Source organism: Halomonas sp. 113 (genome assembly GCF_904067645.1).
GTDB lineage: Bacteria > Pseudomonadota > Gammaproteobacteria > Pseudomonadales > Halomonadaceae > Vreelandella > Vreelandella titanicae.
In genome coordinates this window covers 5,252,184-5,439,367 of the sequence record NZ_LR881453.1, presented here as the reverse complement: position 1 = coordinate 5,439,367, position 187,184 = coordinate 5,252,184, and the positions used below count along the sequence as shown (strand labels likewise).

General features: G+C 54.4%; 174 protein-coding genes and 1 other RNA gene. 109 read left to right on the top strand and 66 right to left on the bottom strand.

What is annotated here, in order from left to right; all coding sequences use genetic code 11:
- Positions 1-45: 45 nt before the first annotated feature.
- Positions 46-240: a hypothetical protein gene (locus tag YERSI8AC_RS25290; RefSeq protein WP_041157474.1), complete on the bottom strand. Its 195-nt coding sequence runs from the start codon at positions 238-240 to the stop codon at positions 46-48.
- On the opposite strand from YERSI8AC_RS25290, the gene YERSI8AC_RS25285 reads away from it, so the two are divergent.
- Positions 239-1,264 carry an aspartate carbamoyltransferase gene (locus YERSI8AC_RS25285; RefSeq protein WP_159177875.1) on the top strand — a complete coding sequence of 342 codons (1,026 nt, stop codon included), beginning with the start codon at positions 239-241 and terminating at the stop codon, positions 1,262-1,264. The two genes, YERSI8AC_RS25290 and YERSI8AC_RS25285, sit on opposite strands and share 2 nt — an antisense overlap.
- Before the next feature lie 37 nt (positions 1,265-1,301).
- Here the strand turns inward: YERSI8AC_RS25285 and ruvX are convergent, their stop codons facing one another.
- From ruvX to YERSI8AC_RS25265, 4 genes are all read right to left on the bottom strand, one after another.
- Positions 1,302-1,757 (bottom strand): Holliday junction resolvase RuvX, encoded by a 456-nt coding sequence (ruvX, locus tag YERSI8AC_RS25280; protein ID WP_144810127.1) that lies wholly within the window; start codon positions 1,755-1,757, stop codon positions 1,302-1,304.
- Positions 1,757-2,314: a YqgE/AlgH family protein gene (locus tag YERSI8AC_RS25275; protein ID WP_159177874.1), complete on the bottom strand. Its 558-nt coding sequence runs from the start codon at positions 2,312-2,314 to the stop codon at positions 1,757-1,759. The genes ruvX and YERSI8AC_RS25275 overlap by 1 nt, the downstream gene beginning before the upstream one ends.
- A 72-nt stretch (positions 2,315-2,386) precedes the next feature.
- Positions 2,387-3,343 carry a glutathione synthase gene (gshB, locus tag YERSI8AC_RS25270; protein ID WP_027958467.1) on the bottom strand — a complete coding sequence of 319 codons (957 nt, stop codon included), beginning with the start codon at positions 3,341-3,343 and terminating at the stop codon, positions 2,387-2,389.
- A gap of 77 nt (positions 3,344-3,420) precedes the next feature.
- Positions 3,421-4,113, bottom strand: a complete 693-nt coding sequence (locus YERSI8AC_RS25265; RefSeq protein ID WP_159177873.1) for a CvfB family protein — start codon at positions 4,111-4,113, stop codon at positions 3,421-3,423.
- A gap of 171 nt (positions 4,114-4,284) precedes the next feature.
- On the opposite strand from YERSI8AC_RS25265, the gene YERSI8AC_RS25260 reads away from it, so the two are divergent.
- Together YERSI8AC_RS25260 and YERSI8AC_RS25255 are read left to right on the top strand one after the other, a co-directional pair.
- Entirely contained in the window at positions 4,285-5,913 is a 1,629-nt protein-coding gene (locus tag YERSI8AC_RS25260; RefSeq protein WP_159177872.1) for a sodium:solute symporter, read from the top strand.
- Positions 5,906-6,454, top strand: coding sequence for a hypothetical protein (locus YERSI8AC_RS25255; RefSeq protein ID WP_159177871.1), 549 nt, complete (start codon positions 5,906-5,908; stop codon positions 6,452-6,454). The genes YERSI8AC_RS25260 and YERSI8AC_RS25255 overlap by 8 nt, the downstream gene beginning before the upstream one ends.
- A 25-nt stretch (positions 6,455-6,479) precedes the next feature.
- Here YERSI8AC_RS25255 and YERSI8AC_RS25250 read toward each other — a convergent pair whose 3' ends face one another.
- From YERSI8AC_RS25250 to YERSI8AC_RS25240, 3 genes are read right to left on the bottom strand one after another with little or no spacing between them, the layout of a single operon-like run.
- Positions 6,480-7,244, bottom strand: coding sequence for a 16S rRNA (uracil(1498)-N(3))-methyltransferase (locus tag YERSI8AC_RS25250; protein WP_414120777.1), 765 nt, complete (start codon positions 7,242-7,244; stop codon positions 6,480-6,482).
- Positions 7,245-7,259: 15 nt separating this feature from the next.
- The gene (secB, locus tag YERSI8AC_RS25245; protein ID WP_027958471.1) at positions 7,260-7,760 is read right to left on the bottom strand and encodes a protein-export chaperone SecB; all 501 of its coding nucleotides are present in this window, start codon (positions 7,758-7,760) and stop codon (positions 7,260-7,262) included.
- Positions 7,761-7,801: 41 nt separating this feature from the next.
- On the bottom strand, positions 7,802-8,224 hold the full coding sequence (locus YERSI8AC_RS25240) for a rhodanese-like domain-containing protein (protein WP_027958472.1): 423 nt from the start codon (positions 8,222-8,224) through the stop codon (positions 7,802-7,804).
- Between the two features lie 367 nt (positions 8,225-8,591).
- On the opposite strand from YERSI8AC_RS25240, the gene gpmI reads away from it, so the two are divergent.
- The 3 genes from gpmI (at position 8,592) to YERSI8AC_RS25225 (ending at position 12,734) form a co-directional block, all read left to right on the top strand.
- The gene (gene gpmI, locus YERSI8AC_RS25235; RefSeq protein ID WP_159177869.1) at positions 8,592-10,169 is read left to right on the top strand and encodes a 2,3-bisphosphoglycerate-independent phosphoglycerate mutase; all 1,578 of its coding nucleotides are present in this window, start codon (positions 8,592-8,594) and stop codon (positions 10,167-10,169) included.
- A gap of 23 nt (positions 10,170-10,192) precedes the next feature.
- Complete coding sequence (locus YERSI8AC_RS25230) at positions 10,193-11,311, top strand: murein hydrolase activator EnvC family protein (protein ID WP_223828046.1); 1,119 nt, start codon at positions 10,193-10,195, stop codon at positions 11,309-11,311.
- Positions 11,312-11,417: 106 nt separating this feature from the next.
- A complete protein-coding gene (locus tag YERSI8AC_RS25225) occupies positions 11,418-12,734 on the top strand; it encodes a S41 family peptidase (RefSeq protein ID WP_159177867.1) in 1,317 nt (438 codons plus the stop codon).
- 28 nt (positions 12,735-12,762) lie between these two features.
- On the opposite strand, the gene YERSI8AC_RS25220 is transcribed toward YERSI8AC_RS25225, so the two are convergent.
- From YERSI8AC_RS25220 to YERSI8AC_RS25205, 4 genes are all read right to left on the bottom strand, one after another.
- Entirely contained in the window at positions 12,763-14,043 is a 1,281-nt protein-coding gene (locus YERSI8AC_RS25220; protein WP_159177866.1) for a UbiH/UbiF/VisC/COQ6 family ubiquinone biosynthesis hydroxylase, read from the bottom strand.
- Between the two features lie 35 nt (positions 14,044-14,078).
- Complete coding sequence (ubiH, locus tag YERSI8AC_RS25215) at positions 14,079-15,308, bottom strand: 2-octaprenyl-6-methoxyphenyl hydroxylase (RefSeq protein ID WP_138800899.1); 1,230 nt, start codon at positions 15,306-15,308, stop codon at positions 14,079-14,081.
- A 94-nt stretch (positions 15,309-15,402) separates the two neighbouring features.
- Positions 15,403-16,743 (bottom strand): Xaa-Pro aminopeptidase, encoded by a 1,341-nt coding sequence (gene pepP, locus YERSI8AC_RS25210; RefSeq protein ID WP_053857153.1) that lies wholly within the window; start codon positions 16,741-16,743, stop codon positions 15,403-15,405.
- A 40-nt stretch (positions 16,744-16,783) separates the two neighbouring features.
- Positions 16,784-17,362 (bottom strand): UPF0149 family protein, encoded by a 579-nt coding sequence (locus YERSI8AC_RS25205; protein ID WP_022521010.1) that lies wholly within the window; start codon positions 17,360-17,362, stop codon positions 16,784-16,786.
- A gap of 181 nt (positions 17,363-17,543) precedes the next feature.
- Between YERSI8AC_RS25205 and YERSI8AC_RS25200 the strand changes: the two genes are divergently transcribed.
- The 3 genes from YERSI8AC_RS25200 to YERSI8AC_RS25190 all read left to right on the top strand — a co-directional run bounded on the left by YERSI8AC_RS25200 (position 17,544) and on the right by YERSI8AC_RS25190 (position 18,822).
- Positions 17,544-17,843: a cell division protein ZapA gene (locus YERSI8AC_RS25200; protein ID WP_022521011.1), complete on the top strand. Its 300-nt coding sequence runs from the start codon at positions 17,544-17,546 to the stop codon at positions 17,841-17,843.
- A gap of 92 nt (positions 17,844-17,935) precedes the next feature.
- Positions 17,936-18,118, top strand: a non-coding RNA gene (gene ssrS / locus YERSI8AC_RS25195) — 6S RNA.
- Between the two features lie 47 nt (positions 18,119-18,165).
- Positions 18,166-18,822, top strand: coding sequence for a 5-formyltetrahydrofolate cyclo-ligase (locus YERSI8AC_RS25190; RefSeq protein WP_159177865.1), 657 nt, complete (start codon positions 18,166-18,168; stop codon positions 18,820-18,822).
- Positions 18,823-19,225: 403 nt separating this feature from the next.
- Here the strand turns inward: YERSI8AC_RS25190 and ilvA are convergent, their stop codons facing one another.
- Positions 19,226-20,740 (bottom strand): threonine ammonia-lyase, biosynthetic, encoded by a 1,515-nt coding sequence (gene ilvA / locus YERSI8AC_RS25185; RefSeq protein ID WP_009286372.1) that lies wholly within the window; start codon positions 20,738-20,740, stop codon positions 19,226-19,228.
- Positions 20,741-20,915: 175 nt separating this feature from the next.
- Here ilvA and rpiA point away from each other — a divergent pair, with 175 nt between their 5' ends.
- Entirely contained in the window at positions 20,916-21,590 is a 675-nt protein-coding gene (gene rpiA / locus YERSI8AC_RS25180; RefSeq protein WP_027958479.1) for a ribose-5-phosphate isomerase RpiA, read from the top strand.
- A gap of 23 nt (positions 21,591-21,613) precedes the next feature.
- Here rpiA and waaA read toward each other — a convergent pair whose 3' ends face one another.
- From waaA to YERSI8AC_RS25165, 3 genes are read right to left on the bottom strand one after another with little or no spacing between them, the layout of a single operon-like run.
- A complete protein-coding gene (gene waaA, locus YERSI8AC_RS25175) occupies positions 21,614-22,906 on the bottom strand; it encodes a lipid IV(A) 3-deoxy-D-manno-octulosonic acid transferase (protein ID WP_022521012.1) in 1,293 nt (430 codons plus the stop codon).
- A gap of 10 nt (positions 22,907-22,916) precedes the next feature.
- On the bottom strand, positions 22,917-24,347 hold the full coding sequence (hldE, locus tag YERSI8AC_RS25170) for a bifunctional D-glycero-beta-D-manno-heptose-7-phosphate kinase/D-glycero-beta-D-manno-heptose 1-phosphate adenylyltransferase HldE (RefSeq protein WP_159177864.1): 1,431 nt from the start codon (positions 24,345-24,347) through the stop codon (positions 22,917-22,919).
- Complete coding sequence (locus YERSI8AC_RS25165) at positions 24,337-25,434, bottom strand: glycosyltransferase family 9 protein (protein WP_053856930.1); 1,098 nt, start codon at positions 25,432-25,434, stop codon at positions 24,337-24,339. The genes hldE and YERSI8AC_RS25165 overlap by 11 nt, the downstream gene beginning before the upstream one ends.
- On the opposite strand from YERSI8AC_RS25165, the gene YERSI8AC_RS25160 reads away from it, so the two are divergent.
- From YERSI8AC_RS25160 to YERSI8AC_RS25125, 8 genes are all read left to right on the top strand, one after another.
- Positions 25,433-26,152, top strand: a complete 720-nt coding sequence (locus tag YERSI8AC_RS25160; RefSeq protein WP_159177863.1) for a 3-deoxy-D-manno-octulosonic acid kinase — start codon at positions 25,433-25,435, stop codon at positions 26,150-26,152. The genes YERSI8AC_RS25165 and YERSI8AC_RS25160 overlap by 2 nt on opposite strands.
- Positions 26,153-26,254: 102 nt before the next feature.
- On the top strand, positions 26,255-27,628 hold the full coding sequence (locus YERSI8AC_RS25155) for an O-antigen ligase family protein (RefSeq protein WP_159177862.1): 1,374 nt from the start codon (positions 26,255-26,257) through the stop codon (positions 27,626-27,628).
- Positions 27,625-28,569 (top strand): glycosyltransferase family 8 protein, encoded by a 945-nt coding sequence (locus YERSI8AC_RS25150; RefSeq protein WP_159177861.1) that lies wholly within the window; start codon positions 27,625-27,627, stop codon positions 28,567-28,569. The genes YERSI8AC_RS25155 and YERSI8AC_RS25150 overlap by 4 nt, the downstream gene beginning before the upstream one ends.
- Positions 28,566-29,720, top strand: coding sequence for a glycosyltransferase (locus YERSI8AC_RS25145; protein ID WP_159177860.1), 1,155 nt, complete (start codon positions 28,566-28,568; stop codon positions 29,718-29,720). The genes YERSI8AC_RS25150 and YERSI8AC_RS25145 overlap by 4 nt, the downstream gene beginning before the upstream one ends.
- The gene (locus YERSI8AC_RS25140; protein ID WP_159177859.1) at positions 29,717-30,499 is read left to right on the top strand and encodes a glycosyltransferase family 2 protein; all 783 of its coding nucleotides are present in this window, start codon (positions 29,717-29,719) and stop codon (positions 30,497-30,499) included. The genes YERSI8AC_RS25145 and YERSI8AC_RS25140 overlap by 4 nt, the downstream gene beginning before the upstream one ends.
- A gap of 3 nt (positions 30,500-30,502) precedes the next feature.
- Positions 30,503-31,540, top strand: coding sequence for a glycosyltransferase family 4 protein (locus YERSI8AC_RS25135; protein WP_171051177.1), 1,038 nt, complete (start codon positions 30,503-30,505; stop codon positions 31,538-31,540).
- Positions 31,540-32,517 (top strand): glycosyl transferase family 90, encoded by a 978-nt coding sequence (locus YERSI8AC_RS25130; RefSeq protein WP_022521021.1) that lies wholly within the window; start codon positions 31,540-31,542, stop codon positions 32,515-32,517. Before YERSI8AC_RS25135 ends, YERSI8AC_RS25130 begins: the two co-directional genes overlap by 1 nt.
- 170 nt (positions 32,518-32,687) lie before the next feature.
- The gene (locus tag YERSI8AC_RS25125) at positions 32,688-34,268 is read left to right on the top strand and encodes a sulfatase-like hydrolase/transferase (protein WP_101148389.1); all 1,581 of its coding nucleotides are present in this window, start codon (positions 32,688-32,690) and stop codon (positions 34,266-34,268) included.
- On the opposite strand, the gene waaF is transcribed toward YERSI8AC_RS25125, so the two are convergent.
- A complete protein-coding gene (waaF, locus tag YERSI8AC_RS25120) occupies positions 34,258-35,301 on the bottom strand; it encodes a lipopolysaccharide heptosyltransferase II (RefSeq protein WP_022521022.1) in 1,044 nt (347 codons plus the stop codon). The two genes, YERSI8AC_RS25125 and waaF, sit on opposite strands and share 11 nt — an antisense overlap.
- Positions 35,294-36,250: an ADP-glyceromanno-heptose 6-epimerase gene (gene rfaD / locus YERSI8AC_RS25115; protein WP_138800892.1), complete on the bottom strand. Its 957-nt coding sequence runs from the start codon at positions 36,248-36,250 to the stop codon at positions 35,294-35,296. The genes waaF and rfaD overlap by 8 nt, the downstream gene beginning before the upstream one ends.
- Before the next feature lie 109 nt (positions 36,251-36,359).
- Between rfaD and glyQ the strand changes: the two genes are divergently transcribed.
- From glyQ to gmhB, 3 genes are all read left to right on the top strand, one after another.
- Entirely contained in the window at positions 36,360-37,331 is a 972-nt protein-coding gene (glyQ, locus tag YERSI8AC_RS25110; RefSeq protein WP_159177858.1) for a glycine--tRNA ligase subunit alpha, read from the top strand.
- On the top strand, positions 37,331-39,397 hold the full coding sequence (gene glyS / locus YERSI8AC_RS25105) for a glycine--tRNA ligase subunit beta (protein ID WP_138800891.1): 2,067 nt from the start codon (positions 37,331-37,333) through the stop codon (positions 39,395-39,397). Before glyQ ends, glyS begins: the two co-directional genes overlap by 1 nt.
- 169 nt (positions 39,398-39,566) lie before the next feature.
- Entirely contained in the window at positions 39,567-40,115 is a 549-nt protein-coding gene (gene gmhB / locus YERSI8AC_RS25100) for a D-glycero-beta-D-manno-heptose 1,7-bisphosphate 7-phosphatase (RefSeq protein ID WP_138800890.1), read from the top strand.
- A 250-nt stretch (positions 40,116-40,365) separates the two neighbouring features.
- Here the strand turns inward: gmhB and gyrB are convergent, their stop codons facing one another.
- The 4 genes from gyrB to dnaA form a co-directional block, all read right to left on the bottom strand.
- A complete protein-coding gene (gene gyrB, locus YERSI8AC_RS25095; RefSeq protein WP_009286362.1) occupies positions 40,366-42,786 on the bottom strand; it encodes a DNA topoisomerase (ATP-hydrolyzing) subunit B in 2,421 nt (806 codons plus the stop codon).
- 57 nt (positions 42,787-42,843) lie between these two features.
- Positions 42,844-43,947, bottom strand: a complete 1,104-nt coding sequence (recF, locus tag YERSI8AC_RS25090) for a DNA replication/repair protein RecF (protein WP_022521027.1) — start codon at positions 43,945-43,947, stop codon at positions 42,844-42,846.
- A 125-nt stretch (positions 43,948-44,072) separates the two neighbouring features.
- Positions 44,073-45,176 carry a DNA polymerase III subunit beta gene (dnaN, locus tag YERSI8AC_RS25085; protein ID WP_022521028.1) on the bottom strand — a complete coding sequence of 368 codons (1,104 nt, stop codon included), beginning with the start codon at positions 45,174-45,176 and terminating at the stop codon, positions 44,073-44,075.
- A gap of 60 nt (positions 45,177-45,236) precedes the next feature.
- Entirely contained in the window at positions 45,237-46,703 is a 1,467-nt protein-coding gene (gene dnaA, locus YERSI8AC_RS25080; RefSeq protein WP_022521029.1) for a chromosomal replication initiator protein DnaA, read from the bottom strand.
- A 533-nt stretch (positions 46,704-47,236) separates the two neighbouring features.
- Here dnaA and rpmH point away from each other — a divergent pair.
- The 4 genes from rpmH to mnmE all read left to right on the top strand — a co-directional run bounded on the left by rpmH (position 47,237) and on the right by mnmE (position 51,078).
- Complete coding sequence (gene rpmH / locus YERSI8AC_RS25075) at positions 47,237-47,371, top strand: 50S ribosomal protein L34 (protein WP_008959105.1); 135 nt, start codon at positions 47,237-47,239, stop codon at positions 47,369-47,371.
- A gap of 7 nt (positions 47,372-47,378) precedes the next feature.
- Positions 47,379-47,777, top strand: a complete 399-nt coding sequence (gene rnpA, locus YERSI8AC_RS25070; protein WP_027958493.1) for a ribonuclease P protein component — start codon at positions 47,379-47,381, stop codon at positions 47,775-47,777.
- A gap of 121 nt (positions 47,778-47,898) precedes the next feature.
- Positions 47,899-49,587 (top strand): membrane protein insertase YidC, encoded by a 1,689-nt coding sequence (yidC, locus tag YERSI8AC_RS25065; RefSeq protein WP_009286358.1) that lies wholly within the window; start codon positions 47,899-47,901, stop codon positions 49,585-49,587.
- 120 nt (positions 49,588-49,707) lie between these two features.
- Positions 49,708-51,078 (top strand): tRNA uridine-5-carboxymethylaminomethyl(34) synthesis GTPase MnmE, encoded by a 1,371-nt coding sequence (mnmE, locus tag YERSI8AC_RS25060; protein ID WP_022521032.1) that lies wholly within the window; start codon positions 49,708-49,710, stop codon positions 51,076-51,078.
- An 18-nt stretch (positions 51,079-51,096) separates the two neighbouring features.
- Here mnmE and YERSI8AC_RS25055 read toward each other — a convergent pair whose 3' ends face one another.
- From YERSI8AC_RS25055 to rdgB, 4 genes are all read right to left on the bottom strand, one after another.
- The gene (locus tag YERSI8AC_RS25055; RefSeq protein ID WP_009286356.1) at positions 51,097-51,942 is read right to left on the bottom strand and encodes a 23S rRNA (adenine(2030)-N(6))-methyltransferase RlmJ; all 846 of its coding nucleotides are present in this window, start codon (positions 51,940-51,942) and stop codon (positions 51,097-51,099) included.
- An 87-nt stretch (positions 51,943-52,029) separates the two neighbouring features.
- Positions 52,030-52,704, bottom strand: coding sequence for an OmpA family protein (locus tag YERSI8AC_RS25050; protein ID WP_022521033.1), 675 nt, complete (start codon positions 52,702-52,704; stop codon positions 52,030-52,032).
- Positions 52,705-52,783: 79 nt separating this feature from the next.
- A complete protein-coding gene (gene hemW / locus YERSI8AC_RS25045; RefSeq protein WP_022521034.1) occupies positions 52,784-53,968 on the bottom strand; it encodes a radical SAM family heme chaperone HemW in 1,185 nt (394 codons plus the stop codon).
- Positions 53,961-54,569: an RdgB/HAM1 family non-canonical purine NTP pyrophosphatase gene (gene rdgB, locus YERSI8AC_RS25040; RefSeq protein WP_009286354.1), complete on the bottom strand. Its 609-nt coding sequence runs from the start codon at positions 54,567-54,569 to the stop codon at positions 53,961-53,963. Before rdgB ends, hemW begins: the two co-directional genes overlap by 8 nt.
- A gap of 281 nt (positions 54,570-54,850) precedes the next feature.
- Here rdgB and YERSI8AC_RS25035 point away from each other — a divergent pair, with 281 nt between their 5' ends.
- The 6 genes from YERSI8AC_RS25035 (at position 54,851) to YERSI8AC_RS25010 (ending at position 58,987) form a co-directional block, all read left to right on the top strand.
- Positions 54,851-55,543 (top strand): response regulator transcription factor, encoded by a 693-nt coding sequence (locus YERSI8AC_RS25035; RefSeq protein ID WP_022521035.1) that lies wholly within the window; start codon positions 54,851-54,853, stop codon positions 55,541-55,543.
- A 24-nt stretch (positions 55,544-55,567) separates the two neighbouring features.
- A complete protein-coding gene (locus tag YERSI8AC_RS25030) occupies positions 55,568-56,089 on the top strand; it encodes a CsgE family curli-type amyloid fiber assembly protein (protein ID WP_022521036.1) in 522 nt (173 codons plus the stop codon).
- Positions 56,089-56,505 (top strand): curli assembly protein CsgF, encoded by a 417-nt coding sequence (locus YERSI8AC_RS25025; protein WP_022521037.1) that lies wholly within the window; start codon positions 56,089-56,091, stop codon positions 56,503-56,505. Before YERSI8AC_RS25030 ends, YERSI8AC_RS25025 begins: the two co-directional genes overlap by 1 nt.
- Positions 56,506-56,554: 49 nt before the next feature.
- Positions 56,555-57,385, top strand: coding sequence for a CsgG/HfaB family protein (locus YERSI8AC_RS25020; protein WP_022521038.1), 831 nt, complete (start codon positions 56,555-56,557; stop codon positions 57,383-57,385).
- 240 nt (positions 57,386-57,625) lie between these two features.
- A complete protein-coding gene (locus YERSI8AC_RS25015) occupies positions 57,626-58,165 on the top strand; it encodes a hypothetical protein (protein WP_022521039.1) in 540 nt (179 codons plus the stop codon).
- Positions 58,166-58,225: 60 nt separating this feature from the next.
- A complete protein-coding gene (locus YERSI8AC_RS25010) occupies positions 58,226-58,987 on the top strand; it encodes a hypothetical protein (RefSeq protein ID WP_022521040.1) in 762 nt (253 codons plus the stop codon).
- Between the two features lie 61 nt (positions 58,988-59,048).
- Here the strand turns inward: YERSI8AC_RS25010 and YERSI8AC_RS25005 are convergent, their stop codons facing one another.
- From YERSI8AC_RS25005 to YERSI8AC_RS24985, 5 genes are all read right to left on the bottom strand, one after another.
- On the bottom strand, positions 59,049-59,411 hold the full coding sequence (locus YERSI8AC_RS25005) for a hypothetical protein (RefSeq protein ID WP_022521041.1): 363 nt from the start codon (positions 59,409-59,411) through the stop codon (positions 59,049-59,051).
- Between the two features lie 80 nt (positions 59,412-59,491).
- Entirely contained in the window at positions 59,492-60,772 is a 1,281-nt protein-coding gene (gene hemL / locus YERSI8AC_RS25000) for a glutamate-1-semialdehyde 2,1-aminomutase (RefSeq protein ID WP_009286351.1), read from the bottom strand.
- A 36-nt stretch (positions 60,773-60,808) separates the two neighbouring features.
- Positions 60,809-61,618, bottom strand: a complete 810-nt coding sequence (gene thiD / locus YERSI8AC_RS24995) for a bifunctional hydroxymethylpyrimidine kinase/phosphomethylpyrimidine kinase (RefSeq protein ID WP_022521042.1) — start codon at positions 61,616-61,618, stop codon at positions 60,809-60,811.
- Positions 61,618-62,049 carry a protoporphyrinogen oxidase HemJ gene (gene hemJ, locus YERSI8AC_RS24990; RefSeq protein WP_022521043.1) on the bottom strand — a complete coding sequence of 144 codons (432 nt, stop codon included), beginning with the start codon at positions 62,047-62,049 and terminating at the stop codon, positions 61,618-61,620. The genes thiD and hemJ overlap by 1 nt, the downstream gene beginning before the upstream one ends.
- A gap of 9 nt (positions 62,050-62,058) precedes the next feature.
- Positions 62,059-63,894 (bottom strand): chloride channel protein, encoded by a 1,836-nt coding sequence (locus tag YERSI8AC_RS24985; RefSeq protein WP_022521044.1) that lies wholly within the window; start codon positions 63,892-63,894, stop codon positions 62,059-62,061.
- 134 nt (positions 63,895-64,028) lie between these two features.
- Between YERSI8AC_RS24985 and argC the strand changes: the two genes are divergently transcribed.
- The 19 genes from argC (at position 64,029) to mgtE (ending at position 82,071) form a co-directional block, all read left to right on the top strand.
- Positions 64,029-65,078, top strand: a complete 1,050-nt coding sequence (argC, locus tag YERSI8AC_RS24980; RefSeq protein ID WP_022521045.1) for an N-acetyl-gamma-glutamyl-phosphate reductase — start codon at positions 64,029-64,031, stop codon at positions 65,076-65,078.
- Between the two features lie 341 nt (positions 65,079-65,419).
- Positions 65,420-65,773 carry an iron-sulfur cluster insertion protein ErpA gene (erpA, locus tag YERSI8AC_RS24975; RefSeq protein ID WP_007112206.1) on the top strand — a complete coding sequence of 118 codons (354 nt, stop codon included), beginning with the start codon at positions 65,420-65,422 and terminating at the stop codon, positions 65,771-65,773.
- A 161-nt stretch (positions 65,774-65,934) separates the two neighbouring features.
- Positions 65,935-66,711: a transporter substrate-binding domain-containing protein gene (locus YERSI8AC_RS24970; protein WP_138800888.1), complete on the top strand. Its 777-nt coding sequence runs from the start codon at positions 65,935-65,937 to the stop codon at positions 66,709-66,711.
- A gap of 118 nt (positions 66,712-66,829) precedes the next feature.
- Positions 66,830-67,501, top strand: coding sequence for an amino acid ABC transporter permease (locus tag YERSI8AC_RS24965; RefSeq protein WP_009286346.1), 672 nt, complete (start codon positions 66,830-66,832; stop codon positions 67,499-67,501).
- A gap of 11 nt (positions 67,502-67,512) precedes the next feature.
- Positions 67,513-68,283, top strand: a complete 771-nt coding sequence (locus YERSI8AC_RS24960) for an amino acid ABC transporter ATP-binding protein (RefSeq protein WP_022521047.1) — start codon at positions 67,513-67,515, stop codon at positions 68,281-68,283.
- A 617-nt stretch (positions 68,284-68,900) separates the two neighbouring features.
- On the top strand, positions 68,901-70,805 hold the full coding sequence (mnmG, locus tag YERSI8AC_RS24955; RefSeq protein WP_159177857.1) for a tRNA uridine-5-carboxymethylaminomethyl(34) synthesis enzyme MnmG: 1,905 nt from the start codon (positions 68,901-68,903) through the stop codon (positions 70,803-70,805).
- Positions 70,802-71,461, top strand: a complete 660-nt coding sequence (gene rsmG / locus YERSI8AC_RS24950; protein ID WP_022521049.1) for a 16S rRNA (guanine(527)-N(7))-methyltransferase RsmG — start codon at positions 70,802-70,804, stop codon at positions 71,459-71,461. Before mnmG ends, rsmG begins: the two co-directional genes overlap by 4 nt.
- Before the next feature lie 61 nt (positions 71,462-71,522).
- Positions 71,523-72,290, top strand: a complete 768-nt coding sequence (locus tag YERSI8AC_RS24945; RefSeq protein WP_009286343.1) for a ParA family protein — start codon at positions 71,523-71,525, stop codon at positions 72,288-72,290.
- Between the two features lie 15 nt (positions 72,291-72,305).
- The gene (locus tag YERSI8AC_RS24940) at positions 72,306-73,235 is read left to right on the top strand and encodes a ParB/RepB/Spo0J family partition protein (protein ID WP_009286342.1); all 930 of its coding nucleotides are present in this window, start codon (positions 72,306-72,308) and stop codon (positions 73,233-73,235) included.
- Between the two features lie 205 nt (positions 73,236-73,440).
- Positions 73,441-73,833: an ATP synthase subunit I gene (locus YERSI8AC_RS24935; RefSeq protein WP_022521050.1), complete on the top strand. Its 393-nt coding sequence runs from the start codon at positions 73,441-73,443 to the stop codon at positions 73,831-73,833.
- A gap of 32 nt (positions 73,834-73,865) precedes the next feature.
- Entirely contained in the window at positions 73,866-74,693 is an 828-nt protein-coding gene (gene atpB, locus YERSI8AC_RS24930) for a F0F1 ATP synthase subunit A (RefSeq protein ID WP_009286341.1), read from the top strand.
- 76 nt (positions 74,694-74,769) lie between these two features.
- Entirely contained in the window at positions 74,770-74,997 is a 228-nt protein-coding gene (atpE, locus tag YERSI8AC_RS24925) for a F0F1 ATP synthase subunit C (protein ID WP_022521051.1), read from the top strand.
- Between the two features lie 76 nt (positions 74,998-75,073).
- Positions 75,074-75,544 carry a F0F1 ATP synthase subunit B gene (locus YERSI8AC_RS24920; RefSeq protein ID WP_022521052.1) on the top strand — a complete coding sequence of 157 codons (471 nt, stop codon included), beginning with the start codon at positions 75,074-75,076 and terminating at the stop codon, positions 75,542-75,544.
- Positions 75,545-75,555: 11 nt separating this feature from the next.
- Positions 75,556-76,092: a F0F1 ATP synthase subunit delta gene (locus YERSI8AC_RS24915; RefSeq protein WP_022521053.1), complete on the top strand. Its 537-nt coding sequence runs from the start codon at positions 75,556-75,558 to the stop codon at positions 76,090-76,092.
- A 16-nt stretch (positions 76,093-76,108) separates the two neighbouring features.
- The gene (gene atpA / locus YERSI8AC_RS24910; protein WP_009286340.1) at positions 76,109-77,653 is read left to right on the top strand and encodes a F0F1 ATP synthase subunit alpha; all 1,545 of its coding nucleotides are present in this window, start codon (positions 76,109-76,111) and stop codon (positions 77,651-77,653) included.
- Positions 77,654-77,721: 68 nt separating this feature from the next.
- On the top strand, positions 77,722-78,609 hold the full coding sequence (gene atpG / locus YERSI8AC_RS24905; protein WP_009286339.1) for a F0F1 ATP synthase subunit gamma: 888 nt from the start codon (positions 77,722-77,724) through the stop codon (positions 78,607-78,609).
- Between the two features lie 73 nt (positions 78,610-78,682).
- Positions 78,683-80,062, top strand: coding sequence for a F0F1 ATP synthase subunit beta (gene atpD / locus YERSI8AC_RS24900; protein ID WP_022521054.1), 1,380 nt, complete (start codon positions 78,683-78,685; stop codon positions 80,060-80,062).
- A 24-nt stretch (positions 80,063-80,086) separates the two neighbouring features.
- The gene (locus tag YERSI8AC_RS24895) at positions 80,087-80,515 is read left to right on the top strand and encodes a F0F1 ATP synthase subunit epsilon (RefSeq protein WP_022521055.1); all 429 of its coding nucleotides are present in this window, start codon (positions 80,087-80,089) and stop codon (positions 80,513-80,515) included.
- Positions 80,516-80,688: 173 nt separating this feature from the next.
- A complete protein-coding gene (mgtE, locus tag YERSI8AC_RS24890) occupies positions 80,689-82,071 on the top strand; it encodes a magnesium transporter (RefSeq protein WP_009286337.1) in 1,383 nt (460 codons plus the stop codon).
- Positions 82,072-82,097: 26 nt separating this feature from the next.
- Here mgtE and YERSI8AC_RS24885 read toward each other — a convergent pair whose 3' ends face one another.
- Positions 82,098-83,291: a cation diffusion facilitator family transporter gene (locus YERSI8AC_RS24885; protein WP_022521056.1), complete on the bottom strand. Its 1,194-nt coding sequence runs from the start codon at positions 83,289-83,291 to the stop codon at positions 82,098-82,100.
- Positions 83,292-83,508: 217 nt separating this feature from the next.
- Here YERSI8AC_RS24885 and YERSI8AC_RS24880 point away from each other — a divergent pair, with 217 nt between their 5' ends.
- The 5 genes from YERSI8AC_RS24880 to nhaD all read left to right on the top strand — a co-directional run bounded on the left by YERSI8AC_RS24880 (position 83,509) and on the right by nhaD (position 90,502).
- The gene (locus tag YERSI8AC_RS24880) at positions 83,509-84,309 is read left to right on the top strand and encodes an undecaprenyl-diphosphate phosphatase (protein ID WP_022521057.1); all 801 of its coding nucleotides are present in this window, start codon (positions 83,509-83,511) and stop codon (positions 84,307-84,309) included.
- 12 nt (positions 84,310-84,321) lie between these two features.
- Positions 84,322-85,491, top strand: coding sequence for an FAD:protein FMN transferase (locus YERSI8AC_RS24875; RefSeq protein ID WP_022521058.1), 1,170 nt, complete (start codon positions 84,322-84,324; stop codon positions 85,489-85,491).
- A 1-nt stretch (position 85,492) separates the two neighbouring features.
- Entirely contained in the window at positions 85,493-86,863 is a 1,371-nt protein-coding gene (gene glmU, locus YERSI8AC_RS24870; RefSeq protein ID WP_022521059.1) for a bifunctional UDP-N-acetylglucosamine diphosphorylase/glucosamine-1-phosphate N-acetyltransferase GlmU, read from the top strand.
- Between the two features lie 188 nt (positions 86,864-87,051).
- Positions 87,052-88,878, top strand: a complete 1,827-nt coding sequence (gene glmS / locus YERSI8AC_RS24865; protein ID WP_159177856.1) for a glutamine--fructose-6-phosphate transaminase (isomerizing) — start codon at positions 87,052-87,054, stop codon at positions 88,876-88,878.
- Positions 88,879-89,035: 157 nt separating this feature from the next.
- The gene (gene nhaD / locus YERSI8AC_RS24860) at positions 89,036-90,502 is read left to right on the top strand and encodes a sodium:proton antiporter NhaD (protein ID WP_022521061.1); all 1,467 of its coding nucleotides are present in this window, start codon (positions 89,036-89,038) and stop codon (positions 90,500-90,502) included.
- An 89-nt stretch (positions 90,503-90,591) separates the two neighbouring features.
- On the opposite strand, the gene YERSI8AC_RS24855 is transcribed toward nhaD, so the two are convergent.
- The 3 genes from YERSI8AC_RS24855 to YERSI8AC_RS24845 form a co-directional block, all read right to left on the bottom strand.
- Positions 90,592-91,191, bottom strand: a complete 600-nt coding sequence (locus YERSI8AC_RS24855) for a CBS domain-containing protein (RefSeq protein WP_022521062.1) — start codon at positions 91,189-91,191, stop codon at positions 90,592-90,594.
- Positions 91,192-91,322: 131 nt separating this feature from the next.
- A complete protein-coding gene (locus YERSI8AC_RS24850) occupies positions 91,323-92,708 on the bottom strand; it encodes an ATP-binding protein (RefSeq protein WP_009286329.1) in 1,386 nt (461 codons plus the stop codon).
- Positions 92,705-93,385 carry a response regulator transcription factor gene (locus YERSI8AC_RS24845; RefSeq protein WP_159177855.1) on the bottom strand — a complete coding sequence of 227 codons (681 nt, stop codon included), beginning with the start codon at positions 93,383-93,385 and terminating at the stop codon, positions 92,705-92,707. The genes YERSI8AC_RS24850 and YERSI8AC_RS24845 overlap by 4 nt, the downstream gene beginning before the upstream one ends.
- Before the next feature lie 169 nt (positions 93,386-93,554).
- On the opposite strand from YERSI8AC_RS24845, the gene YERSI8AC_RS24840 reads away from it, so the two are divergent.
- A complete protein-coding gene (locus tag YERSI8AC_RS24840; RefSeq protein WP_159177854.1) occupies positions 93,555-94,505 on the top strand; it encodes a GNAT family N-acetyltransferase in 951 nt (316 codons plus the stop codon).
- Between the two features lie 184 nt (positions 94,506-94,689).
- Positions 94,690-95,544, top strand: coding sequence for a c-type cytochrome (locus YERSI8AC_RS24835; RefSeq protein WP_159177853.1), 855 nt, complete (start codon positions 94,690-94,692; stop codon positions 95,542-95,544).
- A gap of 106 nt (positions 95,545-95,650) precedes the next feature.
- Here the strand turns inward: YERSI8AC_RS24835 and rep are convergent, their stop codons facing one another.
- Positions 95,651-97,720, bottom strand: a complete 2,070-nt coding sequence (rep, locus tag YERSI8AC_RS24830; RefSeq protein WP_009286326.1) for a DNA helicase Rep — start codon at positions 97,718-97,720, stop codon at positions 95,651-95,653.
- A 110-nt stretch (positions 97,721-97,830) separates the two neighbouring features.
- On the opposite strand from rep, the gene YERSI8AC_RS24825 reads away from it, so the two are divergent.
- The gene (locus YERSI8AC_RS24825; protein ID WP_159177852.1) at positions 97,831-98,295 is read left to right on the top strand and encodes a tRNA (cytidine(34)-2'-O)-methyltransferase; all 465 of its coding nucleotides are present in this window, start codon (positions 97,831-97,833) and stop codon (positions 98,293-98,295) included.
- A gap of 6 nt (positions 98,296-98,301) precedes the next feature.
- Here YERSI8AC_RS24825 and pyrE read toward each other — a convergent pair whose 3' ends face one another.
- Complete coding sequence (pyrE, locus tag YERSI8AC_RS24820) at positions 98,302-98,967, bottom strand: orotate phosphoribosyltransferase (protein ID WP_159177851.1); 666 nt, start codon at positions 98,965-98,967, stop codon at positions 98,302-98,304.
- A gap of 141 nt (positions 98,968-99,108) precedes the next feature.
- On the opposite strand from pyrE, the gene YERSI8AC_RS24815 reads away from it, so the two are divergent.
- A complete protein-coding gene (locus YERSI8AC_RS24815; protein ID WP_009286323.1) occupies positions 99,109-99,876 on the top strand; it encodes an exodeoxyribonuclease III in 768 nt (255 codons plus the stop codon).
- A 98-nt stretch (positions 99,877-99,974) separates the two neighbouring features.
- Here YERSI8AC_RS24815 and YERSI8AC_RS24810 read toward each other — a convergent pair whose 3' ends face one another.
- Positions 99,975-100,724 carry a transporter substrate-binding domain-containing protein gene (locus tag YERSI8AC_RS24810; protein ID WP_159177850.1) on the bottom strand — a complete coding sequence of 250 codons (750 nt, stop codon included), beginning with the start codon at positions 100,722-100,724 and terminating at the stop codon, positions 99,975-99,977.
- A gap of 65 nt (positions 100,725-100,789) precedes the next feature.
- On the bottom strand, positions 100,790-101,902 hold the full coding sequence (locus YERSI8AC_RS24805) for an NAD(P)/FAD-dependent oxidoreductase (RefSeq protein ID WP_159177849.1): 1,113 nt from the start codon (positions 101,900-101,902) through the stop codon (positions 100,790-100,792).
- 103 nt (positions 101,903-102,005) lie between these two features.
- Between YERSI8AC_RS24805 and YERSI8AC_RS24800 the strand changes: the two genes are divergently transcribed.
- The 11 genes from YERSI8AC_RS24800 to YERSI8AC_RS24750 all read left to right on the top strand — a co-directional run bounded on the left by YERSI8AC_RS24800 (position 102,006) and on the right by YERSI8AC_RS24750 (position 112,226).
- Positions 102,006-102,935: a LysR family transcriptional regulator gene (locus tag YERSI8AC_RS24800; protein ID WP_159177848.1), complete on the top strand. Its 930-nt coding sequence runs from the start codon at positions 102,006-102,008 to the stop codon at positions 102,933-102,935.
- Positions 102,928-103,857 carry a LysR substrate-binding domain-containing protein gene (locus YERSI8AC_RS24795; RefSeq protein WP_159177847.1) on the top strand — a complete coding sequence of 310 codons (930 nt, stop codon included), beginning with the start codon at positions 102,928-102,930 and terminating at the stop codon, positions 103,855-103,857. The genes YERSI8AC_RS24800 and YERSI8AC_RS24795 overlap by 8 nt, the downstream gene beginning before the upstream one ends.
- A 178-nt stretch (positions 103,858-104,035) precedes the next feature.
- Entirely contained in the window at positions 104,036-105,070 is a 1,035-nt protein-coding gene (locus YERSI8AC_RS24790) for an ABC transporter substrate-binding protein (RefSeq protein ID WP_159177846.1), read from the top strand.
- Between the two features lie 91 nt (positions 105,071-105,161).
- Complete coding sequence (locus YERSI8AC_RS24785) at positions 105,162-106,226, top strand: ABC transporter ATP-binding protein (protein WP_159177845.1); 1,065 nt, start codon at positions 105,162-105,164, stop codon at positions 106,224-106,226.
- Complete coding sequence (locus YERSI8AC_RS24780) at positions 106,198-107,121, top strand: ABC transporter permease (RefSeq protein WP_236557214.1); 924 nt, start codon at positions 106,198-106,200, stop codon at positions 107,119-107,121. Before YERSI8AC_RS24785 ends, YERSI8AC_RS24780 begins: the two co-directional genes overlap by 29 nt.
- Before the next feature lie 11 nt (positions 107,122-107,132).
- On the top strand, positions 107,133-107,927 hold the full coding sequence (locus YERSI8AC_RS24775; RefSeq protein ID WP_159177844.1) for an ABC transporter permease: 795 nt from the start codon (positions 107,133-107,135) through the stop codon (positions 107,925-107,927).
- A gap of 10 nt (positions 107,928-107,937) precedes the next feature.
- Positions 107,938-109,056, top strand: a complete 1,119-nt coding sequence (locus tag YERSI8AC_RS24770; protein ID WP_159177843.1) for an NAD(P)/FAD-dependent oxidoreductase — start codon at positions 107,938-107,940, stop codon at positions 109,054-109,056.
- Positions 109,031-109,336, top strand: coding sequence for a (2Fe-2S)-binding protein (locus tag YERSI8AC_RS24765; RefSeq protein WP_159177842.1), 306 nt, complete (start codon positions 109,031-109,033; stop codon positions 109,334-109,336). Before YERSI8AC_RS24770 ends, YERSI8AC_RS24765 begins: the two co-directional genes overlap by 26 nt.
- Positions 109,333-110,721 carry an NAD(P)/FAD-dependent oxidoreductase gene (locus tag YERSI8AC_RS24760; RefSeq protein ID WP_159177841.1) on the top strand — a complete coding sequence of 463 codons (1,389 nt, stop codon included), beginning with the start codon at positions 109,333-109,335 and terminating at the stop codon, positions 110,719-110,721. Before YERSI8AC_RS24765 ends, YERSI8AC_RS24760 begins: the two co-directional genes overlap by 4 nt.
- Entirely contained in the window at positions 110,721-111,839 is a 1,119-nt protein-coding gene (locus tag YERSI8AC_RS24755; protein WP_159177840.1) for an NAD(P)/FAD-dependent oxidoreductase, read from the top strand. Before YERSI8AC_RS24760 ends, YERSI8AC_RS24755 begins: the two co-directional genes overlap by 1 nt.
- A gap of 42 nt (positions 111,840-111,881) precedes the next feature.
- On the top strand, positions 111,882-112,226 hold the full coding sequence (locus YERSI8AC_RS24750; RefSeq protein WP_159177839.1) for a RidA family protein: 345 nt from the start codon (positions 111,882-111,884) through the stop codon (positions 112,224-112,226).
- A 61-nt stretch (positions 112,227-112,287) separates the two neighbouring features.
- Here YERSI8AC_RS24750 and rph read toward each other — a convergent pair whose 3' ends face one another.
- The gene (gene rph / locus YERSI8AC_RS24745) at positions 112,288-113,010 is read right to left on the bottom strand and encodes a ribonuclease PH (protein WP_170834128.1); all 723 of its coding nucleotides are present in this window, start codon (positions 113,008-113,010) and stop codon (positions 112,288-112,290) included.
- Positions 113,011-113,715: 705 nt separating this feature from the next.
- Between rph and YERSI8AC_RS24740 the strand changes: the two genes are divergently transcribed.
- Positions 113,716-114,600, top strand: a complete 885-nt coding sequence (locus YERSI8AC_RS24740; protein ID WP_022521070.1) for a D-alanyl-D-alanine carboxypeptidase family protein — start codon at positions 113,716-113,718, stop codon at positions 114,598-114,600.
- Positions 114,601-114,722: 122 nt separating this feature from the next.
- Here the strand turns inward: YERSI8AC_RS24740 and YERSI8AC_RS24735 are convergent, their stop codons facing one another.
- From YERSI8AC_RS24735 to YERSI8AC_RS24715, 5 genes are all read right to left on the bottom strand, one after another.
- Positions 114,723-116,279: an FGGY family pentulose kinase gene (locus YERSI8AC_RS24735; RefSeq protein WP_159177838.1), complete on the bottom strand. Its 1,557-nt coding sequence runs from the start codon at positions 116,277-116,279 to the stop codon at positions 114,723-114,725.
- A 13-nt stretch (positions 116,280-116,292) separates the two neighbouring features.
- Entirely contained in the window at positions 116,293-117,285 is a 993-nt protein-coding gene (locus YERSI8AC_RS24730) for an ABC transporter permease (protein WP_041157439.1), read from the bottom strand.
- Complete coding sequence (locus tag YERSI8AC_RS24725) at positions 117,282-118,280, bottom strand: ABC transporter permease (RefSeq protein WP_022521073.1); 999 nt, start codon at positions 118,278-118,280, stop codon at positions 117,282-117,284. The genes YERSI8AC_RS24730 and YERSI8AC_RS24725 overlap by 4 nt, the downstream gene beginning before the upstream one ends.
- Positions 118,273-119,760 (bottom strand): sugar ABC transporter ATP-binding protein, encoded by a 1,488-nt coding sequence (locus YERSI8AC_RS24720; RefSeq protein ID WP_022521074.1) that lies wholly within the window; start codon positions 119,758-119,760, stop codon positions 118,273-118,275. Before YERSI8AC_RS24720 ends, YERSI8AC_RS24725 begins: the two co-directional genes overlap by 8 nt.
- Positions 119,761-119,836: 76 nt before the next feature.
- Positions 119,837-120,820 (bottom strand): substrate-binding domain-containing protein, encoded by a 984-nt coding sequence (locus YERSI8AC_RS24715; protein WP_022521075.1) that lies wholly within the window; start codon positions 120,818-120,820, stop codon positions 119,837-119,839.
- A 300-nt stretch (positions 120,821-121,120) separates the two neighbouring features.
- Here YERSI8AC_RS24715 and YERSI8AC_RS24710 point away from each other — a divergent pair, with 300 nt between their 5' ends.
- The 3 genes from YERSI8AC_RS24710 (at position 121,121) to YERSI8AC_RS24700 (ending at position 124,548) form a co-directional block, all read left to right on the top strand.
- Positions 121,121-122,137 carry a substrate-binding domain-containing protein gene (locus tag YERSI8AC_RS24710; RefSeq protein ID WP_009286319.1) on the top strand — a complete coding sequence of 339 codons (1,017 nt, stop codon included), beginning with the start codon at positions 121,121-121,123 and terminating at the stop codon, positions 122,135-122,137.
- Positions 122,138-122,243: 106 nt separating this feature from the next.
- Entirely contained in the window at positions 122,244-123,122 is an 879-nt protein-coding gene (locus tag YERSI8AC_RS24705) for a YicC/YloC family endoribonuclease (RefSeq protein ID WP_159177837.1), read from the top strand.
- Positions 123,123-123,306: 184 nt separating this feature from the next.
- Positions 123,307-124,548 carry a tyrosine-type recombinase/integrase gene (locus tag YERSI8AC_RS24700; RefSeq protein ID WP_011784095.1) on the top strand — a complete coding sequence of 414 codons (1,242 nt, stop codon included), beginning with the start codon at positions 123,307-123,309 and terminating at the stop codon, positions 124,546-124,548.
- Positions 124,549-124,559: 11 nt separating this feature from the next.
- On the opposite strand, the gene YERSI8AC_RS24695 is transcribed toward YERSI8AC_RS24700, so the two are convergent.
- Genes YERSI8AC_RS24695 through YERSI8AC_RS24685 form a run of 3 tightly spaced genes read right to left on the bottom strand, consistent with a single transcriptional unit; the run spans position 124,560 to position 126,731 of the window.
- A complete protein-coding gene (locus tag YERSI8AC_RS24695; RefSeq protein WP_008174217.1) occupies positions 124,560-124,802 on the bottom strand; it encodes a helix-turn-helix transcriptional regulator in 243 nt (80 codons plus the stop codon).
- Positions 124,795-126,507, bottom strand: a complete 1,713-nt coding sequence (locus YERSI8AC_RS24690; protein WP_236557213.1) for a DUF927 domain-containing protein — start codon at positions 126,505-126,507, stop codon at positions 124,795-124,797. Before YERSI8AC_RS24690 ends, YERSI8AC_RS24695 begins: the two co-directional genes overlap by 8 nt.
- Positions 126,508-126,530: 23 nt before the next feature.
- Positions 126,531-126,731: a helix-turn-helix transcriptional regulator gene (locus tag YERSI8AC_RS24685; RefSeq protein ID WP_008174219.1), complete on the bottom strand. Its 201-nt coding sequence runs from the start codon at positions 126,729-126,731 to the stop codon at positions 126,531-126,533.
- Between the two features lie 40 nt (positions 126,732-126,771).
- Here YERSI8AC_RS24685 and YERSI8AC_RS24680 point away from each other — a divergent pair, with 40 nt between their 5' ends.
- From YERSI8AC_RS24680 to YERSI8AC_RS24615, 14 genes are all read left to right on the top strand, one after another.
- The gene (locus YERSI8AC_RS24680) at positions 126,772-126,981 is read left to right on the top strand and encodes a hypothetical protein (RefSeq protein WP_159177835.1); all 210 of its coding nucleotides are present in this window, start codon (positions 126,772-126,774) and stop codon (positions 126,979-126,981) included.
- Between the two features lie 487 nt (positions 126,982-127,468).
- A complete protein-coding gene (gene mobI, locus YERSI8AC_RS24675) occupies positions 127,469-128,065 on the top strand; it encodes a conjugative transfer protein MobI(A/C) (protein ID WP_159177834.1) in 597 nt (198 codons plus the stop codon).
- 249 nt (positions 128,066-128,314) lie between these two features.
- The gene (locus tag YERSI8AC_RS24670; protein ID WP_008174223.1) at positions 128,315-128,524 is read left to right on the top strand and encodes a helix-turn-helix domain-containing protein; all 210 of its coding nucleotides are present in this window, start codon (positions 128,315-128,317) and stop codon (positions 128,522-128,524) included.
- The gene (locus tag YERSI8AC_RS24665) at positions 128,521-129,135 is read left to right on the top strand and encodes a DUF1819 family protein (protein WP_159177833.1); all 615 of its coding nucleotides are present in this window, start codon (positions 128,521-128,523) and stop codon (positions 129,133-129,135) included. Before YERSI8AC_RS24670 ends, YERSI8AC_RS24665 begins: the two co-directional genes overlap by 4 nt.
- Positions 129,132-129,743: a DUF1788 domain-containing protein gene (locus YERSI8AC_RS24660; protein ID WP_022988851.1), complete on the top strand. Its 612-nt coding sequence runs from the start codon at positions 129,132-129,134 to the stop codon at positions 129,741-129,743. The genes YERSI8AC_RS24665 and YERSI8AC_RS24660 overlap by 4 nt, the downstream gene beginning before the upstream one ends.
- Before the next feature lie 43 nt (positions 129,744-129,786).
- Complete coding sequence (gene brxC / locus YERSI8AC_RS24655) at positions 129,787-133,368, top strand: BREX system P-loop protein BrxC (RefSeq protein WP_159177832.1); 3,582 nt, start codon at positions 129,787-129,789, stop codon at positions 133,366-133,368.
- A 40-nt stretch (positions 133,369-133,408) separates the two neighbouring features.
- Positions 133,409-135,079 (top strand): ATP-binding protein, encoded by a 1,671-nt coding sequence (locus YERSI8AC_RS24650; RefSeq protein WP_159177831.1) that lies wholly within the window; start codon positions 133,409-133,411, stop codon positions 135,077-135,079.
- Between the two features lie 141 nt (positions 135,080-135,220).
- A complete protein-coding gene (locus YERSI8AC_RS24645) occupies positions 135,221-137,317 on the top strand; it encodes a RecQ family ATP-dependent DNA helicase (protein ID WP_159177830.1) in 2,097 nt (698 codons plus the stop codon).
- A 3-nt stretch (positions 137,318-137,320) separates the two neighbouring features.
- A complete protein-coding gene (locus YERSI8AC_RS24640) occupies positions 137,321-138,700 on the top strand; it encodes a DNA-processing protein DprA (RefSeq protein ID WP_159177829.1) in 1,380 nt (459 codons plus the stop codon).
- 5 nt (positions 138,701-138,705) lie between these two features.
- Positions 138,706-142,167, top strand: a complete 3,462-nt coding sequence (gene pglX, locus YERSI8AC_RS24635) for a BREX-1 system adenine-specific DNA-methyltransferase PglX (RefSeq protein ID WP_159177828.1) — start codon at positions 138,706-138,708, stop codon at positions 142,165-142,167.
- Positions 142,164-144,662: a BREX-1 system phosphatase PglZ type A gene (gene pglZ, locus YERSI8AC_RS24630; RefSeq protein ID WP_159177827.1), complete on the top strand. Its 2,499-nt coding sequence runs from the start codon at positions 142,164-142,166 to the stop codon at positions 144,660-144,662. The genes pglX and pglZ overlap by 4 nt, the downstream gene beginning before the upstream one ends.
- A gap of 12 nt (positions 144,663-144,674) precedes the next feature.
- Positions 144,675-146,747 carry a BREX system Lon protease-like protein BrxL gene (gene brxL / locus YERSI8AC_RS24625; protein WP_159177826.1) on the top strand — a complete coding sequence of 691 codons (2,073 nt, stop codon included), beginning with the start codon at positions 144,675-144,677 and terminating at the stop codon, positions 146,745-146,747.
- A gap of 145 nt (positions 146,748-146,892) precedes the next feature.
- Positions 146,893-148,953, top strand: coding sequence for an ATP-dependent nuclease (locus tag YERSI8AC_RS24620; protein ID WP_159177825.1), 2,061 nt, complete (start codon positions 146,893-146,895; stop codon positions 148,951-148,953).
- On the top strand, positions 148,946-150,703 hold the full coding sequence (locus YERSI8AC_RS24615) for a UvrD-helicase domain-containing protein (protein ID WP_159177824.1): 1,758 nt from the start codon (positions 148,946-148,948) through the stop codon (positions 150,701-150,703). The genes YERSI8AC_RS24620 and YERSI8AC_RS24615 overlap by 8 nt, the downstream gene beginning before the upstream one ends.
- A 268-nt stretch (positions 150,704-150,971) precedes the next feature.
- On the opposite strand, the gene YERSI8AC_RS24610 is transcribed toward YERSI8AC_RS24615, so the two are convergent.
- The 9 genes from YERSI8AC_RS24610 to YERSI8AC_RS24570 form a co-directional block, all read right to left on the bottom strand.
- Entirely contained in the window at positions 150,972-151,322 is a 351-nt protein-coding gene (locus tag YERSI8AC_RS24610; RefSeq protein ID WP_159177823.1) for a DUF7673 family protein, read from the bottom strand.
- A 105-nt stretch (positions 151,323-151,427) separates the two neighbouring features.
- On the bottom strand, positions 151,428-151,586 hold the full coding sequence (locus tag YERSI8AC_RS24605) for a hypothetical protein (RefSeq protein ID WP_201304266.1): 159 nt from the start codon (positions 151,584-151,586) through the stop codon (positions 151,428-151,430).
- A gap of 48 nt (positions 151,587-151,634) precedes the next feature.
- Positions 151,635-152,267, bottom strand: coding sequence for a recombinase family protein (locus YERSI8AC_RS24600; RefSeq protein ID WP_159177822.1), 633 nt, complete (start codon positions 152,265-152,267; stop codon positions 151,635-151,637).
- A gap of 120 nt (positions 152,268-152,387) precedes the next feature.
- Positions 152,388-152,777 carry a hypothetical protein gene (locus YERSI8AC_RS24595; RefSeq protein WP_159177821.1) on the bottom strand — a complete coding sequence of 130 codons (390 nt, stop codon included), beginning with the start codon at positions 152,775-152,777 and terminating at the stop codon, positions 152,388-152,390.
- A gap of 70 nt (positions 152,778-152,847) precedes the next feature.
- Entirely contained in the window at positions 152,848-153,261 is a 414-nt protein-coding gene (locus tag YERSI8AC_RS24590) for a hypothetical protein (RefSeq protein WP_159177820.1), read from the bottom strand.
- Positions 153,254-154,102 carry a hypothetical protein gene (locus YERSI8AC_RS24585; protein WP_159177819.1) on the bottom strand — a complete coding sequence of 283 codons (849 nt, stop codon included), beginning with the start codon at positions 154,100-154,102 and terminating at the stop codon, positions 153,254-153,256. The genes YERSI8AC_RS24590 and YERSI8AC_RS24585 overlap by 8 nt, the downstream gene beginning before the upstream one ends.
- Before the next feature lie 503 nt (positions 154,103-154,605).
- Positions 154,606-155,439 (bottom strand): GntR family transcriptional regulator, encoded by an 834-nt coding sequence (locus YERSI8AC_RS24580; RefSeq protein ID WP_159177818.1) that lies wholly within the window; start codon positions 155,437-155,439, stop codon positions 154,606-154,608.
- Complete coding sequence (locus tag YERSI8AC_RS24575; protein WP_236557212.1) at positions 155,379-156,737, bottom strand: short-chain fatty acid transporter; 1,359 nt, start codon at positions 156,735-156,737, stop codon at positions 155,379-155,381. Before YERSI8AC_RS24575 ends, YERSI8AC_RS24580 begins: the two co-directional genes overlap by 61 nt.
- 55 nt (positions 156,738-156,792) lie before the next feature.
- On the bottom strand, positions 156,793-158,616 hold the full coding sequence (locus tag YERSI8AC_RS24570) for a CocE/NonD family hydrolase (protein WP_141440231.1): 1,824 nt from the start codon (positions 158,614-158,616) through the stop codon (positions 156,793-156,795).
- A gap of 99 nt (positions 158,617-158,715) precedes the next feature.
- Here YERSI8AC_RS24570 and YERSI8AC_RS24565 point away from each other — a divergent pair, with 99 nt between their 5' ends.
- On the top strand, positions 158,716-159,501 hold the full coding sequence (locus YERSI8AC_RS24565; RefSeq protein ID WP_039857812.1) for a sulfite exporter TauE/SafE family protein: 786 nt from the start codon (positions 158,716-158,718) through the stop codon (positions 159,499-159,501).
- A gap of 201 nt (positions 159,502-159,702) precedes the next feature.
- Here YERSI8AC_RS24565 and YERSI8AC_RS24560 read toward each other — a convergent pair whose 3' ends face one another.
- Positions 159,703-159,912, bottom strand: a complete 210-nt coding sequence (locus YERSI8AC_RS24560) for a DUF1016 N-terminal domain-containing protein (RefSeq protein ID WP_141441486.1) — start codon at positions 159,910-159,912, stop codon at positions 159,703-159,705.
- A 137-nt stretch (positions 159,913-160,049) separates the two neighbouring features.
- Here YERSI8AC_RS24560 and YERSI8AC_RS24555 point away from each other — a divergent pair, with 137 nt between their 5' ends.
- From YERSI8AC_RS24555 to YERSI8AC_RS24545, 3 genes are all read left to right on the top strand, one after another.
- Complete coding sequence (locus tag YERSI8AC_RS24555; protein WP_268892539.1) at positions 160,050-160,184, top strand: hypothetical protein; 135 nt, start codon at positions 160,050-160,052, stop codon at positions 160,182-160,184.
- Between the two features lie 61 nt (positions 160,185-160,245).
- A complete protein-coding gene (locus tag YERSI8AC_RS24550; protein WP_159177817.1) occupies positions 160,246-161,286 on the top strand; it encodes a zinc-dependent alcohol dehydrogenase family protein in 1,041 nt (346 codons plus the stop codon).
- A gap of 112 nt (positions 161,287-161,398) precedes the next feature.
- Complete coding sequence (locus YERSI8AC_RS24545) at positions 161,399-162,274, top strand: pirin family protein (RefSeq protein WP_159177816.1); 876 nt, start codon at positions 161,399-161,401, stop codon at positions 162,272-162,274.
- A 3-nt stretch (positions 162,275-162,277) separates the two neighbouring features.
- Here YERSI8AC_RS24545 and YERSI8AC_RS24540 read toward each other — a convergent pair whose 3' ends face one another.
- Complete coding sequence (locus YERSI8AC_RS24540) at positions 162,278-162,904, bottom strand: DNA-3-methyladenine glycosylase family protein (protein ID WP_159177815.1); 627 nt, start codon at positions 162,902-162,904, stop codon at positions 162,278-162,280.
- A 150-nt stretch (positions 162,905-163,054) separates the two neighbouring features.
- Here YERSI8AC_RS24540 and YERSI8AC_RS24535 point away from each other — a divergent pair, with 150 nt between their 5' ends.
- From YERSI8AC_RS24535 to YERSI8AC_RS24520, 4 genes are all read left to right on the top strand, one after another.
- On the top strand, positions 163,055-164,398 hold the full coding sequence (locus YERSI8AC_RS24535) for a type II toxin-antitoxin system HipA family toxin (RefSeq protein ID WP_159177814.1): 1,344 nt from the start codon (positions 163,055-163,057) through the stop codon (positions 164,396-164,398).
- Positions 164,395-164,715 (top strand): helix-turn-helix transcriptional regulator, encoded by a 321-nt coding sequence (locus YERSI8AC_RS24530; protein WP_159177813.1) that lies wholly within the window; start codon positions 164,395-164,397, stop codon positions 164,713-164,715. Before YERSI8AC_RS24535 ends, YERSI8AC_RS24530 begins: the two co-directional genes overlap by 4 nt.
- A gap of 160 nt (positions 164,716-164,875) precedes the next feature.
- A complete protein-coding gene (locus YERSI8AC_RS24525; RefSeq protein ID WP_022521089.1) occupies positions 164,876-166,087 on the top strand; it encodes an MFS transporter in 1,212 nt (403 codons plus the stop codon).
- A 121-nt stretch (positions 166,088-166,208) separates the two neighbouring features.
- Complete coding sequence (locus YERSI8AC_RS24520) at positions 166,209-166,460, top strand: hypothetical protein (protein WP_027958727.1); 252 nt, start codon at positions 166,209-166,211, stop codon at positions 166,458-166,460.
- 15 nt (positions 166,461-166,475) lie between these two features.
- Here YERSI8AC_RS24520 and YERSI8AC_RS24515 read toward each other — a convergent pair whose 3' ends face one another.
- Positions 166,476-167,171: an extensin-like domain-containing protein gene (locus YERSI8AC_RS24515; protein ID WP_039857803.1), complete on the bottom strand. Its 696-nt coding sequence runs from the start codon at positions 167,169-167,171 to the stop codon at positions 166,476-166,478.
- A gap of 148 nt (positions 167,172-167,319) precedes the next feature.
- Between YERSI8AC_RS24515 and gmk the strand changes: the two genes are divergently transcribed.
- The 4 genes from gmk (at position 167,320) to YERSI8AC_RS24495 (ending at position 170,992) form a co-directional block, all read left to right on the top strand.
- Positions 167,320-167,952, top strand: coding sequence for a guanylate kinase (gmk, locus tag YERSI8AC_RS24510; RefSeq protein ID WP_022521092.1), 633 nt, complete (start codon positions 167,320-167,322; stop codon positions 167,950-167,952).
- 118 nt (positions 167,953-168,070) lie between these two features.
- Entirely contained in the window at positions 168,071-168,328 is a 258-nt protein-coding gene (gene rpoZ, locus YERSI8AC_RS24505) for a DNA-directed RNA polymerase subunit omega (RefSeq protein WP_007112267.1), read from the top strand.
- Between the two features lie 32 nt (positions 168,329-168,360).
- Entirely contained in the window at positions 168,361-170,505 is a 2,145-nt protein-coding gene (locus YERSI8AC_RS24500; protein ID WP_041157433.1) for a RelA/SpoT family protein, read from the top strand.
- Positions 170,506-170,602: 97 nt separating this feature from the next.
- Positions 170,603-170,992, top strand: coding sequence for a RidA family protein (locus YERSI8AC_RS24495; RefSeq protein WP_022521094.1), 390 nt, complete (start codon positions 170,603-170,605; stop codon positions 170,990-170,992).
- Here YERSI8AC_RS24495 and YERSI8AC_RS24490 read toward each other — a convergent pair.
- Positions 170,989-171,870, bottom strand: a complete 882-nt coding sequence (locus YERSI8AC_RS24490; RefSeq protein WP_159177812.1) for an SDR family oxidoreductase — start codon at positions 171,868-171,870, stop codon at positions 170,989-170,991. The two genes, YERSI8AC_RS24495 and YERSI8AC_RS24490, sit on opposite strands and share 4 nt — an antisense overlap.
- Positions 171,871-172,092: 222 nt before the next feature.
- Here YERSI8AC_RS24490 and YERSI8AC_RS24485 point away from each other — a divergent pair, with 222 nt between their 5' ends.
- Both YERSI8AC_RS24485 and recG read left to right on the top strand, forming a co-directional pair.
- Positions 172,093-173,022, top strand: coding sequence for a hydrogen peroxide-inducible genes activator (locus YERSI8AC_RS24485; RefSeq protein ID WP_022521096.1), 930 nt, complete (start codon positions 172,093-172,095; stop codon positions 173,020-173,022).
- Complete coding sequence (recG, locus tag YERSI8AC_RS24480) at positions 173,019-175,097, top strand: ATP-dependent DNA helicase RecG (RefSeq protein WP_027958725.1); 2,079 nt, start codon at positions 173,019-173,021, stop codon at positions 175,095-175,097. Before YERSI8AC_RS24485 ends, recG begins: the two co-directional genes overlap by 4 nt.
- A gap of 9 nt (positions 175,098-175,106) precedes the next feature.
- Here recG and yccS read toward each other — a convergent pair whose 3' ends face one another.
- A complete protein-coding gene (gene yccS / locus YERSI8AC_RS24475; protein ID WP_159177811.1) occupies positions 175,107-177,311 on the bottom strand; it encodes a YccS family putative transporter in 2,205 nt (734 codons plus the stop codon).
- 172 nt (positions 177,312-177,483) lie between these two features.
- On the opposite strand from yccS, the gene YERSI8AC_RS24470 reads away from it, so the two are divergent.
- From YERSI8AC_RS24470 to YERSI8AC_RS24450, 5 genes are all read left to right on the top strand, one after another.
- Complete coding sequence (locus YERSI8AC_RS24470; RefSeq protein ID WP_159177810.1) at positions 177,484-178,302, top strand: DUF3100 domain-containing protein; 819 nt, start codon at positions 177,484-177,486, stop codon at positions 178,300-178,302.
- On the top strand, positions 178,289-178,783 hold the full coding sequence (locus tag YERSI8AC_RS24465; RefSeq protein WP_022521100.1) for a hypothetical protein: 495 nt from the start codon (positions 178,289-178,291) through the stop codon (positions 178,781-178,783). Before YERSI8AC_RS24470 ends, YERSI8AC_RS24465 begins: the two co-directional genes overlap by 14 nt.
- Before the next feature lie 10 nt (positions 178,784-178,793).
- A complete protein-coding gene (locus YERSI8AC_RS24460) occupies positions 178,794-179,951 on the top strand; it encodes a M20 aminoacylase family protein (RefSeq protein ID WP_041157427.1) in 1,158 nt (385 codons plus the stop codon).
- Positions 179,952-180,052: 101 nt separating this feature from the next.
- A complete protein-coding gene (locus YERSI8AC_RS24455; protein WP_159177809.1) occupies positions 180,053-180,958 on the top strand; it encodes an NAD(P)-dependent oxidoreductase in 906 nt (301 codons plus the stop codon).
- Complete coding sequence (locus YERSI8AC_RS24450; protein WP_159177808.1) at positions 180,955-182,520, top strand: aldehyde dehydrogenase family protein; 1,566 nt, start codon at positions 180,955-180,957, stop codon at positions 182,518-182,520. The genes YERSI8AC_RS24455 and YERSI8AC_RS24450 overlap by 4 nt, the downstream gene beginning before the upstream one ends.
- Here YERSI8AC_RS24450 and YERSI8AC_RS24445 read toward each other — a convergent pair.
- The 4 genes from YERSI8AC_RS24445 to YERSI8AC_RS24430 form a co-directional block, all read right to left on the bottom strand.
- Positions 182,499-183,443 (bottom strand): LysR family transcriptional regulator, encoded by a 945-nt coding sequence (locus YERSI8AC_RS24445; RefSeq protein ID WP_159177807.1) that lies wholly within the window; start codon positions 183,441-183,443, stop codon positions 182,499-182,501. The genes YERSI8AC_RS24450 and YERSI8AC_RS24445 overlap by 22 nt on opposite strands.
- Before the next feature lie 78 nt (positions 183,444-183,521).
- On the bottom strand, positions 183,522-183,878 hold the full coding sequence (locus tag YERSI8AC_RS24440) for a hypothetical protein (RefSeq protein WP_022521104.1): 357 nt from the start codon (positions 183,876-183,878) through the stop codon (positions 183,522-183,524).
- Positions 183,878-184,150 carry an HU family DNA-binding protein gene (locus YERSI8AC_RS24435; protein WP_007112276.1) on the bottom strand — a complete coding sequence of 91 codons (273 nt, stop codon included), beginning with the start codon at positions 184,148-184,150 and terminating at the stop codon, positions 183,878-183,880. The genes YERSI8AC_RS24440 and YERSI8AC_RS24435 overlap by 1 nt, the downstream gene beginning before the upstream one ends.
- Before the next feature lie 108 nt (positions 184,151-184,258).
- Positions 184,259-185,449, bottom strand: coding sequence for an NAD(P)/FAD-dependent oxidoreductase (locus tag YERSI8AC_RS24430; RefSeq protein ID WP_159177806.1), 1,191 nt, complete (start codon positions 185,447-185,449; stop codon positions 184,259-184,261).
- Positions 185,450-185,586: 137 nt separating this feature from the next.
- Here YERSI8AC_RS24430 and YERSI8AC_RS24425 point away from each other — a divergent pair, with 137 nt between their 5' ends.
- Both YERSI8AC_RS24425 and ubiA read left to right on the top strand, forming a co-directional pair.
- Positions 185,587-186,162, top strand: a complete 576-nt coding sequence (locus tag YERSI8AC_RS24425; protein ID WP_022521107.1) for a chorismate--pyruvate lyase family protein — start codon at positions 185,587-185,589, stop codon at positions 186,160-186,162.
- A gap of 35 nt (positions 186,163-186,197) precedes the next feature.
- A complete protein-coding gene (gene ubiA / locus YERSI8AC_RS24420) occupies positions 186,198-187,088 on the top strand; it encodes a 4-hydroxybenzoate octaprenyltransferase (RefSeq protein ID WP_009286298.1) in 891 nt (296 codons plus the stop codon).
- Positions 187,089-187,184: the final 96 nt, after the last annotated feature.

The window sequence follows — 187,184 nt, the reverse complement described above, 5'->3', positions numbered from 1 at the left end:
CGCTGGCTTTCGTAAAAGCACTAACTACCTGACAAACCGAAGCTTTTACACTTCATTCACCGCTGGTAACGCTTGGCGTCCCCGGCAGCGGATGCGTACTTTACGGATTCGCTGACGGGTTGGCAAGCGGTTTTGTAGAAAAATTACAGATTGTCCGCCATGCGTGAATGAAAGCCCTTCGGCACTACCCTCATTGGCGGTTACACTAGCGCTATCTACCACCTTACTGAGGTCCGCCATGAGCCACCACCTGCTAACTGTCGACTCATTAAACCGCGAAAGCGTTGATCATTTACTGCGTGTGGCTGCACGCATGGAGCCGATTGCTCAGCGGCGCCAAGTAACGCGGGTGTTAGAAGGAGCAGTACTGGGTAATCTTTTTTTTGAAGCAAGCACCAGGACAAGGGTGAGTTTCAATGCCGCTTTCTGCCGCTTAGGCGGCAGCGTGTGCGATACCACCGGCTTTACCTTTTCCTCTATGGCCAAGGGAGAATCGCTATACGATACCAGCCGGGTAATGAGCGGTTATTGTGATGCGATTGTAATGCGTCACCCCGACCAGGGCTCGGTGGCTGAGTTTGCCGCGGCGACCAATGTGCCGGTAATTAATGGCGGCGATGGCCCAGGGGAGCATCCCAGCCAAGCGCTGCTTGACCTCTATACCATTGATAAGGAGTTTCAGCGACTGGGCAAATCACTCAGTGGCGCCCACATTCTTCTCACTGGCGATTTAAAATTCGGCCGTACTGTCCATTCACTGATTAAGCTCCTGTCACTCTATGACCCGCTGCGTATTACCCTGGTATCACCGCCGGGTCTTGAGATGCCTTCCAAGCTCATTGACTTAGTGGCGTCTCGCGGTCACCGCATTGAGCAGCGCGACTCACTGGCCACCGACTTTGCAGATTTAGATGTGGTGTACACCACGCGCATCCAAAAAGAGCGCTTCACCGACGAAATGAATGAGAGCTTTCAGGGGTTATCCGATGACTTTATGGTCAATCGCGACTTCTTGGATCACCGCTGCAGTCAAAGCACGATTGTGATGCACCCGCTGCCGAGAGATAGCCGACCCGGCGCGAATGATTTAAATGTGGATCTTAATGGCGACCCACGTCTGGCGATTTTCCGACAAACCGATAACGGCATTCCTATGCGGATGGCGATTTTCGCAACGTTGTTAGATGTCGACAAATTGATCGAGCAAGATTTGCGCCCTGTGCGCTGGTACGTTCCAAGCCAAACGGGCACGCTGGATCGTTAAAGCTCAAGAACTTAAGAAGAGAATTTAAAGATAGCGGTTATAGGGATAGACGCCCGCCAGGTAAACCTTCCTGGTGGGCAAACCAGCCTTCAAGAATAAGAATAGCCGCAATACCATCGACACTATCTTGACGATAGTTACCTTTATGGCCTGCCTCGCGAGCGATTATTTTCGCTTCCCGCGTGGTGCCTCGCTCATCAACCATTTCACATGGCTTGCCAAAACGGCCATGCAGACGATTACCAAACTTACGAGCGCGAGCGCTCATCTCTGACTCGCTACCATCCATATTCAGCGGTAACCCCACCACTAGCAGATCCGGCTGCCACTCGTTAAGTAGCCGTGAAACGACATTCCAGTCGGGAATCCCATCCCGTGCCGTCAAGGGAGTCAACTCCCGAGCGCTGTGCAGTAGCTCGTTGCCTACCGCCACACCGATACGCCGGGTGCCATAGTCAAAGGCCAGGATTAAGCGTTGCCCCGCCTCGGCCATCAGGCGTGCCCCGCGTCTCGGGTCATTAAATTAAGATCAATACCTAACAAACCAGCCGCCGCGGTTAAACGCTCGATAGGTGGGGTATTGAAGAGCACGTTGCTCTCGGCTTCTACCGTTAGCCAGCTGTTCTCCTTCAACTCCTCTTCCAATTGCCCGACTTCCCAGCCCGCGCAGCCTAAGCAGACTAAAAAGTGCTCTGGCCCCTCGCCAGCGGCAAAGGCCTGAAGAATATCCAGCGAGGTGGTCAGCGCAATACCGTCCTCCACCTGGATACTCGAGTCCCACTGCTGGCTATCGCCGACATGCAGAATGAAGCCACGGTCTTTATGCATAGGCCCGCCATAATAAACCGGCGCATTACGATGTGGGCTTGTTTCACCGCCTAATTCCAGCTGATCAAACAGCGCCTCAAGCGTGATCTCTAACGGTCGGTTAGTAATCACCCCCATGCAGCCGTTGTTATCGTGATCGCAAAGATAGATCAGACTACCGGCAAAATTAGGATCTTCTAAATGCGGCATAGCCATTAGAAAGTGATGTTTCAAACTTTGCATGCGTCTCCCACTGCCTGCTGGCATCTCAGCAGACATAGCGTAATAAGTGTCATTATAAGAGTGAAGCCGTGCCTAGGCTAAGCGGCGCTCGATGGCATCCAGCAGTAAACCGGCAATATTGGTGCCCCGCTGATCATCAATTTCACGCACACAGGTGGGGCTGGTGACGTTGATTTCAGTAATATAGTCACCGATGACATCGAGGCCGACAAACATTAAGCCTTTGTCCCGAATCATGGGCTGTACCTGCTGAATTAGCCAGCGATCACGATCAGTAAGCTCGCGACTCACGCCCCGCCCTCCGGCAGCTAGATTGCCACGAGTCTCGCCCGCAGAGGGTATACGCGCCAGTCCAAAAGGAACGGGCTCACCATCGACTAACAGAATACGCGTATCGCCATTCTTAATTTCCGGCAGGTAGCGCTGAGCCATAATTTGCCGCTGCCCGCGCAAGGTAAGCTGCTCAATGACCGCGCCGATATTACGGCCTTCCGGGCCAATATGAAAAATGCCGGTACCGCCCATGCCATCCAGTGGCTTGAAGATTACATCGCCGTGCTCCGCATGGAAGGCGCGCAGTACATCGTCGCGGCTGGCCACAAGCGTCGGCGCGCAGCACTGAGGAAACTGTTGCGCAAACAGCTTTTCATTACACTGCAACAGCGCTGCCGTGGGGTTAACCACCAGCACACCCTCACGCTCAGCAAAACCTAATAAATGCACGGCGTTAGTGAAATCGGCATCGACGGGCGGATCTTTACGCATCAACACCACATCCAGCTCAACCATTGGACGCGCAGAGGGCTCGCCCAGGTCGTACCAGTGGTTCGGATCACGATGCACCGTTAACGGCCGCATACGTGCGTAGGCTTGCCCTGCATTCAAGAAAAGGTCTTCCTGCTCCATATAGTGCAGGGTATAACCGCGCTCCTGGGCGGCCCATAGCATGGCCATGGTGGTGTCTTTCTTGTAAGCGATGTCGCTGATGGGATCCATCACAACGCCGAGATGCAGATTTGATTGGCTCATCGGGGGCACTATCCAAACATGAACAATAGAGGCCCAGTATGCCGTACTGCCCGCTAGGCTCCAACTGCCCCAGCTAACTACTCGCCGAGCGCGCTAGGCACTATGCGAATAGCATTAGGCTCCAGAGTGATTAACTGCTGCTTATAAAGCCGCCCAATGGCTTGTTTATAAGCACTTTTACTCACCCCTAAGCGTGCTTTAACTTCATGGGCAGGGCTTTTATCCCCGAGTGCCAAATAGCCGCCGCTTTCACGTAGCGCCTGCATAATTTTGTCACCGACTACATCTAAACGCGCAGCGCCTGGCGGTAGCAGCGAGATATTGAGGCGGCCATCTTCACGACGCTGCTTCACATAGCCTTTAACGGATTGGCCACGGCGCAATGGCTGAGTGACGTCGTCCTGGTAAATTAGCCCCCAGTAGCGGTGATTCACCGCCACCTTCATCCCCAGGTCAGTTCGCTCCGCCACCACTACGGCGACTTCGTCGCCCTTTTCCATGGCCCAGGCGTCATCGGTCAAAAAACGATCCAGCTTCATCGACGCCACTGGCCGCCCCTGGTCGTCGCTGTACAGCATAACCAGAACACGTTTACCGGGATCAGGGCGAAAATGCTGCTCGCTAAACGGTAGCAACACATCTTTTGGCTGCCCCCACTGCAAAAACGCGCCGATGTTATTGACGGCCGTAACCGTTAGGTACGCCACTTCTCCCAACTGGGCGGCTGCATCGCTGGCGGATCGGGGGGATGAGTATGACTCACGCACCATGGGTAACGTCCTTCAAGAAAATAGACCAACATTATGGTGCCTGACACCCACAGGGCAAAGCGAGATAGCATTTTTTAGTGGTTGAAAGCATGTCTGCCGCCTGAAAAAGCAAACACCACACAACCTGCTACTCTCAAAACACTAGACAAAATTAGGCGTAGAGGAGCGAACATGGAAGGGTTCACGCTTTTTGATACGGTAGTTTTGATTGGTTACATCAGCTTAATCGCCTGGATTGGTTCACGCTTCGGCAAAGATCAGCATAACCCCGAAGACTATTTTCTAGGCGGTCGCAAAATCCCCGGCTGGGCCATCGGTCTTTCGGTCATGGCAACCCAAGCCAGCGCGATCACCTTTATCGGGGCGCCGGGCTGGGGCTTCGAGGGAGGCCTTGAACGCCTGGTGACGTTTATCAATGTGCCCTTGGCCATGATCGTGTTGATTTTGGTGCTGGTACCTATTTTCCACCGCGCGGGCATCTATAGTATCTACGAACTGCTGGAGCGTCGTTTCGGCCCAGCGACGCGTACCCTTACCGCCCTGCTGTTTCTGATTGCCCGCGGCCTAGCCACTGGCGTGGTGCTCTATGCGCCAGCGCTCGTGCTTGCGGTGGTGACCGGTTGGAGCGTGAACCTCACCATTATCATTATGGCGGTACTGGCGATCAGCTATACCGTGCTGGGCGGTATCAGCGCGGTGATCTGGACTGACGTGGTGCAAATGTTCGTGCTCTGGCTTGGCGCGCTGTTAAGCATCTTCTTTTTAGTGACCAGCCTGCCTGGCGGTTGGGGCGATGTCTTCGAGTTTGGCGCGGCCAGCGGGATGTTCAACGCCATCGATTTGTCCTTCGACCCCAGCGTGACCTACTCGCTATGGGCCGGACTGTTCGGTGGCTTTTTCCTGCATGTGGCCTACTTCGGCACCGACCAGAGCCAAATCCAGCGAGTGCTCTCAAGCCCATCAGTGCTCGATGCTCAGCGCTCGCTGCTGATTGGCGGCTACCTGCTGATTCCGCAGATGCTGCTGTTTCTATTTATTGGCGTCATTTTGGCCACCTATTACCAGCAGCATGGGCTAACACCACCCGAGGATCTCAATGAGCTGCTGCCCCGCTATGTCGTCAGTGCCTTTCCCTCAGGCATGGCGGGACTAGTCATTGCCGGAGTGTTTGCCGCGGCGATGTCGAGCCTCGACTCGGCGCTCAACTCGCTTTCGGCGGTAACCGTGCGGGATTTTTATAGTCGCTATATCAACCCCAATGCCAGCGATGCTCATTATCTGAAAGCATCACGCATGGCCACCATTTTCTGGGGGCTTTATGCCACCCTGTTTGCTTTCTTCGCCGGTAATCTTGGCCCTGTGATCGAGGCGGTCAACCAAATCGGCTCGTGGTTTTATGGGGCGCTACTAGGTACCTTCCTATTGGCTATTTTTAGCCACCGCTCCAACGCACGAGGAGCGATGGCCGGACTGATTGCCGGTATGCTCTCCGTATGGGCTGTCTCTGCGCTCCTCGATATCTCGTGGCTGTATAACAACACGGTGGGGGTAGTGGTTTCGATGAGCGTTGGCTACCTCGTTAGCCTAACAGCGCCCGCCCCCAGCCAAGATCAGCTAAGCGATGTGATGATGGCCGAAGCCGCGCCGGATATGCAGGCCGTATTGGCCGCGAGAGCCGATAACGCCCAGGTGATTGGTCAAGAGGCACGGTTGACGCGCCGTCGCTGTATCGGCCTATTCGCTTGGTTTTGTCTCATACTGGGCATGCTAGCGCTGCTGCAGGGGTGGGCAAATGGCTGAACGCTTAACACTTGCGCGGCGGATTGAAGAAGATACTGCTAAACGGTGCTTACAGCGACTTGGCGCGACGGCTTGCGAACCTGCCTGGGTTGGCCTCTGGGCGACCGCACTTGGCCTGCCTAATGGCACGCCGGGGGCTTGGCTACTGTGTGCTAAGGAAATGCGCCGCGCACTGCTATTAGTGGGTGCCGAACTACCCACCCAGGTCGAAGAACCCAGCTCAGCACTTAACATTGATAGCGGTTTACCGCCAACGCCAGAAGCACTGAACCGGCTGTGGCTATGGGAGCGTATGGCGACACCACGTCACTGGCGAATCCAGGTGCTGGGTAGCACCCCGACGCCGATATGGCTGCCTTGCTGGCTGGGCTATGCGCGCGGCCGGCAACACCGCTTGCTGGTGATCAGTGGGCTATCAGGTGAACCGCTGCCGATGCTTAAACCCATCGTGCTTAAGGGCCTTCAGCAGGCATATCGAAATGGGCCGGAATCAGAGACAAAGCGTTCAGAGGCAAGCGAACGAAGGGAAAAAGCAGTTTGATAAGGCCTTGGCAGGTAGTAAGTACTTACAAATCGCCAAAGTAGTGCTGCAGCAACGAAAGCGCCACCACCGGTGCCGTCTCCGTACGCAAAACCCGTGGGCCGAGAGTCAGCGGCGTAAAGTCAGCGGTTTGGGCAGCGGCGATATCACTCTCGCTTAAACCGCCTTCAGGGCCGATAAGCAGCGCTACCGAAGCCGGTCGGTCTTGGCGATCAAACGCATTGCCGGTCGCTAGATGCAGCATCAAGCGCAGCGGCTCTTGGCGCTCTTCAAGCCATGCTGATAACGGCATCGGTGAATTCACTTGGGGCACCACCGCACGGCCACTCTGCTCGCAGGCGCTGGCAGCCACTGCCTGCCAGTGGGCTAGCTTTTTATCTTCACGGTCGCCCTTTAAGCGCACATCACCGCGCTCGGTATACAGCGGAGTAATCGCCGCAACGCCCAACTCGACGGCCTTCTGGATGGCATAATCCATTCGGTCGCCTTTAGAGATGGCCTGGCCTAAATGGACAGACAGCGGCGATTCACCACTGCCCGACCATACCGCTTCGACCCGCACGAGCGCCTGCTTGCGGCTAACGTCCGCCAAGCGCACCCCCGCCTCAAGACCTTGGCCGTCAAATAGCACCAACGGTGCACCTTCGCCCATGCGCAACACGCGGGTGATGTGGCGCGCCGGGCCATCAGGCAATGCAAGTTCTCTGCCTGCTACGAAAGCAGCAGGCACATAGAGACGTGGCATTTTGCCATGCAGGGCGTACCAATCAGCGGCGTGCGTTTCTGACATGGCTTTTGGCATCGCTTAGTGAGTGTTTTCGGCGGCTTGCTTAGCTTCGCGCTGCTTACGCTGAGCGTACATCGCTTCGAAGTTAACCGGTGCCAGCATCAGTGGCGGGAAACCACCACGGTTGACCAGGTTATCCACGCACTCGCGGGCGTAGGGGAACAGCAGGTTAGGGCAGAAGGCACCTAAGGTCTGATCCAACTGCGCACCTTCAATACCGGCAATACGGAAAAGGCCCGCCTGTTCTACTTCCGCCAGGAAAGAGGTGGTACCGGTTTCGTTGTCGTTCACCTGGGCAGTGACTTTGACCACCACTTCATACTGGTCATCAGCAATTTTAGTGCTGGTAGTATTAAGATCCAGGTTCACCTTAGGTTTGAACGCCTGCTTAAACACCGAGGGCGAATTGGGCGCTTCAAACGAAATATCTTTTACATAAATACGCTGCAGCGAGAATTTGAGCTGCGGTTTTTCGTCCGCCGCGGCACCAGCCTGCGGGGTGTTGTTATCTTCCGCCATGAGAAAACTCCTGATTGTTCATTAAATAAAGGTAGCGTTGCTTACTTTTTAACCACCGGAAGGCCGTCGCCTTGCCACTGCGCCATACCGCCTCTCAACTTGTAAGCACGCTCAAAGCCTGCTTTGGTGAGCTTGGCCTGTGCGGCGCCAGAACTCTGACCGTGCTTGCAAACCACGATGACCGGCTGGGCTTTTACTTTATCCAGTTCGCTCATGCGGCTATCGAGGTTGCTCTGCGGAATGTTGCGCGCCCCCGCGATATGCCCGGCTTTGAAGTCTTTGTTTTCACGGATATCCAGCACCACCGCGTCTTCGCGGTTGATAAGCTGAGTGGCCTGCGAGGCAGTCAGTGCATTCGTGGCGGCGCTGCGCGTTTCATAAATAATCCACGCTATCAGCACCAGCAAAAATGCCCCAACTAGCAGGGGGTGGTTCTGTACGAATTCGAACACCTGATCGATCATCGCGAACACAATCTCTTGGTCTATGCAGAAAAAAGCGGCCTAACCGCTGCCAAAACGCGACAAGTATACACGTCAGATAGCTTCCCGCGCAGGCCAGGAGGTTGTACGGCTTGGCCGATCGTCGCGAGAAGCACGGATTCTGATCCAAATTTATCGATCGATTGAGGCGAATAGCGCGCTATTTAACGAAATCGATCGACTAAAGTTGGCCAAAATACCGGGATTCGCAGTAGATCAGTGTTAAGCCGGACAGGCTCCTAAATCATGACGCCTGGCAGTTGCCTGCGTTATGATGCCCCAAGCGTGCGCCTGTCGCGACCCCGAATTTTCGAGTCGTTCGGCTTGCCAATCTTAACGAGGTTTTTTTATGGATACTTCTCGCACCCCGCGCCCCGTGGCGCTGATTATTCTCGACGGCTACGGCCACAACCCCGAGAGCGACCATAATGCGGTGGCCGCTGCCCATACGCCGACAATGGATAAACTGTGGGAAAGCCGCCCTCACGCCTTCGTTCACACCGATGGCCTTAACGTGGGGCTCCCCGAAGGTCAGATGGGCAACTCTGAAGTTGGCCATATGAATATTGGTGCCGGACGTATCGTTTATCAGGACTTTACCCGTATCAGCAAGGCGATTGAAGACGGTGACCTGGATGTTAATGACAACCTCACCCAGCCGATTGACGAAGCTGTCGCCAATGGCCGGCCGGTACACTTGATTGGCCTGCTCTCCCCCGGTGGTGTCCACAGCCATGAAGACCACTTCATTGCCATGGCCGAACTTGCGGCACGCCGTGGGGCGCAGCGTATTTTTATTCATGCCTTTCTCGATGGTCGTGACATGCCACCGCAAAGTGCGTTGGCCTCAATAGAGCGCGCCAATGCTCGCCTGGCCGAGCTGGTGGGCGCTGACAATGGCTTTGTCGCCTCGATTATTGGCCGTTTCTACGCCATGGATCGCGACAACCGCTGGGAGCGCGTCGAGCAGGCCTACCGTCTGCTTACCGATGGCCAAGCAGAGTACTACGCCACCAGCGCTGAAACCGCACTGCGTGACGCCTATCAGCGCGGTGAAACCGACGAATTCGTATCGGCTAGCAGCATACCGCTCAAAGATGGTTCCAAAGAAAATGCAATTACTTTGCAGGATGGCGATGCAGCAATTTTCCTTAACTTCCGCTCCGACCGCGCCCGTGAGTTAACTCGTGCCTTTGCCGAGCCGGATTTCAACGGTTTCGAGCGGCGGGCATGCCCTAAGCTTGCCGGTAAAGGGCTGGTAATGATGACCCAGTACGCCGCTGACATTCCTGCGCCATCCGCCTTCCCGCCATCTGATCTTAATGACACTCTGGGGGAGGTCGTCGCCAAGCGTGGCTTGAAGCAGCTGCGTATTGCCGAAACCGAAAAGTATCCCCACGTGACGTTCTTCTTTTCAGGCGGTAACGAAGCCGAGTACGAAGGCGAAGAGCGCATCCTGGTGCCCTCTCCCCGTGATGTGCGCACCTACGACGAAAAACCTGAAATGAGCGCCTTTGAGATTACCGATAAGCTTGTCGATGCCATTGACGGCGGCAGCTTCGACCTGATCGTTTGTAACTACGCCAACGGCGATATGGTCGGCCACACCGGCGACTTCAATGCGGCGGTAAAAGCCATTGAGACCGTCGATACCTGCGTGGGTCGTGTCGTTGAAGCCATCGAGCGTGCAGGCGGCGCCTGCTTAATTACCGCCGACCACGGTAATGCCGAACAGATGGTTCATCCTGAAACGGGTGCACCACAAACCGCCCACACCACCTTTGTGGTACCGCTTATTTACGTTGGCAAGCGCCCAGCCTCGCTTGAGGAGGGCAAGCTATGCGACCTAGCCCCCACGCTGTTGACCATGATGGATCAGAAACAGCCCGAGGCGATGACGGGTAAAGCACTGATTCATTTCAAGTAATGTCTATTTGGCGCTATTTGGCAATGACCCTCCTGCTGGCGCTAAGTTATGCGCCAGCAGGCTTCGCCCAGCAGGATGAAAGTGCTGCGCGTCGGCAGTTGGATGCAATTGGCCAAGAGATCGAGTCCGTTGCCCAACGCCTCAGCGCCACTGGCGAGGCTCGCGATAGCGCCGAACGTGAGCTCAAGGAAGTCGAAACCAAGCTTGCCGAGACTCATCAGCGCTTAGACACGCTACAAGCTGAGCGCCGCCAGTTGAATGATGAAACGACCCAGCTCCGTCAACATCGTGACCGACTGGAGAGCGAGCGTGCCGACCAATATGCAGCCTTGGGCCAGCAGCTCTCAGCACTTTACCGCCTTGGCCCAACGCCGCAGCTCAAACTGCTGCTTAACCAGGGCGACCCGTCCGAGCTTGATCGTATGCAGGCGTATATGAATCGGCTGACCGAAGCACGCAATCGCCGCTTAAATGCTATCGCCCGCCTCGATACGGCGCTCGCCGATACTCAGGAGGAACTAAGCGAGCGGCAGGCCCGCCTCGATACGCTGGCCGACGAGTTAGAAGAGCAAAGCGCGCTGTTAGCCCAACGCACCACCGAACGGCGAGGCGTTGTTTCCAATCTGGATGACCGCTACGGAAGCGAAGAGGAGCGGCTGGCCGACCTCAATCAGAGCCGCGAAGAGGCCGAAAGGGTACTGCGTAATATCCAGGCGGAGATGGCAAAACTTGCTGAACCCACGCCTACTACGCATATTGTAAGCACCCAAGGTGATTTGCCTTGGCCGGTACAGGGTTCAATCAGCAGCAGTTTTCACCATCGCGACGGCGTGCACTATAACGGTATTGTGATTCAGGCCAGCGCGGGCACCCCGGTCACTGCCGTACACACTGGCCGGGTGGTATTCGCTGACTGGATGCGGGGGTTTGGTAACTTGTTGATTATCGACCACGGTGACCAGATCATGACGCTGCATGCTCACCTGCAACAGTTTAGCGTCAGGCCTGGTCAGCAGGTCAGTCGCGGTGATGAAATTGGTCGCGTAGGTGATAGCGGTGGTCAAACCCGCGCGGCACTCTACTTCGAAGTTCGCCGCGGGGGTGAACCAATTAATCCACAGCGTTGGATTGCGCGTCGCTGACGGGATAAGCTGCATGACTATTGATGTCTCAATGTTCATTTTCAACTAAACACTTTCCACGACAGGGTGCGCGCTATGGCGCCACCTATCGCCCTGCGGAGTCTGCATGACGCTATCAGTTACCGGGGTATCAGCCCCCGCCAAGCGCTTCTTGGCTACCCTGCTCCCGATTGCTTTACTGGCGGCCCCGCTACCGTTGCTCGCCCAGCCAGCCGGTAGTGGTGCGGTGGATGAGCCATCCTACGACCAACTACCCCTGGAAGATATTCAGACCTTCGCCGAGGTGTTTGAACGCATTAAGCGTGCCTACGTTGAGGAGGTCGATGACAGTACGCTGCTGCGCAACGCTATGCGTGGCATGCTGAGCGAGCTAGACCCCCACTCCGCCTACTTGGATGAGGAGGAGTATCAGAGCCTGCGCGAGTCGACTCAGGGCGAATTTGGCGGCATCGGTATCGAAGTGGGCACCGAGAATGGTCAGCTCATGGTGATTACGCCTATCGACGACACCCCCGCTTCCCGCGCGGGGCTACTTTCTCGCGATATTATCGTCGCCATTGATGGCACCCCCACCGACAGCATGTCGCTGCAAGAGGCCGTCACCCTGATGCGCGGTGAGCCGGGCACCGATCTACGCATTAGCGTGCTGCGTTCAGGCGAAGATTCGCCGCGGGAATTTATTCTGACCCGCGAGGTTATTCGCAGCGAAAGCGTTAAACATGAGCTGCTCGAGCCCGGTTATGGCTACCTGCGCGTTAGTCAGTTTCAGGCGCGCACACCGGAACAGGCGCGCGATGCGCTTGAGCTTATGGCTCGCGAACAGCCTTTAGAAGGGTTGATACTCGATTTACGTAATAACCCCGGTGGGGTGCTACAGGCCGCCGTCGGCATTGCCGACCTGTTCCTGGATGAGGGCTTGATCGTGTATACCGAGGGGCGCCTCTCAGATACCGAAATGTCGTTCTCTGCCTCACCCACCACGCCCGCTGCCGATGTGCCGCTGGTCGTGTTGATCAATGGTGGCAGTGCGTCAGCGGCGGAAATCGTCGCCGGGGCGCTGCAGGATCAGCGGCGTGGTGTGATTATGGGCACCGATAGTTTTGGTAAAGGTTCAGTGCAGCAGATTATGCCACTCGGTAATGGCGAAGGACTCAAACTTACCACGGCGCTCTACTACACTCCCAACGGTCGCTCCATTCAGGCCCAAGGCATTGAGCCCGATGTAGACGTTGTGCGTGGTCGCTTGGAAGTCGCCGAGAGCCGCCGGGAGATTCGTGAAGCCGACCTCGAGGGCCACCTAAGCGCTCAGCAGGCGCCACGGGATCGCCAGGAGATGGCCGAGCGACTACTCAATGATTACCAACTCAGCGAGGCGCTTAATCTGCTTAAAGCACTCAACGTAGTCGACCGTCAACGGCGTTGACGGCAACCTGATTTAACGACAGCCCGGTTTAACGACAGCTAAGCGGCAGGCGGCCGCGCTCCCCGGTCGCCTGCCGCATCAATACCCGTTTTAGCGGCACCAACTGGTTCATGCCACTCATTCCCAGGTTACGCGCCAGCGTCAACGCCGGGTCGTGGCTGCCGAACAGTACTTTAAACCCCTTCATCAGCCCCAGCATGGCGCTGTTATCAAAGCGCCGCCGGCGTTCATAGCGCTTCAAGGTGCTTAACTCTCCCCAGGGCGCACCGCGCTGCCAGGCATACACCACCTCTTCTGCCAAGACCGCCGCATCCATAAGGCCTAAATTGACGCCCTGGCCCGCCAGCGGATGAATGCTGTGGGCAGCGTCCCCCACCAATGCGAAATGCGGTTGCACATAGTGACGGGCATGGCGCTGCACTAACGGAAAACGGTGGGCCTTATCGCAGACCGTTACCTCACCTAGGCGATGACCAAATGCTCTCCCCAGTGCCTCCCCAAGCGCTTCGCGGGGCAGTTCACTCAGTTCAGCGGCGTGCTCCGGCGTAGTCGACCATACAATTGAGCAGTAATGGTCATCCCCTTCCACGGTTAACGGCAGAAACGCCAGTGGGCGACCATCAATAAACGCTTGCCGAGCCGCCCCACCATGGGGCTTGGCGCACTTAACGGTGGTTACCACAGCCTCCTGCTGCATATCGTCACTGGCCACCTCAATACCGGCCATTTCGCGTAGCACCGAGTGGGCACCATCTGCGGCGATGATTAACGGCGCATGTAGCTGTCGCCCATCGTCAAGTATCAGCCAGTCGCCACTTGAGGCTTGCTTTGAAGGATATGAGCTTGGGCGCTGCAGCGCCTGTAGGCGAGCGCCAAAAAATGGGGTGACATTGGGATGGTCAACGACCTGGCTATTGAGCGCGGCCAGCGTGACCGCGTTCTCAACGATATGGCCCAGCACCGCGACACCCGCCTCGTCGGCAGAAAAGGCAATTTCACCACTGCCTTCGGCATCCCATACCTGCATGCCTTGGTAAGGAGTCACTCGGGTTTTCTGCATCGCAGGCCAAGCGCCCAATTGGGTTAGCAAACGCTGAGAGACCGGCGTTAACGCGCTAACCCGCGGGGCTGGCAGCACGCTAGTAGCATCTTCAAGGCTTAACGGCGCGGGCTTTGCCTCAACAAGCGCTACCTGCATGCCTGCCTGGGCTAACAGCGCGCAGAGCGCGGTACCGACCATACCACCGCCAACAATAATCGCTTCAAAGCTTTCCACCGACGGCTTCGCAATAGATGAGTCCGTATGCATAGCGTTCCCTTGTTCGTGGGCTAGGATGTATAAGCTTAACGTTCTAAGCCCATGGCGCGGCGAGCCAGCCCTCGCCGCAAGGGCCCAACCAGATTCAAACCTATTAACCCCGCGGCCCGAGCATGGGGCAGCAGCGGGAAGGAGAGCCCGAACAGCCGCACCAGCCCGTCGCTAAAGCGAATCACATTGGCGCGGTCTCGGGAGCGCTGCTTTTCAAAGGCTTGCAGCGTACTCATATCGCCCAACGGCCGCTTGGCCTGCTCACCCTGCTCCAGGGCCTCGACAAGATCCATTACCCCACGCAGGGCTAAGTTGAACCCCTGCCCCGCGACCGGGTGCAAGGCATGAGCAGCGTTACCCAATACCGCCAGCCCTGGACGCACCGGTTCTTCAGCGGTGACCAGTGAAAGCGGATAGGCGTGTCGGGTGCCTACCTGGGTAAAGCGACCCACTCGATCACCAAAGGCACGTTGAAGTTGCAACAGAAATTCACGCTCGGGAAGCGCCATACGCGCTGTTTCACTGCCAGTGGGGTGCGTCCAGATCAACTCCATGGCCTGGCCGGGGAGCGGCAACAGCGCCATTGGTCCTTGGGAGGTAAAGCGCTCATAAGCGACGCCCATGTGGGGCTGGCTTACCCCCACGTGGGCGATCAGCGCCGTCTGTTGGTAAGACTCATGGCGGCTGCCAATGCCTAACTGCTCTTTAAGACCAGAGCGTCCCCCATCTGCCAATACCGTTAGTCCTGCCGTCAACTGGCTACCGTCTGAGAGCTGCAGATCATGCCCATTAGCCACGGGAGTAAGTTGCTCAACCTTCGCCGGGCAGTGCCACTCCAGCGGTAGTTGGGCAAGCCGTTGGTGCAGCACACGTCCCATCCACGCATTGGGGATGACATGCCCCAGCGCGGCGACACCCAGCTCGTCAGCACTCAGCCGTGTCGCTCCTAAGCGGCCGCGCTCACTGATGTGAATGCGTTTGATAGGCGTGGCCTCACTCCGCATCGCTTCCCACACACCCAGCTGCTGGAAGCGTTGGGCTGAACCTTCTGCAATCGCACTGGCCCGGGCATCAAAACTGGGCTGCCAAGTCGTTTCCTGTGGCTGAACAGCCATCGGAGCCGACTCAATGATCGCCACGCGCCAGCCATAGCGCTCAATCAGCGGCGCCAGGGCGCAGCCTAAGCTGGCGCCTACCAGCCCCCCGCCCACAATTACAATGTCATGCGTCGGCATTCCCTTAACCGCCTGATTAGACTGCTGCATTGGCTTCTCCCGGCCACGACGCCACTTCATAAAGAGGTAATAATAATTTCGTAACGTAATTTACATAAAGGCCACTGAAGACATTGAGAGCTGGTTACTTTTTAGCCATCAATACCTCAATTTCGTCGACCTGTTTAGGCACGTCTGCGGTCAGCACTTCATGACCTTCGTTAGTGACGACCACATTGTCTTCAATACGAATACCAATACCCTGGTAGGCGTCAGGAATATCGTCATCGCTAGGGATATACAGGCCAGGCTCCACGGTGAGCACCATGCCTGCGACCAGTGGCCGAGGTGTTTGCTCATTCAGCCGGTAGGTACCGACATCGTGTACGTCCAGCCCCAACCAGTGTGACGTTGAGTGCAGGTAAAAGCGTCGATAACTCTCGTCATCGATACGCGCCTGTACATCACCTTCCAGCAGACCAAGCTCAATCAGCCCAGCAGTTAGGTCATGCACCACGCCCTGGTGTATATCAGCAAGGGTGGCCCCCGGCTGAACCGCACTCACAGCGCGCTGCTGGGCATCGAGTACGACCTGGTAGAGCGCCCGCTGGGCATCATTAAACCGCCCGGAGACCGGGAATGTGCGGGTGATATCACCAGCATATAACTCAAACTCGGCCCCCGCATCGATAAGCACCAAGCCGTCTTCACACAGCGGTGCGCTGTTTTCAATATAGTGCAGTACGCAGGCGTTGGCACCGCTACCTACAATCGTACTGTAGGCAGGGCCACTGGCCCCATGCCAGACAAACTCATGCTCTAACTCGGCCTGGAGCTGAAATTCGCTCAGCCCTGGGCGCGCCACCTGCATGGCGCGCCGGTGAGCATGGGCAGATATCAGCGCCGCATGTCTGAGCAGGGCAATTTCAGCATCGCTTTTGATTAGCCGCATGGCGTGAACCAACGGGTTGATATCCAGCCAACCTTTTAGCGGTGGCCGACCGCGTCTAAGCCCGACCAGGGCTTCATGTAAAGCATCTTCAGCCATGCTGACAGCTTCAGCATTGTCTAGCGGCAGATAAAGTAGCTCACGACCTGCCAACAGTTCAGGTAGCCGCTCATCACGTACTGCGTTTTCAAACGCCTGATCGATGCCGTAATCAGCGACCACGCCTTCGGCACCCAAACGGCGCCCTGTCCAGGCTTCCATGGTGGGGTCGCGATCCTGACAGAACACCACGCTTTCACCTTCAGCGCGTCCTGGTAGCAGCAACAGCAGTGCATCTGGTTCGTGTATGCCCGTCAGGTAGTAAAAATCGCTGTTCTGACGGAAGGCAAATTCACTATCCCGTGAACGGGTCATCAGTCCGGCACCGGGGAGCACCACCGCTGCGTTATCCGGCAGCTGGGCCATTAAGGCGTCACGGCGGTGGCGGTACTCGCCCATACTGATCGCAGGGGGGCGAGGTAACAACGTAGGCAACACAGGGTCGGACAGCATAGCGGCTCCTATCTAGGCAACGGGATTAGTGAACGGGTGCGTCAGTTTGCTCGACTTGCGGCATACCGGGGTGCTGCTCGGTATACAGCAGCATAGCGGCCATGCGGGCATGCTCGGTAAGCGCAAACAGATCGTTTTCGTTTTCGGGGCTGTCGTCGATATCGGTATCTATCCGACCCAGCGCCTGCAAGTCATCAATCGCCTCACGGAGCGCCTGAGACCAACGCTCGCGCAGCTCGTTGTCGGCCACTTCATCGACCACCTCAATAAAGCCCAGCGTCCACTCTTTAAGACCCTGCGCCTGCTCGCCCAGGGAGAACAGCTCGTCGGGTAGCAGTGGGGTATAGTCCAGGTCGCTGGCGCTAAGCGCCTCTACGGTTTGCCGCCGCCAGCCTAATAGCCGCTCGGCACTTGCCTGATCGCGGGGCTGCTCAACACCAAGGCTCTGGCAGACTTCGTCCAACCAAGCCTCTGCATTCACATCGCGTAACGCCAGCAGCGCACATAAGCGGCCATCCAAAAACGCCGGCGACTGCATGCTGCCATGGAGAAGAAAGACATCTGCGACATCGGAGAAGTCCTGACGCTCATCAATCAATGACATAGTATTTAATAACCTCGTATTTACTGGGCGTGTGGGGGATAGGGTGGCGGCAATGGTACGAGATGCACTCGCCCGCGCGTTGACCGCGCACAAGTGCCTCTCTTATAGTGAGTGACACCTATCTTCCTATGCTGTGATGTTAACGCATTGGGCCCCTTGCTGGCCCGTGCTGGAGTCTTTGATGAGCAACGCCAAGCGGCCAACCAAAGAAATAACCCTATTAGGGCGCGGCTATATCATTGCCTGCGACACGGGCGAAGAAGCCAAACTTGATCGCGCCGCGCGCTACTTAGACCGCGCCATGCAGGGTATCAATGCCCAAAGCAGCGTGCTGGGGAGTGAGCGTGTGGCGATCATGGCGGCCCTCAATATCACCCACGAACTTCTTGAAGCCATGGATGAGCACCGTGCCGGTGAAGAGAGCCTGAACCGTTTAAATGAGCGCCTTGAGCGGGCATTATCCAAAACGCGCCAGTCTTAGGCTTTACCTGAAAGCGCTGTCAACGATCTAAAGACTCGGCGAACGTTTAACCCAGACCTTTGGCATTAGCCGTCGCTCTGTTAGGATGGCGGGGTTCTCTGGGGTGTACGCCAGTCGTTATAGTCCCTCGAGCCTATGCGTAATACCCAGGGGGCCAAATGCTAGCCAGGCCCGTGTGCATGTCCGTGCGTCGGAAAGCCTGACGGTCTGGCTGCGGCCACCCACCTGAACCAGTAGGTTCAGGGCCAGAATGACAGCGGCACTCTGGAGAACACCCAAAGTCTAGGCTATGCGAAAATATAGAGGATAAAAGAATATCTGCATGGAAAGCCTCTATCTGGACGACGATAAGCGCGCGCTCCGCCGCTCTTTACGTCACCAACGCCGAGCCCTTTCTGAGCATGAGCAACGCCTTTCGGCACAGCGCTTGTGCCAACGATTGAAAACCCTGCCTGAAATACGCCGCGCACGGCGCTTAAGTCTTTATCTGCCTGTCAACGGCGAAATCGATCCTACCCCGCTTATTCCCTGGCTACGTCAGCGTAACGTCAATATTTATCTCCCGGTTTTACGTCCGTTTAGCGCTAACCGCCTGTGGTTTGTTGCCTACCGTCCTGACACCCCAATGATAAAAAACCGTTTTGGTATTTGGGAGCCTGACGTGAGATTCAGTGCCCAGCGGCGTAATCGGCTGCCCACTTGGGCGCTAGATACGCTGATTGTGCCGCTAGTCGGATTTGATGCTAATGCAAACCGCATGGGCATGGGGGGTGGATTTTACGACCGCAGCTTAGCGTTCATGCACCGCCCCGGCCCATCGCCTACTTTGATTGGCGTCGCCCATGCCTGCCAACAGGTGGCTTCTCTGCCTGTGGAGCCATGGGATGTGCCTTTACAGGTGGTGGTCAGTGACCAAGGCTACGTTCGCCGGCAATCGCTGTCCTTAAAAACTGGCCATAAAAAAGGGCTGACCCCATAAAGGATCAGCCCCTCTCGTCTGCTATCTGTCACCTTGCGGGGAATTAGCTTCCCGACAACGCCTGCGCATAGCCGGTAGCCAGCACTCCTAATGCAAATACCACCATCAACGCCATTACCATATCAGGCTTCTTCCGCCGCATGCCGCTTCTCCAACACCTTTACCGTTGCCGAATGTGCTAAATCCACCACACTTTACGGTTTCAAAAGGGTGGCAGATTTGCTTAATTTCATTCACGACTATAGGGCTATTAGGCCATCGTTGACAACTAGTTTAGCGACCTTTTTTAGCCTCATTTCTGAGGATTAAGTTACGTTATGTTACTAGCAGCTCTGACGTTAAAGGTAAGCAACCACTTACACACAACTATTTACGCACGTCTTATGCTTACCGCAGGGCAGCGCTAAGCCATAAATAATCGGTAGGCCGGATTATCGCTTTCACGCCAGTAACGGTAGCCGATGGCATCTAAGTACTCTGCCACATGAGTACGGTCACCGTTTGGGACTTGCATTCCCACCAACACTCGGCCGTAGGCAGCGCCATGGTTGCGATAATGAAATAGCGAGATGTTCCAGTCGTGTGGCAACTGCGTCAAAAAGTTCATCAGCGCACCGGGGCGCTCGGGGAACTCAAAACGGTATACCTCTTCTTCGAAACGTTCGCTGGGGCGGCCACCACTTAGGTGACGAATATGCAGTTTCGCCAGCTCATTGTCAGTCAAGTCTTCTACTTGATAGCCACTCTCACGCAGCTTGTCGATCACTGCCTGTCGATCTTCACCGCCGGGCTTAACCTGCACGCCTACATAGATATGCGCTTCACTGCTGTCAGCGTAGCGATAGCTAAACTCGGTCACCATACGCTTGCCTAGCGTGCGGCAAAACTTCTTAAAGCTACCGGGTTTCTCGGCAATGGTCACCGCCAGGATCGCTTCACGCTGCTCGCCTAGTTCCGTGCGCTCGGCAATGTGCTGTAGGCGATCAAAATTGGTATTGGCGCCTGAGTTAATGCACAGCAGCGTCTCGCCTTCGGCACCGGTCTGCTGCACGTATTTTTTTAGCCCTGCCAGCGAGAGCGCGCCAGAGGTTTCCGCCACGGCACGGGTATCTTCAAAAATATCTTTCACCGCTGCACACATTTCATCGGTATTGACGGTGATAACGCCGTCAATCAGATCTTTGATCAACGAAAACGGCACCTCGCCAATTTGTGCCACCGCGACGCCTTCGGCAAATACACCCACTTGCTCGAGCACCACACGCTCACCCGCCTCTAAGGCGGCTTTGAGGCAGGCGCTGTCTTCGGCTTCGACACCGATTACTTTGATATCCGGGCGGAGGTACTTCACATAGGCCGCGACACCGGCGATCAAACCACCGCCGCCAACCGGCACGAAGATGGCGTCTAAGCGCCCAGCGTGTTGGCGCAGAATTTCCACGCCGATGGTGCCTTGACCGGCCACCACATCAATATCGTCAAACGGCGGAATATAGGTGTAACCGTGCTCTTTGATCAGCTCTTGAGCATGCTCGGCTGCAGCAGCGAAGGCATCCCCTTTGAGGATGACCTTGGCGCCCCGGGCGCGCACCGCCTGCACTTTGATATCGGGGGTAATACGCGGCATCACAATGACGGCTTTGACACCCATCAGCTTCGCGGCCATGGCCAGCCCTTGAGCATGGTTACCGGCGGAAGCGGCAATCACGCCTTTATCTTTTTGATCCTGGGTGAGCTGCGCCATTTTGTTATAAGCGCCACGGATTTTGAACGAAAACACCGGCTGTAGATCTTCGCGCTTAATCAAAATCTGGTTGTTGAAACGACGCGACAAAAAGGGTGCAGGGGAAATCGGGGTCTCACAAGCGGCTTCATAAACGCGGGCTTGGAGGATCTTTTTGACGGTTGCTTCGAGCATGCGGGTATCCCAAGGGAAGAACGTGAACGGACAAAGCTTTTATTGGTAGCAGATTACGTATAGCGGCGTCTAGCCGCGTTTCCATCGGCAGGCAACGTTTAGGCCGTTATACTAACGCCACTACCTCTTTTCTCTAACTCTCCTCTGACTCACAAGGCTATTTATGAACCAAGCTATGAACCAGGATGAATTAAAGGCCGCCGTGGCGGACGCCGCCATTGCAGAAATTAAATCTCAGTTGGAAAAGGATACCATCTTAGGCATTGGCACCGGCTCCACGGCTAACCTGTTTATTGATCGCCTGGGGCCCCTGCGCCATCATTTTAAAGGCGCGGTGGCGAGCTCTAAGGCAAGTGCCGAGCGCCTTGAGAAACTGGGCATTGAAGTTTTTGAGCTCAATAGCGTTGGCACAGTTCCTTTTTACATCGACGGTGCAGACGAAGTAAATGCTAACTTACATATGATTAAAGGCGGCGGTGCTGCGCTTACCCGCGAGAAAATCGTGGCTGCCTGTGCCGAACGCTTTATCTGCATTGCCGACGGTTCAAAGTACGTGCCTCAGCTAGGTCATTTTCCGCTACCGGTAGAAGTCATCCCCATGGCTCGCTCCTATGTCGCCCGCGAGCTGGTAGCGCTTGGTGCCGAGCCGGTTTATCGCCAGGGGGTAGTCACCGACAATGGCAACCAAATCATCGACTGCTTTGAATTTATGATCGAAGACCCGGTAGCCATGGAGGCGCGTATCAACGCTATCGTCGGTGTGGTGACCAATGGCTTGTTTGCCGCCCGCGGCGCCGATGTTCTGCTGCTGGGCAAAGAAGATGGTGTGGAGCGCATAGCGCTTAAATAAAGATTCTTCGATACAGGCAATGGCTAACGAGACAGTAACGACGCCAATCCTGTCAGGGTGCGATCAAGTGCGCCTTTTTGCGTCTCAATCACCGCGCGGCCAGCGCGCCCAGCCTGTTGGGCGCGCTCAGGGTTAGCAAAGTAGTCCGCCAAGGCATCTGCCAGGGCATCCGAGCTATCGACCAGCGTTAGCGCACCTGCCGCTTGAAGCGGTTCAGCGACATCGGCGAAGTTCTCAATTGAGGAACCGCTAAGCACCGGCCTACCGAGCGCCGCTGGTTCAAGCACATTGTGCCCGCCCAACGGCACTAGGCTGCCCCCCACAAAGGCCACACGACCTGCTGCATAAAGAACGGCCAGTTCACCGAGCGTATCCCCCAGGTAAACCTGAGTTTGCTTTGTGGCAGGCTGCTGTAGGCTGCGGCGGCTTAGTGTCCAGCTTTCTGTTTGGCAAAGTTTAGCCACCTCATCAAAGCGCTGGGGGTGACGAGGCACCAGCACCAGCAACGCGTTCGGATAGCGCCTAAGTAGCTGACGATGGGCTTGAAGCACAAGTGCTTCTTCGCCGTCTCGGGTGGAGCCCGCTACCCAAACCGGACGCCCTTCCCATTCTTGAAGTAAGCGCTCACTCTCTTCAGACACCTTATCTTGGCAAGCTATTTCAAATTTCAGCGAACCAACGATGCGTGTAATATCCGTGCCGCAGCCAAGGGCATTAAAGCGTTCGGCATCTGCCGGTGATTTTGCGGCTAGCCAGCTAATATTGGCGAGCGTGCTGGCCATTAGCGGGCGCAGGCGTTGGTAGCGCTTAAAGGCGCGGGGCGATAGGCGACCATTCACCACTGCCACCGGCACACCCTGCTGGCGACAGGCGTGGATCAGGTTGGGCCACAGCTCGGTTTCAAACAGGATCGCAAGTTCGGGCTGAACGCTGCGTACAAAGCGTCTGGCAGCACCGGGAAAATCCAACGGTAGGAAGCGATGGGTAAGCCTTGCTTGATCGCTTGGGGTTTGCTCGCTAATAAGCGCTTGAGACTGCTGAGCACCTGTCGCAGTCATGGTAGTGAGCAGCAGGCTATGCGTTGAATAACGCGCTAGTAGCCCCTCAATCAACGGTCGAGCGGCGCGTACTTCTCCCACCGAGGCACAGTGCAGCCAAATACGTGGCGCGGAAGGCAGCGGTTCGAGGCGTAAACCCAGCCGCTGAAGGCGTGAGTAAGTGGGTACTTGCTCACGCCATATGCGCCAGCCAATCAGCGGTGAGAGCGCATACAGTGCCGCTGAGTAGGCAAGCCGAGGCCAGGCAGGTGAAGACATCAGAGGTTTCTTAGCGTTCACGATCTAGAATCGAACTAATCATCGCCGAGGTCGAAACGCCATCTTCAAAGCCCAGTACTTTAACCTCACCACCATTAGCGATAACGGCCGCGCCCCCGGCGATATCTTCTGGACGATAATCGCCACCTTTGACCAAGATATCGGGTAGCACCGCTTCGATCAGCGCCTGAGGGGTGTCGTCACTGAACGGCACAACCCAATCGACAGCCCCTAACCCCGCCAACACCTGCATCCGCCGGTTAAGCGGATTAATCGGACGTTTGGGCCCTTTCAGGCGACCAATAGAGGCGTCGTCGTTAACCGCGACGATTAAACGGTCACCCAGACATTTAGCCTGCTCCAGGTAGGCGACGTGGCCCGCATGCAAAATATCAAAGCAGCCGTTGGTCATGACCACCCGCTCACCGCGTAGCTGGGCAGCACGCACCGCCTCGATCAATACATTCGGTTCAATCACCCCAAACTCGGCCAGCTTATCGCCGTGTAAGGCAGTGTAGAGCTCGGCGATAGAGAGCGTGGCCGTGCCCGGTTTGGCCACTACCAGCCCTGCCCCCAAATTAGCCAGCATCATTGCTTCGGGAAAGGCGTGGCCTGCCGCTAGCGCTAGCCCCATTAAGCCAATAACGGTATCGCCTGCCCCTGTTACATCAAAAACTTCCTGAGCGCGAGTAGGTAGGTGTAGCGGCGCATGCCCTTCACGAATCAGCGTCATGCCCTTTTCGCTGCGAGTAATCAGCAACGCTTCCAGCTCCAACTCAGCACGTAGCGCTTCACCCCGGCGGGATAACTCAGCATCGGTCGCACAATGACCAACCACGGCTTCAAATTCGGTCAGATTGGGAGTGATTAAACTTGCCCCACGGTATTTGCTGAAATCCTGCCCTTTCGGATCGATTAGCACGCGCTTGCCCTGAGCTCTTGCGTTGGCTATCAGGTTCTCTACTTGGTTCAGCGTGCCTTTGCCGTAGTCGGAAAGGATCACTACGTCGCAGTCGGGGAGCGCCTTTTCTACCTGAGTCACCAGCACATTGGTATCGACACTGTCCAAGCGCTGCTCGAAATCCAGGCGCAGCAACTGCTGGTTACGACTCATCACACGCAGCTTGGTAATCGTGGGTATCTCAACGCTACGTTGAAAGTAAGTACTCACACCTGAAGCAATCAAACTAGCTTGTAGAATCTGCGCGTTGTCATCGTCTCCGATCACACCCGCCAGCACCGCGTGGCCGCCCAGGGAGGTAATGTTCAGCGCCACATTAGCCGCTCCGCCTGGACGGTCTTCAACATCTTCTACCCGAACTACTGGCACAGGCGCTTCGGGGGAAATCCGCGAGGTACCTCCATGCCAATAGCGGTCAAGCATGACATCGCCGACCACCAGTACACGGGCATGTTCTAACGCGGTTAAATCAATCTTCATCGGTGCTCCCTGCGCTGGCAGTCAAAGCGGTATGCGCCAGCAATGTATCCAGTTTAGCGATAACGTCGTCTGCTTTAATCAGCATCATGGCGCTTGGGTGACGCACCCGCTGGCCCCAGCTCACCTCGTCTACCGACTTATGCAGATAAGTACGTACCGCGTCAGGGTATGCGTTGACAGCAAAATCGCGCCACAGATAGGGTGCGGCACGCTGGGGATTGGTCGATGCATAAAGACCCAATGCCGGCGTTCCCATGGCATTGGCCATATGGATAGGGCCGGTATCCGGCGCTATCACCGCTTGGGCTTGATCGATCAGCGCTAAAACCCCTTTCAATGAGGTGCCGCCGATGGCGTTAATGACACTGGCTGGCTGACAGAGTGCTTCAATTTGCTCGCCTATTTCACGCTCCAGAGCACTGCCGCCACCGGTCAATACGCTTTTAAGACCGTGCTGCACCCAAGCGTGTTCAATCACGCTCGCGTAGCCCTCTACCGACCAGTTGCGAAAATTACGCAGGCGAACGTTGCTACACGGGTTAATGACGAGGTAAGGGGTCTCACCGCTGATCACCTGAGCCTCATTACGTGCCGTATCGGGCACAGGTAAATCCCACGCTAAGCGGTCATCCTCTACCCCGAGCACCCGGGCGAAGTCCATAAAGGACTCCAACACATGGGCATTGGGGTGCGGCGCAAGCTGATGCTGGGTGAACCAGTGCTGAGCATCTTTGGCACGCGCCTTGTCATAGCCCACGCGTACGTCGGCCTTCAGCCCAAGCGACAGCACGCTGGCCCGAATGGCCTGCTGCATATGTAGCAACACATCGAAGCGCGTATCGGCAAGCTGCCGCCATAACGCGCGCATTCCGGCAATACCTGTCGACTTGTCGTAAACAACGAACTCGACCCCGGAAAGCCCCGCCAGTAGACTGTGCTCCCCCTTACCGATAATCCAGGTAATGCGCGCATCGGGCCACTGGCGCTGCAACGCCCGCACCGTGGGCACGAGATTGCACACATCTCCTAGGGCGGAGAGGCGCAAAATGGCAATGTGGTTAGGCTGAACAGGCAGAGAGGGCTTCATGCGCTTAGCGGCACTCCGGCAGAGAAATTGGCTGATTTTACATGATGTAGACAGTTTATGTGACGGGCCGGGAACACACCAAATTGATCCAGACTTATTCACGCGCGATTACTGGCGTGAGCGCGGATTAATTGTGGGCGAAGCACCAGGCCGGGGCAGCAGTCTGTTTTTACAGGCAACGCCGACCGAGCAGTGGGTATTAAGGCCCTATTGCCGGGGGGGCATGGCGGCCAAACTCAGTGAGAAACGCTACCTATGGACTGGCGCTGAGCGCACCCGGGCATTTCGTGAACTGCGCTTAACCGCCACGCTTTTTGAGCAAGGGCTGCCGGTACCTCGCCCCGTAGCAAGCTGTGTTACTCGCTATGGGCTTACGTATGAAGCCGCATTGATTACCGTGCGCATTGCTGGTGCCAAAGCATTCGCTGAGCTACTCGCCGACGATCTGGCGGATGAAGCGTTGTTAAAGCGTGTAGGTGCTATGATTTACCGCTTTCATCAAGCGGGGCTTGATCATGTTGACCTGAACGCCCGCAATATTTTGATCGACCCCAGTGGCGCACCTTGGTTGATTGACCTTGATCGCTGCCGCCCCCGTGCGGCGGGAAAGTGGCAGGAAAAGAATTTAGCTCGCTTAGAGCGCTCGCTAGGAAAATTTTCTGCCATCTCCCACAGCTCAGAATTAATGGGCAGCATTCGACAAGGTTACTGTAGTTAAATTTTTATCGCGACTTGTTAAAACAGCTTTTAAAATACCGGTCAGTTCACCAATGAACATTAATTTTTCATAGATGCAGAAAACAACTGAGAAACTGAGTATATGTTAAGAAAGATCCCTTCAAGCTTATGGGAAACACATTATTTTGGAAAAACGCCCCTACCCTTAATAGCGATAGGCGTATTAACTACGTTGTTTTATGTTTTTTCAAAGCCTCACTTTGATGATTTTAGCGATTTCAATAAATTAGTACTATCTCTCTCTGGTTTAATTAGCATTAAAATTTATGCCGTACCAGTATGGAAACACCCTGTTTTTCATATGTTTTGGTGGGCCTTACTGTTAGCAGTGTGTCATTGGTTTTTTTTAACACTGGCACTTCCTGATCTGGCAGGTGACTACCCTAAACTGGATCACATTGCTCGACCGTTCGTATTTATTATATTTGCATGGTGGCTTGCTGGCAGCACACAGAACACGCTACTTTTCTGGAGTATTGCTAGCGCAGCTGTCGTATTGGCGCCATGGATCGCTGGCGATGGCCTCGCTGATTTTCAGCGTGGTTTTCTCGGCGAACGCATTGGGTTTGGTATTCGTAACGTTCAGCATTCAGCGATGTTTTTCGGCACAGTACTGCTTGGATTGCTTATTTTTTTACCACGGCTGTTAAGGGCTCCTCTACAACACTATGGCAAACTAAGTTTATGGGTACTCGCTTTTATTATCATTATAGCTGGCGTTATCATTTCACAAACTCGCGCCACTTGGCTAGGTGTGATAGCAGGCTTATTAACGGCACTTTTCTTAATCTTTATTGAGCATCGGAAAAGCTTTTCAAAAAAACATCTACTCATATTTTTTATATTATCAGCATGTCTGGCGATTCTTATTATTACCAATAGCTCTTTAGTCATTGAAAGAGCTACTGCAGAATTGGATACCATTCAGGCACTACTGAGGGGTGACTGGAGTTCTGTTCCCCTATCAACCAGTGAAGTACGCTCTAGTGTAGGAGAGCGACTATATAGTTGGCGCGCCGCGATCGATATGATTGCCCAACGCCCCTTGCTAGGCTGGGGTGAGCAAGGCATTGATTATCTATTTGATAACATCCAATATAATCAAGCACACTATCAAGCTTTAAATTTTGGTCATCTACATAACCTCTATCTTGAAATCACACTACAGTATGGCTTGTTAGGTCTAGCTGCTTACTTTTATCTACTAGGGTGGTTTATAGCAAACGCATGGTTTGCTTGGAAGCGTGGCGACATGCCGGGTGATGTACTGCTATTTTTCTATGCTTTTTTATGCTTTTGGAGTGTGATTAATCTTTTTGAATCATATTTGATATTTTGGACAGGTGTATTTCTGTTTAATGTTGTTATGGCGGGCGGCCTCGTCCATATATGGAAACCCACATTGCGCACTAACAGTTCAACATCTTCTGTTATATCAGGAAAGGATCGCAAATGATTAATATTGTCCTGTGCTCCGATGAGGCTTATGTAGATAAAGCCGCTGCCGTGATAGCGTCAACCGTTTGTCACAGCGAGGCACCTGAAACTCTGCATTTCTATATATTAGGATACAAATTATCTGCAAACACTCATCAAAAGCTGCACAACTGGTTTACTACACTGCCTGCTGAACTAACGATCATTGAAGCTGAGAATAGTCGCTGGCCCGAGTTAACATTGGGCCGTTTTGGGCCCGCCGCTATGCTGCGCCTAGGCATGCACAATTGGCTGCCACCAAGCTGCCAGAAAGTTATTTATTTAGACTGTGACCTTGTAGTGCTAGACGATATCGCCAATTTGTTGTCATTCGACATACAGGGCGCTCCCATAGCTAGTGTGGCTAATCTACAAGGAACTGAGCAGAGTCGAATGGGCCTTGGTTATCAACACTATTTTAATTCCGGCGTCCTTCTGGTGGATCTGGAAGGGTGGAAAGCTCGCAATGTGCTAGACCAAGTAGAGCAAATATTAAAACAGCACGATTACACCTTAAGTTATCCCGATCAGGACGCATTAAATCTCATTTTCCAAGACTGGTATCGACTACCCATGCGCTGGAATATGCAGCCATACGCTTATCCGGCCGTAGAAAAAAAAGCAGCTCACTATGCTGATTGGCAGAAGGAACTTGAACACGCTATCCGTGAACCCGCGATCATACATTTTATTGGCGCACGTAAACCATGGCACGCCGACAGCCGCCACCCGCTTGCCTATTTGTATCGGCACTATCTTTCGTTAACACCGTGGCAGACATCTGTACAAGCTACTCATCCTTCCCTGCAACGACGTCTGAAGCAAATGCTGGCGTGGTTTAAAAATCGGCGGCGCCGCCAGCGATTGCATTGCCACCCTGTGATGCAACTTCCGCCCCACCAAAAGGACTCGCCCACATGAAGGTATTGATTGTCGTGCGTACGCTAAAAATAGGTGGCATGGAACGGGTTGCGGTAAACCTTGCTGACGCCTTTGCGGAACACGGCCATGAGAGCCATTTGATGTACTTTAAGCCGCGCCCCCCTCAGTTAGAACCAAGCAATGAGCGAGTCAAAGTTCACCATTTCGCACTGTCTCGTGCCATGTGGACATCAGGTGTGGGTGGCATTATTGAGGTGGTAGCACGCCTGCTCAATAGCGTGTTAAGGAAAAGCTATTTTTTATTATCAGGCTGGTGGGGTGGAAAACTTTTTCGTCGCGAAGTACGTCGCCTTGAGCGCCAATATGGCGCTTTTGATCGGATTATTTTCCGCGGCATTGGTACCTTTGAAACGGTATGGTCCTTCCAAGACCCCCGCGCCTGTTATGTGCTGGAAAATATCGTCAAAACTACCGGAAGTCATGCCCCTTGGCTAGAGCGACTAAAAGCACGCTGTCTGTTTCATAACAAACACTTAGTAACCGTATCCCACGGCGTCGAAAAGCAAATCGCCACTGCTATGCAGACGCTACAAGTCAAACCGTCCTCGCTGAGAACCATTACCAATCCATGCCCTTTAGGGGCTATTCGAAAGGCTATGTACGAAGACTTCCCAGAGCGGCCCAATTCTCCATATCTACTCAATGTAGCCCGCTTGGTACCGCAGAAAAACCATCACCTTCTACTGCGGGCGTACGCCAAGATGCGCACAACGCTTCCGCTGGTGATTGTCGGCGAGGGGCCACTGCGCAAAGAGCTGGAAGCGCTAGCCGTTGAGCTGGGTATTGCGGCACGGGTTACTTTTACCGGTCGCCAACTAAACCCTTACCCTTGGATGCATCATGCTCGCCTATTCATCTTGAGCTCTGCCCACGAAGGTCTTGGCATCGTATTACTTGAAGCGCTGGCCTGCCAAACGCCTATTGTCTCGGTCGATTGCCCAGGCGGGGTACGTGATATTATGACCGGTGAGCTGGAAGCTTATCTGTGTGAAATGACACCGGAGGCGTTAGCAGCCCGTGTCGATGCCATTCTTGATGCTGACGGCTATGCTATTGATGAACGTTGGCTGGAACGTTTTTCTCCAGCGCACATTACTACTGCCTTTTTGCAAGAGATGCCTGCTTCATGATATCGGCTAATATTATTACCTTTAACGAAGAAGCCAATATTGCGGACTGTATTGCTTCCGCTCGCCAAGTATGTGAAGACATCGTTGTGGTGGATTCAGGCAGCCAGGACCGCACCACCGCTATCGCGCGTGAGTTAGGTGCCAAGGTGGTTCAACAAGCCTATTTAGGTGACGGCGTTCAAAAAAATATCGCGCTAGCGCACGTAAAGTACGACTGGGTGCTCAGCTTAGACGCCGATGAACGCCTAACCCCGGAGATGGTCGAAGCGATTGGACAACTAGACCTAGCTGCAACCGAGCATGACGCCTTTGCCTTTCGTCGCCGCAATATGATTGGCTCACGCTGGATTAGAGTCTGTGGCTGGTATCCCGATTACTGTATTCGGCTCTACAACCGGCACCATGCTCGCTTTGCTGATGTAAAACAGCATGCCAGCATAGGGGCTGCCAACCCCAAGCGACTTAACGCAGATATAGCGCATTACTCCTTTGCTAACTTAGGTCAGTTATTTGCCAAGCCAGGGCGAAACTTCAGCGGTCGTGCGGCCAAAATCATGTTTCAAAAGGGGAAGCGGGCAAACGCTTTTTCACCGTTTGCACATGGCCTGAATGCCTTCGTACGCAAATATATATTTCAGCGAGGCTTCATGGGCGGAGTAGATGGCATGACCGTTGCGATCAGCGCAGGGCTAAATAGCTACTTAAAGTATGCCAAGCTGCTCGAATATCAACGCGATCCCAAAGTGCTTGAAGCGGAAGACTTTAATAAGGTTTGGTGATTGATGCATATTACTCATGTAAATTTGGCGCGTGGTTTTCGCGGTGGAGAGCGTCAAACTGAGTTATTAATTAAAACGTTAGCAGAGCATGCACCAAACGATATTGCACAAACGCTGGTTTGCCGTCGAGACTCGCCCATGCGCCAGCACCTGCAGAGTGTAGCGCGACTCAACTTTCAAGCAGCCAATCACCAGTTAGCGGGGCATTTTGATCTCGGCGGGACACAGCTTGTACATGCCCACGATGCAAAAGGCGTTCATTGGGCTTACTTACACTACCGTTTAAAAGGCACGCCCTATTTAATTACACGCCGTGTCGACTCGCCCGTCAAACGTAAGTGGTTTAATCAGCAGTGTTACTCTCAAGCATCCGCCAGGGTTGCCCTCTCCCACGTCATAAAGCGTCTGCTGGAAGACAATCAGTGTGGCGACGTTACCTTGATACCCAGTGCCTATGCGCGCTTAACGCCCTCGCCTGAGGCGACCAAAAGTTTTCGCAATGATTTTGCCGATAAATTTTTGGTCGGTCATGCAGGCGCCATGGTTGACCGTCATAAAGGTCAGCGAGTGCTATTGCAGGCTGCGCAGAAGCTTGAGCATCAAGCGCCTGATATACAGTTTATTTTTCTAGGTGACGGTGAAGATGCAGAAACGCTAAAAGCAGAATCCTCGTCACTTAGCAATGTTTCCTGGCTGGGATTTAAAAGCAATATTGCCGACTATCTAGCTGGCCTGGATGTGTTTGCATTTCCTTCACGCAATGAAGGCCTGGGCTCTGTGCTGCTGGATGTCATGCAGCTAGGCGTTCCTGTCATTGCTACCAAGGTTGGCGGCATACCCGATATCGTCAAGCACGAACAAACGGGGTTGCTGATACCGTCCGGCGACGCCGATGCAATGGCTAACGACATTATGCGATTAAGGCAGGATCCCGCTCTTCGGCAACGATTGGCCCAAGGAGCCACTGAACGTTTAGATCATTATAGCCCTCAGTCAATGACTGCAGCGTACTGGCACCTCTATCAAACAATAGTGAGTTAATGATTATGCTTGCAGCTTCTGCAAAAGCGCATAAAAATCTTCATAAACTAGGCTTTTATGCGCAACATACCGTTCACCGCCTAATTCCCAGTACGTTTCTGCAACGGCAAAGATTAAATTTACTTCGCTCATTAAAGCAATTGTCAAAAGAGGAGCAGCAGCAGCTACTTCTCCGAGTTAACTACTGTAATCAACTGGAAAACAACGTTGAACTGCCTAAGGAGGCTATAAGTTTATCTAGTTTCAAACGCGAGAAAAGCGGCACTTATTACTTGGATTTGCTCAGTGTGTTGCGCTATTTTCCGCCTGAACTACGCTTCTGCCATCGCTTTGGTGATGTAACCACCGTGCCGGATGCACCTACCTTAGTGAAAAGCCGGCCCATTAATGACCACAATCAAAACTCAGTTTTACTTAAGTTAAACCGTGTTCGTCATTACTACACGGTGAAAGATCCTCACCGCTATGATGACAAGCTTGACCTTGTGGTATGGCGTGGTTCTTGTCATCAAGAACATCGGCGACAATTCATTCGAGACTTTTATGATCACCCGCTATGTAATGTGGGCGATATTCACAAAAATGCGCAAGGTCAGCCCTGGCATAGCCAATTTATGTCGGTACTGGAGCAACTGAAATATAAGTTCGTACTCAGTATCGAAGGCAAAGATGTTGCAACGAATCTCAAATGGATAATGGCCTCTAATTCACTCTGTTTTATGCGACTACCGCGCTTTGAAACATGGTTTATGGAAGGCACTTTGTTACCTGACTATCACTATGTGCAGCTCAAAGATGATTACTCAGACCTTGAGGAGAAAGTCACCTATTACCTTGAAAACCCCGTGGCGGCAAAAAAAATTATCGGTAATGCTAACCGCTACTTCGCTCAATTTATGAATGCTGATAAAGAACGCTTGATGGGTCTTTTGGTTATGCAGAAATATTTCGAGCGCACCCATCAACTTCTCCCGTAGTAGCCGTTATCATCAGAGCTATCAATTTTCTGTAACATCTCCTTTTTCACTGTTTATATTAGGTAAATGTCATCATACGTTATCGCTCTTTCATTGCATGGGATACCGCTAGGCTAGCCACCATTGCATTGACACTAATTGGCCTCAGCCTGGGTTACACGGTCACGGTAATGACCCGTCTGCCCTGGTGGACGCTATTTTTAGTAGCGGCCGCATGGATTGGTGTGGGGCTTAAGCTGCGCTGGGGCCAGCCTGCCAATGCTCGCTATCGTAAAATGTGGCCCTGGTCGCTTGTACCGTTAAGTCTTTGGGGTGTGTACGTTTACTTGGCGGACAGCTTTGGCATTGTCGATTTGGGTGCGGTGTTTTTTCACCTCCAGGCAGGCATAGCCAAGCATGGTGGCGCAGGCAAAATGATTTCCGCGGTGCTCTATACGTTAATAATGATTGGCGTACTGGCGGCCGTGACGTGGCTATCACGCCACGACCAGCGCTGGCGGTTAGCCGAGCGCTTTTTCGCTATTATATTATTGGCTAGCAACCCGCTACTTTATGGCATAAGCCAACGCAGCGCGGCCATTGTCACTGATGACGGCGCCTGGCTGGATCGACGCTACAAGCCGCCCCCTGCCGAGGAACTTAGGGACGCCCCTAACTTACTCATTCTGTATTTGGAAAGCATAGAGCGTACCTACTCTAATGACATATTTGGGGATGCCTACGCCAGTCTCAACGCCCTAGGGGAACGAGGTGCCGTTTTTGAGGGCGTGCGCCAGATGGATAATACGGGCTGGACAATGGCGGGCATGATTGCCAGCCAGTGCGGCGTGCCATTGATGCCTGCTGGACTCCTTCACGACAGCCAGTTCGAGCCTCTTTCCAAGGTTGTTCCCGGGGTCGATTGTCTCGGCGACATTCTTGCTGCACAGGGCTACCAACTAAGCTATCTAGGCGGTGCTAGCACACAATTCGCGGGTAAAGGACTATTCTATCGCGGCCACCAATTCGATACGGTGAAAGGACGTGAAGATTTAGAGCCCCTGCTAGAGAATCCTGAGTATGTAAATAGCTGGGGCCTGTATGACGACACGCTGTATGACATCACCGCCGATGAGATCCGGCATTTAGATAGCCAGAATAGCGGCCCCTGGGGTGTAATTAGCCTCAATCTGGCGGGTCATGCGCCTAATGGTTATCCCTCCCAGTCGTGCGTGGAACGTCAAGGAGAGTTTGACGGCCAGGATATTCTTTATTCGGTGGAATGCGCGACTTGGCTGGCTCAAGATTTGGTTGAACGGTTGGATTCTGAGGGTCTTCTCGATAATACCTTGGTGGTCATACTGAGCGACCATCTGACGATGCGCGTTTCTGTGTGGGATCAATTGACCGCGCTAGACCGCGACAACACGCTGATAATGCTCGGCAACGATATCGAGCCACAGCGTATTCGCCGAGACGCTACCATGCTGGATGTTTTCCCCACGATACTCGATGCGCTGGGCTTTAGTTTAGAGCGCGACCGCGCTGGATTGGGCACTTCGCTTTTCAGTAATAATCGTACGCTGGTAGAGGCCCACGGTATCGAAGTGCTTAATGAGCGTTTACGGGAAGAGACGGCGCTTCAGCACCGCCTTTGGGAGGGCATTTCCCCTCAGCGGCGTGAGTCCGACGAGCCTTCTCAAGAAGTTACTCAAGAGCAAACCCTAGAGACGCCTGCTGACGCGGCAGACGAAGTCGAGCTCATCCATTAACGATCACGCTCTCCCACTGATGAGCCGCGTGAATCTGTTGGTAGACTTGCTCAACGCTGAGCAGATTCAGGCAATTGGTATGCCCCAACGGGCAGGTACGCTGAAAGCAGGGAGAGCAAGAGAGCGCTAGGTAGTGAATGACGGCGTTATCAGTCAGCGGCGGCGTGTAGGCGGGCGATGAGGAGCCATACAGCGCATGGACACGAACACCTACCGCTGCAGCCACATGCATTAACCCCGAGTCGTTGGTGACTACCTGCCGGCAATCCGCCAACAGATCGACCGCATCAGCCAGCTGCGTCTTACCACACAGGTTATGGGCATGGGAAAGCCCCTGTGTGATCTCCTCGCCCGCCGGGTGATCCTTTGCCCCCCCGAGTACGCGTACTTCAAACCCCTCTTCCACCAGCCGTTTGGCTAACTTGTGGAAGTAGCTGACCGGCCACTGCTTGGCAGGGCCGTACTCAGCGCCCGGCATCATGCCAATCGCCGTGCGGGAAGAAAGCGAGTGGTTCAGGCGTAAATTGACCAGATTATCGCGATCAATCTGCAGGCGTGGCTTGGGCAGCACAAAATCACCCCTAGCTGCTTCTTCCAGGGGTAGGCCCAAGGAAACAAAGCGCTTTACCGTTTGATTCAGCACCTGTTTGTCGAGTTTACGGCGCTCTTTGAGAAGCCCATAGCGATGTTCGCCTAAAAAACCTATTCGCTCGGGAATGCGTGCCATGAAGGGTACCAAAGCTGCCTTCCACGAGCGTGGTAGTACAATGGCACGATCAAAACGCCCACGCAGGCGGTTGGCGAGTTCACGGCGGCTGGCCAAGCCAAATTCACCGTGCCCCACTGCCAGCGGCAGCACTTCATCCACTTCGGGCATACGCTCTAAAATAGGCTGTGACCACTTTGGTGCAACCACCCCTATCGTCGCGCCTGGCTGGCGGGCTTTTAAGGTCATAAACAGGCTTTGTGCCATGACCATGTCACCGACCCACGAAGGGCCAATCACCAGCAAGCGCTGAGCTGAATTAGCCATTTAACCACCCCAAGTAGGCCTTCACCCCTTGAGCAACGGTTTTAAACTCAACATCGCAGCCGCTCTCACGTAGCTGACCAATGTCAGCTCGGGTATAGCTCTGATAGCGTCCTTTGAGTTCTTCGGGGAAGGCAATGTAGTCGATCTCACCTTTACCGTAAAAGTCGATAACCGCCTCGCCAATGGCTTTAAAAGGTTCAGCCCGACCAGTGCCAAGATTGAAGATTCCTGACTTGTCAGGATGATCCAAAAACCAAAGATTCACATCGACTACATCGCCCACATAAACAAAGTCACGACTCTGCATGCCTGCCTCGTAGCCGTCATAGCCGCCAAACAGCTTGAGCGTTTCACCATTACGAATTTGCAAGTGGTTGTGATAGGCCACACTGGCCATTTTGCCCTTGTGCTGTTCACGGGGGCCATAGACATTAAAGTAACGAAAGCCCACTACTTGAGTGGTTAACTCGCTCCAGCGCGAACGCACGTGCTGATCAAACAGCAGCTTGGAATAGCCGTAAACGTTAAGCGGCTTTTCGCACTCGGGTACCTCTTTAAATACCTCGCTGCCGCCATAGGTGGCGGCTGACGAGGCGTATAAAAAAGGAATACTCTGCTGCTCGCAGTAATTAAGCAGCACTTTGGAGTACTCGAAGTTATTCTCCATCATGTAGTGGCCATCCCATTCGGTGGTATCCGAGCAGGCGCCCTCGTGGAAAATCGCATCTATCTTGGGCAGGTCAACGCTTTCGCCTTTTAGCGCAACTTTTACCCTGGCGAGGAAATCATCTTTATCGAGATAATCAGCCAGCGTGCAGTCGGCCAAATTGACGAATTTGGTACCATCGCGTAGATCGTCAACGACCATCACATCGTTTCGACCGCGGGCGTTCAATGCTTTAACTATGTTGGCCCCGATAAAACCGGCACCGCCTGTTACCACAATCATACTGTTCTCCTTACCTAAAGCAGCTTGTTGGCATACGTGCCTATAACCCATCTGCCTAGGATTGTATACTTGACGCCTTATGAATTCATGGCCAACGGTGCTTTCCGCGATGAGTGTCTCGACAAACCAATCGACACCCGATGTGTCGACCTTTCAAGGCTTGATCCTTGCTCTGCAGCAGTACTGGGCAGAACAGGGTTGTGTCATCCTTCAGCCGCTCGATATGGAAGTCGGCGCGGGCACCTTCCACCCCGCTACCTTCCTGCGGGCGATTGGTCCCGAAACCTGGAATGCTGCCTATGTACAGCCTTCCCGCCGCCCTACTGACGGCCGCTATGGCGAGAACCCTAACCGCCTTCAGCACTACTACCAATTCCAGGTGGTGATGAAGCCATCGCCAAGCAACTTGCAGGATCTCTACCTGGGCTCACTCAAACGCCTGGGTCTTGATCCGCTGGTTCACGATGTGCGCTTTGTCGAAGATAACTGGGAATCTCCTACTTTGGGCGCCTGGGGCCTGGGCTGGGAAATCTGGTTAAACGGCATGGAAGTGACCCAGTTTACCTACTTTCAGCAGGCCGGTGGCATCGAATGCTATCCGGTCACCGGCGAACTGACCTATGGGCTTGAGCGCATCGCCATGTACCTGCAGGACGTCGACAGTGTGTATGACCTCGTCTGGGCCATTGCCCCCGATGGCAGCAAAGTGACTTATGGCGATGTCTATCTGCAAAACGAGCGCGAACAGTCCGCCTACAATTTCGAACATGCCGATGTCGATCAGCTATTTGCTAACTTTGACCATCAGGAAAAAGAGTGCAGCAAGCTGCTCGCTGCCAGCTTGCCGCTGCCGGCCTACGAACAAGTCCTGAAGGCATCACACACGTTCAACCTATTAGATTCCCGTCACGCTATCTCGGTCACCGAGCGTCAACGCTTTATCCTGCGCGTTCGCACCATGGCCCGGGATGTTGCCACTGCTTACTTTGAGTCGCGTAAGGCCGAAGGTTTCCCCATGGCGCCAGAAATTCTTCGCCGAGAACTGTTACAAGAGCTACTCGCCGATCAGGGAGAGGACTAATGGCTGTTAATACGCTTTTACTAGAACTAGGTGCAGAAGAGCTGCCGCCCACGGCCCTGGACGCTCTTTCCGATGCGTTCGCCGCGAGCATCGAGAAAGGCCTGCAAGAAGCCGATGTTCCCTTCACCAACGTTACCGCTTTTGCGACACCACGGCGTTTAGCGGTACAGGTGCATGAACTGGCCGACAAACAGCCTGATCGTGACGTTGAGCGCCGTGGCCCAGCGCTGGCGGCTGCCTTTAAGGATGGCGTTGCCACTAAAGCCGCGGAAGGCTTTGCCCGCTCTTGCGGTGTAAGCGTCGACGAGCTGATTCATTTAGAAACCGATAAAGGTACTTGGTTAGGTTTTCGTGAGCAGCAGCAGGGAGAATCTATTCAAGCGCTGCTGCCTGAGATTATCCGCAAATCAATCAGCACCCTCCCTGTGCCTAAAAACATGCGCTGGGGCGCTTCACGGGTTGAGTTTTCCCGTCCCGTTCATTGGCTGGTAGCCATTTACGGTAGCGACGTAGTGGCCGCCGAGGCACTTGGCCTAAAGGCTAGCTGCACGACCTACGGTCACCGCTTCCACGCCCCTGATGCCATTCAGTTGGCGCACGCTGATGAGTATGTGGCTACCCTGGAAAATGCCTATGTACTGGTGGATCGTGAGCAACGCCGCGAGCGCATCCGCGAACAGGTATTAGCAGAGGCCGAAGTGCAGGAGGCCAATGCGGTTATCGACGAAGAGCTTCTGGTAGAAGTGAGCGGCTTGGTGGAATGGCCAGTCGCCCTTACCGGCAGCTTTGATGAGCGCTTTCTGAAAGTGCCCGCCGAGTGCTTGATCTCTTCGATGAAGGCTAACCAGAAATATTTTCACCTGTTGGACGACGCTGGCAAGCTGAAACCGCTATTTATCACCATTGCCAATATCGACAGCGCTGACCCCGACCAGGTCATTGCCGGTAACGAGAAAGTCATTCGTCCGCGCTTAGCCGATGCGGCGTTTTTCTACGACACCGATCGCAAGTACACATTAGCGTCACGCATCCCACAGTTAGAGAGCGTGGTATTCCAGCAGCAGCTAGGCACCCTGGCGGATAAAGCTCGCCGCAGTTCGGTTATTGCGACATTTATTGCCGAACGTATCAATGGCGACGTGGCTCACGCTCAGCGCGCCGTGGCACTCGCCAAGTGCGACCTTGTGACGGAGATGGTGCTCGAATTCCCTGAACTTCAGGGCATTATGGGACGCTACTATGCGCAGCAAGATGGCGAACCCGCGGAGGTTGCCCAAGCCCTTGAAGAGCAGTACCTGCCCCGCTTTGCTACTGATGCGATTCCCCAAAGTGCTACAGGCAAGGCATTAGCCCTGGCGGATCGACTGGATACCCTGGTAGGCATCTTCGGGATAGGCCAACGCCCAACCGGTGCGAAAGATCCTTTCGCTTTACGTCGTGCTTCGATTGGCGTGCTTAACATTCTGGTCAAAGGCGAGCTGGATCTTGACCTGCGCGAGCTGCTTACGGTTGCCTCTGAGCAGCACCAGGGCCTCCCCAAAGCTGACGGGCTGGTTGAGGACGTGCTGACGTACATGTTGGATCGCTTCCGCGCCTGGGGCCAGGATGAAGGCATCAGCGCAGAAATGTACCTTGCTGTTCGTGCGCGCCCAGTCACAAACCCGCTCGACTTCGCTCGCCGCCTGCGCGCTGTGAAGGCCTTTGCCCAGCGTGACGAAGCCACAGCGCTGGCGGCGGCTAACAAGCGCGTTTCGAATATTTTAAGCAAGCAGGAGCATGACGGCAGCACACAGGTCGATCAACACTTGCTGCAGGAAGATGCCGAGCGGGCACTGTTCGACGCTGTGACAGGTAGCCAAGCACAGGTGGCACCCCTATTTGCTGCGGGTGACTACCAGCGTGCACTCGACGCACTTGCCACACTGCGAGATCCAGTAGATGCCTTCTTTGACCAAGTAATGGTGATGGCGGATGACCCGGCTATTCAGCGTAATCGGTTAGCGCTTCTTGCAAGCCTTCAAGCGCTGTTTTTAGAAGTCGCCGATATTTCGCTGCTCCCTCAGTAGTCGTCGACTAATGGATCGCAAATCCCCAAGCCCAGCCCTAACGGCTGGGCTTTTTTTATTGTTTGGGGAGTACGTGTTTCACGTGAAACATCTTTGTTAGATCGGGGTAAAATAGTCTTAAATCTCGCGGGCAGAAAGTATCGCCGACAACCGTACCAATAGGATCACTATGCTAAGTGCCGATAACCTTGTCATCCTGGATCGAGACGGCGTCATCAACCATGACTCTGATAACTACATCAAATCTCTCGAGGAGTGGGTACCCTACCCCTCTTCAATCACTGCCATTGCCCGCCTCACCCGCGAGGGATACACCGTTGCCGTCGCAACGAATCAATCCGGGATTGCCCGAGGCTATTATGATGAAGCAACCCTCCATACGATGCATGAACACTTAATTTCGTTAGTAGAAGCGGAAGGCGGGCATATTGCTCATATTGCTTACTGCCCCCATGGGCCAAATGATAATTGCCAATGCCGTAAACCATTGCCAGGAATGCTAATACAGATCCAGCAGATCCTGGGACTAGAAAGTTTAACGGGAAGCTGGATGGTCGGTGATAGCCTTCGCGATCTCCGGGCGGGCGAAGCCGTAGGTTGCGAAACAGCGCTGGTGAGAACTGGGAAGGGAAGTAAAACGGAGCAAGCAGGCGCTGGTCTTGAAAAGACCAATATCTTCGATGATTTAGCGCAATTTGTTGAATGGCTCATTAAATAGCTAAGCGACACCGAGCTGGTAGTCATGATCGCTCTGCGTTGCATGAGTAACTGTTGCATGAGAAATTTGGCTGAAACTAACTACCCTCTTCTGCTACACGTATCCTGATCCTGCCAATCTATCTATCAATAAAAAAAGCGTCGCTATGAATTTCATAGCGACGCCTGTCATAGTGGCATTAAACCATACTGAGGCTAATGATCGTTAAAGCAGTGTTTCACGTGAAACATCTTAACGAAAGCAATCCACCTTACACGTCTAAATTGGCCACCAACGCGTTGGTCTCAATAAAGTCACGGCGCGGTTCTACATCGTCACCCATCAAGGTGTTGAACATCATATCGGCACCCACGGCATCTTCGATCGTCACCCGCAGCATGCGGCGGCTATCGGGATCCATGGTGGTGTCCCAGAGCTGATCCGGGTTCATTTCACCCAAGCCTTTATAGCGCTGTACAGACAACCCGCGCTGGCCCTCTTGCATTAGCCACGCCAGTACTTCCGAGAAGTGCGATACCGGCTTCTGCCGCTCGCCACGAGCAATAAAGGCGCCCTCTTCCAGGAAGCCATCCAGGGTTTCGCCCAGCTCAGCGATACCGCGATAGTCGGCGCTTTCAAAGAAGTCGAGGCCCCACCTATACTCAGTCGTCACACCGTGAGCAACCAGCGAGACGGTAGGTAGGAAAAGCCCGCGCTCAGAATCTTCGTGAAGATGGAAGTGGTAACGGGGCCCGCCTTCATAGGCAACCATGTCATCCATGATCTTCTGGAGTTCATCAATCCAGTTCTGCATGGTCACACGATCTTTCAGGCTCTCTTCACCTTTCAGTGCCGAAGCATGAACGATTTGCTTAAGTACTTCATTAGGATAAACCCGCGACAAGCGATCAATCCGCTTCATCACGTTGCGGTACTGGTTCACTAACGCTTCAAGCTGTGAGCCGGAAATACCCGGTGCATTAGCGTTAACATGCAGGCCGGCACCGTCCAAGGCCGTGGTGGTTAAATAATCCACCATCGCCTGTTCATCTTTCAGGTAAAGCTCTTGCTTGCCGCGCTTAATTTTATAAAGTGGTGGTTGAGCGATGAAGATATGACCACGCTCAATCAACTCCGGCATCTGACGGAAGAAGAACGTCAACAGCAGCGTACGAATGTGCGATCCATCGACATCGGCATCGGTCATGATAATAACCGAGTGGTAACGCAACTTATCGGGGTTAAACTCTTCACGGCCAATGCCGCAACCCAGGGCAGTGATAAGCGTGCCCACTTCTGCAGAGGAGAGCATTTTGTCGAAACGTGCTTTTTCCACGTTCAGAATTTTACCTTTAAGCGGCAAGATAGCCTGTGTACGGCGGTCACGGCCCTGTTTGGCACTGCCACCTGCCGAGTCACCCTCCACCAAGTAAAGCTCTGACTGACTGGGGTCTTTTTCTTGGCAATCCGCCAACTTGCCAGGTAAACCGGCAATATCCAGCGCGCCTTTGCGGCGGGTCATATCCCGCGCTTTGCGTGCCGCCTCACGTGCACGCGCGGCATCCAGCATCTTATTGACGATCGCCTTGGCTTCGTTAGGCTTTTCAACAAGATACTCGGAAAAGAGACGGCTCATTTCCTGCTCAACCGCTGTCTTCACTTCGCTGGAGACCAGCTTATCTTTTGTTTGAGACGAAAACTTAGGATCCGGGACTTTAACTGAAATAATAGCTGTTAGCCCCTCACGAGCATCATCTCCCGTGGTATTCACCTTGGCTTTTTTCAGCAGGTTTTCAGCTTCAATATAGTTATTGAGCGTACGGGTAAGCCCTGCCCGGAACCCCGCCAAGTGCGCCCCGCCGTCTCGCTGCGGAATATTATTGGTGTAGCAGAAAATATTTTCAGTGAAGGCTTCGCTCCACTGCATGGCTACCTCTACTTCAACGCCGTCATCACGAACAGCGTTAAAGTGGAATACCGGATTAATCACACTCTTATTGGTATTGAGGTGATCAACAAAGGCTCTCAAGCCACCTTCGTAGTGAAACAGCTCCTCTTTGCCGCTGCGCTCATCCAGTAAACGGATAGCCACACCAGAGTTCAAGAAGGATAGTTCGCGAAGTCGTTTGGCTAAAATATCAAAATGAAACTCGATATTGCCAAAGGTTTCTGGCGATGGGCGGAAGTGAACCCGGGTACCGCTTTTTTCGGTTTTGCCCACAACGCCCAATGGTGCTTGAGGAACACCGTGACGGTACATTTGTTCGAACACTTCACCCTGACGCCAAATCGTTAAGCGCAGCTCAGCGGAAAGCGCATTGACAACAGAAACACCGACGCCGTGCAACCCACCGGAAACCTTGTAGGAGTTATCGTCGAATTTACCGCCTGCGTGCAGAACCGTCATAATAACTTCTGCAGCGGAAACACCTTCCCCTTCATGAAGCTCGGTAGGTACGCCACGGCCGTTATCACTCACGGTGACCGACTCATCCGGGTGGATGACAACGCGAATTTCACTGCAATGCCCAGCCAACGCCTCGTCGATGGAGTTATCCACCAATTCGAAGACCATGTGGTGGAGCCCAGTACCGTCGTCGGTGTCACCAATATACATACCTGGCCGCTTACGCACCGCGTCCAGCCCCTTGAGCACCTTGATGCTTGATGAATCGTAAGCCTGCTCGCTCATTGACCACTCCGTTGTGAAGTCTGTCTCATCCTGTATCGTCCTACCCTTCTTCCTGCGCTAGCTGACTTTCTCTAAACCACTAAACCCCTCCTTGCAATGTTTCACGTGAAACATATTTACGGGGGTATCAGTTCGCCAGGCATTCTTCAATGCAGAAGGTTCGACACTGGTAATAAATGCTTGGCACTGCATATCTTCGAGTAAACCACAAAACTGGTAACGATTTTGCTCGTCAAGTTCTGCGGGCAAATCATCGATAAGATAAATACAGTGCCGCTGTGCTGTTCTTTCCAGAAACCGCCCTTGGGCAAGCTTTAATGCACTCACCACTAACTTTTGCTGGCCTCTGGAAAGCACTTCTACAGCAGGCTGTTTGTTTATCCTGATACGTAAGTCAGCGCGCTGCGGACCTTGCTGAGTAAACCCCATCTGCTGATCAGTTGGCCGACTATCATGTAACACAGTCGCAAGAGTTCGATCTTTATCCCAACCTCTGGCGTAGTGAAGCGACAATCCCGGCAAGGGAAGCAACACCTTAAGTGTCTCTTCAAAGACAGGCAAAAAGTCACTAAACCAAGCACGGCGTAACGAGTCCATCTGTTCACCCCAAAGGGCTAGTTCATGCTCCCACACCGCCATTTCCTGAGGTAGTATTCTACCACGCCTGAGCAGTGCATTCCGATGTTTCAACGCACGCCGGGTGCGCTTCCAGATTGCTAAAAAGTCATGTTTCACGTGAAACACGCCCCAGTCGAGAAACTCACGACGTCCGGCTGGAGAACCTTCAAGCAATCGAAAAGCATCAGGGTTAATTAATTGAAGCGGCATAGCCTCTACCAGTTCCGCCAACCGAGCGTTTTTATCTCCCTTTAAACGAAGCTCCAGCTCCCGCTGAGCTCTTAAACGACGCACACCAAGGGTAACCTCAGGCTCACCACTTAAACGTCCGTACAGCGTCATATACGGCTCATCCGTTTGGATCGCGTTTTTTAACTGGCGAGTACGAAAAGAGCGGCCCATGCCAAGAATATGTACCCCCTCCAACAGACTGGTTTTACCGCTGCCATTAGCACCGCTAATGACGTTGATATGCGAAGAGGGCGTCATCTCAACCGGCCTGAGATTGCGCAAAGCGTGGAAATTAAGCAGTGTCAGGCTCATCCTATTATCACCACTTAAAATATCCTCGAAAAAAGGGAGTATTCCAACGCGTTAGCGGCGCTTCTGCTACCAGAAGCGCCGCTAACGTAGCTTGCTTACGTATTGCTGTTACCCGCCCAAAGCGTTTACAGGCGCATCGGCATAACGACATAAAGCGCATCACCGCCGCCGGGCTCTTCCAGCAGCGCGCTACTATTGGGATCAGCCAGGGTAATCTGCACGCGATCTTCATTTAGCACTGTTAGTACATCAACTAAATAGCCGACGTTAAAACCAACTTCCATTGCCCCGCCGTTATACTCAACGGCGATATTCTCCTCCGCTTCCTCCTGCTCGGGGTTGTTGGCCATTACCTTAAGGTTGTTCTCTTCAAGATAAAGGCGCACACCACGGTACTTCTCATTAGAGAGGATAGCAGTACGTGAAAGTACTTGGCGAAGCTCCGCACGCTCGGCAATCAATACTTTATCGCCATTGCGCGGCACGACACGCTCATAGTCAGGAAATTTACCGTCGATTAACTTGGAGGTGAAGGTAAAGTCGCCTGTATGAGCACGCACATGACTGGAGCCAAGCGTCAGGCTGACAGGCTCATCGCTATCGTCTAGCAAGCGCGACAGCTCTAAAATCCCCTTCCGGGGCACAATCAGCTTTTGAGACTGGCTCACAGAGACCTCGATTGGCCGCGAGCACATCGCCAAACGGTGCCCGTCAGTAGCGACCGTGCGAAGCAAATTGCTTTGAATTTCCAGCAGCATACCGTTGAGGTAGTACCGCACATCCTGCTGCGCCATGGCAAACGAGGTCGCTTCTATCAGGTGCTTTAGGGTACCGCGGGGTACGCTAATCTCCTGGCTGCCGTCCGCATCTTCGATATTGGGGAATTCAGCGACCGGGAGCGTCGACAACGTAAAACGTGAACGGCCACTGCGTAGTACCGCGCGGCCCTCTTCAACGGCGAGCTGAATGTCGGACTGATCGGGCAATGATTTGCAGATATCCATCAGCTTACGCGCTGGCACTGTCGCGGAGCCCGCCTGATCGACCTGGCTTGCCACCGTGCGGCCCACGAGCTCGACTTCTAAGTCAGTACCGGTGAGCGACACCTGGTCACCCTCTACCTGAATCAGCACATTAGACAGTACTGGCAGCGTTTGACGGCGCTCAACAACACCAGCGACCAGAGTCAGCGGACGTAGCAGCGCCTCTCGGGAAATCGAAAATTTCATCAATACTCCGGTTCTATATCCTGAAAGACCTGCGTATAACAGGCCCATCCCATGGAATGATTAACTGGTCAACAGGCGCAGTAAATTCTTGTAATCCTCACGAATATCCGCGCTCTCTTCCTGCAATGATTTCACTTTTCGGCAAGCGTGCAACACCGTTGTGTGGTCACGCCCGCCAAAGGCATCGCCAATCTCAGGTAAGCTGTGATTGGTGAGCTCTTTAGCAAGCGCCATCGCCACCTGACGAGGGCGGGCAACTGAGCGTGAACGGCGCTTCGAAAGCAGATCCGCCACCTTAATCTTGTAATATTCGGCGACCGTACGCTGAATATTATCTACCCCTACCTGCTTATCCTGAAGCGCTAACAGATCTTTCAGAGACTCACGAATAAAGTCTTGGGTAATCGTTTTACCCATAAAGTGCGAATCAGCAATGACTTTTTTCAGCGCACCTTCCAATTCGCGCACGTTGGAACGAATTTTTTGCGCAATGAAGAAAGCCGCATCGTGAGGCAAATCGACCTTAGCCTGGTCGGCCTTTTTCATCAAGATGGCCACACGGGTTTCAAGCTCAGGCGGCTCTATCGCGACCGTAAGCCCCCAACCAAAGCGTGATTTAAGGCGCTCCTCTACCCCACTGATCTCTTTAGGATAACGATCAGAGGTCAGGATCATTTGCTGACCACCTTCTAATAACGCATTGAAGGTATGAAAAAATTCTTCTTGAGAGCGCTCTTTTCCAGCAAAAAACTGAATGTCATCAATAAGTAACGCATCAACACTGCGATAAAAACGCTTAAAATCATTAATCGCATTAAGCTGGAGCGCTTTAACCATATCGGCGACAAACCGCTCTGAGTGCAGGTATACCACCCGGGCATTTTCACGCCGGGTTGCCAATGCGTTCCCCACTGCATGCATTAAGTGGGTTTTACCCAAGCCTACGCCGCCGTATAAAAACAAGGGGTTATAAGCGCCACCAGGGTTTTCAGACACCTGGCGGGAGGCAGCACGAGCCAACTGGTTAGACTTACCTTCCACGAACGTATCGAAAGTAAAATTCGGATTGAGCCCGCTGCCATGTTTCAGACTGCCTTCTACCTGTACCTGACGTTCATTATTACGCCGACTCGGCGCTTCATCGCGCAGCCTATCGATTTCGCGCTCATCGGCAATATCGCCGCGTGGCGGCGTATGTACCGCTGGCGATGCTGGCCGCGACGGCGAAGCCGATACAGGATTACCTAAATCACGATGCTGAGGGGCCTGGGCTGCCAAACGGCGACTACCCACCGTCAGGCTGACCTTTGGCGGCTTGGCCGGTGCGAGTTCACGCATCAGCTCACTAATCCGCTTGGCATACTTATCGCTCACCCAATCGCGCACAAAACGATTCGGCGCCAATAAGCGCAGCTCGTTGGACTCTCCTTCTTCTGCCTGCAGCGGGCGTATCCAGGTATTGAACTGCTGTGAATTCAGCTCATCCTGCAGGTTGTCCAGGCACTGTTGCCAAAGCGTCAGTGACACTCATCTCACCATCGGTTGAAAACGGCCGACCATTGTAGCGCCCAAAGCCTCGGTTATCCACACGGGTTTAGCCCTCAATATTGGCCTGTGGACAACTAGCGATGAGCCCATGGGAAAACCTTGTGGAGGGACGGGGATAATCCTTAAATACGTGCCTTACACACGGGTTAATCACATCTCGCCAACACCTTGTAGACGGCTTATACGGGACTTACACACAGATTTTTTATTGTTATAGGTAATTGAAAAATATCGTTTAAAACCACTTATCCACAAATAGTATCCCCACTATTAATAACAACAGGTTTAGAACTACCTATTAGTAATAATAGTGACTTTATTAATGGCTACTCTTTCCGTATCAAGCACGCTGGTTGAGGCGTGATAACGCTTTTATGCAAGGAAAAATTGCACCCAGCAGAGGAAGTCTCTACAATTTCCGGTCTTGAATTGAATCTCCCCGGCTAGTTCCTCACTGGACCGGGCTTTTTGGAATTCACTTTCCGTCCTAAACCACGTGGGAATAACGAGTTATGAAACGCACTTTTCAACCTAGCGTTCTCAAGCGCAAGCGCGCGCATGGCTTCCGTGCTCGTATGGCAACCAAAAACGGTCGCGCCGTCCTCGCACGTCGCCGTGCCAAGGGCCGCAAGCGTCTGAGCGCCTGATCTCAGATTGCGTGTACCGCAACAAGGCTTTCCCCGGCAATTACGGTTACTAAATGCTGGGGACTTTAGTCACGTGTTTGAGCAAGCCGACCTGAAAGTGCATGGCAAAGGTATGATGGCGTTAGTTCGCTTTAGTACTCGGGGACACCCCCGCCTTGGACTGGTGGTCAGCAAAAAAAATGTTAAGCGCGCCGTAGATCGCAACCGTTTCAAGCGTCTGGTTCGAGAATCCGTTCGCCTTCGTCAAGATCACCTACCCTCTGTGGATATAGTGGTACTTGCGCGACGTGGCGTTCAGGATCTCGATAACGACACCTTGCATCGCCAGTTACACGGCATGTGGAAACGACTACAGCGTGACGCACAGGCGGTGATCGCAGCACCAACGCCTAAGCGTGACACGTGACCTTTGGTGCACCCCTCGCCGCTCGACCTCGGCCTGCCAACTGGCAGGCTTTCGTGTGTCAAGAGTCGAGTAAATGACACTGCGCCATTAGCATGTTCACCACCCAGCGGGCAGAACCCTCATGGACGTAAAACGACTTTTATTACTGATTCCACTAGCCGTACTCGCTTACTTGCTAGTCGTCCAGTGGAATCAGGATTACGGGCAGCCGAATTACGATTCAGTGCCTGAAACGACGCAACGCAGCAATTCCACGTCTCCTAGCAATGCTGAAGATGGAGAAAGCGGCTTAGCGGTGCCGAGCACGTCTTCACAGCAAAGTGCGGTAGGTGAAGGTATTCCTGATACCGAAAGCGAGACATCAAGCCGCGACTTCATTGCCGTGACCACCGATGTTCTGGATGTGCGTATTGATCCACACGGTGGCGATATTGTTTATGCCGCGTTACCGCAGCACAAACTCTCTCTGGATTCAGACCGTAACTATGTGCTGTTATCCGATAACAGCAGCCGTAGTTACGTGGCTCGCTCAGGCCTGCAGCTCGATGGCCAAGCCAGCCGTATCGCGTTCACGCCTGAAAACTCGGAGTATCGTTTAGGCGATAACGATGACGAGCTAAGCGTTGATCTAACCGCTGATGTTAACGGCGTTGAGGTCATTAAGCGGCTTACCTTTGAGCGCGGCAGCTATGCGGTCAACGTCAACTACTACCTGGCCAATAACACCGACGCACCGGTTAGTGCGCGCTTTATTGGTCAGTTGGCACGCGACAATAGCCCTGACCCATCAAGCGGTGTCTCCATGGGTATGAAATCCTACTTAGGGGCCGCTTACTCAACGCCAGATGCACGCTACGAGAAGATCGACTTTGAGGATATTCAAAGCCATAACTTCGAAAACCGTGAAGCACAGGGCGGCTGGATAGCCATTATTCAGCACTACTTTGTGTCGGCATGGGCGCCTCAGCAGGATCAGCAAAACCTTTTCTACGTCACCACCGACTCCAGTAATCGTAACGTCGTAGCCTTTGCTGGCCCCACCAGCACTGTGGCCGCCGATAGTGAAACCACTCTAGGCGCCACTCTGTACGTCGGGCCAAAAGTGCAGGACTATCTGGAACAAGTCGCTCCCAACCTGCAATTAACCGTAGATTATGGCTGGTTATGGTTTATTGCTAACCCCCTCTTCTGGCTGCTGGATCATATCCACGAGGTAGTCGGTAACTGGGGTTGGTCGATTGTCCTGTTGACCATACTGGTTAAGACAGTGCTGTTCCCGCTTTCAGCCAAAGCTTACAAATCCATGGGTAGGATGCGTAAACTCGGCCCGGAAATGCAGCGCCTGAAAGAGATGTATGGCGACGACCGGCAGAAAATGTCACAAGAGATGATGAAGTTCTACCAGAAGGAGAAGATCAATCCGCTGGGGGGCTGTCTACCTATTGTGATTCAAATGCCTGTCTTCATCGCTCTCTACTGGATGTTGCTGGAGTCGGTTGAGTTGCGGCATGCGCCGTTTATCTTCTGGATTCAGGATCTATCGGTGAAGGATCCGTACTTCATTCTGCCGATTCTGATGGGCATTTCGATGTTCGTTCAGCAGATGTTGAACCCGACACCTCCAGACCCCATGCAGGCGAAGATCATGAAGATGCTACCTATCATCTTTACCTTCTTCTTCCTGTGGTTCCCGGCCGGTCTGGTTATCTACTGGGTGGTCAACAACATCATTTCGGTGGCGCAGCAGTACTACATTACGCGCAAAATCGAAAATGATCCGAGTATCGGCAAAGGCATGAAAACCAAATAGACTGCCTTTGTCATCGCCCTTCAGACCCCCGCCCCGAGCGGGGGTCTGGCGTTTTAAGGTCGATAAATCCAGACTAGACCGATCAAATGCTATTTCTGCCAATTGACTAAGAGATTCAACATGGCCGAACGCCTCTACACGCCTGATACCATAGCGGCACTGGCAACACCTCCTGGACGTGGCGGCGTGGGTATTATCCGCGTCTCAGGGCCTGCCTGCCGCGAAATCGCTCAGGCCATGGTTGGGCATTGCCCTGCCCCACGATACGCTCACTATGGCCCCTTCCAAGGCGCAGAAGGCAGTATTGATGAAGGCATCGCTGTGTTCTTCAACGGCCCCCATTCGTTTACCGGTGAAGACGTACTGGAACTCCAGGGACACGGCGGCCCGATTATTATGGATATGCTGCTGGAGCGCTGTGTGGTCTTGGGTGCCCGCCTGGCGCGGCCGGGAGAGTTTTCCGAACGGGCATTTTTGAACGATAAGCTCGATCTGGCTCAGGCGGAAGCGATTGCCGATCTCATCGATGCCACCTCACGCTCAGCGGCAGAAAACGCCGTACGCTCGCTCCAGGGTGAGTTCTCGAAGCGCGTCTCTGCGCTGGTGGAGCGCTTGATCGAACTGCGCGTTTACGTTGAAGCGGCGATCGACTTCCCCGAAGAGGAGATCGACTTTCTTGCCGACGGTCACGTTGCCCAGCACTTAAGCAGCGTCCAGCAAGCGCTGAGCGACGTACGCCAGGCGGCAGGCCAAGGTGCACTGCTGCGAGAAGGAATGAGCGTGGTCATTGCCGGGCGACCCAATGCGGGGAAGTCGAGCCTGCTAAATGCGCTGACCGAACAAGATACCGCCATTGTGACGGATATCGCGGGCACGACCCGGGACGTGCTCCGTGAGCACATTCATATTGATGGTATGCCCCTACATATCATCGACACCGCTGGATTGCGCGATACGCCTGATGCGGTGGAGAAAATTGGTGTCGCACGTGCCTGGGCCGAAATAGAGAAAGCCGACCGAGTGCTGCTACTCGTTGATGCCAGCACCACTACTTCAACCGACCCCATGGCCATCTGGCCGGAGTTTGTCGCTCGCCTGCCCGACCAGAGCCGCTTAACCCTGGTGCGTAATAAAATCGATACCAGTGCCGAGCCGGCGGGCATTGATTTATCCACAACCATACCCATTGTGCGCCTATCGGCGAAAACCGGTACGGGTGTGGATAACTTGAAAGCGCATCTGAAGGATGTGATGGGTTTTGCCGCCACCACCGAGGGTCGCTTCTCCGCCCGCCGAAGGCACCTGGACGCCCTAGATCGCGCCATGGCAGCCCTTGATACCGGCCGTGCTCAGTTGGATGGATATGGCGCAGGGGAACTGCTGGCGGAAGATTTGCGCGACGCCCAACAAGCCTTAGGCGAGATCACTGGCGAATTCAGCGCCGATGATTTATTGGGCGAAATTTTTGGCAGTTTTTGTATCGGCAAATAGGGTTACTTTTTTCGACAACTACTCTCCCACCCACCAATCCGCCTGATAGCGGCTATCAGCGCCGAGCAGCGGGGTAATTTCTGCCATCGCTGCTGCCAGGCGTTTATCCAACCCCCAGGGCGGATTGATCACCAGCATACCGCTACCGAACATGCCGTGAGCCTGCTCGCCAGGTTCGCGCAGCAGCAGCTCGCTGCGCCATATCTTGCGTATTCCACTGGCCTGCAGCACGTCCAGCAGCATTTGGTGATGCCCGGCAGGCAGCAGCGGGTACCAGATCATCATCACCGCATGGCGAGCCTTTTCCAGGGCCTGGATAGCAGTGTCAGCGACCTCCTGGTACTCCACCTTGCGCTCAAAGCTTGGGTCAATCAGCACGCATACCCTGGGTGTTGCTACCGGCAGCATCGCTCTAAGCCCTGCCAGCCCGTCGCCATACACGCGCTTGACCTGCGCAGGGAGCGCCTGGCCATTCAAGTGCTGGTGTTCGCCCGGGTGCAGCTCAAACAGGCACAGACGATCGTGCTCGCGCAGCGGCTGGCTCAGCCACCAGGGCGAGCCTGGGTAGAGGGTCAATTCATTATGATCTGGCTGCGCCCCAACAATAGCGTTTAACCAGCTTCCCAGCAGCGCGTCGGTTAGCTGTTCACGCTTCTGCCACAGTGGCCAGATGCCCTCACGGTACTCTTGGAGTCGCTGGGTCTCTTTGGTGGCTAGTGGATAAAGCCCTCTACCGGCATGTGTATCTATATATGTAATAGGTGTTTTTTTACGTAATAGGTAATCAGTGACGGCGTAAAGCGTCAGATGCTTGTGTACATCGGCAAAATTACCGGCGTGGTAAGCGTGTTGGTAGGACAGCATGGTAGCTCGTAAACAGGTGAACGAAAAAAGCCCGCTATAGGAGCATAGCGGGCTTTGAGCGGCAATGCGCAGCTTTAAGAGGCTTACTTAGCCCTGGCCGTTACCGGTAGGCGTCAAGGTAATTTCTACCCGACGGTTTTGAGCACGGCCCTGCTCATTGTCGTTGCTGGCGACTGGCTGAGTAGCACCGTAACCAGAAGTATTCAGGCGCATGGATGAAACGCCGTTCTGAGACAAGTAGCTGGCGACGGCTTGGGCACGGCGCTCAGATAGACGCTGGTTATAGCTCGCGTCACCGGTACTATCGGTGTGGCCAGCGATACTAACGCGGGTATCCTGGTACTGAGAAAGTACGTTAGCAACTTCATTGAGTGAGCCACGCGCTTCACTAGTCAGCTCAGCAGAGTCAAAGCCAAAGGTAACGCCGCTGGGCATATTGAGCACGATATCGTCGCCACGGCGATCGATTTCAATGCGTGACCCCTGTAGGTTGTCACGTAGCTGCTGCTCTTGGCGATCCATATAGACACCAATACCAGCGCCCGCTGCTGCGCCTACGGCAGCACCAATTAGTGCACGGTCACGGCGGCTGGTGCTGCCATCGCCAGACAGAGCGCCTGCAGCGGCCCCCACGGCGGCACCAATCCCGGTGCCCATAGCGGTGCTAGAGCGCTGCGTTTGGCCACCGTAAGGATCCGATGTAGCGCAACCGGCCAGTAGAATAGCAGCCGCCAACGGTGTCAGTAGTCGAGAAATACGCATCACTCACTCCTTGTAAGTCGTCAAGCTTGATGGTTCAAGTCTGTTATTTCAGAAAAAAAGAATTTCTGTAGATTGCTGGTCAATCATCGCTGATCAAAGCTAGCAACTCATTCAAGAATAATAGACCTTGAGGCGATGCACGCAGTTTTTCAGGCATTTGCATCAAAAGTCCTTTTTTCTCGGCAGATTGTAAACGCGTGAGTAACATTGCAGGCGCTTGCCCAGTGTTGGCTCTCCATGTCTCAAGCGACACCCCGCCAGTGAGCCGTAAAGCGTTCATGGCAAACTCCAACGGTAGCTCATCCGTTTTTATCAGCTGTTTACCGGCTATAAAGCCACGCAGGTCATCTACGCGCTTTAGGTAGGCGTCTGGCTGGCGAGTTTTCCAGCGCCGTTCAATGTGCCACTCCCCATTTGAGTCAATACGGCTAAGCTTGCCATGAGCACCAGCGCCAATCCCGAGGTAGTCACCAAACTGCCAGTAATTAAGGTTATGGCGGCTCTGGTGACCGGCACTAGCGTAAGCCGAGATCTCGTAGCGCTTGAAGCCCGCCAGCTCCAGGAGCTGATGACCTTTATCCTGAATATCCCAAAGCGCCTCTTCCTCTGGCAGTATCGGGGGGTGGGAGTGAAAGGCGGTATTCGGCTCAAGGGTCAACTGATACCAAGAGAGATGTTCAGGTGCCAATGCCAGCGCTTGGGTAATATCATCCATCGCCAATTGAGGCGTTTGATCAGGCAAACCGTGCATAAGGTCAATATTAATGTTGGTAAAGCCTGCCTGGCGCGCCTGCGCTACCGCAGTAATCGCTTCGTCACCGCTATGAATTCGCCCCAGCGCATGCAGTTGATCAGGCTGAAAACTTTGAATACCCAGCGAAAGACGGTTAATGCCTGCTTTCCGGTAACCAATGAAACGCTCTTGCTCCGTGGTACCTGGATTAGCCTCTAAGGTAATTTCTATCTCTTTAGAGAAGGGTAAACGGATCTGGATCTCTTTCAGTAATCGTTCATAAAACGCGGGCGACATCAGGCTTGGAGTCCCACCGCCAATAAAGATGGTTTTAATTTCTCGACCAGCCGCCAGGTCAAGATCACTATCCAGGTCTTGTAACAGCGCATCTAGATAGGCGGCTTCAGGTAAATCTCGCGGTGTAAAACCGTGTGTGCCCGGCTCATGAGAATTGAAATCACAGTACGGACATTTACGGACACACCAGGGCGTGTGGATATAGAGAGAGAGTGGCGGCAACGTATCAGCCATGCGCCACCTTCAGTAACTCCACTAACCCCTGCAACGCGCGACCACGATGGCTAAGGCGATTTTTACTTTCGCTGGGCAGCTCGGCGACGCTCATACCCTGATCAGGTAACCAGAAAAGCGGATCATAGCCAAACCCCTCCTTCCCTCGGGGATGAGCAAGAATTTCGCCTTCCCAACTCCGTTGCACAATGACCGGCACCGGATCCTTCGGATGGCGCAAATAAACCAGCACACACCAGTAACGCCCACTTCTCTGCCCTTCCGCACAGTCACTTAATGCGGCTAACAACGTTTGGTTATTTTTCTCGTCGCTTCTCGGCTCACCGCCATACCGAGCGGAATAGATACCGGGTGCACCATTGAGTGCGTCTACTTCAAGCCCAGAATCGTCAGCTAATGCAGGTAATCCACTGATGAGGCTCGCTTCACGCGCTTTTAACAGTGCATTTTCGACGAAAGTTAGCCCCGTCTCTTCCACATCCGTGACACCAAAATCCGCCTGGGGGCGAACATCGAACCCCAAAGGTGAAAGTAACTGACTGAATTCTCTTAATTTTCCTGTATTGCCACTGGCAAGTACAAGGGTATTGACGGCGGCCATGGTATGTACTCCTAACATTAGAACTGCAGTTTACGCGCTCACTGCTGGTATCAAAAGCCGTCAAAATGTTACATAACGTATCTAATGATGAGGTAATTAATTTATTGCTTAATTAATAATAAGCATTTGTTAAATAACAATATTTTCCATATTAATGAAAATATTGAAGAGATGAAAAATATTTTTACCATATATTTAATAACAAAACTTTACGAAACGTATCTTATGGTCAACACTTCAGTGGTTACCTGCTCACTCTTTCTTTCCACGAGGGCCACCCAATGTCGCAGGAAAAGTCTACCGGAACGGTGTATGTCGTTACCGAAAAAAGTCCCCAAGTCCAGCTGTTCGCTGAGTACTTGAACAAGCACACCGGTTGTCAAATTAGTATCCACTCCCCCCACGCGGCGCTACCCATTTCCGCTTCCGGCAACATGTTGATTCTTATCGATAGTGATCATATCGGCATTGATGCACTGCCCGAATGGCAAGATAAGTTACCCGATGCACTCACTAAAACTCCTCTAGCCGCCTTTAACATTCACGATATGGATCACGCCCTTGAAGCACTCTCGTGCGCTCAACTAAAAGGCGTGTTTTATCGCAATGAAAGTCTTGAGGTCATCTGTAAAGGCATTCACGCGCTACTTGAAGGAGAGCTATGGATGTCACGGGATTTAATGGCTCGTTTAATTCTGTTTTATCGTAAATACCAAAGTAATGCTTTCCGCCCAGCCTGTGGACTAACTAACAGGGAGATGGAGATTATTTCACTACTTAGTGCTGGCTCTTCCAATCAACAAATTGCCGAAAAACTGTTTGTTAGCGAACACACCGTTAAGTCACACCTATACAACATTTTTCGCAAAATTAACGTTCACAACCGCATTCAAGCGCTCAACTGGATTCATCAGAACCTGGGCCCGATTCTGCCCAATATTGAGACCGCACGCAGTCTTCAACGACATCGTTAGCGCTAATGCGCAAGGGTAACTGTCATGCCATCAATGCACCGTTTATCCATCAACTTTTTCTTCATGGCGGTATGGATCGGGTCATCTTTAGCATTAGCTAACGAACCAACAGCCCCAACCGATGCATTGCCTGCCAACGAACAAGAAGCGATCGACGCTATTAATCAGCTCTCCAGTCCTGATGGGCCAGGAGTGCAAGGAAGCGCTAATGGAGGAAGTGAGCTAACTGGCGTGATGGTAGATAGAACAATCACCATGGCCGGTAAGACCTTCTACCGAGCCTTCAGCCAGCGGGCGATGGATAACCTGATTATCGGCAATGCCACCATCACCATTAAAGAGCGCCCAGATGCCCGCTGGGGTAGCCAAATATGGGTAATGGAAGGCAATCGTATGTATTTCCGCACACAGCTCTCCCCAAGAATAAATGAAGCCGATAGGGCGGCTGTGGAAGCCGTGCAGACCGTCGAAAGAGCACTGATTGAACGGCAAATATCCGCTTCGCTATCTTCCGACAAAGACTTGGGAAAAGAGGAGATTTTCTAATGAACCCAATAAAAAGAACTTGCTTAGTCGTTATGGGAATGGCCTTGGTGCTATCCACAACAGCACAAGCTGGGGAATTAATCTATAAGCCACTTAATCCTTCTTTTGGAGGTGATCCCTTTGTGGGTAGTTATTTACTAGGAAAAGCGCAGGCTCAAGATACCAATAAAGACTCCAGCGCTAGCCGATCAACTCCCACTTCCGCGACAGAAAGATTACTACAAAGTTTAGAGAGCCGACTCATTTCTCAATTAATAGCGGATGTCAGTTCGGGCGATGTTAGCGAAGGTAGCTTTGATAGTGATGAGTTTGGCGTAGTGGTTAGCGACAATGGTGGTCAATTAGTAGTTAGAGTAGTCGATAAGTTAACTGGAGATGTGACTGAAATAAGCGTGGGTGGGCTATTCAATCCTTAAAACAACAAAATAGCTCACTAAAAATTATCCGTCATCTCAGGGGAACACCATGAAAATTATCGCATCACTTATCGTCGCTAGTTTACTAAGCGGCTGCGCCGGCATGGTCGCTACATCGGAAAATTTAGAAGGTGCAGACGCAACGCTTACCCCCCGTGGAGCTACCTACCAAGATTTAATTTCACTCCCCCCCACAGCTGGGCAAATTTTTGTGTCTGTTTATGACTTTCGCGATCAAACAGGCCAATACCGCCCTGCGCCTGCAAGTACTTTTTCAACCGCTGTCACCCAAGGTGCGGCAGCAATGCTAACCGGTGCGCTGGCGGATTCAGGCTGGTTTATACCGCTTGAGCGTGTCGGTTTACAAAACTTGCTTACCGAAAGACGCATTATACGCGCAGAGTTTGAACGCTTTGGCCAGCCCGATACGCTGCCATCCCTGCGTGCTGCCTCGGTGATGTTGGAAGGCGGTATCATCGCCTACGAATCCAACGTGCGCACTGGCGGCGCTGGCGCTGAGTATTTTGGTATTGGTGCTTCAGGGCAGTACCAAGTTGACCAGGTAACGGTCAATTTACGCGCGGTTGAAATATCCACCGGCGAAGTACTGGCTAACGTAACCACAACGAAAACGATCTACTCGAAAGAAATGCGAGCGGGTGTCTATCGTTTTATTGATTTTCGTCGTTTGCTAGAGGCCGAAGTAGGCCTTACCACGAATGAGCCTGTACAGTTGGCGGTCATGTCAGCGATTGAGTCGGCGGTTATTCATCTTATCGCCAGAGGCGTTGAAAACCGACTGTGGAACCTCGCACCAGGTACGAATATTCAAGATACTGTACTTAATGACTACCTAAATTCCCCAACACCCATGCTTTAATATTTCTTATATAAAAAATTAACAACGGCCACATTAAAAGTGGCCGTTGCATACGTAAGCAATACCTAAAGTGACTAAAAAACTAATTCTCTTATGGTGTTTTTAATAGTTATTATTGTTTTAATAATTGTTAAAAAAACAATAGTCATCTCAAAAAAATTCGCTATGGTTAATTTCTAAAAACAAGCCAAACTCAACGCATGAATACAAACTGATACGAAAAGTTTCAAAAGGAAAAATATGAAAACGTTCAGTTACAGTAAGCACATGCGAATCTATTTTACTGCGTTAGTGGCCGCTATTTCTTTAACCAACGCTTCCACCTTATTAGCCGCTGGTAATGACTTTACACGTTTGTCTGAAGAAAACGCACGAATAACTCAATATGCAGCAGGTACATACCATAACAATCTATTAAAAAGTAACGTTAGCATTATTAGTCAAAATGGCAATGACAACCAAGCTAATGTTACACAGTCTCGCTCAGCGAGTTATCAAATGGGTAACATCGCCTATATCTATCAAGATGGATATAACAATCAAGCCAGTATTTCTCAAAATAATGGCGCTAACATTGGTTTAGTAAAACAGGTAGGTTCAAATCACGTCGCGAATATAAGTCAAACTGGCGGCCAATTTGAAATTAAAGCGCAAGTAACTCAATTTGGACAAAATAGTGATATTGCTCTTTCTCAATCGGGCAGTGGCCTTCGCAGCATAAGTGTCGAACAACAAAATTATTCGGGCTATGCGCGGCCGGTCACTATCGATACCAACTGAGTCGCATCCAGCTTCTCAGTTAAAACCAAAGCAAGTAGATCGAAACCAAGGGGAAACACCATGAAAACTCAAATTACTACTATCGCTGCCGCCATTGCTCTAGTTAGCGCGTTCTCAGCACAAGCTCGTGACTACCAAGATTCAACTATCAACGGCGCTGCCAATTACGTGGCAAATCCAGCTTTTGATGAACAAGAAGCAATTCGTTTAGGTTTGAATGGTTTTGATCGGGATGATAAGCGCACTTCGTTAATCATTCAAAATGGTGATGATAACATTGCTGAAACTGATCAATATGGAGATGCACAGTATTCTCGCGTAGTTCAGAAAGGAAATGAGAATAGCTCTTATGTATTACAAAGCGGTAACGAACACGAATCTGTCGTTTATCAAATAGGCGATGAGAACAAATCCACTGTGATACAAAAGGGTGGTGAACGTAATGATTCTTTTGTTCACCAAGATGGTAACGGTAACGACTCCACCGTTGCTCAGTTCTGGAATACTAGCCAGAGCGACTCCATCGTCGAACAATTTGGCGATAATAACTCCTCTGACGTCTATCAGGCATATAACACCGATGAAACTTGGAGTTTTGTGCATCAGGACGGCGACTATAACGAAGCCAAAGTCATCCAAGTTGCAGCGGATCTAAGTGCTTCCTACATTTACCAAGGTGGCGATGGTCACATGGCAGATGTATACCAAGAAGGCCGTAACAACGTATCGACTATCCGCCAAAACGTTTCTTACGGTGGTGCAGCAGCAGCTATTCATTCTCAGGTAGGCCACAATAACTCTGCTATCTCCACTCAGTGGTAACCCACCAAGAACACACAAACCGCCCCCATGGGGCGGTTTTTTATTGCTTAAAAGGTAACAGCTAACGAATCATCAGCGTCAATGTTCCCCCTGCCCCCTGAGTCGATGAACGCGACCGGTTACTGCCTTTTTGAATATCGACTTCCAGCCGCTCATCATCACTTAACAGTTTTACCGTGCCTTCCAGCTCCGTGCCAGTAAAGGTGTACTCAGCAGGTACTGTTCCGCTCTCTTCAACGTGCTCGGTGGTTTCTCCTTCGTGGGTAATCCGCCAGTGGGCGGAAAACTCAGCGCCCGGTGAACCGCTCATGGTGATATGGATCTGGGTCATGTCCTGCTCCTGAGGCGACTGAGCAGCCAGCGGGAAGCAAACCAGCAGCCCCGCTGCGCAGATCATGTATCGCCAAGCCGTTGGTCGTGCCATGAGTGTAACTCTCATATAAGCCAAGAGCCGCTCAAGTTGAGCGGCTCTTGACAGTATAGCTGGCTTTAGGTTACGTGCCGTTACATTACCGCAAAGGCTTTTTCTGCTGCATCCAGCGTGAACTGAATGTCTTCCGGGGTATGAGCACTGGACATAAAGCCTGCTTCGTAAGCAGAAGGCGCCAAGTAAACGCCATGATCGAGCATCGCGCCAAAGAAGCGGCGGAAGGCATCCGGGTTACAGGCGGTGGCTTGGGCAAAGTTATCCACACGGCTTTGAGAGGTGAAGAAAAGTCCAAACATACCGCCCGCCGACTGCGTCATCATCGGCACCCGTGCGGCATTGGCACGCTCCTGAAGGCCCGCACAAAGGGTGTTAACCCGCTGGGTAAGCGCATCGTGGAAGCCCGGTACCTGTAGTTTGGTTAGCAGTGCCACACCTGCAGCCATCGCCAACGGGTTACCCGACAATGTGCCCGCTTGGTAAACCGGCCCCAGGGGGGAGATGTTTTGCATTATCTCGCGCTTGCCACCAAAGGCGCCCACCGGCATGCCGCCACCGACAATTTTTCCCAAGCAGGTTAGATCAGGCACTATACCGTAGTGGGCTTGGGCACCGCCCAATGCCACTCGAAAACCAGTCATCACTTCGTCAAAAATCAGCACGCTGCCATACTCGTTACATACTCGGCGCAGCGTTTCCAAAAAGCCCGGTTGAGGCGGAATACAATTCATATTGCCGGCAACGGGTTCAACAATAATGCAGGCAATCTGATCGCCAATTTCGCTAAAACACGCTTCGACCCCTTCAGGGTCGTTAAACGACAGGGTAATAGTGTGTTCAGCCAGCGACGTGGGCACGCCCGGTGAGCTGGGTTCGCCGTGGGTAAGCGCGCCAGAGCCCGCCTTAACCAGCAGTGAATCAGAGTGGCCGTGGTAGTTACCCTCGAACTTAACGATCTTATCGCGGCCGGTGGTACCTCGCGCCAGGCGAATCGCCGACATGGTGGCTTCGGTGCCCGAGCTAGTCATGCGCACCATATCCATGGAGGGGATCATCTCGCAGATCAAATCCGCCATGGTGGTTTCGACTGCGGTAGGGGTACCAAAGGACAGGCCGTTGTCTAATCGCGCCCGTACGGCTGCCAATACGTCTTGGTCGGCATGCCCAGTGATCATGGGCCCCCAGGAGCCGACATAATCCACGTAGCGATTGCCTTCGACGTCAAACAGAAAGGCACCTTGAGCACGCTCCATAAAGACCGGCGGGCGGTGCAACCCTTTAAACGCCCGGACGGGTGAGTTTACTCCGCCCGGTATATGGCGACTGGCAAGATCGAACAGTTCAGCTGATGTAGTCATAGCATCCTCTCGGTCAATGGCGTACAGAAGATAGGATCAAAAACGGGCAGCCCGTGAAAAACGATGTGGCAAACACTGGCCGCTGGGCGGTTGAAAGCCTTGAGACAAACTTTGCCAAGTAAAGTGCTGAGCCTGCTCACAAGCTGTTGGTAAGCGCTCACCAACAGCAAGACGAGCAGCTAGAGACGATGCCAGCGTGCAGCCAGAACCATGGAACAATTCAGGCAAACGTGGCCACTGCCACTGGCGAGTAGTATCAGGCGAGTGCAGGGTGTGCACCACCTGTTGGTCGTTGCCGGGCAGCGGCTCATCCGTGGCAGTGACCAGAATGGCTTGGCACCCCTGTGACATCAGTGCCACCGCACGGGCCGTATCATCGAAAGGAGTGATGATGTCGGGCGTAAGCTGAGCCAACTCAGCGCGATTGGGGGTTAAGATATCCACAAGCGGTAACAAGCGATCAATAAACAATTGTCGCAAAGCAGGTGTGGATAACTCAGTTCCGCCACCGGCTTTGAAGACCGGATCGGCCACCACGGGAATGCCTGGAAAACGACGAATAATTTGCTCCGCTGCGCGCAGGGTGTCTTCGTCGGCAAGTAGGCCAATCTTAATCGCCGCGACCTGCATCTCACTAATTGCCTCGGCCATTTGGCGCATCGCGGTCGGCTCAGCAGGGATCACGCGGGTCACATTATGACAATTCTGTACCGTCAGCGCAGTGGGGATCGTTACCGCCCAACCACCACAGGCCGCAATGGCTTCACTGTCAGCGATCAACCCAGCGCCACCAGTCGGATCATGCCCGGCGAGTACCAACACCACGGGGGGAAGTGGTTGGCGCATCAAAAGGGCTTCACAACGGCAAGCAGAATAATCGCCACGAGCGCAATCACCGGCGCTTCATTAAACCAGCGAAAAAACACATGGCCTTTGGTACAACGATCCTGGGCAAACTGCTTCAAATAGATCAAACAAACGTGATGATAGGCGATAAGCAGAACCACTAGCGCCAGCTTGGCATGCATCCAGCCCTGGCTAAACCACTCGGGCACCAGATAGAGCATCCAGCCACCAAAAATGAGTACCGCAATCATCGATGGGGTCATGATGCCACGGTAGAGCTTACGCTCCATGGTTTTGAAATAGCTGATGGCCTGTTCGTCGCCGTTATCCCGCGCAGTGGCGTGATACACATACAGGCGGGGTAAATAGAACAGCGCAGCGAACCACGTCACTACGGCCATTAAGTGAATGGCCTTTACCCATAGGTACATTGTCGCTCCTTAAAGTGATGAGTCCTTCTTACGGGTATCATTCTCTCGTACTTCATTGTCACGAAGGTCGGCACCACGGGGGTCAGTGTAGTGATAATAACGTTCGATGGCGCCACGGGTGATAATACCTGAAATACGCCGCTGCTTTGGGCGATAGCCATGAACGACGTAGAGCGCCCCCAGAGCGTTATCCTGCAGTTTTAGAAACGCTTCGGAAAGCGTCGCCTGTAAACCAATCGGTGCCAGCTCTAAACGCTGGCCGGGGATTTCCAGTAGATCAATCAGCTCATCCTCAGGCGGCTCATCCCCCTGCAGCGCCTCATCGTGCTCAAGTAGCCAGCGTGCCAGTTCAGCGGCTTTTAGCGCCAGCACAGGTTTTTCCTCTGTTGACCGCTCAATCACTAACCACACTGGGTTCTTCTCTAATAAAAGCCGCGCTTGATCAGGGGTGATCATTCGCTCGGTGCGCACCAGTTGACGCTCCATCACCGCAGGCACCGAAACCCGTGAGAGTGCCTGCATCAACGGCTGCTGAAGCGGGTGAAGCCCGTAGCGCACCGTGCTAATAAAGAAACCTTCACAGCCGGTCAATTGACGCGAGGTTAAGCACGCCACCACCACCGCCAGCATGCCGGGAAGCATGATACTCGGCGTATGGGTTAACTCCAAAAGCGCCATTAGGGCAGCAAGAGGCGCTTGTAACACCGCCCCCATCATTGCGGCCATGCCTAGCATCGCGTAAATACCAGGATCCGCGGCTTTATCAGACCAAAGCCAGCCTCCCAGTAAACCAAACAGTGCACCTGTGGCAGCACCTATGACCAACACCGGGCCGATAATACCGATGGGTACGCCGCCAGCGACAGTTAGCGCTGTAAGCAGTAGTTTGACGATCATTAGCGCCAGCAGCACTTTAATTTCCAGCTGGTTATTGAGCGCCGCCGCCACGCTGTCATAACCGATGCCCTGAACCTGAGGGAACCACCAAGCCACCGCGCCAGTTGCCACACCCACCAAGCCAAGGCGCATCCAGAGCGGCCACAGCATAATCCGCTGGTTGCGTGAAATATGAATAAACAGCCCCGCTAACAGACCAATCACCAGCCCGGTAACCACAATCCACGGCAAGTTGATCAGTGAACCTAGTGCTATCTCGGGGATACGAAAAGCGGGTTCATTGCCATAAGCCAACTGTGCTACCAGCGCCCCCATGGTAGAGGCCAAAATCACGGGCATAAAACTCACCAAGGTGTACTCCATCATCACCACTTCCATGGCAAAGATGACACCCGCGATAGGCGTGTTAAAAGAAGCGGAAATAGCTGCTGCGGTACCGCACGCCACAAGTACTCTGAGACTATTATTGGGCAAACGCATCTGTTGGCCTAGTCCACTGGCCGCCGCCGCGCCCAAATGAATCGCCGGGCCCTCGCGCCCAGCAGAGAGCCCGCCCAATACCACCACAACACCTACCCACCACTGATTTAACCAATTGCGTAACGGAAAACGGCCCTGATGATAGGTAAGCCGCTCAATTACATGGCCAACGCCCAGCTTGCGCGCTGTCGGTTTTTGCCGGTACAGCAGCACACCCACAAGGGTAACCGCCAACATAGGTAGCAGCGCACGCAGCCAGGGCACCATGCTTTCAAACGCTTCTGGGTCGCCATCGGTCATGTAGAGCGCGGCGCCCGCTTCCAATAGCAGCCGAAACGCCACCATCACAGCGCCGGTAATAACCCCCGAGACAAGGCCCAGCAAACAGAGCTGCGGAAGGGCGTCGACGTTGGCCAACTGGCGACGAAAACTCTCTAAGGTAAAATCCGATCGGGAAAAACGCGCCACAGCGACCTTCCTTACTCTTGTATCTTTACACTCTTGTGTATCATAGCTGGATACGCTTAAACAGCTTGGTGTCCTATGCTTAAGCTAATAGCGAATTTGGTTTTCTACTCAGCGGCATCCGTAAGGAGTGAATTGTGATTAAGGTCGGCATTGTTGGCGGTACAGGTTACACCGGCGTTGAACTACTGCGGCTACTTGCCCAGCACCCCCACGTCAACGTAGCCATGATTACCTCGCGCTCGGAAACCGGCGTCAAGGTGTGCGACATGTACCCCAACCTGCGCGGCCATTACGACACGCTGGCATTTAGCGAGCCGGACGCCAAACAGCTGGGCGCCAAACAGCTGGGCGCCATGGATGCGGTATTTTTTGCCACCCCCCATGGCGTCGCCCATGCCCTAGCCGGTGAGCTACTCGAAAACGGCACTCGGGTGATTGATCTATCGGCCGATTTCCGGCTGCGCGATGCTGACGAGTGGAGCCGCTGGTACGACCAGGCCCACGGTGCCCCGGAATTGTTGCAAGAGGCAGTATACGGGCTGCCGGAAATGCACCGGGAGAAAATCAAAAACGCACGTTTAATTGCGGTTCCCGGTTGCTACCCCACCAGCGTTCAGTTGGGCTACCTGCCGCTTCTGGAAGCGGGTTTGATCGACCCAAGCCAACTCATTGCTGACTGCAAATCCGGAGTTACCGGCGCAGGCCGTGGCGCTAAAGTGGGTTCACTGCTTGCCGAAGCCAGCGAGTCGATGAAGGCCTACGGCGCTTCGGGCCACCGCCACCTCCCGGAAATTAGCCAAGGACTTAGGGATATCCAGCAATCCACAGTGGGTTTAACCTTTGTGCCCCACCTAACGCCGATGATTCGCGGCATTCACTCCACACTCTACGGCCAGCTAACCGCTGAGCCGGGCGACCTGCAGACACTCTTTGAGCAGCGCTACGCCGACGAACCCTTTGTCGATGTGATGCCCGCGGGGAGCCACCCTGAAACGCGCAGTGTCAAAGGCATCAACACCTGCCGCTTAGCAGTGCACCGGCCGGGCAATGGCAACACCGTCGTCGTGTTATCGGTGATTGATAACCTGGTCAAAGGCGCTTCAGGCCAAGCAATCCAAAATCTCAACTTAATGTTTGGCTTTGAAGAGAACACAGGACTCACCGCCCCTGCGCTGATGCCTTGAACCAAACACCAGTATGCAGAGGGTACTTCAAAAGGTTTCTTTACCAAGGCAGTTAACGTGGTGCGAGGGCAGGTTGGAGCGAGGGTCTTTCGACATGGCCGGAAAATGTTCCCGACAATTCCGGCATTTCCGCCATCCATGGCGGTCAGATGTCGAAAGTAGCGCCCATGGACGGGTTCACAGCGCCCTCGCGCAAACCTGTCCTCGCCACCGAGGGGATCGGTAGCTAACCTAGACATTCCTAACTAATTCCCAGCAATAGTTGACCAATTTGCTGGGAATTACCCATAATCACCCCCCAATGCCGATTTATTCGTTCTTAAAGCTCGCGGGAGGTACCCATGAGCGGTGCAGAAGCCTTTGTTCCTACTCCACTACTGCTCTCTGATAGCGCACGAAAACGTATTAATGCGCTGATTGCAGAAGAAAATAACCCATCCCTTAAACTGCGGGTCTATGTAACTGGTGGCGGCTGTTCAGGTTTTCAGTACGGTTTCGACTTTGCAGAAAACGTCGCCGACGATGACACCGTAATAGAGTTCGGTAACGCAGCCCTAGTGGTTGACCCCCTCTCCTACCAATACTTGGTAGGCTCCACCGTCGACTACGAAGAGGGCCTGGCGGGCGCACGTTTTCGCGTTCAAAATCCTAATGCCACCACCACCTGCGGCTGCGGCGCCTCCTTTATGGTCTAAACAGCGTTGGCCCGCAGCGCTCCCCGTGACTTGACGCCCTGACGGTTTCTCGCCAAGGTTAATAGGTCAACAACGGCTTAAATAACGGTTTATAAAGAGCATCAAACGGTAAAAAACCGCTTTGTAACCCGCCATCAGCCATATAAAGCACGGGGAAACTTATGAAAATAGCACTACCACTCAGCCTAACCAAAACAACGCTGGCGCTTGCACTGGGATTGGGCAGCGCCAATGCCGCCATGGCCCAAACGCCATCGGTGAACGTGGCCACTGACCCAAGCTTTGTGCCGTTTGAAATGATGGATCAAGAGACCGGCGAAATGGTCGGCTTCGATATGGATATCATCAACGAAGTCGCCGAACGCGCAGGTTTTGAAGTCAACCTCACGACCATGGAGTTCTCCGGCATCATTCCCGCCGTGCAAACCGGCAGCCAGGAAATCGCCATTGCCGGTACCACCATTACGGAAGAGCGTGCCGAAGTTGTCGACTTCTCCGACCCCTACTACGATTCCGGTCTTCGCATTATTGTGCGTGCCGACAATGACAGCGTCGAAACACTAGAAGACCTTCAGGATCTCGCCGTTGGTACCAAAATTGGTTCCACCAGCTACGACTACCTGCAGCAAGAGCTTGGCGAAGATGCTGACATCACCCCCTTCCCGGGTACTGCCGACATGTACATGGCGCTGTTAGGCCGCAACGTTGACGCGGTGCTCTATGACGCCCCTAACGTTGCCTACTTCTCGCAAACCCGTGGCGAAGGCCGTACCAAGGTTGTTGGCCCGCTATATGAAGGTCAGCAGTACGGCATCGTCTTCCACAAAGGCAGCGAGTGGGTGGAACCCACCAACGAAGCACTCGCCGCGATGAAAGAAGACGGCACTTACGATGAGATCTACACCAAATGGTTTGGTGAAGCCCCCAGCGAAGAGTGAGTGTAAAACCTCTATAATAGCGTAACGCCATTACAGGGCCGGGTGGCCAAAACTCCCGGCCCTGCTGCGTTGATCATGTGTTTTTTGCCAACTGCTTTTTTGTTTCAGGAGTCTACGCGTGGACGTCAATTTTCAGTTTGATTGGTCGGCGGCGTTTGGGTCTATCCCTTACCTGCTGCCGGGTATTCCCTGGACGCTACTTATCTCATTTGGCGGCTTGGCCATTGGTTTTTTTATCGGCATATTCTTTGGCCTGTTACGCATTAGCCCCCTGCGCTGGCTACGCTGGCCGGCCATCATTTATGTCGAAGTGTTCCGCGGCACGCCGATTCTGGTTCAAGTACTGTTTATTTTTTACGGCTTACCACAACTGCTGGGTGGGCCAATTAACGCCCTGGTCGCCGGTATTGCCGCGATCGCCGTTAATTCCGGCGCTTACATCTCTGAAATCGTGCGTGGCGGTGTGCAGTCAATTGAGCGCGGTCAAGGGGAAGCTTCGCTCTCTCTGGGCCTTTCCCGCACTCAGGCGTTTCGCTACGTTATCTGGCCCCAGGCGTTTCGGCGCATGATCCCGCCTCTTGGTAACCAGGGCATCATCAGTATCAAAGATACCTCCCTGTTTTCAGTGATTGGCGTCAGTGAGCTGGTGCGCCAAGGGCAGATCTATATCGCCACCACCTTCACGGCCCTTGAGGTCTACTTTATGGTCGCCCTGATGTATCTCGCGATCACCTGGACGCTCTCCATCATCCTGCGCCAACTTGAGCGCAGAGGCCTGGCCGGACAATAAGGACACGCGCAATGAGCGAGACATTGAACAACACAACGCAACCAATTGTGCGTATGCAGCAGCTCAACAAGCACTTTGGCAGCCTGCACGTACTCAACGATATTGACCTTACGATTGTGCCCGGTGAAGTTGTCGTGATCATCGGCGCCAGTGGCTCAGGTAAATCGACGCTGATTCGCTGTATTAACGGCCTGGAAGAGTTCCAATCAGGCAGTCTGGTGGTCGATGACAATGAACTGCTGCCCTATGGAAAGAGCACCCAAGCACTGCAAACCATCCGCACCGAAGTGGGCATGGTTTTTCAGCAATTCAACCTGTTTCCCCATCTCAGCGTCATTGATAATGTCACACTGGCGCCGATGAAAGTGCGCGGTTTAAGCCGTGACGACGCGGTCAGCAATGCCAAACGTTTGCTTGACCGGGTGGGTATCGCCGACCAGGCCGATAAGTACCCCAGCCAGCTCTCAGGCGGCCAGCAGCAGCGTGTGGCGCTCGCTCGTGCCTTGGCCATGGAACCCCGGCTGATGTTATTTGACGAGCCCACATCGGCGCTTGACCCGGAAATGATCGGTGAAGTGCTCGATGCCATGCGTGAACTGGCCAAAGAGGGCATGACCATGGTGATTGTTACCCATGAAATGGGCTTTGCCCGTGAGGTTGCCGACCGGGTGATTTTTATCCATAAAGGCGAGATTACCGAGCAGGGACACCCGGAAAAACTGTTCGATTCACCGCAACATGAACGTACTCAATCCTTCCTTGCGCGGGTGCTTAAACACTAGATGTGAACACTCAATGCCCTCGCGTAGACCTGCGCTTAGCACCTAAATAACGCGTTCGCTAATGCGAAATGACGCTTTTTTACCGGCCTGTCGACACGACAGGCCATTTTTTTGCCTGTGGATAAACTTTTTTTACATTAATCGTTTTTATCTCCGCAAGGACTACCATGGGCGTCTCTCAGCGTTAGCTCCACACCCAACGTTGCTTGTTCACAGGTGCGGTAACAACCTAGGTACTGGCCGGTGGATAAGCCGTGGCCAATTGCATCTGTGGATAAGGCGCTATTTCATCCACAGGCTTAGCACCCTTTCTACCCAGGCACTCCCGCCTTCAAACATGTAGAAGTCAACAATATAAGTTGATGAAATAATTAATAATTATTCGCTTATACACAGAAATTGTCCACACTAGTAGTTACAACATTTACAGAACTTCTCTTATTTTATATTTATGTTGTTATTAATAGAGGCGGTTTAGCGATTTGGGGTGTGGAAAAACCTGACGGTTACCCACAGGGGGTTTATACTTGCCGACTCATTGATCTAAGGTGGCTGCGTCTAGAATCGACTGCATTGGCCACATCATCCGTGCCGACAGGCACAAGACGAGGTGTCTCTTGAATTACCCCGACCGCTTTGACGTGATTGTCATCGGCGGTGGCCATGCGGGAACTGAAGCCGCACTGGCCTCTGCTCGCATGGGCTGTCAGACCCTGCTGCTCACCCATAACATCGAAACTCTGGGCCAAATGTCGTGTAATCCCGCGATTGGCGGCATCGGCAAAAGTCACTTGGTCAAGGAAATTGATGCACTGGGCGGCGCCATGGGGCTTGCCACGGACTTGGGTGGTATCCAGTTTCGTGTGCTCAATGCCAGCAAAGGGCCTGCCGTTCGGGCCACCCGTGCCCAGGCTGACCGCATCCGTTACAAGTCAGCGATCCGCGGAATGCTGGAAAACCAGCCCAACTTAACGATTTTCCAGCAAGCCGCTGGTGATCTGATTATGGATAACGACACCGTACGAGGCGTCGTCACGGAAACCGGCATTCGCTTTCATGCCGACAGCGTCGTGCTGTGTACCGGGACATTTTTGGGTGGCGTGATTCATATTGGTTTGGATCAAAGCAAAGGCGGCCGAGCGGGCGACCCGCCTTCCAACGCGCTGGCTGAACGTCTGCGCGCCCTGCCGTTTCGGGTTGACCGCCTAAAAACCGGTACGCCGCCGCGCATCAATGCCAAAAGCGTGGATTTTTCCCAGTTGGAAGAGCAGCCCGGTGATAGCCCAACGCCGGTTATGTCCTACCTGGGATCGCGGGAGATGCACCCTCAGCAGGTGAGTTGCCACATTGCTCACACCAATCAGCACACCCACGATCTGATTCTGGCCAACCTTGATCGCTCGCCGATGTATTCCGGCGTCATCGAAGGGATTGGGCCACGTTACTGCCCATCGATAGAAGACAAGGTTCATCGCTTTGCCGATAAATCCAGCCACCAGGTGTTTATCGAACCCGAAGGCTTGGATACCCATGAGCTCTACCCCAACGGCATCTCGACTTCGCTGCCCTTTGACGTGCAGATTCAGGTGGTGCGTTCCATCAAAGGCTTGGAAAACGCCCATATCACCCGGCCTGGCTACGCCATTGAGTACGACTTTTTTGACCCACGAGACTTAAAACACTCGCTGGAAACTAAATTTATCCACAACCTGTTTTTTGCCGGTCAAATCAACGGCACTACCGGCTACGAAGAAGCCGGTGCTCAAGGTTTGCTCGCAGGCCTGAATGCCGCCCGCCGCGCTCAGGAGCTGGACGCCTGGTATCCCCGCCGCGATGAAGCCTATCTCGGTGTACTGGTTGATGATCTGATCACTATGGGTACCAAAGAGCCCTACCGGATGTTTACTTCCCGTGCGGAGTACCGCCTGCTGTTGCGGGAAGACAACGCGGATTTACGCTTAACCGAAGCGGGCCGGGAATTGGGTCTTGTCGACGACACGCGCTGGGCAGCGTTTAGCCAAAAACGCGAGGCTATCGAACAAGAGAGCGCGCGGCTAAGCACCCTGTGGATACAACCGGGAAGCCCAGCGGCTGAACAAGTGGCCGAAAAAACCGGGGCACCGCTCACTCGCGAGTATTGCTTGAGTGATCTGCTTAAACGCCCTGAATTGAATTACAGCGATTTGGCCAATCTGCCCGGCATTGAGGGCACCCTGGTCACTGACCCAGCAGTCGCCGAGCAGGTGCAGATTCAGGCTAAGTATCAAGGCTATATCGATCGTCAGCAGCATGAGATCGATAAACTCAAACGCCACGAAGCCACGCCACTGCCTGCGGAGCTGGATTATTTAAAAGTCGAAGGTTTGTCTAACGAAATTCGCCAAAAGCTGGCTGAAGCGCGGCCGGAAACGCTTGCTCATGCGGCGCGGATTTCAGGCGTTACACCGGCGGCCGTCTCTATTTTGCTGGTGCATCTGAAAAAGCGCCGGTTGGTAGCCGCAGCTGAGGTAGTTAACGGATGAGTTCGTTGAACCCACTGTTGAAGACGCTACCTACAAGCGTTGCACCACGGCTCGATCAAGGCCTTACCCAATTAGGCATCGCCGTTGACGAACATCAACGCCAACAGCTGCTAGGCTTATTGGCACTGTTGCACAAGTGGAATCGGGCTTATAACCTCACAGCGGTGCGCGATGTGGACGACATGGTGTCGCGTCATGTGTTGGATAGCGCCGCTGTGTTGCCCTATGTGCGGGGGCCGCGGCTACTGGATGTAGGTGCGGGTCCTGGGCTTCCTGGTATCGTATTAGCGATATTAGCCCCCCAGCTTGATGTAACACTGCTGGATAGTAATGGCAAAAAGGTGCGCTTTCAGCGTCAGGCGGTAATGGAGTTAGGGCTTGAAAACGTCACTCCCGTACAGGCGCGGGTGGAACAGTTTGAAGCCGCCGCTTTTGATCAGGTGATTTCCCGAGCATTTGCCAGCTTGGTCGATTTTGTCACCTTGACCCGCCAGCTACCCAGCGCCGATGGCCAGTGGTTAGCCATGAAAGGCCCGGGGGCGGATGATGAACTGCGCGACCTGCCCGCCGGTATACGTTTATATCAGCGTCACCTATTGGAAGTACCCTTTGAAGCGGCCCAGCGGCAGCTGCTGATCTTGGATGTTGAAAGCTAAATGTGAAAGCTGAATGTTGAAAGCTGAACGTTGATTCTGACCCCCAGAAGGAGTTGAGTAAGTGAGCCAGATCATTGCCCTGACCAACCAAAAAGGCGGCGTGGGCAAGACCACCTCGGCCGTTAACCTGGCGGCCAGTCTCGCTGCGCTCGACCGTCGCGTACTGCTGGTGGATCTTGACCCCCAAGGCCATGCCAGCATGGGCAGCGGCATCGATAAATACGAGCTCGATAAAAGCGTGCTTGACGTTCTACTGGGCGAAGCAACGGCCGCTGATACGATTGTCAAAAAGCTGGCGGTCAAGTACGACGTACTGCCGGGTAACGGTGATCTCACCGCCGCCGAAGTCGAGCTGCTAGATCGCGATAAAAGCGAGAGCTGCTTAACCAACGCACTAGCTTCGGTCTCGGATGCCTATGACGTAGTGTTGATCGACTGCCCGCCCTCTTTGAACATGCTAACCGTGAATGCATTAACGGCTTCCGATAGCGTGCTGATCCCTCTTCAGTGCGAATTTTACGCCCTGGAGGGGCTGTCGGCCCTGCTCGATACCGTTGAGCAGATTAAGCAAAATGTGAATCCTGATCTTGCCATTGCGGGCATTTTGCGCACTATGTATGACAAGCGCACCAGCTTAACGCGGGAAGTGGATAAGCAGTTGCGTGACTATTTTGGCGACATGCTGTTGAAAACGACCATTCCTCGCAACGTCAAAGTTGCCGAAGCGCCGAGCCACGGATTACCCGTTACGCAATATGCCCGGTTCTCCCGTGGTAGCCAGGCCTATCGTGTGTTGGCGAAAGAGATGATTCGTCGCCTAGCGTTATAAAATGAGGAAAAGCGAATGACGCGTAAACCCGCGCTGGGACGTGGCCTGGATGCCCTGATTGGTGCCGGTGCCCGTCGCCGTGACAGCTTAGAACTTGCCGGTAGCGGCACCCCGTTGGAGCTTTCTGACGCCGCGCGTAGTGCCGCGGCCGATGACGTTAGCGAAGATCGCCTTGAACGTCTGCCGTTAGGGCAATTAACGCGAGGTAAATATCAGCCGCGCCGGGATATTCAGCCCGAAGCGCTAGAAGAGCTGGCAGACTCCATTCGCGCCCAGGGCGTGATGCAGCCCATCGTCGTGCGTCCAATTGGCGTGGATCGCTACGAAATTATTGCCGGTGAGCGTCGCTGGCGGGCAGCCCAACTTGCTGAGCTGGACGTTATCCCGGCGGTGATCCGGGAAGTCAGCGATGAAGTTGCCCTGGCGCTGGCGCTGATCGAAAACATTCAGCGTGAAAACCTCAACGCCATCGAAGAAGCCATGGCGCTCAAGCGCCTGGGCGAAGAGTTTGAGCTTACCCAGCAGCAGATTGCCGACGCAGTGGGTAAATCGCGCACCCAGGTAGCCAACCTGTTGCGCCTGCTGGCGCTAGATCCGGAAGTGCAAACCCTACTCGAACGGGGTGACCTGGATATGGGCCACGCAAGAGCTTTGCTGACGCTGAACAGCACCCAGCAGCGGCAGGTGGCTCATGAGGTGGTCAATAACGATATGACGGTGCGGGCCACCGAAGCGCTGGTGAAAAAAGTCCAAACCAGCCAAACACCAACCAAAACGCCTAACCGTCAAAGCAAGCAGCCCGATGTGGCCAAGCTTGAAACACATCTTGGCGAACTGCTCGGTGCGCCTGTCTCCATTGATCATGGTCAAAAAGGCAAAGGTAAGTTAACGATACGTTATACCAGCCTCGAAGAATTGGATGGCATCTTGAATCATATTAAATAGCAGGCTATTCAATATCACGTAAGAAGCGCACACGTTTTCCCCCTTTGGTCGCAAATCAGCCCTTAAGCGGGCAAAATCGGTGCGACTTCGGTTGAAGGTGTGATAGCGCTTCCCTATAATCGCGCAAGATTTGTGCAGGTTGCCTTGGTTTGTCTAGCTATTAGCTGGTCGAGGTATTGGTTTTTATCAGTGAGGCTGGGCCGGTATGCAGCGATACGAAACCCAGCGTCGAAAAGCCTACATCGTTCGGCTCACGATCGCGCAACTGATGATCACCTTCGTTGGTATGTTGGCCGCCTATCTAGTCGCCGATTTAGAAGGCGTGTCATCGGTTTTTAAAGGGGCGCTGGTAGCCTTATTACCGCACGCCTTTTTTATCAAACGAATGGGGGTTTTACGCGCGAGTAGCCCTTCAAAGGCAGCGATGCGCCTGTTTCGCGCCGAGGCAGGCAAGTTTGGTTTGACGGTGGCACTGTTTGTTGCAGTGTTCGTGGCAGCGCCCCCCTCAAACCCTACTTTCTTTTTTTATGCTTATGTTGCAGTTGTTCTAACGCATTGGCTTACGCCTTGGTTAATGCCAAAAAACGCTAATGCCTAGAAAATTGCACAACTGATTGAGGTGACACATCCATGGCCGCAGGAAACGAAGTCTCAACGACTTACTATATCCAGCACCACTTGCAGAATTTGACCTTTGGCAATCATCCTGAGAACGGCTGGTCGCTGGCGCATTCAGCAGAAGAAGCAAGTGAAATGGGCTTTTGGGCCATTCACCTGGATACCATGGGCTGGTCGATTGCCATGGGGTTGCTGTTTATCTGGATTTTCCGCAAAGCGGGCAAAATGGCCACCACGGGAGTACCCAGTGGTCTGCAAAATGCCGTTGAGATGGTCGTAGAGTTTGTCGAGGACATGATCAAGGGGACATTTAAAGGGCATAACCCGATCATCGCCCCCCTCGCGTTGACGTTGTTCGTGTGGATTCTGTTCATGAACACGCTCAAAATTATTCCGGTCGACTACTTCCCCGTGCTGTTCAGCAAGCTGGGCGTGGACTACATGAAAATTGTCCCCACCACCGATGTGAACGCCACGCTGGGTTTGGCATTAGGGGTATTCGGACTGATCCTTTACTACAGCTTTAAGGTTAAAGGCGTGGGTGGTTTCGCCAAAGAGCTGTCATTGACCCCGTTTAACCACTGGGCGCTGATTCCCTTTAACCTCCTGCTGGAAATTGTCGCGCTGCTGGTTAAACCGTTTAGTTTGGCGATGCGTCTGTTCGGCAACATGTTTGCCGGCGAAGTGATCTTTATTTTGATCGCCATGCTGCCGTTCTGGGCTATCTGGGTGCTGGATGTGCCGTGGGCCATTTTCCATATTTTGATCGTCGTACTACAAGCTTTCATCTTTACAGTGCTGTCCGTGGTGTATCTAAGCGCTGCACACGAGCATCACTAATCCGAGCAATGCTTGAAACACATTAACCCTTAACCTCAACCCTCGACCTTTAACTTGAAAAACTAGGAGCATTACCATGGAACTTATCTACATTGCCGCTTCCATCATGATCGGTCTCGGCGCTCTAGGTACCGGCATTGGCTTCGCTATTTTGGGTGGTAAGCTGCTGGAATCTACAGCGCGTCAGCCTGAACTGGGCGACCAGCTGCAAACCAAAACCTTCCTAATGGCAGGTCTGTTGGATGCCGTTCCGATGATCGGTGTTGGTATCGCAATGTACCTGATCTTCGTTGTTGCCGGTTAATGACAGCTCAGCCGAGCGTTAAGCGCTCGGTTTTGTTTCACTCCGGTCGCCACGAACTTGTCAGAGGTACATTCCTGTGAATATCAACATGACGCTAATCGGGCAGACGATCGCCTTCGCGATCTTTGTCTGGTTTTGCTTAAAGTATGTGTGGCCTCCGATCAGCAACGCGCTTCATGAGCGTCAGAAAAAAATTGCTGATGGCTTGGATGCAGCCAGCCGTGCTAACCGTGATCTTGAGCTTGCTCAAGAGCGGGCGGAGCAGACGCTGCGCGAAAGCAAGGAGCAAGCTTCTCAGATTCTTGAGCAGGCCAACAAACGCTCTGCCCAGATAGTTGAAGAAGCCCGCGAACAGGCCCGCGCCGAAGGCGAACGCCTAGTAGCGAGTGCACGTTCCGAGATTGAGCAAGAAGTGAATCGCGCTAAGGATGAACTTCGTGCCCAGGTCTCTTATCTCGCCGTTATGGGTGCCGAGCGTGTTCTTGAAGCGTCGGTCGACGAACAAGCCCATCGCAAGTTACTCGATGAGCTTGCTGCTGAACTGTAAGGAGGTGAACCATGGCGGAATTACTTACCGTCGCTCGTCCTTACGCTAAGGCAGCGTTTGAATACGCGCGTGATCATGAGGCGCTTGATAGCTGGTCACAAGCGCTGAGTTTTTTAAGTGTTGCGGTAGCAGATGACGTCGTGCGCCATCGGCTAAGCAGTCCCAAATTAGACAGCGAGCAAAAAGTGTCGCTGCTTGTCGAGCTTATTCCTGAGCAACAGGATGAGGCTTTACAGCGATTTTTGACTGTTTTGGCTGACCAGGGCCGCCTGATGGCGTTGGCCTCCATTGCTGATCAGTTCGAGCACCTGCGTGCTGAACACGAGCAGCGGGTTGAAGTGAACGTCACCTCTGCTTACAAGTTAGATAGTAAGCAGAAGACCAAACTAGCGAACGCGCTTAAGAAACGTCTGAATCGCGAAATCTCTATTACTACTCAGGTGGACAAGTCGCTTATTGGCGGTGTCATCCTGCGTGCTGGCGATACCGTTATTGACGGCTCCGTACGTGGTCGATTGAACCGCCTTTCCGAAGCGCTAACCGCTTGAGTCTGAGGGACATGGCATGCAGCAACTGAATCCTTCCGAGATCAGCGACATCATCAAGCAGCGAATTGAAAAGCTTGACGTCGCATCCGAAGCCCATAATCAGGGCACCATCGTCACCGTTTCCGACGGTATCGTGAAAATTCACGGCCTCGAAGACGCGATGTTTGGTGAAATGATCGAATTCCCCAACAGCATCTTTGGCATGGTACTCAACCTGGAGCGTGACTCCGTGGGTGCCGTAGTGCTGGGTGACTACCTGCAGCTCGAAGAGGGCATGACCGCCAAGTGTACCGGTCGTATTCTCGAAGTGCCGGTAGGCCCTGAGCTGATTGGTCGTGTGGTCGATGCGCTGGGTAACCCCATTGATGGTAAAGGCGACATTAACACCACCATGACCGACGCCGTTGAGAAAGTGGCGCCGGGCGTTATTACCCGTCAGTCCGTCGATGAGCCGATTCAAACCGGTCTGAAATCGATCGATGCCATGGTGCCGATCGGTCGTGGTCAGCGTGAGCTGATCATCGGTGACCGTCAAATCGGTAAGTCCGCCATTGCCATTGATGCGATCATCAACCAGAAAGGCAAAGGCGTGACCTGTGTCTACGTGGCGATTGGCCAGAAGCAGTCGACCATTGCCAACGTGGTACGCAAGCTTGAAGAGCACGGCGCCATGGAGCACACCATCGTCGTCGCCGCTGGCGCTGCCGATCCGGCTCCCATGCAGTTCCTGGCCGCTTACTCTGGCTGCACCATGGGCGAATACTTCCGCGACCGCGGCGAGAACGCGCTGATTGTGTATGACGACCTCTCCAAGCAGGCCGTCGCCTACCGCCAGGTATCGCTGCTGCTGCGTCGCCCGCCGGGTCGTGAAGCCTATCCTGGTGACGTGTTCTATCTCCACTCGCGTCTACTTGAGCGTGCTGCACGAGTTAATGTCGACTACGTTGAGAAGTTCACCAACGGCGAAGTGAAAGGCAAAACCGGTTCCTTGACCGCGCTGCCGATCATCGAAACCCAGGGCGGCGACGTCTCCGCGTTTGTACCGACCAACGTGATCTCGATCACCGATGGTCAGATCTTCCTGGAAACCAACCTGTTTAACTCGGGTATTCGTCCGGCGATTAACGCCGGTCTATCGGTTTCTCGTGTAGGTGGTTCGGCGCAGACCAAAATCATCAAGAAGCTCGGCGGTAGTGTCCGTCTGGCGCTGGCTCAGTACCGTGAACTGGCGGCGTTCTCGCAGTTTGCCTCTGATCTTGACGAAGCCACGCGTAAGCAGCTTGAGCACGGCCAACGTGTCACCGAGCTGATGAAGCAGAACCAGTACTCGCCGATGTCGATCGCTGAAATGGCGCTGTCGCTGTATGCCGCCAACGAAGGCTTCCTGGATGATGTCGAAGTGAACAAGGTGCTGGACTTCGAGCGTGCCTTGCACGACTACATGAAGTCTGAGCACGCTGATCTACTCGACAAGATCAACCAGAGCGGCGACTACAATGGTGAGATTCAAGACAGCTTGAAGTCGGGTCTCGAGAAGTTCAAGGCGACTCAGAGCTGGTAATGTTTAGCCCGTCTGTGATGGACGGGTTTGCATGCTTTCTGAGAGCCACGAACGAAGGGTAGATCGCTATGGCAGCTGCAAAAGAGATACGCACCCAGATCGGGAGCATTAAAAATACGCAGAAGATCACCAGCGCCATGGAAATGGTGGCTGCATCTAAAATGCGTAAAGCGCAAGATCTGATGAGAGCTAGTCAGCCTTACGCTAAGCAGATCCGCAATGTGGTCGGCCACATTGCCGATGCGAACCCCGAGTACAGGCACGACTATATGGTCGAGCGTAGCGAGGTTAAGCGCGTTGGTTACATTGTGGTCTCTACAGACCGTGGTCTGTGCGGTGGCTTGAACCACAACCTCTTCAAAGCCTTGCTCAAACAGGCCAGCGAGTGGAAAAAGCAGGGCGCAGAGCAGGATTTTTGCGCTTTGGGCGCTAAGGCCAGCACCTTTTTCCGCAACTACGGTGGCAATTTGGTGGCGGCGAAGAGTGGTTTAGGCGAAGCCCCGACCGTTGAAGGTCTGATTGGCAGTATTAAGGTCATGCTCGAAGCGTACGATGAAGGACGTCTCGACCGGCTTTACGTGGTGCACAACGAGTTTGTTAACACCATGACCCAAAAGCCAGTGGTTCGTCAGCTTCTTCCGCTGTCGCCTGATATGGGCGCAGACGCTGAGCAAGACGACGAAAACGCCCGTCCCGGAAGCTGGGACTACCTGTATGAACCGGATGCCAAGGCGTTGCTCGATAGCCTGCTGGTTCGTTTCATCGAATCGCAGGTGTATCAGGCGGTAGTGGAAAACGGCGCTTGTGAACAAGCCGCCCGAATGATCGCTATGAAAAGTGCCACTGACAACGCAGGCGGCCTTATCGACGATCTGGAGATGGTCTACAACAAGGCCCGTCAGGCCGCCATCACCCAGGAAATTTCTGAGATCGTCGGCGGCGCTGCTGCCGTATAACGCCTAGGGAGTCGACTATTTAAGCGACTCCCGGCAGACAGGTTTCATTTGCAGGTTTTAGAGAGGAACCAAGATGAGCGGACGTATCGTACAAATCATCGGCGCGGTGATTGACGTAGAGTTTCCGCGGGACTCTGTGCCCAAGGTCTACGACGCGCTGAAGGTCTCCGATGTTGGGACCATCCTCGAAGTCCAGCAGCAGCTGGGCGACGGCGTGGTGCGCACCATCGCCATGGGCTCCACTGAGGGCTTGAAGCGTGGCATGGACGTGACCAGCACAGGTGCCGCCATTTCCGTACCGGTAGGTAAGGAAACGCTGGGCCGTATTATGAACGTACTCGGCGAACCGATCGACGAAGCGGGACCGATCGGTGAGCAAGAGCGTATGCCGATCCACCGTAAAGCACCGAGCTATGCCGACCAAGCAGCTTCTAACGAGCTGCTGGAAACCGGTATCAAGGTTATCGACTTGGTCTGCCCGTTCGCTAAGGGTGGTAAAGTTGGCCTATTCGGCGGCGCCGGTGTCGGTAAGACCGTTAACATGATGGAGCTTATCCGCAACATCGCCACCGAGCACAGTGGCTACTCTGTATTCGCCGGTGTTGGTGAGCGTACGCGTGAGGGTAACGACTTCTATCACGAAATGACTGAATCCAACGTTATCGATAAGGTATCGCTGGTTTATGGTCAGATGAACGAGCCTCCGGGTAACCGTCTGCGCGTAGCGTTGACCGGCCTGACCATTGCCGAGAAATTCCGTGATGAAGGCCGCGACGTTCTACTGTTCGTCGATAACATCTACCGTTACACCCTGGCGGGTACCGAAGTATCGGCACTTTTGGGTCGTATGCCATCAGCGGTAGGTTATCAGCCTACGCTGGCTGAAGAGATGGGCGTTCTGCAGGAGCGTATTACCTCGACGAAAACCGGCTCAATCACCTCCGTACAGGCCGTTTACGTACCTGCGGATGACTTGACCGACCCGTCGCCGGCGACCACCTTCTCGCACCTGGATGCTACCGTGGTATTGGCACGTTCTATCGCCGAGCTGGGTATCTATCCGGCGATCGATCCGTTGGACTCCACCTCACGTCAGTTGGATCCGCTGGTCGTCGGTGAAGAGCACTACGCCACCGCTCGTGGTGTGCAGAACGTTCTTCAACGCTACAAAGAGCTTAAGGATATTATCGCCATTCTGGGTATGGACGAGCTGTCTGACGAAGACAAGTTGGCCGTTTCCCGGGCGCGTAAAATCCAGCGCTTCTTGTCGCAGCCGTTCTTCGTGGCCGAAGTATTTACCGGTTCACCAGGTAAGTATGTCTCACTGAAAGACACCATCAGTGGCTTCCAGGGCATTCTTGCTGGCGAATACGACGATATGCCGGAACAGGCCTTCTATATGGTCGGCTCCATCGACGAAGCCGTCGAGAAAGCCAACCAGATGAAGAAGTAATCCCGTCCATTAGGGGGATTCGCTATGGCGAATAGCTTTACTTGCAATATCGTCAGCGCTGAAGCATCGATCTTCTCAGGTACCGTTGAGCAGGTGATTGCTTCCGGGATTATAGGTGACCTGGGTGTTTTGCCGGGTCACGCCCCGCTGCTGACCGAGCTTCAGCCGGGTCCGGTACGCGTGATTCACGATGGCGGCAAGGAAGAGAACTTCTTTGTCTCGGGGGGCTTCATGGAAGTCCAGCCGAATGTCGTGACGATTCTGGCCGACTCTGCATCACGTGCCAGCGACCTCAACGAGGCCGCTGCCGAAGAAGCGCGTCAGCAGGCGCTGAGAGCCTTTAATGAGAAGTCATCGGAGCTCGATTATACTCGTGCTGCCGCTGAACTTGCCGAAGCCGTTGCACAGCTGCGAACGATTCAGCAGCTGCGTAAAAAGGCGGGTAAAGGCTAACACTCACGCACTTGGCGTGTGTCCAACGCCCCTTAAACCCGCTACCAGGGTTTAAGGGGCGTTTTTTTGTTTGGCAGTCAAATAAGTAAGTATGATGAGTTTGGTCAGTAGAATGGGCTGGGTGATGGATTAGCTCGGCAGCACGACGCTTGTAAGCGCAAGGGGGAAGAATCATGGCACTGAATGATGAAAGCCTACAGGAATTAAAAGCCGAGCTGCTCGACGAGTTGGGCAAGGAAGTGCCCAGTAAATCGGTGCTCTCTTTGCGATTGGCCGAAACCCGCTCTGCGGATATCGGTGAAGTGCTCGAAGAGATGATCGAGGATGACGAAGAGCTGCCTGCGGCGCTCGCCCTTCTGGATATTCTTTCTGCGGAACGGGCAGCCAATGTGCTGGGCTATTTGCCTGGGGAGAGCCAGCTCGAGGTGGTAGGAAAGCTGGATGACAGCCAGGTTCTCAAGCTGCTCGAAGAAATGGGGTCGGACGAACGTGCCGATCTGTTCAATCTTCTCAACGAAGACCGTCGTGAGGCACTGCTGCGTCGCATGGCTCACCGCGAGCGAGAAGACCTGAAGCGGCTTGCCAGCTACGAAGAGGGTACCGCCGGCGCCATCATGACCTCTGACTATGTCTCCATAGCCAGTGGCATGACGGTGTCGCAGGCGATGATGAGAGTACGCCAGACCGCTCCCGACGCGGAAACGGTCTATCAGCTGTATATCCTGGATAGCGACGGACAACTGATCGGTACCATGTCGCTGCGTCAGCTTATGGTGGCACGCCCCGGCGCCATTGTTGATGACATTATGATCAAGGATGTCATCAGTACACGGGTTGATAGTGCCCAGGAAGATGTCGCCCGTATTGTGGCGAAGTATGACTTGTTGGCGCTGCCAGTGATCGATGCCGATGAACGCATGGTCGGTATAGTGACCCACGATGACGCGATGGATGTCGCTGAATCCGAGGCGACAGAGGATTTCCACAAGGGGATGTCGATCGGCCAACTGGAAGATGGCGTAAGCCGTGTGAAGCTCTGGAGCCTCTACCGTAAGCGCGTGTTCTGGCTGGTACTGCTGGTCTTTGCCAATCTGTTTTCGGGGGCCGGGATTGCCTATTTTGAAGAGACCATTGCCGCCCAGGTAGCGCTGGTATTCTTTTTACCGTTATTGATCGGTAGTGGCGGTAACGCCGGGGCTCAGGCAGCCACGTTGATGGTGCGCGGCATGGCGACCGGTGACGTTGGCGTCAAAGATTGGGGCAAACTACTGGGCCGCGAGCTACTTGTCGCCGGGTCACTGGGTATCACCATGGCCATCGCGGTAACGCCTATTGGCATTATGCGCGGGGGAGAAGAGCTGGCAATGGTGGTCGCCTTGAGCATGGTGACCATCGTGCTGTTTGGCAGCCTGTTGGGGATGTGCCTGCCGTTCGTACTCGAGCGCTTTAAGGTCGACCCTGCCACGGCATCGGCACCGCTGGTGACCACGCTTATTGATGCTTCCGGGGTGGTGATCTACTTCAGCATCGCCACACTGCTGTTGACAGGGTTATAAGAGGAAACAACCAGCGGGTAGAGGCTCTAGCGCATCGAGCTACTGGCGGCGCGGGTGATAAACAGCACCTCGACGTGGCCGAGCCACTCGATATCGCTAGCCAGCGCTTTTAGTTGGCTAGCGAGGCACTGGGGCGGCTGATGCACTGCGTCATCAATGATCAATGATACCGACACCTTATCGTCCAAGTAGTGCAACTGGAGCTCGTTCAGGGTGCGCCACACAGGGTGCTTGTACCAGCGTGCATCCAGGGCAGCCTCTACTTCAGGGCGGAGTGGAAGGCCGGGAAGGCGGCTAGGATCACCCGCCCCGGCGTCGTCTTCGGGGTCAACGTGGAATATCACATCGGTGAGTGCGGGAAACTCATGGCGTAGGCGACGGCTGACTTCATTACCTATTTCGTGGGCTTCCGACACGGTAATCTTCGGCCCGACCACCACGTGTAGGTCGACCATTACCCAGCCGGCGGATTGCCTGGTACGCAGATCGTGAACACTATCCACACCCGGAACGCTGCAGGCAACATCGTGCATCTGATCCTGTACGTCCTCTGGTAGCGCGGTATCCACCAATTCCCGCGCCGACTCCCACAGCAAGTCCAAACCTACCTTGCCGACTAATAAACCCACAATGATGGCGGCCACGGCATCCAGCCAACCCAAACCAAACTGGGCGCCCACCAAGGCTACTAACACCACGGCAGTGGATAATGCATCACTGCGCGAGTGCCAGGCGTTGGCTTCGAGTAACTTTGACTTTACCCGCTTGGCAACCCGCATGGTGTAGCGAAAAATCCACTCTTTGCTAAACAGCGCGATGACAGTAATCACGATTGCCAGCGCGCCAGGGGCGTTAACGTCGGCGCCGCTAAACAGGCGATCCAGGCTCGACCAGGCAATCGCGCCAGCCACGAAAATCAGTACGCTTCCCAGCAGCAGGGTCGTCAGGGTTTCGATACGGCCGTGGCCGTAGTGGTGGTCTTTATCGGGCTCCTGACGCCCATAGTGAATGGCCGCCAGGACAAAGCCGTCGGTGACTAAGTCTGATAGGGAGTGAATGCCGTCGGCAATCAACGCCGCTGAGCCGACCATAAAACCGATCGCGACTTTGACGATGCTCAACAGGGCATCCAGCCATGCTCCGATGTAGGTAACGCGCTTGGCCTCTTGGCTAAGTCGCGCTTGGTCGTGAACCACTGGCGTATCGATGGTCTGAGTCATGGGTACCTTGCAAGGACGCACGCATTCAATAGACGCCTATTGTAGCGCACTCCTTATATCCTCTATAGCCTCCACTGCTTTCAGGCTGTGAAACGATACCTTTGTGTGTCAGTGGTGGCTAGTCTCAGCAAAGGCAATGGCGGACAACGAATAGGTGGATGTGTATCCTTAAGCGCCATTGCAACCATTAAATTGTTTCTATGCACAGGATTTTTTTATGGATTGGCTCCAGGTGGTGGTGTTAGCGGTTGTTCAGGGAGTGTCAGAATTTTTACCCGTTTCAAGCTCTGCCCACCTAATCTTGGTGCCTGTGCTGACAGAGTGGCAAGATCAAGGCCTAGCCTTTGATGTTGCCCTACATTTAGGCAGCCTCTCCGCGGTGATTATCTATTTCCGGCAGGAAATTTGGCAGATGGTCATTAGCAGCTTGGCTGCGCTTAGCGGCAAAGGAGTGAACGAAGACGCACGACTGGCTTTATGGGTGACGTTAGCAACCATCCCGGTGGGGCTTATTGGTTTACTACTGCACGATGTTATTTCTCATTTGATGCGCTCTACGCTGATTATCGGCTTCAGTTTAATTGGTTTCGGGCTATTGTTGGGGTATGCCGATTGGCGTAAAGAGGGGACGCGCAGCGAGTACCAACTGCGTTTGAAGGATGTGCTGATTATTGGCGGTGCCCAGGCGCTAGCACTCATCCCAGGAACCTCGCGCTCGGGGATTACCATTACCGCGGCGCTGATGGTGGGCATGAACCGAGAAGGCGCCTCGCGCTTCTCTTTCTTACTATCAATCCCGGTGATTGTGCTGGCAGGTGGCCTAGAAGCAGTAGGGCTGTTTAGCGCTCCACAGTCGATTGATTGGATCGCGATGTTGGCGGGCACCTTGTTATCGGGAATAAGCGCGTATTTGTGTATTCACTACTTTCTGGTGGTTATAAAAAAATTGGGAATGCAGCCCTTTGTGATTTATCGCGTGCTGTTCGGCGCCTGGCTGCTGTGGTTCTTTTATTTTTAGGATAAAGCAACGATGAAAAAGGCTGTTGAACGCACAGCAAGGTGGGGACGTGCACTGATCGTAACGGGCTCACTGCTGGGCTTGGGGTTAGGCGTGGCAGGCTGCTCAGAGAGTGATCGACCGCTGGAACCACCGGTACGCTTTGATGGCAATATTTTCGGCACCTTCTACCAGGTGACCATTATGGATCCGCTTACTCAGGGCGAGTCTCTTGAATTGGAAGAGGGCTTTAAAGCAGAGCTGGAGAGCGTTGATCAGGCGATGTCGACCTACCGGGATGACTCGGAGCTGATCGCCTTCAACGAAGCGCCTTTAGATGAGTGGCAGCCGCTCTCCAATGAGCTTATTGACGTGCTTGCGATTAGCCAATCCGTCGCGGAAGCCAGCCACGGCGCTTTTGATATTACTGTAGGCGACCTGGTCAATTTATGGAGCTTTGGCCCCGGTGCACGGCCTGAAACCGTCCCTTCTGACGATGCCCTGTCCGAGGAGCTTGCCCAGGTAGGCATTGATGCGCTAGAAATCGACACCCAAAATATGCAGGCGCGGCGTACCCGCGATGTGTTTGTCGACCTTTCCGGCGTGGCCAAAGGCCATGGAACTGACCGCGTAGCTGCTTACCTGGAACAGCAGGGGCTGGAGCACTACTTAGTCAATATTGGAGGAGAACTGATCGCCCGCGGCCTGCGTGATGAGGAAGAACAAACGCCCTGGCAGGTTGGCATTGAGGTGCCTGAAAATGGCCAGCAGCGTGCTCAGCATATTATCCCGTTAGAGAGTATGTCGGTGGCCACCTCGGGTGATTACCGCAACTATTTTGAAGTGGATGGCCAGCGCTTTTCCCACACCATTGATCCGCGCACGGGGCGGCCGGTGACCCACCAGCTTGCCTCGGTGTCTGTTTTCCATCCCTCCAATGCCTGGGCAGATGCCTGGGCGACGGCGCTACTGGTGGTTGGCGAACAGGAGGCGATGCAACTGGCCATTGAGAATAACCTTAAAGTGCTTTTGCTCGTGCGTGATGGCGAGCAGTGGCGCAGCATTGCTAGCCCGGAATTTGTTAATTATTTTGGGGAAACACTGGTTAATGAGTTGGGCATTGAACAACGACGAGCCCCAGCGACCAACAGCCCCGCCACAGACAGCCCGGCGCCCGCTGACCCATCAGTAATAGGTGAATAGTATGCAAGAACTGGATATTGTCATTCTCGCCGCGGGTAAAGGCACGCGGATGCGTTCACAAATTCCTAAAGTGCTGCATCCCTTGGCCGGCAAGCCAATGGTGCAGCACGTGCTGGATACCGCTTCAGGGTTGCAGCCGGATCGCACCCATGTCGTTATTGGTCATGGCGCTGACCAACTGCGCGAAGTGCTGGCAGAAAAGCCTGTAAAGTTTGCCGTTCAGGCCGAGCAGAAGGGCACCGGACACGCGGTGGCGCAAGCGCTCGAGCAGTTAGGGAGCGGTAAGGTGTTAATCCTTTACGGCGATGTACCGCTGCTGCAGCGGGAATCCCTGAGCGAGCTGTTGGCCCATGTGGATGAGCAGCACATGGGGCTGTTGACGGTAACGCTAGCTGACCCCTCGGGCTATGGGCGAATTGTGCGTGACGACGCAGGCGAAGCAGTGGCGATTGTTGAGCAAAAAGATGCCAGCAGTGCCGAGCTTGCGATTACCGAATGCAATACCGGTATTATGGCCATGACGAGTGCCCAGCTTAAACGCTGGTTACCGCAGCTCTCCGCAGAAAATGCCCAGGGTGAGTACTACCTGACCGATGTAATTGCCATGGCCGCAGCGGAAGGCATCAAGGTATGCACTGCCCAACCGGCCTCCGCCGTTGAAGTGGAAGGGGTTAATAATCGAGCGCAAATGGCTCGCTTGGAGCGCGTTTATCAACGCCAGTTGGCCGATAAGTTAATGGCACAAGGAGTGGCACTTGCCGACCCCGAACGGCTCGATGTGCGCGGACGTTTGACCTGCGGTCACGATGTGTTTATCGACGTGGGTTGTGTATTTGAAGGCGAGGTGGAACTAGGCGAGGGTGTGCGCATTGGCCCCTACTGCGTGATCAAAAACAGCACCATTGGTGCAGAGAGCGTGATAGAGCCCCACAGCGTGATAGACGGCACCGTGGCAGCTGGTCTGAACCAGGTTGGCCCCTTTGCGCGACTTCGCCCCGGCACGCGGCTAGCAGTAAAAGCCAAGGTGGGCAATTTCGTTGAAACCAAAAACGCCGATGTTGGTGAGGGCAGTAAGATTAATCACTTAAGCTACGTCGGTGATGCCCGATTGGGGCGTGACGTGAACGTGGGGGCAGGCACGATCACCTGTAACTACGACGGCGCTAACAAGCACCACACCGATATTGGTGATAACGCCTTCATCGGCTCGAACACCGCCTTGGTCGCACCTGTTTCAGTAGGCAAAGGCGCTACCATAGGGGCTGGGTCTACGATTGCTAAAGATGTCACCGACTATGCGTTGGCCGTTACGCGAGGCCGTCAGCTAGAAAAAATTGATTGGCTGCGTCCCAGTAAAGTGACAAAGCCATAGGGCGGGAAGGAAGCAATTAAAGAGGGCTCTTGAGTCAGTCCTTAAAACAGCGCTTAAAATCGTTTTTAAATGGTGCTAAGAATCATTAAAAAGACGTATTTAGAATCAATGGTCGTCGTTCTACCGTTCAGCGGGTTGGTCGAGTAGCGTTTGTGAAGAGCTCTGGTTAATAAACTAGGAGAGTGATTATGTGTGGCATTGTAGCCGCCGTTGCCCAGCGCAACGTCCAAGAAATTCTATTAGAAGGACTAAAACGCCTGGAATATCGCGGCTACGATTCAGCCGGTATGACGGTGTTCAACGACGGCGTATTAACCCGCCATCGTGCGCTTGGAAAAGTGGCGGCGCTTACCGCTCAATTGGATAAGGCCGCGCTACCGGGTTTTTCGGGTATCGCGCATACCCGCTGGGCAACCCACGGTAAACCCTCTGAGGCCAATGCGCACCCGCACCACAGTAGCGATCAGGTTGCCGTTGTGCATAACGGTATCATTGAGAACTACGAGGCTATAAAAGAGAGCCTCCAGCGCAGTGGCTATGCGTTTAGCTCAGAAACCGACACCGAAGTAATTGCTCACTTACTCTCCGAAAAGCTGGCTGATGGGCTCAGCCTGTTTGATGCTACCCAGCAGATCGTTAACGGCTTAGGCGGCGCCTACGCACTGGGCGTAATGTGTGCTCAAGAACCTGGCGTGGTGGTTGGCGCGCGCCAAGGTAGTCCGCTGGTGGTCGGTGTGGGGATTAATGAGGCCTTTTTAGCCTCTGACCCGCTGGCGCTGCTGCCGGTCACAGATCGTTTTATTTACCTTGAAGAGGGTGATTTGGTCGAGCTGCGCGAGCAGGGTGCCATTCGCATAGTGGATCGCCACGGTAACGACGTCGAGCGCCCTATTCATACCTTTGAGCACGGCGATGGCGCGGCCAGTAAGGGCGATTACCGCCACTATATGCTCAAAGAGATTTTCGAGCAGCCAACGGTGATTGAGGCGGCACTAGAGGGGCGGCTGAGCGTTCAAAGCGTGTTAATAGAGAGCTTTGGCCCCGATGCGCTGGCGCTTTTCCAGCGCACTCGCCACGTGCATATCATTGCCTGCGGCACCAGCTACCATGCGGGGCTGGTGGCGCGCTATTGGCTGGAGCGTTATGCGGGGGTGCCGGTGCAGGTCGAGGTGGCCTCTGAATATCGCTACCGCCACCCGGTCGTGCCCGAAGGCACGCTGTTTGTCACCCTCTCCCAGTCCGGCGAAACCGCTGACACCCTGGCTGCTTTACGCTTTGCTAAAACCCTCAATTATGTGGGCTCGCTGGCGATTTGTAACGTGCCCGGTAGTTCGCTGGTGCGGGAGTCGGATATGTCTCTGATGACCCGCGCGGGCCCTGAAATTGGCGTGGCCTCTACCAAAGCCTTTACTACCCAGTTAGTGGCGTTAATGCTGCTGACGCTTTCGGTCAGTAAAGCCAAAAATCAGGTTGAGTATCCGGATATTATCGCTGCGCTGCGCACGTTGCCGGAGGTGTGTCAGCGGGTGTTGGCGTTGGATAGCCAGATCGAAATACTTTCCCAAGCGTTTGCAGAGAAACATCATGCGCTCTTCTTGGGGCGCGGAGCTCACTATCCGATTGCCCTTGAAGGGGCGTTAAAGCTCAAAGAGATTTCCTATATTCATGCCGAGGCGTATCCCGCAGGGGAGTTAAAGCATGGCCCGCTGGCGCTAGTGGATAGCGAAATGCCAGTGATATCGGTCGCCCCCAACGATGATCTGCTTGAAAAGCTAAAATCCAACCTTCAGGAAGTCCGTGCCCGCGGCGGCAAACTGTTTGTGTTCGCCGATGAAAGCGTGGGTATCGACGTTCAGGAAGATATTCGTGTGCTGACCCTGCCACACGTGCACGAAGCGCTGGCGCCGCTGCTGTATACCCTGCCGCTACAGCTATTGAGTTACCACGTGGCCGTGCTCAAGGGTACAGATGTTGACCAGCCCCGTAATCTGGCCAAGAGCGTGACGGTGGAGTGACGACGACGCCAAACCTTGTGAGTAGTTGAACTAATAAAAACGCTTTACGAGATGCGGCAATAAGTCGCATCTTATGCGCAACCGTTGCGTTGCAGCATGTCATTAGGGTGCTTATGATCGTGGCGGTCTTTTTCCCTTCTGATTGGATAACATCGCCATGAAACCACCAAACGTCCACGTAACCCGGCATTATGCTAGCCGGGTCGCTTGGTTGTTGCTCGCCTGCACGCTTTTTGTCTTTCCTTCCCTCTCTTATGCCGCCGCTGGGCCCCTTGATCTTACTCTTTCGCTTGCCGGTATCTCTTCTGTCGTGATCTTCGTGCTCGCCTATGCGTTGGTGATGAGTGAAGAGCTACTGCATATGCGTAAGTCTAAGCCGGTGCTGGTTGCGGCAGGGCTTATCTGGGCGCTAGTGGCCTGGGTCTATGTACAAGCGGGGATGCCGGAAGAGGCGGAAACCGCCTTCCGTGAAACACTGCTTGAATACGCTGAGCTACTGCTGTTTTTGCTGGTGGCAATGACCTATATCAACGCCATGGAAGAGCGTCGGGTATTTGATGCGCTACGTTCTTGGCTAGTGCGTAAAGGCTTCAGCTATCGCTCCTTGTTCTGGATTACCGGTGTCATGGCATTCGGTATTTCGGCGATTGCCAACAATATGACCACCGCCATGCTGATGTGCGCCGTGGTACTCAAAGTGGCCGAGGGTGATAATAAGTTTATCGGCCTTTGCTGTGTCAATGTGGTGGTAGCTTCTAACGCGGGTGGTGCTTTTAGCCCATTTGGCGATATCACCACGCTGATGGTGTGGCAGGCGGGCCAAGTACCATTTGAAGGCTTCTTCGCGCTGCTGCTTCCGGCGGTGGTTAATTTCATGGTGCCTGCGGTTATCATGAATTTCTTTATCGTCAATCGTCAGCCTGCTTCGCTTAAAGAGAATGTCTGGCTCAAGCGCGGCGCACGGCGAATTATCGTACTGTTTTTGATTACCGTGGCCATCTCGGTACTGTGCCATTCTATCCTCTACTTACCGCCTGCCATGGGCATGATGTTTGGTTTAGGCCTGCTGCAGTTCTTTGGTTACTACCTACGCCGCAGCCTGCCGCGTTCGCTTGAACGCAAGCGTGAGCGCTACTCCCGCCGGGGCGATTGGAAGAAGCTGGAGCAGCTGGGTAGCGTGGTTCCCTTCGATATTTTCAGCCGTATCGCTCGTTCCGAGTGGGATACGCTGCTGTTCTTCTACGGGGTTGTAATGTGTGTGGGTGGCCTTGGCTTTATGGGCTACCTCAGCCTGCTTTCCGAAACGCTCTACGGCAGTTGGAACCCGGTGTGGGCGAACGTGGTGCTGGGGCTTATCTCGGCAGTCGTGGACAACATCCCGGTGATGTTCGCAGTACTTTCCATGGCCCCGGATATGACGGAGGGTAACTGGCTGTTGATTACCTTAACCGCAGGCGTGGGGGGTAGTTTGCTCTCTATGGGCTCAGCCGCGGGGGTTGCCCTTATGGGGCAGGCGCGAGGTATTTATACCTTTGCCGTACACCTTCGCTGGGTACCGGCAATATTGCTGGGCTATGCCGCCAGCATTGCGACGCATCTTTGGATTAACGGCGCGTTGTTTTAAACGCTGTATAGCAAACTGAAAACGCCCCTCACTGAGTAACCAGTGAGGGGCGTTTCTAGATGTAAATTAAATGGGTTAACGATCAGTCGTTATAGATCGTGGCCAGTTATGACTTGGCAAATATCAGCGAAGCTTTTCGCCATAGGCACCGGGTTGATTTCTTTACCTACCGCGCTCTGTATATCACTGGCTGAGATAATGCCGCGAATTCTAAGTTCGTGGTTATCGTTTTGCTCTGTGATTAACAGGTGTTGATCGGTCACGGCTTCCATCGACAGCACCAGATCCTCAATGGTCAGCGATGCCAGCTGGGTGATGGTCATGGCGCTAAGCTTGTGCCACGGGGTCATGATCATTTCAGCGGTCACTTCTTCGCGGCTGAGGTTACGCTGCTGCATGGCGATGTTGATACGCCGCGTACCAATCACTTCTTTTGAGTTAATAATTCCGATGCAGTGCGCTTGGTGATCCATCACGAACAGCAGTCTTACACCGCTATAACGCATCTTGAGATGCGCCTCGTCGATAGGCGTGTCGGCATCAACGGATTGAGGCATGACTTGGGAAAAGTCGGTCAGTACCGTCATCGCTGGGCTAGTAGGCAGTAGCCGCCGCGCAGTTGGCTTGGCTAGCAGTGGTGCTGAGCCTAGTTGAATTAAGGGTTTAGGTGAAAAAGTCACTTGGTTCATCAGGGTACCTCCATGTGGAGAAAAGAGGGAGCCGTGGGTGTCTGGCTCGCCTTGCACCTCCACAGTTGCACGCAATTCTTATCGCAACCTTAAGAGACTCATAAAACTCAGTTTAGCAAGAAAAGAGGGTGCTACTCCTCTTTTAGGCGCTGTAAAACAATACGCACACGCAATCCCCCACTGGGGGCATCATCAAGCTGAAGGGTGCCGCTATGGCGTGTGACCAGCCGCTCAACGATGGAAAGTCCTAATCCTGAACCAGCACTGGGGCCCGAGCGTTGAAAGCGCTCAACCACTTTTTTGCGTTCATTGATTGGTATCCCCGGGCCTTGGTCATCCACCGTTAATTGAAAGCTTTGTGGCGTCGTCGCTAGGGTGATGCTGATGACACTATGGTTAGGCGAGTGTTGGATAGCATTACCGACCAGATTCTGTACCAGGGTTTCAATGGCACCGGGCTCTTCTAATATCGACCAATCTGCCTGCTCATCTGCATTTAACAGTAGCTGCTGTTCGCGCTCAGCGGCCAGCGGCGAAAGCTTGGCCAGGGTCTCACGCACTTCACTAAGCAACTGGCTAGTGCGGTATTCAGGCTGCGACTCCTCTTCAGGCTCCAGGCGAGCCAGCGTTAAGAGTTGGGTAACCAAGCGCGTGGCCCGTGCAACGCCGCCGCGAAGGTGACTGAGCGCCTCCTGACGATCTTCAAGATTGTCGGCAGTCAGGGCATTCTGGGCGTGTAGATCAAGCACTGCTAACGGGGTACGTAATTCATGCGCGGCATCGGCAATAAAGCGCTTTTCACGCACGCGCATTATGCGGATTCGCTCTAACAGCCGGTTGAGCGCACCGGCGATAGTATCTAGTTCCTGGGGCAGTGGGCTGAGGGTGAGGGGCTGTAAATTATGCGGATCACGATTGCGAATTTGCTCGGCCATGCGCAACAGTGGTACCAAGCCCCAGCCAATCGACCACCACAGCAGGGCGGTGAGTAGCGGCAGGCCAATCAGGTCGGGCAGTAACGTGCGCAATGCTACCGCCCTGATCAGCTCCCCGCGAACGTCTTCGCGCTCGCTAACCACAATCCGCTGTATGGAGTTGGGGATGTCGAGTACATAAATGCGCCATTGGATCTCATCAATAGACTGACTAGTGAAACCCAAAGGGAGATCGGCCAACGGCGACTCAGGGGCATTAGCTGAGCGCAACAGGAGGCGGTTCCGTTCCCATAGCTGAAAGCCCAGCTGGCTATCCGCCCGGTAACCTGCAAAGCGTCGATCAGATCTCGCCGTTTTGCCTAGAGCGCTTTCTAGGCTGTTGAGCAGTACACCCCGGGCTTCATCTGGCAGCGGTGCTTGCAACAAACCTTCTAATAAGCGCGCATTTTGCTCAAGACTGGCATCGTACAGTGCTTCAATTTCATGGGCAGCGTAGCGATAGCTGATAAAGCCAATCACCAGCATGCTAATGCCAAACACCAGCAGCGCTAGCCCCAGAGTGCGTTGGCGGATAGAGGTCATGAGTGCTGATCCTGATCCGTTTTATCCATTACGTAACCAATGCCGCGTAGTGTGCTAATCAGGTGAGGAAAGAATTTTCGCCGAAGGTGGTGCACATGTACTTCAATGGCATTGCTTTCTACATCTTCATCCCAGCCATAGACCAAGCGCGTTAGGGTATCGCGGGTGAACACTCGCCCAGGGTGACTCATAAACTCTTGCAGCAGGGTTAATTCCCGTCGTGATAACACCACGGGTTTCCCCTGGTAGCTAACCTGCATGGTTAACGGATCAAGGCGAATACCTCGGCATTCTAGGGCGCTGTTTACCTGATCACTGCTACGTCTCAACAAGGCTCTCAGGCGGGCTTTTAATTCAGCGACCTCAAACGGCTTGGTTAAATAATCATCGGCACCTGCATCCAACCCGGCGATACGTTCATCGACGGCATCGCGAGCGGTTAATACCAAAATGGGCACGCGATTGCCCAGCCGCCGCACGGCTTCCAGTACCTGCATACCATCCATACGAGGTAGCCCCAGATCGAGAATGACCGCATCAAAAGGTTCACCTTCCTTTAACGCGGCCAAAGCGCTAACACCATCACTCAGGTGATCCACCGTAAAATTCTCGGGCTTTAATGCCAAGCGAATGCCCGAGGCTAAGCTCGGATCGTCTTCTACCAACAATATACGCATGGCGGGATGGTTACTCCTTTAAATCATTCGCTGCCATTAACCTTTGAAATAAGCACGGATAAGGGTGGCGTGCAAAGGCTTAGGCCGTCAGGATGAGGTTATAAATTGTAGGCTAATAACGTAGCACGCTTTATTACTTCTTCGGAGCTCGGCATTTGATTGATCAGCCATGACGTCTAGTGACCCCTCAAATAGCCCAGAGGTAGTACTTTGCCCGCCAGCACGGCGTCGCGAGGCACTGCTGCAGCTGGCTGCTGCTCATGACCCTGAACAGCAAGCGGCACTGAGCGCTGCCGTAAAGGCAATGTACAATCAACCAGATGTCCAGTGGGATGGGCTATGGATAACTATTGAGGCAGGCCAGTTAGTGAGCGCCATCTGGGTACAACCTCTGCCCATGAATATGGCGCAGCTATGGTTACCCAAGCCGTTGCCCAGCGAACAGGGTGTGCATACTAGCGCGCTATTGTGTGCGGCCAATGCATGGGTAGAAGCCCACAATATTCGCTTGTGCCACTTGGAGCTGTCATCCCAGGCGCCCGTATCAGAAGCGCTGCTACGTGAGCATGGCATGCAGCGTTTGGCTTGCTTGGATCATTTAACCGGCAGTAGCCGCTACCGCTTAGCGATGAATGAAGCGCTGCCGCTTTCACTGCAGCCGCTTTGCGAGTTTTCTTGGGCGGAACAGCTGAATCTGCTGGCCGCAGTGGGTCAGGGTTCGCTGGATAGCCGACCCCTGCGCGACGTACTCTCAGTGGAAGAGTTATTGAATGGGTTTTATCAGCAGGATCCCCAAGCGCCACAGCACTGGTACGCAGTGGGCTATCACGAGGCTGTGGTGGGTGTGCTACTGCTTGCGCCGCGCCCTGCGCTAGGCCGTTGGGAGCTAATGCTAATGGGACTAACACCGAATTGGCGTGGCAAAGGCTTGGGGCGCTCGTTGTTAAATAAAGGCCTCGCGCTTGCCCAGCAGGCTGGCGTGCAGGAGGTCACGCTGGCGGTAGATGACATAAATTTACCGGCTAAACGGCTTTACCAGCAGGCGGGTTTCATACGCTATGCGCAGCAACGTTTATTCGCCTGGAAAGGCAGTGGTGAGAGGAGGAGTTTGCCAAATTAAGCTGCCAATAGTAGTCAACGGTTGAATAGGCGCGCTTAGTAGCATTTTCTTGCGCTTTGCGTTGCCGTTATACTAGTCCTATATGCACGTCTTGGCGTCTCAGCTGCGCACCGTCGATATTGGCGCTGCCACGCACAGGGGTTGAGGATAAAAGTTTGATGACAATACTCAAGAGGTGGTGAGAGTGAAAGCTAAGCTGATCATGAGCGGGCTGGCGGCCCTCGGCTTCATGGCGGGCACATCCAGTGTTTATGCCCAAGATGACGCCGCACGTGATGCGATTGCCGAGCGTTTGGCGCCGGTGGGTCAACTCTGTTTACAAGGCCAAGACTGTGGCACCGCAGCGGCACCTCCTAGCGATAGTAGCAGTGGCGGTGATATCGACGGTGAGGGCATCTACGGTAATGTATGTAGCGCCTGTCATGAATCGGGCGCTGCGGGCGCACCTATTCGTGGTGATGAAGAGGCCTGGGCTGAACGTGCTGAACAAGGCTTCGCCACGCTGCTAGATCACGCTATTAACGGTATTGGCGCCATGCCGGCGAAAGGCGGTAACCCCAACCTTTCCGATGAAGAAGTGGAAGCGGCGGTCGCCTATATGGTTGAGCCGGTTATGGAAGTGCCCGAGTTGAGTGGCGGTGATGAAGCTGCTGCAGAGGCCGAAGCTTCTAGCGACGAAGGTGCCGCCGATGAGGCCGCTACCGAAGAGACCGCCGCTGCTGAAGGTGAAGCGGCAACTGAAGAAATGGCTTCTAACGACGATGCAGCGAGTGAAGAAGCCAGCGGTGGCAGCGACTTAGACGGTGAAGCCCTCTACGCAAGCTCTGGCTGTGTGGCATGTCACGATAACGGCGTTGCTGGCGCACCGACAATTGGCGATTCAGAAGCTTGGGCGGCGCGTTTAGAGAAGGGGGCTGATGAGCTCTACGCCAGCGCCATTAACGGTATCGGCGCTATGCCAGCCAAAGGCGGTAATCCCAATCTTTCCGATGAAGAAGTGATGGCCGTTGTCGATTATTTAATGGCTGAAGCCCAGTAAAGTAAGCAGCAATGATTTAGCTTGGTAAATTTATCCACAGGGTGTTTTAGTCGCCGCCCTGTGGATATTCTTTTTTTAAAAGCCTAATTTTATAACTCCCACTTTATCACCCCAGCAGCGAACGCAGCCCGGCAATGGCGTCTTTACCGCGGGCCTGCTTCTTATCCGGATCCTCTTTATCGGCACGACCTTCCCACTCCAAATCCTCCCCGGGAAGCTCGTCTAAAAAGCGGCTGGGCGTACAGTCCATCAGTTCACCGTAGGCTTTGCGCTGGCGGGCAAGCGTCAGCGTTAGCGTGCGCCGCGCCCGGGTAATGCCCACATAGGCCAGCCGCCGCTCCTCCTCCACAGTGCCTACTTCGATGGCGTTGCGGTGAGGCAGTAGATCCTCTTCCAAGCCCATTAAATAGACGTGGGGGAACTCCAGGCCTTTTGAGGCGTGCATGGTGAGTAGCTGTACTCTATCCGAGTCATCCTCTTCCGCCTGCTGCTCCAGAATATCGCGCAGTACCAAGCGTGAAATAGCTGCTTCTACGCCGTCGGTTTCGGTCTCGGTGGAATCGGTATCATCCTCTGGGTCGCGGTTGAGGGATTTTTCTAGCTGGTCGATTAGAATCCACACGTTGGCCATGCGACGTTCGGCGACGGTGGGCGCGCTGGCGTTTTGATACAGCCAAGCTTCGTAATCCATATCCCGCAGCATGTCGCGAATGGCGGCAATGGCATCGCCTTGATCCATGCGCTTGCGCACGCCGTCGATAAAGTGGGTAAAGCGCGACAACCGCTCCACGGCTCGGGTCGGTAATACTTGCTCCAACCCAAGCTCATGGCAGGCGGCAAACAGCGAAATTGAGCGTTCTGTAGCATAGTTGGCGAGCTTCTCTACCGTTCCAGGGCCCACTTCGCGGCGTGGCACGTTCACAATGCGCAAAAAAGCGTTGTCGTCGGCGGGATTAATCAGCAGGCGCAGGTAAGCCATGGTGTCTTTAATCTCGTTGCGCGAGAAAAACGACGTACCACCGGAGAGCTTGTAAGGAATTTGGTAGTGCTGCAGCTTAAGCTCTAACAAGCGGGCCTGGAAATTGCCCCGATAAAGCACCGCAAAGTCCCGCCACTCGGCCTTTTCCTTGATACGACGGGTGAGCATTTCGCTGGCGACCCGCTCAGACTCCGCCTCTTCATGACGATTCACGATTACTCGAATAGGCGCGCCGTCGCCCATATCAGACCATAGTGTCTTCTCGTAAACGTGGGGGTTATTGGCGATCAGTGTGTTGGCGGCGCGCAGTATCGTGGCGGTAGAGCGGTAGTTTTGCTCCAGCTTGATGACTTTCAGGCGTGGGAAATCCTCACCCAGGGTAATCAGGTTTTCAGGGCGTGCACCGCGCCAGGCGTAGATCGACTGGTCATCGTCGCCTACCACGGTAAAGGTGGAGCGCTCCGCCATCAGCAGTTTCACCAGCAGGTACTGGGAGACGTTGGTGTCTTGATACTCATCGACGAGCATATAGTGGATTTTGCGCCGCCAGCGCTCTAGTGCTTCCGTATCGTTCTTGAGCAGTACCACCGGCAGCAGAATCAGATCATCGAAATCCACCGCGTTGTAGGCTTTTAAATGGCGTACGTAGGCTTCATACACCCGAGCGGCAAAGTGCTCATCGTCATCAGCCGCAAACGAGAGCGCATCGCTGGGCAGCACCAAGTCGTTCTTCCAGGTGGAAATTTTGCTCTGCACGGCGTTGATCTGCTCGGCGTCCACCTGAGCGTCTTTATTCATCAAATCGCGCAGCAGTGCTTTGGCGTCTTCCGGGTCAAATAGCGAAAAGCCTGGTTTATAGCCCAGGGTTTTAAGCTCGCCACGGATAATATTCAGCCCCAGGGTGTGAAATGTAGAGACCGTCAGCCCGTGGCCCTCTTTGCCGTGGAGCATCTGGCCCACGCGCTCTTTCATCTCTCGGGCGGCTTTATTGGTAAAGGTCACCGCGGCGATTCTGCGCGCGCTCATCCCACACTCTTGCACCAAATAGGCAATTTTAGTGGTGATAACGCTGGTTTTACCGGAACCTGCACCCGCCAACACCAGGCAAGGGCCATCAATGTAGCGCACGGCTTCCTGTTGGCGCGGGTTTAGCCCTTTGATGCGGCTAAGAATGCTCTTGGGCGTTGCGGGCGTCATGGCGTCGGTCGTCCTCTACGAGAGTTGCAGGCGGTTTCAATTACGATTTCAAGTACGGTTTCAAGTACAATCGTCCGCTTGGCGAATGCATAATAAACAGGCAGGTGGAGATGTTTGAAGTAGCGCTTTTTGAACCGCGTATGGCGCCCAATACGGGCAATATCATGCGCTTGGTTGCCAACAATGGCTGCCGGTTACACCTGATTGAGCCGCTTGGCTTCGACCTGGAAGAGAAAAAGCTGCGTCGCGCCGGGCTGGATTACCGCGACCTCGACAACGTCACTCGCCACGCCGATTTTAGCGCCTTTCAGCAAACCATGCAGGGGCGGCGCATTTGGGCGATCACTACCAAGGGAACCCGCACCTACAGCGATGCGGACTTTGCCCCAGGAGATGTACTGCTGTTTGGCTCTGAAACCGCTGGGCTCTCACCCCAGGTGCATGAAGCGCTAACTTCGGAGCATAAATTGCGCCTGCCCATGCAGCCGAACAACCGTAGCCTAAACCTTTCCAATGCCGTGGCTATTGTGAGCTACGAGGCGTGGCGCCAGCAAGGTTTTGCTGGCGCGTTGTAGGTCTAATCAACTGGTAATCCCATAGCGGTCACGATAAGCCCTGATCGCTTCAGCGTAGGCGAGCATTTCGCCACCGGCATGCTCTTCCAGGTAAGTGAGCACTTGCTCCAGGGTGACGATACTGACCACCGGCATGGCATACTGAGCCTGCACTTCCTGAATCGCACTCTGCTCGCCTTGACCGCGCTCTTGACGGTCGAGTGCGATAATTACCCCGGCGGCCTGGGCACCGCTCTGTTCGATCAGGCTCATCACTTCGCGAATAGCGGTGCCCGCGGTAATCACGTCATCAATAATTAAAATATCGCCGGCAAGCGGTGCGCCCACGATATTGCCGCCTTCGCCGTGGGTTTTAGCCTCTTTGCGGTTGAAGGCGTAGGGCATATCCCGGTCGTGATGATCGGCCAGTGCCGCCGCGGTGACTGCCGCCAGTGGGATGCCTTTGTACGCCGGGCCAAACAGAACGTCGGCGTTTAAGCCGCTATCGACAATCGCCTGGGCGTAAAAACGCCCCAGTTTGGCCAGCGCACGACCGGTTTGAAACAGCCCTGCGTTGAAAAAGTAGGGGCTAACGCGGCCAGATTTAAGCGTAAACTCGCCAAACTTAAGCACGCCTTGCTCAATGGCAAAGGCAATGAAATCGCGCTGGTAGGGTTGTAGAGTGGTGGCCACGGCATTCCTCACTAGGCGGTAGGTTTAAATCAGTACGAAAGCAACAATAAAAGTGGGGTAAATGGCAAGTTTTACTAGCTGCCTTTACCCAAACGTCTAAACGTCGGGTATCATACAGCAGCGACGCAAAAGGGACGATTTATGAAAATTGCCAGCATCAATGTCAATGGTATTCGTGATGCCGTCGATCGTGGCTTCCTGGACTGGCTGGCTCAGCAGGATGTCGACGTGGTCTGCGTGCAGAACATCAAGGCAAAAAGTTTTGAACTGGGTGACCACATTCTGTATCCGGAAGGCTATGAAGGCTATTTCCTGGATGCCGAAGAGGACGGTTTCTCCGGTGTGGCACTCTATTGCCGCAAAATTCCCAAGGCGATTATGTATGGCCTTGGGTTTCCACAGTGTGATCATGAAGGACGTTTTCTGCAGGCGGATTATGAACGCTTCAGTATCGTCTCCTTCCTGATGCCTGACGGAAGTGACCAAAAAGCCAAACAGGCGTTTATGGAGCAGTATCAAGAGTACCTGACGAAGATGTCGCGCAAACGCCGCGAATACATCCTCTGCGGTACCTGGCATATTGCCCATAAAACCGTCGATTTGGCTAACTGGTCGGATAATCAACTGACCTCAGGCTTCCGCCCGGAAGAGCGCGCCTGGATGGATCAGGTGCTTGGTCCCACCGGGTTTATCGACACCTTCCGCGAAATTAACCGCGATGCAGGTGAGTACACCTGGTGGCCGAAGCTTGACCAAGACGTGCCCCGTGAGCGCCAGGAAGGCTGGCGGATCGACTATCAGTTAGTCGGCCCCAACTTCCGCCGCCACGTGGTCGACGCGTGGATCGATTACGATGCGACCTTCTCAGAGTTCGCACCGCTAATCGTTGAGTACGACCTGGCGCTTTAAGCGCTTTGCCCGCGTTGCCGTCTGTTAGTAAGCAACAAGCCGACCCTTGGGTCGGCTTGTTGCGTTGTGCCTAGGAAAGAATATAAATAACCATTAGGTTACTGATCTTTAAAATAATTGTTATAAATATTGTCGAATGTTCCATCTTCTTTAATTTCTTGCATCGCCTTATCAAATGCTTCTATTAGTGCTTCATCTCGTGGGCGGAAAGCAGCACCAATACCGGGGCCATAAATCGACTCAGGGCCGGTAATTAAGTCCCCCGTTTGTAGAAAACGCTCGTCCTTGAGCATCGTTTCTTGAGCAAGAGAATAGGCGGTGAAAACCAGATCAAGGCGCTCAGCATGCATGTCGGCAACTACAGAGTCTGAATCACCATATCGATGAATATCCGCATCAGGATAGTAGTTAGTAACATATTCATCTTGAATAGTGGCCTGCTGCACGCCGATTGCTACCCCTGCCAAGTCACCTTCTAGGTCGTACTCATTATTTATGCTTTTAACCCAAACGGATGGTACTTGGTAGTAGGGAGCCGAGAAGCTAACTTGCCGTGAACGCTCTTCCGTGATGTTCATTGCTGACGCTATAAGGTCGTATTTGCGCGCCATTAACCCAGGAATAATTCCATCCCAACCTTGTTCTACCCATTCGCACTCGCGCTGCATGCGTTCACAAGCAGCATTGACTAATTCAACTTCAAACCCTGTGATGGTGCCATCAGGCTCTTTATACTGATAAGGCGCATAGGGAACATCGACCCCAATACGTAGTGGCTTACTATCAGCATGGGCGAGGCCGCCGATCAATACTGTCGTGAAAAGTAAGCAGCAGGTAGCTTGACGCATTTCGCATTCCTCTTGATTTTATCGATGGTTGTGTGAGGCGTCGTACTCTCGGTATAAAGTTTTTGTTAGTTAATCTTGCTAAAGCGTGCACTAGAAAATTCGCTAAATTCATAGCTCAATCGGTCATGCAGCAAGGCTTGAGCCAGCTCTTCAGCGTGGAAAGCAGCTAAACTAATTCCGCTATGACAATTGATGTTATAGGCACCTGGGTAAGCTCTGGACGATTCATACAGTGGAAACCCATCAGGTGTCATTACTCGTAATGCACCCCAAGCACGGACTATGTTGGCTTTCTTCAGGTGTGGGTAAATACGCACCCCACGAGCTGCTAATTTCGCCATGATGCTGGTAGTCGCATCCCGGTTTAGACCTGCATGTTCATGGGTGTCACCGATCAAGTAGCTACCGTTACCGGTTTGCCTTATCTGAGGTGTAGGAAGTTGCGATATCAGAGGCATTTTTTCCGTTACGAGGATCTGCCCTCGCAAGGGAAACACTTCTCCGCTCAGGCCCAACATGGGGGAGAGGTGCTTCGCTCCTAGGCCTGCAGCTACGATAATACGCTCGGCTGAAAAGTTACCGCCTAGAGTATTGGCAGTGAAGCCAACGATATTTGATTCGAGGCGCTGAACCGAGCGGCCTGGGTGATAGCTAAGACCCATCTTAAGGCTGGCTGTTAATAGTGCTCGCAAAAGCAATAGCGGATTGCAATGACCATCATGGGGAGACCAAGTGCCCCCGTGAATGCTTTCACCCAAGCCAGGGAGATGGGTTAACAGAGCCTGTCTATCTAAGTATTCCCATTGAAAATAGCGTGCGAGATAGGGGGATGAAGCCTGAAGTTTACGATAGTTGGCCACACGTGCTTCGGCTTCCTGAACGTCAAAGCAAATATCAATACCGCCCTGGCGAGAGTATTCAAGTGGTACACCACTGCGCTCGCTAATCTCACTAGCAAAGAAAGGCCATGCATCGCTCGACTGTAGACTCAACTCGGCATAACGAGGCATGCCTATACCTTTTCCTTGTACCCACGTTAGTCCGGCATTACCTCGTGATGCGCGTAAAACATCATCTCCTTCGTCTAGCATGATAACTTTTTGACCTCTGCGCAGTAGGCCATAGGCAACAGCCATGCCTACTACGCCACCACCAATAATTAAGAAGTCAAATTGCATGCCGCTAGCTCAATCTAGTTTAAGTAAGCTCGACTATAGGTAGGGGTAGGCTATACGATCCAATACCAATAATTGTCCACTTCATGCGTAAAAGTTATGACTTATGCCCTCTCTTCATTTGCGCGACCGCCAGATCCTTGCTTTTAAGCATGTCATGGAGATCGGTACTGTTTCCGGTGCCGCCAGGCGTATGCTGATTGCACAACCGGGCGTCACGCGCCTGCTCAAGCAACTGGAACATGACGTAGGGTTCACGCTATTCGAGCGTGTTCGGGGGCGTCTGGTGCCGACACCGGAGGCGCGCCTATTTCATCGCGAGGTACAGAAGGTATGGAGCGGCATGGAGCACTTGCGCAGTACCGCGCGGCGGATCAGCGAGCGTGAAGTCGGGGGGCTGCGTATCAGTGCCATGCCTTTGCTGGGAATGACCTTCCTGCCCGATGTATTGGCGGACTTCGCGCCTGGCCATCCCGATGCCAGGATTGAGCTGGCCACTTTCCGCTCAGACCAGGTAGTAGAAGACGTACTCACCCAGCGCTGTGACTTAGGCTTTGCTATTGTTTCTGCAATCGATGACCGCATGAACAGCGACGTATTTCATCTCGACAGCCTATGCGCGCTACCCTCTGGCCATCCCCTTGCGGAACGTGACACGGTGGAAGTGGATGATCTTGCCAATGAGACCCTGATCTGCTTCGAGCCGCAGGATCCCTTGCGCCTCGACCTGGAGCGGTTGATGGAAGCAAGACAGTTACGCCCCAGACGGCGCTTGGAAGTCTCGCTGGCCCTGCAAGCGATCCGGCTAGTCGGCCGAGGAGTGGGCATCGCGATCCTCGACCCCATCAGCGCTAGAGCTTTCAGTGACATGAACTTGGTATTACGGCCTTTTTCTCCCTTGTTAGGAGAGTATTTTGCTTTGCTAACGCCACGTGACCAACCCGTATCTCAGCTCGCCCAGGAGTTTATCGGCGTGTTTCGCCAACGCTTCTCAAAAGCCACCCGACTGACACGGGAGCGTCAGAAAAATGATTAATCTTCGCCAGATAGAAGCCTTTCGGGCGGTAATGGTTCACAAGACAGTGACGCGTGCCGCTCAGACACTGCATGTTTCCCAGCCTGCCGTCAGTCGTTTGGTCGGGGATCTAGAATTCCATGTGGGATTTGCGCTTTTCCAACGCCACAAGGGTAGATTAATTCCCACGCCGGAAGCGTTAGCCCTCTATGAAGACGTGGAGCGCGCCTTTGTCGGCCTGGATAAAATTACCGATACGGCTCGCGAAATTCGTGAATTTCGTACCGGCCGATTGCTGCTAAGCTGCATGCCCGCTTTGGCGTTGAATGCCCTGCCGGCGATGGTTAACACTTTCTCTGAACGACATCCAGGCATCACCATCTCCCTGCAGGTGCATAGCTCCCAGCGCGTACTGGAGTGGGTGGCGACACAACAGTGCGATGCCGGCCTGATAGGCATGCAACTGGTTGACCCCTCCGTCACCATTCGCCCGATTGCCAGTGGGGCGTTGCGGCTAGTGATGCTGCCCGATCACCCCCTTGCCAGCCAGCCTGTTGTGAACATTGATGATCTCGAGGGGGAGTCTTTTGTCTCTCTCGGGCAAACCCAGGATGTCAGGCCACTTATTGACCAGGTCTTCCAGCAGGCGGGCATCAGGCGCCGAATGCGTATAGAGACCCAATTATCGAGTGTGGCTTGCGAGCTGGTCCTGGCGGGAGCTGGGGTATCGTTGATCGACCCGATCACCGCGGATAGCTACCTTTCGCGAGGCTTGGTGTCCCGTTCCTTTACCCCCGAAATTCCCTTTAATTACAGTGCTGTACTTCCTGCTTTCCGGCCGCCGTCACGATTGGTGCTGGAGTTTCTCGATGAGTTGAAACGATATCTTACCGATCAGCTTTCCGCATCGTCCATGCCATTAACCCATAACATTAGCGAATAGGATGGCTAACAAAAGGCATTAGCCCTGATGACAAAAGCGATGCTAGCTTAAATTCCAGGTCGCACTGCCCACGCCTTCTGACCGTTTTCTAGCAATAACAGAAGCGGTGGCGGCCATTGATAACAACAAGTGATAACAACAAGCAAAACATCGACATCAATGACAGGACACTGCAAGCATGAAAAAAATGACTAGCCAAACGACTGCTATGGCGGGACTGCTGTTTCTCGGCATCAATACCGCTTTCGCTGAACCGCTTTATGTCGGCTCCTACGGGGGCTCTACCGAGCAAGCCATGCGCGATGAGATCATTCCAGCGTTTCTCGAAGAGCATGACGCGGAAATCATCTACGTGGCAGGTAACTCCACCGATACCCTGGCCAAGCTACAAGCCCAGCGTGGTGACCAGGAGCTGGATGTGGTGCTGATGGACGATGGTCCTATGTACCAAGCCGTTAACCTGGGTTTCTGCGCGCCGATGCAAGATACCGCCATGCTCGATGACGTCTACGACATCGCGCGTTTCCCCGATGACAAGGCCGTCGGGGTTGGCTTGGTCGCTTCCGGGTTTGCCTACAATGCCGACATGTTCGAGCGTAATGGCTGGGAGCCGCCCTCCTCATGGAAAGACCTGGCCGATGAAAAGTTCGCCGGCAAGCTAGTCGTTCCTTCCATCAGTAACACTTATGGTGTGCATGCCCTGGTAATGGCGGCGCGTCTCAACGGGGGAAGCGAAAGCGATATTGATCCCGGTTTCGAATTCATGCAAGAGCAAGTCGCGCCTAACATCCTCTCTTTCGAGCCTTCGGCGGGCAAGATGTCCGAGCTGTTCCAGAATGAAGAAATCGCCTTGTCGGTCTGGGGTAGTGGGCGCTTGCGTGCGCTGGCTAGCACAGGTTTCCCTGGCGCCTTTGCTTACCCCGAAGAGGGTGCCGTCGCCCTGATGGTAGCTGCCTGTGTCATCGAAGGCAGCGAGGAGCGCGAACTGGCCGAGGCCTTTATCGAACACCTGCTGGCACCGGAATCTCAGGAGCTGCTGGCTGACACCCAGGGCTGGGGCCCCGCACAGCGGAATGCCCAGCTATCCGACGAGTTGGCAAGCGTGCTCCCCTATGGTGAAAAGATCGACCAGCTAGTGGCCGTGGACTGGGATGTCATCAATCCCAACCGTCTCGAGTGGACCAATCGTTGGAACCGTCAGGTTGAGCGCTAGACACGCGTCAACCCCGTTCCTTCGTTGATATCCACTAAAGACACCGCACCCTTGCCTCGTTCTATGGGTAAGGGTGTGGAGGAGTCCTGCCATGAGTTTCCTTCGTTTAGAGTCGTTGACCAAGCGCTTCGGCAGCAATACTGCCGTGCAAGACATCACTCTCGATATCGACCAGGGCGAGTTCGTCTCGCTACTCGGTCCGTCAGGTTGCGGCAAGACGACCACCCTGCAAATGATTGCCGGCTTCGTTGAGCCCACTCGCGGACGTATCCTGATGAAGGGTGAGGACATTACGTCCTGCAAGCCCAATCAACGGGGTATCGGTATCGTGTTCCAGAGCTATGCCCTGTTTCCCCACATGACCGTGGCGGAAAACGTTCGTTTCGGCCTGGAAATGCGCAAGATCCCTGCCGGTGAAAGCCGCCAGCAGGTCAGTGAAGCACTGGAGCTGGTGCGTCTCGATCACCTCGAAGATCGTTATCCTCGCGAGCTGTCGGGTGGCCAACGCCAGCGGGTGGCCCTGGCCCGAGCGCTGGTCATTCGGCCACCGTTGCTACTGCTTGATGAGCCGCTTTCCAACCTCGATGCACAACTGAGAGAAAACATGCAGATCGAGCTGCGTAATATCCAGCAGCAGGTCGGCACCACGACCCTGATGGTAACCCATGATCAATCGGAGGCGCTTTCGCTCAGTGATCGTGTCGTAGTGATGAATCAGGGCAAGGTGGTACAGGTGGACGAACCCTTTGCAGCCTACGAGAACCCGAGAGACAACTTCGTTTCTTCGTTTGTCGGCAAGACCAACCTGTTTGACTGCCACATAGACCAGCGTGAAGGCAGCCAGGCCCACGTCACGCTCGGCGACTGCCGGCTCGAGATCGCCGTGCCCGATGAGATCAAGGGGAACAAGATTCAGCTGTCGATTCGCCCGGAAAAGCTGGAGTTGACTCAGCACACGGCCGGCCAGTTACAGGGGCGTGTGCGGACACGACTGTTCCTGGGCAACCACTGGCTGTATCAAGTCGACAGTAGTGCCGGCGAGCTGTTGATCACTCAGCCGAACCTGGGTGCCCAAGGGGCGGCGGTAGGCGATGATGTCGGTATTTGCTGGCAAGACGGGGCGGTACGTGTCCTGGGGGAGCAAGCAAATGGCTGAGCTTGTTTCCCATCTTCCCTCTTCGACACCCCGGGCCCGCTCGCTTAATCCGGTGCCGTGGTTGTTGAGCGCCCCAGGTGCCGTTTTCTTTCTCGCCCTGCTGGGCATGCCGCTGATCATGACGCTGATACTCAGTTTCAACAGTTTTGATTATTCGGTCGGCATCGTCTCGTCATTCGGCCTCGAAAACTATATCGAGGTTCTGCAAGACAGTTATTTTCACGAGATATTTCTGCGCACCTACGGCATCAGCATTGTGGTAGTGGTGCTGTGTATCTTGATCGGCGTGCCGGAGGCCTACATTCTTTCGCGCATGCGCAGTCCATGGCGCTCGCTGTTTCTTGTCATCACCCTGGCGCCGCTATTGATTTCAGTGGTCGTGCGAACGCTTGGCTGGGTTCTGTTGATCGGTGGCAACGGCTTGCTTGGCAAGTTTCTGGAAGGAAGCGGTATTGCCGAGTCCAGTGCCGGTAACTTGATGTATACCCACACGGGAGTGATTCTCGCGCTGGTTCATGTGCTGGTACCGCTGATGGTGATTTCGGTATGGGCCGCCCTGCAGAAGCTCGATCCTGCCGTCGAACATGCCGGCCTTTCTTTGGGCGCTAGCCATGCCACCGTCTTTCGTCGAGTGGTCATACCCCAGGTACTGCCCGGAATCCTCTCCGGCAGCTTGATCGTCTTTGCCTTGTCCGCCAGCGCCTTCGCCACGCCGGCCATTATCGGTGGGCGGCGTCTCAAGGTGGCGGCCACCGCTGCTTACGACGAATATCTCAGCACCATGAATTGGCCGCTCGGGGCGGCGATCGCCATCGTGCTGCTGGTGGCCAATGTCGTCGTGGTGATGAGCTACAACCGCATGATGGAGCGGCGTTTCCGCCGTACCCTGGGCTAGGAGTCATCACGATGCTACGTAATAGTAAACTCGCCCTGGCGTTTCACACGCTATTCGTCATTTTCCTGCTGGCCCCACTGGTGGTGGTAATGCTGGTGGCCTTCACGCCGCATGGCTATCTCTCCTACCCCACGGACGGGTTCTCGCTGCGCTGGTTCACGGCAATCTTCGAGCACCACGACTTCATCCGTGCTTTCTGGAATAGCCTATATCTCGGCATTGCTGCCGCCAGTTTCTCGGCCTTGCTGGCGGTGCCCGCGGCGCTGGCCATTGTTCGTTACCGGTTCCGTGGCCGTGACGCGTTGGTTGGTTTATTCCTGTCGCCGCTGATGATCCCCCATGTCGTTCTCGGGGTGGCGTTTTTGAGCTTTTTCTCCCAGATAGGCATTTACGGTAGCTTCTGGGCATTGATTGCGGCCCATGTGATTATCGTCATGCCCTACACCATGCGCTTGGTGATGGCATCGGTATTCGGCATGGATCGTAGCGCTGAAAAGGCCGCCTTGTCGCTGGGGGCTTCCCAATGGACGACGTTTCGACGTATCACCATGCCGATGATTCTTCCTGGCGTCGCAGGGGGCTGGATATTGGCGTTCACCACCAGCTTCGATGAATTGTCCATGACCATTTTCGTGGCCTCGCCCAGCACGACCACGCTACCTGTACAGATGTACAACCATATCGCTCACACCGTCGATCCGCTGATCGCCTCGGTCTCTACCGTGCTGATCGTGCTGACGGTGCTGTTCATGGTGCTGCTCGACCGGTTCTACGGAATCGACAAAGTTCTCATCGGCAAGGGTTAAGGAGCCAGCTATGCAGCAGTGTGATTTCGCCGTGATCGGCGGGGGGCTAGTAGGCAGTGCGATTGCCTATGGGCTGGCCAGCCAAGGCCATCAGGTCAGCGTCCTGGATGAAGGCGATGTGGCCTATCGTGCCTCGCGCGGCAATTTCGGGTTGGTATGGGTGCAAGGCAAGGGGCAGGAGATCCCTCTCTATTCGCGCTGGAGCATGCGCTCGGCTTCCCTGTGGGCGGCACTTTCCCAGGAGCTCTTTGAGCTGACGGGAGTCGCCACCCAGCATCACAACCCCGGCGGCGTCCATCTCTGCTATAGCCAAGCGGAGCTGGCGAATCGCGAGGTGGAACTCGATGCGCTAGCCCAGGCGACCGGTCGTCAGTTCACGTTCGACATGCTGGATCACGACCAGCTACGCGACTTGATCCCCGAGATCGGCGAAAGCGTTACCGGTGCTTCATGGTCAAGCTGGGATGGCCACGCCAATCCTCTCTATCTGTTGCGTGCCCTGCACAATGGGATTCGTCACTACGGCGGGGAGTTCGTGCCCGGCAGTAAAGTCAATCGTATTCGGCGCAATGGCGGAAGCTTCGTGATCGAACGTGATCACCAGACCCTCACCGTTGGACGAGTCATTTTGGCAGCCGGGCTCGGCAATCGAGAGCTGGCCCCGCAAGTCGGGCTCGATGCACCGCTTGTACCCAATCGAGGCGAAATCCTGGTCACCGAACGCATGCGACCGTTGCTTGACCTGCCCACCACGTATCTGCGCCAGACCGGTGAGGGCTCGATACTGATGGGCGATTCCCATGAAGATGTCGGCTTCGATGACGGCACCGAAACGCCGGTGCTGGCTCAAATCGCCCAGCGTGCCGTACGCGCATTGCCGGCACTTGCCAATACCCGAGTTGTTCGCAGCTGGGGAGCGTTACGGGTCATGACACCCGATGGCTACCCGCTTTATCAAGCATCCGAAAGCCACCCCGGGGCCTTTGTCGCCTGTTGCCATAGCGGCGTGACGCTGGCCGCCGCTCACGCGAAATGTCTGGCGCCCTGGTTCGCAGGCGCTGAAGCACCTTCTGAGATTACCCCTTTTACTGCGGAGAGATTCCATGTTCAAACGTCTATCCCCGCCTGAAGCCACTAACGAAGCGGTAGTAACTTTCCGCTTTGATGAGCAGACCGTGACGGCTCGCCCTGGCGATACAGTCGCTGCGGCATTACTCACTTCGGGTATTAGTATCTGCCGGAGTACGCCGGTTAGTAATGCCCCTCGTGCTCCTTACTGCATGATGGGTGTGTGCTTTGAATGTTTGGTGGAAGTTGATGGCAATCCCAATGTTCAGGCCTGCCAAGCGGAAGTTCGCGATGGGATGCATGTCCATACACAGCAGGGTGCCAGGAGATTAACTTCATGATTACGCATGACCTAGTTATTCTCGGTACCGGCCCAGCAGGTATGGCCGCAGCAACTACTGCCCTCGAACATGGCATTACGCCGGTGGTAATAGATGAGCAGCCTGCGGCGGGTGGTCAAATTTATCGTGCATTGGAACGTACACCTGTGCTTGATCGGCGGATTCTTGGCGAGGATTACTGGTCTGGTGAGTCTCTAATCAAGGGGCTTAAAGACCCTCAAATTGACTACCGCCCTGCATCCACCGTGTGGCAATTGACCCGGCAGCGCGAAATAGGGCTATTGCATGATGACAAGGCAGAAATGATCTGTGCGCGACATATCATTCTTGCTACAGGAGCCATGGAGCGGCCTATGCCAATAGCTGGTTGGACATTGCCAGGGGTCATGACAGCAGGAAGTGGTCAAATATTGCTCAAGAGTGCCGGGGCTGTGCCCCAGGCACCAGTCGTACTAGCCGGCTGTGGCCCCTTATTATTGCTGCTGGCCACTCAGTATCTTCGCGCAGGTGTCGAGATAGCGGCCATTCTTGATACAACGCCACGGGATCGCTATCGCGCCGCTCTCAAGCATGTTCCCGGTGCGTTACGTAATGTCAGCACTTTATTAAAAGGGGTGGGACTATTACGTGAACTACGTCGTGCAGGTGTTCGCCACATTAGAGGTGTAAGCGCTCTGCGTGCCGAAGGTAGTGGTCAGTTGGAGCGCGTTTTATGGAAGCAACAGGGCGATGATAATTGGCAGACACTTGAAACGCCTACCTTGCTGCTTCATCAAGGCGTTATCCCCAATACCCAAATTACTCGGGCGGTGGATTGCCACCATGAGTGGGATGAGCAGCAATTAGCTTGGCGACCACGTCTGGATGAGTGGCTGGGCACTGATATCCCAGGTATTGCCGTAGCGGGTGATGGAGGCGGTATCGTAGGAGCCAAGGCCGCGGCCATGCAAGGTCAATTAGCGGGGCTGGGGGCTGCCCTGGCGCTAGGTAAATTAACCTTGGAGAACAGTACTGAACGCGCCCAACCAATTCGTAAAGCACTCGCGCGTGACACCGCTATTAGGCCTTTTCTCGATGTGTTGTATAGACCTGCAAAACAATGGCGCTTACCCGATGACGATACGCTAGCCTGCCGATGCGAAGAGGTAACCGGCGGAGAAATCCGGCGTATGGCTGACATGGGCTGCCGGGGGCCCAACCAAACTAAGTCATTCACTCGTTGTGGCATGGGGCCGTGTCAAGGCCGTATGTGCGGTATTACCGTGAGCGAACTGCTAGCAGATGCCAATCAGCAGAGTGTTGAAGAAACCGGCTATTACAGACTGCGACCACCTTTCAAACCGATCACCCTCGGACAGCTTGCAAAGGCGGCGGAGGAAGGCTGATGGCTCGGCGCGTAGTTATTGTGGGCGCTGGCTTTCATGGCTGCAGTGCCGCGCTGCGGTTAAGTCTCCAAGGGTACGAAGTCACTGTCATCGACAAGGCCTATGCAGGCCGTCACGCCTCGGGCGTCAATGCAGGTGGTGTGAGGCGTTTAGGCCGACACCCTGCAGAGATCCCGTTGGCAGTAGCAGCTTGGGAGCGCTGGAAGTGCATGACCGACATCGTCGGTGACGACTGCGGATTTCGCCCCGTCGGGCAGGTCAAGGTGGCCGAAAACGATAAGGACATGGCCATCCTTGCCGACCGCGAGCGTCAGGTACGTGACCTGGGGTTTCACCATGAAGTCCTGATCGGTCGTGACGAGTTACACCGTCGGTTGCCGGCATTGGCCGACCACTGCCCGGGAGCGCTGGCGTGCGATGGCGATGGTTTTGCCAACCCCTATCGCACCGTTACCGCCTGGCGTCGAGAGGCCGAACGCCAGGGAGCCCGATTCCGTGAAGGTATCGAGATAACCGCCATTGAGTCCAAGGGAAACGGCTGGCGGCTGAGCGGCGGCGGTGAGCATTTCGATGCCGACTTGCTTGTCAATTGTGCTGGCGCTTGGGCAGGAGAGCTTTGCAAATGGTTAGGAGAGCCGGTTCCTCTCACTGCTGAAGCTCCCATGTTAATGATCACTGAGCGACTATCGCCATTTTTAGGAACAGTAGTGGGCGCCACATCGCGGCCATTATCTTTTAAGCAGTTTGAGAACGGTACTGTTTTGATTGGAGGAGGGGTGCGCGGTGACGTAGATACTGTTCGGCATGTGGCCGAAACCCGCTTGGATGGGTTGGCGGAGAATGCCGATACCGTCGTCAGCCTGTTTCCGTTCATGAAAGAGGCACGCATCATGCGAACCTGGGCAGGCGTTGAGGCAGTCATGCAGGATCACATTCCTGTCATCGGTCTCAGCAGTCAACACGATAATGTTATTCACGCTTTTGGGTTCTCAGCTCACGGCTATCAGTTAGGCCCCATTACTGGAGAAATGGTCGCCGACCTTGCCATGGAGCGAGAGCCCAAGCTCCCCATCACTCCTTTCTCTATTCAAAGATTTCAAACACCTTGTCCTGAATAGGACGAGTTAACGTACGCCAATTAAGGCAAACTGGAGAGTATTATGATTAAACGACATATCCAAACACCTATTATGCACCGCGCTGTAGAAGCGAATGGCTTTGTTTTCTTTGGTGGAATAATTGCTGATGATCTTACGCTTGATATGGCAGGTCAAACACGCCAAGTGCTTGATAAATTAGAAAGCTATCTAGCCGAAGCAGGTACAGATAATAAGCGAATCGTTACCGCAACTGCCTATGTCTCTGACTTGAACCTTAAGAAAGGTATGAACGATGTGTGGACTCAATGGTTTGAGGCTGACCATCTACCAGCCCGAGCGACATTAGGTGTTGCTGACCTTGGCGAGAATGTACTTTTAGAATTAGTAGTGACTGCAGTTAAGTAATTGCGTAACACTATTGCTGGCGAATTTTTACGCCAGCAATAGTGCTTGATTGCTCTACCTACTAACCACGAATACCCAGCGCTTCACGCTGATGATCACGTAACGCATCGCCTGCCTTCTCGGCCAAGTCGAGCATGTCATTTAGCTCGGCACGGGTGAAGGCGCCGGCCTCGGCGGTTCCCTGTACTTCGATCAGCTCGCCGCTTTCGGTCATTACCACGTTCAGGTCGGTATCGGCCTTGCTGTCTTCCGGGTAGTCCAGATCCAGCACCGGCACGCCTTTATAAATACCCACGGAAATGGCGCTCACCAACTGCTTGAAGGGATCGCCCTTGATCTTCTTCTCGCGTTGCAGATAACGGATCGCATCGATCAGTGCTACGCAGCCCCCGGTAATCGCCGCGGTACGGGTACCGCCATCGGCCTGAATCACATCGCAATCCACAGTAATGGTGAACTCACCCAGCTTCTTCAAATTCACCGCGGCGCGCAGGCTACGGCCAATCAAACGCTGGATTTCCAGCGTGCGACCGCCTTGCTTGCCGCGGGTCGCTTCACGGCCACTACGGGTGTGAGTGGCGCGGGGCAGCATGCCGTACTCAGCGGTGACCCAGCCCTGATTCTTGCCGCGCAGCCAGCGCGGCACACCGGCTTCTACGCTGGCATTACACAGCACTTTGGTATCGCCAAACTCCACCAGTACGGAGCCTTCCGCATGACGGGTGTAATCGCGGGTCAGGCGAATCTCACGGAGCTGGTCGGCTTCGCGACCACTGGGGCGCACAACATCAGGACGCTTAGCACTGCTCACAAATATTACCTCTCGATAAACGCGTAACTGGGAAAAGCCGTCCATTGTACACGTCTGGGAGTGCGCTGATGGGCTTAACATCCAGCTAGCGTCTTGAAAGGGGCGTTTCAAGAGTAGTACGTAGGCGTCCGAAATACGTTAGCGAAATAGGAACTTATGGACGGATGGTACTTCCGTCTCACGCAACAAGGAATAGAAGCTGCTGCGCGGCTCAAAATTGGCAACAAAGCACCATATCTGCGATGTGTTCGGTGAGCAGGAAATCGGTGGCTATAAGATTTATGGGCCTCTGGTGGTATTTGCTTGGAGCCAAGGGAAAGGAAATCGCCAAGCCACTACGCCCTAGAAAATGCGGGAAACGTCGTCTATTCAACATTGCATAAGCAACCAGCCTTGCGCAAAATCAGCTTTGGTATGGTCATTATCGATTTCGCAGCAGAGGCAACAGATCATGTCATTCGATCCAAACTACGTCGCCACAATTGAAGAAATCGCGGATGCAATCACAAATGATAACGTGACATGGGCTAACCACCTATCCTACGACCCGGATGGCAACGGAGAGATGACTGCTATCTGGTTTGCAACTTTGACAAATTCGTCGTCGCTGAGCGCAGACGACATCTTTGTCATCTGAATCCTCGTGACCGTTGACGACAACAGTAGGGAATAACGGAATTGGCTAATCACGCTCCGTATGATGAACGCAAATCAATAGGCCCTACGCCCGATCTCGCCGCGAAAAGTGTGATCTGTTTGCAGTTGCCCCACAACTCCACTGGCTCTGATGTCATCATCTATGAGAAGGATGCCGACAAGGCAATGACGCCTGCGTCAATCGTCAAACTGATGACGGCCGTCGTTGCTATCGAGATGGCAAGTAACTTCCAGTTGCCGAAAAGCTTCAAGCTAGAAATAGTTCCTGAAGATGATGTCGAAGGATCAGGTCGTAACCTTCATGCAGGAGACCGCCTTTCACTCGGCGACAGCATTGCTAACCTTTTGGTGCCGTCATCAAATGTAGCAGCCAATCTGATTGCGCGGACATTTGGCCAAATGATGCTGGGATCGAAGACAGGCACAAGTCACGACGCCGTGCAACGCTTCGTTGCGGAAATGAACACGACCGCTCGAAATCTGGGGATGACGAAATCGCAATTCCTGAACCCACACGGGTTGGCGGTACGCGGACAACGATCTACTGCCCGTGATTTATCATTGCTGGTTAAGAAATGTCTGATATATGGCCCGATTACGAGGGTTTGGGGGACCAAGGCTTTTGCTATTGGGATAACGGGACCGGTGCCGCGCAGGCTGGTTTTAAAGTCTGCTTTTCACTCCTCAACGCGACGGGCTGTACCGGAATTCTCGCTTCCGCAATATCTTGGTGGGAAAACGGGCACGCTATGGCCAGCTATATTCAACCTGGCATCTGTTTCGGCAACTAAGAGCGGAGGGATCTGCGTCTCAGTATCGCTTGGGTCACCAACAGTAGAGGAGCGATACCACGACTATTTGAAATTGGTTGACCTCAGTAATGAATTAGCACGCGGCACCGTTTGAATCTGTACCTTGCACCGCTAATGATCATCGCTCCGGGTGGGAACGATGTTTATGTTTTGTTCACGGATTTCGGACACCTACGCACTACTCATGTAATGACCCCATGAAGTAGGTTGGTTGCGTCAATCGAGACGCCCTTCGTAAAGTTTCTTGAAAGCGGCATAACGCGCAGTGTGCAGCGCTTGCATTGCCTGGTCGGGCTCTAATGTTTGTTCGCCTGGGGTGAGGCCATTGGCAACGCTGAGCACCTCACCATTGGCCTGAGCAGCGAGCGCCGCCACGGCTACTCCAAGTAGTACGGGTTCCGGCGCATCCGCCAGCACAACCCGGCAACCGGTACCGTCGGCATAGAGCTTGCGCAGCAGTGCTGAACGTCCATGCCCTCCGCTGAGGTGCAGGGTATCGATGGCATAACCATGGGCGTTCATACGCTCTATGATGGCACGGGTGCCGTAAATCAGCGAGGTGGCTGCCGCCCAATAGACCTTGATGAAGCTCTCGCGAGGACTATCAAGGGTCAATCCCGTGATGGTGCCGCGAATTTCCGGATCCGCCAATGGCGAGCGATTGCCAATGAAGTCTGGACAAACATGGGTGTCAGGAGCTGGGTCGCCGGATGCCAAGCGTTCGAGTAGAAGGTCTGATAACGCGCCGTGAAGATCGTCGCCGAATTCACTGCTGGCTGAAAATAGTGCCGCCAGATGATCTAGAAGGGCACCGGTAATGCTTTGCCCCCCTTCGTTGGCAACAAAGCCGTCGCATAGCACACCTGGATAGGGGCCCCAAACGCCGGGTACCTCTCGCCGCTCGGGCTGGGCGCCAATATGGCAGGTGGAAGTGCCGCCAATCACGGCAAGTCGGCGCTCGGGAGCATCAGCGAGGCTTCTGCCTAGTGTGCCAAGCGCACCGGCATAGGCATCAATCATGCCCACTGCGAAGGTACACCGAGTCGTCAGTCCCAAGTCATCGGCGGCTTCTTCGGTCAACTGCCCAAGTGCTACACCCACGGGAAGGGCTTGTTCGGGCAGGCGGGCGCACTCGAGTACATCCTGCATATTGATCTGCTTTAGAAAGTCGCGATCCCAGCCATGACCAGGGCGTGGGTCAAACGTCCACTTGCAGGAGAGCATGCAGACCGAGCGTTCAAGAGAGCCGGTGCATTTAAAGCCCAGCCAATCGCCTAGATCACCAGCGTAGCCGATCTTTGCATAGAGCTTGGGCTGGTGCCTCTTCAACCACATGAGCTTAGGCATCTGCATCTCAGGAGACATGACACCACCCAGATTGCGCAGCGGCGCGGCCTGGGTAGCCGTGCACTCAGCGGCTTCTGCAGTTGCCCGATGATCCATCCACACAATGATATTCCACGCCTCATCGCCCGGTGAGAGCGCTAGAGGCTTATCCTGTTTATCAAGGAGCACCAACGAGCAGGTGGCGCTCACCGACATACTGGTGATGGAATCGGACGTTACACCGGCAGCCTCGCGGGCGCGCTGGGTTGCGCTGCATACCGCGCGCCAGATATCCGCTGAGCTTTGCTCCACGTGATGCTCGGCAGGGCGATGCATTGCAATGGGTGTTTTCGCTTCGGCAAGCATCACGCCATCCGGCGTGAAAATGCCTGCTCGGGCGCTGCCCGTACCGATATCAATGCCTAGAACATGTTCTTGATGACTCATGGGAAAACCTTACTCACGACTGTTTAATAAATGGCATACGTAGTGCCATTACAATAATTAGAAAAGCCCCCCATACCGCGGTGGCTAGATGCTGGCTGGCGCCCATCAGATTCATGCCGGAAGCGATTACCTGCAGGCTCATCAAGCCCAGCACCAGTGGCAGTACGCGGCCAAAGCCACCAAAGGGGTTTGCCCCGGCCAGAAAACAGGCCAAAACCGTAATCAGTAGGTAGCTCTCGCCGTGGCCTACACGTACAGAGTTAAAGCGGGCGAGCATCACCATGCCCGCTAACCCTGCCAAAATGCCGGAAATCGTGTAGACGGTGATCAGCACGCGCTTGACGTTAATGCCCGAGTACTCCGTCGCCCGAGAGTTGGAGCCCAGCATATAAATCGAAAAGCCAGTGCGGGTGAAATGCATGATGTAGATCAACCCTGCGGCAGCGGCGAGAAAGATCAGCATGGGGATTGGTATGCCCAGAAAACTGCCGCTGCCGATGGTTTGAAATACCTCCGGCATGCCTGAAATACCGCCACCGCGGGTTAAAAACTCACCCACACCCTGCAGAAAGATCATTGCCCCAAGGGAAACCAAAATGGGGTGGGCGCCCACATAGGCAACGATAACGCCAATCAAAAAGCCTGCGGCAGCGCCGACGGCAAGCCCGGCGATAATCGCCATGGGAACGCTTAGTATGCCCATGCCCGCCAGTAACCCCTGTACCAGCCAGGCGGTCATCAGCCCTGCGATATTGGCGGTAAAGGTAACCGAGAGGTTCAGGCCGCCGGAAATAATGGGTAGCAGCATCGCCAGTGAGAGTAACCCCAGCTCCGGCAGCTGCATCGACATCGAGCCAAAATTAGTGGCGGTCAGAAAGCCCGGTGCCAATAGCGAGAAGAGTCCAATACTGCCGATGAGCAGAGCCGTCATGGCGGCCACTTCAATGCTATCGCCCCCCAGGCGGAGTCCGGCCGTGGAGGGCTGTTTATTCAGGCGCTTATTCATACGTTCCTCGCCTTGGTGGTGCGGGGCAACAGGTTGCCTAGGTTGCTGGTGGTGATCGCAATCAAGATAATCAGCCCGACAATCATGCGGAAGGCGTAAGGAGTGACGCCCAGCAGGTTCAGGCCGTTTTGGACAACGGCGAGAAGCAGAACACCCAGTACGGCGCCGAGCACTGAGCCGCGCCCACCACCCAGGGTGGCGCCGCCTAGCACGACAGCCGCCAGAATTGGCAACTCCTGGCCTATCAAGGCGTTGGGCACGACCTCTTGTACGATATGTGCCTGCATCAGGCCCGCCACCCCCGCGCATAGACCCAGCCAGCCGTAGGCAAAGGCATGGATCTTCCAGACACTAACGCCAGAGCGGCGGGCGGACTCGGGATTTGATCCGAAACCGTAGATCGCGCGACCAAAACCGGTGCGGGCCAGAATGAACCAGGTGAGTATTACCATCACCACCATAACTGCCGCGGGTAAGTAGAGCGTGGCTGATCCGCGTTCGGCGGGTAGGTCAAGCAGCGGAACGGAGTAGTAGAGCCAATCGGGGATATCGTAGATGGACACCCCGCTGGTGAAATACATCAAGAGGCCGAAAAACAGGTTAAATGTGCCGATGGTGACGATGATCGAAACTATTCGGAAGCGATGAATCAGCAGCGCATTGAAGAGCCCCAGTAGCATGCCAACCAGCATCGAAAGCAGGATGCCAAGCAACCAGTTGCCCCCGCCCAGGTAATTCATCAGCAGTGACAGCACCACGTACTGCACCACGGATGCCGCCACTGCGAAGGAAATATCTATCCCACCCGCAATCAGAACGACGACCAGGCCCACTGCAAAGATGATATTGACCGACTGATTGTTAAGCAGGTCGAACAGATTCTGAAAGGTGAGAAAGCTGTCGGTCGCTAGTGCCAACACTACGCACAGCAGCATGAGGATACTCAATAGAGTACCTTCAGTGCCGATTCTTCTGTTTAGCAGTCGTTTATGCATTGATGATCGCCTCCAGCGCTTCTTCCGTGGTCTCCGCAGGTATGACCTCGGAGTAGATGCGCCCCTCGCGCAATACGAGCGCACGGTCTGCGTTCATCCAGATTTCTCCTGCTTCATCCGAAATCAGAATGATGGCCATGCCCTGGTCGGCAAGATTTCTGATGATGTCGAAAATACCGGCTTTGGCGCCTACATCGACGCCAATCGTCGGGCAGTCAAGAATGAGAACGTCGGGTTCAGTGGCTAGCCATTTGGCGAGTGCAATGCGTTGCTGGTTACCACCGGATAATGAGGAGACCGCAAGCTCGGCATCACTCACCTTGGTTTTAAGCTGCTCAATCCAGTGGGCGGTCAGTGCCTTGATGCGCTGAGGGGAGAGAAAGAAGCGCGGTTTTTCCAGTTTTGGTAGTACTGTCACTGCGGTATTCATATTGATGGACTGGTTTTGCACCAGACCAAGATTGAGTCGGTCTTCAGAGAGGTAGGCAATGCGATGGCGCACGGCATCGCGGTTGGAGTTTAGCGTCAGCGGTTGACCCTCTTTTAGCAGCTGCCCTGAAGTGGGCTGGGTCATCCCAAAAATCGTGTGGGCTATTTCGGTACGCCCTGCGCCCAGCAAACCCGTCAGGCCAAGAATTTCACCGCGATGCAGGGTGAAAGAGACATTTTCAAATTCCCCTTCACGGCTTAAGTTTTTAAGCTCCAGTACCGGGGCGCCTTTGTGTGTTTCAGCACGAGGGGTAAACTCAAGTTCAAGCCCGGTCATCAGGGTTGAAAGTCGTGCCTGGGTCATCCCCTCGGTGGGGTAGGTGCCGACCAACTTCCCGTTGCGGAGCACGGTGACGCGTTGACACACCTCCAACACTTCCACCAGCCGGTGGCTGACCAAGACAATGGAAATGCCTTTCGCCGCCAGTGAGCGGGTAATGCCCAGCAGTGTCTGCACCTCTTTATAGGTAAGCGAGGCGGTGGGCTCATCCATAAAAATGATACTGGCCCCTGCACGCAGCACGCGGCAAATCGCAACGAGTTGACGATGGGCAATCGAAAGGTCTTCAACACGGGCCATCGGATCCAGGTCGAGGCCAAACTGCTGAATGATCTCGCGGGATTGCGTCAGCGCATCTTTGTAGGAAATAGGCCGCCAAGGCTTGGCAACGTAGTCATCGAAGACGATATTTTCCGCGACGGTCAGGTGCGGGAACAGCGCGAGATCTTGCCAGATCACATGGATGCCCCGGTTGCGCGCCTCTATCGGGCTAATGGCAGAGAGCGTTTCATCGCCAAACGAAAGCTCTACCCCCTCTTCAGGGGTGTATACGCCGTTAATAATTTTAATGAGCGTGCTTTTGCCACAACCGTTTTCACCTGCAAGGCAAAGCACCTCACCCCGGCGAAGTTCGAATTCGACATCATCGAGCACCCGGCTTTGACCGAAAATCTTGCTAACGTGACGCGCTCGAATCGCGATATCGCCCATTGGAGGCTCCTCTCTCAACATCACTGCCGCGCTCATCAGGAGCGCGGCAGCCTTTACACGATCAATAAGCGCAGTCTTACAGGCCGAGCTCTGCCAGCTCATCCACGGTATCTTTGCTCAGCTTGAGTGGCTGTGAGGCAAAGATCGTCTTGCCGTCCAGGGTAATTTCACCCAGTACCGGCAATTCGGCGCCATCGGTAATCTCTTCGCCGTTATAGAGCATTTCACCCAGGGCAACGAACGCTTTGCCTGCGTCTAGAGGGCTCCACTGGAAACCACCGGTAATCACACCTTCGTGTACCAGGCGGCGCCCCTGGCCAGGAGAAAACAGGCCCATAACGGCCACATCCCCTTCCAGCCCCCGCTCTTTCACAGCCCGAGCAGCGCCGATGGTTCCCTGGCTACCAAATGACATGATGCCGGCCAAATCTTCGTGGGCACGCAGCAAGTCCAGGGTGGTGTTGCGGCTGTCATCGACGCTTTCGGCAACGCCGAAACGATCAGCGGCTTGGGTCAAGCCCGAGCAGTTATCATCGAGCCAGTTCACGGCAGCATCTGCCCAGGCGTTGTGAGCGGGCACGCTGAGGCCACCAACGTAAACGGCATAAGAGCCTTCGCAGCCGGTGGTGTCAGCCAATAGCTTGGCGTGCTCTTCGCCTAACTGCTGCGCTGAAATCATTTCAAAGTCGTAGTCGATGTTGACCGATTCGGGGCTTTCATGGGTCAGTACGATAATTCCCTGATCACGTGCTCGTTCCAATACCGGCTCAAGAACCTCGCGATCATTCGGGACAACACCAATGACATCAACGCCACGGCTGATCAGATCCTCTATCGCACGTACCTGCAGGGCAGGGTCAGCGCTGGTGGGGCCTACCATATAGGCTTCTACTCCAAGCTCTTCACCCATTTGTTCGATGCCCATTTCCATGGCATTGAACCAGGGGATGCCACCCACCTTGGCGACCACGGCAATCGTAGGAGACTCCTGAGCCATTGCGCCGGTGCTGCCGATAATGCCTGTTAGCGTAGCTGCGGTAAGAAGTGCTTTGTATTTCATTGTGATTTCCTGCTTGCTGTTGGCTGACCCAGTCAGTGGAATAGAGTGCATTGAAGCGCTTTAATAGTGCTGCTGTACGTTGCGTCATGGTCAAATAAAATGGCGCAGACGCTTCCGAGCCTCACAATGCATAGGAGCTTTACACAGTGCTGGATACGTTGAGTGGTGCCTAAGCGATGCGTCATCGCTATCGTTATTGTCATTTAGTCGAGAATGCACAATCGGTTGTGCATAGCGTAGGATTGATCTATTGCATCATCACGTCAATGCTACTTTTATCTAATCGCAAGGAGCTGCCACGTGGTTAGCGACTCTTCATCCAAGCGGCTGACTATTTACGACCTGGCGAGGTTGGCAGAAACATCGCCCAGTACCGTCAGTGCCGTGCTCAACGGCACTTGGCAGCGCCGTCGCATCAGCAAGAAACTTGCCAGCAAAATTCTTTCGCTCGCCCAGTCGGAAGGCTACTCGGCCAACATGCAGGCCCGTGCCTTGCGGCGCGAGCGCTCAGGTATCATCGGCATGATCCTGCCGTTGTACGACAACCGCTATTTCAGTTCGATAGCCCAACACTTCGAATCAGAAGCACGTCGACGGGGGCTGTTTGCGATTGTTTCGTGTACGAATCGAGATCCCAAGCAAGAGTGCGAAGCAGCCCGTATGATGCTGGCTTACCGTGTCGAGTGCCTGGTATGCACCGGCGCAACGGATCCGGATACGATTGCACAGATGTGTGCAGAGAGCGGCGTGCAAAGCATTAATCTCGATCTTCCTGGCAGTAAGGCACCGTCGGTGATTTCCAATAACCGTGATGGCGCGCGACAGCTTACCCATGCCATCCTCAACCGCCTTGCTGAAGAGAAGCGCAGTGATGACCCTGTGCTATTTATTGGCGGCCGTGATGAGGATCACAATACCCGCGAGCGTATTGCCGGCTTCAAGCAAGCGAGAGAGGAGGTGGGACTGGCGACGGCGGAAGAGAATATCCTCCCCTGCGATTATGCTGCCGATAAGGCCCAGGCTGCGTTGGCAACATACATGCGTAACCGGTCTACTCTGCCCAGCGCTATGTTCGTCAACTCCACGATTTCTCTTGAGGGCATCGTTCGTGGGTTACAGCTAAATGGCTATTATCTAGATGACATTATTTTTGGTTGTTTTGACTGGGATCCTCTTGCCGCTGCCTTTCATCCGCGTTTGATGATGGTTCGGCAAAATGTGATCGAGATGATCGACCGCGTCTTCGAGCTGATTGATACGCCACCGCGGGATTCCCGTCTGCTCATAGAGGTTCAGCCAGAAATAATGGGTGTTTGATACGCTCTTTCGCACAGCATTTACTGAATCGAATGAATAGGCTAGCCATCTTAGACACGACTGTTGGCAATGCTTTATACACCGTTATTCACTATCAGGATGAAACATGGTCACTTCCAGCCGCGTACACAGCATGACCGCCTTTGCCCGCACCGAGCAGGCTGCCCCGTTTGGCACGCTGCAGGTGGAAATTCGCTCGGTGAATCAGCGTTATTTAGAGCCTCACTTCCGCCTACATGAAAGCCTGCGTGATTTAGAGCCAGTGCTGCGTGAAGCGCTGCGCACCCGTTTAGCCCGTGGCAAAGTCGAGTGCAGTGTTCGCTTTGAGAGCGCCGAAACCGCCCAAGCCCCCGCCGTTAACAGCGTCCGCTTAGCCGCCATTGCTGATGCGCTAACCGCCATTCAGCAGCAAGTGCCCAGCGCCGTGCCGCCCACCACACTTGCGCTACTCAACCAGCCCGGCGTGATGGAAACCCAACACCTTGACCAAGACGCCATCAAGGCCGCCGCCAAAGCGCTGTTTGACCAAGCACTGAATGAGCTGATTGACGCCCGTGCCCGTGAAGGGGAAAAGCTTGCCGAGATGATCACCACCCGCCTGACAGCGGTAAGTGAGCAGGTCGCCACCGTGCGCAGCCTGCTACCGCAGATTCTGGAGCGCCAACGCGCCCAACTGCTGGAACGCTTGGAGGTTGCCAAAACTGAACTCGACCCGCAGCGCCTGGAAGCCGAACTGGTACTGGTGGCGCAAAAAGCCGATGTGGATGAAGAGCTAGACCGCCTGACCGCGCATATAGAAGAAGTGAGCCACCAGCTCGCCCAGAAAGGCCCCAAAGGCCGCCGCCTGGATTTCCTAATGCAGGAACTCAACCGCGAAGCCAACACGCTCTCGTCAAAATCCGTGGTGGCTGAGACGACACGCTGCGCGGTGAAGTTGAAGGTGCTGATCGAACAGATGCGGGAGCAGATTCAGAACATTGAATGATGTTCTTGGGTGTTCGAGGTTGTTCTTGATTGCATTATAAATCAAATAGTTATGTAATTTCGACGCTCATAGTGTTCGTGTAAGTTCTGCCAAGTTTGGGTGGTGATGGGTAGTAGATTGGGGAGTATTTTCTCGCTATATTATGTCGGCGAGATTGTACTCCCCAATTTTTTAAGGCAGGAAAGTGGGCAAGCTATACGACAAGACCGTCAAGAAACTGATCAAAGAGAAGCCATCCGTGCGGCATGCCGATGGCAATGGTCTCTACCTCATGACCCCGAAGCGCGGCGATGCCTACTGGATGCTGCGCTATACCACCCCAGCTACCAAGCTCCGGCGCGAATACACCATCGGCAAGGTGGACGACTGGTCATTGGCCGACGCCCGTGATGAGGCGGCGAAGCTGAGGTTGGCGATCAAGCGTGAGGGTGCTGACCCGGTTCAAGAGCGGCAGAAGGTCAACCAAAACCCCTTCAAAACGCTCAATGACCTGTACGCGGACTACTACGAGCTTCGCAAACGAGAAATCGCGTCTCACCATAAAGAGAAGAGCCTGTACGAACGCGAGGTGGCCTGGCGCATCGGGAAGGTGGAGCTGGAAAAGATCCGGCCAGTGGATATCAGTGAAATTCTGCGCGACGTGGCCAATGGCTATGACGACAATAAGCCCCGCCCAACCCTCTCAAATGACTTGATGCGTCTGTTGAGGAATCTGTTTGATCATGGCATCAAACTGGACGTCACCAGGTTCAATCCGGCCTCGCCATTCCGTCCCAGGGACGCCGGCGGAGAGGAGAAGGCCGCCAACTACCCAATGAATGAAGACGAAGTCACCGAGTTCTTTACCAAACTTAGGGTGATTCCGGCGCAGTTCAGTCGAGAGAACTACTTGGCCTGCGCGTTGCTGATAGCGACTTGTACGAGAAAGATGGAGCTTTTGGCCGCGCCTTGGTCGGAATTCGATCTGGAGAACCGTATCTGGTACCTGCCCGAGGAAAGGACCAAAAAGAGAAGGGCCATCGATATCCCGTTGGCGGAACCCGCCGTGGAATGGTTGAATGAACTGAAAGTACGCTCCTGTGGGAGTGAGTGGGTCTTCCCCGCTCGCAGGATCAGCAAAAAAGCACGGACTCCGCACGTATGCGAGAATACGCTCAACCATGCGCTCAAGAAGCTCTTTGAGAAAAAGCTCTTCTCATTTGACAAGCGCCGCGTCCACGATCTTCGCGGCACGGCCCGTACGAAACTGGGTAAGCTCGGCTTTGATGACAATCTGGCCCAGCGCTGCCTGAATCAGCTGCCCGGCAACCGGACTGACCGGGTCTATAACAAGCATGCGTATTTTGAAGAACGAAAAGAGGCTCACGAGGCGCTCTGCGAATGGTTAGCGCCCATCGTGAGAGGTGAAGTTAGTTCTGGAGAGTAAAAGGGGCCAAATCAAGCCCCTTGCTGTTCGATCCAAGCCAACAGATCCGATAGTCGCCACGCCACCGAGTTGCAGCCCAACTTGAGCCGTGCCGGAGCCACTCGCTTTCTTTCCAAAGTCCACCACTGCGTCCGACTGACACCCGTAATCGTTCGACGGTCCGACTCCCGAACCAGCCGCTCACACTGTCCAGAACGAGCCAGAAGCTTGGTGCGCACCTCTTCCGAAGGCGGACTGAAGGTTTTATCAATCATCCTCCTCTACCTCCGAATCACCAGTGGGAATAGTGGGAAACTGGGAAAGTCCATCTCCATCCGGTAGCGCTTCCCAATACGCCTTGATGCGATCAGGCCACAGGGCGAAAAAACGCTCCGATCGATCCCGCAGCTTGATTTTCATGGTGCCACGGCTCTGCTCATTGGTTTCCATGAAATCTCTCTGGATAAGCGGCTCAATTTCCCGAGTGTATCGACTACGAAGGCCAAGCTCCTTGATCAGAGTATTTTTGGGTATCAGCCACTGCGTCTCACCGGCCACTTTGCGTCGCAGACCAATTGCTCTTCCGTAATCCCCCCGCTCTATGTCAACAAGGCGGTGATTCCATTTGTAAATCGCATCGCGAAGGCGAGCCAAAATGCGGTGCTCCTCCGAATTGAAGATGTGACCTCGGCTCCGAAGCCAGGCTCCAACTGCTTGGTGTACCGCTCGAACTGACTCCGCTTCCGACCAGGGGAGTAGGTAGTTCCGGCAGGCTAGGCACAGAGCAGCGGTGATCAGTGCGAACCGCCTGATCACCCGGAGGACTTGCGAAGCCATATGAGAGGTCTTCCATTGGTCCGTCAACCGGGCGACCTCATTCTGGATATAGCCGGGCAAGTCATCCACATCTTCTGTGAGACGCTCAAGCCAGTGCCGGAACAGCGTGCCATGGTAGTGCCTGGTGCGGCTTTTCAACGCGTCCACGAACTCTTGGGGGCTGCTGAAGCCATGCACCTCGTCAAAGGCTCCAAATTTTCCAAAAACGGGGATCTCGACAAGACGATTCTCTTGGCCGGCTTTAACCGACTTTCCTATTTCCTGAAACACTTCCGACAGCCATACCTCACCAGTACTTAACGCCAGCGTTCGCCAGTGCGTTTGTTCAGCAAGATCCCCTGAGATATTCGCGCGCAGCTTACTGGCACCGGTCATTATGTGATACGTCGCCACATCGACATCTTCCGGCCGAGCCAGGCCAATCTCGTCCAACGCTAACAACATGTCGTTGTGCTCAGCAGCGACGGCTGCCAAGCCATTGGCAGTCGCTACCCAGTTCCTCACGAACGTTGGTGCTCCACAAACACTCGCGGCCACCTGCAGCAACGTCGTTTTCCCGGTGGAGCTATTACCAACCAAGTGAAAGGCCCCATTTTCAAGCTCCGCATGCTTTAGCAGGGGCGCCGCGAGTGCCACCCCGACGCTGAGGATCGCCAGCGGGTTGCCGCCACAGAGCTTCCCCACTTGATTCTGCCAGTCTTGAAGAGACCCGCTTTCCTGGAGCAACGGTGAGGTCGATAGCTGCCCTACAAAGTGGTGCTGCTCATCCGCCTGACCTGCCGTCCAGCTGCTCGTCGCGAAAATAGGCCCATGCCAGCCGCTGCGGTCGACGGTTGTGGCCGGAGGCGCCTTTGCCATTTCCTCCAGCAAATACCGCTGCAGTCGTGTCCAGCTAATATTGCCGGGTTCGAGCGGGTAGCCGGTGTCCACCAACAGCTCTCGTATCTGACGAGCGTTATCACCGTTCAGAGTCCTCGCATACACCACCTCGCGCAGCAGGACGTTGTCCATATTTTTCCACTGCAGCAGCGCGCCGTGGCCGTGTTTTTTATTGGAGAGGCGGGTTCGGGCAACAACCTCTATCCACCCGCCAACCCTCTGCCACTCTTCAGAGCTGTAGCAGTACAGCCCTGAGTCTCTCAATTGATATTTCATTCGCGCCTCCGTCACAGCCGGTCTAGCCAGTCACGAACATCCTGAATCCGGAACCTGACGGCCCTTCCTTGCGGGCTTGGCTTTATGGGGGCAGGGAAACGACCGGCTTTCACGTACCGTCGAAGCGTGGCTTGCGAAAGCTGGGTGACGGCACAAACCTCTTCATAGGTGAGCAAACGCTCGTTCGTCTCGTTGAAATACTGTCGTTGCATAATCCACTCCTGGTTCGTTGTTTAACGGACAGGAGTGATTATGAATAGTCCTGAATTGACACCAGAACCGCGGAATTGGCCATTTTGGGCGCAAAGAGAAAAAATTTATAACCAGCTGAATTTAAAGATTATTTTTTGTTATTTGGGCGATTTTCATGTGAATCCCATCGGTTTACGAGCAAAATCTGGCGAAAATGTAAGCAATCGCTGTTACCCGCCACCATCACGGCATCATTTTGTGAAGCGGTAATGCGCATTGACTTTCACATGTGAAAGTCAATGCTGGACGTGATCAAAACAGCCTCTTAAAGAGCCTTTTCGAGGCCCTGTTATTTTACGGGGCATGTCCATATCACAACGGGGCTCCAAAAGGTCTCTTCCAAGCCCTTTGTAAGTGCCCCGAGGAAGTAGCGGGAATTGTCGTAGCGACGACAGTCAGTCCGGTTCCATCAAGCCACCGGATACCGGTGTTGTCACTGAGGTGGGAGGCCAGGGTCCCAAATAAATAATGGAGCGCGGATCCTTCAGCCCATGCGAGCTATTTCATGGCGCGTGGGAGCGCAGCGGTAAAGTCCCAAATCAGGTAGTTACGTGGACAGGAATGGAAAGGTCCCATGGCTTGGGGAAGGAATCTGCCTCCAACCCCGTCTTTTCGTCCGAAAAAGGCAAAAGCGCATGGCAGCTCCAAGCACTCAGCTGCTTACGATTGTTGGCAAGTCCATAGCGAGGAGCCAGCCATGAGCAAACAAATGACTCACCAGGAAATCTGCGAAAAGTGGGGGGCAGTCAGCCGAGCCCAAAACGTGAACCACCAACAAGGTATCGAAGCCGCCGTCAAGCAATGCCGGCAATTTCTGACGGCGATTCACCAGCAAGCAGACGTGGAGCAAGCCAGGTACCGCTATCTGGCGCAGCGAATCTGTGACCACTTCTGGTCCCACAACGTCGCGCATCGCACTGACAGTACACCCGGGTATCCCGGGCACTTCGGCTGCCGCGTTCGGCTCCGGAAAAGAAAGCTGGAGTTGTCCTGGTACTACAATCGCTTTGTGCCGAAGAAGGGTGGTGAAGGCCGCTCGGTGTTCAGTGAATACATCCGCAAAGAAGGCCGGTTCCGCTACCACAAACCGGCCTTCACGCGGGCACAGGATTGGGAGAAACCGCTCATCATGGAAACTGAGGACGGTTTTGAAATGTTGCGAAGGCTCAATGCCAACCAGGCGGAGCTTTGTCGAATCGTGCGGAAAAGCGAGCGCCTCCTGAAAAATCTGGAGGAGCACCTCGGTGGGCTGGCGACCAGCGGGAGTTCGAGCCCCTCCAACGATGAGGGATGAGGGCTGTTGGCGGTAAAAGGCATGCCGCTCACACCGCAGGTGTTGATTGCGTGGGGCTATTGATGGGATCGCCCAGATTTCAGGTGGCTATATATGCCGTTCTTTGCTGGTCTATCCGGGTCAAATCGGTTGAATGCAGCGTGGTACCTCTATATATTGATCAGTCAATGTAGTGTAGGGCTGTTCCGCCCATGAGACCGTGCCGCCTCAGATAAGGTGGCAACACCATCGCCCATAGGAAGCGAAAACATGGCCGAGATGGAAGATCGCTGGTTATCCGTAGACGAAATAGGCAAGCACCTCGGTGTCAGCAATGACACCGTGTACCGCTGGATCGACAAGCACGCAATGCCCGCCCACCGTATGGGGCGATTTTGGAAGTTCAAAAAAGTCGAAGTGGATGAGTGGGTCAAGGGCGGTGGAGCCGCTGAGACGAGCAAGGGTGAGCGTTCCGAATGACCCGAGGCAGGTATCGCATCTCCTTCACGTCCGGCAGCCTGTATCACCGCGAATCGGTGAAGCTGGCCGAGCTGTACCTGTCGCTCCGTGACTGGGATGAGGTGCGTGCTCAAGCGCTGCATGACAACCTGCTACAGGCCAGAACGGAAAGCACGGCAAAGCGCACCTGTAGAGAGGCGGTTGCTCGCCTGAAGACGTTGGGCGAAAGCGAACTCACTTTCCTGGCCGAGGCAAACCACCAGGATCAGGCGCACCTCCTCTGGGTTGCGGTGTGCCGCCTGTACCGCTTTATCGCAGACTTTGCAGTGGAGGTACTCCACGAACGGTTTGTCGCGATGAAGCTGGATCTCAGTTTTGAGGATTTCGATGCCTTCTACAACCGTAAATCGGAGTGGCATGACGAGCTTGATAATGCCAGCGCCTCAACGCGCGATAAATTGCGGCAGGTCCTGTTCAGAATGCTGCGGGAGGCAGGGTTGTTAGCTAAGGACAAAACCATAAACGCAGTACTGCTAAGCCCCAGGCTGATTGAGTTGCTGCGTCAGAACAATCCTGACGAGTTTTTCTACTTCCCAGTCTATGAATCCGATATCAGGGGGATGTCAGCTTGAAAAAGGACATTGCCAAAATGCCGATGCAGGAGCGACTCCAGCACCTGTTCAGCGTGGTTTCCGGCCAGCGATTCCTGAACAAACAGGGGCTGGGTAATGAAGTGCCTTTCTTCATCTGTCCCTACCGGCCTGAAGAAGCGGTCGAAATGGAGCGTCTTCAGCGGCAGTTGGTTAACCGGCTGGAGCAGGCGGGCATCCGGATCCTGAGTATCAATCTGTACGACCTGGCCGTCGATATTTTGAAAGAAAGAGACATCTGGGAACAGGTGTTGGAACTCGAGCCCACGGTCTCAAAGGATCAGCTGAAAGAACTGCTACAGGGAGTGCTGGACCCGGAAGCCCATTTGGTGCCCGCTATTGCGGCAAAGCTCCAGTCCGTTGAGTTTGACGTGCTGTTTCTCTCAGGGGTGGGCGAGGTCTTCCCCTACATACGCTCCCACAACGTGCTCAACAACTTGCAGAGCACCGCCAAAGACCAGCCAACGGTGATGTTCTTCCCGGGCTCCTATACCCACTCGCTGGAAACCGGCGCATCGCTGGATCTGTTCGGCAGGCTGCATGACGACAAGTACTACCGTGCGTTCAACATCTTTCATTACGAAGCCTGAGCGGACGATACGATTCGAGGCGTAATCATTAAGGGAAAGTACAATGACATTGAAGAATATTTTTCTAAAGCCCGTTGACCGCCCCATTGAAGGCGTTATCAAAGCCGACGATGAAGCCAGTCTTCGCCTCGAAATTGAAGAATACGTACTGACCAACGAAGTCGAGAAACGCCTCGAAGAGTTCCTGGACGCCTACAATAACTACGAAGGGGCGAACGGGGTCTGGGTATCCGGCTTCTTCGGCTCAGGTAAGTCGCACCTCCTCAAAATGCTGGCCCTTCTGCTTGAAAACCGGGAGATGGACGGTGCTACTACCCTGGACCTGTTCCTTCCCAAGTGCAGTGAGAATGAAATTCTCCGGGGCGACCTGAAGCGAGCTGTCTCAATTCCGGCGAAGAGCATTCTGTTCAACATCGACCAGAAAGCCGATGTCATCAGCAAAACCCAAATCGATGCGCTTCTGGCCGTGTTCGTTAAAGTCTTCGACGAAATGTGCGGCTACTACGGCAAACAAGGGCACATTGCCCAGTTTGAGCGCGATCTGGACGGCCGTGGCCTGTACAAGCAGTTCAAAGCCGAGTACGAGGCCATCGCCGGCCGCCCCTGGCAGAAAGGCCGGGAGCAAGCCCTTCTGGAAGGCCCCAATATTGCCAAAGCCTACGCCGCTGTGACCGGTGGCGACCCGCAGTCGGCAGCGGGCATTCTGGACAAGTACCGCAGCGAATACCGCGTTTCAATTGAAGACTTCGCGGACAATGTGAATGCCTATATCGAGAAGCAGGCAAAAGAGGGTGGCCACAAAGAGTTCCGCCTGAACTTCTTTGTGGACGAGGTCGGCCAGTACATTGCCGACAACACCAAGCTGATGACCAACCTGCAAACCATTGCCGAGAGCCTCGCCACCAAGTGTCGGGGCCGGGCCTGGATTATCGTCACCGCGCAGGAAGAGATGAAAAACGTGGTTGGCGAAATGGGCAAGCAACAAGGCAACGACTTCTCGAAAATTCAGGCACGGTTCAATAACCGCATGAAGCTGTCCAGCGCGGACGTGGCAGAGGTCATCCAGAAGCGCCTGTTAACCAAGACCGAAGAAGGCGTCAATCAGCTGTCGGACGTCTATCACGCGCAGGCAAACAACTTCAAAACCCTGTTTGACTTCGCGGATGGATCGGCCACCTACCGGAACTTCCGGGACAGGGACCACTTCATCCACAGCTACCCCTTCGTCCCCTACCAGTTCGCGCTGTTTCAATCGGCGATCCAGAATCTGTCGCAGCACAACGCCTTCGAGGGTAAGCACAGTTCCGTCGGTGAGCGCTCCATGCTGGGGGTTTTCCAGCAGGTGGCCATCCACATCGGCAACCATCAGGTGGGCCAGCTGGCCACCTTTGACCTGATGTTTGAAGGCATCCGCTCTGCACTGAAATCACAAATACAGCGGGCGATTATTCAGGCAGAGAACCACCTCGATAATGCCTTCGCCATCCGGCTGCTGAAGGCCCTGTTCCTGGTCAAATATGTCAAGGAATTCAAGCCCACGGTGCGTAACCTTTGCGTGCTGATGCTGGATGCCTTCGATCAGGATCTGCCGGCACTTCGCACCAAGGTCGAGGAAGCCCTGAGCCTTCTGGAGCAACAGACCTACATACAGCGCAACGGGGACCAGTACGAGTACCTGACGGACGAGGAAAAGGACGTCGAGCAGGAGATCAAGAACACCGAGGTCGAATCATCGGATGTCGCGGACGAGCTGGAAAAGATCGTTTTCGACTTTGTTATAAAGCAGCGCAAGATCCGTTATGACGCCGGCTCTTCCCAGAACCAGGGGCAGGACTACTCTTTTTCGCGCAAACTGGATGATCGTCTGCATGGGCGTGAATACGAGCTCTCGATCAATGTCATCAGCCCGTTCCACGAGCATACCGACAACGAGCAAATGCTCCGTACAGCCTCTACGTACAAGGCGGACGAACTGTTTGTGCTCATGCCGTCGGACGAGCGCCTGGTGCGGGATCTGCTCATGTTCAAGCGCACCGAGAAGTACATCAAGCAGAACATTTCCGTTACCCAGCAGGAAGCCGTCAAACGGATCCTGAATGACAAGGGCTTCCAGAACCGTGAGCGCGAGGCCAGGCTCCGGCAGCAGGTTCAGACCCTCATTGGCAAGTCCAAGTTGCTCATTGGCGGCGCCGATGTGGAAGTGGCGAATGAGGACCCCCAGACCCGCATTATTCGGGGCTTCCATGAGCTGATTTCACGGGCTTACCCCAACCTCCGCATGTTGCGCGGTGTTTCCTACACGGAAAACGACATCAGCAATTGCCTCAACCGTACAGACGATGGCCTTTTCGGTAACGACGCCACAGCCCTGGCGGAATCCGAGCAGGAGGTGCTGGCGTTCATTCAGAGCAACAACCGGGGCGGTGTCCGCACCACCTTGAAGAGCCTGCTGGAAAAGTTCGAACGCAAACCCTACGGCTGGTATTACGCCGCGATTCTCTGCACCCTGGCCAACCTGTGTGCCCGCGGCAAGGTGGAGGTTCGTCTCGACGGTAATATCCTGGAGGACAGCGAGCTGGAGCGCGCCCTGCGTAACACACACGGCCACGGCAACGTGGTGCTGGAACCTCAGATTGAGTTCACCGCCTCTCAGGTCCGAGCCCTGAAATCGTTCTACGAGGACTTCTTCGATAGCCCGCCCCGCAGCAGCGAAGCCAAGGCCCTGGGCAAAGAGGCCGGCGAAGCCTTCCAGGACATGTACCACGACCTGGACCGGCGGATAGCGCAGGTCGACCAGTACCCGTTTCTCAATGCCTTGAAACCTGCCCTGGTGACGCTGAAAGAGGTCGCCGGAAAGCCCTACACCTGGCACCTGACGGAATTGGGCAAGCAGGAAGACCAACTGCTGGACCTGAAAGAGGATGTCATCGACCCCATCCGCAAGTTTATGGGCGGTTCACAAAAAGACATCTACAACCAGGCTCGGTCCTTCCTGCAGAGCCAGGAGCCCAACTTCATCTATGTGTCCGGGGACGAGATTGAGCAGATCCGCACCATCCTGAACGACCCCAACTGCTACAAAGGGAATCGCATTCAGCAGCTCAAGGGCCAACTGGATAGCCTGCAGGAGCGCATCGACGAGAAAGTGCAGCAAACCCGAGCTCAGGCAGAAACCTCCCTGAAGACCATGCAGGAACGCATGCAAAGCATGGACGAATACCAGTCCCTGCCGGAACCGCGCCAGGATGAGCTCAATAAACCGTTCCGGGATCTGGTCGATTACATCGGACAGGAGCGCCTGATTGCTGTGATCAAGGACCGGACCCGGTACTTTGAAGAAGAGGGCTGCCAGAAGCTGCTGGGCAAAATGGTGGCACTGGCCAATCAGAAATCAGCACCGGCAGACGACCCCGATCAGCCCCCAGGTGGCCAGAGTGAAGACCAGAATGACGGGGGGCCTCACGAGGTCAAGGAATCGCCCGCCGACTATGTTCACACCCGCAACCTCCGTGTCGCGTTCGACAAGGCCTGGTTGGCCAACGAGGGTGACGTGGACCGGTACCTGAATGCCTTGCGCGAGGCCCTGCTGGCTGAAGTCCAGCAAGGCCGCAAGGTTCAGATCTAAGCGTGCCGAACCGTCTAATCGGTCGAACTTGGGGATAGCCATGCACCAAGCCGAACAGGAAATCCAGACGCTCATTCGCGGCGGCGAGAGCCTCGCCGTCGAGTTCAAGAGCGACGTCAAAAGCCTGCCGGACCGGGACCTGGTAGCCGCGGTGGTGGCCCTGGCCAACACCGAGGGCGGCGACCTGTTCCTGGGTGTTGAAGACGATGGCACCCCGACTGGGCTGCATGCCAATCACCGCAACCTCGCCGGCCTGCCCGCGCTGATTGCCAACAAGACCATTCCCTCGCTGGCCGTGCGCGTTGAGTCCCTGGAGCTGGAAGGGCAACCTATTGCCAGGATCCAGGTGCCCAAGTCCCGGCAGCTGGTGTCCACCTCGGATGGTCTGCTGCAACGTCGGCGCCTGAGAATGGACGGCACTCCGGAGGCCGTGCCCTTCTACCCCCATGAGTTTGTTCAGCGCCAGTCCAGCCTGGGGGTAACCGACCCCTCGGCCTTGCCGGTGGAAAACCTGGCGGTTGAAGACCTGGACCCGATTCAGCGCATCCGGATCCGCAACGCCATCAAGAAGTACGGCGGCGACCAGAGCCTGATGCCCCTGGCGGACGATGAGCTGGACGGCGCCCTGGGGCTGACTGTGAGCGTGGGAGGCATCCGCCGTCCCACGGTTGCAGGCCTGTTGCTGCTGGGGAACGAAATGCAGCTCCGGCAACACCTGCCCTCCCACGAGGTAGCCTTCCAGGTGCTGCGCGGTACCGATGTCCTGGTCAATGAGTTCTACCGCAAACCGCTGCTGGAGACCTTTGAAGAGGTCGAAGTGCTGTTTCGCGCCCGGGTGGAGGAAGAGGAGATTCAGGTTGGGCTGTTTCGCGTGCCCATCCCCAACTTCGACCGCCGGGCCTTCCGGGAAGCTTTCGTAAACGCCCTGGTTCACCGCGACTACAGCGCCCTGGGCGCCGTACACGTCAAACTGGACGACGACGGCCTGAGCATCAGCAATCCCGGTGGATTTGTGGAAGGCGTCAACCTGGACAACCTGCTGGTGGCCGACCCTCGCTCCCGTAACCCCTTGCTGGCTGACATTATCAAGCGCATCGGCCTTGCCGAACGCACTGGCCGGGGCATCGACCGGATCTTCGAGGGCATGCTCCGCTACGGGCGTACCGCCCCCGACTACTCCATGTCGTCCGCACATACCGTCTCCGTGCGCATGAGCGCGGCAGACGCAGACGCCGAATTCCTGCGCATGATCGTCGAGCGCGAGGAACAGACCGGCGCCGCCATGCCCATTGACAGCCTGATTATCCTGTCCCGGCTGCGCAATGAGCGGCGCTTGAGAACAGCGGACCTGGCCAAATCCGTGCAAAAGCCCGAAACCGTGGTCCGGGGCACCCTGGAGAAACTGGTGGAAGCCGGCATGGTGGAAGCCCACGGCACCGGCAAGGGCCGCACCTACACCCTGAGCGCCAAGGTATATCAAGGAGCGGGGCAAAAGGCCGCCTATGTACGCCAGGCAGGGTTTGATCCTATCCAGCAAGAGCAGATGGTGCTGAATTTCATCGATACCCACGGCAGCATCAAACGAGCGGATGCCGCTGATCTGTGCCATATCAGCCCTTTCCAGGCCACTCGGCTGCTCAACCGCTTGAAAGACAAGGGCGTGATACGCCCGTTAGGCCAGGGCAAGGGGACCCGATATGAGCGAAGCTGATAAAATACGTGCGGCGCACGAAAAATACGAGCAGATACGAGCGGTGCGCGTATTTTCGTGCTGTCAGCACCATAGTTTGGAGCCGAGCCCCATAGTGATATTTGAGCGAATTGACTTCCCAACGCTACATAAGGATGACGTATGAACAGAACCGATGCTGAAGCATTGCTGCGTACTGCGGTGGGAAACGCAGCCGCAAGCTTCCGTAGTGGCCAATGGGAAGCCATTGATGCTTTGGTAAATCAGCGCCAAAAGCTACTGGTGGTTCAACGAACCGGGTGGGGCAAAAGCTCTGTCTATTTCATAGCGACCCGAATCATGCGTGATCAGGGCTATGGGCCCACCATCATTGTCTCGCCTTTGCTGGCCTTGATGCGTAATCAGATTGAATCAGCTCGAAGACTGGGTATTCACGCGATCACCATCAACTCTACCAACCGTGATCAAGCGGAAGCATTGATCCAGCAGGTACATACAAACCAGGTGGATTGTTTGTTGATCTCACCGGAAAAGCTGGCCAACGAGCAGTTTGTTGAGCAAGCGCTCCATCCTATTCTGGATAACGTAGGGTTATTGGTTGTGGATGAAGCGCACTGTATCTCGGACTGGGGGCACGACTTTAGACCGGATTATCGTCGCCTGCTCAATATTTTGCGCCAGATGCCCCCCAACATGCCGGTATTAGGTACAACGGCCACAGCCAATGATCGGGTCATCACAGATGTTGTTGATCAGTTGGGTGATATTGAGGTGCTCCGCGGCCCTTTGGTTCGCGATAGCTTGTCCCTTCAAAACATTGTCCTTGCAGATCAGGCAAGTCGTCTCGCCTGGCTGTCAGAAACAATACCGACTCTGCAGGGGGCTGGAATCGTCTATGTGCTTACAAAGCGAGATGCAGAACAGGTAAAAAGCTGGCTGTTGAGTCAGGGAATTGATGCCAAGGCCTACTACAGCGGCATTGAGCATTCTGATTTCGAGAACTCCGATCAGTACCGGGAGCATCTGGAAGATCTGCTGCTCAACAATCAGCTGAAGGTGCTTGTAGCCACGACGGCATTGGGCATGGGTTACGACAAACCCGATCTTCACTTCGTTATTCACTACCAAACACCGGGCTCAATCGTATCCTATTACCAGCAAGTAGGCCGGGCCGGACGCGGTATTGACGAGTCTCTCGGCATTCTGCTTTCAGGGGCGGAGGATGAGCGTATTCACGACTTTTTCCGTCGCTCCGCATTTCCGAATCAGCCCCAGATTAACCAGGTGCTTTCCGTTCTCGAAGACAGTGATGGCTTATCTGTACCGAAACTGGAAGAACACTTGAATATGCGTAAAGGGCAAATCGAAAAAGTCCTTAAATTTCTGAGCGTGGAGAACCCTGCGCCTGTATACAAAGCGGGCAGCCAATGGACAAGAACACCGGTTGCTTACCAGCTAGATCATGACCAAGTCCAGCGGCTCACGAACATGCGAGAGCAGGAGTGGCAAGAAATCCAGGAGTACACGACAACTTCGGGCTGCTTGATGGAATATCTGCGAAGGTCTCTTGATGACCCGGAGGCGCAACCCTGTGGCAAGTGCGCTAACTGTCTTGGTGCGCCGCTGGTCAGTGCCTCGCCCGATCGCCAAAGAGTCATTGCTGCAGCGCAGTTCCTTCGCCACTCAGAATTCGTTTTCAAACCCAAGGTTCAAGTGGCCGCCAATGGGTTTCCGCAATACGGATTGCGAGGGAACCTGCCACAAAACCTCAGAGCGCAGGAAGGCAGAGTACTTAGTCGGTGGGCTGACGCAGCATGGGGCGGTTTCGTCGAACAGGACAAACATGGGGGCTATTTCCGGGATGAATTAGTGGACGCCATGGCGGAAATGATTCAGCAGCGTTGGCAGCCAACGCCACGGCCTGAGTGGGTCACCTGCGTACCCTCGCTCAAGCACCCCGAATTGGTGCCGGAGTTTGCGCGGCGGCTGGCGAATAAACTGGGTCTGCCATTCCATCCGGTAATCTCCAAAGTGCAGGATAACGAACCACAAAAACTACAGAACAACCGCTATCACCAGTGCAGCAACCTGGATGGAGTGTTCGCGGTTGATGCAGGCCTCCCTTCCGGCCCAGTCCTATTGGTGGACGATGTCGTCGATTCCGGTTGGACCATGACCGTTCTGGCAGCCTTACTTCGGCAACAAGGCAGTGGCGAAGTCTATCCGGTCGCTCTTGCTTCTTCTGCAACGGGGGATTGACGAATGCTCGCTGCTAAAACACAGGCAATCCTGTTACTGACCGCCTACTTTTCCAGGTCAACAAGCTCAGAAGCAAAGCCCCTCACGAATAAAGAGTGGGGGCGTTTTGCCTTCTGGTTGAAGAACCAGGGGATGTACCCCGAGGACCTCTTGACTGGAGACCTCAGTCAAAAACTGGCGGGATGGACAGACACCAAGATTACATCTGACCGCGTTCAAACCCTGCTCAATCGTGGGTCCGCCCTGGCAATGGCGATGGAAAAATGGACTCGCTCCGGCTTATGGGTGTTGACGCGCTCAGACAGTGATTACCCCAAACGTCTTAAAGCACGCCTAGGCAATGATGCACCCCCTGTCTTTTTCGGATGCGGCAACCGCAATCTCCTGAGCCAGGGTGGCATTGCTGTCATCGGCTCCCGTAAGACCTCTGATGCGGATCTTCAGTTTAGCCGCGATATGGGAGCTAAGTCCGCAAACGATGGGCGATCTGTCGTATCCGGCGGTGCAAAAGGCGTCGATGAAGCCGCCATGCTGGGTGCCCTTGAGTCTGAAGGTACGGCAATTGGGATTCTCGCCAATGACCTGCTGCGCGTCGCTACCTCCGTAAAGTACAGAAAGTACCTGATGGCGAACAACCTGGTTCTGCTCTCGCCTTTTTATCCCGAGGCCGGCTTCAATGCCGGCAATGCCATGCAGCGCAACAAGTACATCTATTGCCTGTCGGATGCGGCTATTGCCGTGCATTCCGGAACCTCAGGTGGAACCTGGAACGGGGTGCTAGAAAACATAAAGCACAACTGGGTACCTATGTGGATCAAGCCTACCGACGACCCGGAGGCCGGCAATGCCACACTGGTGCAAAAAGGCGCTAAATGGCTACCTGAAAATCTCGCTGAAATCGACCTTGACCACTTGCTGCGAACCGCAGATTCATCTGCAGATCAGGGTGCTGATTTATTTGCTCAAAACCAGACAGAAACCGTGCTCGAGGTGATTATAAACGAACCTCTGGCTGATACGGGTCAACAAGAAGAAAACGAAGTGGCGTCGGATGAGGTTGCCAAAGAGACTGCTGAAGACGCTTCCAAGCCTTCACCAAAGCAGGAACACGCAACACCTTCGCCTGTTTCGAGTGACCAATGCGAAGAAAAAACAGCTCTTACGCAGCTTTCCTTGTACGACCACTTTCTCCTGCTGCTTAGAAATGAAACAGGCTCACCAAAAACCATTGATGAATTGCTGGAAACTACACAGCTTCACAAAACCCAGCTTAACGAATGGTTAAAACAGGCTGTCGCGGATGACAAGGTGACCAAGTTAAATCGCCCGGTTCGGTATCAGTGGGTGGAAGACAATCAGCGCAAGATGTTCGAGGATCAGTAGTCTCCATGGAAACCGCAAAACTTAAAAAGTTCGCCCAATTCGCTCGTCGCAGCCTCCTCGAACAGGTCACAGCCAAGCTCAAGCTGGTATTGGCTGAAGAGAGTCCCGCTCGGCGAGAAAGGCCACAGGCGATTAAAAAGCTGGAAGAGGCGATAGCCGAGCAGGGTAAAGAGCAGGTTGTCGAGCGGGTGGCGTATATCTGGTTTAACCGGCTCGTAGCCCTGCGGTTTATGGACGTGAACCGATATAACCGCATTGGCGTGGTCTCGCCCGCCGAGGGGCAGTTCCAGCCCGAGATCCTGGCGGATGCCAAAATGGGCCATATCGATGAAGAAATGGTGCCGGAGCCAACCCGCCAAAAGATCTTCGCCCTGCTGGATGGAAAGACACCCAGTCAGGATCCCCAAGGAGAAGCCTATCGCCTACTGGTCGTAGGCGCCTGTAACTATTGGTACATCGCGATGCCGTTCCTGTTCGAGCGCATTGACGATTACACCGAGCTTTTGATGCCAGATGACCTGCTATCTGGAAACTCGATCCTGGCCTATACCCGCGAAGCCATGACGCCGGACGCCTGTGAGGATGTCGAGGTGATCGGCTGGCTGTATCAGTTCTATATCTCCGAGAAGAAAGACCAGGTATTCGCTGATCTCAAGAAGAACAAGAAGGTTATTCCCGAAAATATCCCGGCGGCGACCCAGCTGTTCACGCCACACTGGATTGTGCGTTATCTGGTGGAGAACTCACTGGGCCGCCTCTGGATGCTCAACCGGCCAAACTCTAGTTTGATCAAGCAGATGGATTACTACATCAAGCCAGCGCCTGCGGCGGATGGTAAAGAGCAGCCCGAGACCGACTTTTTGCGGATCAATAGCCCGGAAGAGATCAAGGTCTGTGACCCGGCCTGCGGCTCGGGACACATGCTGACGTATGCATTCGATTTGCTGTATGCCATTTACGAGGAGGAGGGCTACGAACCTACCGATATTCCGGCTAAAGTCCTGACTCATAACCTGTATGGTATTGAGATCGACGAGCGTGCCGGTGAACTCGCCGCTTTTGCTCTGACCATGAAGGCTCGGGCAAAGCAGCGCCGGTTCTTCCGAAAGCCGGTTCAGCCGAATATTGTCGTTCTGGAGAACGTGGCCTTTACCGACGCCGAAATGCACGACGTGGCTGCTCTGGTGGGGAAGGATCTTTTCACAGATGAACTGCGCGAGACTCTGGGGCAGTTTGAGCAGACAAAGAACTTTGGCTCGCTGATCGTGCCGAAGTTATGCGATCCGGCTGGGGCGCTGCGGGTGGTAGAGGCGAGTGATTTCGGTTCCGACCTACTGCTGAAGGAGGTTCAGACGCGCGTTGTTGCGGTGCTGCGCATGGCTGAGGTTCTATCGTCCCAATATCATGTTGTGGTGGCCAATCCGCCTTATATGGGATGGGGTGGGATGAATCAGAGCCTCCGTACTTTTCTGGAAGCGAATTATCCGAAAAGTAAAAGCGACCTAATGACCGCTTTCATGGAGCGGAGTCTTCTGGCGGCTAATGACGGTGGCTTTTTCGGTATGATCAACATCCCGTCATGGATGTTCTTAAGTTCATTCGATAAGCTTCGCGAGCACTTGCTGTCAGCTTCCACTATCAGTTCACTTCTTCATTTGGGGCGCGGGATTTTTGGTTCTGACTTTGGAACTGTTGCATTTTGCGCGCTCAATCATCCGCCATCAGAGAGAAGCGCAGGCGTTTATCGAAGGCTTTTCGATGCGCATGTCGATGTACGAGCACCAGAAAAGATACGCCAACTCTTCCTTGATTATAGCTACAACCGATTTACTGCCGCCCAACGGGAGTTCCGGAAGATTCCGGGTAGCCCATTGGCCTACTGGCCTACATCTCAAGCGCGATCTGTCTTTGAAGTTGGGGAAAGCCTGGACACCATTGCCGACATCGGTAAGGGTTTCGACACAGGAGATAATGGACGTTTTTTGCGTCTATGGCATGAGGTGGGGCGGCTGGGTGCGCGCTGGATACCTTGCCAAAAAGGAGGGCCATATCGGAAATGGTATGGCAACAATGATTTCACTGCTGACTGGAACAACAACGGAAAAGATTTGAAGGATTTCCCTAAGTCTAATCTCAGGAATTCGCATAATTACTTTAAGCGCGGTATTAGCTGGACCCGTGTTTCAAGTGGATCGACGGCGTTTCGCTACTTCCCTGAAGGTCAACTTTTCGAATCTACTGGCCCTTGTCTTTTCACCAACAAGGAGCCCGCAGAAACCATAGCTGCATTCTTGAATAGCAAAGTCACCTTCGAGTTCTTGAAAGTCCTAGCGCCAATGCTCGACTTCCAAAGCGGTCATATCTCGAAACTTCCTTGGATTGAGACGCAAGCTGTTACCGATAGCGCATCCCAAATTGGGAGTTCAGCAATTGAACTTGCCAGGTCTGACTGGGATGCCTATGAAACCTCTTGGGATTTCACTACCCTTCCGTTGCTCTCGCCCGACCACCGGGGAGAGACGCTGGAGGCTACCTATACCACGCTCCGCTCCCATTGGCTGGGCATGACTGACAAGATGCGAGCCTTGGAGGAAGAGAACAACCGCATCTTTATCGACGCTTATGGACTGCAGGATGAGCTGACAGCAGATGTACCGCTGGAGGAGATCACCCTTACCTGCAATCCTTACTATCGCTACGGTAACAACAAGAGCGAGGATGAGCTGGAAACGCTGCTGCTGGCCGACACCATGCGCGAGTTGGTTTCCTACGCCGTAGGCTGCATGCTTGGACGCTACGCGCTGGACAAACCGGGGCTGATACTGGCCAATCAGGGCGAGACCATTGAGGACTACCTGAAGCAGATCCCGGAGCCAAGCTTTCCGGCTGATGAGGATAATGTCATCCCCATGCTCGATGGCGACTGGTTCACCGACGACATCACTGAGCGCTTCCGTGAATTCCTGCGCATCGCCTTTGGCGAAGAGCACTATGAGGAAAACCTCCGCTTTGTCGAGCAGGCACTAGGCAAGGACATCCGCAAGTACTTCCTGAAGGACTTCTACAACGACCACGTGCGCCGTTACAAGAAACGGCCCATCTACTGGCTGTTCTCCTCTCCCAAGGGCTCATTCAACGCGCTGATCTACATGCACCGCTACCAGCCCCACACCGTGGGCACGGTGTTGGAGTACCTGCGGGATTTCAAAGACGAGAAGCTGCAAGCCCGGAAGAACCATCTGGAGGCCGTCAGTATCAGCGCCGGGGCCTCCCAGGGTGATAAGACCAAGGCCCTGAAAGAGATCGAGAAGATCAACAAAATCCTAGCCGAATTGGATGACTACGAGCGGGATGTACTTTATCCCCTGGCTACCGAGCAGGTGGAAATCGATCTCGATGACGGGGTGAAGACCAATTATCCGAAATTTGGCGACGCTTTGAAGAAGATTACCGGGTTAAGCCAATGAGTGATCGTATTAGCCAGGCATTGAGCCGACTGTTCGATAAGCACCGCATCGTGTTTTGGTACGACACCAAACACGAGCTGCGCGGTGACTTCGAGGCGGTTTCCATTCCGGACGTGGAGAAGCTGGAGATCACGAACAACGAGTACGGCCTGAAATATCGTGTTCTGCGTGAGTCGTCGGAACAGAAGTTTCTTCTGTACAAGGAAGGGCCGCAACCGGAGGATCTGGATAACTGGTTGCTGGACGTACAGCTGGCCCACGGCGAGTTCCGGACTGACCAGGTGGCTATCTGGCTGTCCGAACTGGAGCTGGGCCTGGAGTTCGCCGAGGTGGCCCAGGCCCACGCGGAATTTTTCCAGGCGATCAAGCGCAAAGACGCTTTGAAGAAGTTGCTGAAATCGGACGACACTGCCGGCCAGCTGCGCCTGAAGATGCTGGCTGTCTGTGCCGGTAGCGAGCCGCGTATGGACTCGGTGGTGGAAACCCTGCTGCAGCAACTGGCGGAAGAGCGCGATGATGGCATCAGGCTGATCGAACGGTGCGGCTTGGATAGCTTCCTGTGGGAACAACTGACCCGTTTCTACGGCTACGAGGCCAGTGCCCCCAGCCTGCGAGACTTTGTGATCGAGCTGTTCAAGTCCTGCTACGCCATGGGTACCGATGGCGATGTCAAACTGACCGGCGACGCCCTGGTGTTCCTCAAACGCTGGAAAGACAGCCGGCAGTTCGAGCAGGGGTTTGAAACCCTGTCTGCCGAGTGTGCCGAGGTCCTGGGCATTGAGCAGGATCTCGGTAAGCGGGACTTCCGGGACCTGGTTGAGCTGGACTACTTCCGGCTAATCGACCAGAAGATTATCAGTGACCTAGTGCGGGCGGTGGTTGGCCGCACGGTCACCAGCGGCGATGTGGCATTGTGGGTACGGCAGCGGCGCCAGGGCCACTGGTACGGGGAGTTCCGCCACCTGTATGAGGCCATTGAGTTTGCGGCCCGTTTTGTCCAGAAGCTCGGTGAGTCTCGTCTCATCATGGACAGCCTCTCCGACGGTGTTCAGAGATACAGCCGCTCCTGGTATCAGTTGGATCAGCTCTACCGCAAGTTTACCTACCATGTGCGTATGTCCGGCCAGGCATCGTTAATGGGCGAGCTCAGTGAGCAGGTGGAGAACCTGTATTCCAACAACTATCTGCTCAAGCTGGGCGACGGCTTCCAGGTTCACGTGGACGCCGCGCCGCGCTGGGAGGCCTATCCGGTCGTTCAGCAAAAGGCCTTTTTCGAGCACTGGGTTCGCCCGTACCTGCGCAAGGACAAGCGGATCTGTGTGATCATTTCCGACGCCATGCGCTACGAGATTGGTGACGAGCTGCTGGGCCTTATCCGGCAGGAAGATCGCTACAGCGCGGAGCTCGAGCCGGCACTCTCGACCCTGCCCAGCTATACCCAGCTCGGTATGGCGGCGCTGCTGCCCAACAAGTCCTTGGTGATCGCCGACAACGATACCGGCACGGTACTGGTGGATGGCCAAAGCTCACAGGGCACGGTCAACCGTACCAAAATCCTGCAGGCCGCCCTGGATGGGCGGGGCCAGGCCGTCAAGGCGGAGGATTTTATGCAGCTCAACCGGGAAGACAGCCGTGAGCTGCTCAAAGGTAATGATGTGCTGTACATCTACCACAACCGCATCGATCACACCGGCGACAAGATGCATTCAGAGGGGCAGGCCTTTGAAGCCGCAGAACAAACCCTGGATGACCTGATTCGTCTGATCAAGAAGCTCACGGCGGCCAACGCCAATAACCTGCTGATCACCGCTGACCATGGCTTTATTTACCAGAACCGTGAGCTGGATGAGAGTGACTTCCTGGGCGACGCCGTTTCTGGCGATGATATTCGCTACCGGGACCGTCGGTTCGTGCTGGGTAAGGGGCTGTCCGCCTCTCCGGCGTTCCATCACTTCTCGTCCGAGCAGCTTGGGCTGGATGGCGATATGGAAGTGCAGATTCCCAAGTCCATCAACCGGCTGCGCCTTAAAGGCTCTGGCAGCCGCTTTGTGCATGGCGGCGCATCCCTTCAGGAGGTTGTGATTCCGGTCCTGAAGGTTAACAAGAAGCGCCAGAGTGATGTCAGCGCCGTTGAGGTGGACATCCTGCGTGGGGCCAGCTCGGTGATCACTTCCGGCCAACTGGCCGTCACCTTGTATCAGTCCGGACCGGTTACCGAGAAAGTACAGCCTCGCCACCTGCGGGCCGGAATTTACACCCAGTCAGGGGAACTGATCTCGGATAGTCACGAGCTGTCGTTCGACCTGACCTCGGAGAACCCCCGAGAGCGGGAGCTTCAGGTGCGCTTCGTGCTCAGCCGCAAGGCTGATGAGGCCAACGGCCAGGAGGTCTTCCTAAAGCTGGAAGAACAGCACGCCGGCACCTCCCACTACAAGGAATACAAGTCGCTCAGGTATTTGATGCGGCGGTCCTTTACCAGCGATTTTGATTTTTGAGGGTTATAGCCAATGAGCACGCTTGACCAAAAGATCAACGAACACTTCCCCGGGTTGGTGGTGCGCAAAGACCTGGTGAAAACGGTCAAGGGCAACGCCATCGTCCCCTCATACGTGCTGGAGTATCTGCTCGGCCAGTACTGCGCCACTAACGACGAGGCCACGATTCAGACTGGTATCGAGACGGTCAAGGAGATTCTGGCCAAGCACTATGTCCACCGGAACGAGGCCGGGTTGGTGCGCTCGAATATCAAGGAAAAAGGGCGCTACAAGGTCATCGACAAGATCAGTGTGGCCCTGAATGAGAAGACGGACGCCTATGAAGCGCAGTTTTCCAACCTGGGGATCAAGAAGGTATTGGTGGACTCGGGAACCGTGAAGGCCCACCCCAAACTGTTGGTGAGCGGTGTCTGGTGCATCGCGGACATCGAATACGTATTTTCTGAAGACCAGAACGTCAGCCCCTGGATCCTGTCCACCCTCAAGCCGATTCAGCTATCGCACTTCGACTACGACGCCTACGTTGCCGCGCGGCAGCAGTTCAGCACCGATGAGTGGATTGACCTGCTGATACAGAGTATCGGCTTTAACCCGGAGATGTTCGGACGGCGCAGCAAGCTGACGCAACTGGTCCGATTGATTCCGTTCTGCGAGCGGAACTACAACCTTATTGAACTTGGCCCCAAGGGGACGGGTAAATCCCACGTTTACTCTGAGTTCTCACCCCATGGGATCCTGGTATCCGGCGGTGAAGTCACCGTACCCAAGCTGTTTGTGAATAACTCCAGCGGCAAGATCGGCCTGGTGGGCTACTGGGATTGCGTGGCCTTCGACGAGTTCGCCGGCAAGCAGAAACGCGTCGATAAAGCACTGGTCGACATCATGAAGAACTACATGGCCAACAAGTCCTTCTCCAGGGGCGTGGAAACCCTGGGCGCCGAGGCGTCCATGGTGTTCGTGGGGAACACCCGGCATACCGTGCCTTACATGCTGAAGCATTCGGACCTGTTCGATGAGCTGCCGGACAAGTTCTACGATTCTGCCTTTCTGGACCGAATCCACTTCTACATCCCGGGGTGGGAGGTCGATATCATCCGGGGCGAGATGTTCTCCGACGGCTATGGCTTCGTGGTGGACTACCTCGCAGAAATCCTGCGCTCGATGCGGAACTACGATTATTCCGATCAGTACCGGGAGTACTTTACCCTTTCTTCGGATATCTCGACCCGTGACCGGGACGGTATCAATAAGACCTTTTCCGGCTTGATGAAGATCCTGTTCCCCCAGGGCGGAGCAACCAGGGATGAGGTTGAAGAAGTGCTGCGTTTTGCCATCGAGGGGCGCAAGCGGGTCAAGGACCAGTTACAGCGGATTGATACCACCTACGGTGAAGTACGCTTTTCCTATCAGGACCAGGAAGGCAAGGAAACGCTGGTCACCACACTTGAGGAGGAAGAGTACCCAGGCTACTACCACCAGACGGTGTCCACCCCTGATGACGGGGGGGGAGCGCCCGAGCCAGCAGCAGACGTTAAAGGTGGCGAGCCCAAAGAGCCTCGCGCCCCCGAGCCCGTACTGGAGGAAAAGCACCTGACTTTCCAGGAGAACCAAAAGGGTATCTCATTCGACGGCTTGTTTGGCGCCTACCTGAAAGGCGCCAGCAGGATCACCGTCACAGACCCCTACATCCGGCTTTTCTACCAGGTCCGAAATTTCATGGAGTTTCTCGAAGCCATCGTTAAGAACAAGGCCGAGGAAGATGAAGTGGCGGTTCACCTCGTCACCGTCCGGGACGAGTTCAAGGGTGACCTACAAGACGAGAGTTTTGAAAAGATCCAGGAATCCGCTCGCACCGTGGGCATCGACTTCACCTGGGAGTTTGATGAAAGCGGCACCATTCACGCCCGTCATATCGTTACAGATCACGGCTGGAAGATTTCACTGGATCGAGGGCTGGACATCTTCCAGCACTACGAGATGAATGAAGCCTTCGCGTTTGCCAACCGGTTGCAGCAGTTTCGGTCTAGCAAGGCCTTTGAGGTAACGTTTATTAAACAAAAGCCGAATGGAACTGAGGGGGAATAACATGAGCAGCGTAACGGCATCACTGACCAAATGGTTTTCAGGGCGCGCCCAGTGGTTCCAAGTCGCTGCCATTCGATCCATTGAGAAGGTGGAACGTTAACTCAGGTGAACTGAGAGATTTTCGGCGCCGCGCTACGGAGGCACTATGAAACTAAACCGCGTACAGATAAAGAACTTCCGTCTTCTTCGGGATGTTGAACTTTTTCTTGAAAGCGAGACTTCTGTAATTGTGGGAAGGAACAACAGCGGCAAAACATCCCTATCCGAAGTCATTCGGCGATTCACATCGGACAAGAACGCGACATTTTACCTTCAAGATTTCTCAACCGAGTGTTATGAGGAGTTCTGCGCAGCGTTCAAGGCGGAGAGAGAAGGAAAGGAGGAATCAGAAATACGCACGCTTCTTCCAATTATCGAACTGCGCTTGTTCTTCCGTTATAACCCTGCACAGCCGCGACTTGGACCACTCGGCGAATTTATAGTCGATCTTGATATGGCATGCGATGAAGCTCTCGTTGTAATGCGATTTGAGCCGATGGATGGAGCGATCAACCGACTGTTCGACGGACTTCCTGAAGAAATCACTGATGCGACACGGAAACTGTTCTTTCGTGAAATCGCTGCGCGCATCCACAATCTGTACGGCATTAAAGTCTGGGCGGAAGACCCTAATGATGCGTCGAATCGTAAAGAAAGTTCTCAGGCCGCCGTCAGGACCTTGCTAAAAACAGGCTTTATCAACGCACAGCGTGGCCTTGACGATATCACCACCAAGGAAAGCGATGTTCTCGCCAAGGTGCTGGAAGGATTGTTCAATAACGCATCACTGGATACCGCGGATGAGAAGGAGCGCAAAATAGCCGAACAGCTTGAGGAAGCTGTTCGCACAATTCAAGAAACTATCGACAGCGATTTTCGCAGCCAATTGCAACAATTGCTACCTACTTTGCAAACCTTTGGCTACCCTGGATTGGGTGGATCCGTGCTGACGACAGAGACGTCACTCGATGTTCATCGTCTTCTGACGAACCATACAAAGATCCGCTACGAAGGGGATAGCGGCGTCCTTTTGCCCGAATCCTATAACGGTCTTGGTATGCGAAACCTGATATTTATCTTGCTACAGATAGTCAGTTTTTATCGTGAATTCCGGGCGCAGGCCCACGCCCCCGGAGTCCACATCGTCTTTATTGAGGAACCAGAAGCTCATTTGCATCCCCAGATGCAGGAAGTTTTTATTCGCCAGATTGGCGCGATCGTCGAAAAGTTAAACAAGGAACATGAAAAGGATCCGGAGTGGCCTGTCCAGTTCCTGGTTTCGACTCACTCGTCTCATATCGCAAACGAAGCGCATTTTGAATCGATCCGGTATTTCCTGCCTTCACCGGCCAATGATAGGTCGACCATCTGGAATACCAAAATCAAGGACCTGCGCCGAGGAATGTCTAGCACTAAGCCCGAAGACAAGAAGTTCCTCCACCAGTATCTTACCCTGACGCGCTGCGATCTGTTCTTTGCGGACAAAGCGATACTGATCGAAGGCACCAGCGAGCGGCTCATGTTGCCAATCATGATCAAAAAGCGAGACAAAGCCGACACGTCGGGACCGAAGCTTCGCAGTCAGTACTTAACCATCATGGAGGTTGGAGGTGCCTATGCGCATAAGTTCTTCGATCTTTTAAATTTCTTGGAGCTGCAAACGCTCATCGTAACCGACCTTGACCCTGTCACTGACGTCGGAGGAAAAAAGTGTCTCGTGCATGAAGCAAACGCCACCAGCAATGCCTGTATCAATTCATGGTTTGGCGGTGGGCCCAACGTTCCCAATGATCTGCTTGAAAAATCCGATGAAGAACAAATCAGAGGGCGCATTAGGATCGCGTACCAATGCCGGGAAGTGAATGATGGTCCCTGCGGCAGAACTTTCGAGGATGCTTTTCTGCTGGCAAATGACGCAAAATTCGGGGTAAGCGGCGACACGCCCGAAGCCCTCGCCGGAGACGCCCTTGCAAAAGCCGAAACATTCAAGAAGTCTGCTTTTGCTCTGCAATACGCGATCGACGATACGGACTGGAACATTCCGAAATATATCAATGACGGGCTTGCCTGGCTCGCCAGAGGTTTCGTAGCACCACCCACCGTCCCAGTGCCACCGGAAGCCACTGTTGTCTCAGAGGATATTGCGGAGGAATCCGCCAATGACTGAACCCACTGAGTTATCACCTGCCGAGGAAGCCAGCGAACGTGCACTTACTGCGGTTCGCGAGGCCATCGAGAAGTCGAATAGTTTCAAGCTGGAGGCGGGTGCCGGGGCTGGTAAGACCTATTCGCTGGTCAAAGCATTGCAGTTTCTCATCAAACGGGAAGGCGAACGCCTTCCACGCCTCAATCAGCGTATTGCTTGCATTACTTTTACAAATGTCGCAAAGGAGGAAATCAAGGCACGGACCGATCGCAGCCCGCTTATTCACTGCGACACCATCCATGCCTTCTGCTGGTCTGTAATTTCCGGCTTTCAGTCTCAGTTGCGCGTTCACTTGCAGGAGCTTGAAGGATGGTCTAGCGATCCATGGGAAGAACGTCTTAAAGAAGCTGGTGGCCCAGGATCTCGGAGGATTGAATATTCACTTGGCTATCGCGGCATCACGGACGAGGCTATCTCGATTCACCACAACGATGTTCTACCCCTGACCATACGATTGCTTGGCTATGAGAAGTTCAGAAACATCTTTCGTTACCGGTATCCAGTCATCCTGATCGACGAATACCAAGATACAAATGCAGATTGGATTGCAGCGATACGCGAACATTTTTTTGGCAAGGGCGGGCCGCCGCTATTCGGCTTTTTCGGAGATCACTGGCAAAAGATTTATGGAGATGGCTGCGGCGAGCTGGTAGACACCACGATAACGGAGATAGGAAAGCAAGCCAATTTCCGGTCTGCGTCCGCCGTTGTCGATTGTCTCAACCGTATGAGACCGGAGCTCAAGCAGTTCGTCCTCGATCCAGACGTTCGTGGTGAGGTGCGTATATTCCATACGAACGAGTGGCCGGGCATCAGGCTCAAGGGGCCACATTACGGCGGCGATTTGCCGGACGATGCTGCCAACAACACAATCTCCGAAGTAAAGAGCCGCCTCACCAAAGCAGGTTGGGACCTGTCGGCCGAAAGGACTAAGATCCTCATGCTCACTCACCGGGCGCTAGGTAAACAGCAGGGCTATAGCAGTTTAGCAAGCGTTTTTCGGGACAATAATTCCTTCACGAAGAAGGAGCAGGCCCATATCGCGTTCTTTGTCGATCACTTGGAGCCCGCTTGTCGAGCTTTTGCAGCAAAACGGTATGGAGAGATGTTCGCGGCGCTGGGGGCGAGTAAAAGCTATTTACTAAAGGCCGCTGACAAAAAGGATTGGTCGGACTCCATGACGCGCCTACTCGAAATCCGACAGACTGGCACTGTCGCCGATGTAGTTGCGCATTTGCGGGAATTCCGAATTCCCCGGCTTGCCGATGCAGTGGAGAAAATAGAGCTGCGGCTCGAAACTTTCGATCCATCAGATGGGGAAGAAATGCCTCGTTCACTGATGGAGGTACGGAAACTTCATGATATTCCATATCAGGAGATTATATCCGTTACCAACTACCTTGAGGGGCATTCGCCATTCGAGACGAAACATGGTGTAAAAGGTGCTGAGTTCGAAAATGTTCTGGTCATAGTTGGTCGAGGTTGGAACAAATACAATTTTGGGAAAATGCTCGAAAATGTCCCCAAACAGGACACGCTGAGCGAAAAGGACCGCGCAACTTTTGAAAATAACAGAAACCTTTTTTACGTTGCATGCTCTAGACCAAAAAGACGACTCGCTCTTCTGTTTACCCAGCAGCTTTCTCCCGGAGCCCTGAACACGGTTGAGAGTTGGTTTGAGAAACAAAATATAGAAAGTGTAGTTGAGTAATGTTTCATAAGAACTCTGCGCATATCCTACTGGCATATCGGCTGACCAATCCGGGGAGGTTCGGCCTATGACGAGTCTTTCCGTTGGTGAAAGCTTATCGTCAGCTTCTCCCTGGCTGTAGGTCTGTCCCGCATGGTCACCCGTCACCTCGGTATCCGTGTCGAGGTCGCCGTGAACAGCGAGGGATCTTCCCAGCTCCCTGGTGCTGGGATAGAACACCCGATATGGGGTTGGGTAGGTTTCAATCCTGTACAGGGCAGAAAATTTATCACGCTTTTGATTCACGCTCCCACCAGGACTGAAACAGCTCGTCACCACCCGGCACATAGGTGTGAACCTCCCGGCCATTCCAATCCAGCGCCAGAACCTGCAACGCAGCCTGTTGCAGTTCGGTATCCAACGCCCTCAGTCGATTCAGCTCGAATGGCCAGCGGCTGGCGTTATATAGGCCAAGCAGGAATCGCCGGATATGCCGGGCCTGGCCACCACCGCTGTGAGCGGCGTCGATCAGTATTGTGAGAGCCGGAAGCCCCGCGTCCTCCCGCAGCTGCCTCCGCTTTTCTTCCTGTTCCAGCAAAAATAGAAAGCTTTCGGGAAGCATGGCTGTTTTGTCCGTCATGTGCATAACCTCATATCGACTTCACGATTATGCTGCCATGGACGACGCAGTAGGCACGGCTCTCAAACTGCCCGTTTTGGGCAAGAACACCGGTTTGCCCCGAATTTATTTCAGGTCGCCATTGTGTCGGGGTGATCTTTTTCGGAACTTTCGCTCCAGGAACGCTTCCAGCCGATCGGCGTTGCGGTAGGCCATAACGCAGATAAAAAGTACGACCGCGACAAAGCTCAGGAATGCAATCAGTGTGGCAGATAGGTTTAGCATATTCAGGTCTCCAATAGTTGATTGCCCTTTCAGGGCACTTTGTTGGTTTCAGGCCGCAGCATCGGCCTGTCTTTGTTCTTTGGCGACAGACGCAATCAAGTGCCGCGAGCAACTCAGCATCTCCTGGATCTCGCTGTAGCTGTGACCACTGCGTAGTAGGCTGGCGATGTGTTGCCTGCGCTTCAGGTCTGGCTGCCGCCCCTGGTACTTACCCTCCGTTTTTGCTTTATGGATGCCCTGGAACTGCCGGCGCCGGCGGTCTTCGTAATCTTTGCGGGCCACGGCAGCCAGCATGTCGAGCATCATGGCGTTGACCGCCCGGAGAATGGAGTCTGTGAATCCGGTATCGTCTTTCTTTTCCAGGGCGAGCCAACTGGTTGGTAATTCCGGGGAGACGATGGCCAACCGCTTGGCGGCCAGCTTTTGCTTGAGGGAGTCCCAGTCACTCTGCTTGAGACGAGCCAGCCGATCAATTTGTTCGACCAGAACGATGTCGCCCTCGCCAGAATCTGCGATTAGTTTCATCAGCTCGGGGCGGTGCAGGGTAGCGCCGGACACGTTTTCCACGTAGAAAGCGGCAATACGCTGACCGTGGTTAGCGGCGAATTGCACCAGTGACTCCCGGGCTCGCTCCGCATTCTGTTCCTGCGTGGATGCCCGAAGGTAGGCTCGAATAAACATCGTCGGTTCCTCAGTCTGTTATAAGTGGTTCTCTCTGGCCGGTCTGGTTTAGGTGGTTCTGGTGGCCGTTACCGGGTTCGAACCTCTGGTTCTCCTGATCTGTACCCATAAGGAACCACCTCAAGAGTCGAGAAACTCCCCGAACGGATCGTCCGCTCGATAAATCTGGTTGATTCTGTCGTCATCGATGAAACCCTCTGTACCGCCATTGCTCCCATTGCCGGAAGTTGCCTTGTTGCTCGCGCCGGTTGCCTCCTCATCACTGCCTCGACTGAACGACGCCATCTTTTGTTCGAATTCAGGAAACGTCATTTCCCCATCGGGTCCCTTGGCGAAAACCGTCTTGTAAGCATCGACTGCGGCTAGTGTGAAGCGAGTGAAAAGTGCGACCATCCAGAGCGCGAACAATAGATACCATGCGTAAAGCGCAGCATCGGTACCCCTAAAGGCGAGCTCCACAATGCCGATCCCGGCGAGCCCCACTGCTACTGTTTTTGCCACTCTCACCATGGCCTCAGTCCCCGATAGTTCTTTACTTCGAAGCTACCAGAACCTGAGAAAATGCAAGTTTTGCCCGGGATCAGGCCGCTGCGGCTTGCCCGGGCAGCCACGGCAGTTTCACCTTGCTGTAGACCTCATTCGTCATCGCCTTCAAATCTTCCACGTCCAGGTGTGGAACCACCAACGCCGTGCCTTGGTATCGAACGCGAGGGTAGTTGGATGGCTGGAATACGCCATGAGGGAGGTCGTCCTCATCTCCCAGCCACTGTCTGAGCCGGAGATCGATACACCAGCCCTGTTCGAGCTCGACCCAGCAATGGGGAGCGGTGGTCATTCGGCTCAGTCGGTCCTCCGCGTATCCGATCCGGCATTGATGGAAGATGCCTCGCTCGCTCAGGGCATTGCTGATCACAAAAGTCATGTAGACGCTATCGACTCTCAGGTCCTCCAGCGGCAGCAGTGCCAACTCAAGTTCATCGTGCCAGTCACTCATGGTCGGGCTCCCTGAACATCAGCTGTTGGCCCTGTTCATACAACACCGGATAGGGGAGCGGCTCGCCGTCCTGGATCACGGTGTTCGGTGGAAAGTACATCACTATCCAGGGAGGCATGCCGGCGCTGACAGCGCCATAGAATTCATCTACTGGAAAGGTGAGTTCATGGCCGGACTGCCGAAATACCAGTCGGGAGTATTTCTCGGGGTGGTTGGCAGCGATGTTGTAACTGGCAGCTTCACCGCCGATGACATAGCTTGGTGTCTTCCAGTGATTCGGCTGTTGGATGTTGTAGGCGATGATACAGTTGCTATCGGCACAGCCATATCGCTCGGCTGTTACCGACCACAGCATGAGCGGGTGTCCGTCAATCTCTGGCGTCTTCACGCCTGTGAGTTTCGTTGTCGTAATTGCCATCGATTCGGCGGCCTGGGTGATGGCCTCATCTACGACTGCAACATAGTGGTCATAGGCGTCATCCTCGTTCGCCGCCAGTGATTCCGGCATCCAGCCCATCAGGCTGGGTCGTGCCGAAGGGTTGTCCGGCGTCATCATGATGTCAGTGGCGTTGAAGAGCAGCGTCTGGGTGCCAGTAAGATGACGAAGCGGCGCATCTAGTGAAGTAGCCAGACTGGCCAGGTTAAGGGCGCTTACCAACAAACCCTTTCGATACGAGCGCGTCCCGTCTGGTGAATCCCGCAGGTCCTGATCGTAGACGCCGCCGGCACGGGCCAGATTCAGTGCGCGGGATGATTCGTCGTCATAGTGTCGAGGCGTGGCAGCGCAACCCGCGAGCGCGGCTGTAGTTACAGCAAAACAAATGGTCTTCAACTTGGTCATTTTGAACTCCTGCGTTTTCTAAAATACTCGCATGAAGTTGCAAATACGCAAGAGGGAAATGGGAAAAAGTTTGTAATAAAATCAATAGCTTGTACTGTCAGTACAAACTTCGGTGTATCAGCAGTGGTGCATCGGGAGTGCCGCTCTTGCTAGACTTGCCAGCAGGTTTTTTCGGTTGAGACAAGGTGTTGGTAAATCGGAAGAACCAGAAATTCCCAGTTTCCCACTTATCCCAGTTTATAATCGTGGGTAGTAACCGATTGGGCCAATCAGAGATAAAGTTTCTATCCATGGGTAGTAAAATGGGTAGTGCTGGGCGAATATCGATGCAAAAACAAAAGTAAGCACTTGTTTTTAAAGGATTTTAACTTATTATTCTTTGAGCAGGTGCAGAATATTGAGTAGTGGAAAGGATTTGATGAACATATCTCGCTGACCGGGCATGATTATTTGCCGGTTGTTGAGAGTGCTTCATTGATGATGGCTACTCTTTCTGTGTTGTCCTAACTTAAAGAGGTTTCCAGCAGCTCTGGAAGGTTGAGAATAGCTCGCATAGTTGCCTCTTCGCCTAGAAGTAAGTGCTCAGCCATAAGCTGGGCAGCCTCTTCTCCATTATTGGCATAAAGCGCATCCACAATTTTAGCGTGGTCGTCGCTCCATCTCTTATCTGATTGGTTATATACCATGCTGACATAAGAGATACGTAAATGATCATCTGATAGCTCCTGGATTAGGCGTGCTAAACGCTCGTTACCGGCGGCTTGTGCGATCAGACAATGAAAACGGTGATTTGCATGTGAGAAGGTAATTATTTCGCTAGCCTTTTGGCTATCATAGGTGGCCTCGCTGCAAGTTCGCAGCATCGCTAAAGTACCGGCATCAAGCTTGCCAGCAGCTAGTCGGCAGAGTTCAGGTTCCACCAAACGACGTATCTGGTAGCTTTCACGAATGCTCTTAATAGTGATTGGAGCGACGATATAGCCAAGCCGTCCCTGGTTGACCGTTAATCCCTGCTGAGTCAAGCGGGCCAAAGCGTGACGTATAGCCGCCTTCCCTAGGGCATAATGTTTGGTGAGCCATACCTCTGTAATGGTGGCTCCAGGCTTGAGGTGGCAGGAAATGATGTCGCTTCTCAGTATATCGAATGCCTGATCGTTGAGACTGCCTTTCTGTGTAGTTGCCATGAACTGTTCCATGTTGAACGCGTGACGGCGCTGGTTGATATTATCCCAGCACCGCCTAATTCTAACATTTACCGGCAGTTCGATGGTAAAGCCTAGATCATGGATAGCAGCACGAAAGTCGCCATGATGGCCGCCCCGCAGATCAACGTCCACATAAGGCAGTATCCCATGATATCGCGCGCTGAAAGCCCAGCTACACCGAGCAGTGGAAGAGCCCAAAACGGTTGCATTTGGTTAGTCCAAGCATCACCCCAAGTAAAAGCCATAATCGTCTGAGGAATATCGGCGCCTAAATTTTTAGCCGCTTCAAGCATAATCGGCCCTTGAATAGCCCACTGGCCTCCCCCAGATGGTATGAAAATATTAACAATACCTGCAGAAATAAATGTCACAATTGGAAAAGTATGAATATTGGCAATGCTAACAAACCAATTAGATATTCCATCAGCGAGTCCTGATACTTTAACCATGCCAGCAATACCTGCATATAACGGAAACTGCATAATAATGCCACGGCATGCTAGAACGCCTTCTTTGACTGCCGTACCAATAGATGCTGGGCTCGGTTGAAGTAATAAACCTATTGCTAAAAAAATTACAATCAGCATGTTTAGGTTAAGATTAAATCCAATTTGTTGAAAATTAACTATAATGTAACCAAGAGGCAATATAGCGAGTGCAAGATTAAGAATCCGATAGTGCTCAAGTTTTTCAACCCAGGGCATTCCTTTTGTATCCACTTTCTCGGCCGGGGTGTCTAGTATTACGTCTTTAAACGGCCTTATTTCATCCACTTCTGGTTTGATTCTAGTAAAGACCCAATAAACTAAAAAAAGCAGGACAGCAGATAGCCCAAGGTTCCACCAAGAGAAAAGCGTATCTGTGACAGGAATAACTCCCACCACATTTTGCATGAAGTTTCCCTCAGTCGCCATCAGTAACGGAATAGATGCAGTCATACCACGAATAATATCACCAGCATAAGCTGCAGCAACGGCCAGAGGAAAGTGCAAGCCTGGCACTCGGCGCCCCATTTCTCGAGCCATGAACGCGCCAGCGATCATACCAAAACCCCAATTTATATAGAATGTGACCATTCCAAATACTGCTATAATACCGATAGCCTGAGTAGGTGTTTTAGCTATAGACGCAAGTCGATCGATCATATTTGATACGGAAGGCGTCTTTGCTATTACAAACCCGGTGAGTAGAATCAGAGACATCTGCATAGCAAACGTAAAAAGTTTTGAAAAACCTTCTCCCCACCCGTTAAACATTGTGCTAGCACTTTGCCCCCCAAATATCATGCCAAGAAGAAAGACTACAATGCTTAGCACCATGGCAAGCAGAAACGCGTTAGGCAAGCATTTCTCAACAAACTTAAGGCTTATTCTTGTTAAAGCCTGCATTGGGCTCCAACTTTTTCTTATGTAGGCATCTGTTTTTGACATTTTGTTTTACCTTTTTAAGATTTTGGCCCTTCAAATAGTTGAGGGGGCGGGGTTGCTAACTCTCAATGATTGGCAACTCTATGCAGGATGCTTGTATTGAGTTGCGATAAACTTCGATTGTGGGAATTACTCCATCTGGAATGCGCGAGAAGTGATCGCTGTCTGCCAGGGCAATAGCGATCCGTAATCGATGCCCAGCCTTAAACAGCCACGAGGTTGGTAAAAGATCAAAAGTGATTTCACTGCATTCACCAGGAGTCATGTAACGAGCGTCACGTTCTAGAAAACTATGACTGGGCCCAATGTTGGGTATATTGGTATGGCCTTCTGCGATACGCCGGTGTAAAGCTCGGAAAACTCCTTCGGTTACATAGTGAACCTTGCCACTCTTGTCTATATCCTCCAGATAAACGAACAGAGCACAGTCCTGCGTGTCACTGGTCAGATACAACCGAATGATCGGATGACCGGTCACTTCTATATTCTTCTCAAAAACATCGGTGGTGTAGCACAGCATCCGTTTATCGCGATCGTGCCAGTCGGAGTAGTAATTATCGACGTTTTGAGCATATAGCCGATTGTAGCGGGAGCTTTCACCTGTACCGCAGCTATAATCACCTACGTAGTGGTCAAAAGCCTCTTTCGTGGCTGGTGGCTCTATGCCTAACCGGTGGCTTTCTTGAAAGAAGAGTGTGCGGTAGTTAGTTTCTGCTGGTGGCCATTCATTGGCTGATTTCCATCGCTCTTCACCTACGGTGTAGTAGTGAACTGGGGCCTCATCGCTCATTCCAGTATCAAGACCCATTAGGTATTCGTCGAAGAAGCGTAAGGTTTCTGCCAAAGCTTTAGTCTGTGGGGTCTTATCGTTATGGTAAGGGCTAGAGCCGGTACGAGCACCGTGATCCCAGGCCCCAAGCATCAGACGCTTGTGCGGGTTTTGCTGCCATTGGTAGCGGAGCGCCGCTCCCCGGGAATAGTGTCCATCCATCCAGCCAGAGATGGTATAGACAGCAGTTTGTGCATCCGCTGTCTGGTTGGCGTAGTAGTAGGGACTAATGATTTCTGATGTAAAGTCAGGATCGGTATGTAGTGCACGGTCTCTAAACGTTAGCTGATGGACAAAGTCTGCCATGTCGAAGTTAGCAACATGATCTTTCAGCGCTTTCTCTAAAATGCTCCCGTCTTCATCTTCGTCGACGGGTGCGGGGCCATCGTAGTAATCACCTTTAAAATAGGGGAATTTACTGCGGACTTCAGCTCTGTCGTCATCAAGAGCCTCCATCAGATTGCCGTACTCCTTAACTAGTCGGCGGCACATGACTCCCCCAGGATAGAGCTGGTTTGACCAGGTATCCCATACTGCGGAATGCGGCACGATAGCTTTTACAGCGGGATGAGCCCAAGAAGCAGTGAAATCGGCAGCAGCGCCCAAGTAGGAGATGCCCGTAACCCCTATTGATCCCTTGCACCAAGGTTGCTGGTTAATCCACTCAACAATTTCCAGATAATCGCCACGTTCATTCGGCGAGCGGAGTCCATTTCGTGTACCGAAGGATGCCCCGCTACCGCGTACGTCGACAGCTACCAATGCATAGCCACGAGCAAGAAGGAGCGAACGAAAAATGGCGATATTCGGGCAATCTTCGGTCCCCTCTGGTGCTCCCGGCTTTAACTTCATTCGCCGATAATAAGGGGTAAAAAATACCACTACCGGGAAGCGGTCATTTTCAGCCTCTATTGTGCCAGGCAGATGTACGTCGATGGCGATCTGAACCCCATCACGCATGGTGAGATAGCGCGAGAATAAGCGCTGACCTTCAAAGCAGGGTGGTCGATTTTCCAGCCAATTTTCGGGCCAAAATAGAGCCATATTTTCCATGCATCAGGTTCCATATTTTGTGATTGGTTTTTGTAAGGTTGTATTTTAGTTTTTAACATGTCAAATTTATTTATATAAAATTTCACCGTGGAGGCACAGGTGAATGAAATAGCGATCTATCCGCTTATCGGCCTGTTAGCTGGCTTTCTCGCAGGTATATTTGGTATCGGTGGGGGAGTAGTGATAGTGCCGTTATTGGTTACGATATTGGGGTGGCAACAGGTCGATGACGATTTAGCCTTATCCCTGGCGGTGGGAACTTCGCTAGCTACGATCGCCGTTACTTCCATATCATCGGCGCGAGCACATTACCGCCACGGCAATGTTCGGAGGGATTGCGTGTGGTTGCTGTTGCCTGGCTTGGTTTTCGGAGCGATCAACGGTGTTGTTGTGGGTGACGTGCTCTCTGGAAAAACTCTTTCGCTGTTACTGGGAGTATTTTTCTTAATATTGGCAATTAAAGTGCTGGTTAACTCTCGCTCGGTAGGCAGTTATCCGTTACCCGGTCGTAACGGCATGCTCATAGCGGGTAGTTCGATCGGCTTAGCCTCGGCTCTATTTGGAATCGGTGGTGGTACATTGATGGTGCCATTTCTAGAAAGACACAGTATTCCTATGCGTCAAGCAGTAGGCACCTCGGCAGCGGCTGGTATTCCTATTGCTATCGTCGGTGCTATTACCGCTATGGTCGTCGGCGATACGAAAACCTCGGTGAGCTGGACAACTGGCTATGTCTATTGGCCCGCTTTTGTTGGGATTGTGATCCTTAGTATGCCCGGCGCTAAGCTGGGGGCACTAGTCGCCTCCCGCCTTAAAGCTAAAGTGCTAAAGCTAACGTTTGCAGGTCTACTGATTGTTGTTGGTTTAAATTTTCTACTGGGTTAAATATTATGTTTTTTGAAACGGGTATCGTCAGCTAATAACAGGTACACCTATTTTAGGTGAAAACCAAAGCTTTTCAGTTGTTTATGAACCCAGGGTTAAAGTGCTAGGTGCGCTCTCTGCATGATCAACGAGTAGAGCCAATACCGCACATGTTTCTCTTGAGAAATTAGCACCTATTACAACCAAATAAACAGAAACTGATCACAGCAGCAGAGTCCGATAGTGAGTCCAGCTCAATTCGGTACGCACTGCGTTCCGTTTTGGAAAGCTTTGATAAAACTGGCGCATATTGCGTAGATGATGGATATCAACACCCTTTCCCAGCCGCTCGGTAAGCTGTTGTGAGAGCTGCTGCTCGCTGTGTTGAGCATATTCTCGGCCACTGCCCCGGTAAACGAGGCAACCTGGCAGGTGCTTGAGGAAGGCGGCTTGGTGATTCTCATGCGCCTACCCCCTGGCTGGATTCGTTCTTTCGCGGGCGCGGTGATCAGGCGTCAATTACTCAAGCCGCCCAAGAGCAAATTGCCGCATGGCAGGAACCGGGGGATTTGCTGCTGGTCACCCACCAGGTCAATATCACCGCACTGATGGGTGGCGGCGTTGGTTCGGGGGAGATGATCGTGGCGCGTCCAGTGGATGAATCGTTGCAGGTCGTGGGGCGGTTAAGCGTTAGCGGCCAATAATTTGCTTCTTATCCACATGAGACTTTATAAAGTAAAAACCGATATAGATTAGGAACTCTTTATGAAAGCCGTTGTTTTTGAGCAATTTTCCGCCCCTCCCCGCGTCCAGCAATTACCTGATCCCACTCTTGAGCCGCATGGCGTTGTGGTGAAAGTGATGGCGACAGGAGTTTGTCGCAGCGACTGGCATGGCTGGGTGGGGCATGACACCGATATCCAGCTCCCCCATGTGCCGGGGCATGAGCTTTCCGGTGTAGTCGAAGCTGTGGGTAAAGACGTACAAAAGTGGCGCATTGGTGACCGCGTCACGGTTCCATTCGTTGGCGGTTGCGGTACTTGCCCTGAGTGCCACTCTGGCAACCACCAGGTGTGCGATAGCCAGTTTCAGCCCGGCTTCACTCACTGGGGCTCATTTGCCGAGTATGTGAGTATTCACTACGCCGATGTGAATTTGGTCGCGCTGCCAGAGACATTGGATTTTGCGACGGCGGCGAGTTTGGGTTGCCGGTTCGTTACCTCTTTTCGGGCCGTGGTGGATCAGGGCAAAACAGCGGCAGGTCAGTGGGTGGCCGTCCACGGTTGCGGTGGGGTTGGGCTCTCTGCCGTGATGATTGCCAACGCCGTCGGTGCCAACGTGGTGGCCATCGATATTTCGGACGAGGCGCTTGATCTGGCTCGCCAACTGGGAGCCACTGCCACCGTGAATGCTGCCAAGGTACCCAATGTGGTCGAAGCGGTTGCGGAGATAACCCGGGGAGGCGCTCACGTATCGCTGGATGCGCTGGGCCACCCGACGACCTGCTTTAACTCCATCAGCAATCTGCGTAAACGTGGCAAGCATGTTCAGGTCGGGTTGATGTTGGCCGAGAACAGCACGCCTGCCATTCCCATGAGCAAGGTCATTGCCCATGAGCTTGAAATACTGGGTAGTCACGGCATGCAGGCCCACCGTTACGACGCCATGCTGGCGATGATAGAGTCTGGAAAGCTGGCGCCTGAAAAGCTTATCGGCAAACGAATCAATCTTGAGCAGTCGATTGATGCGCTAATGAACATGGATAAGTTCGAAGGGGCGGGCGTGACGGTGGTGACCGAGTTTTGAGGAAACCGCTGAGACGTTTAATAACAATTTCCTTCAATGAAACGAGGCAAATTATTCGCTCCTCATCGGCGGGTTGAGGTTTTACGCTGGGCGTATTGATAAGGAGTAAGTTATGCCATCAGATACTATTCAATCAGCACGCCGCGTGATCGCCCAGCATCCAGCCAAGCGCGATGATATCGGCGATTTAGTTACCCGGCGCCCGCTGCCGGGGCCGCAGCTTGAACAGCTCGATCCGTTTCTGTTTCTTAACCATCACGGCCCGCAGACGTATCCGGCCAATAATCGTGGCCTGCCGTTCGGCCCGCATCCGCACCGGGGCTTTGAAACGGTCACCTTTATACTGGAAGGCTCCCTGGCCCATGCCGATAGCGCCAAGCATCAAAGCGTGATCAATGCGGGCGGCGTGCAGTGGATGACCGCGGGCAGCGGCATTGTGCATGCGGAAATTTCGCCGGAGGAGTTTCTGCGCGACGGCGGCCCGTTGGAAATTCTGCAGCTATGGATCAACCTGCCGTCGCGCTTGAAAATGAGCGAGCCGCGCTATGTGGGGCTGCAGCAAGAATCCATTCCCGCTATTAAGTTGCCAGGTGGCGGTGAGCTGAACCTGATCTCAGGCGAGTGGCAGGGTAATGCTGGTCCCATCGACACGCTAACCGGCGTGTTTATGTCAACGCTGCGGCTGCCTACCGGTAGCCAAGAACAGTTACCCGTGGCGCCAGGGCGGCAGGTGTTTCTCTACGTGGTGGATGGCGATGTCACGGTGGGAGGCGAGCCAGTCAAGCCGCATCACCTAATTGAAGTAGATCGCACAGGTGACAGCCTCGATATCGAAGCCAGTAGCGATGCGCGGCTGCTGTTTGGTCATGGCGATGTGATCGATGAGCCGGTCTACTCCCACGGCCCTTTTGTAATGAATACCCGTGAAGAGATCGTTCAGGCGGTCGAGGACTACCAGAACGGTAAGTTCGGCGGTCTGGATGCTTAGTATTTAAAGCGGCTCGCCGCGATAGTAGTGCCACAGAAATAGTGAACCCACGCTGCGCCAGGGCGACCAGTGCTCCACCAACTGGCGGGCTTGCTTAGGCGTGGGTTTGTCGTCCATGCCTTTTAAGCGGCCCAGCGCCACCCGCAGGGCGAGATCGTCGGCGGGGAAAATATCCGGGCGTTGCAGCGAGAACATTAGGTAGATCTCCGCACTCCAGCGGCCAAAGCCACGCAGCTGGGTAATCGCGGCAATCGCCTCGTCGTCGCTTAGTTGCTCAAGCCCCTCGGCGCTAAAGGTGCCTGCCAGCTCTGCTTCTGCCAGCCCTTTAGCGTACTCGATCTTGCGCCAGGAAAGCCCCGCATCGCGCAGCGCTTGGCCCTCTATCTCTATTACCGCTTTAGCGTGAAGCTCGGGAAGCAGTGTATTTACACGACCCATAATCGCGCGAGCCGCTTCGGTAGATAGTTGCTGGCTAACGATAGTCGAGAAGAACGTCGCAAAGCCTTTATCACGCTCGCGAGGCGAGGGCGCTCCGACTAGCGGTAGGGCGCGGGCGATATCGGGGTCAGCCTTGGCGAGTTCAGCCATGGCGTGTTCGATCGTGTTAAAAGATGGGGTATCAGCTGGCATTATTACTCCTGGTTAAAATGAGTATTATATTGCTCACTAATTGAGTTTTTATATATTTATGAGTATTAAAATGCACATTCCGGAGCCTTAGGCTACACTATTGAGCATTAAACTGCTCAGTTATTAACTGCTCAATTAAGGTGTCCCACGTTGCTAACCATCCAGACATTTCATCATGGCCAGTGGCACGATGCCGCTGAGCTGGTGATTGAGCACCCAGAGCAAGGTCGTCGAGGACCTGCGCGTTTGGGCTATATCACCGATTATGCCCTTGAATGGCTGGATCGCGATGATGAGCATGCTTGCAGCCTGCTTTTGCCGATTGAGCTAATGAATACCCATCAATCGCCACGCTGGTTCGCTTTTTTAGACGATATCATGCCTTCTGGGGCCAGCCGCCGTTACTGGGTCACGCAGTTGGGGATATCGGCGCTTACTGAGGCTGAACAAGATTACGCCCTATTGGCTAAAGGGACGATTGCTCCGGTGGGTAATTTACGTATTAAAGAGGCCCTTCCCGAGCGCCCAGTAGGTAGCACGCTAGAGCAGCAGCGCTTTGCCTTACGTGATGTTGTGGATCGAGATAGCGATTTTCTTGCTTATGCGCAGCAAATGGGAGCCGCTGGGGGTGGTGCGACCGGCGCTGGCGGTGAAGCGCCTAAGCTACTGCTACGCTGTTCGCCAAACGATCAGGTCTGGATCGATACCTATCAGGATGACCCGGCGAATACCGACCAGCACTATCTGGTGAAATTTCCTCGCGGCCAGCGCACCGAGCTTGATAACAATATCCTTCGCGCCGAATACCATTTCTATCATGAGCTGGCGTCACTCGGCATAGCGACGATCGACACTCAAAGGATGCGGCTACTGGAAGGCGAGCGCTATCCATCGCTGTGGTTGCCCCGCTTTGATGTTGATTACCCCGCTGGGAAGCGAACGCTGTATGGGCTGGAGTCGGTTTATTCCGCGATGAAGCGTCAGCCGGGAAGCTTCTTAAACCATTTTGACGTGATCGAGGCACTGGTTGGCCTGTTGAGCCAGCAATACCGCGCTCGCGAGTTAGGAGGTCATTTTGATACGGCGCGTTTCGTGAGCGAGTGGGTGAAACGTGATCTGCTTAATGTCGCTTTTGCTAATAGCGATAACCATGGCCGCAATACGGCGCTGTTGAAAACGCCTCAGGGAATCTGGCTGGCGCCAGTCTACGATTTTGCGCCCATGAAGGCTGACCCAGAAGGTATTATTCGCACCACCACTTGGGGCGCGCCGTTTGAAGAGGGTCCTGAATTCAGCTGGGTAGCCATTACGGAGAATTTAAATGCCTATGTGCCAGCCGAGCAGTTGATGGCAGAGCTAAAAGCGCTGGGGAGTCAGTTAGCCGGGCTAAAAGAACGACTTGCTGCGCGGGGAGTGCCGGAAGCGTTGCTAGCATCGAATGCGGTGGGGTTAAATTATCTGGATGCTAAGCTGCGCCGCTGGGGGCTGGTATGAAACGCAAAGAACTCTCTAGCATTGAGCGCGAGGCACTACTTATGGCGCTATTGTCCCAGCTGCTGCGGGAAGAGATCAGCTCAGGGCAGGTGCTGCGTCAACTACGCCGCGAAGTATTGGGAATGTCGCAGACACAATATGCCGAGCTGGTGGGTATCAGTCGCCGCACCTTGTCTGATCTGGAAGCCGATAAAGCAAGCCCTACACTGGCGCTGCTAAACCAAGTATTCCGCCCCTTGGGTCTGCAAACCGGCTTGGTGCCGCGTAACCGTCATCTGCGTGAGCGGTTGCTTTCAGTGGAACCCCCTAGCGCCTGACCGCCAAACACCGTATCCAAACATTTCCTATTCAACCCAACTTAACGATTGTGTTCGCCCGCTAACTTTTTAAACGCAGCATGTTTCTACTTTCGTCTAATCCTGCGATCATTTAGCGCTAATCGAGATACCAACAGGGCGGTATCCCAAGGAGTTAAACATGCAGGATTCGACAGCATCGTCGTCTCAAGGGCTGGCGCGCAACCCGCGTTTGGCCGAATTTGTGTTGGCGCTGGGCGGCTTTGGAATCGGCACCAGCGAGTTCGTCATTATGGGCCTGATGAACCGTGTGGCGGGTGATTTAGCGGTAACGGTGCCGCAAGTGGGTTACGCAATAAGCAGCTACGCCTTGGGCGTGGTAGTCGGTGCGCCGCTGATTTCGGCGCTGGCCGCGCGAGTACCTAGGCGGTCGCTGTTGATTATGCTGATGCTGGTATTTGCGGTGGGCAATATTGCTAGTGCCATGGCACCAGGGTTCTGGTCATTCGTAGGGCTGCGTTTTCTGGCTGGCTTACCTCACGGCGCTTATTTTGGCATCGCCGCACTGGTGGCCGCGGGAGCCGTGCCGATAGACCAACGGGCGCGGGCTGTTTCCCGGGTGATGATGGGTTTAACCGTGGCGATTCTGATCGGTGCGCCGCTGGGTACCTGGGCGGGTAACCTGTTGGGCTGGCAGATCGCCTTTGCGGGTGTCGGTGGTATTGCGTTGCTCACTGCCCTGTTGATCCGCTTCTATGTACCGGTGCAGCCCGTCGATACTCTAGCAAGCCCTGTACGTGAGCTGTCAGCGCTGCTTAAGCAGCGGGTGTTGGTTACCCTGGCGCTTGCCTGCATCGGCTGCGGCGGCATGTTCGCAATTTTTAGCTATGTGATGCCGACATTAACCCAGCAGGCGGGTATGAGCGAAGCGCTGGGGCCGTTGGTGCTGGTCATTTTCGGCCTGGGCTCTATTGCCGGTAACTTAATCGGCGGGCGCATGGCGGATAAAAACCTGATGCGTGCCATACCTACCATTCTGCTCTGGTGTGGCGTGGTACAAGGGTTGTTTTACTTTGCGGCGAATAACGTTTGGACGGGGCTGCTGTTTGTTGGCCTGGTGGGCACCAGTATGGCACTAGCGCCTTCATTACAAACCCGCTTGATGGATGTGGCGGAAGATGCCCAAACCATGGCGGCCTCACTCAACCACGCGGCCTTTAACGGTGCCAATGCCCTAGGGGCGTGGCTTGCTGGCTTGGCAATCAGCGCTGGCTTTAGCTGGTCGAGCACGGGCTTGGTCGGTGCGGGATTGGCACTCTGTGGCTTGGTGATTTTTGCCGCTGGGCGATGGTTGGAAAAGCGCACCTACGGCGCCGTGGCCCAGCGAGCCTAGCGTTGGCTAACGTCGCGTCACGATTGTCCAGTTGCCTAGTTATCGAACAGTGATAATTAACATGGCTAAAAAGTCGAATTCTCTCTACTGTGTAAGGGTAGTAACCCATAAGGAGATGACCATGCACATTCAGGTATTGAATTCGACACGTATATTGACCCTCGGCGCGGTGGTGGCGTTAACCGTTGGCTTGGCGGGCTGCGGTACCTCCACTGGCGAGCGCGCTACTAGCGGCGCGGGTGTCGGTGCTGCCATTGGCGCGGGTGCCGCAGCCGTAACCGGTGGTAGCGTCGTTCAAGGCGCCGTTATCGGCGGTGGCGTTGGTGCTGCCACCGGTGCCGCCACCGATGCAGATGACATCAATCTCGAATAAGTAATGGTTGATCTCTTAGCGACACAGCCTAAATCCGCGCATGCCCATATGAAAGTGATCCGCATGCGCGGCGTTGTAATCGGGCCCCAATACATTACCGAAGGTATGGCAGGCGCCATCCCGCGCAGCGCGTAAAAACTCACCTACCTCGCCTTCATCATCCCAGTCATTGATCAGCGTAATACGCTGGCCGTTCTCAAACTGAAATCCCACTACATCCAGCGCTTCGGCGGTGGCGTGTTCGCTGCGCCTGCCGGCTTCGCGGCCATAAACGTTACGGCAGGCAAAGCTACCTACGTGGTTAACCTGGCTCACTCGGCTACCCATAATCTCCTTGGCGGCAGGCTGTAACGCGTGGCGTTCATACATGACCCACGCCAGTGCCATGGGGCAGGAAGCCACGAAACTCTGATTGAACGCGACGCCGCTAGAGTGCATGCGCACGATATTGGCAAGCGGGCAGCTCGCCGTGGGGGCGTAATCGGCCAATGGCGTATAGCGCAGCTCGCCCTCGGGGACGGTATCTAATGCAGCTAAACAGCCTGCGCGGTCGTCTGCCAAGCGGCTTAACTTAAGCTGTGTGACCGGCGTAATGGGGTCGTCAATATGCAGCGGAGCCCATGGCGCCCAGTGGCGGGGAATCTCAATGATGCCTTTTTGCAGGGCTACACCCAGCGCAATCAGGGCTAAAATAAATAGCGTACTGCGCATGCCTACCTCCCTGTATGTCACCACCAACGCTACAGTCGCCGCGCTGGGTGTGCGATACTGCGCAGCCTTGCTGCTCTGCTGCAGTCGCTCTACTTGCGTTTACTACGTTTTCCGCTACTTATTTTGCTAACTGAAGGGAAAGTACTTCATGTCCCAAGGTACGCTGTTTATCGTTTCTGCCCCCTCAGGTGCTGGCAAGACTAGCTTGGTGCGCGAGCTAATCGAAAGCCTGGATGGGATTCAAGTGTCGGTGTCGCACACTACGCGTGCCAAGCGCGAGGGTGAGGTGAATGGCGTCAATTATCATTTCACCGATGTAGCCGAGTTTGAAGCGATGATCGCGCAGGGTGAGTTCTTCGAGTATGCCAAAGTATTTGATAATTACTACGGCACCTCGCGCCAGGCAGTAGAGGTATTGCTAGCGGCAGGTCAGGACGTCATTCTGGAAATCGACTGGCAGGGCGCTCAGCAGGTACGCACACAAATGCCTGATGCAGTGTCGATTTTTATTCTACCGCCCTCCCGCGAGGAGCTGGAGCGACGTCTTGCTAGCCGTGGCACCGATGAGCATGCGGTGATTGCCCGGCGGATGCGCGATGCGGTGAGTGAAATGTCCCATTACCACGAATATGATTACCTCGTCGTTAATGATGACTTCACCACGGCGCTGCAGGAGTTACAGTCACTGGTGATCAGCCGTCGCTTAAGTCGCCCGGTAATGACCGAGCGCCACGCGCCGCTGTTGGCTGCGCTCTTGTCACAGACGCCTACGGTCGAGTAATCTATACGGTTCTACTACTTTCTATTGCGTTGCACTATTTTTGTCGCACCATTTTTTCACTGGGTCGGCGCCGTTCTCTACGGTGTCGGCCCGGTTCCGTCATAACAGGAAGGCTCCCATGGCTCGCGTAACCGTTGAAGATTGTCTTGAAAATGTTGAAAACCGTTTCAAGCTGGTGATGATTTCCACTCAGCGCGCTCGCCAGCTGGCGCGCGGCTCCCGCGATGCTCTGCTACCTTGGGAAAATGATAAACCTACGGTGATGGCGCTGCGTGAAATTGCCGCAGGCCTGGTCGATCACACTGTACTGGACGAGCCCGTTGAAGCCGCTGTTCGTCCGCGCCCGGCTATGGCGCCTACTCATATCGACGACTAACGTTTTCAACGAAACCGATAGAGGCGCGGTAGATGTTCACCATTGATGACCTGGCCGATAGACTCGGCGGCTATTTACCCTCGGATGAGATCCAGCAGGTCAAACGCGCCTTTTACTATGCTGAGCAGGCCCACGACGGCCAGCGGCGGCGTTCCGGCGAGCCGTACGTTACCCACCCACTGGCGGTAGCGAATATTCTTGCCAATATGCACATGGATCATCAAAGCCTGATGGCCGCCATGCTGCACGACGTTATCGAAGACACCGGGGTATCCAAAAAAGCCCTGGAGGCTCAGTTTGGCAAGCCGGTAGCAGAGCTGGTAGATGGGGTATCCAAACTTACCCAAATCACCTTTGAAGACAAAGCCGTCGCCCAGGCGGAAAATTTTCAGAAGATGGTGCTGGCGATGTCGCGGGATATTCGCGTTATCATCGTCAAGCTGGCTGACCGGTTGCATAACATGCGCACCCTGGGCGCCCTACGCCCAGATAAAAAGCGTCGCATCGCCCGTGAAACGTTGGAAATTTACGCGCGAATTGCCGGGCGGCTGGGTATCAATACGATTCGTATCGAGCTTGAGGATCTCTCCTTTCAGGCGATTCACCCCATGCGCTCGGAGCGCATCAAGCGTGCGGTTGCCAAAGCGCGGGGGCACCGGCGTAGTGCCATGCGCGAAATACAGTCCTCCCTGCAAAAAAGCCTGGACGATGACGGACTTAATGGCACCGTCATTGGACGCCAAAAGCATCTGCTGTCGATCTATAAAAAAATGCGCGACCAGCGTAAGCCCTTTGTCGAAATTATGGATGTGTTTGGCTTTCGCATCATTACCGAAGATGTGGCCAGCTGCTACCGTATTCTAGGCGTGGTGCATAACCTCTATAAGCCGGTACCGGGGCGCTTTAAAGACTACATTGCGATTCCCAAAGCTAACGGTTACCAGAGCCTGCATACCACCTTGTTTGGTTCCCGCGGTATGCCCATTGAGGTGCAGATACGCACCCGTGAAATGGAGGCCATGGCCAATAACGGTATCGCTGCCCACTGGCTTTATAAAGCGGGGCAGACTTCCCATCCGATTGCCGAGGGCAGCCATGCACGTGCTCGCGCCTGGGTTAAGGGCCTGCTGGAAATGCAGCGCCACGCCGGCGACTCGCTGGAGTTTATCGAGCACGTTAAAAATGACCTGTTCCCCGACGACATCTACGTTTTCACGCCTAAAGGCGATATTATGGAGTTGCCCCAGGGCGCTACCGTAATCGACTTCGCCTACACCGTGCACACGGATATCGGCAATAACTGTATCGCTTGCCGCATTGATCGCCATTTGGCGCCGCTCTCGACGCGCTTAGAAAGTGGTCAGACGTTGGAAATTATCACCGCCCCCGGTGCGAAGCCCAATATTACCTGGCTCAATTTTGTGACCACCGCAAAGGCGCGTTCGGCAATCCGTCACGCGCTTAAATATCAGCAGCAGACCGAAGCGGTCATGCTGGGACGACGGTTGCTCAATAAAGCCCTGGCGCCGTTCGATACCAGCCTGGAAGAACTGGATGAGAGCGCCCTTAAGCGCGCCTTCAAAGAGTTGGATGTCTCTTCTGAAGATGCTCTGTTGGAGTCGCTCGGAATGGGCAACCGCATGACCCACGTGGTGGCACGCCGCCTAGTGGCTGCGGCGCATGGCGAAAGCTATGAGCACCCTGTAGGCGGGGAGGGCAGCAAAGCCGTCATGATCAGCGGCAGCGAAGGTATGGTGATTAATTTTGCGCGCTGCTGTCATCCGCTACCAGGCGACCCCGTGGTGGGCCACCTTTCCACAGGCAAAGGGTTGGTGGTGCATCGCGCTGAGTGTAAAAACGTAGTGGATAAGAACTTCGCCGATAAAAACGACCCTGATAAGCTCTTCGCGCTGGAGTGGTCGGACACCATCGATGAAGATTTCCCGGTCGCGCTGCGTATCGAAATTGAGAGCCGTCGTGGGCTAGTCGCAGAGCTTGCCGGGCTGGTCACCGATGCCGATGCCAATATTGAGCGGATTGGTATTGAAGAGCGCGATGCCCACCTTTCCACCGTCAATCTGACGCTGTCGGTGAAAGGTCGTGTGCATTTGGCACGCATCATTAAACGCATCCGTAACCTTCCCAACGTTGGCAAAATTACCCGACTCGCTAATTAATACTATATATAACAACATGCTGATATAAATCGGCAGCGATCGTTATTTTTCAGTATCAAATAATTAAGTGTTACCCATTACAGGAGAGAAACAACGTATGAGCAATAAGGCCGTTATCAACACCAGCAAAGCCCCCGCGGCTATTGGCCCTTACTCCCAGGCTATTAAAGCGGGCAACACGGTTTATCTCTCTGGTCAGATCCCGTTGGATCCTGCGACCATGGCGATTGTGTCAGAGGATTTTGAAGCTCAGGCACGCCAAGTCTTCACTAACCTTCAGGCAGTGTGCGAAGAAGCGGCGGGTTCGCTAAGCGATATCGTGAAGCTGAATCTGTACCTGGTGGACTTGGATAACTTTGCGATTGTTAACCAAGTCATGGAGGAGTTCTTCACCGCTCCTTTCCCCGCCCGCGCCGCCGTTGGCGTCAAAGCACTGCCCAAAGGCAGCCAGGTGGAAGCGGAAGCGGTGATGGTTATCGGTGACTAGGCTTTGTTTAGCTCTAGAAAGCCGCCCTCTTTGAGTACCTGTGCATAGCCTTCGCGGTAGCTGGGAAAGCGGAACTGATAACCAGTGCTCAATATGCGCTGGTTATCGCAGCGTTTGCTCGTTCGCCGACGTAAAGGGGACTGCATGGTCTCTGTGGCCTCTACTTTTAACTGCTCGGCCAGCCACATCATTACGTTATGCATGGTGACCGGTTCGCAGTCGCTGCCCAGGTAGATATCATCCAGCGTCTCACCGCGCTCCTGATAGCGAATCAGGTGGGCAATAATACCTGTGCAGTCGTCGCGGTGGATGCGATTGGAGTAGACCACAGGAGTGATCGCAGCCACGCGGCCTTCAGCAACCTGATGAATCAGTCGATCGCGGCCAGGGCCGTAAATGCCGGAAAAGCGAATCACCGTGCCCGGCAGGGGGTGATTGATCAGCGCCTGCTCAGCCTCGCACATTAGGGTGCCAGAGAAGCTAGTGGGGTCGGTGGGGCTCTCTTCGTTAACGACCTCGCCCTCCTGCTGGCCATGCACGCTAGTTGAAGAGACGAAAAACACCCTACGTGGAGGCGTTTTGTGCTGCTCCATCACGCTCAGCACGCGCTTTAAACCTTCCGGATAGGCGCTTTGATACGCGCTCTCTTCGAAACGGTCAGCGCTGACGGTATAGACCACATAGTCAGCCTGGGGCAGGCTTTTGTCATCGGCCTCTTCAAGGCTATCCAGATCTAACGCCAGCGGTGTAATGCCGGTGTCTTTTAAGGCTTCCACGTTGCGGCGTAGGCCAATCACTTGGTGCCCTTCCTCAAGCAGCTCGCGCCCAAGGTTGATCCCTAAATCGCCACAGCCGATAATCAGTACGGTTAGCTTCACCGTGCTCACTCCTCTTGATTAATATTCCCTATTAGATGCAAAGTCTCTACCAACGATGACATTGAACCGAGATATTGTCGGTTGAGAAGACCGACGGCAGAGCTTGCTTGTCCTTTTCCGTCTCGCTGACTGTCATGATGCAAGGCCTTGCATACACCACTTTACTTTTTTCATACAAGCCCTAGTCACGAGCTGCTACGAGAGGATGCCACTGGCACCGCTATGACTTTAACAGAACTTCGCTACATCGTAACCCTTGCCCAGGAGCGTCACTTTGGCCGTGCGGCGGAACGCTGCCACGTTTCACAGCCCACGCTCTCGGTGGCGGTGAAAAAGCTGGAAGAAGAGCTCGAAACGCCGCTCTTTGAGCGTTCCAAATCCACCGTCCAGGTTACCCCGCTGGGTGAAAAAATCGTCGCCCAGGCCCAGCGTGTGCTGGAGCAGAGCAGCCTGATTTTTGAGCTCGCCAGTGCGGGTAAAGATCAGTTGGCCAACCCGCTGCGCATTGGGGCTATTTACACCATTGGGCCCTACTTGTTTCCCCATCTAGTGCCTGCCCTGGCGAACGCGGCCCCGCAAATGCCGCTGTATATTGAAGAGGGCATGACCGGTACGCTGCGCGCCAAGCTAAGAAGCGGTGAGCTGGATGTGATTATTGTGGCATTGCCGTTTACTGAAACCGATGTGGTCACCAAGCCAATCTACGACGAAGCCTTTGAAGTTCTCATTCCCGCTAACCACCCATGGGTCGAGCGGGAGGCGATCAATAAAGAGGACTTACTCGAAGAGCGCCTGCTGCTGCTCGGCGAAGGGCACTGTTTTCGGGATCAAATTCTGGAAGCCTGCCCGGCGATTACCCAAAAACTCAACAGCCCCAACAATACGCTGATCGCCGAAGGCGGGTCGCTGGAAACCATTCGCCATATGGTGGCCTCTCGATTAGGTATTACGGTGCTGCCGCAGTCGGCGTTGGGCACCGACCAGTATGAAAATGCCATGCTGGCCAGTCGACCATTTGTGGAACCTGCGCCGTCGCGCACCGTGGCGATCGCCTGGCGGGCGAGCTTTCCCCGTCCCAAGGCTATTGAGGCGCTGATTCAGGCGATCAGCCACTGCCGCCAACCTACTAAAGCCGTGAAAAGCGCCCTATGAGTGATCTTTCCGCGCCCATCACCGCGCTGAAGGGCGTGGGCGAAGCGCTGGCGCTGAAACTGGGTCGATTGGGTATCGAGCAGGTAAGCGACCTGTTGTTCCACCTGCCGCTGCGCTATCAGGATCGCACGCGGCTTACGCCTATTGGCCTGCTGCGTGCAGGTCAGGAGGCGGTGATAGAGGGCGAAGTGACCGCTTGCGACGTAGTCAAAGGGCGCCGCCGCAGCCTGCTGGTGCGCCTGCGTGATGCTAGCGGTATTTTGAGCCTGCGGTTTTTTCACTTCTCACCGGCCCAGCAGCAACAGATGCGCCCAGGTGCGACCGTGCGCGCCTTTGGCGAAGCGCGGGCTGGGGCGACCGGTTTAGAGATCTACCACCCGGAATACCGGCTCAGTGGCGGTAGTGAGACCCCGGTGGAGGAGTATTTCACGCCTATTTATCCCACCACCGAAGGGTTGAACCAGCCGCGGCTGCGTGCTCTGGCTCAGCAGGCGCTCGGTTTACTGGACAGCGCCCCCGAGGCCTTGCCCGATGTAATACCCGATGCCCTGCTTCAACGCTTTCAGTTGCCAGGCCTACACGCCAGCCTGCACTTGCTGCACCAGCCGCCTCCCGATGTGAATATAGAGCAGTTGACCAGTGGCCAGCACCCGGCCACTCGGCGGCTGGCGCTGGAAGAGCTGCTCGCCCACCAACTAAGCTTGCGCGAAGTTCGCCTGCGTATTCAGGCGGATGGCGCACCGACGCTACCCTCTGGGCGCAGTCTGCAGGCGCGCTTTTTGGCCCAATTACCGTTTGCCTTAACCGGTGCCCAGCGCCGCGTTCTGGAGGAGATCAGCCACGATTTAAGTCGCCCGGCACCGATGCTGCGGCTGATCCAGGGCGATGTCGGCTCGGGAAAAACCGTGGTCGCCGCCATGGCCGCGCTGAGCGCCCTGGCGGGCAACTGCCAGGCGGCGATCATGGCGCCGACTGAAATCCTCGCTGAGCAGCACTACCGCTCGTTTAAAGCCTGGTTTGAGCCGCTGGGGATCGAAGTGGCATGGCTGGCGGGCAAGCTCAAAGGCAAGGCGCGGCTGGATGCTAAAGCGGCGATTGCCGATGGGCGTGCGCGTATGGTGGTGGGCACTCACGCACTGTTTCAGGACGACGTGCACTTCCAGTGCCTGGGATTGGCGATCATTGACGAGCAGCACCGCTTTGGCGTGCATCAGCGCCTGGCGTTACGCGAGAAGGGTGAGGCGGGCGGGCTAACCCCACACCAGTTGATCATGACTGCCACGCCGATTCCGCGCACTTTGGCCATGAGCGCCTACGCGGATCTGGATGTCTCGGTGATCGACGAGCTACCCCCCGGCCGTACACCGGTAAAAACCGTGGTGGTGCCCGACGAACGCCGCCCTGAAGTGGTTGAGCGTATTCGGCTGGCCTGCAGCGAAGGTCGTCAGGCGTATTGGGTGTGCACGCTGATCGATGAATCCGAGGCGTTGCAGTGCCAGGCGGCCGAGGTTACCCGCGATGAGCTAACCATAGCGCTGCCCGAGTTGGCGGTGGGCTTGGTTCACGGGCGCATGAAGTCGAGCGAGAAAGCCGAGGTGATGACCGCCTTCAAAGCGGGGGAGCTGGATTTGCTGGTGGCTACCACGGTGATCGAGGTGGGAGTGGATGTACCCAACGCCAGCCTGATGATTATCGAAAACCCCGAGCGTCTGGGGCTTTCCCAACTGCACCAACTGCGCGGCCGGGTAGGGCGTGGCAGCACGGAAAGCTTCTGTGTGCTGCTCTACCACCCGCCGCTGTCGAAAAGCTCCCGCCAGCGCTTGGCGGTCATGCGCGAAACCACCGATGGCTTCCGCATCGCCGAGAAAGACTTGGAAATCCGCGGCCCCGGCGAAGTGCTCGGCACCCGCCAAACCGGCCTTGCGCAGATGAAAATTGCCGACCTGGAACGCGATGCCGACCTGCTAGAGCGGGTAACGGCCATGGCCCAAACGCTGCAGGGCAGCCCAGACGTTACCGCTGTCCTGGTGCGCCGCTGGCTTGGCGAGGCGGCAGGGCGCTATGGGCAGGTGTAGTTAGCTTGGTTAGACGCTAGCGGTGCTTGGCGTATGCTCTTCACTTCCCACCAGACGATTCGCAGCTTCACCCAGCGGGGCGAGCTGCTCGGTAATAAGGCGTAGCTGGCTTTGGATAGGGCGGTAGAGCGTGACGGCTTTTTCATCTGCTGATAGCGCACTTTTCTCTTCTAGCTGGGCTAATAACTCGGCAGCTTGATCCGCTAGTGGCTCAATCGACTGGCGCTGGTTTAATCGCTCGGCGATTTGTCCCAGCAGCTCACCAATACGTTTTGCTACCGGCACTAGCGTGGCATCGTCTTCATCGTCTGCCAACTGGTGGCGATGGGCGCCCAGTGCAGAGAGGTGGCTGAGTAGGGTATTGGAGAGCACCAGAAAGCGCAGCCCGTTGTCCGCGTCCAGTTTCCGGTAATGCCCCGGCTCATGGAGCATATTGGTGAGCAGGGTGGAGAGCGCTGCATCGGCGTTATGGGCATTGCGCCGCGCCAGGCGATAGGCCAAGTCATCCTGCTTGCCCTCCTCGTACTGGTGGATAATCTCCTCCAGGTAGCGGCGGTGGTTATTGAGCGCGTTGGCGGCTTCGCGATAAAGCCTGCGACCCTGCCAGTCGGGCAGAATAAAAAACACCGCTAAGCCGGCGATGAGTGAGCCAAGCAGGGTATCGAGCAGCCGCGGTAGGATCAGGTTATAGCCGTCGCCTACCTGGTTGAAGCTGCACAGCACGAGCAGGGTGATAGAGGCAGTAGCGATTACATAGTGTTTTTCGCGGTTAGCGAAGAACGAGACCCCGGCGGCCACGGCTATCATGCTCTGCACCAGCGGGTGCGGAAAGAGGCTGATCGACGCCCAGCCCACTACCAAGCCAAGTACCGTGCCCATTATCCGTTGGGACAAAAACCGCCGTGTGGTGGCAAAGTTGGGTCGGCAAACAAACAACGTGGTCAGCAGAATCCAAAAGCCCTGCTCGGGGTCGATCCACTGCATCAGCCCATAGCCGGTCGTGAGGGCAATGGAGAGCCGCACTGCATGGCGAAAAGTGGGGGAGCCGAGAGTAAAGTTTAGGCGCACCCGCTTCCACGCTTCCTGCAGACTCGACGGCGAGCGGTCATACAGCGAACTGTCGCGCCGCTCATCGCTGACGCCGGGGTTGTGGGCGCTGGCGAGCTGATTTTCCAGGGTGGCCAGGTTCTCTGCCAGCGCGCTCAATGGGTAAAGCAGTGGGCGCCACTCGGGCTTGCCACGGCCGCGCAGGTTCTCAATCGAGGCGTGCAGGTCAGCCAGCGCCTCTTCACTCTGCTGATGATCAAACGGTCTATTGAGTAGCAGCGATTTGGCTAGCTGACGACAGGAGCGCCCCTGTTGATCCAGCAGCCGCTGGCAGCGAAACAGCACATCGTGGTGGAAAAAGGCTTTGCTGAGCGCGCTGTAGGGGTAATGGGTGGAGCTGGCGCGTTCGTGAATATCCTGGGCAATAAAGTAGATACGCAGGTAGCGGTTGAGTTTTTGGTCGCCGCGCTGGCCTTCAAGCCGCCTAAAAATCATCTCTTTGGCTTGATTGAGCGCAGCGACGACTTTGCCGTTCTGGCGCGCCAAGGCCACCCGGCGGGCTTCCACATCCACACCGCGCACCGGTTCAAACAGCGCCGATTTCAGTATCAGAAACTCACCCAGCGCTTTGTACACCCGTGCCATGCTCTGCTTGACCGGTTGGCGCGAGAACAGTGCGCACCACACCACCGAAATTAGCCCATACCACACCGCTCCAGCCAACAGCAGCAGTTGGCGCGCCGCCACGTCTTCATCCACCCCGCCGTGCTGCTCGATGTTGATCATCGAGTAGATCGAGAGTATTAGCGTGCCGGAAGCGATGGTGGCATAACGCTGTCCGATTGCTCCGAGCATAATCAGGCAAAAGGTCGAAAGCCCCAGGCCCACTACAAATAGCCACGGCCAGGGAAATAGCCACTGCACGATAAAGGAAGCTGACGTAAAACACACCAGCGTTACCAGCAGTGCCTGAAGACGGCCTTGCCAGCTGTCGTCAGTTTCAGACAGCGCGCAGGCGATAATGCCGAGAAAAAGCGGAATGACCAGCGCCACATCGCCCATTAAGCCGCTAAATAGCAACGCACCGCTGAACGCTATAAAGACGCGCAGGCTGTAGGCGAATTTATCGAGAGTCCAAAGGCGCCGTAGCGGCAAAGATATGGGCATAAAGGCTCTTATAGGTGGTTGTTAGACTTTAGTATAAATGCGTAGGCGTTGGATGTCGCTACCTCAGCGCTCAACGATTGAGTGTTCTAAAAATTAGCGCACTAAAGCCCTATGATTGAAACAGTAACCTTTCGATACTCGGAGTGATTCTAAAAAAAACAGGGACACTCCTATGGATCTCAAACTACTGCTGGACTGGCGTCTTCACCTAGCGGTGATCGTGACGTCGATGTTTGCCGAGTGGGTCGGCATCGTACGTATCCCCCTCGGGCCTGGAACGCTGCTGTTACTACCGCTGCTCTATGCTTTTATCATTGGCGTTCTGTTCAACCCTCATCTTTTTTCGGCAATGGGCAAAGTCATTCCCAAGCCGGTCAGCAATGCGGCTGGCCCGATTATTCTAATCGCCATCCTGCCGTTTATCGCCAAATTCGGTTCCACCATTGGCCCAGCGATCGAGCAGATCATCGCCGCCGGCCCTGCACTGATTCTCCAGGAATTGGGTAATCTGGGCACCATGCTCATAGCTCTCCCCTTTGCAGTATTAGTCCTCAAAATGGGACGTGAAGCGATCGGTGCCACTTACTCTATCGCCCGTGAGCCCAATATTGCCATTATTTCAGACCGTTACGGGCTGAGAAGCCCTGAAGGTATCGGCATTATGGGCGTTTACGTAGTGGGCACCATGTTCGGTACGCTCTACTTCGCCTTAATGGCGGGCTACATCGCCTCGCTGGATATTCTCGATATTCGTGCTCTGGCCATGGCCTGCGGGGTGGGCAGTGGCAGTATGGTGGCGGCGTGTTCAGCAGCTTTAGCTGAAGCGGTACCCGCATCCAAAGACGAACTACTCGCCTTTGCCGGGGCAAGCAACCTGCTTACCTACGCCACCGGTCTGTATATCTCGCTATTTATCGCGCTACCGATCACCGAGTGGATGTACAAGCGCTTAAAAGGCTCGCGCCAGGAGGTTAGCCATGAAAACTCATGAGAGCCCAATCGATCAGTTCGATGCTGAGGCGTTAAAAGAGCTACGTCCCGAAAATCAGCTAGGCAAAACCGCGTTGGTACTGGCGGCAGTGTGTGTGGCGGCGTGGTTTAGCAATATCGTCAACGGTTCACCTTTATTAGATGCGCTGCCCGGCATGTTGATTCTCTATGTCATGGTCATTATCGGCTTGGTGGTTGGGCGGTTTTGCCCTTTTTACCTGCCCAGCGTGGCCTGGGTGTCGCTGGTGAGTATTATCGCGACGCTGCCGTTCTTCCCGGGTAATGGGTGGATCATCGCACGGTTGGCCGAGGTGGATTTCCTGGCAGTGGTCACGCCGGTATTGGCCTACGCAGGGCTGGCGCTTACCGGTCGTGAGTTTGCCATGTTCAAGCAGACTGGCTGGAAGCTGGTGATTGTGGCCCTGCTGGTCTTTACCGGTACCTTTATTGGCTCTGCTGTTGTCGCCCATGTGATGCTTTAAGGATAAGACGATGACTGCTTCAGTAGACTTACCGGATCACGCAGAACTAAAAGCGTGGCGCCATGATTTTCACCAGCACCCGGAAACGGCTTTTGAAGAGCACCGCACCAGCGCACGCATTGCCGAGCTGCTGACTGAGTGGGGCTTTGAGGTAACCACCGGGATTGCCGGAACGGGTGTGGTAGCCGCGTTGGATGGTCAACAAGGTGAAGGTAAAACCATCGGCCTGCGGGCCGATATCGACGCCTTGGATATTCGTGAAGAGACTGCGCTTGCCTACGCGTCGCAAACGCCGGGCAAAATGCACGCTTGCGGCCACGATGGACACACCACCATGCTGTTGGGCGCTGCCTGGGCGTTAAAGCAGCAGCCGGATTTCAAAGGCCGGGTGGTGTTCATCTTTCAACCCGCCGAAGAGAACGCAGGCGGCGGGCGGGTGATGGTTGAAGAGGGCCTGTTTGAGCGCTTTCCCATGGATGCCGTGTACGGCTTGCATAACTGGCCGGGTCTGCCCGTAGGCGTCGCCGCGGTGCACGATACCGACGTCATGGCCGCCTTCGATATCTTTAGCCTGACGCTGACTGGCAAGGGCTGCCATGCGGCGATGCCCCATTTAGGTACTGATACGGTGTTGGCGAGCTGCCAACTGATCAGCCAACTGCAAGGGCTGGTGAGCCGCGAAACGCCGCCAGACAAATCTGCCGTGCTGAGTATTACCAGTATTAACGCGGGGGATACCTTCAATGTGATTCCCGAACAGGTGGCGCTTCGCGGCACGCTGCGCTGTTTTGATATGGCGCTTAAAGAGCACTTGGAGGCACGCTTTAAGCAGGCGATTGCCAGCTTGGCAGAGTTTCACGGCTTAACCGTTGAGCTGGATTACCAGCGCTGCTATCCCGCCACTATCAATACCCCTGAACATGCCCAGCACTGCGCCTCGGTGCTGGAAAGCTTACTCGGCAGCGACAATGTGGTGCGCAACCCGCCGCCCAGTATGGCCTCTGAGGATTTCTCGTTCCTGCTGGCCGAGCGCCCAGGTGCCTATATCTGGATGGGCAATGGCGAGGAGTCCGCTTCGCTGCATAACCCCCGCTATGACTTTAACGACGCGTTGCTGCCGCTGGGCACGCGCTACTGGGTGGAGCTGGTAAGGGCGTTACTCGTCTAAATTCCTGACTTAATACACGTTATTCGCTCTCTGATGCCCTCTGGGTAGGGGAGCGTCTACCCGGAACATAGCGTCTTCATGACGTTTAAAGGAGCTTTACTATGTCTTTAGTCACCACCCCTTTATCGATTACCGTCATTGGTTTGGGGCAGATGGGCGGCAATATGGCGCTCACCCTCAAAGCAGCAGGGTTTGAAGTAACGGGTAGCGATGTATTTGAGCAAGCGCGATCGCGTCTTGCTGCTCAAGGACTAACCGTTGTGGCTCCCGAAGAATTACCCGCTAGCGACGTTTACCTGCTGTCGTTGCCCACCTCTGCCCATGTGCGTGAGGTGATCGAGCAATCGCCAGGCCTGCTTGACCTTGCGCCGAAAGGTAGCGTGATTGTCGATACCTCCACCAGTGACCCCGCCGTGACGCGTGAACTGGCCGAAAAAGTAACCGCAGCGGGCCTTCTATGGTTGGATGCCCCGGTCAGCGGCGGCCCGAAAGGCGCTGCCAGCGGCAAGCTAGGGATGCTGTTAGGAGGCGATGTCGCCACCATTGAGCGGGTATTGCCGATGCTGGAAGCCATGTCGGCCAAGCGTACCCATGTGGGCGGCCCGGGCAGCGGCCATGTGGTCAAGCTTGCCAATAACTACCTGTGTGCCGCGCACTTGTTAACCACCGCCGAAGCCGTTGCTATGGCAGTCAAGGCGGGCGTTGACCCCGCGGCCTGCTTGGCGGGCCTTAACAGTGGCTCGGGGCGCAGCGCGGTCAGCGAGGTGAACTTCCCAGAGTGGGTGTTGAGTGAGCGTTTCGACTCAGGCTTTACCACCGGTTTGATGCGTAAGGATTTACGTTTGGCCCGGGATGCCGCTGAGCAACTCGGTATCCCCTTGCCGTTGCTACAAGCTGTTGTTGATGCTTGGCATGCGAACCCCGAACAGCCAGCTGATAGCGACGACTTTAACCATATCACCACGCCGATATTAGCGCGTGGCAGCCAAGCGGAGGGCAACCAATGAACTCACTTAGCCAATATGCCTGTGACCATCTTGCTGAACTGCTTAAAGGTTTCGGCTTAGCCGCTGCCACGCCGCTAAGCAACTGGATTGATGGGGCATTAGTCGCAGGGGAGGGTGAGGAAATCACCCTGATCAATTCGGCCACCGGCGAAGCCCTGGTGAGCTATTGTGATGCGGGCACGGCGTTGATTGAGCGTGCTACTCAAGCGGCTACGCGTGGGCAACGTGAATGGATGGCGCTCACCGCCAGCGAGCGTGGACGGCGCATGAATGCTGCAATACGCGGGCTGGAGGGCCATGAAGAGGCGCTGGCGCAGCTAGAAAGCGTCGTTGCCGGTAAGCCGATTCGCGACTGCCGCGCTGAAGTAGGCAAAGTGCGGGAAATGTTTGAGTACTACGCGGGCTGGTGCGACAAGCAGCACGGCGAAGTGATTCCAGTGCCTACCTCGCACCTTAACTATGTACGCCACGTGCCTTACGGCGTGGTGGGGCAAATTACCCCCTGGAACGCGCCGATGTTCACCTGCGCCTGGCAACTGGCCCCGGCGATTGCAGCGGGCAACGGCGTAGTACTGAAGCCTTCCGAACTGACGCCCTTCTCATCGGTGGTAATTGCCAAGCTGCTTGAATGCTCTGGAAAGTTCGGTCAGGGGCTCCCTAAAGGGTTGATCAATATCGTCAATGGGCTGGGCAAGTCGACCGGTGCAGCGCTGACCGATCATCCCACTATCAGCAAGCTGGTATTCGTGGGCTCTCCCCAGAGTGGCCGCATGATTGCTGAAGCCGGCGCACGCCGATTGGTGCCCAGCGTGTTAGAACTGGGGGGCAAATCTGCCAATATCGTCTTTGCCGATGCCAAGCTGGACGAAGCCGTCGCCGGTGCCCAAGCGGCGATTTTTGCCGCCGCCGGCCAGAGCTGTGTGGCGGGCTCGCGGCTGTTGATCGAGCGCCCGGTGTTTGAGCAAGTCACCAGCCGTTTGGCGCGGGCGGCGGAGCGGATTTCGGTGGGCCTGCCTAACGATGAAGCGACCCGCATGGGGCCTTTGCAGAATCACCGCCAATTTGAGCAGGTCACCCGCATGATCGACGCGGCGGTAGCCGCTGGCGCAACGTTGTTAACGGGCGGTAAACGGCCAGAGGGATTACCTACCGAGGCTCAGGGCTACTTTATCGCCCCTACCGTGCTGGTCGATGTCACGCCGGATATGGAGATTGCTCAACAAGAAGTGTTCGGTCCGGTGCTGGTGGCCATGGCCTTTGACAATGAAAATCAGGCCATTCAGCTCGCCAACGAGACCCGCTTTGGCTTGGCTGGCGCCGTTTGGAGCCAGGACGTAGCGCGAGCGCATCGCGTAGCTGGGCAACTGCGTGCTGGTACGGTATGGATCAATAGCTATAAGGCGATCAGCGTGATGTCACCGTTTGGTGGCTTTGGCGATAGCGGCTTCGGTCGCTCCAGCGGCTTGGATGGCCTGCGCGAATATACGGTGCCGCAAAGCGTCTGGGTGGAAACAGCCCCTGAAGCCAGTGTGGCGTTCGGTTACGGCAGTGGTGTTGGTTGATCGCTTACCGAGCCTGGGGCGCGAAACGCCTGCATCCAGCGCTGCAGGTGGCGTAGCAGCAGAATGCTGGCCTTGGGCTGTTGGCGGCCTACCCGCGTGACCATGTGGGCCTGGGAGCGCTGAAAAAGCGGATTATCTACCGGGCGCGCCACTAACGTGCCGAGCTCTAAATCGTGGGCGACGGCAAAGGCGGGTAGCAGTGTAATCCCCATACCGCTGCGCACATATTGGGCCAGAATCACCATTGAGTTGGTATTCATCGCCATGCGTGGGACTATGCGTGACTGCTGGAATGCTTGGTCGACCATTTGACGTACCCCATGAGTGGTGTCCCACATGGCCATGGGCTGGTCGCTAAGCTGAGTCAGGGTGAGCGGTGACGTTTGGCTGGTTAAGGGGTGGTCGGGTGGCAGAATTGCCATGAGTGGCTGAGGAGTAGATGACCAGAAACGCAGCTGGGGATGGGTACGCTCATGGAACATCAAGCCGATATGACTGTGATCGCCGACAACAGCGTCAATAATGCCCGAGGTGCCTGCGGTATGGATATCGAGCTGAATGCCTGCATAGCGTTGGGTAAATTCATGCAGTGGGGAGGCTACTAGGTCACTGACAAACCCTTCTCCGACGGTAAGCGATATCTTGCCGGTTTCCATGCGTTGGTAGGATTCAAGTGACGCAATAAACCCTTCATCAAGGGCGCCGCGGCGCTCGCAGTACTCAAGCAGCATTTCGCCTACCGGAGTAGGCGAAATGCCGTCGCGCTGACGCTCCATAAGCGTCGCTCCCAAGGCTTCTTCCAGCAAAGCAATTTGCCGGCTTACCGCCGAGGGAGCAATATCCAAGCGCGCCGCTGCGCGGCGCACGGAGCCAGACTCAAGGGTAACGCGAAAGTAAACGAGGCGTTGATGAGGTATGTCCATCGATAGCTTTTATACCTCTACCTTGTTCAGCCTAAATTTATTTAATCTAAGCCGTTACCCTATGCCAATCGTAAACCGCTACAAATACTTGAGTAGTTTTTGCAGCTTATTCATATCGGCGGAATCACCCACTAAGCGCACGTCGCCGTTTATCATGCCGTCGAGAAAGGCCTGCTGTGTTGGCTTTTTGAGCACTTTCAAGGCGGTATTCTGATCACGGAAGCGTAGCTCAAGATCTAAGTCCACAGGCAGCCCTTTGCCGGTACTGATACTTTTCGGTGTCATCCGGTAGTGGCGGGCAATACTTAGATCTTCCGTGGCAATCCCCCAGTCCAGGCCGCGCATGCGTTCTAACTGTTCACGAAAGCGCGGCTTGCGGCGCAGGGCACGTTTGAGCAGTACGCCCAGTAGCCACAGCGTCAGCTTGAGCTTCATTAAGAAACGGCGTCCTTAAGTCCTTTGCCTGGCTTAAAGGCAACGTTTTTGCTGGCCGGAATCTGCAGCGGGGCACCGGTTTGCGGATTTTTGCCGGTACGTGCTGCGCGCTCACGTACCGTGAAGGTACCAAAACCAATCAAAGCGACATCTTCGCCCTTAGCAACGCTGTTGGTGATCTCATCCAGAATAACGTTCAGCACTTGGCCAGCTTTATCTTTGGATAGGTCGGCACTTTCAGCGATGGCTGCAGCGAGTTCAGGTTTGCGCATAAGGAATCTCCCCTTTTTAAAAGAAATCAAACATCAAACAAATGCATGTTGTTGGGTGCGTAGCCGATTAGGTTAACTTCTCTAGCCTAGTCGTGAACGCGACGAAAATCAGCCTAGCAGTGCAGGTGCTGCTCTGGAAAGCTCCACTTTCCTTCTCACGCAGCCGCCTGTCAACGCAAAACCAATCAAACGACCGTCTTTATTTTCAGCCAAGGCACTGATATCCCCGCCTTCGCCTTCAATTCGCCAGTGCTCAGGCGTGTTCGTTGGCGGGTAGGCCACCACTGGTAGCAGCGGCGTTTTAACCACTACCGGCCAAGCACCGAAGCTAACCGGCGTGGGCGCGCCTGAAAGGGTTGCCGCCAGCGCCTTAACGCTGGCTTGTAGTGGCTGCACGTACATGGCATTAACACCGTCTACGCAGGCTGCATCGCCTAGGGCGTAGATATTGGGGTGCGATGTACGCAACTGGCGGTCAACGACTATACCGCCAGGTGATACGTTTAAACCAGCCGATTCGGCAAGTGCTGTGCGAGGTGCAAGGCCGGTTGCCATCAACACGAGATCAGCGCTGACAGCGTCGCCGTTATCCAGACGTAATACGATATCTTCGCCGCTTTCGGCCGCTATCGAATCAATCGAACGTGCAAGGTGAAGATGGATACCTGCTTCGCTAAAGGCATCGCCTAGGGCGTTCCCTAAGGGCGGTGGCAGCAAGCGAGGAAGTAGGGTTCCTTCTGGGGCAATGAGGCTGACACGATGGCCGCCAGCGTGGAGGTCGTTGGCAAATTCACAGCCGACCAGCCCCGCGCCAACAATCGCCATCCGTGCAGGGCCATGGCCTAGCGCCGTGTGAAAGCGGCGGTAGTCATCCAGGTCGTTAATGGTAAAGCAGCGTGGGGCTACGCTGGGCTCAACGCTGAAGGGCGCCCGTGGTGCAGCGCCAGTGGCCAGTACCAGTGTGTCGTAGCCGAGCACCATGCCGTCTTCAAGCAGAATTGTTTGGTTATCCACATCCAGTGCGGTTACCTGGGTGTGGATAACCATTTGGGCATTTAGCTCTTCGCCCAGGTCAGTAGCGCTGCGCTGGGCTAATTGTTCGGGCGCGAGGCCCTTGGCGAAGCCGGTGGAGAGCAACGGCTTGCTGTAATCATCGCCGCTGTCAGCGCTCACCAGCGTGATTGAGCGTTGGTCGCCCAATCGGCGCAACGCCCGGGCAAGGCCAACCCCTGCCATTCCAGTGCCAATAATCACTAGCGCAGCGTGAGAAGACGTTTTTTGTGTTTGGGTGGCGGGCATGCAGACACCAAAAAAGTTGCTAAATAAGATTGCGAAAAAAGAAGCGCTAAACCGAGTCGTTAAAAAAGTTGCTGAAACAAAAGCCTTTCAGTGCCCATGTTACACTAGCCAACCCGTTAATTGCCCTGGAGAACTCGGTGACGGCTGCTGCTTTTCGGCAAACTCCTCTATTTTCCCGCTGGCGCCCGATTGATGCGGCGCGCCCGGCGATGAGTGCTTCCTGGTGGCAGTGGGTTGCCTCCACCGACTCGTTAACCGCCCGCTTAATGGTCGCAGGTGGCGAGAAGCCGTTTCGAGTACGACTGCTGCGCCAGGGGGTTGGTTGGCCGCGCCAGGATGAGGCTCAGGCGCTGGGCATTGGTGCCAAGCGTTACGCCTGGCTGCGGGAAGTGGCGCTGTGCTTAGATGGAACGCCATGGGTGGTGGCGCGCTCGGTCGCCCCGCTCTCACAGGTAAAGGGCCAACGGCTAGAGTGCTTGGGCGAGCGCTCGCTAGGTAGTTGGCTATTTCGCCAGCCGGGTTTAGTGCGTGGGCCATTGGAAGTAACGACGCATTCCCCCCAGTTTGCTAGCGTCAACGGCATACAGGAAGGCTGTGCCTGGGGAAGGCGCTCTGTTTTTTATCACGGCTGTAAGCACGGCAGTCTGTCATTATTAGTGCAAGAGTATTTTTTGACGGCGATGGCGGATGATCTTGGCCTGCCTTCGCGCTAGGCTAGCGCCTGCATCTTATTCTTCGTGAGGTAAGCATGGATCGTTCACTGTTGCGGCCGAAGGGATGGGCTCGCGTGGCAGATTTTTTACAGCTGATGCGCTTGAATCGGCCGATAGGCACATGGCTTTTGATGTGGCCGACGCTGTGGGCATTATGGGTGGCTGCGGAAGGTGTACCAGGGCGAAATGTGCTGCTGATTTTTGTGGCCGGCGTTTATGTGATGCGCGCTGCGGGCTGCGTGGTCAATGACTATGCGGATCGCCACTTCGATGGGCATGTGAAACGCACAAAACAACGTCCGCTAGCGACGGGCCGTATCAGCGAAACCGAAGCTCAACTGCTGTTTATCGCCCTGGTGGCCGCTGCGTTTATTCTGGTATTACTGACCAACTGGTTTACGGTGCTGCTCTCGCTGGGCGGGGTGCTGCTGGCGATTATTTATCCGTTTATGAAGCGCTATACCCACTTTCCTCAGGTGGTGCTGGGCGCGGCTTTTTCCTGGGCAATTCCGATGGCTTTTGGCGCCGTGCTCGGCCACGTGCCGCTGGAAGCATGGCTGCTATTCTGCGCTAATGTGTGCTGGACAGTGGCCTACGATACCCAGTACGCCATGGTCGATCGCGACGACGATTTAAAAATTGGCATTAAATCGACGGCCGTGCTGTTTGGAAATGCGGATCGTTTGATTATCGGCTTACTCCAGCTAGCCACCCTGGGGTTGCTGGCTTGGGTAGGCTGGTGGGTTGGTTTAGGTGGTTTCTTCTGGTTAGGGCTAGCGGCAATGGCAGCGACTTTTCTGCATCAGCAGCGCTTAATTCGCGACCAGGAGCGGGATGCCTGCTTCCAGGCGTTTCTCAATAATCACTGGTCGGGACTGCTGATTTTTGCCGGTATCGCGCTAAGTTGGTGGCCTGCGGCTGGCTGATCGAGGCGATTGTCATGTAATTGTCATCAAGTCATGGTGTTATCGTCACTGACATGTCATTGATCTGTTTATCTTTGAACTGTTTTTCTTTGAACT

What these genes read in the sequence shown, in the direction of transcription:
- YERSI8AC_RS25285 (WP_159177875.1), top strand. Translation starts at nt 239, where the DNA reads ATGAGCCACCACCTGCTAACTGTCGACTCATTAAACCGCGAAAGCGTT.
- YERSI8AC_RS25290 (WP_041157474.1), bottom strand. Translation starts at nt 240, where the DNA reads ATGGCGGACCTCAGTAAGGTGGTAGATAGCGCTAGTGTAACCGCCAAT.
- ruvX (WP_144810127.1), bottom strand. Translation starts at nt 1,757, where the DNA reads ATGGCCGAGGCGGGGCAACGCTTAATCCTGGCCTTTGACTATGGCACC.
- YERSI8AC_RS25275 (WP_159177874.1), bottom strand. Translation starts at nt 2,314, where the DNA reads ATGCAAAGTTTGAAACATCACTTTCTAATGGCTATGCCGCATTTAGAA.
- gshB (WP_027958467.1), bottom strand. Translation starts at nt 3,343, where the DNA reads ATGAGCCAATCAAATCTGCATCTCGGCGTTGTGATGGATCCCATCAGC.
- YERSI8AC_RS25265 (WP_159177873.1), bottom strand. Translation starts at nt 4,113, where the DNA reads ATGGTGCGTGAGTCATACTCATCCCCCCGATCCGCCAGCGATGCAGCC.
- YERSI8AC_RS25260 (WP_159177872.1), top strand. Translation starts at nt 4,285, where the DNA reads ATGGAAGGGTTCACGCTTTTTGATACGGTAGTTTTGATTGGTTACATC.
- YERSI8AC_RS25255 (WP_159177871.1), top strand. Translation starts at nt 5,906, where the DNA reads ATGGCTGAACGCTTAACACTTGCGCGGCGGATTGAAGAAGATACTGCT.
- YERSI8AC_RS25250 (WP_414120777.1), bottom strand. Translation starts at nt 7,244, where the DNA reads ATGTCAGAAACGCACGCCGCTGATTGGTACGCCCTGCATGGCAAAATG.
- secB (WP_027958471.1), bottom strand. Translation starts at nt 7,760, where the DNA reads ATGGCGGAAGATAACAACACCCCGCAGGCTGGTGCCGCGGCGGACGAA.
- YERSI8AC_RS25240 (WP_027958472.1), bottom strand. Translation starts at nt 8,224, where the DNA reads ATGATCGATCAGGTGTTCGAATTCGTACAGAACCACCCCCTGCTAGTT.
- gpmI (WP_159177869.1), top strand. Translation starts at nt 8,592, where the DNA reads ATGGATACTTCTCGCACCCCGCGCCCCGTGGCGCTGATTATTCTCGAC.
- YERSI8AC_RS25230 (WP_223828046.1), top strand. Translation starts at nt 10,193, where the DNA reads ATGACCCTCCTGCTGGCGCTAAGTTATGCGCCAGCAGGCTTCGCCCAG.
- YERSI8AC_RS25225 (WP_159177867.1), top strand. Translation starts at nt 11,418, where the DNA reads ATGACGCTATCAGTTACCGGGGTATCAGCCCCCGCCAAGCGCTTCTTG.
- YERSI8AC_RS25220 (WP_159177866.1), bottom strand. Translation starts at nt 14,043, where the DNA reads ATGCATACGGACTCATCTATTGCGAAGCCGTCGGTGGAAAGCTTTGAA.
- ubiH (WP_138800899.1), bottom strand. Translation starts at nt 15,308, where the DNA reads ATGCAGCAGTCTAATCAGGCGGTTAAGGGAATGCCGACGCATGACATT.
- YERSI8AC_RS25205 (WP_022521010.1), bottom strand. Translation starts at nt 17,362, where the DNA reads ATGTCATTGATTGATGAGCGTCAGGACTTCTCCGATGTCGCAGATGTC.
- YERSI8AC_RS25200 (WP_022521011.1), top strand. Translation starts at nt 17,544, where the DNA reads ATGAGCAACGCCAAGCGGCCAACCAAAGAAATAACCCTATTAGGGCGC.
- YERSI8AC_RS25190 (WP_159177865.1), top strand. Translation starts at nt 18,166, where the DNA reads ATGGAAAGCCTCTATCTGGACGACGATAAGCGCGCGCTCCGCCGCTCT.
- ilvA (WP_009286372.1), bottom strand. Translation starts at nt 20,740, where the DNA reads ATGCTCGAAGCAACCGTCAAAAAGATCCTCCAAGCCCGCGTTTATGAA.
- rpiA (WP_027958479.1), top strand. Translation starts at nt 20,916, where the DNA reads ATGAACCAGGATGAATTAAAGGCCGCCGTGGCGGACGCCGCCATTGCA.
- waaA (WP_022521012.1), bottom strand. Translation starts at nt 22,906, where the DNA reads ATGTCTTCACCTGCCTGGCCTCGGCTTGCCTACTCAGCGGCACTGTAT.
- hldE (WP_159177864.1), bottom strand. Translation starts at nt 24,347, where the DNA reads ATGAAGATTGATTTAACCGCGTTAGAACATGCCCGTGTACTGGTGGTC.
- YERSI8AC_RS25160 (WP_159177863.1), top strand. Translation starts at nt 25,433, where the DNA reads ATGCGCTTAGCGGCACTCCGGCAGAGAAATTGGCTGATTTTACATGAT.
- YERSI8AC_RS25165 (WP_053856930.1), bottom strand. Translation starts at nt 25,434, where the DNA reads ATGAAGCCCTCTCTGCCTGTTCAGCCTAACCACATTGCCATTTTGCGC.
- YERSI8AC_RS25155 (WP_159177862.1), top strand. Translation starts at nt 26,255, where the DNA reads ATGTTAAGAAAGATCCCTTCAAGCTTATGGGAAACACATTATTTTGGA.
- YERSI8AC_RS25150 (WP_159177861.1), top strand. Translation starts at nt 27,625, where the DNA reads ATGATTAATATTGTCCTGTGCTCCGATGAGGCTTATGTAGATAAAGCC.
- YERSI8AC_RS25145 (WP_159177860.1), top strand. Translation starts at nt 28,566, where the DNA reads ATGAAGGTATTGATTGTCGTGCGTACGCTAAAAATAGGTGGCATGGAA.
- YERSI8AC_RS25140 (WP_159177859.1), top strand. Translation starts at nt 29,717, where the DNA reads ATGATATCGGCTAATATTATTACCTTTAACGAAGAAGCCAATATTGCG.
- YERSI8AC_RS25135 (WP_171051177.1), top strand. Translation starts at nt 30,503, where the DNA reads ATGCATATTACTCATGTAAATTTGGCGCGTGGTTTTCGCGGTGGAGAG.
- YERSI8AC_RS25130 (WP_022521021.1), top strand. Translation starts at nt 31,540, where the DNA reads ATGATTATGCTTGCAGCTTCTGCAAAAGCGCATAAAAATCTTCATAAA.
- YERSI8AC_RS25125 (WP_101148389.1), top strand. Translation starts at nt 32,688, where the DNA reads ATGACCCGTCTGCCCTGGTGGACGCTATTTTTAGTAGCGGCCGCATGG.
- waaF (WP_022521022.1), bottom strand. Translation starts at nt 35,301, where the DNA reads ATGGCTAATTCAGCTCAGCGCTTGCTGGTGATTGGCCCTTCGTGGGTC.
- rfaD (WP_138800892.1), bottom strand. Translation starts at nt 36,250, where the DNA reads ATGATTGTGGTAACAGGCGGTGCCGGTTTTATCGGGGCCAACATAGTT.
- glyQ (WP_159177858.1), top strand. Translation starts at nt 36,360, where the DNA reads ATGAGTGTCTCGACAAACCAATCGACACCCGATGTGTCGACCTTTCAA.
- glyS (WP_138800891.1), top strand. Translation starts at nt 37,331, where the DNA reads ATGGCTGTTAATACGCTTTTACTAGAACTAGGTGCAGAAGAGCTGCCG.
- gmhB (WP_138800890.1), top strand. Translation starts at nt 39,567, where the DNA reads ATGCTAAGTGCCGATAACCTTGTCATCCTGGATCGAGACGGCGTCATC.
- gyrB (WP_009286362.1), bottom strand. Translation starts at nt 42,786, where the DNA reads ATGAGCGAGCAGGCTTACGATTCATCAAGCATCAAGGTGCTCAAGGGG.
- recF (WP_022521027.1), bottom strand. Translation starts at nt 43,947, where the DNA reads ATGAGCCTGACACTGCTTAATTTCCACGCTTTGCGCAATCTCAGGCCG.
- dnaN (WP_022521028.1), bottom strand. Translation starts at nt 45,176, where the DNA reads ATGAAATTTTCGATTTCCCGAGAGGCGCTGCTACGTCCGCTGACTCTG.
- rpmH (WP_008959105.1), top strand. Translation starts at nt 47,237, where the DNA reads ATGAAACGCACTTTTCAACCTAGCGTTCTCAAGCGCAAGCGCGCGCAT.
- yidC (WP_009286358.1), top strand. Translation starts at nt 47,899, where the DNA reads ATGGACGTAAAACGACTTTTATTACTGATTCCACTAGCCGTACTCGCT.
- mnmE (WP_022521032.1), top strand. Translation starts at nt 49,708, where the DNA reads ATGGCCGAACGCCTCTACACGCCTGATACCATAGCGGCACTGGCAACA.
- YERSI8AC_RS25055 (WP_009286356.1), bottom strand. Translation starts at nt 51,942, where the DNA reads ATGCTGTCCTACCAACACGCTTACCACGCCGGTAATTTTGCCGATGTA.
- YERSI8AC_RS25050 (WP_022521033.1), bottom strand. Translation starts at nt 52,704, where the DNA reads ATGCGTATTTCTCGACTACTGACACCGTTGGCGGCTGCTATTCTACTG.
- hemW (WP_022521034.1), bottom strand. Translation starts at nt 53,968, where the DNA reads ATGGCTGATACGTTGCCGCCACTCTCTCTCTATATCCACACGCCCTGG.
- rdgB (WP_009286354.1), bottom strand. Translation starts at nt 54,569, where the DNA reads ATGGCCGCCGTCAATACCCTTGTACTTGCCAGTGGCAATACAGGAAAA.
- YERSI8AC_RS25035 (WP_022521035.1), top strand. Translation starts at nt 54,851, where the DNA reads ATGTCGCAGGAAAAGTCTACCGGAACGGTGTATGTCGTTACCGAAAAA.
- YERSI8AC_RS25030 (WP_022521036.1), top strand. Translation starts at nt 55,568, where the DNA reads ATGCCATCAATGCACCGTTTATCCATCAACTTTTTCTTCATGGCGGTA.
- YERSI8AC_RS25025 (WP_022521037.1), top strand. Translation starts at nt 56,089, where the DNA reads ATGAACCCAATAAAAAGAACTTGCTTAGTCGTTATGGGAATGGCCTTG.
- YERSI8AC_RS25020 (WP_022521038.1), top strand. Translation starts at nt 56,555, where the DNA reads ATGAAAATTATCGCATCACTTATCGTCGCTAGTTTACTAAGCGGCTGC.
- YERSI8AC_RS25015 (WP_022521039.1), top strand. Translation starts at nt 57,626, where the DNA reads ATGAAAACGTTCAGTTACAGTAAGCACATGCGAATCTATTTTACTGCG.
- YERSI8AC_RS25010 (WP_022521040.1), top strand. Translation starts at nt 58,226, where the DNA reads ATGAAAACTCAAATTACTACTATCGCTGCCGCCATTGCTCTAGTTAGC.
- YERSI8AC_RS25005 (WP_022521041.1), bottom strand. Translation starts at nt 59,411, where the DNA reads ATGGCACGACCAACGGCTTGGCGATACATGATCTGCGCAGCGGGGCTG.
- hemL (WP_009286351.1), bottom strand. Translation starts at nt 60,772, where the DNA reads ATGACTACATCAGCTGAACTGTTCGATCTTGCCAGTCGCCATATACCG.
- thiD (WP_022521042.1), bottom strand. Translation starts at nt 61,618, where the DNA reads ATGCGCCAACCACTTCCCCCCGTGGTGTTGGTACTCGCCGGGCATGAT.
- hemJ (WP_022521043.1), bottom strand. Translation starts at nt 62,049, where the DNA reads ATGTACCTATGGGTAAAGGCCATTCACTTAATGGCCGTAGTGACGTGG.
- erpA (WP_007112206.1), top strand. Translation starts at nt 65,420, where the DNA reads ATGAGCGGTGCAGAAGCCTTTGTTCCTACTCCACTACTGCTCTCTGAT.
- YERSI8AC_RS24970 (WP_138800888.1), top strand. Translation starts at nt 65,935, where the DNA reads ATGAAAATAGCACTACCACTCAGCCTAACCAAAACAACGCTGGCGCTT.
- YERSI8AC_RS24960 (WP_022521047.1), top strand. Translation starts at nt 67,513, where the DNA reads ATGAGCGAGACATTGAACAACACAACGCAACCAATTGTGCGTATGCAG.
- rsmG (WP_022521049.1), top strand. Translation starts at nt 70,802, where the DNA reads ATGAGTTCGTTGAACCCACTGTTGAAGACGCTACCTACAAGCGTTGCA.
- YERSI8AC_RS24940 (WP_009286342.1), top strand. Translation starts at nt 72,306, where the DNA reads ATGACGCGTAAACCCGCGCTGGGACGTGGCCTGGATGCCCTGATTGGT.
- YERSI8AC_RS24935 (WP_022521050.1), top strand. Translation starts at nt 73,441, where the DNA reads ATGCAGCGATACGAAACCCAGCGTCGAAAAGCCTACATCGTTCGGCTC.
- atpB (WP_009286341.1), top strand. Translation starts at nt 73,866, where the DNA reads ATGGCCGCAGGAAACGAAGTCTCAACGACTTACTATATCCAGCACCAC.
- atpE (WP_022521051.1), top strand. Translation starts at nt 74,770, where the DNA reads ATGGAACTTATCTACATTGCCGCTTCCATCATGATCGGTCTCGGCGCT.
- YERSI8AC_RS24915 (WP_022521053.1), top strand. Translation starts at nt 75,556, where the DNA reads ATGGCGGAATTACTTACCGTCGCTCGTCCTTACGCTAAGGCAGCGTTT.
- atpA (WP_009286340.1), top strand. Translation starts at nt 76,109, where the DNA reads ATGCAGCAACTGAATCCTTCCGAGATCAGCGACATCATCAAGCAGCGA.
- atpG (WP_009286339.1), top strand. Translation starts at nt 77,722, where the DNA reads ATGGCAGCTGCAAAAGAGATACGCACCCAGATCGGGAGCATTAAAAAT.
- atpD (WP_022521054.1), top strand. Translation starts at nt 78,683, where the DNA reads ATGAGCGGACGTATCGTACAAATCATCGGCGCGGTGATTGACGTAGAG.
- YERSI8AC_RS24895 (WP_022521055.1), top strand. Translation starts at nt 80,087, where the DNA reads ATGGCGAATAGCTTTACTTGCAATATCGTCAGCGCTGAAGCATCGATC.
- mgtE (WP_009286337.1), top strand. Translation starts at nt 80,689, where the DNA reads ATGGCACTGAATGATGAAAGCCTACAGGAATTAAAAGCCGAGCTGCTC.
- YERSI8AC_RS24885 (WP_022521056.1), bottom strand. Translation starts at nt 83,291, where the DNA reads ATGACTCAGACCATCGATACGCCAGTGGTTCACGACCAAGCGCGACTT.
- YERSI8AC_RS24880 (WP_022521057.1), top strand. Translation starts at nt 83,509, where the DNA reads ATGGATTGGCTCCAGGTGGTGGTGTTAGCGGTTGTTCAGGGAGTGTCA.
- YERSI8AC_RS24875 (WP_022521058.1), top strand. Translation starts at nt 84,322, where the DNA reads ATGAAAAAGGCTGTTGAACGCACAGCAAGGTGGGGACGTGCACTGATC.
- glmU (WP_022521059.1), top strand. Translation starts at nt 85,493, where the DNA reads ATGCAAGAACTGGATATTGTCATTCTCGCCGCGGGTAAAGGCACGCGG.
- glmS (WP_159177856.1), top strand. Translation starts at nt 87,052, where the DNA reads ATGTGTGGCATTGTAGCCGCCGTTGCCCAGCGCAACGTCCAAGAAATT.
- nhaD (WP_022521061.1), top strand. Translation starts at nt 89,036, where the DNA reads ATGAAACCACCAAACGTCCACGTAACCCGGCATTATGCTAGCCGGGTC.
- YERSI8AC_RS24855 (WP_022521062.1), bottom strand. Translation starts at nt 91,191, where the DNA reads ATGAACCAAGTGACTTTTTCACCTAAACCCTTAATTCAACTAGGCTCA.
- YERSI8AC_RS24850 (WP_009286329.1), bottom strand. Translation starts at nt 92,708, where the DNA reads ATGACCTCTATCCGCCAACGCACTCTGGGGCTAGCGCTGCTGGTGTTT.
- YERSI8AC_RS24845 (WP_159177855.1), bottom strand. Translation starts at nt 93,385, where the DNA reads ATGCGTATATTGTTGGTAGAAGACGATCCGAGCTTAGCCTCGGGCATT.
- YERSI8AC_RS24840 (WP_159177854.1), top strand. Translation starts at nt 93,555, where the DNA reads ATGACGTCTAGTGACCCCTCAAATAGCCCAGAGGTAGTACTTTGCCCG.
- rep (WP_009286326.1), bottom strand. Translation starts at nt 97,720, where the DNA reads ATGACGCCCGCAACGCCCAAGAGCATTCTTAGCCGCATCAAAGGGCTA.
- YERSI8AC_RS24825 (WP_159177852.1), top strand. Translation starts at nt 97,831, where the DNA reads ATGTTTGAAGTAGCGCTTTTTGAACCGCGTATGGCGCCCAATACGGGC.
- YERSI8AC_RS24815 (WP_009286323.1), top strand. Translation starts at nt 99,109, where the DNA reads ATGAAAATTGCCAGCATCAATGTCAATGGTATTCGTGATGCCGTCGAT.
- YERSI8AC_RS24810 (WP_159177850.1), bottom strand. Translation starts at nt 100,724, where the DNA reads ATGCGTCAAGCTACCTGCTGCTTACTTTTCACGACAGTATTGATCGGC.
- YERSI8AC_RS24805 (WP_159177849.1), bottom strand. Translation starts at nt 101,902, where the DNA reads ATGCAATTTGACTTCTTAATTATTGGTGGTGGCGTAGTAGGCATGGCT.
- YERSI8AC_RS24800 (WP_159177848.1), top strand. Translation starts at nt 102,006, where the DNA reads ATGCCCTCTCTTCATTTGCGCGACCGCCAGATCCTTGCTTTTAAGCAT.
- YERSI8AC_RS24795 (WP_159177847.1), top strand. Translation starts at nt 102,928, where the DNA reads ATGATTAATCTTCGCCAGATAGAAGCCTTTCGGGCGGTAATGGTTCAC.
- YERSI8AC_RS24790 (WP_159177846.1), top strand. Translation starts at nt 104,036, where the DNA reads ATGAAAAAAATGACTAGCCAAACGACTGCTATGGCGGGACTGCTGTTT.
- YERSI8AC_RS24785 (WP_159177845.1), top strand. Translation starts at nt 105,162, where the DNA reads ATGAGTTTCCTTCGTTTAGAGTCGTTGACCAAGCGCTTCGGCAGCAAT.
- YERSI8AC_RS24775 (WP_159177844.1), top strand. Translation starts at nt 107,133, where the DNA reads ATGCTACGTAATAGTAAACTCGCCCTGGCGTTTCACACGCTATTCGTC.
- YERSI8AC_RS24770 (WP_159177843.1), top strand. Translation starts at nt 107,938, where the DNA reads ATGCAGCAGTGTGATTTCGCCGTGATCGGCGGGGGGCTAGTAGGCAGT.
- YERSI8AC_RS24765 (WP_159177842.1), top strand. Translation starts at nt 109,031, where the DNA reads ATGTTCAAACGTCTATCCCCGCCTGAAGCCACTAACGAAGCGGTAGTA.
- YERSI8AC_RS24760 (WP_159177841.1), top strand. Translation starts at nt 109,333, where the DNA reads ATGATTACGCATGACCTAGTTATTCTCGGTACCGGCCCAGCAGGTATG.
- YERSI8AC_RS24755 (WP_159177840.1), top strand. Translation starts at nt 110,721, where the DNA reads ATGGCTCGGCGCGTAGTTATTGTGGGCGCTGGCTTTCATGGCTGCAGT.
- YERSI8AC_RS24750 (WP_159177839.1), top strand. Translation starts at nt 111,882, where the DNA reads ATGATTAAACGACATATCCAAACACCTATTATGCACCGCGCTGTAGAA.
- YERSI8AC_RS24735 (WP_159177838.1), bottom strand. Translation starts at nt 116,279, where the DNA reads ATGAGTCATCAAGAACATGTTCTAGGCATTGATATCGGTACGGGCAGC.
- YERSI8AC_RS24730 (WP_041157439.1), bottom strand. Translation starts at nt 117,285, where the DNA reads ATGAATAAGCGCCTGAATAAACAGCCCTCCACGGCCGGACTCCGCCTG.
- YERSI8AC_RS24725 (WP_022521073.1), bottom strand. Translation starts at nt 118,280, where the DNA reads ATGCATAAACGACTGCTAAACAGAAGAATCGGCACTGAAGGTACTCTA.
- YERSI8AC_RS24720 (WP_022521074.1), bottom strand. Translation starts at nt 119,760, where the DNA reads ATGGGCGATATCGCGATTCGAGCGCGTCACGTTAGCAAGATTTTCGGT.
- YERSI8AC_RS24715 (WP_022521075.1), bottom strand. Translation starts at nt 120,820, where the DNA reads ATGAAATACAAAGCACTTCTTACCGCAGCTACGCTAACAGGCATTATC.
- YERSI8AC_RS24705 (WP_159177837.1), top strand. Translation starts at nt 122,244, where the DNA reads ATGGTCACTTCCAGCCGCGTACACAGCATGACCGCCTTTGCCCGCACC.
- YERSI8AC_RS24695 (WP_008174217.1), bottom strand. Translation starts at nt 124,802, where the DNA reads ATGATTGATAAAACCTTCAGTCCGCCTTCGGAAGAGGTGCGCACCAAG.
- YERSI8AC_RS24685 (WP_008174219.1), bottom strand. Translation starts at nt 126,731, where the DNA reads ATGCAACGACAGTATTTCAACGAGACGAACGAGCGTTTGCTCACCTAT.
- YERSI8AC_RS24680 (WP_159177835.1), top strand. Translation starts at nt 126,772, where the DNA reads ATGAATAGTCCTGAATTGACACCAGAACCGCGGAATTGGCCATTTTGG.
- mobI (WP_159177834.1), top strand. Translation starts at nt 127,469, where the DNA reads ATGAGCAAACAAATGACTCACCAGGAAATCTGCGAAAAGTGGGGGGCA.
- YERSI8AC_RS24670 (WP_008174223.1), top strand. Translation starts at nt 128,315, where the DNA reads ATGGCCGAGATGGAAGATCGCTGGTTATCCGTAGACGAAATAGGCAAG.
- YERSI8AC_RS24665 (WP_159177833.1), top strand. Translation starts at nt 128,521, where the DNA reads ATGACCCGAGGCAGGTATCGCATCTCCTTCACGTCCGGCAGCCTGTAT.
- brxC (WP_159177832.1), top strand. Translation starts at nt 129,787, where the DNA reads ATGACATTGAAGAATATTTTTCTAAAGCCCGTTGACCGCCCCATTGAA.
- YERSI8AC_RS24650 (WP_159177831.1), top strand. Translation starts at nt 133,409, where the DNA reads ATGCACCAAGCCGAACAGGAAATCCAGACGCTCATTCGCGGCGGCGAG.
- YERSI8AC_RS24645 (WP_159177830.1), top strand. Translation starts at nt 135,221, where the DNA reads ATGAACAGAACCGATGCTGAAGCATTGCTGCGTACTGCGGTGGGAAAC.
- YERSI8AC_RS24640 (WP_159177829.1), top strand. Translation starts at nt 137,321, where the DNA reads ATGCTCGCTGCTAAAACACAGGCAATCCTGTTACTGACCGCCTACTTT.
- pglX (WP_159177828.1), top strand. Translation starts at nt 138,706, where the DNA reads ATGGAAACCGCAAAACTTAAAAAGTTCGCCCAATTCGCTCGTCGCAGC.
- pglZ (WP_159177827.1), top strand. Translation starts at nt 142,164, where the DNA reads ATGAGTGATCGTATTAGCCAGGCATTGAGCCGACTGTTCGATAAGCAC.
- brxL (WP_159177826.1), top strand. Translation starts at nt 144,675, where the DNA reads ATGAGCACGCTTGACCAAAAGATCAACGAACACTTCCCCGGGTTGGTG.
- YERSI8AC_RS24620 (WP_159177825.1), top strand. Translation starts at nt 146,893, where the DNA reads ATGAAACTAAACCGCGTACAGATAAAGAACTTCCGTCTTCTTCGGGAT.
- YERSI8AC_RS24615 (WP_159177824.1), top strand. Translation starts at nt 148,946, where the DNA reads ATGACTGAACCCACTGAGTTATCACCTGCCGAGGAAGCCAGCGAACGT.
- YERSI8AC_RS24610 (WP_159177823.1), bottom strand. Translation starts at nt 151,322, where the DNA reads ATGACGGACAAAACAGCCATGCTTCCCGAAAGCTTTCTATTTTTGCTG.
- YERSI8AC_RS24605 (WP_201304266.1), bottom strand. Translation starts at nt 151,586, where the DNA reads ATGCTAAACCTATCTGCCACACTGATTGCATTCCTGAGCTTTGTCGCG.
- YERSI8AC_RS24600 (WP_159177822.1), bottom strand. Translation starts at nt 152,267, where the DNA reads ATGTTTATTCGAGCCTACCTTCGGGCATCCACGCAGGAACAGAATGCG.
- YERSI8AC_RS24595 (WP_159177821.1), bottom strand. Translation starts at nt 152,777, where the DNA reads ATGGTGAGAGTGGCAAAAACAGTAGCAGTGGGGCTCGCCGGGATCGGC.
- YERSI8AC_RS24590 (WP_159177820.1), bottom strand. Translation starts at nt 153,261, where the DNA reads ATGAGTGACTGGCACGATGAACTTGAGTTGGCACTGCTGCCGCTGGAG.
- YERSI8AC_RS24585 (WP_159177819.1), bottom strand. Translation starts at nt 154,102, where the DNA reads ATGACCAAGTTGAAGACCATTTGTTTTGCTGTAACTACAGCCGCGCTC.
- YERSI8AC_RS24575 (WP_236557212.1), bottom strand. Translation starts at nt 156,737, where the DNA reads ATGTCAAAAACAGATGCCTACATAAGAAAAAGTTGGAGCCCAATGCAG.
- YERSI8AC_RS24570 (WP_141440231.1), bottom strand. Translation starts at nt 158,616, where the DNA reads ATGGAAAATATGGCTCTATTTTGGCCCGAAAATTGGCTGGAAAATCGA.
- YERSI8AC_RS24550 (WP_159177817.1), top strand. Translation starts at nt 160,246, where the DNA reads ATGAAAGCCGTTGTTTTTGAGCAATTTTCCGCCCCTCCCCGCGTCCAG.
- YERSI8AC_RS24545 (WP_159177816.1), top strand. Translation starts at nt 161,399, where the DNA reads ATGCCATCAGATACTATTCAATCAGCACGCCGCGTGATCGCCCAGCAT.
- YERSI8AC_RS24540 (WP_159177815.1), bottom strand. Translation starts at nt 162,904, where the DNA reads ATGCCAGCTGATACCCCATCTTTTAACACGATCGAACACGCCATGGCT.
- YERSI8AC_RS24530 (WP_159177813.1), top strand. Translation starts at nt 164,395, where the DNA reads ATGAAACGCAAAGAACTCTCTAGCATTGAGCGCGAGGCACTACTTATG.
- YERSI8AC_RS24525 (WP_022521089.1), top strand. Translation starts at nt 164,876, where the DNA reads ATGCAGGATTCGACAGCATCGTCGTCTCAAGGGCTGGCGCGCAACCCG.
- YERSI8AC_RS24520 (WP_027958727.1), top strand. Translation starts at nt 166,209, where the DNA reads ATGCACATTCAGGTATTGAATTCGACACGTATATTGACCCTCGGCGCG.
- YERSI8AC_RS24515 (WP_039857803.1), bottom strand. Translation starts at nt 167,171, where the DNA reads ATGCGCAGTACGCTATTTATTTTAGCCCTGATTGCGCTGGGTGTAGCC.
- gmk (WP_022521092.1), top strand. Translation starts at nt 167,320, where the DNA reads ATGTCCCAAGGTACGCTGTTTATCGTTTCTGCCCCCTCAGGTGCTGGC.
- rpoZ (WP_007112267.1), top strand. Translation starts at nt 168,071, where the DNA reads ATGGCTCGCGTAACCGTTGAAGATTGTCTTGAAAATGTTGAAAACCGT.
- YERSI8AC_RS24500 (WP_041157433.1), top strand. Translation starts at nt 168,361, where the DNA reads ATGTTCACCATTGATGACCTGGCCGATAGACTCGGCGGCTATTTACCC.
- YERSI8AC_RS24495 (WP_022521094.1), top strand. Translation starts at nt 170,603, where the DNA reads ATGAGCAATAAGGCCGTTATCAACACCAGCAAAGCCCCCGCGGCTATT.
- YERSI8AC_RS24485 (WP_022521096.1), top strand. Translation starts at nt 172,093, where the DNA reads ATGACTTTAACAGAACTTCGCTACATCGTAACCCTTGCCCAGGAGCGT.
- recG (WP_027958725.1), top strand. Translation starts at nt 173,019, where the DNA reads ATGAGTGATCTTTCCGCGCCCATCACCGCGCTGAAGGGCGTGGGCGAA.
- yccS (WP_159177811.1), bottom strand. Translation starts at nt 177,311, where the DNA reads ATGCCCATATCTTTGCCGCTACGGCGCCTTTGGACTCTCGATAAATTC.
- YERSI8AC_RS24470 (WP_159177810.1), top strand. Translation starts at nt 177,484, where the DNA reads ATGGATCTCAAACTACTGCTGGACTGGCGTCTTCACCTAGCGGTGATC.
- YERSI8AC_RS24465 (WP_022521100.1), top strand. Translation starts at nt 178,289, where the DNA reads ATGAAAACTCATGAGAGCCCAATCGATCAGTTCGATGCTGAGGCGTTA.
- YERSI8AC_RS24460 (WP_041157427.1), top strand. Translation starts at nt 178,794, where the DNA reads ATGACTGCTTCAGTAGACTTACCGGATCACGCAGAACTAAAAGCGTGG.
- YERSI8AC_RS24455 (WP_159177809.1), top strand. Translation starts at nt 180,053, where the DNA reads ATGTCTTTAGTCACCACCCCTTTATCGATTACCGTCATTGGTTTGGGG.
- YERSI8AC_RS24450 (WP_159177808.1), top strand. Translation starts at nt 180,955, where the DNA reads ATGAACTCACTTAGCCAATATGCCTGTGACCATCTTGCTGAACTGCTT.
- YERSI8AC_RS24445 (WP_159177807.1), bottom strand. Translation starts at nt 183,443, where the DNA reads ATGGACATACCTCATCAACGCCTCGTTTACTTTCGCGTTACCCTTGAG.
- YERSI8AC_RS24440 (WP_022521104.1), bottom strand. Translation starts at nt 183,878, where the DNA reads ATGAAGCTCAAGCTGACGCTGTGGCTACTGGGCGTACTGCTCAAACGT.
- YERSI8AC_RS24435 (WP_007112276.1), bottom strand. Translation starts at nt 184,150, where the DNA reads ATGCGCAAACCTGAACTCGCTGCAGCCATCGCTGAAAGTGCCGACCTA.
- YERSI8AC_RS24430 (WP_159177806.1), bottom strand. Translation starts at nt 185,449, where the DNA reads ATGCCCGCCACCCAAACACAAAAAACGTCTTCTCACGCTGCGCTAGTG.
- ubiA (WP_009286298.1), top strand. Translation starts at nt 186,198, where the DNA reads ATGGATCGTTCACTGTTGCGGCCGAAGGGATGGGCTCGCGTGGCAGAT.